The sequence below is a fragment of the Pseudomonas sp. 008 genome (assembly GCF_016861935.1).
Taxonomy (GTDB): domain Bacteria; phylum Pseudomonadota; class Gammaproteobacteria; order Pseudomonadales; family Pseudomonadaceae; genus Aquipseudomonas.
Window position 1 is genome coordinate 115,344 of sequence record NZ_BOMA01000008.1, and the last position, 181,921, is coordinate 297,264.

162 protein-coding genes, 2 pseudogenes and 1 riboswitch (1 of these 165 running past the window's edge) are annotated in these 181,921 nt (G+C 59.8%); of the genes and pseudogenes, 83 read left to right on the plus strand and 81 right to left on the minus strand.

Going from position 1 to position 181,921, the window contains the following annotated elements; genetic code table 11:
• The 3 genes from JUI81_RS17850 to JUI81_RS17860 all read right to left on the minus strand — a co-directional run.
• Nucleotides 1-1,008 carry the 5' portion of a sarcosine oxidase subunit beta gene (locus JUI81_RS17850; RefSeq protein ID WP_007936415.1) on the minus strand. Its footprint begins 243 nt before the window's first position, so only the first 1,008 of its 1,251 coding nucleotides appear in the window; the start codon lies at nucleotides 1,006-1,008; its stop codon lies off the left edge, out of view.
• Nucleotides 1,009-1,031: 23 nt separating this feature from the next.
• The gene (gene glyA, locus JUI81_RS17855) at nucleotides 1,032-2,285 is read right to left on the minus strand and encodes a serine hydroxymethyltransferase (protein WP_019580686.1); all 1,254 of its coding nucleotides are present in this window, start codon (nucleotides 2,283-2,285) and stop codon (nucleotides 1,032-1,034) included.
• 316 nt (nucleotides 2,286-2,601) lie between these two features.
• Nucleotides 2,602-3,318, minus strand: coding sequence for a TraX family protein (locus JUI81_RS17860; RefSeq protein WP_204124758.1), 717 nt, complete (start codon nucleotides 3,316-3,318; stop codon nucleotides 2,602-2,604).
• Nucleotides 3,319-3,445: 127 nt separating this feature from the next.
• On the opposite strand from JUI81_RS17860, the gene JUI81_RS17865 reads away from it, so the two are divergent.
• The 3 genes from JUI81_RS17865 to JUI81_RS17875 all read left to right on the plus strand — a co-directional run bounded on the left by JUI81_RS17865 (nucleotide 3,446) and on the right by JUI81_RS17875 (nucleotide 6,280).
• The gene (locus tag JUI81_RS17865; protein WP_018928794.1) at nucleotides 3,446-4,486 is read left to right on the plus strand and encodes a low specificity L-threonine aldolase; all 1,041 of its coding nucleotides are present in this window, start codon (nucleotides 3,446-3,448) and stop codon (nucleotides 4,484-4,486) included.
• Between the two features lie 297 nt (nucleotides 4,487-4,783).
• The gene (locus JUI81_RS17870; RefSeq protein WP_019580684.1) at nucleotides 4,784-5,608 is read left to right on the plus strand and encodes an NAD(P)-dependent oxidoreductase; all 825 of its coding nucleotides are present in this window, start codon (nucleotides 4,784-4,786) and stop codon (nucleotides 5,606-5,608) included.
• Nucleotides 5,609-5,869: 261 nt separating this feature from the next.
• The gene (locus JUI81_RS17875) at nucleotides 5,870-6,280 is read left to right on the plus strand and encodes a hypothetical protein (RefSeq protein WP_204124759.1); all 411 of its coding nucleotides are present in this window, start codon (nucleotides 5,870-5,872) and stop codon (nucleotides 6,278-6,280) included.
• 93 nt (nucleotides 6,281-6,373) lie between these two features.
• On the opposite strand, the gene gbcB is transcribed toward JUI81_RS17875, so the two are convergent.
• Nucleotides 6,374-7,474 carry a glycine-betaine demethylase subunit GbcB gene (gene gbcB / locus JUI81_RS17880; protein WP_204124760.1) on the minus strand — a complete coding sequence of 367 codons (1,101 nt, stop codon included), beginning with the start codon at nucleotides 7,472-7,474 and terminating at the stop codon, nucleotides 6,374-6,376.
• 282 nt (nucleotides 7,475-7,756) lie between these two features.
• Between gbcB and gbcA the strand changes: the two genes are divergently transcribed.
• Entirely contained in the window at nucleotides 7,757-9,052 is a 1,296-nt protein-coding gene (gene gbcA / locus JUI81_RS17885) for a glycine-betaine demethylase subunit GbcA (protein WP_018928791.1), read from the plus strand.
• Between the two features lie 48 nt (nucleotides 9,053-9,100).
• Here the strand turns inward: gbcA and JUI81_RS17890 are convergent, their stop codons facing one another.
• The 10 genes from JUI81_RS17890 to JUI81_RS17935 form a co-directional block, all read right to left on the minus strand.
• A complete protein-coding gene (locus JUI81_RS17890) occupies nucleotides 9,101-10,345 on the minus strand; it encodes a metallophosphoesterase (RefSeq protein ID WP_019580680.1) in 1,245 nt (414 codons plus the stop codon).
• A 26-nt stretch (nucleotides 10,346-10,371) separates the two neighbouring features.
• Nucleotides 10,372-12,240, minus strand: coding sequence for a hypothetical protein (locus JUI81_RS17895; protein ID WP_204124761.1), 1,869 nt, complete (start codon nucleotides 12,238-12,240; stop codon nucleotides 10,372-10,374).
• Nucleotides 12,241-12,448: 208 nt separating this feature from the next.
• Nucleotides 12,449-15,901, minus strand: a complete 3,453-nt coding sequence (locus JUI81_RS17900; RefSeq protein WP_204124762.1) for a GMC family oxidoreductase N-terminal domain-containing protein — start codon at nucleotides 15,899-15,901, stop codon at nucleotides 12,449-12,451.
• 1,683 nt (nucleotides 15,902-17,584) lie between these two features.
• A complete protein-coding gene (locus tag JUI81_RS17905; protein WP_204124763.1) occupies nucleotides 17,585-18,151 on the minus strand; it encodes a GNAT family N-acetyltransferase in 567 nt (188 codons plus the stop codon).
• Nucleotides 18,152-18,252: 101 nt separating this feature from the next.
• Nucleotides 18,253-19,029, minus strand: coding sequence for an electron transfer flavoprotein subunit beta (locus JUI81_RS17910; protein WP_018928786.1), 777 nt, complete (start codon nucleotides 19,027-19,029; stop codon nucleotides 18,253-18,255).
• 15 nt (nucleotides 19,030-19,044) lie between these two features.
• Nucleotides 19,045-20,265, minus strand: a complete 1,221-nt coding sequence (locus JUI81_RS17915; RefSeq protein WP_064620846.1) for an electron transfer flavoprotein subunit alpha/FixB family protein — start codon at nucleotides 20,263-20,265, stop codon at nucleotides 19,045-19,047.
• The gene (dgcB, locus tag JUI81_RS17920) at nucleotides 20,265-22,214 is read right to left on the minus strand and encodes a dimethylglycine demethylation protein DgcB (protein WP_018928784.1); all 1,950 of its coding nucleotides are present in this window, start codon (nucleotides 22,212-22,214) and stop codon (nucleotides 20,265-20,267) included. The genes JUI81_RS17915 and dgcB overlap by 1 nt, the downstream gene beginning before the upstream one ends.
• 173 nt (nucleotides 22,215-22,387) lie before the next feature.
• Nucleotides 22,388-24,448, minus strand: coding sequence for a dimethylglycine demethylation protein DgcA (dgcA, locus tag JUI81_RS17925; protein WP_019580673.1), 2,061 nt, complete (start codon nucleotides 24,446-24,448; stop codon nucleotides 22,388-22,390).
• A 15-nt stretch (nucleotides 24,449-24,463) separates the two neighbouring features.
• Complete coding sequence (locus JUI81_RS17930; RefSeq protein ID WP_007926354.1) at nucleotides 24,464-24,994, minus strand: DUF5943 domain-containing protein; 531 nt, start codon at nucleotides 24,992-24,994, stop codon at nucleotides 24,464-24,466.
• A 79-nt stretch (nucleotides 24,995-25,073) separates the two neighbouring features.
• Nucleotides 25,074-26,051, minus strand: coding sequence for a dipeptidase (locus JUI81_RS17935; RefSeq protein WP_007907542.1), 978 nt, complete (start codon nucleotides 26,049-26,051; stop codon nucleotides 25,074-25,076).
• 235 nt (nucleotides 26,052-26,286) lie between these two features.
• Between JUI81_RS17935 and JUI81_RS17940 the strand changes: the two genes are divergently transcribed.
• The 3 genes and pseudogenes from JUI81_RS17940 (at nucleotide 26,287) to JUI81_RS17950 (ending at nucleotide 27,396) form a co-directional block, all read left to right on the plus strand.
• On the plus strand, nucleotides 26,287-26,688 hold the full coding sequence (locus tag JUI81_RS17940) for a lysozyme inhibitor LprI family protein (RefSeq protein ID WP_018928783.1): 402 nt from the start codon (nucleotides 26,287-26,289) through the stop codon (nucleotides 26,686-26,688).
• 7 nt (nucleotides 26,689-26,695) lie between these two features.
• Nucleotides 26,696-26,929: pseudogene (locus JUI81_RS17945) on the plus strand (helix-turn-helix domain-containing protein); the annotation flags it as partial.
• 32 nt (nucleotides 26,930-26,961) lie between these two features.
• The gene (locus JUI81_RS17950) at nucleotides 26,962-27,396 is read left to right on the plus strand and encodes a DUF3010 family protein (RefSeq protein ID WP_204124764.1); all 435 of its coding nucleotides are present in this window, start codon (nucleotides 26,962-26,964) and stop codon (nucleotides 27,394-27,396) included.
• A 110-nt stretch (nucleotides 27,397-27,506) separates the two neighbouring features.
• Here JUI81_RS17950 and JUI81_RS17955 read toward each other — a convergent pair whose 3' ends face one another.
• From JUI81_RS17955 to JUI81_RS17970, 4 genes are all read right to left on the minus strand, one after another.
• Complete coding sequence (locus tag JUI81_RS17955) at nucleotides 27,507-29,738, minus strand: hypothetical protein (RefSeq protein WP_204124765.1); 2,232 nt, start codon at nucleotides 29,736-29,738, stop codon at nucleotides 27,507-27,509.
• Nucleotides 29,738-30,886, minus strand: a complete 1,149-nt coding sequence (locus JUI81_RS17960) for a hypothetical protein (protein ID WP_204124766.1) — start codon at nucleotides 30,884-30,886, stop codon at nucleotides 29,738-29,740. The genes JUI81_RS17955 and JUI81_RS17960 overlap by 1 nt, the downstream gene beginning before the upstream one ends.
• A gap of 10 nt (nucleotides 30,887-30,896) precedes the next feature.
• Nucleotides 30,897-31,328 (minus strand): pyrophosphatase, encoded by a 432-nt coding sequence (locus tag JUI81_RS17965; RefSeq protein WP_204124767.1) that lies wholly within the window; start codon nucleotides 31,326-31,328, stop codon nucleotides 30,897-30,899.
• A 67-nt stretch (nucleotides 31,329-31,395) separates the two neighbouring features.
• Nucleotides 31,396-32,379 (minus strand): GlxA family transcriptional regulator, encoded by a 984-nt coding sequence (locus tag JUI81_RS17970; RefSeq protein WP_204124768.1) that lies wholly within the window; start codon nucleotides 32,377-32,379, stop codon nucleotides 31,396-31,398.
• Nucleotides 32,380-32,750: 371 nt separating this feature from the next.
• On the opposite strand from JUI81_RS17970, the gene JUI81_RS17975 reads away from it, so the two are divergent.
• From JUI81_RS17975 to JUI81_RS18000, 6 genes are all read left to right on the plus strand, one after another.
• The gene (locus JUI81_RS17975; protein WP_007937989.1) at nucleotides 32,751-33,695 is read left to right on the plus strand and encodes a choline ABC transporter substrate-binding protein; all 945 of its coding nucleotides are present in this window, start codon (nucleotides 32,751-32,753) and stop codon (nucleotides 33,693-33,695) included.
• Between the two features lie 101 nt (nucleotides 33,696-33,796).
• Nucleotides 33,797-34,684, plus strand: coding sequence for a 3-keto-5-aminohexanoate cleavage protein (locus tag JUI81_RS17980; RefSeq protein WP_019580671.1), 888 nt, complete (start codon nucleotides 33,797-33,799; stop codon nucleotides 34,682-34,684).
• A 229-nt stretch (nucleotides 34,685-34,913) separates the two neighbouring features.
• Entirely contained in the window at nucleotides 34,914-35,879 is a 966-nt protein-coding gene (locus JUI81_RS17985; RefSeq protein ID WP_019580670.1) for an L-carnitine dehydrogenase, read from the plus strand.
• Nucleotides 35,880-36,014: 135 nt separating this feature from the next.
• Nucleotides 36,015-36,491: a thioesterase family protein gene (locus tag JUI81_RS17990; RefSeq protein ID WP_019580669.1), complete on the plus strand. Its 477-nt coding sequence runs from the start codon at nucleotides 36,015-36,017 to the stop codon at nucleotides 36,489-36,491.
• A 13-nt stretch (nucleotides 36,492-36,504) separates the two neighbouring features.
• Complete coding sequence (locus tag JUI81_RS17995) at nucleotides 36,505-37,668, plus strand: gamma-butyrobetaine dioxygenase (RefSeq protein ID WP_204124769.1); 1,164 nt, start codon at nucleotides 36,505-36,507, stop codon at nucleotides 37,666-37,668.
• 372 nt (nucleotides 37,669-38,040) lie between these two features.
• Nucleotides 38,041-38,304: a hypothetical protein gene (locus JUI81_RS18000; RefSeq protein ID WP_019580667.1), complete on the plus strand. Its 264-nt coding sequence runs from the start codon at nucleotides 38,041-38,043 to the stop codon at nucleotides 38,302-38,304.
• A 64-nt stretch (nucleotides 38,305-38,368) separates the two neighbouring features.
• Here JUI81_RS18000 and JUI81_RS18005 read toward each other — a convergent pair whose 3' ends face one another.
• Both JUI81_RS18005 and JUI81_RS18010 read right to left on the minus strand, forming a co-directional pair.
• Complete coding sequence (locus JUI81_RS18005) at nucleotides 38,369-39,472, minus strand: GlxA family transcriptional regulator (RefSeq protein WP_007975492.1); 1,104 nt, start codon at nucleotides 39,470-39,472, stop codon at nucleotides 38,369-38,371.
• 490 nt (nucleotides 39,473-39,962) lie between these two features.
• Entirely contained in the window at nucleotides 39,963-41,339 is a 1,377-nt protein-coding gene (locus JUI81_RS18010; RefSeq protein ID WP_019580666.1) for an L-serine ammonia-lyase, read from the minus strand.
• A 436-nt stretch (nucleotides 41,340-41,775) separates the two neighbouring features.
• Here JUI81_RS18010 and JUI81_RS18015 point away from each other — a divergent pair, with 436 nt between their 5' ends.
• The 3 genes from JUI81_RS18015 to choV all read left to right on the plus strand — a co-directional run bounded on the left by JUI81_RS18015 (nucleotide 41,776) and on the right by choV (nucleotide 44,810).
• Entirely contained in the window at nucleotides 41,776-42,723 is a 948-nt protein-coding gene (locus JUI81_RS18015) for a choline ABC transporter substrate-binding protein (RefSeq protein WP_018928773.1), read from the plus strand.
• A gap of 66 nt (nucleotides 42,724-42,789) precedes the next feature.
• Entirely contained in the window at nucleotides 42,790-43,635 is an 846-nt protein-coding gene (gene choW / locus JUI81_RS18020; protein ID WP_018928772.1) for a choline ABC transporter permease subunit, read from the plus strand.
• Nucleotides 43,632-44,810, plus strand: coding sequence for a choline ABC transporter ATP-binding protein (gene choV / locus JUI81_RS18025; RefSeq protein ID WP_018928771.1), 1,179 nt, complete (start codon nucleotides 43,632-43,634; stop codon nucleotides 44,808-44,810). The genes choW and choV overlap by 4 nt, the downstream gene beginning before the upstream one ends.
• 272 nt (nucleotides 44,811-45,082) lie before the next feature.
• Here the strand turns inward: choV and JUI81_RS18030 are convergent, their stop codons facing one another.
• Entirely contained in the window at nucleotides 45,083-47,032 is a 1,950-nt protein-coding gene (locus JUI81_RS18030; RefSeq protein WP_231380631.1) for a BCCT family transporter, read from the minus strand.
• 380 nt (nucleotides 47,033-47,412) lie between these two features.
• Between JUI81_RS18030 and betI the strand changes: the two genes are divergently transcribed.
• The 9 genes from betI to yccS all read left to right on the plus strand — a co-directional run bounded on the left by betI (nucleotide 47,413) and on the right by yccS (nucleotide 61,331).
• Nucleotides 47,413-48,006: a transcriptional regulator BetI gene (gene betI / locus JUI81_RS18035; protein WP_018928769.1), complete on the plus strand. Its 594-nt coding sequence runs from the start codon at nucleotides 47,413-47,415 to the stop codon at nucleotides 48,004-48,006.
• 110 nt (nucleotides 48,007-48,116) lie between these two features.
• The gene (gene betB, locus JUI81_RS18040; protein ID WP_019580664.1) at nucleotides 48,117-49,589 is read left to right on the plus strand and encodes a betaine-aldehyde dehydrogenase; all 1,473 of its coding nucleotides are present in this window, start codon (nucleotides 48,117-48,119) and stop codon (nucleotides 49,587-49,589) included.
• Nucleotides 49,590-49,793: 204 nt separating this feature from the next.
• Entirely contained in the window at nucleotides 49,794-51,497 is a 1,704-nt protein-coding gene (gene betA / locus JUI81_RS18045; protein WP_019580663.1) for a choline dehydrogenase, read from the plus strand.
• 210 nt (nucleotides 51,498-51,707) lie between these two features.
• Nucleotides 51,708-53,150, plus strand: coding sequence for a TldD/PmbA family protein (locus JUI81_RS18050; protein WP_019580662.1), 1,443 nt, complete (start codon nucleotides 51,708-51,710; stop codon nucleotides 53,148-53,150).
• Entirely contained in the window at nucleotides 53,150-54,487 is a 1,338-nt protein-coding gene (locus tag JUI81_RS18055) for a TldD/PmbA family protein (RefSeq protein ID WP_096479437.1), read from the plus strand. Before JUI81_RS18050 ends, JUI81_RS18055 begins: the two co-directional genes overlap by 1 nt.
• Nucleotides 54,488-54,606: 119 nt before the next feature.
• Nucleotides 54,607-56,115: a multidrug transporter subunit MdtD gene (gene mdtD, locus JUI81_RS18060; protein ID WP_269210590.1), complete on the plus strand. Its 1,509-nt coding sequence runs from the start codon at nucleotides 54,607-54,609 to the stop codon at nucleotides 56,113-56,115.
• 230 nt (nucleotides 56,116-56,345) lie between these two features.
• On the plus strand, nucleotides 56,346-57,683 hold the full coding sequence (gene dbpA, locus JUI81_RS18065) for an ATP-dependent RNA helicase DbpA (RefSeq protein WP_239077711.1): 1,338 nt from the start codon (nucleotides 56,346-56,348) through the stop codon (nucleotides 57,681-57,683).
• A 147-nt stretch (nucleotides 57,684-57,830) separates the two neighbouring features.
• Nucleotides 57,831-59,009, plus strand: a complete 1,179-nt coding sequence (locus JUI81_RS18070) for an NAD(P)/FAD-dependent oxidoreductase (protein WP_019580658.1) — start codon at nucleotides 57,831-57,833, stop codon at nucleotides 59,007-59,009.
• Nucleotides 59,010-59,147: 138 nt separating this feature from the next.
• The gene (yccS, locus tag JUI81_RS18075) at nucleotides 59,148-61,331 is read left to right on the plus strand and encodes a YccS family putative transporter (protein WP_204124771.1); all 2,184 of its coding nucleotides are present in this window, start codon (nucleotides 59,148-59,150) and stop codon (nucleotides 61,329-61,331) included.
• Between the two features lie 147 nt (nucleotides 61,332-61,478).
• Here yccS and JUI81_RS18080 read toward each other — a convergent pair whose 3' ends face one another.
• Nucleotides 61,479-62,216 (minus strand): ABC transporter substrate-binding protein, encoded by a 738-nt coding sequence (locus JUI81_RS18080; RefSeq protein ID WP_019580656.1) that lies wholly within the window; start codon nucleotides 62,214-62,216, stop codon nucleotides 61,479-61,481.
• Nucleotides 62,217-62,473: 257 nt separating this feature from the next.
• On the opposite strand from JUI81_RS18080, the gene JUI81_RS18085 reads away from it, so the two are divergent.
• Nucleotides 62,474-62,926: a GNAT family N-acetyltransferase gene (locus JUI81_RS18085; protein WP_204124772.1), complete on the plus strand. Its 453-nt coding sequence runs from the start codon at nucleotides 62,474-62,476 to the stop codon at nucleotides 62,924-62,926.
• A gap of 98 nt (nucleotides 62,927-63,024) precedes the next feature.
• Here the strand turns inward: JUI81_RS18085 and JUI81_RS18090 are convergent, their stop codons facing one another.
• Genes JUI81_RS18090 through JUI81_RS18100 form a run of 3 tightly spaced genes read right to left on the minus strand, consistent with a single transcriptional unit; the run spans nucleotide 63,025 to nucleotide 66,013 of the window.
• A complete protein-coding gene (locus JUI81_RS18090) occupies nucleotides 63,025-63,321 on the minus strand; it encodes a helix-turn-helix domain-containing protein (protein WP_007937940.1) in 297 nt (98 codons plus the stop codon).
• A gap of 31 nt (nucleotides 63,322-63,352) precedes the next feature.
• Nucleotides 63,353-63,844, minus strand: a complete 492-nt coding sequence (locus JUI81_RS18095) for a M48 family metallopeptidase (protein WP_007937938.1) — start codon at nucleotides 63,842-63,844, stop codon at nucleotides 63,353-63,355.
• Nucleotides 63,845-63,889: 45 nt separating this feature from the next.
• The gene (locus tag JUI81_RS18100; RefSeq protein WP_019580654.1) at nucleotides 63,890-66,013 is read right to left on the minus strand and encodes a bifunctional diguanylate cyclase/phosphodiesterase; all 2,124 of its coding nucleotides are present in this window, start codon (nucleotides 66,011-66,013) and stop codon (nucleotides 63,890-63,892) included.
• A gap of 321 nt (nucleotides 66,014-66,334) precedes the next feature.
• On the opposite strand from JUI81_RS18100, the gene JUI81_RS18105 reads away from it, so the two are divergent.
• The 3 genes from JUI81_RS18105 (at nucleotide 66,335) to JUI81_RS18115 (ending at nucleotide 69,214) form a co-directional block, all read left to right on the plus strand.
• Nucleotides 66,335-67,003 carry a polysaccharide lyase family 7 protein gene (locus tag JUI81_RS18105; RefSeq protein WP_204124773.1) on the plus strand — a complete coding sequence of 223 codons (669 nt, stop codon included), beginning with the start codon at nucleotides 66,335-66,337 and terminating at the stop codon, nucleotides 67,001-67,003.
• Between the two features lie 553 nt (nucleotides 67,004-67,556).
• The gene (locus JUI81_RS18110) at nucleotides 67,557-67,919 is read left to right on the plus strand and encodes a DUF6124 family protein (protein ID WP_018928756.1); all 363 of its coding nucleotides are present in this window, start codon (nucleotides 67,557-67,559) and stop codon (nucleotides 67,917-67,919) included.
• Between the two features lie 596 nt (nucleotides 67,920-68,515).
• Nucleotides 68,516-69,214, plus strand: a complete 699-nt coding sequence (locus JUI81_RS18115) for a transposase (protein WP_204124774.1) — start codon at nucleotides 68,516-68,518, stop codon at nucleotides 69,212-69,214.
• A 259-nt stretch (nucleotides 69,215-69,473) separates the two neighbouring features.
• Here the strand turns inward: JUI81_RS18115 and JUI81_RS18120 are convergent, their stop codons facing one another.
• Nucleotides 69,474-69,785, minus strand: a complete 312-nt coding sequence (locus tag JUI81_RS18120; RefSeq protein ID WP_204124775.1) for a hypothetical protein — start codon at nucleotides 69,783-69,785, stop codon at nucleotides 69,474-69,476.
• Nucleotides 69,786-70,078: 293 nt separating this feature from the next.
• Nucleotides 70,079-70,486, minus strand: a pseudogene (locus JUI81_RS18125) (class II fructose-bisphosphate aldolase); the annotation flags it as partial.
• A gap of 110 nt (nucleotides 70,487-70,596) precedes the next feature.
• Here JUI81_RS18125 and JUI81_RS18130 point away from each other — a divergent pair.
• Nucleotides 70,597-70,848, plus strand: coding sequence for a helix-turn-helix domain-containing protein (locus JUI81_RS18130; protein WP_064620880.1), 252 nt, complete (start codon nucleotides 70,597-70,599; stop codon nucleotides 70,846-70,848).
• Entirely contained in the window at nucleotides 70,845-72,044 is a 1,200-nt protein-coding gene (locus JUI81_RS18135; RefSeq protein WP_204124776.1) for a type II toxin-antitoxin system HipA family toxin, read from the plus strand. Before JUI81_RS18130 ends, JUI81_RS18135 begins: the two co-directional genes overlap by 4 nt.
• 79 nt (nucleotides 72,045-72,123) lie before the next feature.
• Here JUI81_RS18135 and fba read toward each other — a convergent pair whose 3' ends face one another.
• The 6 genes from fba to tkt form a co-directional block, all read right to left on the minus strand.
• A complete protein-coding gene (fba, locus tag JUI81_RS18140) occupies nucleotides 72,124-73,188 on the minus strand; it encodes a class II fructose-bisphosphate aldolase (protein ID WP_018928755.1) in 1,065 nt (354 codons plus the stop codon).
• Between the two features lie 306 nt (nucleotides 73,189-73,494).
• The gene (locus JUI81_RS18145) at nucleotides 73,495-73,827 is read right to left on the minus strand and encodes an MliC family protein (RefSeq protein WP_018928754.1); all 333 of its coding nucleotides are present in this window, start codon (nucleotides 73,825-73,827) and stop codon (nucleotides 73,495-73,497) included.
• A 56-nt stretch (nucleotides 73,828-73,883) separates the two neighbouring features.
• Complete coding sequence (locus JUI81_RS18150) at nucleotides 73,884-74,105, minus strand: hypothetical protein (RefSeq protein ID WP_019580652.1); 222 nt, start codon at nucleotides 74,103-74,105, stop codon at nucleotides 73,884-73,886.
• Nucleotides 74,106-74,139: 34 nt separating this feature from the next.
• The gene (locus JUI81_RS18155) at nucleotides 74,140-75,303 is read right to left on the minus strand and encodes a phosphoglycerate kinase (RefSeq protein ID WP_007937921.1); all 1,164 of its coding nucleotides are present in this window, start codon (nucleotides 75,301-75,303) and stop codon (nucleotides 74,140-74,142) included.
• Nucleotides 75,304-75,320: 17 nt separating this feature from the next.
• Nucleotides 75,321-76,388, minus strand: coding sequence for an erythrose-4-phosphate dehydrogenase (gene epd / locus JUI81_RS18160; RefSeq protein ID WP_018928752.1), 1,068 nt, complete (start codon nucleotides 76,386-76,388; stop codon nucleotides 75,321-75,323).
• 150 nt (nucleotides 76,389-76,538) lie between these two features.
• A complete protein-coding gene (gene tkt / locus JUI81_RS18165; RefSeq protein ID WP_018928751.1) occupies nucleotides 76,539-78,536 on the minus strand; it encodes a transketolase in 1,998 nt (665 codons plus the stop codon).
• A 273-nt stretch (nucleotides 78,537-78,809) separates the two neighbouring features.
• Between tkt and JUI81_RS18170 the strand changes: the two genes are divergently transcribed.
• The 4 genes from JUI81_RS18170 (at nucleotide 78,810) to JUI81_RS18185 (ending at nucleotide 83,336) form a co-directional block, all read left to right on the plus strand.
• A complete protein-coding gene (locus JUI81_RS18170; RefSeq protein ID WP_019580651.1) occupies nucleotides 78,810-79,805 on the plus strand; it encodes a metalloregulator ArsR/SmtB family transcription factor in 996 nt (331 codons plus the stop codon).
• Nucleotides 79,806-79,823: 18 nt separating this feature from the next.
• On the plus strand, nucleotides 79,824-81,014 hold the full coding sequence (gene metK / locus JUI81_RS18175; protein ID WP_028939060.1) for a methionine adenosyltransferase: 1,191 nt from the start codon (nucleotides 79,824-79,826) through the stop codon (nucleotides 81,012-81,014).
• 156 nt (nucleotides 81,015-81,170) lie between these two features.
• Nucleotides 81,171-82,850: an NAD-dependent DNA ligase LigB gene (gene ligB, locus JUI81_RS18180; protein ID WP_204124777.1), complete on the plus strand. Its 1,680-nt coding sequence runs from the start codon at nucleotides 81,171-81,173 to the stop codon at nucleotides 82,848-82,850.
• 90 nt (nucleotides 82,851-82,940) lie between these two features.
• The gene (locus JUI81_RS18185; RefSeq protein ID WP_019580648.1) at nucleotides 82,941-83,336 is read left to right on the plus strand and encodes a DUF1090 domain-containing protein; all 396 of its coding nucleotides are present in this window, start codon (nucleotides 82,941-82,943) and stop codon (nucleotides 83,334-83,336) included.
• A gap of 20 nt (nucleotides 83,337-83,356) precedes the next feature.
• Here JUI81_RS18185 and JUI81_RS18190 read toward each other — a convergent pair whose 3' ends face one another.
• Entirely contained in the window at nucleotides 83,357-83,806 is a 450-nt protein-coding gene (locus tag JUI81_RS18190) for a cytochrome c (RefSeq protein ID WP_026286618.1), read from the minus strand.
• A gap of 128 nt (nucleotides 83,807-83,934) precedes the next feature.
• Between JUI81_RS18190 and JUI81_RS18195 the strand changes: the two genes are divergently transcribed.
• Nucleotides 83,935-85,107, plus strand: coding sequence for a murein transglycosylase A (locus JUI81_RS18195; RefSeq protein ID WP_204124778.1), 1,173 nt, complete (start codon nucleotides 83,935-83,937; stop codon nucleotides 85,105-85,107).
• Between the two features lie 116 nt (nucleotides 85,108-85,223).
• Here the strand turns inward: JUI81_RS18195 and JUI81_RS18200 are convergent, their stop codons facing one another.
• A complete protein-coding gene (locus JUI81_RS18200; protein ID WP_018928745.1) occupies nucleotides 85,224-85,610 on the minus strand; it encodes an MAPEG family protein in 387 nt (128 codons plus the stop codon).
• A gap of 50 nt (nucleotides 85,611-85,660) precedes the next feature.
• Entirely contained in the window at nucleotides 85,661-86,494 is an 834-nt protein-coding gene (locus JUI81_RS18205) for an EamA family transporter (protein ID WP_204124779.1), read from the minus strand.
• A gap of 210 nt (nucleotides 86,495-86,704) precedes the next feature.
• Here JUI81_RS18205 and JUI81_RS18210 point away from each other — a divergent pair, with 210 nt between their 5' ends.
• Complete coding sequence (locus JUI81_RS18210) at nucleotides 86,705-87,874, plus strand: MFS transporter (protein WP_018928743.1); 1,170 nt, start codon at nucleotides 86,705-86,707, stop codon at nucleotides 87,872-87,874.
• Nucleotides 87,875-87,880: 6 nt separating this feature from the next.
• Here JUI81_RS18210 and JUI81_RS18215 read toward each other — a convergent pair whose 3' ends face one another.
• Together JUI81_RS18215 and JUI81_RS18220 are read right to left on the minus strand one after the other, a co-directional pair.
• Nucleotides 87,881-88,768 carry a formate/nitrite transporter family protein gene (locus JUI81_RS18215; protein WP_204124780.1) on the minus strand — a complete coding sequence of 296 codons (888 nt, stop codon included), beginning with the start codon at nucleotides 88,766-88,768 and terminating at the stop codon, nucleotides 87,881-87,883.
• A gap of 245 nt (nucleotides 88,769-89,013) precedes the next feature.
• Complete coding sequence (locus JUI81_RS18220) at nucleotides 89,014-89,418, minus strand: acyl-CoA thioesterase (protein ID WP_018928741.1); 405 nt, start codon at nucleotides 89,416-89,418, stop codon at nucleotides 89,014-89,016.
• Between the two features lie 198 nt (nucleotides 89,419-89,616).
• Nucleotides 89,617-89,715, plus strand: a riboswitch (S-adenosyl-L-homocysteine riboswitch).
• Nucleotides 89,716-89,738: 23 nt separating this feature from the next.
• Between JUI81_RS18220 and ahcY the strand changes: the two genes are divergently transcribed.
• From ahcY to JUI81_RS18240, 4 genes are all read left to right on the plus strand, one after another.
• Nucleotides 89,739-91,148: an adenosylhomocysteinase gene (gene ahcY, locus JUI81_RS18225; RefSeq protein WP_204124781.1), complete on the plus strand. Its 1,410-nt coding sequence runs from the start codon at nucleotides 89,739-89,741 to the stop codon at nucleotides 91,146-91,148.
• Nucleotides 91,149-91,274: 126 nt separating this feature from the next.
• Nucleotides 91,275-92,120 (plus strand): methylenetetrahydrofolate reductase [NAD(P)H], encoded by an 846-nt coding sequence (gene metF / locus JUI81_RS18230; RefSeq protein ID WP_018928739.1) that lies wholly within the window; start codon nucleotides 91,275-91,277, stop codon nucleotides 92,118-92,120.
• Nucleotides 92,121-92,289: 169 nt separating this feature from the next.
• Complete coding sequence (locus JUI81_RS18235) at nucleotides 92,290-93,105, plus strand: ABC transporter substrate-binding protein (protein WP_018928738.1); 816 nt, start codon at nucleotides 92,290-92,292, stop codon at nucleotides 93,103-93,105.
• A 222-nt stretch (nucleotides 93,106-93,327) separates the two neighbouring features.
• Nucleotides 93,328-95,190: a DEAD/DEAH box helicase gene (locus JUI81_RS18240; protein ID WP_204124782.1), complete on the plus strand. Its 1,863-nt coding sequence runs from the start codon at nucleotides 93,328-93,330 to the stop codon at nucleotides 95,188-95,190.
• Nucleotides 95,191-95,332: 142 nt separating this feature from the next.
• On the opposite strand, the gene JUI81_RS18245 is transcribed toward JUI81_RS18240, so the two are convergent.
• A complete protein-coding gene (locus JUI81_RS18245; protein WP_204124783.1) occupies nucleotides 95,333-95,926 on the minus strand; it encodes a YceI family protein in 594 nt (197 codons plus the stop codon).
• A 32-nt stretch (nucleotides 95,927-95,958) separates the two neighbouring features.
• On the minus strand, nucleotides 95,959-96,510 hold the full coding sequence (locus JUI81_RS18250; RefSeq protein ID WP_018928735.1) for a cytochrome b: 552 nt from the start codon (nucleotides 96,508-96,510) through the stop codon (nucleotides 95,959-95,961).
• 363 nt (nucleotides 96,511-96,873) lie between these two features.
• On the opposite strand from JUI81_RS18250, the gene JUI81_RS18255 reads away from it, so the two are divergent.
• Nucleotides 96,874-97,722, plus strand: a complete 849-nt coding sequence (locus tag JUI81_RS18255; protein WP_019650246.1) for a YncE family protein — start codon at nucleotides 96,874-96,876, stop codon at nucleotides 97,720-97,722.
• Between the two features lie 87 nt (nucleotides 97,723-97,809).
• Here JUI81_RS18255 and JUI81_RS18260 read toward each other — a convergent pair whose 3' ends face one another.
• On the minus strand, nucleotides 97,810-99,591 hold the full coding sequence (locus JUI81_RS18260; RefSeq protein WP_204124784.1) for a flavin monoamine oxidase family protein: 1,782 nt from the start codon (nucleotides 99,589-99,591) through the stop codon (nucleotides 97,810-97,812).
• A 222-nt stretch (nucleotides 99,592-99,813) separates the two neighbouring features.
• Between JUI81_RS18260 and JUI81_RS18265 the strand changes: the two genes are divergently transcribed.
• Nucleotides 99,814-101,220: an adenosylmethionine--8-amino-7-oxononanoate transaminase gene (locus JUI81_RS18265; RefSeq protein WP_018928732.1), complete on the plus strand. Its 1,407-nt coding sequence runs from the start codon at nucleotides 99,814-99,816 to the stop codon at nucleotides 101,218-101,220.
• A 210-nt stretch (nucleotides 101,221-101,430) separates the two neighbouring features.
• Nucleotides 101,431-102,150 (plus strand): 16S rRNA (uracil(1498)-N(3))-methyltransferase, encoded by a 720-nt coding sequence (locus tag JUI81_RS18270; protein WP_019580639.1) that lies wholly within the window; start codon nucleotides 101,431-101,433, stop codon nucleotides 102,148-102,150.
• Between the two features lie 41 nt (nucleotides 102,151-102,191).
• On the opposite strand, the gene JUI81_RS18275 is transcribed toward JUI81_RS18270, so the two are convergent.
• On the minus strand, nucleotides 102,192-102,809 hold the full coding sequence (locus JUI81_RS18275) for a hemolysin III family protein (protein ID WP_019580638.1): 618 nt from the start codon (nucleotides 102,807-102,809) through the stop codon (nucleotides 102,192-102,194).
• Nucleotides 102,810-102,966: 157 nt separating this feature from the next.
• Here JUI81_RS18275 and JUI81_RS18280 point away from each other — a divergent pair, with 157 nt between their 5' ends.
• Nucleotides 102,967-103,881, plus strand: a complete 915-nt coding sequence (locus JUI81_RS18280; protein WP_019580637.1) for a LysR substrate-binding domain-containing protein — start codon at nucleotides 102,967-102,969, stop codon at nucleotides 103,879-103,881.
• 137 nt (nucleotides 103,882-104,018) lie between these two features.
• Here the strand turns inward: JUI81_RS18280 and madM are convergent, their stop codons facing one another.
• From madM to pilG, 15 genes are all read right to left on the minus strand, one after another.
• Complete coding sequence (gene madM, locus JUI81_RS18285; protein ID WP_018928728.1) at nucleotides 104,019-104,783, minus strand: malonate transporter subunit MadM; 765 nt, start codon at nucleotides 104,781-104,783, stop codon at nucleotides 104,019-104,021.
• A 1-nt stretch (nucleotide 104,784) separates the two neighbouring features.
• Nucleotides 104,785-105,201 carry a malonate transporter subunit MadL gene (gene madL / locus JUI81_RS18290; protein WP_018928727.1) on the minus strand — a complete coding sequence of 139 codons (417 nt, stop codon included), beginning with the start codon at nucleotides 105,199-105,201 and terminating at the stop codon, nucleotides 104,785-104,787.
• 66 nt (nucleotides 105,202-105,267) lie between these two features.
• Nucleotides 105,268-106,179 (minus strand): malonate decarboxylase subunit epsilon, encoded by a 912-nt coding sequence (gene mdcH / locus JUI81_RS18295; RefSeq protein ID WP_204124785.1) that lies wholly within the window; start codon nucleotides 106,177-106,179, stop codon nucleotides 105,268-105,270.
• Entirely contained in the window at nucleotides 106,176-106,796 is a 621-nt protein-coding gene (locus JUI81_RS18300; RefSeq protein ID WP_204124786.1) for a malonate decarboxylase holo-ACP synthase, read from the minus strand. The genes mdcH and JUI81_RS18300 overlap by 4 nt, the downstream gene beginning before the upstream one ends.
• Complete coding sequence (gene mdcE / locus JUI81_RS18305; protein ID WP_204124787.1) at nucleotides 106,790-107,593, minus strand: biotin-independent malonate decarboxylase subunit gamma; 804 nt, start codon at nucleotides 107,591-107,593, stop codon at nucleotides 106,790-106,792. Before mdcE ends, JUI81_RS18300 begins: the two co-directional genes overlap by 7 nt.
• Nucleotides 107,590-108,453: a biotin-independent malonate decarboxylase subunit beta gene (locus tag JUI81_RS18310; protein WP_204124788.1), complete on the minus strand. Its 864-nt coding sequence runs from the start codon at nucleotides 108,451-108,453 to the stop codon at nucleotides 107,590-107,592. The genes mdcE and JUI81_RS18310 overlap by 4 nt, the downstream gene beginning before the upstream one ends.
• Nucleotides 108,446-108,745 carry a malonate decarboxylase subunit delta gene (locus tag JUI81_RS18315; RefSeq protein WP_007941972.1) on the minus strand — a complete coding sequence of 100 codons (300 nt, stop codon included), beginning with the start codon at nucleotides 108,743-108,745 and terminating at the stop codon, nucleotides 108,446-108,448. Before JUI81_RS18315 ends, JUI81_RS18310 begins: the two co-directional genes overlap by 8 nt.
• Nucleotides 108,745-109,632: a triphosphoribosyl-dephospho-CoA synthase gene (locus JUI81_RS18320; protein WP_204124789.1), complete on the minus strand. Its 888-nt coding sequence runs from the start codon at nucleotides 109,630-109,632 to the stop codon at nucleotides 108,745-108,747. The genes JUI81_RS18315 and JUI81_RS18320 overlap by 1 nt, the downstream gene beginning before the upstream one ends.
• Nucleotides 109,632-111,302: a malonate decarboxylase subunit alpha gene (mdcA, locus tag JUI81_RS18325; RefSeq protein ID WP_204124790.1), complete on the minus strand. Its 1,671-nt coding sequence runs from the start codon at nucleotides 111,300-111,302 to the stop codon at nucleotides 109,632-109,634. Before mdcA ends, JUI81_RS18320 begins: the two co-directional genes overlap by 1 nt.
• A 212-nt stretch (nucleotides 111,303-111,514) precedes the next feature.
• Complete coding sequence (locus JUI81_RS18330) at nucleotides 111,515-111,970, minus strand: chemotaxis protein CheW (protein WP_028939074.1); 456 nt, start codon at nucleotides 111,968-111,970, stop codon at nucleotides 111,515-111,517.
• Nucleotides 111,963-117,866, minus strand: coding sequence for an Hpt domain-containing protein (locus tag JUI81_RS18335; RefSeq protein ID WP_204124791.1), 5,904 nt, complete (start codon nucleotides 117,864-117,866; stop codon nucleotides 111,963-111,965). The genes JUI81_RS18330 and JUI81_RS18335 overlap by 8 nt, the downstream gene beginning before the upstream one ends.
• A gap of 36 nt (nucleotides 117,867-117,902) precedes the next feature.
• Complete coding sequence (locus JUI81_RS18340; protein WP_018928717.1) at nucleotides 117,903-119,960, minus strand: methyl-accepting chemotaxis protein; 2,058 nt, start codon at nucleotides 119,958-119,960, stop codon at nucleotides 117,903-117,905.
• A gap of 40 nt (nucleotides 119,961-120,000) precedes the next feature.
• The gene (locus tag JUI81_RS18345) at nucleotides 120,001-120,555 is read right to left on the minus strand and encodes a chemotaxis protein CheW (protein ID WP_019650233.1); all 555 of its coding nucleotides are present in this window, start codon (nucleotides 120,553-120,555) and stop codon (nucleotides 120,001-120,003) included.
• 10 nt (nucleotides 120,556-120,565) lie between these two features.
• Nucleotides 120,566-120,931: a twitching motility response regulator PilH gene (pilH, locus tag JUI81_RS18350; RefSeq protein ID WP_019580623.1), complete on the minus strand. Its 366-nt coding sequence runs from the start codon at nucleotides 120,929-120,931 to the stop codon at nucleotides 120,566-120,568.
• Between the two features lie 57 nt (nucleotides 120,932-120,988).
• Entirely contained in the window at nucleotides 120,989-121,393 is a 405-nt protein-coding gene (gene pilG, locus JUI81_RS18355) for a twitching motility response regulator PilG (protein ID WP_007897954.1), read from the minus strand.
• A 221-nt stretch (nucleotides 121,394-121,614) separates the two neighbouring features.
• Between pilG and gshB the strand changes: the two genes are divergently transcribed.
• The 7 genes from gshB (at nucleotide 121,615) to JUI81_RS18390 (ending at nucleotide 127,593) form a co-directional block, all read left to right on the plus strand.
• Complete coding sequence (gene gshB, locus JUI81_RS18360; protein ID WP_019580622.1) at nucleotides 121,615-122,568, plus strand: glutathione synthase; 954 nt, start codon at nucleotides 121,615-121,617, stop codon at nucleotides 122,566-122,568.
• A 77-nt stretch (nucleotides 122,569-122,645) separates the two neighbouring features.
• Nucleotides 122,646-123,545: an energy transducer TonB gene (locus JUI81_RS18365; RefSeq protein ID WP_026286615.1), complete on the plus strand. Its 900-nt coding sequence runs from the start codon at nucleotides 122,646-122,648 to the stop codon at nucleotides 123,543-123,545.
• A 127-nt stretch (nucleotides 123,546-123,672) separates the two neighbouring features.
• A complete protein-coding gene (locus JUI81_RS18370) occupies nucleotides 123,673-124,245 on the plus strand; it encodes a YqgE/AlgH family protein (RefSeq protein ID WP_204124792.1) in 573 nt (190 codons plus the stop codon).
• A complete protein-coding gene (ruvX, locus tag JUI81_RS18375; protein ID WP_019580620.1) occupies nucleotides 124,245-124,691 on the plus strand; it encodes a Holliday junction resolvase RuvX in 447 nt (148 codons plus the stop codon). The genes JUI81_RS18370 and ruvX overlap by 1 nt, the downstream gene beginning before the upstream one ends.
• A 98-nt stretch (nucleotides 124,692-124,789) precedes the next feature.
• Nucleotides 124,790-125,293: a bifunctional pyr operon transcriptional regulator/uracil phosphoribosyltransferase PyrR gene (pyrR, locus tag JUI81_RS18380; RefSeq protein WP_019580619.1), complete on the plus strand. Its 504-nt coding sequence runs from the start codon at nucleotides 124,790-124,792 to the stop codon at nucleotides 125,291-125,293.
• Nucleotides 125,294-125,320: 27 nt separating this feature from the next.
• Nucleotides 125,321-126,325 (plus strand): aspartate carbamoyltransferase catalytic subunit, encoded by a 1,005-nt coding sequence (locus JUI81_RS18385; RefSeq protein WP_007939362.1) that lies wholly within the window; start codon nucleotides 125,321-125,323, stop codon nucleotides 126,323-126,325.
• Nucleotides 126,322-127,593 carry a dihydroorotase gene (locus JUI81_RS18390; protein ID WP_018928710.1) on the plus strand — a complete coding sequence of 424 codons (1,272 nt, stop codon included), beginning with the start codon at nucleotides 126,322-126,324 and terminating at the stop codon, nucleotides 127,591-127,593. The genes JUI81_RS18385 and JUI81_RS18390 overlap by 4 nt, the downstream gene beginning before the upstream one ends.
• Nucleotides 127,594-127,630: 37 nt before the next feature.
• Here JUI81_RS18390 and JUI81_RS18395 read toward each other — a convergent pair whose 3' ends face one another.
• The gene (locus JUI81_RS18395) at nucleotides 127,631-128,062 is read right to left on the minus strand and encodes a TM2 domain-containing protein (protein ID WP_019580618.1); all 432 of its coding nucleotides are present in this window, start codon (nucleotides 128,060-128,062) and stop codon (nucleotides 127,631-127,633) included.
• Nucleotides 128,063-128,312: 250 nt separating this feature from the next.
• On the opposite strand from JUI81_RS18395, the gene JUI81_RS18400 reads away from it, so the two are divergent.
• A complete protein-coding gene (locus tag JUI81_RS18400; RefSeq protein WP_019580617.1) occupies nucleotides 128,313-128,933 on the plus strand; it encodes a C40 family peptidase in 621 nt (206 codons plus the stop codon).
• Nucleotides 128,934-129,089: 156 nt separating this feature from the next.
• Here the strand turns inward: JUI81_RS18400 and JUI81_RS18405 are convergent, their stop codons facing one another.
• Nucleotides 129,090-130,124 carry a type IV pilus twitching motility protein PilT gene (locus JUI81_RS18405; RefSeq protein ID WP_019580616.1) on the minus strand — a complete coding sequence of 345 codons (1,035 nt, stop codon included), beginning with the start codon at nucleotides 130,122-130,124 and terminating at the stop codon, nucleotides 129,090-129,092.
• A gap of 195 nt (nucleotides 130,125-130,319) precedes the next feature.
• Between JUI81_RS18405 and JUI81_RS18410 the strand changes: the two genes are divergently transcribed.
• The 10 genes from JUI81_RS18410 (at nucleotide 130,320) to JUI81_RS18455 (ending at nucleotide 137,208) form a co-directional block, all read left to right on the plus strand.
• Nucleotides 130,320-131,006: a YggS family pyridoxal phosphate-dependent enzyme gene (locus JUI81_RS18410; protein WP_204124793.1), complete on the plus strand. Its 687-nt coding sequence runs from the start codon at nucleotides 130,320-130,322 to the stop codon at nucleotides 131,004-131,006.
• Nucleotides 131,007-131,040: 34 nt separating this feature from the next.
• The gene (gene proC, locus JUI81_RS18415; RefSeq protein ID WP_028939078.1) at nucleotides 131,041-131,859 is read left to right on the plus strand and encodes a pyrroline-5-carboxylate reductase; all 819 of its coding nucleotides are present in this window, start codon (nucleotides 131,041-131,043) and stop codon (nucleotides 131,857-131,859) included.
• A gap of 10 nt (nucleotides 131,860-131,869) precedes the next feature.
• The gene (locus tag JUI81_RS18420) at nucleotides 131,870-132,460 is read left to right on the plus strand and encodes a YggT family protein (protein WP_019580613.1); all 591 of its coding nucleotides are present in this window, start codon (nucleotides 131,870-131,872) and stop codon (nucleotides 132,458-132,460) included.
• 4 nt (nucleotides 132,461-132,464) lie between these two features.
• On the plus strand, nucleotides 132,465-132,758 hold the full coding sequence (locus JUI81_RS18425) for a DUF167 domain-containing protein (protein ID WP_028939079.1): 294 nt from the start codon (nucleotides 132,465-132,467) through the stop codon (nucleotides 132,756-132,758).
• 96 nt (nucleotides 132,759-132,854) lie between these two features.
• Complete coding sequence (locus JUI81_RS18430; RefSeq protein WP_019580611.1) at nucleotides 132,855-133,994, plus strand: homoserine O-acetyltransferase; 1,140 nt, start codon at nucleotides 132,855-132,857, stop codon at nucleotides 133,992-133,994.
• A 7-nt stretch (nucleotides 133,995-134,001) separates the two neighbouring features.
• Nucleotides 134,002-134,622 (plus strand): methionine biosynthesis protein MetW, encoded by a 621-nt coding sequence (gene metW / locus JUI81_RS18435; protein WP_007939351.1) that lies wholly within the window; start codon nucleotides 134,002-134,004, stop codon nucleotides 134,620-134,622.
• Between the two features lie 26 nt (nucleotides 134,623-134,648).
• Nucleotides 134,649-135,083 carry a DUF4426 domain-containing protein gene (locus tag JUI81_RS18440; RefSeq protein WP_019580610.1) on the plus strand — a complete coding sequence of 145 codons (435 nt, stop codon included), beginning with the start codon at nucleotides 134,649-134,651 and terminating at the stop codon, nucleotides 135,081-135,083.
• The gene (gene rdgB / locus JUI81_RS18445) at nucleotides 135,080-135,676 is read left to right on the plus strand and encodes an RdgB/HAM1 family non-canonical purine NTP pyrophosphatase (RefSeq protein ID WP_007939349.1); all 597 of its coding nucleotides are present in this window, start codon (nucleotides 135,080-135,082) and stop codon (nucleotides 135,674-135,676) included. Before JUI81_RS18440 ends, rdgB begins: the two co-directional genes overlap by 4 nt.
• A complete protein-coding gene (gene hemW / locus JUI81_RS18450; protein WP_239077710.1) occupies nucleotides 135,673-136,875 on the plus strand; it encodes a radical SAM family heme chaperone HemW in 1,203 nt (400 codons plus the stop codon). Before rdgB ends, hemW begins: the two co-directional genes overlap by 4 nt.
• A 9-nt stretch (nucleotides 136,876-136,884) precedes the next feature.
• Nucleotides 136,885-137,208, plus strand: a complete 324-nt coding sequence (locus tag JUI81_RS18455; RefSeq protein WP_018928699.1) for a DUF3392 domain-containing protein — start codon at nucleotides 136,885-136,887, stop codon at nucleotides 137,206-137,208.
• Between the two features lie 70 nt (nucleotides 137,209-137,278).
• Here the strand turns inward: JUI81_RS18455 and trmB are convergent, their stop codons facing one another.
• The 4 genes from trmB to JUI81_RS18475 all read right to left on the minus strand — a co-directional run bounded on the left by trmB (nucleotide 137,279) and on the right by JUI81_RS18475 (nucleotide 139,534).
• A complete protein-coding gene (trmB, locus tag JUI81_RS18460; protein WP_018928698.1) occupies nucleotides 137,279-138,004 on the minus strand; it encodes a tRNA (guanosine(46)-N7)-methyltransferase TrmB in 726 nt (241 codons plus the stop codon).
• A gap of 9 nt (nucleotides 138,005-138,013) precedes the next feature.
• Nucleotides 138,014-138,808 (minus strand): thiazole synthase, encoded by a 795-nt coding sequence (locus JUI81_RS18465; RefSeq protein WP_007939343.1) that lies wholly within the window; start codon nucleotides 138,806-138,808, stop codon nucleotides 138,014-138,016.
• A gap of 63 nt (nucleotides 138,809-138,871) precedes the next feature.
• Nucleotides 138,872-139,072, minus strand: a complete 201-nt coding sequence (thiS, locus tag JUI81_RS18470) for a sulfur carrier protein ThiS (RefSeq protein WP_007897898.1) — start codon at nucleotides 139,070-139,072, stop codon at nucleotides 138,872-138,874.
• 90 nt (nucleotides 139,073-139,162) lie between these two features.
• Nucleotides 139,163-139,534 (minus strand): DUF423 domain-containing protein, encoded by a 372-nt coding sequence (locus JUI81_RS18475; protein WP_019580607.1) that lies wholly within the window; start codon nucleotides 139,532-139,534, stop codon nucleotides 139,163-139,165.
• 74 nt (nucleotides 139,535-139,608) lie between these two features.
• Here JUI81_RS18475 and mtgA point away from each other — a divergent pair, with 74 nt between their 5' ends.
• Complete coding sequence (gene mtgA, locus JUI81_RS18480) at nucleotides 139,609-140,331, plus strand: monofunctional biosynthetic peptidoglycan transglycosylase (protein ID WP_019580606.1); 723 nt, start codon at nucleotides 139,609-139,611, stop codon at nucleotides 140,329-140,331.
• Nucleotides 140,332-140,430: 99 nt separating this feature from the next.
• Here the strand turns inward: mtgA and rpoH are convergent, their stop codons facing one another.
• The 4 genes from rpoH to ftsY form a co-directional block, all read right to left on the minus strand.
• Nucleotides 140,431-141,285 (minus strand): RNA polymerase sigma factor RpoH, encoded by an 855-nt coding sequence (gene rpoH / locus JUI81_RS18485; RefSeq protein ID WP_007897890.1) that lies wholly within the window; start codon nucleotides 141,283-141,285, stop codon nucleotides 140,431-140,433.
• A 113-nt stretch (nucleotides 141,286-141,398) separates the two neighbouring features.
• Nucleotides 141,399-142,424 (minus strand): permease-like cell division protein FtsX, encoded by a 1,026-nt coding sequence (ftsX, locus tag JUI81_RS18490; protein ID WP_018928695.1) that lies wholly within the window; start codon nucleotides 142,422-142,424, stop codon nucleotides 141,399-141,401.
• Complete coding sequence (ftsE, locus tag JUI81_RS18495; protein ID WP_018928694.1) at nucleotides 142,421-143,092, minus strand: cell division ATP-binding protein FtsE; 672 nt, start codon at nucleotides 143,090-143,092, stop codon at nucleotides 142,421-142,423. The genes ftsX and ftsE overlap by 4 nt, the downstream gene beginning before the upstream one ends.
• Nucleotides 143,089-144,609 carry a signal recognition particle-docking protein FtsY gene (gene ftsY, locus JUI81_RS18500; protein ID WP_096479419.1) on the minus strand — a complete coding sequence of 507 codons (1,521 nt, stop codon included), beginning with the start codon at nucleotides 144,607-144,609 and terminating at the stop codon, nucleotides 143,089-143,091. Before ftsY ends, ftsE begins: the two co-directional genes overlap by 4 nt.
• 343 nt (nucleotides 144,610-144,952) lie before the next feature.
• Between ftsY and JUI81_RS18505 the strand changes: the two genes are divergently transcribed.
• The 5 genes from JUI81_RS18505 to JUI81_RS18525 all read left to right on the plus strand — a co-directional run bounded on the left by JUI81_RS18505 (nucleotide 144,953) and on the right by JUI81_RS18525 (nucleotide 150,326).
• On the plus strand, nucleotides 144,953-146,308 hold the full coding sequence (locus tag JUI81_RS18505) for a pitrilysin family protein (protein ID WP_096479418.1): 1,356 nt from the start codon (nucleotides 144,953-144,955) through the stop codon (nucleotides 146,306-146,308).
• A complete protein-coding gene (locus tag JUI81_RS18510; protein WP_019580603.1) occupies nucleotides 146,301-147,791 on the plus strand; it encodes a pitrilysin family protein in 1,491 nt (496 codons plus the stop codon). Before JUI81_RS18505 ends, JUI81_RS18510 begins: the two co-directional genes overlap by 8 nt.
• A complete protein-coding gene (gene rsmD, locus JUI81_RS18515; protein ID WP_018928689.1) occupies nucleotides 147,791-148,402 on the plus strand; it encodes a 16S rRNA (guanine(966)-N(2))-methyltransferase RsmD in 612 nt (203 codons plus the stop codon). Before JUI81_RS18510 ends, rsmD begins: the two co-directional genes overlap by 1 nt.
• A gap of 73 nt (nucleotides 148,403-148,475) precedes the next feature.
• Nucleotides 148,476-149,486 (plus strand): hydrolase, encoded by a 1,011-nt coding sequence (locus JUI81_RS18520; protein WP_018928688.1) that lies wholly within the window; start codon nucleotides 148,476-148,478, stop codon nucleotides 149,484-149,486.
• A gap of 3 nt (nucleotides 149,487-149,489) precedes the next feature.
• Nucleotides 149,490-150,326: an AraC family transcriptional regulator gene (locus JUI81_RS18525; RefSeq protein WP_028939082.1), complete on the plus strand. Its 837-nt coding sequence runs from the start codon at nucleotides 149,490-149,492 to the stop codon at nucleotides 150,324-150,326.
• A 54-nt stretch (nucleotides 150,327-150,380) separates the two neighbouring features.
• Here the strand turns inward: JUI81_RS18525 and JUI81_RS18530 are convergent, their stop codons facing one another.
• Nucleotides 150,381-151,235 carry a sulfurtransferase gene (locus JUI81_RS18530; protein ID WP_204124794.1) on the minus strand — a complete coding sequence of 285 codons (855 nt, stop codon included), beginning with the start codon at nucleotides 151,233-151,235 and terminating at the stop codon, nucleotides 150,381-150,383.
• Between the two features lie 33 nt (nucleotides 151,236-151,268).
• The gene (locus JUI81_RS18535) at nucleotides 151,269-151,940 is read right to left on the minus strand and encodes a TetR/AcrR family transcriptional regulator (protein ID WP_018928685.1); all 672 of its coding nucleotides are present in this window, start codon (nucleotides 151,938-151,940) and stop codon (nucleotides 151,269-151,271) included.
• Between the two features lie 146 nt (nucleotides 151,941-152,086).
• On the opposite strand from JUI81_RS18535, the gene JUI81_RS18540 reads away from it, so the two are divergent.
• From JUI81_RS18540 to JUI81_RS18560, 5 genes are all read left to right on the plus strand, one after another.
• Nucleotides 152,087-153,517: a coniferyl aldehyde dehydrogenase gene (locus tag JUI81_RS18540; protein ID WP_019580599.1), complete on the plus strand. Its 1,431-nt coding sequence runs from the start codon at nucleotides 152,087-152,089 to the stop codon at nucleotides 153,515-153,517.
• Nucleotides 153,518-153,545: 28 nt separating this feature from the next.
• Complete coding sequence (locus JUI81_RS18545; RefSeq protein ID WP_204124795.1) at nucleotides 153,546-154,091, plus strand: twin-arginine translocation pathway signal protein; 546 nt, start codon at nucleotides 153,546-153,548, stop codon at nucleotides 154,089-154,091.
• Between the two features lie 42 nt (nucleotides 154,092-154,133).
• Entirely contained in the window at nucleotides 154,134-155,729 is a 1,596-nt protein-coding gene (locus JUI81_RS18550; protein WP_204124796.1) for a GMC family oxidoreductase, read from the plus strand.
• 115 nt (nucleotides 155,730-155,844) lie between these two features.
• Nucleotides 155,845-156,324 (plus strand): pantetheine-phosphate adenylyltransferase, encoded by a 480-nt coding sequence (gene coaD, locus JUI81_RS18555; RefSeq protein ID WP_007939322.1) that lies wholly within the window; start codon nucleotides 155,845-155,847, stop codon nucleotides 156,322-156,324.
• 112 nt (nucleotides 156,325-156,436) lie between these two features.
• Nucleotides 156,437-156,688 carry a YfhL family 4Fe-4S dicluster ferredoxin gene (locus tag JUI81_RS18560; protein ID WP_003195146.1) on the plus strand — a complete coding sequence of 84 codons (252 nt, stop codon included), beginning with the start codon at nucleotides 156,437-156,439 and terminating at the stop codon, nucleotides 156,686-156,688.
• Between the two features lie 57 nt (nucleotides 156,689-156,745).
• Here JUI81_RS18560 and JUI81_RS18565 read toward each other — a convergent pair whose 3' ends face one another.
• From JUI81_RS18565 to JUI81_RS18575, 3 genes are read right to left on the minus strand one after another with little or no spacing between them, the layout of a single operon-like run.
• Entirely contained in the window at nucleotides 156,746-157,069 is a 324-nt protein-coding gene (locus JUI81_RS18565; RefSeq protein ID WP_204124797.1) for a multidrug transporter, read from the minus strand.
• A 54-nt stretch (nucleotides 157,070-157,123) separates the two neighbouring features.
• Entirely contained in the window at nucleotides 157,124-157,936 is an 813-nt protein-coding gene (gene mutM, locus JUI81_RS18570) for a bifunctional DNA-formamidopyrimidine glycosylase/DNA-(apurinic or apyrimidinic site) lyase (protein ID WP_018928680.1), read from the minus strand.
• Nucleotides 157,937-157,966: 30 nt separating this feature from the next.
• Nucleotides 157,967-158,779 (minus strand): HDOD domain-containing protein, encoded by an 813-nt coding sequence (locus JUI81_RS18575; protein ID WP_204124810.1) that lies wholly within the window; start codon nucleotides 158,777-158,779, stop codon nucleotides 157,967-157,969.
• A 232-nt stretch (nucleotides 158,780-159,011) separates the two neighbouring features.
• Between JUI81_RS18575 and JUI81_RS18580 the strand changes: the two genes are divergently transcribed.
• From JUI81_RS18580 to ilvD, 5 genes are all read left to right on the plus strand, one after another.
• Nucleotides 159,012-160,208, plus strand: a complete 1,197-nt coding sequence (locus JUI81_RS18580) for a class I SAM-dependent rRNA methyltransferase (protein ID WP_034147578.1) — start codon at nucleotides 159,012-159,014, stop codon at nucleotides 160,206-160,208.
• A 439-nt stretch (nucleotides 160,209-160,647) separates the two neighbouring features.
• On the plus strand, nucleotides 160,648-161,727 hold the full coding sequence (locus tag JUI81_RS18585; protein ID WP_204124798.1) for a SagB family peptide dehydrogenase: 1,080 nt from the start codon (nucleotides 160,648-160,650) through the stop codon (nucleotides 161,725-161,727).
• On the plus strand, nucleotides 161,724-162,701 hold the full coding sequence (locus tag JUI81_RS18590; RefSeq protein ID WP_204124799.1) for a diiron oxygenase: 978 nt from the start codon (nucleotides 161,724-161,726) through the stop codon (nucleotides 162,699-162,701). The genes JUI81_RS18585 and JUI81_RS18590 overlap by 4 nt, the downstream gene beginning before the upstream one ends.
• Nucleotides 162,694-163,914, plus strand: coding sequence for a multidrug effflux MFS transporter (locus JUI81_RS18595; protein WP_019580592.1), 1,221 nt, complete (start codon nucleotides 162,694-162,696; stop codon nucleotides 163,912-163,914). The genes JUI81_RS18590 and JUI81_RS18595 overlap by 8 nt, the downstream gene beginning before the upstream one ends.
• A 257-nt stretch (nucleotides 163,915-164,171) precedes the next feature.
• Entirely contained in the window at nucleotides 164,172-166,013 is a 1,842-nt protein-coding gene (gene ilvD, locus JUI81_RS18600; protein ID WP_018928674.1) for a dihydroxy-acid dehydratase, read from the plus strand.
• A gap of 95 nt (nucleotides 166,014-166,108) precedes the next feature.
• Here ilvD and JUI81_RS18605 read toward each other — a convergent pair whose 3' ends face one another.
• On the minus strand, nucleotides 166,109-167,176 hold the full coding sequence (locus JUI81_RS18605) for a haloacid dehalogenase-like hydrolase (RefSeq protein WP_204124800.1): 1,068 nt from the start codon (nucleotides 167,174-167,176) through the stop codon (nucleotides 166,109-166,111).
• A gap of 239 nt (nucleotides 167,177-167,415) precedes the next feature.
• On the opposite strand from JUI81_RS18605, the gene JUI81_RS18610 reads away from it, so the two are divergent.
• Nucleotides 167,416-168,807 carry an L-cystine transporter gene (locus JUI81_RS18610; RefSeq protein WP_204124801.1) on the plus strand — a complete coding sequence of 464 codons (1,392 nt, stop codon included), beginning with the start codon at nucleotides 167,416-167,418 and terminating at the stop codon, nucleotides 168,805-168,807.
• A gap of 44 nt (nucleotides 168,808-168,851) precedes the next feature.
• Here JUI81_RS18610 and JUI81_RS18615 read toward each other — a convergent pair whose 3' ends face one another.
• The gene (locus JUI81_RS18615) at nucleotides 168,852-169,364 is read right to left on the minus strand and encodes a dihydrofolate reductase (RefSeq protein WP_028939091.1); all 513 of its coding nucleotides are present in this window, start codon (nucleotides 169,362-169,364) and stop codon (nucleotides 168,852-168,854) included.
• A gap of 85 nt (nucleotides 169,365-169,449) precedes the next feature.
• Here JUI81_RS18615 and JUI81_RS18620 point away from each other — a divergent pair, with 85 nt between their 5' ends.
• Together JUI81_RS18620 and JUI81_RS18625 are read left to right on the plus strand one after the other, a co-directional pair.
• Nucleotides 169,450-170,829 carry a DUF2868 domain-containing protein gene (locus JUI81_RS18620; protein ID WP_204124802.1) on the plus strand — a complete coding sequence of 460 codons (1,380 nt, stop codon included), beginning with the start codon at nucleotides 169,450-169,452 and terminating at the stop codon, nucleotides 170,827-170,829.
• Nucleotides 170,822-172,198: a GTPase/DUF3482 domain-containing protein gene (locus tag JUI81_RS18625; protein ID WP_204124803.1), complete on the plus strand. Its 1,377-nt coding sequence runs from the start codon at nucleotides 170,822-170,824 to the stop codon at nucleotides 172,196-172,198. Before JUI81_RS18620 ends, JUI81_RS18625 begins: the two co-directional genes overlap by 8 nt.
• Nucleotides 172,199-172,208: 10 nt before the next feature.
• On the opposite strand, the gene JUI81_RS18630 is transcribed toward JUI81_RS18625, so the two are convergent.
• From JUI81_RS18630 to JUI81_RS18660, 7 genes are all read right to left on the minus strand, one after another.
• Entirely contained in the window at nucleotides 172,209-172,634 is a 426-nt protein-coding gene (locus JUI81_RS18630; protein ID WP_019580586.1) for a hypothetical protein, read from the minus strand.
• 144 nt (nucleotides 172,635-172,778) lie between these two features.
• The gene (locus JUI81_RS18635; protein ID WP_204124804.1) at nucleotides 172,779-173,912 is read right to left on the minus strand and encodes a TIGR03364 family FAD-dependent oxidoreductase; all 1,134 of its coding nucleotides are present in this window, start codon (nucleotides 173,910-173,912) and stop codon (nucleotides 172,779-172,781) included.
• Nucleotides 173,913-174,050: 138 nt separating this feature from the next.
• Nucleotides 174,051-175,076 carry a putative 2-aminoethylphosphonate ABC transporter substrate-binding protein gene (locus JUI81_RS18640; protein ID WP_105340771.1) on the minus strand — a complete coding sequence of 342 codons (1,026 nt, stop codon included), beginning with the start codon at nucleotides 175,074-175,076 and terminating at the stop codon, nucleotides 174,051-174,053.
• Nucleotides 175,077-175,108: 32 nt separating this feature from the next.
• Nucleotides 175,109-176,833 (minus strand): putative 2-aminoethylphosphonate ABC transporter permease subunit, encoded by a 1,725-nt coding sequence (locus tag JUI81_RS18645; RefSeq protein WP_204124805.1) that lies wholly within the window; start codon nucleotides 176,831-176,833, stop codon nucleotides 175,109-175,111.
• Nucleotides 176,833-177,909 (minus strand): putative 2-aminoethylphosphonate ABC transporter ATP-binding protein, encoded by a 1,077-nt coding sequence (locus JUI81_RS18650; RefSeq protein WP_204124806.1) that lies wholly within the window; start codon nucleotides 177,907-177,909, stop codon nucleotides 176,833-176,835. Before JUI81_RS18650 ends, JUI81_RS18645 begins: the two co-directional genes overlap by 1 nt.
• Nucleotides 177,910-178,184: 275 nt before the next feature.
• Nucleotides 178,185-179,048: a LysR family transcriptional regulator gene (locus JUI81_RS18655; protein ID WP_018928662.1), complete on the minus strand. Its 864-nt coding sequence runs from the start codon at nucleotides 179,046-179,048 to the stop codon at nucleotides 178,185-178,187.
• A 16-nt stretch (nucleotides 179,049-179,064) separates the two neighbouring features.
• Nucleotides 179,065-181,365, minus strand: a complete 2,301-nt coding sequence (locus JUI81_RS18660; protein ID WP_204124807.1) for a heavy metal translocating P-type ATPase — start codon at nucleotides 181,363-181,365, stop codon at nucleotides 179,065-179,067.
• Between the two features lie 84 nt (nucleotides 181,366-181,449).
• Here JUI81_RS18660 and cadR point away from each other — a divergent pair, with 84 nt between their 5' ends.
• Entirely contained in the window at nucleotides 181,450-181,899 is a 450-nt protein-coding gene (cadR, locus tag JUI81_RS18665; protein ID WP_007897786.1) for a Cd(II)/Pb(II)-responsive transcriptional regulator, read from the plus strand.
• Nucleotides 181,900-181,921: the final 22 nt, after the last annotated feature.

The following is a 181,921-nucleotide window of genomic DNA, read 5'->3' on the forward strand; positions in this document are numbered from 1 at the left end:
CCACTGACGGTTCATGCGTACGCGCGACAGCACCGGGAACATCTCGACGATGGCCTGGATGGTGTGCTCGATCACCGGGTACGAACCACGCTGGCCGTAGCCGTTGTAGCCGTCGATACCGGCGCCGATCACCAGGTCGCCCTTGTCGGACTGGCTGATGTAACCGTGTACGGCGTTGGACATGATCACGCTGTCGATAATCGGCTTGATCGGCTCGGACACCAGCGCTTGCAGCGGGTGCGATTCGATCGGCAGGCGGAAACCGGCGAGTTTGGCCATGTGCCCGGAGTTACCGGCAGTCACCACGCCGACGCGCTTGGCGCCGATGAAGCCCTTGTTGGTTTCAACACCGATGCACACACCGTTTTCCTTACGGAAACCGATCACTTCGGTCTGCTGGATCAGGTCCACGCCCAAGGCGTCGGCGGCACGGGCAAAGCCCCACGCCACGGCATCGTGACGGGCCACGCCGCCGCGACGCTGAACGGTTGCGCCCATCACCGGGTAGCGGGTGTTCTTGGAGCAGTCGAGGTACGGGATCTCGTCTGCCACTTGCTTGGCATCAAGCAGTTCGCCGTCCACGCCGTTGAGGCGGTTGGCGCTGACCCGACGCTCGGAATCACGAATGTCCTGCAGGGTGTGGCACAGGTTGTAGACGCCACGCTGGGAGAACATCACGTTGTAGTTCAGGTCCTGGGACAGGCCTTCCCACAATTTCATCGCGTGTTCGTACAGGTGCGCCGACTCGTCCCACAGGTAGTTGGAACGCACGATGGTGGTGTTGCGCGCGGTGTTACCGCCGCCCAGCCAGCCTTTCTCGACCACGGCCACGTTGGTGATGCCGTGCTCCTTGGCCAGGTAGTAGGCGGTCGCCAGACCATGCCCGCCACCGCCGACGATGACTACGTCGTAGACCTTTTTCGGGGTCGGCGTACGCCACATGCGCTGCCAGTTTTCATGGTGGCTGAGGGAGTGTTTGAAGAGGCCGAAGCCCGAATAGCGTTGCATAGTCATTTACTCCAAAACCGCGCTCAGCGATAAACCGGGAAGTCCGCGCACAGGGCTGCCACATGCTTGGCGACATTGGCCTCGACATCGGCGTCGCCGAGGTTGTCGAGGATGTCGCAGATCCAGCCGGCCAGTTCCGTGCACTGGGCGACCTTGAAGCCGCGAGTGGTCACCGCCGGGGTGCCGATACGCAGGCCGGAGGTCACGAACGGCGACTGTGGATCGTTCGGGACAGCGTTCTTGTTCACGGTGATGTGGGCGCGACCGAGTGCTGCGTCCGCCTCTTTACCGGTGAGGCCCTGACGGATCAGGCTGACCAGGAACAGGTGGTTATCGGTACCGCCGGACACTACATCGTAGCCGCGTTTGATAAATACGCCGGCCATTGCCTTGGCGTTGTCGATCACTTGTTGCTGGTAGGCCTTGAAGCCAGGCTCCAGTGCTTCCTTGAAGCACACTGCTTTACCGGCGATGACGTGCATCAGCGGGCCGCCCTGGGCACCAGGGAACACCGCGGCGTTGAGCTTCTTCTCGATTTCTTCGTTAGCCTTGGCCAGGATCAGGCCACCACGTGGACCGCGCAGGGTCTTGTGGGTGGTGGTGGTCACCACGTCAGCGTATGGCAGCGGGTTCGGGTACAGGCCAGCGGCGACCAGACCGGCAACGTGAGCCATGTCGACGAACAGCAGGGCACCGACCTTGTCAGCGATCTGGCGGAAACGCGGGAAATCGAGGGTCTTGGAGTAGGCCGAGAAACCGGCGACGATCATCTTCGGCTTGCATTCGACGGCCAGACGCTCGACTTCGTCGTAGTCGATCAGGCCGGTTTTGGTGTCGATGCCGTACTGCACAGCGTTGTACAGCTTGCCCGACGACGACACTTTGGCACCGTGGGTCAGGTGACCGCCGTGGGCCAGGCTCATGCCCAGAATGGTGTCGCCAGCTTGCAGCAGGGCCAGGTAAACGGCGCTGTTGGCCGAAGAACCGGAGTGCGGCTGCACGTTGGCGTAATCGGCACCGAACAATTGCTTGGCGCGTTCGATGGCCAGGGCTTCAACCTTGTCGACGTGCTCGCAGCCACCGTAGTAGCGCTTGCCCGGATAGCCTTCGGCGTATTTGTTGGTCAGGCCACTGCCTTGCGCTTCCATCACGCGCTTGCTGGTGTAGTTCTCTGACGCGATCAGCTCGATGTGATCTTCCTGGCGTTGCTCCTCGGCATTCATCGCCGCCAGCAGTGCATCGTCGTAACCCTGGATCTGGTCTTGCTTGCTGAACATCGCGTCTCTCCCAGCGGCATCTATGCGCCATTCGTCTCGGTAAGGCACTGGCGTTACGGCAGTGCCCTTTGGATGCGATGGTATGACCGGCGCAGACAGGTCAAATGCCTATGGACGCCACGCAAAGGTGCGTTTACGACATGGACCGAGAAGGCTGAGCCAGGAAGGCTCTTGTGGCGAGGGGGCTTGCCCCCGTTCGACTGCGCAGCAGTCGCAAAATCAACAAACGGGGTTTGCCTGATAAACCACGCTCTGAGGGTTTAGGGCCGCTTCGCAGCCCAACGGGGGCAAGCCCCCTCGCCACAGGGGACGGGCGTCAGGCGATGAGTTGGCGCAAGGCCAGAAGCGCGAGGAAATGCCCGGGATAGAGCGCGTAGGCCCAGCGGCGCATCGGCGGTGGCTGGATGCCTTGGGCATGTCGCAATAACAGCAGCCCCAACAATGGCGCAATCAGACAAGCGGCAATGCCGAAAATCGCCGCACCGCTGCCGAACCAGGCTGCGGAGTACAGCACCTGCCATTGATTGGCCGCCAGGCACACCAACCCCGGCAACAGGCTGAAATACCAGGGCCGCTGGATCACCAGCAACATCGCCAGCGGCAACAGTACGCCGAAGAAACCGAACATCAGTCGCTGCGGAAACATTGCCGCCAGCACCAAGGCAACGACCGCCAACAGACGCGACTGAACTGGCCCGTGCTGCCAGCCACGGGCCACCAACAACCCCAGGGCCAGCGTGAGCAACACGTTTAAGGTGTCGGGATCGGGGATGTACATCCGGTAGGGAATTTCGCTCAGGGCACTAAACAGCAACAACCAACCGAGGTAGCGCCACTGGCCATCGGTCGTCACTGTATGGACACGCGCCAGGTTCGCCGCCATCGCCAGACAGAACCATGGGAACGCCAATCTGCCCGGCACATACAGCAGATCGAGGGAATAACCGACATATCGCAGGTGATCGAGCACCATGCTCAACAGCGCCAGCCACTTGAGCAGATCCAGTGCACCGTCCCTCTGCGTCATGTGCATAATTGCCCAAGGCGTTTGTATTTTTCTGACAGACTCATCCCGTGTGCTCCCCGGACGATCTTCGGTAAAGTGCACATCATCATTGACCAACGAAGCGCCACAAGCGCCTCGATCACGGAAGCCGGCCATGACCGACAAGAGCCAACAATTCGCCAGCGACAACTATTCCGGTATCTGCCCTGAAGCCTGGGCTGCCATGGAACAGGCCAACCACGGACACCAGCGCGCTTATGGCGACGATGAGTGGACCGCACGCGCCGCGGATCAATTCCGCAAACTGTTCGAAACCGACTGCGAAGTGTTCTTCGCCTTCAACGGCACCGCGGCCAACTCGTTGGCCCTGTCGTCGCTGTGCCAGAGTTACCACAGCGTGATCTGCTCGGAAACCGCCCACGTCGAAACCGACGAATGCGGCGCTCCGGAGTTTTTCTCCAACGGTTCCAAGCTGCTCATCGCCCGCACCGAAAACGGCAAGCTGACGCCGGAATCGATCCGCGAAATTGCCCTCAAGCGCCAGGACATCCACTACCCGAAACCACGCGTCGTGACCCTGACCCAGGCCACTGAAGTCGGCAGCGTGTACACCCCGGAAGAAATCCGCGCCATCAGCGTCACCTGTAAAGAACTGGGCTTGAACCTGCACATGGACGGTGCCCGTTTCTCCAACGCCTGCGCTTATCTGGGTTGCTCGCCAGCCGACCTGACCTGGAAGGCCGGCGTCGACGTACTGTGCTTTGGCGGTACGAAAAACGGCATGGCGGTGGGCGAAGCGATTCTGTTCTTCAACCACAAACTGGCCGAAGACTTCGACTACCGCTGCAAGCAGGCCGGGCAACTGGCGTCGAAGATGCGCTTCCTCTCGGCCCCCTGGGTCGGGATTCTTGAAAACGACGCCTGGCTCAAATACGCCCGCCACGCCAACCACTGCGCGCAGTTGCTGGCCGAACTGGTGAGCGACATTCCTGGCGTCGAACTGATGTTCCCGGTGCAGGCCAACGGTGTGTTCCTGCAACTCTCGGAGCCGGCCATCGCAGCACTGACCGCCAAGGGCTGGCGCTTCTACACCTTCATCGGCAACGGTGGCGCACGGTTCATGTGCTCGTGGGACACCGAAGAAGAACGCGTGCGGGAACTGGCAGCGGATATTCGGCACGTGATGACAGCCTGACACCCCACCAACTTTTGTGGCGAGGGAGCTTGCTCCCGCTCGGCTGCGCAGCAGTCGTAAAACCAGCCAACGCGGTCCACCTGACAGACCGCATGCTCAGGCTTTGGGGCTGCTTCGCAACCCAACGGGAGCAAGCTCCCTCGCCACAGGTTCTGCGCTCGACCTCAGCTATTTGATTGGCAAGAGATCTTATGGCGAGGGGGCTTACCCCCCCTTGCCACAGTCCCGCACGAGTTGGTCTACATTGACTGCGAGCCATTTCGATCCGCTCGGATCACGCCAATCGGGAGCGTCCGCATGTCATTACAAGGCAAAACCCTGTTCATCACCGGCGCCAGTCGCGGGATCGGGCGTGAGATTGCACTGCGGGCCGCGCGGGACGGGGCCAACATCGTGATTGCCGCGAAAAGCGCCGCCCCTCATCCCAAACTGCCTGGCACCATCTTCAGCGTGGCAGCGGAAGTCGAAGCCGCGGGCGGCAAGGCGCTGGCCCTGGAGGTGGATGTGCGCGATGAAGCCATCGTGCGCCAGGCCCTGGCTGACGCCAATGAGCATTTCGGCGGCATCGACGCGCTGGTCAACAATGCAGGAGCGATCAAGCTGACCGGTGTGCAACACATCGAACTCAAGCGCTTCGACCTGATGCACCAGATCAACACTCGCGCCGTACTGCTGTGCAGCCAGGCCGCCCTGCCCTATCTGAAAAAATCCAGCGGCCACATCCTCAACCTGTCACCGCCGCTGAACCTGGCCACCAAATGGTTCGCCCAGTACAGCCCCTACACAGTGACCAAATACGGCATGAGCATGTTGACCCTGGGCATGAGTGAGGAATTTGCCGCCTATGACATCAGCGTCAACTCCCTGTGGCCGCAGACCATGATCGCCACGGCTGCCATCGAATTTCAGCTGGGGTCGCGCGAATCCTTCAAGCATGCCCGCACACCGGCGATCATGGCGGATGCCGCCCACATCATTCTCGACAGCAGCGGTCGCAGCATTACCGGTCGGTTGCTGATTGATGAAGAGATTTTGCGCGAACACGGAACGACTGAGTTTTCCCACTATCGCTACGAACCGGACAGCAACGCTACGTTGATACCGGATCTGTTCGTAGATTGAGTTTTCAACGCCAATTTTAAAACGGCGTAAATCTGTCGATCCAACGGTCGGACTTCTTGCGCCGCTTCACTTAAACAATGTTCTTGTTGAAAGTTCAAAACTCTCAGCGCACAAGAATCACAGCCCTACAGATTTGTCTAGCTGTAAGAACTGATAGCTAGACGACTTATCACGCCCCTATTAAATTCATGCTTACTCAGCGGGCCGATATCCCCCATGGGTCTTTACCTCATAGACGTTTTATATATAAAGGAAAATCAAATGGAACGCCAAGATGAAAAACGCCTCTTGCACAATCTCCCTTCATCCCCAGAGTATCTAGCGGTTAGAGCAGGCGATGTTGCTGTAGTCGACGGCGGCATTGGAGCTAGATCTGTCAGCTACAAGATCTATCAGAAGAAAGACGATAGATACTACATCCATACATTAGCTCTTATAGCGCCGGACAACAATGAAGGCGAGTTATTGTATGCTCCCGACAAAGCAGTAAACCCTGACGGTTATAATGAAATGCTATCGATGACCAAATCCGACACCATTTTCATTAGCGAAAAAGAAACTGCTGACGTGCTACGCAAAAAGTTCACACTTAACATCCACCCAGGCGGCTCAGGAGACCTAACACTCATTGGCATATACATCAAACGCCTCACACAAAAACAACACCAATAATATTAATTAAATCTCCGCACAACACTAATGACCAACAATGTTTTACCGAGTAAAAATGAGTGACCATGCTCAGGTCACTCATTCCCCCGGACTTTAATACTCGATCCGCACGTCACCCTTCGGCACGCTGCAGCAAGACAGGATGAACCCTTCGGCTTCGTCTTCCTCGGTAATCCCGCCGTTGTGTTCCATTTCCACTTCGCCGGCAAGTTTCATTACCTTGCAGGTACCGCAGATACCCATGCCGCAGGCCTTGGGGATCATCAGGCCCAGTTTGGCGGCAGCGGCGTGGACGGTTTCGCCCGGAGCCACGCGGATGCTCTTGTCGGAGGCGGTGAACTCCACCTGGTGCAGGTCGGCGGCGTCGATTGCAGGGGCGTCGGCCGCTTGTTCAGCGTGTTCCTCTGCATCAGCGATTGCCTCTGGCGGCGTGGCGCCGAAGGACTCTTCGTGGTAGCGCTTCATATTGAAGCCGGCGTTCTCCAGCAAGCGCTTGACCGCGTTCATGTAAGGCGTCGGGCCGCAGCAGAACACTTCCCGCTCAAGGAAGTCCGGGACCATCAGCTCGAGCATCTTGTGGTTGAGATAGCCGCGGTATCCGGCCCACGGCTCACCGAAACCGTGTTTCTCGCAGATCAGGTGCAGGCTGAAGTTTTCGATCCGCGACGCCATGTGCTCCAGCTCGCGGTGATAAATGATGTCTTTCGGCGAGCGGGCGCTATGGATGAAGGCCATATCGACATTGCCATTAGTGTCGAAGAACCAGCGCGCCATGGACATCACCGGGGTGATGCCCACGCCGCCGCTGAGGTACAGCACTTTCGGGTTCGGAAAGTCGATGGCGTTGAACAGCCCGACCGGGCCGTGCACCGCCAGTTCGTAGCCTTCATGCAGGGTGTCATGCAACCAGTTCGAGACCTTGCCGCCCGGTACGCGCTTGATCGTCACCGAGAAGCTGTACGGCACCGACGGCGAGCTGGAAATGGTGTACGAACGCATGATCTGCTGGCCTTCGATTTCCAGCTCCAGGGTGACGAATTGCCCCGGTTTGAAGAAGAACATGATCGGCTGGTCGGCCATAAAGCAGAAGGTGCGCACATCCCAGGTTTCCTGGATGACTTTGACGCAACGGACAATGTGTCGACCATTGGCCCAGGTCTGGGTGGTTACCGGGTTCAGGAAGTTGTTGGACATGCTGATCTCCACGGCCGACTACCGGCCTTTATGTTGGCGATTCTGCGTATAGCGCAGCCCCGCCATTTACCTATCTGCGACATTGACATACTTATCGCGACCAGCCCCCAATTACCGGGGGTTGCGCGTCGGGAACAGATTGGGCCATGTCGCCCATGGATAAGGTTCCGGGGAGCGCCGGCCCCACACTCGCCCCATACCAAGACACAACCTTTACACCTTGCGTAGCAAACCTGATCAGCCACTTTCGCGGCCACGCAGATGGCCTTGAGGAAACACATGATGGACGTCACCACTACCCTGAGCCTCGGCGATCCACTGGAACCCGCACGCAAGGCCACCGCGCAGATGCTGCAAGAGCGCGAGCGCACTTTCTCGCTGCCGCAGCCGTTTTACTCTGACGAGCGGCTGTTTGATATCGACATGCAGGAAATCTTCCAGAAAGAGTGGTTGATCGCTGGCATGACCTGCGAGATCCCGACCAAGGGCAACTACCTGACCCTGCAGGTCGGCAAGAACCCGATCATCGTGATTCGCGGCGCCGACGGCGTGGTGCATGCGTTCCACAACGTCTGCCGCCATCGTGGTTCACGCCTGTGCACCAGTGAAAAAGGCAAAGTCGCCAAACTGGTCTGCCACTACCACCAGTGGACGTATGAACTGGACGGTCGCCTGCTGTTCGCCGGCACCGAAATGGGCGCCGACTTCGACATGAAGCAGTACGGCCTCAAACCGGTGAACGTGAAGACCGCCGGCGGTTACATCTTCATCAGCCTGGCAGAAAACCCGCCGGCCATCGATGACTTCCTGTCGACGCTCAGCCATTACATGGAACCGTACGACATGGAGAACACCAAGGTGGCTGTGCAAACCACCTTGATGGAAAAGGCCAACTGGAAACTGGTGCTGGAAAACAACCGCGAGTGCTACCACTGCGGCGGTTCACACCCGGAATTGCTGAAAACCCTGCTGGAATGGGACGACGTCACCGACCCGCGTGCCGACCAGGCCTTCAAGGACCACGTAGCCGCTTCCGCCGCTGCCTGGGAAGCCGAGAAGATCCCTTACGCCCACGCCAGTTTTGGCCTGCGTAACCGTATCGTGCGCATGCCGCTGCTCAAGGGCACCGTATCGATGACCATGGACGGCAAACAGGGCTGCGCCAAACTGATGGGCCGCATCAAGAACCCGGACCTGGGCTCGATGCGCATCCTGCACCTGCCGCACTCGTGGAACCACTGCATGGGCGACCACATCATCGTGTTCACCGTGTGGCCGATCAGCGCCCAGGAAACCATGGTTACCACCAAGTGGATCGTCCACAAGGACGCGGTCGAAGGCGTGGACTATGACGTGGAGCGCATGCGCCAGGTCTGGGATGCGACCAACGACCAGGACCGTCGCCTGGCCGAAGAGAACCAGCGCGGGATCAACTCCACCGCGTACCAGCCAGGGCCTTACTCCAAGACCTATGAGTTCGGCGTGGTGAACTTCGTGGACTGGTACAGCGAGCGGATGCTGAACAACCTGGGGGCCGAGCCTGCGCCTTACCTCAAAGGTGTTCCGGTTCAGGGTTAATCGAAATCGGATCGTTCCCACGCTAGGCATGGGAACGATCCTTCCTCGCTAATTTGAAGACCACCGCACCGAACCATCCTCGCCAATAAACGTCTCTTCGATGTTCTCCCCCACCAGCCGCACCTTCACATAACCGTTCAACACCCGATCCGGGTACGCCTCATCCCGCGCATTTTGTGTTTCCGACCACAGCACCCGCGAATGCCCGTTCAACTCGCTGGCATTGCCGTAGGGAATCGCCCCGTGCCCGGCGCAACGTGCATGCAGCCCACCCTGGGTGGCGTAGCAGATGCCGTTATGCAAATGCCCCCAGTACCAGTAATCCGGCTCGCGCCCCAAGGCATCACACACCGGCTGATACAACGCCGTCTTGTCATGCCCGGTAATGTCAAAGCCCTGGTGATGACTGAGCACCATGATCTTCTTGCGTTGGGGCAAGTCTTTCATCCAGTCGATCTGCTGCTTGTTCAGCGCACCGTCCATGTACAGGTTAATCGGATCCGAGGCATAAGCCGTGTCGAGCCCGATCACCAGCCAGTCATCGTTGTACAACGCAAAATAACTGGTGCCCTGTTGCGCTGGGAAACGCTTGGCCAGTTCCTTGAAGTAGCCATGGGCGCCGCTGTACATCTCATGGTTGGAGTTGAGGGTGAACGAGCCCTGCTTGCCCATCGGCCAGCCGACCATGTCGACGTCTTCCTGGGAGCGGGTGCCGGCGTAATACACATCCCCCAGATGAATGGTGAAGTCAGCCTGGGCCAGTTGCATCTGATTGGCCACCGCCACCGCCGGGGCATGACTGTCGAACGGCCCGGTGCCCCAGTCGCCGGCAATGGCCAGGGTCACGTCGCTGTCCATGCGCATCAACGCCGGGTTGGTGGCGAACGGTGCGTGATGCCGCAGGTTCTCGATCCACTTGAGCAGCGCTTCGCTCCACAACAGATCCAGCAGCTCCCATTTGCGACAACCGAGCAGGCTGCCGTCCTTGAGCACTTGGGTTTGCAGCTCATCTACCGATTGCGGCAAGGGGCTGGCGTTGCCGATGTGCAGGATCGACAAACCATGGGACAACTCCCACGGCACACTCGGTTGATCGTCCGGCAAGTCGCCGTGCTTGAGCACGTATTGCGCCTGATCGTGCCCCCGCTGCAGCAGCGCGACGATGGCCTGGTACTCCTCCGGTTCAAGCTCGCTGACGAGCTTCTTCCAGGCCATTTCCAGGCGGGTGAACAAGCCGTGCAAACGCAGCTTGACCTTGTCGTACTCGTGTTCCCAATGACTGACCAATGACATGTCGCCTTCCTCCATCCGTAGTGGAATCACAGGGTTTTCATGAACTCGATGAGCGCCCGCTTATCGAGTTCCGACAACTGCGTGCCGTACAGGTGGCCACTGTTGTGGTTGCCCTCCAGGCGTGTGTCGTATTTGAAGTCCGCCGAGGCTTTCATCTGCTCGCCACTGGTGACGAAGCCGACCTTGTCCTTGTCGTAAATGTCGGAGCCGGTGAAGAACACCTGCGGCCGCAGTTCCGCCGGTTGCAGCAAATCCCACAGGGTCGGCACCGAGCCGTTGTGCAAGTACGGCGCGCGCAACCAGATGCCGTCGGTGGGCGTGTTGCTATAGCTCTGGGTCTTGCGGTAGGCACCAAAGTCGAACGGCGGTTTCTTGAAGCCGTGGAAAGCCGTCACCAGCCCCGTGGTAAATGAGTTCAGCCGATGGGGATCGGTGCCCAGTTCATCAATAGTGGTGGTGACCTGACCGGTGTCGGTGCGACCGAAGTCATGGCAACTGGCGCAATTTTTTTCCCAGACCGGCTTGCCCCGGGCGATTTTGGCCTGATCCAGCGCGAACGGCCAGGCCGGTGCTTTGTGGCCCAGCAGCCAATTGGTCACCCGGTTGAAACTGTCCGGCAGCACCGACTCCGGCGTCGCGCCCACTGCCATGGCCGCCGCGTAGTTGCGCTCATGGATGTCGTTGTTATTGCCGTCCCAATGCAGGTACAGCGACTCCCGGGGCTTCTGGTTCCAGACTTGCGGCAAGTCGACGGTGCCGATGGTCGAGTCATCCGGGAAGCCGAACACCACCATTTTCGTCGGGTTGAAGGTGTCGGTGCGCCCCGGCCCTTGCGGTGCGCGCAGCTTCTGCCAGGCATAGGCCTGCTTTTGTTTGATCAGCGCGCTGGTGGCCATCGGGATGATCAGATAACGGTTGTACAACCGTTCGAAAAACCCGAGCTGGAACTTGCTGTTGATCGCAGTCATCACCGCATCAGGCGTAAATTTCGGGTCGCTCGCGCAATCGTAGGCGAACCACTGGAAGGCCTGCAGTTGCAGGGTATTGGCCGGCGCGGAAGCCACCGGGGTAGCAACGTCGCTGGCATTGGCGCGGTAGGAGCCGGTGTGGCACAAGGCGCAATTTGGCTCCACGGTCGGGTAGCCGATCTGCCGCTTGGCCATGCCGATCGGCAGGTCCTTGCCGTTCTCGTAGAGGAAACCGAACACTTCGTAACCGCCGGGCTTCGGCAGTTTCTCCGGGCACATCTGCGGCAACACGGCGAACAGGTAATAGGGAATCCGTGCTTCGATGCCCAGGCCGATGGCGGCGTATTTGTAGTGGTCTTCGTCAGAAGCATATTGCTCGGCCGGCACCACTCGCAGCATCTGGTACCAGGTTTCGTAACCGATAAACCCCAGCGCCAGCACCACGACCAGCGTGGCGACCTTGAAGCTGTGCCGCCGCCAGCGTCGCGCCCACGCTGCGCGCCACTCACGCCAGCCATCGCGAAGCAGGGCGAACGGCCGATTGGCCGGCGCGCTGCCCAGGTACAGCAGAATCCCGAGGATCAGGAACATGCCCAGATCGCCCAGCAGCATCGGCACGAACACCTGAGCCTGGTTGCTGGTGTTGATCAGGTAGATCCAGAACGCCACGGCGACCAACCGCGACAATACGCACAGCCACGAATGCACCACGTATTTGGGGGCATTGAAGCCTGACGGCATGTAAAAAAGGCTGATCCCCACCAGCAACATGCCGGCGTTCTCCAGCCAAGGATCGGAGAGCTGCGGAGGCATCCCGAGCATCGAGGTCAGCAATGCCGGCGCGAACAGCGCCGGAATCGCGAAGACCATGTTCATTGCGATGCCTATCCAGATGAAGCGTTGAAACCAGCGGATGTAACTGTCCATGGCATCCATTTCCTTGTAGTCGCCAATCCCAAGTCAGCACACGGCTATTGTGGCGAGGGAGCTTGCTCGCGCTCGGCTGCGAAGCAGTCGTGAAACATGCAATCGCAATGTTCCTGAATGACCGCATTTGCCGATTTGGGGCCGCTTCGCAGCCCAACGGGGGCAAGCCCCCTCGCTACAACAAGCCCCAAGCCACAGATGAGCAGTGCTAGCCAAGGGCGGTTTTCTCCAGGTGTTGCAGGATGATCGGGTACACATCAACCACCGCGTTCTTGCCGAACATGCAGTCGATATGCCCGTAACCCGGTACCACATGCCGGCTGTAGCGTTCCGGTCCATGGACTTTGCACACGCGCTCATAGGTCTTGAGCGTGCTTTCAGGCAAGTAGCACTGGTTGTCTTCGCCACTGATGAAGCAGATCGGCATGGTCAGCCGGTCGAAGTGCGGCATATAGACATCCTGGCCCTTGAAGTCCACCAGATGGCCTTTGCGCAGGATCAGCGCCAGGTGCTCGAAGGTCTGTATGTTCGACTCGCCGAACAACTCGTGCAGGTTGTCGTGCAGGGTTTCGTTGAGCGTGTCGTGGCGGTACAGCGACGCGTACATGAAGGTGATGCGGTGGCACACCGGGTTGGTGCAGTAGCCTTGAGCCTCGATGCGGGCGTAGATGTTGAGGGCCTTGTCGTAGAGTTTGTTGAACCAGCTCTCCTTGTTGTCGGCATACGCGGTGAGGGATTTGATGCCGATGGCGTCGAGCATCCCCGGCAAATGCAGACCGGCCTTCAGCCCTGTTGCCGTGGCGACCACCGTGTCCGCAGCGATCTGCGAACAGACCACCGAGCGCACGCCCTGCAAGCCGGCCAGCAGCGACATGAAGAAGGTCGTCGCGCCGTAGCAATGCACCACGCACTGCACGTCAGCGGCGAGGGTTGCCTGCTGGATATGCTCGATGGCGGCCTTGAAGTCGTACTGGGCAATCTGGTCGCCGTTCCATTCATGTTTGCTGGCCGGCAGCAGGATGCTGACCCGGAAATCCAGGAGCCAGACGTCGTACTCGTGCTTGCACAGGTATTCCAACAGATTGGTCTGGATAGTGTCGGTGGAGAAAATATTCGAGCCCACACCCAAACCATGCACCAGCATCACCGGCCCCTTGCTGCCGCCCTGATAACGGGTCAGGCGGAGCTGGACGCTGTCTTCGGTCTGGAAGAACTGCACACTCGGCGTCGGTGCATCCAGCGGCCGTTTCTGCCGGGGCGGCGCATCGGGGTTGAAGTAGATGTCGCCCGCGAACACCCCGCCATAGCTCTCCCACAAGATGCCGGCGAAGAACTTGCCGAACCGCGCCAGCCCTTCAATGCGCTCGCGCTCGTTGCGCGCGTTGAGCACCTTCATGGTGGTCATCTGCTTGGCAAAATCGGCCGGCTCGATGTGCATCACCCCCGAGCCGATCACCTCGCCTGTCTTGTCCGGCCCGCGATACAGCGTCACGTAGAGCGTACTGGTGTCGTGCCAGACGTTAAGCACGCCGTTGTCTTCGGGCACGGTCTTGAATGCGCTGAAGTAATAATCGCTGCCGTCCTCGGCGGTCAGCTTCATGTCGTAATTCATGTGCCGCACGCCAACCTGTTCCTGATACTCCTCGAACAGATTGAACACGCCGTTGCTGGCAGTCAGCGGCTCTGGCGACAGGCCCGGCGCATCCAGGGTGCCGACCAGTGTCGCGGCATGTTCCGGCTCCTTGATCATGCGATTGAGGTCGTTGGCGGTGATGGTCAGGGTGAACTCGATCGGCGAGTTATCCGACTTGCCGCGTTTGGCCGCCGCTTCGTAGAGCTTGAGATCGGTGCCCTGGGGCTGGGTGAAATCTTTGGAGAAATAGCCCTTCATGGTTTCGGTGAACTGCACGCCGAGGGTCGGTGCCACCACCGGTTTGCGCGGTGCCGAGGGCAACGTGTAGTCGATGTGCCAACCACGATCGGCCGCCAGCAGCCCCATGTTGCGCTCGCTCACGGCGGAGATGGTCAGCAACGGATTGACCGCCAGTGAGGTCGGGATCACCGCGCCGTCGGCCACGTACAGCCCGGCATAGACATCGGTGCCGCTGACGCCGCTGAACACCTGGCCCTTGTGGTTGACCACGCCTTGCGTCGCATCCTCGCCCATCACACAACCGCCCAATGGGTGCACGGAAACGATGCTGTGTTTGAGCAACTCGGTCCAGATCGGGTTCTCGACCCAGATCCCGCCCAAGGCCTTGGTGCTCTGGTGCAAGCGCTCGTTGCCGATCTTGACGTTTTCCTGCTCGCCAACGCCCGGCCAGTCGATGCGCAACTGATCCTTGCTGTCGAGCACCATGCGGCCCTTGCCATCGTCGTGGCTCATGATCAGGTAGGTTTGCATGTTGTGCAGGGCGCCGTGGTACGGGCCACGCAGGAAACTTTCGGCTTCGCGCTCGGCGTACTTGAGCTTGCCGGTGAAGCTGTCATCGGTGGGTTTGCCGATCAACCCGGCGAATGTGGCCATGCTCGGCACCATGGGCCGGCCGAGTGCGCCGGGAATCGAGCCTTCTTCGATGACCATGCGGCTGCGCCAGTCGCCTTCGGTGCGCATGTCGATGATCGAGGTGATGCACGGGCCGACCGGTTTCATTTCCGAGGCTGGATGGGCACCGAAACCGATGCCGTTGATCGTTTCATCGCAATTGTGGCCGAAACCGAGGATGTCGCCGTTGCCGCTCATGTTTTCACCGAGCTGACTGGACGTCGACAGGCCTTTGTCCCGTGAACGCAGGAGGATCTCGGTGGAGCCCAGGGTGCCGGCCGACACCACGACAATGTCCGCCTTGACGAACAGCGTCGGCGCGGAGAATTTCTCGCGGCCGCTGTCCAGGTATTGGAAGTGCACGATCCAGCCATCGCCGTCGCGCTCCAGATGCCGGACCTCGGCCTGGCAGAAAATCTCTGCGCCGTGGTTGCAGGCATCCGGCAGGTAATTCATCAACGTGGTGTTCTTGGCCTTGTTGTTACAGCCCGAAACGCAGTCGCCGCAGTGGTTGCACGGCAATTGCTCGACGCCGACGTGGTTGAGGTTGTTCGGCAGCTTGTCGAAGGTCACGTTGATCGGCGGCTTGTAGAAGTGTGCGCCTTGCTTGAGGTAATCGGCGGACTTCTGGTTAGCCTCGAGTTTGGGCAAGGTCGGAGCGGTTTTCGGATAGGGATTGGGCTTGAGCATCTCCCGAGCCCGGGCGTAACCGTCCTTGAGCAGCGTGTCGCGATGTTCACGCACCGCCAGCGGCCAACGCGGATCGTCGAATACACCGGGTTCCGGTTCCAGCGCGACGTTGGCGTTGATCAGCGACGTGCCACCCAGACCGCATCCGACCACTACGTTCTGCTGGGCGTTGACGTGCAGGTCGAACAGCCCGGTGCGCGAGCCGATGTGCCCGTCCGGGTCATGCACTTGTAGCTCTTCAGTGGCCGCCAGCATCGTATTGGGGTATTCGCCGGGCTGGATTTCCCGGCCTCGCTCCAGCAGGCACACCCGCTTGCCGGCCCGGGACAGGCGCGACGCCGCGATCCCGCCGCCGTAGCCGGAGCCAATGACGATCACGTCGTAATGTTCCTTGATATCGCTGATGGGCGTGGCGATCCGTGTCATGGGTCATTTCCTCTCGGGCAGATGGGGCAACTCTGCGGTTGCCTGCAATCGATAGACGAACAAACGCCTGGTCACCGGGCACGGTCGGGCCTCAATGGCAGCGGCGTAATGGCATCAGGGGGCCAGGTGCTATAGACGAGCGCGCTGATTGGCGGCGCGACGATGAATCCGCTTGTGCAACAAGGTGGCGGATGTCGGGACACAGGTCGTGCAGGGGCTTTGGTGCAAGCGATGATGTGGCTGGCTATCCATCACGCGTTCTCCCTGAACCAGATGTGGATAAGTGACAGTTGTCCTTATGCGATGAGAGTGAAGACAGGCGACAGATCGAAGTCAAGGAAGTGCCTTAGAACTGTATGAAATCTGATCTATCGCGTTCCGGCCTATACGGGCCGTGGCTTACAGGGTTCAGCGAACAAGTTATCCACATCTCCACCCACAGCAAATGGGGACAACTGTGGGTGACAGGCTAAATCTATTCACAAAAACCGAAGAAAAACCGTGACTTATCCAGAAGCAGGGTTTTAGCCAGACACTGGTTATTTTTTAATCAGAAGCTTGCAGGTCACGTTTTACATAGCGTACAGGGGATGGCGAACACCTTATCCACAGAAGCACCAACAGACTTTGGGGGCAACTTTTCGGGTTCTGTGGAAAACCGCTGAAACCCGCGAGGATTCGGGGTTTACGGGACGATTAGCGGAGGAAAACGCCGAATTGAACAATATTTGATCAACCCACTGAAAGCCGCGATCTGTATGGCCTGTAGCGGACAGCGAACATCTTATCCACAGAAGCGCCAACAGAGATTGGGGGCAAGTGCCAGCCAGTAAGCGACGTTACTCTGTGGAAAAAGCCCGAAAAAACCGTGGGTTAGGCTGATTGTTTTTTGTACGGAGGGCTGCAAGGCTTGATTGGCATGGGGTGTAGCGAGGGGCGAACATGTTATCCACAGAAGCGCTAACAGGGATTGTGGGTAACCCAGATACTTGCCCCGCATCTACGGTATCGGGAGTACATATCCATTTCTGCGGTAACGGCTACTTAGGGTTCCGCCCTTACGGCGGGTCACTTTGGAAAAGCCCCAAAGTAACCAAAGGGCTCTTGCCCCTTTCGTTCGGTGCCTCGCCTAGGCTCGGCATGCCCTCGCTCCGGTCCTGCTCCGTGGGCCCGCCGCCATCGGCCATCCATGGCCGGGGGCGGCTAACCCGGCATCCATGCCGGGTTGCCCACTGCGCAGAACCTCCACTCGGCCTCTCGAGGGGGCGGTGCGTCAAAATCAAAAGCAAGGCGGCCTACCGGCCGGCCTGATCTCACGTGCACACATTTCCCTGTAGGAGCTGTCGAGCGAAGCGAGGCTGCGATCTTTTGATCTTGCTGTGGCTTCTGCTTTGGCTTTGGATCTGCCGCCCCTTTCCCAGAGGCCGAACGCAGGCGTTGCGCAGGGGGCACCGCGGCAAGGATGCCGCGGTAGCCGCCCCCGGCCATGGATGGCCGATGGCGGCGGGCCCCCGGAGCAATGCCGGAGTGAGGGCATGCCGAGCCTAGGCGAGGCACCGAATGGAGGGGCAAAAGCGCTTTGGTTACTTTCGCGCTTTTCGAAAGTGACTCGCTGTAAAAGCGAAACCGCCAGCCGCCGTGACCGCAGAAACGGATATGTACTCCATCAAAAACGGGAGGCCCCTAAGGCCGATGCATGAGATAGGCATCACCCGTCACCCGAATCAACGGATGAGGAACAACCTGACAGGTTTTGACGATCCCAAAACCATGGCGCTCATAAAAACGCCGAGCCCCGGTATTCGCCGCATAGTCGATCAGGCTCAGGCCGTTGAGTTCCAGTTGATCGGCGCGATGCTGAGCGTGCTCCAGAAAGCGCACACCCAGCCCCTTGCTGCGCCAACCTTCATGCAGGGCCAGGCTCGAAATATAAAGGGTATCGGGGACTTCCATGTCGGCGTAAGGCGCCAGGACCGGATCGGTCACGGGAGCTGCCAATGGATCGTGACGCATCACATAGCTGTGCATCATGCCGATGACCTGTCCGTCAGCCTCTGCGACAAGGCAGTTCTGATAGGAGAAATCGACATCTTCACGGGCGTAACGAATGCCCCCCACTTCCAGCAGATCCTGCCCGGGCTCCGCCAGCTGGCTCCAGATGTAATCTGAAGCACCCTCTGACGAAATCTGGAACAAACGGGCAATCTCCCGCGCATCCGTGCGTAATGCCGGACGAAATTCAACTTCCATTGGTGTGACTCCACAGAAAATGAGCAACCGTTTCAGCGCACGCAGGTTGAGGCGTGACAACCGGCCAGGCAGACAGTCTCATGACCGGTTGTTGCCGTCGCTCAACCCTGGCGAACCACGCCTTCTTCAATCAGCAACTTGAGGATGGCTTCAGCGCCCGCCTGCGCGGTCACGCCCTTGAGCACTTGCCCACCGCCGCCACTGGCCTTGGCCGTCGCGGCCTTCATGCGGTCGGCACCGCTCTTGGCCTTGATCACTTTCAGGCGCTTGGGTCGTGGCTTGGCCGGTTGCAGCGTGGCCACTGCCAGCAGTTCATCGTCGACCACTTCAACTTCATCTGCCTGCAATACCCCGCGTCGCGCCGGGCCGTAGGCACTTTGCCGAGGCTTGGGCGCTGCGTTATCCACAGTCGCCAGAAACGGCAGGCGCACTTTCAAGCGACGGCGTTGACCACGCGGCAAGGCCTGCAGAACCAGCGCCGAACCACCGTCGATGGATTCGACTTGCGCCAAACCCACTACCAGCGGCCAGCCGAGGCTTTCGGCCAGCAGGAACGGCAACATGCCCGAGCCTTCACCGGTTTCCGCCTGGCTGCCGGTCAACACCACCTGCGCCCCGGCGTCACGCAAATAGTCGGTCAACGCTGGCAGCGCATCTGCGCCGACCGGTTGTTCCAGCACATGCAACTGTTCCAGGCCCATGCCCAGATAGGCACGCAGCGCCGGTTCCGCAACGTCGCCAGCGTGCAGCACTTGCAGGTTATCCCCAGCCAGCTGCAGACCCAGCTCAACGGCCCGCGCGTCCTGCTCGGCGCGGCGTGGCCGGCCGGAGGTCGGGTGGGCACCGATGGACACCAGGCTGATGATTTTCGTGCTCATAACCCTTTCCTTCCCTTAAGCCGCATCGCGCTTGGCGTCGTTGCGGTAAGCCTCTACCGCATCGATCAAGGCTTGAAGAATCTCGGCGCTCTCGCCGATCACCGACAGGTCGGCCCGTTTGATCATGTCGCAACCCGGATCGAGGTTGATCGCCACCACCTTGTCGCAGGCACCGATGCCTTGCAGGTGCTGGATCGCCCCGGAAATCCCCACCGCCACGTAAACCCGCGCGGTTACCCAGGTGCCGGACGCGCCGACCTGACGGTCGCGCGCCATGAAACCATCGTCCACCGCCACCCGCGACGCACCTTCGGTCGCGCCCAACGCTTCGGCCGTCCTGTGGAAAAGTCCCCAGTCCTTGACACCGTTGCCGCCAGAGAAGATGAACTCGGCTTCGGCCATCGGAATCGCCGCCGGGTCCACCGCCACCGCGCCCAGATCTTCGATCCGCGACAAGCTGCGAGCGACCGTTGTGGATAACTCCACCGGCAACGCTTCGTGACGGGTTTCGCTGACCGGTTCGGCGCATTCGGCAGCCGCCAGAATCAAGCGGGCCACCGGCCGCGCAAGGTCCTGCAAACCGGCACCGGCACGGCCGATGCACTCCTGATCCTTGACCTGCCAGACCCGTGTGGCCGGACGTTCGCCCAGTGCGGCAGCAAAGCGTCGACCCAGTTCGCCGCCACCACTGCGGCTGTCCGGCAGCAGCCAGTGACGCGGGCTGAACTGGTTATCCACAGCCCGCAGGCCCTGGACGCGTTGTTCCGGTGCATAACCGCTGAATTCGTCGCCTTCCAGTACCAGCAAGCGGTCAACGCCCGCCGTGGCGAAGGCGTTTTCCTTGTGCTCACCGAAGACCACCGCCAGTACCGCGCCGTCCTTGCCGGCCAACTGATGGGCCAGGCCGAGCAAATCGCGGTCGTGGCTGCTCAAGCGACCGCCGACCATGTCCGGCACCACGCTGATGTAGAACGCAGGTGCAGCCACTTGATGCAGCGGCAATTGCACTTCAACCGCGGCCGAGCGTTTAGTCGCCCCGCCCTGCTGAGCACCACTGCGGTCAATCCGTTTGATCCCGTTGGGACCGATAAAACCGATCCCGTGGGGATTCTTGCGGATGACGCCGTTAGGCCCCATCCAGCTGTGTTGCACCGGTTGCATGGCCGCGTGCAGCGGGTGCAGACGGTTGCGGGCGATCCATTCAGCGCGAGGGTCGCGGCGGATAATGTCGCTCATCAATGCACCTCCGCAGGTTCACGTTTGGCCGGTGCCGAAGGCTTTCCCGGCGCGGCGTCTTCAAGCAGCGCATCAGCCACCAGTTCGGCGATGTCCTTGATCAATGGCCGTGGCTCGACCACGCCCTCAAGCATCGCGGTGCACTGTGGACAACCCACGGCCACCAGCTCGGCGCCGGTTTCGCGGATGTCTTCCATGCGCATGTCAGGGATCCGTTGCTTGCCCGGAATGTCGGTGATCGGCGCACCGCCACCACCGCCGCAGCAGCGCGAACGGAATCCGGAACGTTGCATTTCCTTGATCTCGATGCCCAGGGCGCGCAGCACTTCACGCGGCGCCTCGTACTCGCCGTTGTAGCGGCCGAGGTAGCACGGGTCGTGATAAGTCACGCTGTTGCCTTTGTGCTGACCGAGGTTCAATGCGCCTTCGCCAATGATCTCCGCCATGTAAGTGCTGTGGTGCTGCACGAGGTAGTTGCCATCGAAGGCGCCGTATTCGTTTTTCAGCACATGGAAGCTGTGCGGGTCGCAGGTGACGATGCGGTTGAAGCGGTATTTGGCCAGGGTCTGGATGTTGCGTTTGGCCAACAACTGGAACGTCGCTTCGTCGCCCAGACGCCGGGCCACGTCACCGCTGTCGCGCTCTTCAAGGCCCAGCACTGCGAAGTCGACCTTGGCCGCTTTCAACACTTTGACGAAGGCACGCAGGGTGCGCTGGTTGCGCATGTCGAAGGCACCGTCGCCAACCCAGAACAGCACGTCGGTGGTTTTCTTTTCGCTGAGCAGGTTCAGGTTCAAATCCGCCGCCCAGTTCATCCGCCCGCCCGGGGCAAAGCCGCCAGGGTTGTCGGTGGCGATCAGGTTTTCCAGGACTTCGGCGCCCTTGTTCGGGGTCGCGCCTTTTTCCAGGGTCAGATGGCGGCGCATGTCGACGATGGCATCGACGTGCTCGATCATCATCGGGCATTCCTCGACGCAGGCGCGGCAGGTGGTGCAGGACCACAGGGTTTCAGCGTCCACCAGACCGTTGACGATCGGTTGATGCGGGTTGCCGGCGTGCTCACCGATCGGCTTGCCTGGGTAAGGGCTGCCGGCAAACTTGGCATCCGTACCACCGGCCAGGCCGACGACCATGTCCTGAATCAGTTTTTTCGGGTTCAGCGGCTGGCCGGCGGCGAACGCCGGGCACGCAGCTTCACATTTACCGCACTGCACGCAGGCGTCGAAGCCGAGCAGTTGGTTCCAGGTGAAATCCTTGGGTTTTTCCACGCCCAGTGGCGCGGTCGGGTCGTTCAGATCCAGCGGCTTCAAGCCAGTGGAACGACCACCGCCAAACCGCTCAGAGCGACGGTGCCACGCCAGGTGCAGGGCACCGGCGAAGGCGTGCTTCATCGGCCCGCCCCAGGTCATGCCGAAGAACAGTTCCGACACGCCCCACAGCACACCGACGCCGAGAATCGCCGCCAGCACCCAGCCACCGAAGTTTTCCGGAAGGATGCCCGCCACCGGCAGGGTCAACAGGAAGAACGACGCCGAGAACGCCAGCAGGCTTTTCGGCAGGCGCATCCACGGACCTTTGGACAACCGGGCCGGCGGGTTGCGGCGGCGCAGGAAGACAAAGATCGCACCGACGAACATCACTGCCGTCATCAACAGCAGTGCATAACCGAGAATGCGGTTATGCAGGCCGAAACCGTGAACCAGAATCGCCAGCACAATGGACGCCACCGCACCACCGGCCGTGGCGACGTGAGTATTGGCGATGTATTTGTCCCGCGCGACGACGTGGTGCAAATCGACCATGTAACGCTTGGGCATGGCGAACAGACCGCCGATCAGGTCGACTTTCGAAGCCCGGCCCTGACGCCACATAGCCACCCGCCGCAACGCGCCCAGGACAGCCAGGCCCAGGGCAGCGAACAACAGAATTGGAAGAAGGGTGTTCAACATGTGGAGCTCCCAAAGACCGCAGGGTCTTGCAGGCCAAACTACCTGGATGCCTTGCTCGATTACCTGTAGGAGCGAGGCTTGCCCGCGAAGGCGCTGTGTCATTCAGAAATGATGTTGACTGACACACCGCCTTCGCGGGCAAGCCTCGCCCCCACAGGGTTATCCACAAGCTCTTAGAAATCCTTGCACAACCGCAGCGCGTCGTAGATCGCCGCGTGGGTGTTGCGCTGGGCTACGCAGTCACCGATGCGGAACAGCAAGTAGCCGTCGCCCGCCTGGCTCAGCGAAGGTTGTGGCTTGATCGCGAACAGGGCTTCGATATCCATCTGGCCTTTGTTGCGCGAGCCTTCCTTCAGTGCGTAGTAGATTTCTTCGTCCGGCCGCACGCCGTTCTCGACCACGACCTGGTCAACCACCCGCTCCTCTTTGGCGCCGGTGTATTCGTTTTCCAGCACCGCCACCAGCTTGTCGCCTTCGCGGTAGACCTTTTCCAGCATCATGTCGCCGGTCATGATCACTTCTTTCGGGTACATGCTGCGGTAGTAAGTCGGGAACGACGTACCGCCGATGGCCACGCCCGGCTTGATGTCGTCAGTGACGATCTCGACCTGGCTGCCCTTGTCGGCGAGGAAGTCGGCAACCGACATCCCGGTGAACTCGCAGATGGTGTCGTAGACCAGCACGTTCTTGCCCGGCGCAACCTTGCCGTCGAGCACGTCCCAACTGCTGACCACCAGGCCTTCAGCCGCGCCCCAATGCTCGTTCTGCTCCAGGAACGGATGACCGCCGACAGCGAGCACCACGACGTCCGGACGCAGGTCGAGAATGGTCGCCGCATCTGCCGCCACGCCCAGGCGCAGGTCGACTTTCAAACGCGCCAGTTCCAGCTGGAACCAACGGGTGATACCGGCGATCTGGTCCCGTTGTGGGGCTTTCGAGGCGGTGGTGATCTGCCCGCCGATGAATTCTTTCTTCTCGAACAGGGTCACATCGTGGCCACGCTCGGCGGCTACACGAGCGGCTTCCATCCCCGCAGGGCCGGCACCGACCACCACGACTTTGCGTTTCGGCCCGGTGGATTTCTCGATGATGTGCGGCACGCCCATGTATTCACGGGAGGTCGCGGCGTTCTGGATGCACAAGACGTCCAGGCCCTGGTACTGACGGTCGATGCAGTAGTTGGCGCCCACGCACTGTTTGATCTGGTCGACCTGGCCCATCTTGATCTTGGCGATCAGGTGCGGGTCGGCGATGTGAGCACGGGTCATGCCGACCATGTCGACGTAACCGCCTTCCAGAATACGGGTTGCCTGGTTCGGGTCCTTGATGTTCTGCGCGTGCAGCACAGGAGCCTTCACCACTTCCTTGATACCGGCGGCCAGGTGCAGGAACGGCTCCGGTGGATAACTCATGTTCGGAATAACGTTGGCCAGGGTGTTGTGAGTGTCGCAACCCGAGCCCACGACACCGATAAAGTCGATCATGCCAGTGTCGTCGTAGTACTTGGCGATCTGCTTCATGTCCTCATGGCTCAGGCCATCAGGGTGGAATTCGTCACCACAGATACGGATACCAACGCAGAAGTCCGGACCGACTTCCTTGCGCACAGCCTTGATCACTTCCAGGCCGAAACGCATGCGGTTCTCGAAGCTGCCGCCCCATTCGTCGGTACGCTTGTTGACTCGCGGGCTCCAGAACTGGTCGATCATGTGCTGGTGCACGGCAGACAGCTCGACGCCATCCAGGCCACCGGCCTTGGCACGCGCAGCGGCGCTGGCGTAGTTGCCGATCACCCGCCAGATTTCTTCCGGCTCGATGGTTTTGCAGGTCGCGCGGTGCACCGGCTCGCGGATGCCCGACGGCGACAGCAGGGTTGGCCAATGCTCACCGTCCCAGCGGGAGCGGCGACCCATGTGGGTAATCTGGATCATGATCTTGGCGCCATGCTTGTGCATGGCATCGGCCAGATTCTGGAAGTGCGGAATAATCCGGTCGTCGGCCAGGTTGACCGACTTCCACCAGCCTTGCGGGCTGTCGATGGCCACGCTGGAGGAACCGCCGCAAATCGCCAGGCCGATCCCGCCCTTGGCTTTCTCTTCGTAATACTTGACGTACCGATCGGTGGTCATGCCGCCGTCGGTGGCGTAGACCTCAGCGTGCGCGGTGCTGAGCACGCGGTTGCGGATGGTCAGTTTGCCGATCTGGATCGGCTGGAACATTGCTTCGAAAGCCATGGCGGGTTCCTCGACTTACAACGGCTTGACGGTGAACAAACCGTCGTCGTGGCCTTCTTCGGAGCCACCGTAAACTTGTTCGGCGACGGTGCGGATCTTGCTGCCGCGAGCAGCCAGGATCTGGTCCATGGCGCCGGCGAACCAGCCAGTGAACATGTAGTCGACCTTGCGCCCGACCTTGCCGTACACGTAGACGAATGCGGAGTGTTCGAGCTTGACGCTGGCGGTGCCTTTGTCGAGGTCGATGTCCTGGATCTTGAACAGACCCCAGCCGCGCTGCGACAGGCGCTTCATGTAGTGCTCGAACACCGCGACGCCTTCCAGGCCATGGCATTCAGCTTCTTTTTCACACCAGTGCCAGGCGGATTTGTAGCCGGCCTTGTAGAGGATTTCGGCGTAGGCGTCGGCGCCCAGCACTTCCTCGATGCCCATGTGGTTGTTGACGAAGAAGTGACGCGGCACGTACAGCATCGGCAGGGCATCAGAGGTCCAGACACCGGTTTCGCTGTCGACTTCGATTGGCAATTGCGGGGCGATCTTGGCCATGGAAACTTAACTCCAGAAAATTCGTTGTGTTGCCCCCGGCACGGACGGCCGGGGGAAAGGATTCTTCAGATGCGGCGGCTTATTCGCCCCAAACGTCTTTCAAAACGTTGACCCAGTTTTCGCCCATGATCTTGCGCACCACGCGCTCGGAATGGCCGCGCTTGAGCAGGGTTTCGGTCAGGTTCGGGAACTCGCCCACGGTGCGGATGCCCAGCGGGTTGATGATCTTGCCGAAGCTGGTCAGACGGCGGGCGTAGCCCTTGTCATGGGTCAGGTATTCGAAGAAGTCCTGGCCATGTCCCTGGGTGAAGTCGGTACCGATGCCGATGGCGTCTTCGCCGACGATGTTCATGGTGTATTCGATGGCTTCGGCGTAATCGTCGATGGTCGAATCGATACCCTTGGCCAGGAACGGCGCGAACATGGTCACGCCGACGAAACCGCCGTGATCGGCGATGAACTTCAGTTCTTCATCGGACTTGTTGCGCGGGTGCACTTTCAGGCCCGACGGCAGGCAATGGGAGTAGCAGACCGGCTTCTTGGATTCGAGGATGACTTCTTCGGAGGTCTTCGAGCCGACGTGGGACAGGTCGCACATGACACCGACGCGGTTCATCTCGGCAACGATTTCACGACCGAAACCCGACAGGCCGCCATCGCGTTCATAGCAACCGGTACCGACCAGGTTCTGGGTGTTGTAGCACATCTGCACAATACCGACGCCCAGCTGCTTGAAGACCTCGACATAGCCAATCTGGTCTTCGAAGGCATGAGCGTTCTGGAAGCCGAACAGGATGCCGGTCTTGCCCTGCTCCTTGGCTTTGCGGATGTCGGCGGTAGTGCGCACCGGGATTACCAGGTCGCTGTTCTCGCGAATCAGCTTCTGACTGGCGGCGATGTTGTTGACGGTGGCCTGGAAGCCCTCCCACACCGACACGGTGCAGTTGGCCGCGGTCAGACCGCCCTTGCGCATGTCTTCGAACAGCTCACGGTTCCACTTGGCAATAATCAGGCCGTCGATAACGATGCTGTCGGCGTGTAATTCGGCTGGGCTCATCAGGCAGTCCCCTATTAACGATTCATGCGCCGAATCGTGTGCCGGCGCTTTGGGGCCAGCATATGCCTGAGGGACGGGGCAGCCGGGTGCAAAAACGACAGGGGAATTGCCGAAAGCGTCAATCCGCGACAAAGGGTCGCCAACCGACGTGATTGCCTACCTGTTCAAGCCCGTTCGCATGGGCCAGAATTCGTCGCATCACCGAATGTTTCACTGAATTAAGGGCGGCGACGCAATGAAATCCATCTTCTTGGCTTTGGCACTGATAGCGACCGGCGTACAGGCGGCCGAAGGGGCCGACGACAACCCCTGTGACGCCGTCGAAAACGAAGTCCAGACCCTGGAATGCTCGGCTTACAGCAGAAACACCGCCGAACAGCTGCTGAGCGACAACTACCAAGGCCTGAACGAGCGCATGCAAACGCGCTACGGCAGTAACAAGGCGCAACTGGCCGACATCACCGCAAAAATCAAAACTGCGCAACAACAATGGCTGAAGACCCGGGATGCCGATTGCGCGGTGGAAGCGTTCCCGGCGACGAGCGGCAGTAAAGCCTTCAACATTGCGCAAAATGATTGCGTGGCGCGGATGAGTGACGAGCGGTCGGAGTTTTTGGAGTCGATTGGGCAGGAATAAAAACATAAAAATGGAGAATCATTTGATCCCACACGAAGTAGTCAGCCGCATCGTCGATGGCGCACCCCCTGTTCGTGCCTGGCGTGAACACCTGAACCTTACGCAGGATGAAGTGGCCAGACGCATGGGCATCTCCCAACCAGCCTTTGCCCAGCAGGAAACGGTTGCCAAGCCCCGCAAGGCCACGCGTGAGAAAATCGCTGCGGCTTTTGGCATCACCGCCAATCAACTAGAGCTGTAAGCTGCACGCCAGCATCAGGAAAAGGGATTGAAATGAAAATCTGCGGCATCGAAATCAAAGGCAGCGAAGCAATCCTTGCCGTGGCCTCCCTCGACGATCAGGGGCTGACACACGTCGCGCTGGCCACCAAGAAAATCGCCCTCGACGATGACGACGAAGCCGCCAACGTCAAAGTCTTTGCCGCTCAGGTGGCGTCGTTTATTCGTGAGAATTCAATCGACCGGATCGCGATCAAAAAGCGCAGCAAGAAAGGTGAGTTCGCCGGTGGGCCGACCACCTTCAAGATCGAAGGGGTTTTCCAGTTGCTGGAAAATTGCGAGGTGACGCTGCTGTCGCCGCAAACCATCAATGCGCAGAACAAAAAGTTCGACTTTGAACTGCCGGGTACGCTGAACAAGTATCAGCATGAGGCTTACAAAACGGCGTGCTCTACGCTGGTAATCACCGACGCACCAATGAAGAAATAAAACATCTACAGATTTAAGTTTACTCTAAAGAACCACGAAACACAGACAAACCTTAGCCCAACCAACGCAAATAAATAATGGGAGGCCAATATAGCCTCCCGCTTCAAACATTATTTAATAGAGAGCATACTGACTCGTGGTAAATCCACCATGAGCAGCAAACCCAACAATGCCGACGGCTCATCTTTCAAGCTATTAACCACTTTACCAACTAACCTTTCTTGGTCATTTTTTTTCAGTTTCAGCCTCTGAGTCGCTAATGCGGCTGCAAACTCAACGGCAGCCGCTCCGTAGGGGAGTTGATGCCTTGAAAACACCTTCAATAAAAACTCCCCCATTAACTTACTATGATGAGGGCTGGACGAGTAATCCAGCTCACCCTTTCTACAGCCTCTAAGAATACAGGCATGCAAAATATTGTCATTGAATCTAAGAAAGCACTCTGGTGACAAAATCACAGACTCATACCCAGTGGACCTTAATTGATTTGCCACATCATCAATATCGCGAGCCTTTTGCAGAGCCGAAGCGATTGCTAGATAAGAGGTTGCGTGCAAAGCAGACTCTAAGTCATCTTTAAAGACATCGCCGAAATATATAAACCCTGATGAAAGCGCCAAATCACTACCATCGGTCTTTGGCAGGAAGCCATTGAAGCCCTTCCTTATGGCGTCAGAAACCAAATCTAAAGACGCATCCACAACCGACTTGCTAACAACGGAGCTCTCCACCTCTACAACTTGAGAGGTTTTGGCCAAAGCTGCAAGATCCGACCAATGATTACTTTGTCGATCCGAACCTATTGGAAGGACGAGCCACTCCGAAAAGCCGTAGAGTCTCTCAGAAGCATTTCTTTCCAAAAACTGTTTTAACCGACTCCAAGTTTCTTTGCTCTGCGGCAAACCGACTGCTGTTAGATAATGTCGCGGGCAGTTAATTTCTGAATTCAAATTCTCCCGTAGATCCCTACTAATTTCCCTTAGCAGCCCTCCATCTCTCGCAACTGCCGTGACGACAAGCACGCCTGTCGCATTGGAAACACTGCTCCAATCCACGTTCCTGTACACACAAACAGTTGGTCGAGCCGACCCGACTTTATGCGTAGAAATCAGATCAGCAACAGTATTAGCAATTTCAATAGACCCAAGATCATCGGTACAAATTACCGTATCAATTGCTACAGTAATATTCCAGCTAACTTCTTCCTCCAACCATTTCAGAAAGACTTTATTCCGAGATACTTTTTCGGTAACCAAGGATAAAACCTTAGGCTGCCCATCAATAATCTCATTTAAAGAATTCAATCCATCCCGACCAAACTCCTTGAGAAACTTTAAAAGTTTAGGTGGCGTGTGCGGCCTACCCAAAGTGACAGCTCGGGGCGGCTTGGCCTTTGAAGAGAAATGTTCACCCACTAATTCAATCTCAGTTTCGAAATTATCCGCCTCAAAATCAAAAATATTCTTATCTACACTCTCAAGAGCAATTAATACCTTACCACTACGATCGCTATCGCTTTTATCAATCAACGTCAAAATTCTACTATCACTAAAACCCTGGTCATTTCTAAGATCTCTCGCCATCCCTCCGGACGTCGATGCGGATATAACTATAAGGTGCTCTATTGGTGGCGGAGTAAGCTTTCGCATTTCATCATAGGAATGAAAACTATGTATCCTTGCATCCACTTTACAAAAACTGAGCGCCTCTTGGACAAAGTGATATATACCCATACTATCAATATATACCACAGACAACTTGGCAAATCTTTCAAAGCCAAAAGCCAAACTTATAGACCTACCTACAAAGCAGAGCTCGGGCTCGGTTTTGGCGAGCTCCCTAGCCTGGATAAAAATATTATTCCTTGTCCCTGACGGGTGTTTAAAAAGATGCCCAACCGGTGCTATTTGGACAACATTATTCTCTTTAACAAGATGATATAGCCCCTGCTGAACCAGATCACAAATAGACAAATTGAAGCAAGGTTTCACATCGGCATCAGCACAATGGCTAAAAACCTCTACTAATCCGGACGTTTCCCAGCAATACAAATAATAATACTTAATAAACGGCTTTCCCGATCTCTCCCCTCGAGTAACAAATGAAGCCTTCAATACGTCATTCGACCAGTATTCTTTTATATCCTCACAGAATTTCCTACTTGCGATCATAACAACACAATCAGGCAACAAAACTGCAGACTTTAAAGACGCCTCCAAATCAGAGTAAAACTCTAGCGAATCAAGTTGATCCCGATCACTAAAATATACGCAAAGCGCATCAAGATGATGCTGGGTATTGATGCATACTCCTGAAGCTTGGAAAGAAAACACACGATCCATTATTTTCTCCTCAGGGGCACGAGAATGGAAACTACAGCACCGGATACTTTACAAAGCTTATCCGGACTCCAATCATCAAATTCATGCACATCATCCATGCATCCCTTTCGAAAACAATTGAATATGCTTAGTCGACCAGACCTGATTCGGATCAAACCTCCTAAAGCTTGCAACTCATTAAGAACTAGGGCTAGGCCACCGCCAGAGCCTGTTTGACTCTTTGTTGTAACATTTTTCAGTAGGCACCTAGTAAGGCACTCACGCTCTTCCTCGTCACTGAGTTCTTCTACATCTTTACCGGAAATCCGGCTGGCGAAACCTGGTCCAGTATCAAAAAAACTAAGCTGTAGACACCGAATGCCCTCTCGCCCTCGAATAGTTACTTTCTCCCTATTCCAAAAGTCTTGCAATCTCTGGTGCCCCTTGAAGTCCATTTTATAGAATCGGGCCTCCATTTCATCCCAACTTACGATCATGCCTTCAACATGTGCATCATAGGGAATACCTAAATGATTAGTCGTCGCATGCTCTTGAGTGTTTGAAAATAATTCACAGGTGAATACACTACAAGCCTCTACAAAGCTATTAGGAATGAGGCCTGCATCTTTCTTATTAATTATTTCGAAGAGCTGAGTAAGCATCTCATGCATACCAGCTTTATCACGAACAGCTTTCTTATCCCTAGCAGAGAACAACGGCTTCAGAAACTGTACATTCACACCACTAACACATGCCAAGTCAATTGTTCGACCATGGATAATACTATTTAGATTGCCTGCATCAGTATTCAGCATCTTAGTAGTGGCATTACGCAACGCATCCCGCCTTGAAACAAATTCGCTACCAACCTGAATACCTGAAGTCAATCTTATCGCAGCAACTCCAGGAGAATATGTACCTAGATCTGCCAATACAGCCTTCGTTCTATTAGAACTATGAAAGTGCAAAACAGGATCTACTGATGCTCTCGCCCATGTTACAAGCATCTGGAGGCGCGATGCATCATGCATAGCACCCTTATACTTATTAACTATATCCTTTGATACTTGCAGAGGTGCTTCAGGTGCTCCACCCACCAAAACTATTGCCTGCTCTATACTTTCGAGCGATTCCAACTCACCGACAACATTCCTTTTTACCTCTGCCAAAGCGAACTCCTTAACTTTTATTAATCAGGGACGCAAGCATCATCTTAATTCTAGGCTCTGGCTTCCAGTATCCTGGCCCTTTCAGAAACTTTCCATTTCCATCATAAATCGGGTTTCCATCGGCACCAAGCTTACTTTCATTACTATCCATAATCACATCAAGAACTTCCTCAAGGGGGATGCCATATTTCATTGCCTCAGAGCGACAATAAACTATCACATCACCCAAAAGATCGGCGATTGCGACGACCACATCTAAATCACTACCACCAGCAGTAGCAATATCGACAATCTCATCAATTTCATTAACTTCATCCAACAGCACTGCCTTAAACCTTACAAGCCTTTCAACTACATCCCCACCAACTGCCGGACGATCCTTTATAGGAAGCTTATACATAGCGTTCATAAGCTTAATTCTTTCTTTAAATTCAACTTCCATATCACCCTCCCTAACAGCTTCTTTAATTTATACAACTGCCTTTCATCCAAAAATAACTTAGACCATTTTAAGCATTGCTTTGCAAGTCATAACCCATTTTAGGATCATTTAACATCCCCAAACGCCGATCCTCCCGCGGGCACCGCTCAAACCTCGCCCGATAACTGCGGGTGAAATACGATGGCGATTCAAACCCGCAGGCGATACTCACCTCCAGCACGCTCATGTCCGTCTGGCGCAGCAGCTGCCGCGCCTTCTCCAGCCTTAATCGCAGATAGAAATTGCTCGGCGTGTCGTGCAGGTGCAGGCGAAACAGGCGCTCTAGCTGACGCCGGGTCACTTTGATCGATTCCGCCAGCTCCAAAGTGCTGAGCGGCGGTTCGCTGTGCTGTTCCATCTCCCCAATGACATGCACCAGTTTCTTGTTGCTGATGCCATATCGCGTGGCGACTTCCATGCGTTGGTGATCTTTGCGCGGGCGAATGCGCCCGAGTACGAATTGTTCGCTGACCTGAATCGCCAGTTCCGGGCCATGGGCCTGACCGATGAGGTCAAGCATCAGGTCGATCGAGGCGGTACCGCCGGCGGAGGTGATACGCCGTCGGTCGATCTCGAACAGTTCCTGGGTGACGCTCAGCTGTGGATAGGATTCCTTGAAGGCGTCGATGGCTTCCCAGTGCAGGGTCAGGCGATGACCGTCGAGCAGGCCGGCTTCGGCGAGGATGAAGCTGCCGGTGTCGATGGCGCCGAGCGTCACGCCTTCGTTGTCCAGGCGACGTAACCAATGCTCCAGGGCCGGGGTGGCGAACTTCAGCGGTTCGAAACCGGCGACCACCAACAGGGTTGCGCCTTTCTTCAGCGGCTCCAGCGCTGCATCGGCGTTGACCGACATGCCGTTACTGGCCAGAACCGCCCCGCCATCGGCGCTCAACACATGCCAGCGGTACAACTCGCCGCGAAAGCGATTGGCGACCCGCAGCGGCTCGATCGCCGAGATAAAACCGATCGCCGAAAAACCCGGCATCAACAAGAAGTAGAAATCCTGGGACATGGAGCGCACTCGACTGGCAGGCAACGAGAGGGCGGGAAGCGTGTGGACGTTGATACGCCACTTGCAAGCAGCATTCAAGTGCACAGGTCGCCGCAGTGCAAGAGCTGGTCGCCGCAGTGCGTTTCCACGGGGGCTTTGCTGCGTAACTTGGCATCACCGGCGCTGGGGTATCCGGTCTTACGAATAGCTGCTCAATTTTTGCGGCGTCTGTTGACCTCATGCTGCGTTGCCGCTCCTCGTCATAGCCAGCTATGACTCGTCGCGGCGCCTTGCCTGAGGCCAACAGCCACTCGCCAAAATATGAGCGCTATCCGCAAGACCGGATACAGACACCGGAACCCACAATAAACGACCTGCCGAGGAACCCCGACATGAAACGACTGATCAGCAGCTGTGTTCTTGCACTCAGCGGTACCGCTTTCTTGAGCGCCAGTGTCATGGCGGCCGAACCCGCGTCGTGCCAGAACGTGCGCATGGGCGTAGTGAACTGGACCGACGTGATCGCCACCAGCGCCATGACCCAGGTCCTGCTCGACGGCCTCGGCTACAGCACCAAACAAACCAGCGCCTCCCAGCAAATCGTCTTTGCCGGCATTCGCGACCAGCGCCTGGATTTGTTCCTGGGCTACTGGAACCCGCTGATGACCCAGACCATCACGCCGTTTGTCGATGCCAAGCAGGTCAAAGTGCTTGAAGCGCCAAGCCTCAAGGATGCCCGCGCCACCCTGGCAGTACCGACTTACCTTGCCGACAAGGGCCTGAAAACTTTCGCCGACATCGCCAAGTTTGAAAAAGAACTGGGCGGCAAGATTTACGGCATCGAACCTGGCTCGGGCGCCAACACCCAGATCAAGGCGATGATCGCCAAGAACCAGTTCGGCCTCGGCAAGTTCCAGCTGGTCGAGTCCAGCGAAGCCGGCATGCTGGCGGCAGTAGATCGCGCGGTACGCCGCAAGGAAGCCGTGGTGTTCTTCGGCTGGGCGCCGCACCCGATGAACGTCAACGTGAAGATGACCTACCTCACCGGCAGCGACGACGCCCTCGGCCCGAACGAAGGCATGGCCACGGTCTGGACCGTCACCTCGCCGAACTACGCGCAGCAATGCCCGAACGTCGGTCGCTTGCTGAGCAACCTGACGTTCACCGCCGAAGACGAGAGCCGGATGATGCAGCCGCTGCTGGATCACAAGGACGCTTTCGAATCGGCCAAACAGTGGCTCAAGGATCACCCGCAAGACAAGCAACGCTGGCTTGAAGGCGTGACCACATTCGATGGCAAGCCGGCCGCTGAAAACCTGAAGCTGACCAGTAAATAGAACCGAAATGAACCACCGATTCGCAGCCCGATGCGGGCTGCGAGCGGGATCGCCACGCCCAAGCTCTGCCAAAAAAACTCAAGCCTGAAGGAAACCGCCTCATGAACCACGACGTCATCATCACCTGCGCACTCACCGGTGCTGGCGACACGACCGCCAAGAGCCCACACGTGCCGGTCACCCCGAAACAAATCGCTGCAGCCGCCGTGGAAGCCGCCAAGGCGGGCGCTACCGTGGTCCACTGCCACGTTCGCGATCCACAAACCGGCAAGTTCAGCCGTGACGTGGCGCTGTACCGCGAAGTGATGGAGCGCATCCGCGAGGCGGACGTCGACATCATCGTCAACCTCACTGCCGGCATGGGCGGCGATCTGGAAATCGGCGCAGGCGAGAACCCGATGGAATTCGGCCCGAACACCGATCTGGTCGGCCCACTGACCCGTCTGGCCCACGTTGAAGAATTGCTGCCAGAAATCTGCACCCTGGATTGCGGCACCCTGAACTTCGGCGACGGCGACACCATTTACGTGTCCACCCCTGCCCAGCTGCGTGCTGGCGCCAAACGCATTCAAGAGCTGGGCGTCAAGCCTGAGCTGGAAATTTTCGACACCGGTCACCTGTGGTTCGCCAAGCAGATGATCAAGGAAGGTCTGCTGGATAACCCGTTGTTCCAGCTGTGCCTGGGCATCCCGTGGGGTGCGCCAGCGGATACCACCACCATGAAAGCCATGGTCGACAACCTGCCAGCCAATGCGGTCTGGGCAGCGTTCGGTATCGGGCGCATGCAGATGCCGATGGCGGCGCAAGCGGTGCTGCTCGGCGGTAACGTGCGGGTCGGTCTGGAAGACAACCTGTGGCTGGACAAGGGCGTGTTGGCGACCAACGGCCAACTGGTCGAACGCGCCTCGGAAATCCTCAGCCGCCTCGGCGCCCGCGTTCTGACCCCGGCAGAAGGCCGGGCAAAAATGGGCCTGACCAAGCGCGGTTGAAACAAATCACCCTTTCCCCCTGTGGGAGCGAGCTTGTGTGGCGAGGGGGCTTGCCCCCGTTGGGTCGCGAAGCGGCCCCAAAACCTGTTGCCGCGGTGTATCAGCCACACTGCATGCAATGTTTTACGACTGCTTCGCAGCCGAACGGGGCGATGCGGCGTTCCGACAAGCCCCCTCGCCACACAGGTTCGCTCCCACATTTTTTTTGAGCCCAATTCAGGAAGTCGCCATGAGCTTTATCACTGAGATCAAAACCTTCGCAGCACTGGGCAGCGGTGTCATCGGCAGCGGCTGGGTGTCCCGCGCCCTCGCCCACGGCCTCGATGTGGTGGCCTGGGATCCGGCACCCGGTGCCGAAGCGGCGCTGCGCAAACGTGTCGCCAATGCCTGGGGCGCGCTGGAAAAACAAGGCCTGGCACCCGGCGCATCGCAGGATCGGCTGCGCTTTGTCGCCACCATCGAAGAATGCGTTCGCGACGCGGATTTCATTCAGGAAAGTGCTCCTGAGCGTCTGGACCTGAAACTGGAACTGCACAGCAAAATCAGCGCGGCGGCCAAGCCCAATGCGTTGATCGGTTCCAGCACCTCGGGACTGTTGCCGAGCGAGTTTTACGAGAGTTCGACGCACCCGGAGCGCTGCGTGGTCGGGCACCCGTTCAACCCGGTTTATCTGCTGCCATTGGTGGAAGTGGTCGGCGGCAAGAACACCGCGCCAGAAGCGGTGCAAGCGGCGATGAAAGTCTATGAATCCCTGGGCATGCGTCCGCTGCATGTGCGCAAGGAAGTACCGGGATTTATCGCCGATCGTTTGCTCGAAGCGTTGTGGCGTGAGGCGCTGCACCTGGTCAACGACGGCGTGGCGACCACCGGTGAAATCGACGATGCGATTCGTTTTGGCGCAGGTCTGCGCTGGTCGTTCATGGGCACCTTCCTGACTTACACCCTGGCCGGTGGCGATGCTGGCATGCGGCACTTCATGGCGCAGTTCGGGCCGGCGTTGCAGTTGCCGTGGACGTATCTGCCGGCACCGGAGCTGACCGACAAGTTGATTGACGATGTGGTGGATGGCACCAGCGATCAGTTGGGCACACACAGCATCTCGGCACTGGAACGCTATCGTGACGATTGCTTGCTGGCGGTGCTGGAGGCGGTGAAAACCACCAAAGAGAAACATGGGATGGCCTTCAGCGAATAACCCTTCGCACAGATCGTTCCCACGCTCTGCGTGGGAATGCAGCCCGGGACGCTCCGCGTCCCAAAGGCGTGACGCAGAGCGTCACAGGAAGCGTTCCCACGCAGAGCGTGGGAACGATCACGTTCGGAGATAAAGATGCCCACCCTCACCACCTACCAAACCAGAATCATCCCCGACTGGGTCGACTACAACGGCCATCTGCGCGATGCCTTCTACCTGCTGATTTTCAGCTACGCCACTGACGCGTTGATGGATCGGCTAGGTATGGACAGCAACAACCGCGAGGCTAGCGGCCACTCGCTGTTTACCCTCGAACTGCACCTTAATTACCTGCACGAAGTGAAACTCGATGCCGACGTCGAAGTGCATACGCAGATCATCGGCCACGACCGCAAGCGCCTGCACCTCTACCACAGCCTGCATCTGGTGGGCGGTGACAAGGAGCTGGCGGGCAATGAACAAATGCTGCTGCACGTCGACCTCGCCGGACCGCGATCCGCACCGTTCAGTGAAGCAACCTTGAGCAAGCTGCAGGCCATTGTCGCCGAGCAGGCCGACTTGCCCGCACCCGCCTGGATCGGCCGAGTGATCGCATTACCCCCCGAAAAATAACAAGGAGCCTGCTATGAACACCGCCGCCGCTTTTGCCGATTTCCGCACCTATCCATTGATCAGCGCGTTGACCGCCGTGCACACCCTGGCGGACCGCATTCAAGTGAAGTGGGCGGACGGTCGGGTCAGCCCTTTTCATCATCAATGGCTGCGGGACAACTGCCCGTGCCCACAGTGCGTCTACACGGTGACGCGTGAGCAAGTGCTGGAAATCGTCGATGTCGCAGAGCACCTGATGCCTGAAAACGCCACGGTCGATGCCGAAGGCTGCCTGCGCGTCGATTGGCAGGATGGCCACCTCAGCCGCTTCGATCCGGGCTGGCTGCGGGCCCATGCCTATGACGATGAGTCCCGCGCCGAACGCCAGGCGGGCAAACCGAAAGCCAGGCTTTGGCACAGCGATTTGCAGCTGCCAGTGTTCGAATACCAGGCCCTGATGGAAAACAACGACGCCTTGTTGCAATGGCTGCTGGCCGTGCGCGATATCGGCCTGACTCAAGTGCGCGGAGTCCCCACCGAGCCAGGCTCGCTGAAGCTGATCGCCCAGCGGATTTCGTTCATCCGCGAGAGCAATTTCGGCGTGCTGTTCAACGTGCAATCCAAGGCCGATGCCGACAGCAATGCCTATACCGCCTTCAACCTGCCACTGCACAGCGATTTGCCGACCCGGGAGTTGCAACCGGGGCTGCAATTTCTGCATTGCCTGGTGAATGACGCCGACGGCGGCGAGAGTATTTTCGTCGACGGTTTTGCCATCGCCCAAGCTTTGCGTCAGGAAGATCCAGAGGCGTTTCAAGCCTTGTGTGAAATCCCCGTGGAGTTCCGCAACAAGGACCGCCACAGCGACTACCGCTGCCTGGCGCCGATCATCGCGCTGGATGCATTCGGGCAAGTGTCGGAAATCCGCATGGCGAACTTTCTGCGTGGGCCATTCGATGCTTCAGTGGAGCAGATGCCCAGGCTGTATCGCGCTTACCGGCGCTTTATTGCGATGACCCGCGAGGCGCGTTTCCGGGTGATGACACGGCTCAACCCCGGCGAGTTGTGGTGCTTCGACAACCGCCGCACCCTCCACGCCCGCAACGCCTTTGACCCCGCCACCGGCGCCCGGCATTTCCAGGGTTGCTATGTCGACCGGGATGAATTGCTGTCGCGCATTCTCGTTTTACAACGCTAGACCGCGTCATCGTTCATCGCGGGCAAGCCACGCTCCTACAGGGTATTCGCGATCCCTGTAGGAGCGAGGCTTGCCCGCGAAAGTGTCAGCCCAATCAACACGTCCATTACCGATTCACAGGCAAAAAAAACCCCGATCAAGCCGTGACAAGATCGGAGCTGAGGAGGGTACTGTTGAGGAGCTGTTGCGCGAGGGTGACCAAACCTTCGTGATGCCAGCTGAGTTCAGTGTGCCTACTCCCATCTTTCGCAAGTTAGCCGAAAGCGACCTGTTCATAGGTATTGCGGCCATTGCGACAAATCGTCCTTGCCGACACCCACAGCCCCTACCAGAATCGAACCACGACACCGTTCCCTGAAGAAGGATTGCGTCATGATGTACGCCGATTTGATAGACCAGGAAGACCTGTTGAGCCAGCTGAAAGCGTTGGGGTTTTCAGTGCCCCCCGGCGCGACCGCCGAGCAAGCCTGCGAATGCGCAGTACGGGGCTTGAACAACGAGCGGGCAATGGAACTGCGGACCATGGTCAAGCAGATGTACACCAGCAGCGCGTCAATCCAGCCGGCCGTGCGTCAGGCCATTGACAAGCAACTGTTACCGGCATTGGCGCAATACCAACAGAGCCATAGCGCCTGATTTCCGGGGTGTGAACACTTTGTGGCGAGGGAGCTTGCTCCCTCGCCACAATAGTTTGCCTGGTTTAGAGCCTTACGCTGGCAAACGTCGATTCATTACGCGCCTGGCTCAACGCCGACAGCGGCCCGGACAACGGCGACAGCACCAGTGCTTGCGGCAGCGGCATCATCGCCACTTGTTGCGTGGTATTGGAGCCTACGCGCTCGTCACGCGGTGGAATGCCGAAGTATTCGCGGTAGCACTTGGAGAAGTGCGGCGTGGACACGAACCCACACACCGACGCCACTTCGATGATCGACATCGGCGTTTGCTTGAGCAGTTGCCGAGCACGGATCAGGCGCAGTTTCAGGTAGTAACGCGACGGCGAGCAGTGCAGGTATTTCTGGAACAGCCGCTCCAGCTGACGACGCGAAACAGCGACATAAACCGCCAGTTCATCGAGGTCGATCGGCTCTTCGAGGTTAGCCTCCATCAGCGCCACGATTTCCTGCAGTTTCGGCTGGTTGGTGCCGAGCATGTGCTTGAGCGGCACGCGCTGGTGATCCTGCTCGTTGCGGATACGCTCGTAGACGAACATCTCCGAAATCGCGGCCGACAGTTCACGGCCATGATCGCGGCTGATCAGGTGCAGCATCATGTCCAGCGGCGCGGTGCCGCCGGAGCTGGTGAACCGGTTACGGTCGAGGGTGAACAGCCGGGTGCTCATGGCCACTCGCGGGAAAGCTTCCTGCATAGCGGCCAGACATTCCCAGTGCACGCTGCAATCGAAACCGTCCAGCAGGCCGGCGCACGCCAGGGCCCAGCTGCCGGTGCAGACCGCGCCGAGACGACGGGACTGACGCGCCTGGCTTTGCAGCCACGACACATGCTCACGGGTTACGGTGCGCTGAATGCCGATGCCGCCGCAGACAATGACGGTGTCCATGGGTGGTGCTTTGTGCATGGAGGCGTCGGGGGTGATCTGCAGACCGTCACTGGCCCAGACCTGACCGCCATCGACGGTGAGCGTGGTCCAGCGATACAGCTCGCGGCCGGACAATTGGTTGGCCATGCGTAGAGGTTCTACTGCAGAGGCCAGAGAAATCAGCGTGAAATTGTCCAGCAGCAGAAAGCCGATGGATTGAGGCGCACGGTTCTGGGGTTGGGCCCCGGAGTTGAACGTCGTCATCGCGGTATCTCCTCACACAAAGCGGGTGATGGCCTCAGGCGGAGGCTCTTTTTATTGCCATCGTTCTCGCGTGGGAGACGGGCTTTGTAATGACAGAGCAATTGCCATGCCTAAATTGAATGCGCGTTCAATAACTCCTGAAAACGACGTCGCGATGCGTCTAGATATGGCGCGCAGAGATAAGAGGTTAAAAGTGCCATCAAAGGCCCCAAACCCGTGCCCCCGTTGCGTGTGAGCAAATCGGTAGCACTTGTGGGAACAGGTCTGCGACGCGGCGGTCAAGAGTGTCACCGCTGGCACAGGTGACGAACGGTCAGGGTTTGAATTTGATCCCCGAACGGGGAGCCGGGCTTACCTGTTTGCGACGCGCCAAAAGGTGGCGCGTTTTGATGCGCGTGTTCAATTGGTGCGCAGTTTTGACTGGTCTTGTGTAGTGCATGAGGTCTTTGTGGAGAGCAGGCTTGCCCCCTCTCCACAGGTCAACTCGGTTTCAGCACTCCACCGCGCTAACCGCCAAGCCACCGCGCGACGTCTCTTTATATTTGTCGTGCATGTCGGCACCGGTATCACGCATGGTGCGGATCACCCGGTCCAGCGAGATAAAGTGCTGGCCGTCACCGCGCAGCGCCATCTGCGCGGCGTTGATCGCTTTCACCGCAGCAATCGCATTGCGCTCGATGCACGGTACCTGCACCAACCCGCCCACCGGGTCGCAGGTCAAGCCGAGGTTATGCTCCAGGCCGATTTCCGCCGCGTTACACAACTGCTCCGGCGTGGCACCAAGAACCTCCGCCAACCCGGCCGCCGCCATGGCGCAAGCCGAACCGACTTCACCCTGGCAACCGACTTCGGCACCGGAGATCGAGGCGTTCTTTTTGCACAGAATCCCTACCGCCGCAGCACTGAGGAAGTAATCGACCACATTGGCGTCGGTCACTGCCTCGCTGAATTTCATAAAGTAGTGCAACACCGCCGGAATGATCCCCGCCGCACCGTTGGTCGGTGCCGTGACCATGCGCCCGCCGGCAGCGTTTTCTTCGTTGACCGCCAACGCGAACAGGTTGACCCACTCCATCGCGCTCAAGGTCGAGCCGATCACGTTGGGCTTGTTCAGCTCTTGCAAACTGCGGTGCAACTTGGCCGCGCGACGGCGCACATTGAGACCGCCGGGCAGGATGCCTTCGTGCTTGAGGCCTTGCTCCACACAATCCTGCATGGCGCGCCAGAGTTTCATCAGGCCACTGCGGATTTCTTCTTCGCTGCGCCAGACTTTCTCGTTGGCCATCATCAATTCGGCCACGCGCAGGTTGTGCTTCTTGCACAGGCTGAGCAATTCGACGGCACTGGAGAAGTCGTAAGGCAGCACGGTGTTATCCAGATCCACCACACCGCTGGAAGCTTGCGCCTCGTCGACGACAAAACCGCCGCCGATGGAATAGTAGGTGTCGCGATGCAGCTCGCCGTGATCGCCTTCGGCAACCAGGGTCATAGCGTTCGGATGGAACGGCAGGTTCTCGTCGATCAGACGCATGTCCCGGGCCCAGATGAACGGGACCGACAAGCGGCCGTCGAGCAATAGCGTGTGAGTTTCACGCAAGGCTTCTATACGGATGCCGATTTGCGACGGATCGATCGCGTCGGGCCACTCGCCCATCAACCCCATGATCACTGCGTTGTCGCTGCCGTGGCCGATGCCTGTGGCCGAGAGCGACCCATAAAGCTGAACTTCGACGCGACACACCTGCTCCAGAAGTCCCCGCTCGCGCAAACCTTGCACGAACAGCGCCGCGGCGCGCATGGGCCCCACGGTGTGCGAACTGGAAGGGCCGATGCCGATTTTGAACAGGTCGAAAACGCTGATAGCCATTACTGCTGAACTCCTGGATGTGCCTGCTCCAGGCGCAAAAGCGCCCAGTGACGGAGCTGCTACGCTCAAGCTGCAATCCGTCGAGATGGCCGCATCATCAGGCTTTTACCATGTCGTTCAACGTCTCACACCGACGCACTCATGCCCACTAGCGCCGCGGGTCTCTTACGCAATGTTTTCGCCGCTTTTTTGCGGATCAGCGGGGCAAATCGGGCTGAAAAAAGCTGTAAACGACGTCACCGACACTGGATGCGACCATCCCTGTACTGGTTACGACGCACCCTGTAGGCGTCAGATTTTCACTGGTACATGATCGTATCGACTCGATTGCAAGGCGCTGTGGTAGAGCTGTCTCCAAAACGCCATCCAACCGCAACAGATAAGTGCGGTGGTCCAGTCGGAACACTGCCAAAAAAAACACTTAGGAGTCGCCCCTATGAAAGGTTCCCCGTCGTTGTTGTTGGCCGCCATGCTGAGTCTGCCGTTCCTGGCTCAAGCCGCAGAGCCGGCCCAATGCAGCACCGTAAACTTCTCCGATGTCGGCTGGACGGACATTACCGCGACCACCGCGACCACCAGCGTTGTGCTCAACGCCCTCGGCTACAAGACCAAGACCACGATGATTTCCGTGCCGGTGACCTACAAGTCCCTGGCCGACGGCAAGAACATGGACGTGTTCCTGGGTAACTGGATGCCGACCATGGAAAACGACATCAAGGCCTATCGGGATGCCGGCACCGTGGAAACCGTGCGCACCAACCTCAAAGGTGCCAAATACACCCTCGCCGTACCACAAGCGCTGTACGACAAAGGGCTGCATGACTTTGCCGACATCGCCAAATTCAAGAAAGAACTCGACGGCAAGATCTACGGTATCGAGCCAGGCAACGACGGCAACCGTCTGATCCAGAGCATGATCGACAAAGACGCCTTCGGTCTCAAAACCGCCGGTTTCAAAGTCGTCGAGTCCAGCGAAGCGGGCATGCTGTCGCAAGTCGACCGTGCGCAGAAACGCGACACCGCCGTGGTGTTCCTCGGCTGGGCACCGCACCCGATGAACAAACGTTTCAAGATTCAGTACTTGACCGGTGGCGATGACTTCTTCGGCCCGGATTTCGGTGCTGCCACCGTTGCGACCAACACTCGCAAGGGGTATACCCAAGAGTGCAGCAACGTCGGCCAACTGCTGAAAAACCTGGAGTTCACCGTCGACATGGAGAGTACGCTGATGGGCAACATCCTGGACGACAAGATGAAGCCTGAAGCGGCCGCCAAGGCCTGGCTGAAAAAGAACCCACAGGTGCTCGATACCTGGCTCGCTGGCGTGACCACCATTGACGGTAAACCAGGCCTGGAGGCCGTGAAAGCCAAGCTCGCGCAGTAATCGCTTACGCCGGGCAGGCTCGCCTGCCCGGGCTGTTTATTTCCTTGCATGCGGACGTTCACTACCATGCTGATTGATCAGAAAATACCCTTAGGCCAGTACATCGCGAGCTTCGTTGAATGGTTGACGCAACACGGCGCCAGCACCTTCGACGCCATCGCCGTGTCACTGGAAACGATGATCCACGGCGTGACTTTTGCGCTGACCTGGTTCAACCCGCTGGCATTGATCGGCCTCATCGCACTACTGGCACATTTCATCCAACGCAAATGGGGCCTGACCGTTTTCGTCATCGCTTCCTTTCTGCTGATCCTCAATCTGGGGTACTGGCAGGAAACCATGGAAACCCTCGCCCAGGTGTTGTTCGCCACCCTGGTCTGCGTAGTGATCGGCGTGCCGTTGGGTATCGTCGCCGCGCACAAACCGATGTTCTACACACTGATGCGGCCGGTGCTCGATCTGATGCAGACCGTACCGACTTTCGTGTACCTCATTCCTACCCTGACCCTCTTCGGTCTGGGTGTGGTCCCGGGTCTGATCTCGACGGTGGTGTTCGCGATTGCCGCGCCCATCCGCCTGACCTACCTGGGTATCCGCGATGTTCCGGACGAACTGATGGACGCCGGTAAAGCCTTTGGCTGCTCGCGCCGTCAGTTGCTCTCGCGCATCGAACTGCCCCACGCCATGCCAAGCATCGCGGCCGGTATCACCCAGTGCATCATGCTGTCGTTGTCGATGGTGGTGATTGCGGCACTGGTGGGCGCCGACGGCTTGGGCAAACCTGTGGTCAACGCACTGAACACTGCTGATATCGCACTGGGCTTCGAAGCAGGCCTGGCGATCGTACTGCTGGCGATCATGCTCGACCGTATCTGCAAACAACCCGAAGCCAAAGTAGGGGGTGACGCATGAGCATTATTCGCTTCGAAGACGTGGACGTGATCTTCTCCAAAGATCCACGCGCGGCTCTCAAACTGCTCGACCAGGGCATGACCCGCAACGAGATTCTGAAAAAGACCGGGCAAATCGTTGGTGTCGAAAAGGCCAGCCTGGACATCGAGAAAGGTGAAATCTGCGTACTGATGGGTTTGTCCGGCTCCGGCAAATCCAGCCTGTTGCGCTGCATCAACGGCCTCAACACCGTTAGCCGTGGCAAGTTGTTCGTCGAACACGAAGGTCGGCAGATCGACATCGCGTCCTGCACCCCGGCGGAACTGAAGATGATGCGCACCAAGCGCATCGCGATGGTGTTCCAGAAGTTCGCCCTGATGCCTTGGCTGACGGTGCGCGAGAACATCAGCTTCGGTCTGGAAATGCAGGGTCGCCCCGAGAAAGAACGCCGCAAACTGGTGGACGAGAAGCTTGAGCTGGTGGGCCTGACCCAGTGGCGTAACAAGAAACCCAATGAGCTCTCCGGCGGCATGCAGCAACGTGTCGGCCTGGCCCGTGCGCTGGCGATGGACGCCGACATCCTGCTGATGGACGAACCGTTCTCGGCCCTCGACCCGCTGATCCGCCAGGGTCTGCAAGACGAGCTGCTGGAACTGCAAAACAAGCTGAGCAAGACCATCGTCTTCGTGAGCCACGACCTCGATGAAGCCCTGAAGCTGGGCAGCCGTATCGCGATCATGAAAGACGGCCGGATCATCCAGTACAGCGTGCCGGAAGAAATCGTCCTGAACCCTGCGGACGATTACGTGCGCACCTTCGTCGCCCACACCAATCCGCTGAACGTATTGTGTGGTCGCAGCCTGATGCGCACCCTGGACAACTGCAAACGCATCAACGGTTCGGTGTGCCTGGATCCGGGCGGCGATTCGTGGCTGGACCTGGCCGAAGGCAACACCATCAAAGGCGCGCGCCAGAACGGCTCGAGCCTGGACCTGCAGAAATGGATACCTGGGCAAGCGGTTGAAGCCCTGGGCCGTCGACCAACGCTGGTGGATTCCAACATCGGCATGCGCGATGCGCTGCAGATTCGTTACCAGACCGGCAACAAGCTGGTGCTGCACGACAACAACAAAGTGGTCGGGATCCTGGGCGACAGCGAGCTGTACCACGCGCTGCTCGGCAAGAACCTGGGGTAAGCAAGACAGCAGACACAAAAACGCCGCGAGATGATCGCGGCGTTTTTGTTTGTGCAGATATCAGGTCTGGAATACCGACAACTGTGGCGAGGGAGCTTGCTCCCGCTGGGTTGCGGAGCGGCCCCAAAACCTGACACCGCGATTATTCAGATACACCGCATCATCCGGATTTACGACTGCTTCGCAGCCGAACGGGGCGGTGCGGCGGTCCGACAAGCCCCCTCGCCACAATGGATCTGCGGTGCAGCTTGTGCACCGCATTACCTCAAACCTCAGCTATAAACCCGGCCTAGCAGCTGCCGATGGCTTTCAAACTGATCGAGCACGTCACGGGTGATCTGATCCTGAGTGAAGCCCATCAAGTCATAGTCCTGGCTGCCGTTGTGCAGGTACACCTCAGCGCGGTAGTAACGTGCGCGCGGTTCATCGGCACTTTCGGCCGACACCGCTTCACTCGCCGCCGCCAGATAACCGTCCAGGCTCACTTCGTAGACAAAAGGATTGCCCTCTTCCATCTCGATCCGCAGGCCCATGCAACGCTTGGCTTTACCCAGCAACGTTTGCACGTCCAGGCCCTTGCCACGCAGTTGAACCACGGCCTCTTCCAGCGCCGGACTGACTTGCTTGTCCATGAAACGCTGAACAATCGACTGATTCGGTTGCAGATCCAGCTGGGTCAGACGCTCGCTGAAACCACGACGACCACGCGCCGCCAGTTCCGCTTGCTCCTGTTCGATCTGCACGTCCTGGCGCATGGCCTTGTGCAAGCCGAACATGAAGAACACCAGCACCACCGAGAACGGCAGCCCTGCCAGCACCACCATGGTTTGCATGGCTTCGAAGTTACCGGCGAACAGCAGACCGATGGTCACCAGGGTGATCACCACCGACCAGAAAATCCGCAGCCAGTGCGGCGCGTCTTCGTCGACGTTGCCGCCCTTGCACGAAAGGTTGGCCATCATCACCGCGCCGGAGTCCGCCGGGGTCAGGAACAACACGAAGCCAACAAAAATCGACACGCCAATGACAACTTTCGACGCAGGGTAATGCTCAAGCAACTGGTAGATCGCCATCGATGGCTGTTCCAGCGCCGTCTTCCCGAGCTCCACCGCCCCATGGTTCATCACCAGGTCCAGGGCCGAGTTACCGAAGATCGACAGCCATGCCAGGGTGAAACCCAGCGGAATCAGCAGCACGCCGGCGACCAGCTCACGCACCGTGCGACCACGGGAAATACGCGCGATGAACATGCCGACAAATGGCGCCCAGGAAATCCACCAGGCCCAGTAGAACAGGGTCCACAGGCCCAACCAGCGGTCAGACTTCTCACTGTCGCCTTCGTACACGTAGAGGTCGAAGGTCTTCAGCACCACGCCATTCAGGTAGTCACCGATGTTCTGCACAAAGCCGTTGAGCAGGTGCAGGGTCGGGCCGAACAACAGCACGAAAATCAGCAGACCGCTGAACAGCACGATGTTCAGGTTGGACAGACGACGAATGCCGTTTTCCACACCGGACACAGCGGCGATGGTCGCCACGGTGCTCATCACGATGATCACGATCAGCAGGTTGGTGTTGCTGTGTGCCATGCCGAACAGGTTTTCCAGCCCCGACGACACTTGCAGCGAACCGATCCCCAGGTTCGTCACCAGCCCCAGCAGGGTCACGAACATGCCGAAGCCGTCCACCGCATGACCGGCCGCGCCTTTGACCCAACGCTCGCCGACCAGCGGATACAGCGCCGAACGCAGCGCCAGCGGCTGGTTATGACGATAAGCAAAGTACGCCACGGCCAGGCCGACCAAAGCGTAGATCGCCCAGCCATGCAGGCCCCAATGCAGGAACGTCAGCTGCACTGCCTGACGCGCGGCAAGGTTGCTGCCGGCAACGCCTTCCGGCGGATTGAAATAGTGGTCCAGCGGCTCGGACGCACCGAAGTACAGCAGCGAGATGCCGATACCCGACGAGAACAGCATCCCCGCCCAGGCGCCGTAGCTGAAGTCCGGGGTATCGTCCTTGCTGCCCAGCTTGAGCTTGCCGTAAGACGAAAACGCCAGGCCGACGACAAAAACCAGATAGGCGGCGATCACCACCATGTAGTACCAGCCGAAGCTGCGGGACAACCACGCCTGGGCAATGCCGAGCATTCTGCCGGCCTCTTGCGGGGCGATGATCAGAATGGCGGTCAACAACAGAATCAACGCGGTAGAGGTGTAGAACACCCAACCGTTGACCATCACCTTCTCGGGTGGGGTCTTTATTAGAGAGGCAGAACTCATGGCACAGATGCTCCGGGCAGTGCGAGAGAAGAACACAAGGCAACGCGGTACCCGACCAATCGATTAGTTGGCAGCCGACCGGCGGGTGATATAAAGACACCCCGAAAAAAGCCCGAAACCCCTGGAACGCGTCTGCGTATGGGTTTCGAGCATTTTTGGATGTCGGTTTATCGTCATTTACACGTAGGAAAAATCTGTAAGCAGCGACGAATTGTCGCAGATCTTATTCTTTGTTGATTGAACGTTCAATCAAAACAAAATAGACTGGCCCTCAATCCGGTAGCCGTATCTCGTCCACCGGAAGGCCTAAGGAGATGTGCAAGATGCCCAAGGTCGGTATGCAACCCATCCGCCGCCAGCAATTGATCGAAGCCACGTTGCAGGCCGTCGATCAGGTCGGCATGGGGGACGCCAGCATTGCGCTGATCGCCCGTTTGGCCGGTGTCTCGAATGGCATCATCAGTCACTATTTTCAGGACAAGAATGGCCTGATCGCCGCCACGATGCGGTATCTGATGAGCGTCCTCAGCGAGAACGTCACCGCGCGCCGTCAGGCGATGGCAGATGACAGCCCACGGGCGCATCTGCAGGTGATTATCGAAGGCAACTTCGACGCCAGCCAGGTCAATGGCCCGGCAATGAAAACCTGGTTGGCCTTCTGGGCCACCAGCATGCACCAGCCGTCTTTGCACAGGTTGCAGCGGATCAACGATCACCGTCTGTATTCCAACCTGTGCTGCCAGTTCCGCCGTGCGTTGCCGCTTGATCAAGCGCGCAGCGCCGCCCGGGGCCTGGCAGCCCTCATTGACGGTTTGTGGTTGCGCGGCGCGCTGTCGGGAGATGCTTTCGACACCGAGCAGGCGCAAAGAATCGCTTACGAATACATGGATATCCAATTGGCCAAGCAGGTGAGTTAGAGCACACATAAAACCGCTCAGCCCCTGAACGCCACTGATCAGCGTCGCCAACGCTACACGGCACGTCCCAGTGGTTAACGCCAACCAACTTATGCACTTGCGAGGACTTTATGGCCCGTTTCGAACTGCAAAAACTCTACATCGACGGCGGCTACAGTGACGCCAGCAGCGACGCCACCTTCGAAGCCATCAACCCGGCTAACGGTGAAGTCCTCGCAACCGTACAGCGTGCGACCAAGGAAGATGTCGAGCGTGCAGTGGTCAGTGCCGAAAAGGGCCAGAAAATCTGGGCCGCGATGACCGCCATGGAGCGTTCGCGCATCCTGCGTCGTGCCGTCGACATCCTGCGCGAGCGCAACGACGAACTGGCCGCCCTGGAAACCCTGGACACCGGCAAGGCGTACTCCGAAACCCGTTACGTCGACATCGTCACCGGCGCTGACGTGCTGGAATACTACGCAGGTCTGGTACCGGCCATCGAAGGCGAGCAGATTCCGCTGCGCACCACCTCTTTTGTCTACACCCGTCGCGAGCCGCTGGGCATCGTGGCCGGTATTGGCGCGTGGAACTACCCGATCCAGATCGCCCTATGGAAATCCGCTCCAGCCCTGGCGGCCGGCAACGCGATGATCTTCAAGCCAAGCGAAGTCACCTCGCTGACGACTCTGAAACTGGCCGAAATCTACACCGAAGCTGGCCTGCCAGCCGGCGTGTTCAACGTATTGACCGGCAGCGGCCGTGAAGTCGGCACTTGGCTGACCGAACACCCACGCATCGAAAAAGTCTCCTTCACCGGCGGCACCGACACCGGCAAGAAAGTCATGGCCAGCGCTTCCGCCTCCACGCTGAAAGACGTGACCATGGAACTGGGCGGCAAATCCCCGCTGATCATTTTCGACGACGCCGACCTCGATCGCGCCGCCGACACCGCGATGATGGCCAACTTCTACAGCTCCGGTCAGGTCTGCACCAACGGCACTCGCGTGTTCGTCCCGAGCCACCTGAAAGCCGCGTTCGAAGCCAAGATCGTTGAGCGCGTTGCGCGCATCCGCGTTGGCAACCCGGAAGACGAAAACACCAACTTCGGCCCGCTGGTCAGCTTCGCCCACATGGAAAGCGTGCTGGGCTACATCGCCAAAGGTAAGGAAGAAGGTGCTCGCCTGCTGTGCGGCGGCGCTCGTCTGACCGACGGCGAATTCGCCAAAGGCGCATTCGTGGCCCCGACCGTGTTCACCGACTGCACCGACGAGATGACCATCGTGCGCGAAGAAATCTTCGGCCCGGTGATGAGCATCCTGAGCTACGAAACCGAAGAAGAAGTGATCCGTCGCGCCAACGACACCGACTTCGGTCTGGCTGCCGGCGTCGTTACCAAAGACCTGAACCGCGCGCACCGCGTGATTCATCAACTGGAAGCCGGTATCTGCTGGATCAACGCCTGGGGCGAGTCCGACGCCAAGATGCCGGTCGGCGGCTACAAGCAGTCGGGCGTGGGCCGTGAGAACGGCATCAGCTCGCTGAACAACTTCACACGCATCAAATCGGTACAGGTCGAACTGGGCGATTACGCCTCGGTTTTCTAAGGCCTGCGAGGTCTCTGTGGCGAGGGGGCTTGCCCCCGCTGGGTCGCGAAGCGGCCCCCATCCAGACATCGCACGTCTTCAGATAGAGCGTGGTCGCTGATTTTACGACTGCTGCGCAGCCGAACGGGGGCAAGCCCCCTCGCCACAGGTTACGCAGCGCATCGGCGACCCGCGACCTGACCAACTTCAAAGAGGGTGCATTCAATGTCCCAAGTATTCGATTACATCATCATCGGTGCCGGCTCCGCCGGTAACACCCTGGCGACCCGTCTGACTGAAGACGAAGGCGTCACCGTCCTGCTGCTCGAAGCGGGCGGCCCGGATTACCGTCTGGATTTCCGCACACAAATGCCGGCGGCTCTGGCGTTCCCGTTGCAAGGTCGTCGCTACAACTGGGCGTACGAAACCGATCCAGAGCCACACATGGACGGTCGCCGGATGGAATGCGGTCGCGGCAAGGGCCTGGGTGGTTCTTCGCTGATCAACGGCATGTGCTACATCCGCGGCAACGCCATGGACTACGACAACTGGGCGAAACTGCCAGGTCTGGAAGACTGGACCTACCTCGACTGCCTGCCGTATTTCCGCAAGGCGGAAACCCGTGACATCGGCCCGAACGACTACCACGGTGGCGACGGTCCGGTCAGCGTGACCACGCCAAAAGCCGGCAACAACCCGCTGTTCAGTGCGATGGTTGAAGCAGGCGTGCAGGCCGGTTACCCGCGTACCGAAGACTTGAACGGTTACCAGCAGGAAGGTTTCGGCCCGATGGACCGCACCGTGACGCCGAAAGGCCGTCGCTCCAGTACCGCTCGCGGTTACCTGGACATCGCCAAGAAGCGTTCGACCCTGACCATCGTCACCCACGCCCTGACCGACAAGATCCTGTTCGAAGGCAAGCGTGCGGTCGGCGTGCGTTACCTGATCGGCGCGGCTGAAGAGCGCGTTGAAGTCCGTGCCCGCAAAGAAGTGCTGCTGTGCTCCGGCGCCATCGCGTCGCCGCAGATCCTGCAACGTTCCGGTGTCGGCCCGGCCGACCTGCTGAAAAAGCTTGATATTCCGGTGGTCCACGACCTGCCGGGCGTCGGTGAAAACCTGCAGGATCACCTCGAGTTGTACCTGCAATACGCCTGCACCCAACCGGTCTCGCTGTACCCGTCGCTGCTCCTGCACAACCAGCCGGCCATCGGTGCCGAGTGGCTGTTCAAGGGCACCGGTATCGGCGCCAGCAACCAGTTCGAAGCCGGCGGTTTCATTCGTACCCGTCCGGAATTCGAATGGCCGAACATCCAGTATCACTTCCTGCCGGTAGCGATTAACTACAACGGCAGCAACGGCGTGAAAGAGCACGGCTTCCAGGCGCACATGGGTTCCATGCGTTCGCCAAGCCGCGGTCGCATCCAGGCCAAATCCAAGGATCCGCGCGAATACCCGAGCATCCTGTTCAACTACATGGCTACCGAGCAGGACTGGCAGGAATTCCGCGATGGCATCCGCCTGACCCGTGAAATCATGCAACAGCCGGCGCTGGATGCCTTCCGTGGTCGCGAAATCAGCCCCGGCATCGACGTGCAAACCGACGAGCAGCTGGACAAGTTCATCCGTGAGCACGCCGAAACCGCGTTCCACCCGTCCTGCTCGTGCAAGATGGGCACCGACGAAATGGCCGTGGTCGATGGCGAAGGTCGTGTGCATGGCATGCAAGGCCTGCGCGTGGTCGATGCCTCGATCATGCCGATCATCACCACCGGCAACCTGAACGCGCCAACGATCATGATGGCCGAGAAAATCGCCGACAAGATCCGCGGTCGCAAACCATTGCCGCGCAGCAAGGCCAAGTACTACGTGGCCGGTGATGCACCGGTGAAGGGCAAGCCGTTGCGGGATGTGAGCCCTACCGCTCAGTAACGCAGTTACACCGAGGCGCGGCCTTGATCATTCCCACGCTCCGCGTGGGAATGATCAGCCTATAAATTCCTGACTCACCCAACCTCAACTCTTCCTACACCGCTCTTCACTTGATCCTACCCCCATGCAGGCCTAATCTAGCGCCACGCAAACGTTTCACCCCCCTCGCAACACCGATTCGCCGCCACTCCATACCAAGGAGGTTCCCGAATGTTCGATTTCCACCCCCAGCTCAAGCAGCGCTTCGCTGCGTTGCGCACGGGCGCTGAATTCTTTTCGCTGCGTTATGTTCGCGAATCCGGCCAGTATCTGTCAGTGCGCAAGAACGTCGCCGAACCGCCGAGCCTGAGCCGGGACGAAGGTGCGATGCTGACCGTTCGGGTCAACGGCGTCGAAGCCTATGCCGCGACCAACGACTTGTCCCAGTCCGGGCTGCAAGCTGCGCTGGAGAAGGCCGAGCAACAAGCCCGTCGACTCAAGCCACACGCCCTCCTCGACTTGCGTGAACAAGCGGTTTCCAGCGAGCGCGCCGACTATTTCTCGCCGAGCCTCGACCAGCCCTTCCCGTCTCTCAGCGATTGCTACCAACTGCTCGGCGCCGAATCTGCCGCCGTGCCCAAGGACGAACGCCTGGTGAACTGGCAGGCGAGCATCGGTATCACCAACGTCGAGCAGATCTACCTCAACAGCGCCGGCGCCGAACTGCGCCAGGCCCAGCGCTTCGTCTACCCGAGCATGGACGTCACCGCCTACGACGGTAGCGACAGCCAGACCCGCACCCTCGGCCGCGAGAATTTCGGTCAGCAGGGCGGCTTTGATGTGATCAGCCGCTGCGGCCTGATCGGCGCCGGCCCGAAAGTCGCCGACCAGGCGTTGCAATTGCTGCTGGCACCGAATACCCCGCAAGGCCCGCGCGACCTGTTGCTGATGCCCGACCAGATGATGCTGCAGATTCACGAGTCCATCGGTCACCCGCTGGAACTGGACCGTATCCTGGGCGACGAGCGCAATTACGCCGGCACCAGTTTCGTCAAGGCGCAAGACTTCGGCCGCCTGCAATACGGCTCCGAACTGCTCAACGTGACATTCGACCCGGACATCCCCGAACAGCTCGCCAGCTACGGCCATGACGACGAAGGCACCGCCGCCAGCAAGCAATTCCTGATCAAGCAAGGTTTGCTGCTGCGACCATTGGGCGGCGCGCTCTCGCAGTTCCGGGCCAGCCTCGACGGCGTGGCCAACAGCCGCGCCTGCGGCTGGAACCGTCCGCCGATCGACCGCATGGCCAACCTCAACATCGAGCCCGGCGATCAGCCGCTTGAGCAACTGATCGGCAACATCGAGCACGGTATTTTGATGAGCACCAACCGTTCGTGGTCCATCGACGATGCGCGCAACAAATTCCAGTTCGGTTGCGAATGGGGCCAGTTGATCGAAAACGGCGAACTCAAAGGCGTGGTGAAGAACCCGAATTACCGGGCGATTTCCGCGCAATTCTGGAAGAGCCTGAGCGCCGTCGGTGACGCCAGCACCTTCAAGGTGCTGGGGACGCCGAACTGCGGCAAGGGCGAACCGAACCAGGTGATCCGTGTCGGCCATGCGTCGCCGGCCTGTGTGTTCAGCAATGTTGATGTGTTTGGGGGAGATGCCTGATGAGTACATTCAAAGGTCAGGCCGAGTCGTTTAAAACATTGGTCAACTGGCTGCGTGATGCGCTGCATGAGCCTGAACAATTCACCCTCAGCTACGCCGCCGAATCGTCGGCCTTCGTGCGCTTCAACCACGCCAAAGTGCGTCAGGCCGGGCAGGTGCAGCAGGCAAGCATCGGCTTCAAACTGATCGACGATGGGCGCCACGCCGACCTCGACATCACCTTGTCGGGCGATGCAGAAGTCGACCTTCAGCGTCTGGCCGAGGGGCTGCAACAGTTGCGCGAAACCCTGCCGTTGCTGCCTCAGGACCCGTACCTGCTGCTCAACCATGACGACTGGCAGAGCAACAACGTGCAGGATCATCCGCTGCCGGACACCGAGCAGGTGGTCGCTGAAATCACTCAGGCCGGCGAGGGGCTGGATCTGGTCGGCTTCTACGCCGCCGGGCCGATCAGTCGCGGTTTCGCCAGTTCTTCGGGCGCGTTCGGCTGGCATCAGGCCAACAGCTTCAACTTCGATTTCAGCCTGTTCCATGAAAACGGTCAGGCGGTGAAAGCCAGTTATGCCGGGCACGACTGGAACAGCGAAGGCTTTGCCCGGCGTTTCCAGCAGGCCCGCGAGCAGTTGGCGTTTCTGGGGCGGCCAACGCGCACGCTGGCGCCGGGTCAGTACCGCGCGTACCTCGCGCCGGCAGCCCTGGAAGAAATCATGGGCATGCTCAGTTGGGGTGGCTTCTCGGCGCAGTCGATTGCCAGCAAGAGCAGTCCGTTGCAGAAGCTCTACGGTGGCGACAGCTCATTCAGCCCGTTGGTGTCCCTGGATGAAAAAGTCAGCGGCTCCCTGAGCCCGGCGTTCTCCGGTGAAGGTTATCCACGCAGTGATCTGCGGCTGATTGTTGAGGGCAAGGCGGGCGAGCAACTGGTCGGTTCACGCAGCGCCGCCGAATACGGCCTGACCGCCAACGGCGCCGGCGGCGGTGAAGCCCCAAGTGCATTGAACATGGCGGCCGGCGCTTTGCCTGACGCCGAGATTCTCAAGCAACTGGGCACCGGTCTGTACATCAGCAACCTGTGGTACCTGAACTACTCGGACCAACCGGCAGCACGCCTGACCGGCATGACACGGTTCGCGACCTTCTGGGTCGAGAACGGCGAGATTCAGGCACCGGTCAGCACCATGCGTTTCGATGACAGCGCCTACAGCCTGCTCGGTTCGCAGCTGGAAGCGTTGACCGAGGAACGCGAGCTGATGTTGTCGGCCAGCACCTACAGTCAGCGGAACACGTCTTCGGCATTGCTGCCGGGAGCGCTCGTCAGCCGATTGACCTTGACCCTGTAAACACAAAGACCTTGTGGTGAGGGGGCTTGTCGGACCGCCGCACCGCCCCGTTGGGCTGCGAAGCGGCCCCAAACCTGCCAACGCGGTTCAGCAGACAGACCGTATAGCCCGGTTTACGACTGCTACGCAGCCGAGCGGGAGCAAGCTCCCTCGCCACAGGGTTCAGCGCCAGCCACGAATCTGCATTAACAAGAGGCCCCATGCCCAACCGCCCACCTCTCGACGCCGTCACCGCCCGCTGGTTGCCATGGGTCGTGGCCATTGCCTTCTTCATGCAGTCCCTCGACGGGACAATCCTCAACACCGCCCTCCCCGCCATGGCCCGGGACCTGGCCGAAGACCCGCTGCGCATGCAAGGTGTGATCATCGCCTACATGCTCACCGTCGCCTTGCTGATTCCCGCCTCCGGCTGGATCGCCGACCGTTTCGGCACCAAGAAAATCTTCTTCGGCGCCATCCTGTTGTTCAGCATCGGCTCATTGCTCTGCGCCTTGTCGAGCACCCTGAGCATGCTGATCGGCGCCCGGGTGATCCAGGGCCTGGGCGGCGCCTTGATGTTGCCGGTCGGGCGACTGGTGGTGCTGCGCGCCTATCCGCGCTCGGATCTGGTGCGGATCATGGGGTTCATCACCATTCCCGGCCTGCTCGGCCCGCTGATCGGCCCAACCATGGGCGGCTGGATGGTGCAATACCTGACCTGGCACTGGATCTTCCTGATCAACCTGCCGGTGGGTGTCATCGGCTGCTATGCGGTGTGGAAATTCATTCCCGACCTGCGCGGCAGTGAGCGCACCCGCTTCGATAGCCTGGGCTTCTTGCTGTTCGGCGCGGCGATGGTGCTGATCACCATCGCCATGGAAGGCCTCGGCGAACTGCGTCTGCCGCACTTGCGGGTGATGTTGCTGTTGTTTGCCGGCATGGCCTGTCTGGCGGCCTATTGGCTGCGGGCCGGGCACATCGACAATCCACTGTTTGCGCCATCGCTGTTCAAGACCCGGACCTTCGCCGTGGGCATCCTCGGCAACCTGTTCGCCCGGTTGGGCAGCGGCGCATTGCCGTTCCTGGTGCCGTTGCTGCTGCAAGTGGCGCTGGGCTATTCGCCGTCACAGGCCGGGATGAGCATGCTGCCCCTGGCTGCGGCCGCGATGGTCGCCAAATCGGTGGCGCGGCCGTTGATCGAACGTTTCGGCTACCGCATCGTGCTGACCGGCAACACACTGGCGCTGGGGATCATGCTGGCGAGCATGGGCCTGGTCAGCGAGCAGACACCGTATTGGCTGTTGCTGGGCCAGTTGGCGATTCTGGGGGCGATCAACTCCTTGCAGTTCACCGCGATGAATACCGTGACACTGATCGACCTCGACGACGCCAGCGCCAGCAGCGGCAACAGTTTGCTGTCGGTGGTAGCGCAATTGTCCCTGAGCCTGGGTGTGGCGTGCGCCGGTGCGCTGCTCGGCGGATTCACGGCGGAGATGGGCAATGACGACGTGGACACGGTGCTGGGCGCGTTCCAGCTGACGTTTGTGACGGTAGGAATCATGGCGATGCTGGCTGCAACGATCTTCTCGCAACTTTCACCGAAGGATGGCCGACGGATGGTCAGCCGCGAGCACGATATCGAGCACTGACCCGTAGCAGCTGCCGAGGCACGAGGCTGCGTTGGGCTGCGAAGCGGCCCCCCGGGGCGGTCCTGCGGACACGCAACGCAGCCTCGTACCTCGACAGCTGCTACGGCTATTCGTCCAGAATTTGCAGGTGGAGAGCCTGGGACTGATACACTGCGCGACATTTTGTTTTGCAGGCCAGTCCCGTGACCACCATCGCCACCGCTTTTAATACTTTGCCGCTGTCCGCCGCCATGCTGGCTAACCTCGACTCCCTCGGTTATGCCCAGATGACGCCGATCCAGGCGCAAAGCTTGCCGGTGATCCTCAAGGGGATGGACCTGATCGCCCAGGCCAAGACCGGCAGCGGCAAGACCGCCGCCTTCGGTATCGGCCTGTTGAACCCGATCAATCCGCGCTTCTTCGGTTGCCAGGCACTGGTCATCTGCCCGACCCGTGAGCTCGCCGACCAGGTCGCCAAGGAAATCCGTCGCCTGGCCCGCTCCGAAGACAACATCAAGGTGCTGACCCTGTGCGGCGGCGTGTCTTTCGGCCCACAGATCGGCTCGCTGGAGCACGGCGCGCACATCATCGTCGGTACTCCGGGGCGCATCCAGCAACACCTGCGCAAGGGTTCGCTGGTGCTTCACGGCCTGAACACACTGATCCTCGACGAAGCCGACCGCATGCTCGACATGGGCTTCTACGATTCCATCGAAGAAATCATCGCCCAGTGCCCGGAACGTCGCCAGACCCTGCTGTTCTCCGCCACCTATCCGGTGGGTATCAAGCAGTTGGCGTCGAAGTTCATGCGTAATCCGCAGCAAGTGAAGGCCGAGGCGTTCCACGACGACACGCAGATCGAGCAGCGTTTCTACGAAATCTCCCCGGAAGAGCGCATGAGCGCGGTGACCAAGGTGCTCGGCCACTTCCGCCCGGCGTCCTGCGTGGCGTTCTGCTTTACCAAGCAGCAGGTTCAGGAAACCGTCGATCACCTAACCTCCAAAGGCATCTCCGCCGTCGGCCTGCACGGCGATCTGGAACAGCGTGACCGCGACCAGGTGTTGGCCATGTTCGCCAACCGCAGTACCTCGGTACTGGTCGCCACTGACGTCGCCGCACGCGGCCTGGACATCGATGCGCTGGACATGGTGATCAACGTCGAACTGGCCCGTGACTCGGAAATCCACATTCACCGTGTCGGCCGTACCGGTCGTGCCGGTGAGAAAGGCATCGCGATCAGCCTGGTCGCACCGTCCGAAGCCCATCGCGCCCAAGCCATCGAGCAACTGCAGAAGTCGCCGTTGAATTGGGATCAGGTGGATAACCTCACGTCCCAGGGCGGCGGTCCGCTGCTGCCGCTGATGAGCACGCTGTGCATTGGTGCGGGCCGTAAAGACAAAGTCCGTCCGGGTGACATTCTCGGTGCTCTGACCGGCGATGCCGGCATCCCGGGTGCCCAGGTCGGCAAGATCGCGATTTTCGACTTCCAGGCCTATGTGGCCGTGGAACGCGGGATCGCCAAGCAAGCCTTGCAGCGCCTGAACGACGGTAAAATCAAAGGCCGTTCGCTGCGCGTGCGCATTTTGTAAAACCGCACCGCCCCCCTGTAGGAGCGAGGCTTGCCCGCGAAGAACGAAAACTCGGTACACCTGATGCAACGCGTTATCGTTCTTCGCGGGCAAGCCTCGCTCCTACGGGATCGCCGTTAGCTCTGAGATTTATGTGAGGACACCGTTTTGCGCTCTACCGAAGTCGTGATCATTGGCGCTGGCGCCGCAGGGTTGATGTGTGCGCTGACCGCCGCCGGGCGCGGGCGCAAGGTGATGTTGCTTGACCATGCCAACAAGGCCGGCAAGAAAATCCTCATGTCGGGCGGTGGCCGCTGCAATTTCACCAACATGTACACCGAGCCGAGCAATTTCCTCTCGCAGAACGCACATTTCTGCAAATCTGCGCTGGCACGTTATACCCAGTGGGACTTCATCGCTCTGGTGGCCAAACACGGCGTGCCGTACCACGAGAAGAAACTCGGCCAGTTGTTCTGCGATAACAAATCCAGCGACATCCTCGAGATGCTGCTCGACGAATGCAATCAGGTTGGCGTCAGCCTGCACCTGGACACCTCGATCCAGACCATCGAGAAGCTCGAAAGCGGTTATCTGCTGGATACCACGCTGGACCAGATCACTTGCCAATCCCTGGTGATCGCCACCGGCGGCCTGTCGATTCCGACTCTCGGCGCCACCGGTTTCGGCTATCAGGTGGCCAAGCAGTTCGGCCACGACCTGCTGCCGACCCGCGCCGGTCTTGTGCCGTTCACCATCACCGATCAGCTCAAGGAGCTGTGCACCGAGCTGTCCGGTACGTCGGTGGATTGCCTGGTGAGCTGCAACGACCAGAGTTTCCGCGAGAACATCCTGTTCACCCACCGCGGCCTCAGCGGCCCGGCGATTTTGCAGATTTCTTCGTTCTGGGAATCCGGCGACACGGTAGAGATCAACCTGATGCCGGATCACGACGTACCGAGCTGGCTGCAACAGCAGCAAGTCGAACGCCCGAACAGCGAGTTGAAAACCCTGCTCGGTGAGATCTTCACCAAGAAGATGGCCAACTTGCTGGCGGATAACTGGTTTGTCTCCAAACCGATGAAGCAGTACACCCACGCGGAAATTGCAGACATCGCCGAAAAACTGGCGAGCTGGAAAGTCGTGCCGGCCGGCACCGAGGGCTACCGCACGGCCGAAGTGACCCTGGGTGGCGTCGACACGCGTGAAGTGTCATCCAAAACCATGGAATCGCTGAAAAGCCCTGGCCTGTATTTCGTCGGTGAAGTGCTCGACGTCACCGGGCATCTGGGTGGTTTCAACTTCCAATGGGCCTGGGCGTCCGGTTACGCGGCGGCGCAGTACGTCTGACTACACCTCTCCCCCTGCAGGGGAACGTGTTTCGCCTGGGAAGGAACGGATTTTGCTGTCTGATGTGATCGGCGCCATTGCGTCGGCGTCATTAGTGGCTCAATTTAGCGTCATCGCCTCGGAAGGCCTTCGCACTTCATGTCATCGACCACATTTCGGCAGTCTCTGCGTCGCCTCTGGGCGCTGGATAAATTCAGTTACAGCGTTCGGGTATTCATCGCCCTGACCGGCACCATGGCGCTGTGTTGGTCTCAGGATCAAATGGGGCTGCTGATCCCGTTGTTCCTGGGGATCATCGCCAGTGCCCTGGCTGAGACCGACGATAGTTGGCAGGGCCGCCTCAACGCGCTGGCCGTGACGCTGCTGTGTTTTATGGTCGCTGCCCTGTCCGTCGAACTGCTATTTCCCTACCCCATCCTCTTTATCATCGCCTTTGCCTTGGCCAGCTTCTGCCTGACCATGCTCGGCGCATTGGGCGAACGCTACGGCGCGATTGCGTCAGCGACGCTGATTCTGTCGGTCTACACCATGATCGGCGTGGACCAGCGCGGCGGCGCAGTCACTGATTTCTGGCACGAGCCGGTGCTGCTGGTGGCTGGTGCGGCCTGGTACGGCTTGCTCTCGGTGTTGTGGCAGGCACTGTTTTCCAACCAGCCGGTGCAACAGAGCCTGGCGCGGTTGTTCCGTGAACTGGGTTATTACCTGAAACTGAAATCGTCGTTGTTCGAACCGATCCGGCAGTTGGACGTGGAAGCGCGCCGCCTGGAGCTGGCCCAGCAGAACGGTCGGGTGGTGGCAGCCCTGAACGCCGCCAAGGAAATCATTCTGCACCGGGTCGGCGATGGCAGGCCGGGTGCGAAACTCAGCCGATATCTGAAACTTTACTTCCTCGCCCAGGACATCCACGAGCGCGCCAGCTCCTCGCACTACCCTTACAACGCGCTGGCCGAGGCGTTCTTCCACAGCGACGTGCTGTTCCGCTGTCAGCGCCTGCTGCGCCAACAAGGCAAGGTGTGCCGCGCGCTGGCCGAATCGATCCAGATGCGCCAGCCGTTCATCTATGACGCCAGCTTCGCCGAAGCCCTGAGCGACCTGCACGCCTCCCTCGAACACCTGCGCATCCAGAGCAATCCGGCCTGGCGTGGTCTGTTGCGCTCGTTGCGGGCATTGGCCGCCAACCTCGGCACCCTCGACCGTTTGCTCAGCGACGCCAGCAACCCCGATGCGCTTGCAGATGCCACCGACAGCAGCCTGCTCGACCGTTCGCCACGCAGCCTCAAGGATGTGTGGATTCGCTTGCGCACACAGCTGACGCCAACGTCCTTGCTGTTCCGCCACGCCCTGCGCCTGCCCCTGGCGTTGAGCATCGGCTACGCGATGGTGCATTTGATCCACCCCTCGCAAGGTTACTGGATCATCCTCACCACGTTGTTTGTCTGTCAGCCGAACTACGGCGCCACCCGCCGCAAACTGGGTCAGCGGATCATCGGCACCGCCATTGGCCTGACCGTGGCCTGGGCGCTGTTCGATCTGTTCCCCAACCCGTTAATCCAGTCGAGCTTCGCCATCGTTGCCGGGGTGGTGTTCTTTACCAACCGCACCACCCGCTACACCCTGGCGACGGCCGCCATTACGATCATGGTGCTGTTCTGCTTCAACCAGGTGGGCGACGGTTACGGGCTGCTTCTGCCGCGACTGTTCGATACCTTGCTCGGCAGCCTGATCGCCGGCCTGGCGGTGTTCCTGTTCCTGCCGGACTGGCAGGGCCGACGCCTGAACAAAGTGCTGGCCAATACCCTGACCTGCAACAGCATTTACCTGCGCCAGATCATGCAGCAATACGCCGTCGGTAAAAGCGACGACCTGGCTTATCGCCTGGCCCGACGTAACGCGCACAACGCCGACGCGGCGTTGTCGACGACGCTGGCCAACATGCTGATGGAGCCGGGACACTTCCGTAAGGAAGCCGATGTCGGGTTCCGATTCCTGGTGCTGTCGCACACCCTGCTCAGCTATTTGTCGGGGCTTGGGGCACACCGTGAAACCCAACTGCCATCGGATGTGCGCGAGCACTTGATCGACGGTGCGGGCGTGAGCCTGGCCGCCAGCCTCGACGACATCGCCCAGGGCCTGGCGAGCAAACAGCCGGTGGCAATTCAGAGTGACGAGGAGGAAGCCCTGGCCAACGAGCTTGAGCAGATGCCGGATGAGATCGATGAAGGGCAGCGGCTGGTGCAGACGCAACTGGCGTTGATCTGTCGGCAGCTGGGGCCGTTGCGGACGCTGGCGGCGCATCTCATTAAAGACACCAGCGAAGCCTGAGATGTGTAGTGACTGGGCGGGCCTCTTCCCGGGCAAGCCTCGCTCCTACAGGATCAGTGTCGGCCACGGGATTTGCACCCGACACAAACTCTGCAGGAGCGAGGCTTGCCCGCGAAGGCTTCAGCTCAGACACTCAGGCCTTTCAGATCACATCCCATGCTGCCTGAGCAACTTCTCATAACTCCCATCAGCCTTCATCGCCGCAATCTCGCGATCGAAACCGGCGACGATCTGTTCATGCTCCGGGTTCTTCAGGCTCACCAGAATATGCAGACTGTTCTCGCTCAACGGCTTGGGCAGGAACTCCACGGCATTGCGCACTTTGGGTGATTCCCGCGCCAGGTAATACCGGGCGACGAACTCGTCTTCCAAAGTCAGCTTGACCCGATCGGCCGCGACCATGCGCACAGCCATGGCGAAGTTATGCACCGGGACTTTCTGCAACGACACATCGTCGTCAAATTCGTGCGAATAGGCATAACCGCGTACCACCGCTATCGGGTAGGTGTGCAGTTGTTGCAGGTTGTTGTATTCGATTGGCGTGTCTTTGCGCTTGAGAAAGCGCACGCGGTTGAGCAGGTACTCACCTGAAAATTGCCCCAGCTTCGTGCGCTCGTCGGTGTACCAGGTGTTGACCAGTACGTCGTAACGTCCCTCGCCCACCCCAAACAAGGCCCGGGCCCACGGCACTTGTTCGAAATCGCTGGCGTAACCGGCCCGGGCCAGTGCGGTGCTGACGATGTCCGTGGCCACACCGCCATTGACCAGCGTGGCGTCGGTAAAGGGTGGCCAGGCATCGGCGACCAGACGCAGCTTTTCCGCAGCCTCGGCCTGTGTCAGCAACAGCAATCCGATCAAAGCAAACGCTCGATGAAACCGCGGCATGCCAGAAATCCTTAGCGGGCGAGCTGCCCGACGTGTTTTTCAGCCAAAACTCCAAGGTCCCTCTACCGGCAAACCCAGGTCCTAACATTAGCTCATTGAGGCCATTGCACAGCGCTTCATCGCAGATTACACAAAGAAGACAACTTCGCGAGAAATGAATGATGGCATTTTGGTCTTTATCACAGATTCCTCTGTCATAAAGACATCCCGCCTCAGGGCGCTTAGTATCGGAACAACGTTGTTCAAGGAATGTGAAGATGACAATCGATTGGGTCTGCAAACATCACAGCGATCTGGGTAAAGAGCAGCTGTACGCCATTTTGCAGCTGCGCGCCGAAGTGTTTGTCGTCGAGCAGAAATGCGCTTATCAAGACATCGATGGCCAGGACCTGGAAGGTGACACTTGCCATTTGATGGGCTGGGACGGGGATCGGCTGGTGGCCTACCTGCGATTGCTCGACCCAGAGTTGCAGGGCGGCGATGTAGTGATTGGCCGGGTGATCATCGCACCTGCGGCACGCGGCGCCGGGCTTGGGCATGAGTTGATGGACCAGGCGTTGAAACAGGCCGAGAAGCACTGGCCCGAGGTGCCGATCTACCTCTCGGCCCAGGCACATTTGCAGGGGTATTATGGGCGGTACGGGTTTGTGGTGGTGGGTGAGGAATACCTGGAAGATGAGATTCCGCATATCGGGATGCGTCGTCCTTGAGGGCCCCATCGCGGGCAAGCCCGCTCCCACAGGAACAGTGAACCCCCTGTAGGAGCGAGGCTTGCCCGCGAAGGCGTCATCTGCAACACCGCAAAAGCTCAGGGATACTCCAGCACCGCTTTAATCTGCCGCAGATTACGCTCGATCCACCCCCGATCAATCGCCCCCCACTCGCGAATCCGATAGCGCCCCGCGTGGTTACGTGCGCCTTCTTCCTGCTCGAACTCACAAACGATATCCAGATCCGCCAACGCCGCGATGGTGTCCTGAGCCGTGCGTCGGGGCATGCCGGTCACCTCGGTCAATGCCGGGACGTTACTGGCCAGCCCGCTGTCGATCAGGTACGCCACGTACAATCGGCGGTAGAAGCTGCTCTTGGTCTTGCTCACGTCCATCCATGCGCTCCCGATTAATTAGCAGATTTGTTCAGTGCATATCCCGCCACGTCAGGTACACCCGCAAATCGAACTCCACCTGGTGATACCCCGGCAACATGTGCTCGCACAACTTGTAGAACGCCTTGTTGTGATCCGACTCTTTGAAGTGCGCCAGCTCATGCACCACGATCATCTTCAGAAACTGCGGCGCCGCGTCCTTGAACAGCGAGGCGATGCGAATTTCTTTCTTGGCCTTGAGCTTGCCACCCTGCACCCGTGATATCGCGGTGTGCAGACCGAGCGCGCGGTGGGTCAGGTCCAGGCGGTTGTCGAACAACACCTTGTCGATGGCCGGGGCGTTACGCAGGTATTCCTGCTTGAGGTCCAGGGCATAGGCGTACAGCGCCTTGTCGCTCTGCACCCCGTGTTTTTCCGGATAGCGCTGGCTCAGGTAATCGCCCAGCCGACCTTCGGCGATCAGTTGGCGCACCTGGTCCTGCAACGCGGCAGGATAAGCCTGGAGGTATTTCAACACAGTCATTGGAGCGGCAACACGCGTCACGAAAAGGTCGCCAGTGTAGCGAATTCAACTCGTCAGCGCGCCCCAGTCGAACGGCTCGACAAAGTGACCGGTGTCCTCGGCCATCAACGGCCGCGCCACCAGGAAACCCTGCACATACTGGCAACCGTTGGCTTGCAGCCACTCATATTGCGCCACCGTTTCAACCCCTTCGGCGATCACCAGCAGCCCTAACCGGTTGCACAAATCGATGACACTGCGTGCCAGCGCCGCATCCCGTTCGGACCCTGGCAACCGGGCGATCAAATGCCGGTCGAGCTTGAGCGTGTCCAGTTCCAGGTCGCGCAAATGCGCCAGCGAACAAGCCCCGGAGCCGAAGTCATCCAGCGCCACCCGCACCCCCAGATTGCGCAGCAAACGCAGTTGTTTGCGGGTCTCGTCGGGGTTAGACATCAAGGCCTCTTCCGTGACCTCGACTTCCAGCTGCTGCGGCTTCAAGCCATGGCGCTCCAGCACCTGACGCAGCTCGGTGACCAGGTTGGGCAACCCGAATTGGGTGCTGCTCAAGCTAACGCCCAGCACCAGATCTTCGGCGAACAAGGTTTCCCAGGCTTTGCGCTGCTTGGCCCCGCGATGATAAATCCAGCTACCCAGGCGACTGATCAATCGCGCCTCTTCCAGCAACGGTAAAAACAGCCCCGGCGGTACATCGCCGACACTCGGGTGCTGCCAGCGCAACAACGCTTCGAACCCGCGGATCTGCCCATCGGCAATCGCCACCTGGGGCTGATACACCAGGTTGAAATCGCGGTTCTCGATGGCCGTGCGCACGCTCTCTTCAAGCATCAGACGCGAGCGCGCCCGGCCGTTCATTTCGTGATCGTAGAAGCGATATTGCTGACGCCCGGCGCGCTTGGCTTCGTACATGGCAATGTCGGAGGCGCGCATCAGTCCGTCCAGATTAGACCCGCAATCGGGATAAGTGGCGATGCCGATGCTGGCACCCAAGGCGATGTCCATGCCTTCGATCTGCTGACAGATCGACACCCGCTCGATGAGCTTCTCGGCAATCTTTGCCGCCTGCTCGGGGAGCTCAAGATCCAGCAACGCAGTGAACTCATCGCCCCCCATCCGCGCCAGAATATCGAAGGGCCGCAGGCACGCTTTCAACTGTTCGGACACCCAACGCAACACCCGGTCGCCGGCATCGTGGCCGAGGGAATCATTGACCCGCTTGAAGCCGTCGAGGTCCAGGTACAACAGCACCCAAGTGCTGTCGGAGCGCTCGCCGCGCAGCAGCAGGTTTTCAACGGTCTGGTAGAAACCCCGGCGATTGAGCAGCCCGGTCAGCGGGTCGGTCACCGCCTGGAACTCCAACTGCTGATGCAGATGGCGCACCACCGACATGTCCAGCACCGTCACCACCATCGCATGTTGTTCGGTGGGCAAAGGCGCGCAAGACAACGCCACCGGCACTTGCTGGCCGGGGGCGGTACGCAGCAGCGCATCGTGCAAGCGCAGGGTTTCACCGCGTTTGTAACCGGCAAACAACTCGGAATCGGCCCAGATCGGGATGTGCGGTTTTTGCAGGAAATCCAGAAACTCCTTGCCTTGCAGGTCGTTCACCGTGGCATTGAGCAAGCGAGACATCGCCGGGTTGGCAAAGCGAATCACCCCGTCCTCGCCCACCACCAGAATGCCTTCGGCGGCGTTATCCAGCACCGAAGCATTGAAAGCCCGGGCGACTTCCAGATCATGGCTCAACCGCTGCAAGGCACGGCGATTACGCTGGTGCTCGAGCAACGCCTGGACTTTGGGTTTGAGTATTTGCGGGTCGAACGGTTTGAACAGGTAATCCACCGCGCCACTGGCGTAACCCTTGATCACGGCGTCCTGGGACTGTTCGTTGGCGGTAAGAAAAATGATCGGCGTAAGGCGGGTTCGCTGGCTGCCGCGCATCAAGCGCGCCACTTCAAAACCGTCCATACCTGGCATATGAACATCCAGCAGCACCAGGTCGACATCGTGTTCGAGTAACAGGCCAAGGGCTTCAAAACCGGAAGCCGCGGTCATGACCTGCCAATCCTGGCGCTGTAACAACGCGCGCATGCTGATCAGGTTTTCAGGGTAATCATCAACAATTAACAGGATTGAGTTGCCTTCAGCTGGCTTAGATTGTGCGCATTCCATGCTGCATCTCTTGTTCGGGGCGTCAGGCCGGCTTTTTGTTAAAACCGGTCACCTATTGCGACTTCACTCTAGACCCGGATCCCTTAAAGCAGAAGCTGTCAGTGAGCCAGCATTTAGACAAAGCTTCAGAAGCCGACTAACGGTAAGTCCTAGAGCCCCCGGAAACCGGGAACGATGGCATTTCGACAGGATGTTGACGTCAACCAATTGCCAAACGGGCATTAACAAAGATCTCTTGTACGCTTATAAAGACCCCCCCGAAGACGCGGGCTAGAGCTTCTGGCACGCACGTGCAGTAAAAAAAATGTGGAAGCTTGAATTATGATCGATCTCGCAACCTGGAACCTCAGCGTTCCCGTCGGCAGCCCGCCGTACACCGTCGAAACCACCAAGCTGGTGGACGGCTTCAAGGATCAGTACTTCCACTCCGACACCGGCACCTTGTTTTTCTGGGCCCCGGTCACCGGCACCCGCACTGAAAACGCGGTCTACCCTCGCACCGAACTGCGCGAAACCTACAGCAACGGCACGCTGAAAAACTGGTATTACCCCGACGCGGACAATTCCCTGCGTGCGACCCTCGCGATCAATAAGGTGCCCAGCTCGGGCAAGATCGTTATTGGCCAGATCCATGCCTACAACAGCCAGAAGCCGATGGTGAAGGTCGAGTATCAATACAAGACCTCCAGCGCGACCGGCAACATCGTCGCCAAAGTCCGCATGCACCCCGACGACGACACTCCCCGGGTCATCACCATCGCCACCGGCGTGAAGCTCGATCAGGAATTCTCCTACTTCATCCACCTCAGCCCCGGCGGTGCGTTGGGCATCAGCGCGGCGGGCTACCAGTGGGACACCGACATCAGCGCAATGTGGCGTGACAAGCCGCTGTACTTCAAGGCCGGGGCTTATGTGCAAGACAACACCGGGTACACCACTGAAGGCGGGGAAGTGACGTTCAGCCATCTGGATATCGATCACAATACGTAATCCCAGGACCACTCGGACAGCAGAACAATCCGGGCATCCACAGAACCCGCAGGAATCCACCCATTGTGGCGAGGGGCTTGCCCCCGTTGGGCTGCGATAGCAGCCCCAAACCCTGCCACCCCATTCCCGCTGGTGCACCGCGCCTCCCAGTTTACGGCGGCTACGCCGCCGAACGGGGGCAAGCCCCCTCGCCACAGCCCCACTTAAACGCCAACGTTTAAAGACACTCAGCGTTACTTCATGAGGCCTACAACGGCTTGCGTCGCTGCCTACAGGTACGCCAGAATCCGCCGGCTCGTGCGTCTGGGAGGCCATCGGTAACTTGATTCGTGTCACTGATTCGCAGTGATCGGGTTTAGTAGCCCGTGGTTTCGAACTTGGTGCACAAGCATCTGTCAGTCAGGGATTTCGATTCCTGCACTTGATGGTAACTGTGCGCAGGGCACCTTCGGGTGCGCCGGCTTGCTCGAAACCCCGGTCTACTAACCTGCGTACAGTTGCCTCCACTTTGATTAGTAGCCAGAGAGGGGCACTCCAATCAGGTTTCGAGCAAATGACTAAATCAACGCCGCATCCGCCGGTCACAGACCCGGCCTCCCCCTACGAATCCCCCGATTCAAAAAAATTCCACGAAGCCGCCGAGCGCGCCCTCGACCATTACCTCAACCCCGCCGCCCAAATCATGGCCACCACCCACGAACCCGAGCCCATGTACCTCGCCAACCCGAAGTACAACACCGAAGCCCTGCTGGCCAACACCAGCGAAACACTCGGCTCGGCCACCCTCATGCTCAACAACTTCGCGGCGCTGCTGGAAACCTCACATCGCAAGACCCTGCTGGGCATTGCGCAAGTGGTCATGCTCGGCGAACTGGCGGTGAACCAGGCGCTGGATCACGTCGAACCGAAGGAGTAATCGCGGCTCGGCTGGAGCTAGGCGAGCAGACTTACTTCCAATCGGCATAGGGGACGGCCCTCACAGACCGTTCCCCTGCCACACCAACCGGCACCGGGCGGTTCAAGAGATTGAGGTTAGACGATTAAGTAAATCCGATTAAATAAATCTGCCCCCTTTAATAATAATTCAGCCAATGAAAACCCGCATTTCTGCAGGTTTTTATTACGTGCTTACTTTTATTCTTTCGGAAGCGTGAAAGGTGCAGGCCCTTTAGAATTTTGGATATTTCCCGGCTTCTGTTGTGGCGTAACCGGGACTGGGATAGTAACCGGCACTGGGCCTTTCGCTTTCGGCTTTACATTCTTGATACTCATGATTCCGTACTCCATTACAGTGTGGATTTTTATTTTGAGACAATCGACATTGGATGCCTACTGTCAGATCTGATAGTCATTTAGACATATTAGCGATAACGACTAGCGCGCCTCACACATCATGCGACTGTATTTATCAACTATCCGCATCAAAAGGGGACCATCAAAAGGGGACAGATTTATTTAATCGATGCTCTACTGCTATGCTGCACCGATCACTACAAGGACGTAGGAAGCTATATGCCCAGAATGGGACGCGTTATTTTACCCAATTATCCGCATCATGTCGTGCAACGAGGCCACAACAGGCAGGTTGTGTTCGCCGAGCCGAATGACTTCCAGCGTTACCTCGAAGATCTGCGAGAGCTCAAAGCGCTATACAACGTCAAAGTCTATACCTTCTGCTTGATGACCAATCATGTCCATCTATTACTCGCACCAGGAGACTCCGTCGCGAGTCTCGGACAACTGATGAAAGGCCTGGCAGGACGCATGACGCGCTATCGCAACAAGCTGGAGGGGCGCTCCGGTACCTTGTGGGAGAGTCGATACAAATCCAGCGTGGTTCAAACCGACACCTATTTGCTGGCTTGTAGTCGATACATCGAGCTAAATCCGGTGCGAGCGCAAATGGTTCAGCATGCACAGGATTACCCTTGGTCGAGCTTGCACCTGCGTCTCAACGAAACGGAAGAAAATCATTGGCTGGATGAAGACCTTTGCTTCAACGAGCTCGGTGAAACCCATACCGAGCGCCTTGCTCGCTACACCTCCTTTATGGAGCAGACGATTCCGTCTACAGAGTTGCAGCTGATCAGAGGCGCCCTTCAGCGTGGACAATTGACGGGGAATCATCGATTCACAGATGAGATTGAAAAAATCACGGGATTGCGAACATCGCATCGAGCGCGAGGCAGGCCTGCGAAACAACTCGAATAGAGTAACAGGGGGACGACCAAGTAGATTCGATTAAATAGATCTGTCCCCTTTGGCCCTTCAGGATATTGCTGATGTGTTTGGAGTGATTGAGCAGCGGGGGTTTGAAACGCCTAAATAGCAGTAAGAAGCAGACAATAAAATCCCGCATCACTGCGGGATTTTATTTAAAGCCAAATTGCCACTTTCATACTATTCGCCAAGAAGGGACAATTAAATAGATATGCCCCTCTCATCCAAATTTTACTTCAAGCTTGATCTACTAAATCAATCCAAGCGGAAAAGCGTGACTGAATAGCTGACCAGTTTCATCAGTGAAATTCCTTGTTCCATTTAGGGCTGCGTAGTCGGGAGTCACAAGCGTCCAACTTTCTGTTTTTCCGTCTATCGCACCATTTAAAAAAATGCTCGTGTAGTTACCACCAATTGTCTGCTTTCCAGTAAGAATACCGGACTTACCATTAATAATAGCAGTTGCAACAAGCGCCCCCGTGTAATTATCAGCGGTAGTGAATGTTATATAAAAATGCGCTGAAGCCGATGCACTATGATAGGTTTTATTAAGTAAGCTCATGATACATTCCTTTGCAGCGAGGTTTAGATGGATAAATGACAAGAACCATATACTCTTTTCATTTTATTTTTATTTCGATGCCTCACTGAAAATCTTAGAATCATTCAGCCACTTAGTAACCTGTAAAAACTAACAGTTTCTTATAGCAAAACAGAATAACAATCTAGAAAATCCGACAAGCTGAAAGATAAAGGCTTTTAATTCCCCTAATTCCAACCACGCCGTTTACCTTGATCAAATTTTTGATACAAAAAAAACCGCATCGCTGCGGTTTTTTTATTAACGCTAAAAACTCAGTTAACCTTAGCGTTCAACTCGCCTTTCAGGTAACGCTGGAACATCGCTTCCAACGAAATCGGCTTGATCTTCGAAGCATTACCGGCAATACCAAACTGCTCATAACGCGCGATACACACATCACGCATCGCCGTCACAGTCGCGCCAAAGAACTTACGCGGATCAAACTCGCTCGGGTTGGTGGCCATCAGGCGACGCATCGCGCCAGTGGACGCCAAACGCAGGTCGGTGTCGATGTTGACCTTGCGCACGCCGTGCTTGATGCCTTCGACGATTTCTTCAACCGGTACGCCGTAGGTTTCTTTGATGTCGCCGCCGTACTGGTTGATGATCGCCAGCCACTCTTGCGGAACCGAAGACGAACCGTGCATTACCAGGTGTGTGTTCGGGATGCGTTGGTGGGTTCTTGACGCTCTACGATCCCTGTGTCGCCGATGGCCATGGACTTAAATACGACGTAGATAAAATGTTGCGTATACGCTACATTTAGCTATAAATGTTACGGAAGCGGAACATGGATTATTTTCTGTTGATCAGCCGTCTTGGCAACCAAATACGCGAAAAACGTATAAATCGCGGTCTGACGCAAGCACAGCTTGCCGACCTCGCGGGGCTGACACGATACAAAGTCATCGCAGTAGAGAAAGGTACTCTGTCTGTCGGCATGATCGCCTATGCGCGCGTCCTTGGCGCTCTGGATTGTGAGCTTGCTGTCGTTCCAGCTGCTATGCCGACCCTTGAAGAGCTTGGGGATTTATTCGAATGAAGATGTCCTCTCTCAAAGTCAGCACGCCCGAGGGACGTAGCGGCAGGCTTTTCAGCGATGCCGAAGACTTCACATTCCGTTATCACGAAGATGCATCGCCAGAAATGGCTATCAGCTTGTCGATGCCAGTAAGGCATGACGAGTTTCGTCGGCGCGAACTCCATCCTGTTTTTCAGATGAATCTGCCGGAAGGCTATGTATTGGAGCAACTGCGCAATCGATTGGCCAAGACCGTGAATGTCGATCCAATGCTTTTGCTGGCGCTTTCCGGCAGCACTTCGCCCATTGGCAGGGTGCAAGTGCGGTCTGAAACGGTTGACGCCTTGCTGGAGGAGCAACAATTTCCGGGGGAGAAACTCGAAGAGATTCTGACTTGGGACGGCACGGAAGATATATTCGCCGACATTCTTGATCGCTACATCCTGCGTGCCGGCATTTCCGGCGTTCAACCCAAAGTGTTGGTACCGGAACGCCTGGAAACCGGATTGCCACGGGTGACATCGAAAACCTCGGACCTGATTATCAAAAGTGGCCGAGACGAATTTCCCGGTCTGGCAATCAACGAGTTCCTTTGCATGTCCATTGCGAAGGAGGCCGGTATTCCCGTTCCGCCGTTTTACCTTTCCGACAATGCCAAGCTGTTTGTCATGCGTCGCTTTGATCGCGACGACCAGCTCAACCCAATTGGATTTGAAGACATGGCGGTGTTGATGGGGCTATCGGCTAACCAGAAGTACAGCAAAAGCTATGCGGCAATCGCCAAGGCTATTCGCGTGTTCTGCCCGACTAAACATTTACGCACCTCCCTTGATCAGCTCTTCGATAGCGTTGCCCTGAGCTGTATTGTCGGGAATGGCGACGCTCATTTGAAAAACTTCGGATTGCTCTATTCCGATCCTACGCAACGCGATGCACGCCTGGCGCCGGCCTACGACATCGTTAACACCACGGCCTATATTCCGGAAGATGTTTTGGCTTTGGATCTGGCGGGCAACAAGTCAATGTTTGCCTCGCGGCAAGGACTGCTTGAGTTTGCGCACACCTGTGAGATCGAGCGACCTCAGGAGCGCATTCAGCAATTGCTTGCCTCGGTTGAAACAGTACTTGAACGCTATCCTGAGTATCGGGAACAGGCGCCTCATGTGGTCAGTGCCATTGAGCAAGCGACAGCGCCGTTTTCTATGACTTTTGGGTAGTTATTGCGCGCAAAAATCCCCACCCAGAAAAAACCCGCCTCTCGGCGGGCTCTTCACAACACGGGTCAAATTCTAAGGTTTAGTTAACCTTAGCGTTCAACTCGCCTTTCAGGTAACGCTGGAACATCGCTTCCAACGAAATCGGCTTGATCTTCGAAGCATTACCGGCAGTACCAAACTGCTCATAACGCGCAATACATACATCACGCATCGCAGTCACAGTCGCGCCGAAGAATTTACGCGGGTCGAACTCGCTCGGGTTGGTGGCCATCAGGCGACGCATCGCACCGGTGGACGCCAAACGCAGGTCGGTGTCGATGTTGACCTTGCGCACGCCGTGCTTGATGCCTTCGACGATTTCTTCAACCGGTACGCCGTAGGTTTCTTTGATGTCGCCGCCGTACTGGTTGATGATCGCCAGCCACTCTTGCGGAACCGAAGACGAACCGTGCATCACCAGGTGGGTGTTCGGGATGCGCTTGTGGATTTCCTTGATGCGGTCGATGGCCAGCACGTCGCCGGTAGGTGGCTTGGTGAACTTGTAGGCGCCGTGGCTGGTGCCGATGGCGATGGCCAGGGCGTCGACCTGAGTCTTCTTGACGAAGTCCGCGGCTTCTTCCGGGTCGGTCAGCATTTGGCTGTGATCCAGAACGCCTTCGGCGCCGATGCCGTCTTCTTCACCGGCCATGCCGGTTTCCAGCGAACCCAGGCAGCCCAGCTCGCCTTCCACCGATACGCCGCAGGCGTGAGCCATGGCCACGGTTTGTTGGGTAACGCGAACGTTGTACTCGTAGTCGGTCGGAGTTTTGCCGTCTTCGCCCAGGGAGCCGTCCATCATGACCGAGCTGAAGCCCAGTTGAATGGAGCGCTGGCAGACGTCAGGGCTGGTGCCGTGGTCCTGGTGCATGCACACCGGGATGTGCGGGAATTCTTCGATGGCCGCCAGGATCAGGTGACGCAGGAACGGGGCGCCTGCGTATTTGCGAGCACCGGCCGAAGCCTGGACGATCACCGGGGAGTCAGTCTTGTCAGCGGCTTCCATGATGGCGCGCATCTGCTCAAGGTTGTTGACGTTGAAGGCTGGAACGCCGTAGCCGAACTCGGCTGCGTGGTCCAGCATCTGGCGCATGCTGATAAGTGCCATTGTGTGTGTCTCTCCCGGTTGAGGGTCGTTAATCGTGCCAGCCTGCCGTAGCGGCGGCGGCTATTCAAGTTATTGCAGATCGGGGGTTGGCCCGGGCTGCGAATTCGGTACAACAAAACTCTTGTATCGCTGAAGCCTTGTGGCGAGGGGGCTTGCCCCCGTTCGGCTGCGCAGCAGTCGCAAATCGGACGACGTGGTCTAACTGAAGCACTGCATCCGCTGGCTTCGGGAGTGCTTCGCACTCCAACGGGGGCAAGCCCCCTCGCCACAAAAGCCCGCACCCACATTAGATCCGTGGCGTGTCAATTACTGCGCTTTACAACCGCGGCCGATCAAATCATTGGTGGCAACCCAGTACACCAGGCCTTCCTCACCTTTTACGTGAAACGCCAGCATGTCGTTGCTGTACAGCGAGCCTTCGGCGCCCGGCTCAAGCTTCAGGCGGTAGACCTGATCGGCGCCGCCCAAACGGACATCGACTGCCTTGCGGCTCACGTCAGTGTAGCGCCAGAGCACTTTGGCCTGACTGTCGCAGGTCCAGGTGGTCCAGTTGTCCGTTGATTGGGCAGGCTTGAACAGGTCGAAATTCGAACAACCTGCCAGCAATACCAGCGCCGAAACGGCGATAAAACCTTTCATCCATGTTCCTCGACTGACGGCGCATGCCGCCAGCCCTGAGTAAAGAGTCAGACCCGTCAAGGGCAGCCATGTTCCTTGGCCGGAGTCTGTGTCTCGTATTTGTCCAGGCCATCGGGCCCGGACCGCTTGTTGATCACCGGGTTGGTTTCCGCTTGCCAGTCAGCCTGGTAGCAGCCTTTATCCGACGCGGATGGCGCGGGCTCCGGCGTGGCTTTCGGGTTACTCCCGCAAGCCGCCAGCATACCCGCGGCGATCAACAGCATTAATGTCCTGACCATCTGAACACTCCTTTGCCTGGTCAAATGAGCGGCCTCAGGCCTTGGCCCGGCTTTCCAGGACTTCAACGGCCGGCAGCACTTTGCCTTCGACGAATTCGAGGAAAGCACCGCCGCCGGTAGAAATGTAGGAGATTTGCTCGGCAACGCCATATTTATCGATGGCCGCCAGAGTGTCGCCACCGCCGGCAATGGAGAACGCCGAGCTTTCCGCGATGGCCTGGGCCAGCACTTTGGTGCCGTTACCGAACTGGTCGAATTCGAACACGCCCACCGGGCCGTTCCACAGGATGGTCTTGGACGACTTCAGCAGCTCGGCGAAATTCGCCGCGGTCTGTGGGCCGATGTCCAGGATCATGTCGTCTGCAGCCACGTCGGCGATCAGTTTGACAGTCGCGGTCGCACTTTCAGCGAATTCCTTGGCGACCACCACGTCCACTGGCAATGGCACGCTGACTTTCGCCGCGATTTCACGAGCGGTGTCCAGCAGGTCCGGCTCGTACAGCGATTTGCCAACCGGGTGACCGGCAGCGGCCAGGAAGGTGTTGGCGATGCCGCCACCAACGATCAGCTGGTTGCAGATCTGGCTCAGGCTGTTGAGTACGTCGAGTTTGGTCGACACTTTAGAGCCCGCAACAATGGCAGCCATTGGCTGGGCCGGGGAGCCCAGGGCCTTGCCCAGTGCGTCCAGTTCGGCGGCGAGCAACGGGCCAGCAGCGGCGACTTTGGCGAATTTGGCCACGCCATGGGTCGAGCCCTCGGCGCGGTGAGCAGTGCCGAAAGCGTCCATCACGAACACGTCGCACAGAGCGGCGTATTGTTTGGCCAGTTCGTCGGCGTTCTTTTTCTCGCCCTTGTTGAAGCGCACGTTTTCGAACAACACGATGTCGCCGGCTTTCACGTCGACGCCGCCCAGGTAATCGGACACCAGCGGCACTTCACGGCCCAGGGCCTTGCTCAGGTAGTCAGCCACTGGCTTGAGGCTGTTCTCGGCGGAGAATTCGCCTTCGGTCGGACGGCCAAGGTGCGAGCAGACCATCACTGCCGCGCCTTTTTCCAGGGCCAGCTTGATGGTCGGCAGCGAAGCCAGGATACGCGCATCGCTGGTGACAACACCGTCCTTGACTGGGACGTTGAGGTCTTCGCGGATCAGTACGCGCTTACCTTGCAGATCGAGGTCGGTCATCTTCAACACGGTCATGGGTCGCAATTCCTGGGTTACTGTTTTTGAAAGACAGATTGTGGAGTAGTAGCGGCTTGCAAATAGTGCTCTGCAACGTCCAGCATTCGATTGGCAAAACCCCATTCGTTGTCGAACCAGGCCAGGATGTTCACCAGCCGTGGGCCGGAAACGCGTGTCTGACTGGCATCGACGATGGCCGAATGTGGGTCATGATTAAAATCACAACTGGCGTGAGGCAACTCGGTGTAGGCCAGAAGGCCTTTGAGCGGGCCATGGGTGGCGGCCTCGCGCAGAATCCGGTTGACCTCGGTGGCGTCGGTATCGCTCACGGTCTGCATCGTAATATCGAGGCAAGACACGTTAACCGTCGGCACCCGCACGGCTTTGGCCTGAATTCGCCCGGCAAGTTCCGGCAGCAGGCGCTCAATGCCTCGCGCCAGACCAGTGGACACCGGAATCACCGACTGGAACGCCGAACGGGTGCGGCGCAGGTCTTCGTGGTGATAGGCGTCGATCACCGGCTGATCGTTCATCGCCGAGTGGATGGTGGTGATCGACACGTATTCCAGACCAATGGCCTGATCCAGCAGGCGCAACAGCGGCACGCCGCAGTTGGTGGTGCAAGACGCGTTGGACACCAGCAGCTCGTCGCCGGTCAGGCAATCCTGGTTCACGCCGTAGACGATGGTGGCGTCGACATCCGCCTCGCTGGCCATCGGCTGGGAAAACAGCACCCGTGGCGCACCGGCGTCGAGAAAACGCTGGCCATCCTGACGGGTGTGATAAGCGCCGGAGCACTCCAGCACCAGATCGACGCCCAACGACGCCCAATCGATGCCTTCGGGGGTGGCACTGCGCAGGACCTTCACGCAGTCGCCCTTAATATGCAGACAATCGCCCTCAACCCTCACTTCACCGGGAAACCGCCCGTGAGTGGAGTCGAAGCGTGTCAGGTATTCGATGCTGGCCATGTCGGCCAGATCGTTGATCGCGACAATTTCAAACCCGGCTTTCTCGCCTCGCTCAAACAACGCACGCAAAACGCAACGACCAATTCGGCCGTAGCCGTTGAGTGCAACTTTGTAAGGACGCGGTTGAGGCATGGGGTTCTCGATTACCGTGGTGAATCCGTCAGTGCAGCATTGACTGGCCCGACGCCTTCGCGAGCAAGCCCGCTCCCACAGGAGAGTGCGATCTCCAGTGGGAGCGGGCTTGCTCGCGAAAGCGGCAGTCCAGACGACACATTTTCTGGATCAGTCTTCCAGCAGCTCTTCAGCCTGACCCAGGATGTTTTCCAGGGTGAAGCCGAACTCTTCGAACAAGGCCGGCGCAGGCGCCGACTCGCCGTAGGTGGTCATGCCGATCACGCGACCTTCCAGGCCCACGTACTTGTACCAGTAGTCCGCGTGGGCGGCTTCGATGGCGATACGCGCGCTGACCTGCAACGGCAGAACCGATTGCTTGTAGCCGGCGTCCTGGGCTTCGAAGACGCTGGTGCACGGCATCGATACCACACGGACCTTACGGCCTTGCTCGGTCAGTTTGTCGAAGGCTTGAACGGCCAGGCCGACTTCCGAACCGGTGGCGATCAGGATCAGCTCAGGCTCGCCTGCGCAGTCCTTCAACACGTAACCGCCACGGGCGATCTCTTCGATCTGGATCGCATTGCGGGTTTGGTGCTGCAGGTTCTGACGGGAGAAGATCAGCGCCGAAGGACCGTCGTCACGCTCCAGGGCGAACTTCCAGGCCACCGCCGATTCAACGGCATCGGCCGGACGCCAGGTGTCGAGGTTCGGTGTGCAGCGCAGGCTGGCCAGTTGCTCGATCGGCTGGTGCGTCGGACCGTCTTCGCCCAGACCGATGGAGTCGTGGGTGAACACGTAGACAATGCGTTTCTTCATCAGCGCCGACATGCGTACCGCGTTGCGGGCGTATTCCATGAACATCAGGAAGGTCGCGCCGTAAGGCACCAGGCCGCCGTGCAGAGCCACGCCGTTCATGATCGCGCTCATGCCGAACTCGCGAACGCCGTAGTACATGTAGTTGCCGCTGGCGTCTTCGGCGGTGACGCCTTTGCAACCTTTCCACAGGGTCAGGTTGGAACCGGCCAGGTCAGCCGAACCGCCGAGCAGTTCCGGCAGCAGCGGGCCGAAGGCGTTCAGGGCGTTCTGGCTGGCTTTACGGCTGGCGATGGATTCGCCTTTGGCCGCGACTTCAGCGATGTAGGCCTGGGCCTTCTCGGCGAAATCGGTCGGCAGATCACCGCTCAGGCGACGAACCAGTTCATTGGCCAGCTCAGGGAAGGCGGCGGAGTACGCAGCGAAACGCTGATCCCACTCGGCTTCGGCAGCGCGACCGGCTTCCTTGGCGTCCCACTCGGCATAGATATCAGCCGGGATTTCGAACGGGCCGTAGTTCCACTTCAGCGCTTCACGGGTCAGAGCGATTTCCGCGTCACCCAACGGGGCGCCGTGGCAATCTTCCTTGCCTTGCTTGTTCGGCGAACCGAAGCCGATGGTGGTCTTGCAGCAGATCAGCGTCGGTTGTGCGCTTTTGCGCGCGGTTTCGATCGCGATCTTGATTTCTTCCGGATCGTGACCGTCGACATTGCGGATCACTTGCCAGTTGTAGGATTCGAAACGCTTCGGCGTGTCGTCGGTGAACCAGCCTTCGACTTCACCGTCGATGGAGATGCCGTTGTCATCGTAGAAGGCGATCAGTTTGCCCAGGCCCAGCGTACCGGCCAGGGAACTGACTTCGTGGGAAATGCCTTCCATCATGCAGCCATCACCCAGGAATACGTAGGTGTGGTGATCGACGACGTTATGGCCAGGACGGTTGAACTGCGCCGCCAGGACTTTTTCCGCCAGGGCGAAACCGACTGCGTTGGCCAGGCCTTGGCCCAGTGGACCGGTGGTGGTTTCAACGCCCGGGGTGTAGCCGTATTCCGGGTGACCCGGGGTGCGGCTGTGCAGTTGGCGGAAGTTTTTCAGGTCATCGATTGACAAGTCGTAGCCGGTCAGGTGCAGCAACGAGTAGATCAACATCGAGCCGTGACCGTTGGACAGCACGAAGCGGTCACGGTCGGCGAACGATGGATTGCTCGGGTTGTGCTTCAGGTAGTCACGCCAAAGTACTTCGGCGATATCCGCCATACCCATAGGGGCACCGGGATGGCCGCTGTTGGCTTTTTGCACGGCATCCATGCTGAGGGCACGAATGGCGTTGGCGCGCTCACGACGGCTGGGCATCGCTGATCTCCTGCGGATATTGAATCGAGAGTGAATAAAACGAAACGGAAAAAAGGCGAGCATTTTCCCTCACCGACCCGCCTTGGGGCAATGAGAGATAGTCATCCGAAGGCGTTTTTCCAATGGATAACGGCGTATTCGACTGATGAAACCTTTCCGCTGTTGGTTTGTGGACTGAAACTAACGTTAAGAAGTGCCATCTATCGACCAATATCAAAACTTTTTGATATTGCTCTTGCGGTGTTTTCTGACCGTCACTAGACTGCTGGCCTTATGAATCTGCGCGTGCCTTCCATTCAACATGACGATTGCGATGAGCTGGCGGCCCTGTGCAAGGCCGGCGGCGATCCTCTGCGGCTGAATGTATTGCGCGCGCTGGCCAACGATTCGTTCGGCGTACTGGAACTGGCGCAGATCTTCGGCATCGGTCAGTCCGGCATGAGTCATCACCTCAAGGTATTGGCCCAGGCCGACCTGGTGGCGACCCGCCGTGAAGGCAATGCGATTTTCTACCGTCGTGCCCTGCCCCACACCGATCTGCTGGGCGGCAAGCTGCATGCCGCGCTGCTCGAAGAAGTGGACAACCTGACCCTGCCGACTGACGTCCAGGCGCGGATCGGTCAGGTCCACGGGCAACGTGAGGCGGCCAGCCAGGACTTTTTCTCACGGGTCGCGGAGAAGTTTCGCGCCCAGCAAGACTTGATCGCCGGCCTGCCGCAATACCGCGAAAGCGTGGTGGCCCTGCTCGACAAACTGAGCTTCGGCCCCGGCGCCACGGCCATCGAAGTAGGTCCCGGCGATGGCGCTTTTCTGCCGGAGCTGGCGCGTCGCTTCACTCAGGTCACGGCGCTGGACAACAGCCCGGCAATGCTCGAACTGGCCCGTCAGGTCTGCGAACGTGAAACGCTGGCTAACGTCAGCCTGCAATTGGCCGATGCACTGAACGGTGTAAGCCTTCAGGCCGACTGCGTTGTACTGAACATGGTGCTACACCATTTTGCCGCACCGGCCGAAGCGCTCAAGCACATGGCCGGCTTGCTGCAACCAGGCGGTAGCCTGTTAGTGACAGAGTTATGTAGCCACAACCAGAGTTGGGCCAGGGAGGCCTGCGGTGATCTCTGGTTGGGGTTTGAACAGGACGATCTGGCCCGTTGGGCCACCGCTGCGGGACTCGTTCCCGGGGAAAGCCTCTATGTAGGCTTACGTAATGGTTTCCAGATACAGGTCCGCCATTTTCAGCGACCGGCTGGCGACACTCACCATCGGTAAATTCAGGAAAAAATCGAGATGAGCGAATACTCCCTCTTCACCTCCGAGTCCGTGTCTGAAGGGCATCCGGACAAAATCGCCGACCAGATTTCCGATGCGGTGCTGGACGCCATCATTGCCGAAGACAAGTTCGCCCGCGTGGCGTGCGAGACTCTGGTGAAAACCGGCGTGGCAATCATCGCAGGTGAAGTCACCACGTCGGCCTGGGTCGATCTGGAAGACATCGTCCGTAACGTGATTCTCGACATCGGCTACAACAGCTCCAATGTCGGCTTCGACGGCGCGACCTGCGGCGTGATGAACATCATCGGCAAGCAGTCCCCCGACATCAACCAGGGTGTTGACCGTGCCAAGCCTGAAGACCAGGGCGCCGGCGACCAGGGCCTGATGTTCGGCTATGCCAGCAACGAAACCGACGTGCTGATGCCAGCACCGATCACCTTCTCGCACCAACTGGTTCAGCGCCAGGCCGAAGCCCGCAAGTCCGGCCTGCTGCCTTGGCTGCGCCCGGATGCCAAGTCGCAAGTGACCTGCCGCTACGAAAACGGCAAGGTTGTCGGTATCGACGCCGTTGTACTGTCGACCCAGCACAACCCGGAAGTGTCCTACAAAGACCTGCGCGAAGGCGTGATGGAGCTGATCGTCAAGCACGTGCTGCCTGCCGAACTGCTGTCCAAGGACACCCAGTTCCACATCAACCCGACTGGCCAGTTCATCATCGGTGGCCCGGTGGGCGACTGCGGCCTGACCGGTCGCAAGATCATCGTTGACAGCTACGGCGGGATGGCCCGTCACGGCGGCGGCGCGTTCTCCGGTAAAGATCCATCGAAGGTTGACCGTTCGGCTGCCTACGCCGGTCGTTATGTGGCCAAGAACATCGTCGCTGCCGGCCTGGCCGAGCGTTGCGAGATTCAGGTTTCCTACGCAATCGGCGTCGCTCAACCGACTTCGATTTCGTTGAACACCTTCGGCACCGGCAAGATCAGCGATGACAAGATCGTCAAACTGGTCCGCGAAGTGTTCGACCTGCGTCCATACGCGATCACCACCATGCTCGACCTGCTGCACCCGATGTACCAGGACACCGCTGCGTACGGCCACTTCGGTCGCACCCCGGAAACCAAAACCGTGGGCGACGATACGTTCACCACGTTCACCTGGGAAAAAACCGACCGCGCCGACGCTCTGCGTGTCGCGGCCGGCCTGTAAGACCTCCCCGGTTGTCAAAAAGCCCCGCACGGTTCGCCGTGCGGGGCTTTTTCATGAAGAAGATCCCACCTCGAAACACGCAGAATTACACCTCTGCACTCCACACCCGAAACCTGACTAGCCTTGAAAGCATCCCAACGAGCAAGGACGCTCTCGATGCTGCCCAACCTGCGCCTGTTTTTCGGTTTCCTGCTGACCCTCACCTGCCTGACCGCCAATGCCGCCGACTGCCCTGATTGGCCGCCGGCCCGCGCTCTGGACGAAATCAACGCACTGCAAAAGCGAATCGACCTCTGGGACGACAGCTATCATCGCGAAGGACGCTCTTTGGTCGCCGATGAACTCTATGATCAATCCCGCATACGACTAAGCGAATGGCGCGAGTGTTTTGACTCAGGCCCTTCAGCCGAACCGTTGCGCACTGCCGGTGGCACGATTGCTCACCCCATCGCCCACACCGGCCTGGAAAAACTGCGCGATGGGCGCGCGGTCGAAGCCTGGCTGAAAAATCGGGATGAGGTCTGGATTCAGCCCAAGGTCGACGGCGTGGCAGTGACGTTGATCTATCGCAACGGCTGGCTGCACCAGGCGATCAGTCGTGGTGACGGGATGACCGGCCATGACTGGACTGCCTCAGCACGCCAGATCACCACCATTCCCCAAAAGCTTCCGCAGCCGCTGGACCTGCTGCTGCAAGGCGAACTCTATTGGCGCCTGACCGAGCACGTGCAAGCCGAGGCCGGCAGCCTCAATGCCCGCGCCACGGTGGCCGGGTTAATGGCACGCAAGACGCTGAACCCTGAGCAAGCCGCCGGTATCGGCCTGTTCGTCTGGGACTGGCCACAAGGCCCGAAAAGCCTGCCCGCCCGCGTGGCGGCTCTGGATGAGCTGGGGTTCCCGAGCACCGCGCCCTACAGCCAGCCGATCGAGGCATTTGCCGATGCCGAACGCTGGCGCGATCACTGGTATCGCTCGCCTCTGCCCTTTGTCAGCGATGGCGTCGTTTTGCGACAGAGCCAGCGCCCAGCGGCCGAGCGCTGGCAGGCGAAAACGCCTTACTGGAGCGTCGCCTGGAAGTATCCCTTCGCCCAGGCACTGGCCGAGGTGCGCAAGGTCCACTTCAAGATTGGACGAACCGGCCGGATCACACCGGTGCTGGATCTGGCACCGGTGATGCTCGATGACCGGCAGATCAAGCGTGTCAGCGTCAGTTCCCTGCAGCGCTGGGAAGCGCTGGACATTCGTCCCGGCGATCAGGTCGCCATCAGCCTGGCCGGGCTGACCATCCCCAGGCTCGACGGTGTCGTATTGCGCAGCACCGAACGTCCTGAATTGAACGCACCGCTGGCAGCAGATTTTCATCCGTTAAGTTGCTGGCAGCCGACGCCCGGGTGCGAAAGCCAGTTCCTCGCGCGCCTGGCCTGGCTCAGCGGCAAACAGGGGCTGGCCTTGCCGCATGTCGGGCCGGGCACCTGGGAGAAACTGCTCAAGGCCGAACGTCTCGACAACTTGCTCGATTGGTTGACCCTCGACGAGCAAGAGCTTGCTAACATTGACGGCTTCGGCGAACGCAGCAGTGCTCGTCTTTTGAACAGTTTCAACAGCGCCCGGCAACGACCGTTCGCCCGCTGGCTCAAAGCCCTGGGCTTGCCGCCGACTGGCCAGGCACAGCTCGCCGATTCATGGCAGGCGCTGGCGCAACGAAACACCGAACAATGGCAGGCCGAAACCGGCATCGGCCCGGGACGCGCAGCGCAATTGAGCGCATTTTTCCGCGACCCGCAGGTCCTGGCCTTGAGCGAGACATTACGTGTTGCCGGGATTGACGGTTTTTAGCAGCCGGCGACGCCCGCCAGCCTGGGAACCCATAGGTACCGATGCGCTCAAATAGCCCATCGCTACATCGATTTTTCACCTGGAGCTTTTATGAAACTTCTTTCACCGCTCGCCTTGTTGACCCTGTGCAGCGTGATGGCCGCTCCATTAATGGCCGCCGAAGACGCCCCGGGCCTGACCGGCTGCGCCGCAAAAAAACAAGGCATCATCAACCAGATTGAACTGGCCAAGTCTCACGGCAACGCCGATCAACAGGCTGGCCTGGAAACCGCCCTGAGCGAGGTCACCGCCCATTGCACCGACGCTTCCTTGAAGAAGGAACGGGAAAACAAGGTGCTCGACGCCAAGCACGAAGTCAGCCGGCGTCAGGCCGACCTCGACAAGGCGATGAAAAAAGGCGACGCCGAGAAGATCAACAAGCGCAAAGACAAACTGGCTCAATCGCGCAAGGATTTACAGGACGCGCTCGACGAGCTGGATAAGTAATCCGGTTTGAACACACCGCCTCAATGATCCCGAAACTCTTTATGGCAGGCACTACAGGCGTCTTCGACTTTCTGAACTGCCGGCCCCAGGTTGCTGGCCTTGTAGGGTTGAACCTGGCTGGCGATCACCAGTTCACCGGTGGCGCCTTCAAGGGTGCGGGCCATTTCCTGGAAGCGTGCCTGCTTCTGCCAGACATCGTCCTTGGCGCTGGTGTGATCTTCTTCGCGCACCTGCGGGAAATGTTTCCACGGCTCATGGGACAACGCGTCGAGCTTCACGGCACCGTCGGCGAATTTCGGGCCATCGAACGGAATACGCCCACGCAACATGCCACCCAGGTCTTCGCCGGTCTTGAGCATTTGCTTGAAGATCGCCTTGCGCTGGCCCAGAGGCGAGTTCGGGTCGACACCGCCGCAGGCGGACAAGGTCAGGCAGGCCAGCAATACAACAGAGAGTCTTTTAAGAGTCATGGTGGCTTCAGATCACTGGAAACGGCGGCCAGTATCCTCGCGTCACCGGCAAAGACCAATAGCCCTATTATCAATACGGGTTGTTTGAGCGCATGGAGCACTCAGGCAACCGGCAAAGGAATTACTCCATGAACAGCCGTTTCAAGGCGTGGCGTCACAACCTGGCCTGGACCCTTCCGATGGTGGCCGTGCTTGCGGGCTGCACCGGTGGCGACAGCAGCACACCGAAAACCCACGCACTGGCGACCTACTCCAGCGCTACCTGGGAAGCCCTTCCAGCGGTGTCCGACAACGACCTCGTCGCCGGTTTTGGCTCGTGGCGCAGCGCCTGCACCCGACTCAAGGCCGACCCGGTCTGGGGTGGCACCTGTGCCGCTTCCGCCAACGTGCAGCCAACCGCCAGCGACATCCGTGGTTTTCTCAAACAGAACCTCGACGTCTACGGCCTGCGCGCCGCCAATGACAACCCCAACGGCCTGATCACCGGTTACTACGAACCGGTGTATCCCGGCAGCCTGACCCAGACCAAGCAAGCGAACATCCCGGTGTACGGCGTGCCCGAGGACATGATCATCGTCTCGCTGGACAGCATTTACCCGGAACTCAAAGGCAAACGCCTGCGCGGACGACTCGAAGGTCGCGTGCTCAAGCCTTATGACGATGCAGCAACCATTGAAACCAATGGCGTGAAGGCGCCAGTGATTGCCTGGCTGACCGACCCGATGAACCTGCAGTTCCTGCAAATCCAGGGTTCGGGGCGCATCCAGCTCGATGACGGCCGTCAATTGCGCATTGGTTATGCCGACCAGAACGGCCACCCCTATCGACCTATCGGCCGCTGGCTGGTGGATCAGGGCGAGCTGAAGAAAGAAGAGGTAACCATGAGCGCCATCGATAACTGGGCCAAGGCCAATCCGACGCGCATTCCCGAACTGCTCGGCAGCAACCCCAGCTACGTGTTCTTCAATCGCAACCCGGACAGCAACGAAGGGCCGCGCGGTTCGCTGAATGTGCCATTGACCGCGGGTTATAGCGCGGCAGTGGATCGCAAGGTGATTCCGCTCGGTAGCCTGTTGTGGTTATCGACGACGCGACCGGACGGCAGCGCACTGGTGCGTCCGGTGGCCGCTCAAGATACCGGCGGCGCGATTGCCGGCGAGGTCCGCGCAGACCTGTTCTGGGGCACGGGCGAGGCGGCCGGGCAATTGGCCGGCGACATGAAACAGCAGGGGCAGATCTGGATGCTCTGGCCTAAAGGGGCGGCGTTGCCTCAGGTGCCGCAGGTGGCTGACAAACTTTAGAAGCAAACGATCGCAGACTACGCCAGCGTCAGCATCGAGAGCGTTCGTCGCAATATCGCGAATGAACATCGATCCCTGCAGGGAATGGCGCAGCCTGCGATCCTTTGATCTTGCCGTTAAACAGACACCACAAAGAAACTGACAATCAGCCCCATGCCAATGGCCCACACCAGCGACCGCAGAATCGCCCAGTCCGCCAGATAGCAAATGATGTACAGCAGCCGACTGGTGATGAACAGCACCGACAGCACATTGATCGTCACCAGTTCGGCATTGCCGGCCAGATGCGCCACGATCACCGCCGCGGCAAACGCCGGGGTCACTTCGAAGCTGTTCAACTGCGCCGAATGCGCACGCCTGGCCACGCCTTCGAGCGAATCCAGAAACGCCCTTGGGTCGTGATTCTGTTTCAGCCCGAACTTGCCATTGCTGAACTTGGCGACGCCTGTGCACAGATAAGGCAAGCAGATCGCAATCAAAATGCACCACAGAGCAACCGTCATAACGCAGTCCCTTCTTCAAGTTGTAGAGAATCGAATTCCATCAGCGGCGACTAAAACTTCATCACCAACATGCCGATCAATACCAGTCCACAGGCTAAGAGCCGTGGCTTGCCAAAAGGTTCTTTGAGGTAGCGCATGCCGAACAGCACCACCAGAATCACGCTGATCTCGCGCAGCGCCGCTGCCTCGGCAATCGATCCGAGCTGCATGGCCCACAGCACCAGAGCGTAGCTGAACAATACGCAGAACCCGACCGCCAACCCCAACCGCCACTGCTCACGCCAGAACAGCATGAACGCAGGGCGTTTGCGCACCAGCGCCAGCAATGGGAACGGCCAGGCACTGAGCACTGTGACCCAAACCAGGTAGTCCAGCGGATGGGACCAGCGCCGCAAGGCCTGGCCATCGATGAAGGTGTAGCAGCCGATGCACAAGCCGATCAGCGCCACCACCGGCAGCATCGACCACGGCAGGCGCACCCCGCCACCGCCCTGCCAGAGCAGGCACACCATGCCGAACGGGATGAGCAAAATCCCGAAGATCTGCTGAGCCGTCAGCACTTCTCCGGCGAAGATCAGCGTCAGCGCCAGCACCACCAACGGTGACAGGCCACGCATCAACGGATAGACCAGGCCGAGATCGCCGACCCGATAGGCCTGGATCAACAGGTAGCGATAGAGCAACTCGAATGCCGCCGACGCAAGAATCCACGGCCACATATCCAGTGGAGGCAGCGCCACGAAGGGCAGCATCAGCGCGACAAACAGCAACGCCACGCTGTCCATGCAGGCCACCACCAACAGCCGCTCCGCGCTGAACTTGATCAGGGTATTCCACGCCGCGTGCAACAGCGCCGCCACCAACACCAGAATCGTCGCAAGCACAGCACACTCCTTGTATTGCCCCTACATCGCGGGACAGAGATTTGATTCGCCATATGTCCGCAGCTGTTTATACTGCAAGCGACCACGCCGCACTCAGTTGCGCACAGACTAATTCCAATAATTCCTGCCTCTGCCCGCTCTCATCGAGAACGGTCGTCGGCCTGCGTATGCCTGATCAAAGCGTCAAGACTACCGACAGAGACCTTGCGCATGCCACTCGCCTTGCTTGCACTGGCCGTTGCCGCTTTCGGCATCGGCACCACTGAGTTCGTCATCATGGGCTTGCTGCCCGATGTCGCCCGCGACCTCGCCGTGAGCATTCCTCATGCTGGCCTGCTCATCACCGGTTACGCCCTTGGCGTGGTGTTCGGTGCGCCGATTCTCGCGGTCGGCACCGCCAACATGCCGCGTAAAGCGACACTGCTGGGCATGACGCTGATGTTCATTCTCGGCAACATCCTCTGCGCCCTGGCGCCGAACTACGCCACTTTGATGGCCGCACGAGTGATCACCGCGCTGTGCCATGGCGCGTTTTTCGGCATAGGCTCAGTGGTCGCTGCCAGTCTGGTGGCACCGAACAAACGAGCCCAGGCGATTGCCATGATGTTCACCGGCCTGACCTTGGCCAACGTGCTGGGCGTGCCATTGGGCACTGCGCTGGGGCAATACGCCGGCTGGCGCTCGACCTTCTGGGCAGTGTCGGTGATTGGCGTGATTGCGGCCATTGCGCAGTGGGTCTGGCTGCCCAAGGAAATCCCCATGGACAAAGCCAACCTGGCCAGCGAATTCAAAGTGCTGGGCAAGGTCAATGTGCTGCTGGCGCTGGGCATGAGCGTGCTGGCGTCCACCAGCCTGTTCAGCGTGTTCACTTACATTGCGCCGATCCTGCAGGACATCACCGGCGTCAGTCCGCATGGCGTAACCATCATGTTGCTATTGTTCGGGGTCGGCTTGACCGGGGGCAGCATGCTCGGCGGCCGATTGGCGGACAGTCGCTTGCTGCCTTCGCTGGTGGGGATGACATTGGCCGTGGCCATTGTACTGGCCGCCTTCAGCCAGACCAGCCATTCAGTGATACCGGCGGCGATCACGCTGGTGTTGTGGGGCATCTTCGCCTTCGCGCTATGCCCGATCCTGCAATTGCTGATCATCGATCAGGCCCATGAGGCGCCAAACCTCGGGTCGACCTTGAATCAAAGTGCATTCAATCTCGGCAACGCCGCCGGGGCGTGGATTGGTGGGCTGGTGGTGGCCAGCGGTGCGGACCTGGCGGACTTGCCGTGGACCGGCGCGCTGGTCAGCGTGTTCACGCTGCTGACGGCGCTGTTCTTCATCTACCTGCAACGTCGCAGTGCTGCCGCAATCAATGTCTCTGGCTGACATTGATCATTTTTTGACCTTCTGCGGTTCGGATTCCTGAGCCCGCTCCGCAGAGGTCTTCGGCGGCCCGCTTTCACTGCGAATCTGCGCGTGACTGATCAGCGCAAAGATAAAACTGCCGCCAATAATGTTCCCCACCAGCGTGGGACCTGCGAACACCCACCAAAAATCCTTCCACGGCAACTCGCCGGCAAACACCAGGTAAGAAACCTCGACCGATCCGACCACGATGTGAGTGAAATCGCCCAGCGCCATGAAATAGGTGATGAGGATGATGATCCACATCTTGGCGCTTTCCATGGACGGGATCATCCAGACCATGGTGGCGATCATCCAGCCGGAGATGATGCCTTTGGCGAGCATCTTGCTGGCATCGTTCTCCATGACCTTGCGCCCGATCTCAAGGAAGGCCAGATCGGTCTTGCTGTCGAATATCGGCAGGTGCAGCATCACATACGCCACCAGCAAGGTGCCGCAGAGATTGCCCACCAGCACCACCGTCCAAAGCCGCAGCAACCGACCGACATTACCCAGCGTCGGCTTGCTCATGATCGGCAGCACGGCGGTCAGGGTGTTTTCGGTGAATAGTTGCTGACGGGCGAGAATTACCGCGAGAAAACCGGCGCAGTAACCGAAGCTGGCGATCACCTTGAAGCCTTCGCCGTCCGGCAGGCGCGAGTTGAGTAGTCCCATGCCCATCAGCGACAGGCCCATGGTCAGGCCGGCAGCCAAGGCCGACCACCACAGCGCCGCAACGCTACGCTCGAGTTCCTGGTCGCCTTGAGTACGAATGATTTCGTGCAGCACCGCCGCGCGCGGGGGCTGGTTCTTGTCGACCTCGCGCTGTTCCTGTGCCGAGAGGTCCGGGGTCTTGCCATCTTTGGGCGTGTCCATAAGGCTGCTCCTGAACCGGTGGCGTGTCGTTTACGTACGACACGCGGGGTTCGGAGCTGTTCACTACCCGGGGGGAACGCAGCAAACCCTGTGGCGAGGGAGCTTGCTCCCGCTCGGCTGCGAAGCAGTCGTAAGCTGACGTGAAGCCTGCCTGAAAGAACCCAATGACAGATTTCAGGGCCGCTTCGCGCTGGAGCGCCAGCCCGGCCCAACGGGAGCAAGCTCCCTCGCCACAGAAACAACAATCACCCGCCGATCTCGTCATCCTTGAACTGGTCTTTGACGTACCTGATCTCGGTCCGGCCGTGCGGCATGGGCAAGCCGTCTTCGCCCAGGTTCACGAACACCATCTTCTCTACGGTCAAAATGCTCTTGCGAGTGATCTTGTTGCGCACTTCACAGGTCAGAGTGATCGAGGTGCGACCGAACTCGGTGGCGGTGATGCCCAGCTCGATGATGTCGCCCTGACGCGAGGCGCTGACGAAATTGATTTCGGAAATGTACTTGGTGACCACGCGCTGATTACCCAACTGGACGATGGCGTAGATCGCTGCTTCTTCGTCGATCCAGCGCAGCAGGCTGCCGCCGAACAGCGTGCCGTTGGGGTTGAGGTCTTCGGGTTTTACCCATTTGCGGGTGTGGAAATTCATACTCACTCCTGACCGTCTTGCCGATTGATGCCGGCCATCATGGCAGAGCCCGGACTAGAGCTCTATCAAGCATCGACTATGGTCTCGATTACCGTTCGGACATTGACCAACAGAAACGCTTTGGAAGATCAGCATAGCCCGCTATAATCGCCCCCGTTTCAAAACGGTAACCTTCACTTGCTACCGTTTTCCCGCCACCTGTCCGAGGGGCGCTGCAGCAGGTTCGACCTGTCAGGCTCGGATGGGGCGTTGACTGGCCACGGCCAGACACTAAACGCACAACGGCGCCCATTCGCATACATTACGAATGGAGGCTCTTCATGAGCGCTGTTATCACGCCTGCAGATTTTAACGATTACAAAGTCGCCGACATGTCCCTGGCTGCCTGGGGCCGTCGCGAAACCATCATCGCCGAATCCGAAATGCCAGCCCTGATGGGGCTGCGCCGCAAGTACTCCGTGGAGCAACCGCTCAAGGGCGCGAAGATTCTCGGCTGCATCCACATGACTATTCAGACTGCCGTGCTGATCGAAACCCTGGTTGCCCTGGGTGCCGAAGTACGCTGGTCGTCCTGCAACATTTTCTCGACTCAGGATCAGGCCGCCGCTTCCATCGCCGCTGCCGGCATCCCGGTTTTCGCCTGGAAAGGCGAGACTGAAGAAGAGTACGAGTGGTGTCTGGAGCAAACCATCCTCAAGGATGGCCAGCCTTGGGATGCCAACATGATCCTCGACGATGGCGGCGACCTGACCGAGCTGCTGCACAAGAAGTACCCACAAGTACTGGATCGCGTTCACGGCGTCACCGAAGAAACCACCACCGGCGTTCACCGCCTGCTGGACATGCTGGCCAAGGGCGAGCTGAAAATCCCGGCCATCAACGTCAACGACTCGGTGACCAAGAGCAAGAACGACAACAAGTACGGCTGCCGTCACAGCCTGAACGACGCGATCAAGCGCGGCACCGACCACCTGCTGTCCGGCAAGCAAGCGCTGGTCATCGGTTACGGTGACGTGGGCAAGGGCTCGGCCCAGTCCCTGCGTCAGGAAGGCATGATCGTTAAAGTCTCCGAAGTCGACCCGATCTGCGCCATGCAAGCCTGCATGGACGGTTTCGAACTGGTTTCGCCGTTCATCGACGGTATCAACAACGGTACCGAAGCGAGCATCGACAAAGCGCTGCTGGGCAAGATCGACCTGATCGTGACCACCACCGGTAACGTCAATGTTTGCGACGCAAACATGCTCAAAGCCCTGAAAAAGCGTGCTGTTGTCTGCAACATCGGTCACTTCGACAACGAAATCGACACCGCTTTCATGCGCAAGAACTGGGCATGGGAAGAAGTGAAGCCGCAGGTTCACAAGGTTCACCGCAGCGGTCCAGGCGCTTTCGACGCTCAGAACGACGACTACCTGATCCTGCTGGCCGAAGGCCGTCTGGTTAACCTGGGTAACGCCACTGGTCACCCAAGCCGCATCATGGACGGTTCGTTCGCCAACCAGGTTCTGGCGCAGATCTTCCTGTTCGGCCAGAAGTACGCCGACCTGTCGCCAGCCCAGAAAGCCGAGCGCCTGACCGTTGAAGTACTGCCGAAGAAACTCGACGAAGAAGTGGCCCTGGAAATGGTCCGCGGTTTCGGTGGCGTGGTCACTCAACTGACCAAGCAACAGGCTGACTACATCGGCGTGACTGTCGAAGGCCCGTTCAAGCCGCACGCTTACCGCTACTGATACGCTGATTGACCGCTCTGCGCAGGAGCTGGCGAAGCCTGCGATCTTTTGATCTTAAAAGATCGCAGCCTAAGGCAGCTCCTACCGGGGCCAGCGTCCGGCTTACGTGTTTCCAAGGATATGACCATGTCCCAAGAACGTCGCTACAGCTTCGAATTCTTCCCGACGAAGACCGATGCTGGGCATGAAAAACTGATCGCCACTGCCCGTCAGCTGGCGACCTACAATCCCGACTTCTTCTCCTGCACCTACGGCGCTGGCGGTTCGACTCGTGATCGCACCCTCAACACCGTGTTGCAGCTGGAAAGTGAAGTCAAAGTCCCTGCCGCTCCGCATCTGTCTTGCGTGGGTGACAGCAAGAACGACCTGCGCGGCCTGCTGACCCAGTACAAGGCAGCCGGCATCCAGCGAATCGTTGCGCTTCGCGGTGACCTGCCCTCGGGCATGGGCATGGCCAGCGGCGAGTTGCGTCACGCCAATGACCTGGTTGAATTCATTCGTGAAGAGACTGGCGATCATTTCCACATCGAAATCGCCGCTTACCCGGAAATGCATCCGCAAGCGCGCAATTTCGAAGACGATCTCAACAACTTCGTGCGCAAGGCCAACGCCGGTGCCAACAGTGCGATCACCCAGTACTTCTTCAACGCCGACAGTTATTTCTACTTCGTCGAGCGTGTACAGGCGAAGGGGGTGAACATCCCGATCGTGCCGGGGATCATGCCGATCACCAACTACAGCAAGCTGGCGCGCTTCTCCGACGCTTGCGGTGCGGAAATCCCGCGCTGGATCCGCAAGCAACTGGAAGCCTACGGCGACGACACCCAGAGCATTCAAAGCTTTGGTGAGCAAGTCATCACCGAGATGTGCGAACGCCTGTTGCAAGGTGGCGCACCGGGGCTGCACTTCTACACACTGAACCAGGCTGAACCGAGCCTGGCGGTGTGGAACAACCTGAAGTTGCCGCGCTAATAGCCGTTAACGCAAGATCAAGAGATCGCAGTCTTCGGCAGCGCCTCCAGGGGAATATGTACCTCTGCAGGCGCCGCCGAAGGCTGCGATCTTTTGCTTTTAATGCCCGATCCAGAGCTTCTGGATCCGGTTTCTGGCTCTTTATGATTTCTCGTCGTAATCTCAAGCCATGCCCCTGATCACCCAGTTACTGACCGTGCTTCTATTCACTTGCCTGAGCTTCACCGCTCGGGGCGAGAAGCTGCGTATTGTCACCGAACCCTGGGCGCCCTACGTCTATGAAGAAGGCGGCAAGAACCTCGGGCTCGACTACGAAACCACGGCCATCGTCTTCAAACGTCTCGGGATTGACGTGGAATGGCAGTTCTTGCCGTGGAAACGCTGCCTGTCGATGCTTGAGCAAGGCCAAGCGGACGGTGTGCTGGATATTTTCCACAGCGATGAACGCGAAGCGACCCTGCTCTACCCCAGCGAACCGCTCTCGCAAGTCGAATTCGTGATGTTCTACGCCAATGAACGGCCGTTCCCATTTCGCACCCTGGACGACCTGAAAGGCCTGACCATCGGCACCTCGCCGGGCTACCTGTACAGCAAGGACTTCAGCGAATCGACGTTGTTTACCCGGGAACCGGCGCCTACCCATGAAGCCAACTTCGGCAAACTGGTGCGCGGGCGGATCGACCTGTTGATCACCGATCGCCGGGTCGGCCAGCACTTGCTCGATCAACTGGACATCCGCGACAAAATCACCGAGAACCCGACCGTCATCAGCCAGCAGAGCCAGTACCTGGCGGTGCGCCGCAATGCCGGGATGGATTTGCTGGTGCAGCGTTTCGGCGCCGAGCTCAAGCGTTTCAAGCGCGAACCGGCCTACGCCGAACTGAGCGCCCGCTATGGTGCCGGTCCGGCCGCCGAAGCCCGGGCCGCCAGCGCCACCGCAACCGGCGGAAAAACCGTTGAGCAGCAGGAAAGCGGCGCACAGTGATTGCTCTGTTATACTCCGGCCTTCCCGCCAGGCTCACGCCCGGACGCTCGGACTTGTTCAAGGCATCTCGATCCCGCTACAGCGCAGCTTTTCAGCCCGCGCGAGCGCTCCAGACGAGCCTTCGAGGCCCAGCAGGACCGGACGGGATTGCGTCCTCTTAAACGCCATTCGCGCCAGGCAAGACTCCCATTGGGCCAAGCCCTAACTAAAACAGGATTACTCATGTCCTTTGCTTCCCTCGGTCTCTCCGAGGCTTTAGTCCGCGCCATCGAGGCAGCGGGCTATACCGAGCCTACTCCGGTGCAACAGCGGGCCATTCCCGCCGTGTTGCAAGGTCGCGACCTGATGGTTGCGGCTCAGACAGGTACTGGTAAAACCGGTGGCTTCGCCCTTCCGATTCTGGAGCGGTTGTTTCCCAACGGTCACCCGGACAAATCCCAGCGTCACGGCCCGCGCCAACCCCGCGTACTGGTCCTGACCCCAACCCGCGAACTCGCGGCTCAGGTGCACGAGAGCTTCAAGGTCTATGCCCGTGACCTGAAGTTCGTCAGCGCCTGCATCTTCGGTGGCGTCGGCATGAACCCGCAAGTTCAGGCCATGTCCCGTGGTGTCGACGTGCTGGTGGCCTGCCCCGGTCGCCTGCTCGACCTCGCCGGCCAAGGCAGTGTCGATTTGTCCCACGTGGAAATCCTCGTGCTGGACGAAGCCGACCGCATGCTCGACATGGGCTTTGTCCATGACGTGAAAAAGGTCCTCGCCCGCCTCCCGGCCAAACGGCAGAACCTGTTGTTCTCGGCGACGTTCTCCAAAGACATCACCGACCTCGCCGGCAAGCTGCTGCACAACCCGGAACGCATCGAAGTCACGCCACCGAACACCACGGTCGAGCGGATCGAACAACGCGTATTCCGTCTGGCCGCCAGCCACAAGCGTTCGTTGCTGGCGCACCTGATCACTGCCGGCGCCTGGGAACAGGTGCTGGTATTCACCCGCACCAAGCACGGCGCCAACCGCCTGGCCGAGTACCTGGACAAACACGGCCTCACCGCCGTCGCGATCCACGGCAACAAGAGCCAGAACGCCCGCACCAAAGCCCTGGCCGACTTCAAGGCCGGTGAAGTGCGCATCCTGGTCGCCACCGACATTGCTGCTCGTGGCCTCGACATCGACCAGTTGCCCCACGTGGTCAACTTCGAACTGCCGAACGTCGACGAAGACTACGTGCACCGTATCGGTCGTACCGGCCGTGCCGGTCGTTCGGGCGAGGCGATCTCGCTGGTCGCTCCGGACGAAGAAAAACTGCTGAAAAGCATCGAGCGCATGACCAAGCAGAAAATCGCCGACGGCGACCTGATGGGCTTCGACTCCAGCGCTGTGGAAGCCGAGAAACCGGAAGTTCGCGAGCGTCCGGATGTGCGTAACCCACGCGCCCCACGTGGCCCACGCGGTGACGGCCCGAACGGCAGCGGTGGTGGTGGCGGTCGTAAAGACAAAGGCAAGGACAAGGGCGGCAAGGAAAAGCCTGCCGCTGGCCGTGGCGAGCGCCCGGCCCGTGAACACAAGCCACGCGAAGGCACTCCGGCCCGCGAGCAACAGCGCCCGGCTCCTCGCGCCGCCGCCGACCGTGCTCCGGACGAGTTCCTGGACGACGATATCGACAACTTCGGTAACCGCGTCGACTACGTGCCTCAAGCCAAACCGGCTCAGGGCCGTGGCCGCCGTCCAGGCGCACCGGCACAAGGCGCTGGCGCTGGTGCTCCGCGCACTGGTCAACCACAAGGTCGCCAGAACGGTCCGCGCAACAGCAGCGGCGCAACCACCGGCACCCCACCGGCCAAGCGCAGTGGCCCACGCAACGGCGCTCCACGTGACGGCCAGGCCCGTCGCGAAGAGTCCCGCAACCGCCGTCCGGCCCGTGACGACCAGTCTCGTTCGGAACCGGCCGTGCAGAACCCGCGCAGCCCGGCACCGAAGATCATTCACAAGGAGTCGAAAAGCGATCGCTTCCCGACCCCTGAGCAACTGGATCAACTGCCAGGCCGTCCGCGCGGCGAAAAACCAGCGTTGCTGACCCGCAACCGCTGAGTTAGCACCGTTATAAAAAATGCCCTGATCTTGCGATCGGGGCATTTTCATTTCAGCTGAGAACATCCCTGCAGATTTTCTCCGACCATAAAAAACGCCCGCGATCGTGAGATCGGGGGCGTTTTTGTGTCAGGTGCGAAGATTATTTCGCTTTGACACCTTCAAACGTCACGTACAGATCGACCGCGTCGGACGCTGGGCCCAGGTCTTTCTGCTTGCCGAAATCGGAACGCTTGATGCTGGTGGTGCCTTCGAAGCCTGCACGGTAGCCGCCCCATGGATCCTTGCCTTCACCCAGGAACGTGGCTTTGACTACGATTGGCTTGGTCACGCCCAGCAGGGTCAGGTTGCCGGCCACGTCGGCAGTGTCTTTGCCTGCGGCGTTTTTACCGGTAGGTTTGACGCTGGTGGAGACGAACTTGGCGTCGGCGAATTTGCCCACGTTCAGGAAGTCACCGCTGGCGATGTGCTTGTCGCGTTCGGCGTGGTTGGTGAACACGCTGGCGGTGCGCACATTGAACTCGATCTTGCTGTCTTCAGGCTTGGCAGCGTCGAAGCTGAACTTGCCGTCGATATCCTTGAAGGTACCGATGATGTAGCTGTAGCCCAAGTGGCTGATCTTGAAGTCAACGAAGGCGTGCTGGCCTTCTTTGTCGACCACGTAATCGGCCGCCATCACGTTAGCGGACAACAGAGCAGAACCGATTGCCAGAGCGGCGAGCGTCTTTTTCAACATGCTTTCTATTCCTTTGGAGTCGAGGTAGAACATCAGGCTTTGCGCCCCAGCATTCGCGTCAGGGTCGCATCACGATCAATAAAGTGGTGCTTCAATGCTGCCAACGCATGGAAACCGGAAAAAATTACCAGCAGCCAGGCCAGGTACAAATGAATCACACCCGCGGTGTCTGCCTGGTCCGGTAGTCCGGAAACCAATGCAGGAATTTCAAACAGGCCAAACACCGGAATCCCGACACCGTCTGCGGTGGAAATCAGGTAACCGGCAATCATCACAGCGAACAGACTGAGATAAAGGAAGGAATGGCCGAACTTGGCGCCAAGGCGGGTCATGCGGCTATAGCTTGGCAGGAGCGGCGGCGGTGGGCTGATGAAGCGCCACACTACCCGCAGCAACATCACGGCAAATAACACCAGACCAATGCTCTTGTGCAGATCCGGCGCGTCTTTACGCCAGGTGCTGTAGTAATCGAGACCGACCATCCACAACCCCAACGCAAACAGGCCGAAGACGGCCAACGCCACACCCCAGTGCATAAAGATGCTGACCCAACCGTAGCGGGAAGAAGAGTTACGTAGCTGCATTGCCCAAATCCTGTAAGAACTGCGCCCAAGACTATCGAGTTATCTATCGATTTAAAGCGGAAAATTTCGCTCTGAAATATCGAGAAATACGATCAAGACCTTGGGGCCGAGAGGTTAAGAGAGTGTTAACCAAAGGAAAAAACCTTCACGCACCCTCCTTATATTCATTTAAGAGCCGATACCACTCGTCAGAACTGTCACATTTAACAGTGGCTTTCATTGCAAGTCATTGATGAACTTGAACTTGGACGTCAGTCCAAGCGTCTGAACAGGAGTTCTACCATGAGTCACAATTCGAGTTCATCCCCCGTGATAACACGCAATCAATCCAATTCGATACCCGTAGGGGAAGGACCGCGAGGGATGGCCATCAGCAACGATGGATCACGCGTATTTGTTTGCAATTACATGTCGGACAATGTGTCCGTCATCGACACCCGAATCAAAAAGGTAATCCGTACCATCGCCGTGGAGCAGTATCCCCGAAGCATCGCCCTTGGCCATGAGGGAAAAAGAGCTTACGTGACCAACTACGGTTCAAGTTCGGTTTCGGTTATTGATACCGAAACATACGCGGTGGGTAACATCACGGTGGGTAGACACCCTAGCGGAGTCGTCGTGAGCGGAGACGGGAAATATGCTTACGTCACCGTTCGACAGAATAAAGAGTGGTTGGCAATTATTGATACCCGTCTGTATGCGGTGAGCAGAGTACAAGGCTTACCCTCACCGTCCATAAGTGTGGATATCAGCCCGGACGATTCGCGCCTTTACATTTCCAGCACCAACGCCCCGGCCGCCCCTTATGAGGACGCGCTCACGGTCATCAACAGCAAGACCTTCAAAGTCATCAATATCATCAAAACTGAAAAATATCCTTCAGCCGTCACTGTCAGTCCCGACGGTAGCGAAGTGTATATCGTGGCTCTGGACGCTCGAAAACTGACCGTGTTGGACACCCGCTCATTGACCACCCGGCATTTCGATTTTGTGGCTTGCGAAGGGAAAATAGTGTTCGGCGTAAAAAACGCTTATGCCGTTGATCAAACCGAAAAAGAGATCGTGGAAGTTGATACCGCCACCCATGAGATTGTTCGCAGGGTTCCCATCCCTGGCGCTTTCGATCCGCGCTACATGGTTCTTGATCAACACAACCGCGCCTATATCAGCGACTACCAAAGCGACGAAGTCCATATCGTCGACCTACCTTAGTACCAAAAAAATCAGTTGCCTCCACGGGAGGACAAAGACATAAAAAAAGCGCGGCATCACTGCCGCGCTTTTTTTTGATCCCAAGACTTACTGTGTCTTGGTTTCAGTCGCCACCGGGGCCTTCGCAGCGGTACTCGCCACTGGTTTCTTCACTGGCTCAGCCTTTTTCGCCGTTGCCTTGGCCGGAGCCTTTTTGGCCTCGGTTTTGGCAGCAGGCTTTTTCACTGGCGCTTTAGCCGGTGCTTTCTTCACCGGCTCGGCTTGCGCCGGCACCACTGGCTTCGGAGCCTCAACCGGTGCAGGTGCAGGTGCCGGAGCCGGCGCCGGCGCAGCGACTGGTGCGGGTACCGGAGCAACGGGGGCCACGGGTTCTGCCTTGTCGGCCGCTTTATCGGACGAACCACCGAACAGGTTGCTGAAGAAATTGCCTTTCTTCGCCACTACCGCGCCTGCCGCCGCAGCGGTCGCTGCCGGCACAACTTTCGCCGGTTCAAACGATTTGCCCGCTGCCAGGTCTTCCAGCTGACTGGCTGCACGCTGACCGGTGCGCAAGGCGCCTTCCAGGGTGCCTGGGTACAAGGTGTCAGTGTGTTCGCCGGCAAAGGCTACCCGTTGCAGCGGACGCTCCCACAGGCGCCAGTACTTGCTAATCTGGCCCGGACCGAAAGCCAGGTAAGCGCCACCCATCGATGGGTCAGTGCTGTAGCGACGGATTTCATAACCGGTGAACGAACCGCGTGCCTGTGGATAAAAGGTATGCAGACGAATCAGCACCTGATCAGCCATCTGCTTGTCACCAAAGGCCTGCATCACCCGCGCGTTGTCGCCGGAAATGTTGATGACCACGTTGGCGCCGCCCTTCAAGGCCGGCTCGATCCACAACATGCCCAGACCGGCGTTGCTGTAGATCTCGCCAGACATGCGCGCCTTACTTTCCCATACCGGCGTCTTGAATTTCAGCATGATCTGATCACGCCAGCCGTAGTTGGTGCCCTTGATGGCGCCCATGTGCTGGGCATCCAGCGCCGGAGTCATCTGGATTTTGTTCAGTGCACGCAATGGCACCGCCAGCACGACGTAGTCCGCCTGATAGCCAACGCTGCCGACCTTGACGGTCACGCCGTCCTTGTCCTGGGTGATGGATGAAACCGGGGAACCGGTCTTGATGGTTTTCAGTTGTTTGACGAAGGCCTGGGCTAGCACCGGGCTACCGCCGGGCAGGCGCGAGGCACGCAGGTCACGGTCGGCAACACCACGGTAGACACGGCTCTGTTGAGCGAAGTACAGCAGCGACAGGCGCGAAGGTTCGTCGTAACGGGTACGAATCTCCTGATTCACCAACTGACGCGCAGTGGCTGGCAGATTCAGGCGATCGAGCCAGTTGGCCACGTTGATCTGGTCCAGGGCGAACAGCGTGCTGTTGGCGGCCGGGTTTTGCGGGTCTTCGATCGAGCGCGCCAGGTCATCCAGAGTCTTTTCGTAGCGTTTCAGCGCGTCGCTGGTGGCCGGCTGTTTAGTCGCCAGATCCGCGGCGCTGAAGTATTCACCGTCGATCAGGTAACCCGGGGTCCGCACGAACTCGGGGGCTGGCGTGGTGCTCAGCTTGAACGTCGAGATGTACTTGTTCAAAACCGGTTGGGTCTTGTCGTTGCCGATCCACTCGCTGGTGGCCATGCCGGAACGACCGCCCAGGGTCGGTTTGGCTTCCAGCAGAGTGACCTGCCAGCCTTTGCTCTGCAGTTCGTACGCCGCGGTGAGGCCCGAAAGCCCGCCGCCGACCACGATCGCTGTTTTATCCTTGGCCAGCGCCGAAACGCTGAACAGCCCTAACATCACCAGCGCACAGGCGCGCAGCCAACCAGCAGACATTCAGAGAACTCCGGAAATACACGAGGAAATAGCGGTTTTACGAGTCAGACGACTCAGAGAGCCGCGAAGAATACGTCAGCCATCAAAACGCCGCCAGCGACGTCTATCGTCCTATACAAAGTAGCTCAATCGACACAATGGGTTGTCCCCGTGACGCGCATTGCATAGGCTTGCGCGATTGTTTACCCGCCTACGTCACGGGTAGCCTCGAGGAGACAGAAAATGGGCCTGAATAAACAGTGGATGGAACGCGATCTCGCCGTGTTATGGCATCCCTGCACCCAGATGAAAGACCACGAACAGCTGCCGCTGATCCCGATCAAGCGCGGTGAAGGCGTGTGGCTGGAAGACTTCGAAGGCAAACGCTACCTCGACGCCGTCAGCTCCTGGTGGGTCAATGTGTTCGGCCACGCCAACCCGCGGATCAACCAGCGCATCAAGGATCAGGTCGATCAGCTGGAACACGTGATCCTCGCCGGTTTCAGCCATCAGCCGGTGATCGAGCTGTCCGAGCGTCTGGTGAAGATGACGCCCGAAGGCCTGACCCGGTGTTTCTACGCCGATAACGGTTCATCGTGCATTGAAGTCGCGCTGAAAATGAGCTTCCACTACTGGCTCAACCGCGGCCAGCCGAACAAGAAGCGCTTCGTCACCCTCACCAACGGCTACCACGGCGAGACCATGGCGGCGATGGCAGTGGGCGACGTGCCGCTGTTTACCGAAACCTACAAAGCCCTGCTGATGGACACCATCAAGGTGCCGAGCCCCGATTGCTACCTGCGCCCCGAGGGCATGAGCTGGGAAGAACACTCACGCAACATGTTCGCCGCCATGGAGCAGACCCTGGCCGACAACCACGATACCGTGGCCGCCGTGATTCTGGAGCCGCTGATTCAGGGCGCCGGCGGCATGCGCATGTATCACCCGGTGTACCTCAAGCTGCTGCGCGACGCCTGTGATCGTTATGGCGTGCACCTGATCCACGATGAAATCGCCGTCGGCTTCGGTCGTACCGGCACAATGTTCGCCTGCGAACAGGCTGGTATCCGCCCGGACTTCCTCTGCCTGTCCAAGGCCCTGACTGGCGGTTACCTGCCGTTGGCGGCCTGCCTGACCACCGATGAGGTCTACAGCGCATTCTACGACGACTACCCGACCCTGCGCGCCTTCCTGCATTCCCACAGCTATACCGGCAATCCGCTGGCCTGCGCGGCGGCATTGGCGACGCTGGATATCTTCGAAGAAGACAACGTCATCGAGAACAACAAGGCTCTGGCCCAGCGCATGGCCTCCTCCACCGCGCACCTGGCCGATCACCCGAACGTCTCTGAAGTGCGCCAGACCGGCATGGTGCTGGCGATCGAGATGGTCAAGGACAAGGCCAGCAAGACTGCTTACCCGTGGCAGGAACGTCGCGGTTTGACCGTGTTCCAGCATGCACTGCAACGAGGTGCTTTACTGAGGCCGTTGGGCAGCGTGGTGTATTTCCTGCCGCCTTACGTGATTACCCCGGAGCAGATCGATTTTCTGGCCGAAGTGGCCAGCGAAGGCATCGACATCGCCACCCGTGACAGCGTCAGCGTGGCGGTGCCGAAGGACTTTCATCCGGGCTATCGCGATCCGGGTTGAAGCCTTGCCCAGATCCCTGTGTGAAAGAGCTTAACTGTGGCGAGGGGGCTTGCCCCCGTTCGGCTGCGAAGCAGTCGTAAATCCGGTTGATACGTTTTCACTGGAATAGCGCAGTTGCAGGTTTTGGGGTCGCTTCGCGGCCCAACGGGGGCAAGCCCCCTCGCCACAAAAGCGACTCGATCCAAATTTCTGATTCAGTAGAGACCCAAGATGAGACTGTCCCGCTTCTTTATCGACGCCCCTTTGAGCACCGGCGAACACGAGTTGCCCGAAGCCCAGGCGCATTACATCAGCCGTGTGCTGCGCATGGCCGAGGGTGATGCGGTGCAATTGTTCGACGGCTCGGGCCACGAGTTTCGCGGCACGCTGGTGGAAGTCGGCAAGAAGCGCGTGGTGGTGCAAATCGATGAAAGCTTTACCGGCCAGGTCGAGTCGTCGCTGGCGGTCCATCTCGGCCAGGGCTTGTCCCGTGGCGAACGGATGGACTGGGCGATTCAGAAAGCCACCGAACTGGGCGTCAGCGAAATCACCCCGATTTTCACCGACCGCTGCGAAGTCCGCCTCAAGGACGAACGCGCCGACAAACGCCTGATGCACTGGCGTCAGGTGGCGATCAGCGCCTGCGAGCAGTGTGGGCGCTCACGGGTGCCGGTGATTCATCCGCCATTGCTGTTGGCTGACTGGTTGAAGCAGACCGCGGCCGAATTGAAACTGGTGCTGCATCCGGTGGCCGAGCCGCTGGTGAGCCACGCCAAACCTGCAAGCCTGGCGTTCCTGATCGGCCCGGAGGGCGGCTTGTCCGACGTTGAAGTCGAACAGGCCAAGGCCGGCGGCTTCCACGCCGCCCGCCTCGGCCCGCGCGTGCTGCGCACCGAAACCGCGCCGGTGGTGGCGTTGGCGGTGGCCCAACAACTCTGGGGTGACTTCTAGGGACTTGTGGCGAGGGGGCTTGCCCCTCGCCACAAAAGCGGTCACAAGACGTAGAACCAAATCGCCACAAAGTGCAGCAAACTCCCGGCGATCACGAACAGATGCCAGATCCCATGGGCGTGGCGCAGACGATGGTCGAGGGCAAAAAAGATAATCCCCACGGTGTACAACACCCCGCCCGACGCCAGCAAGGTAAAGCCGACAGGGCCCAATGCCGCCAGTAACGGCTTGACCGCCACCAGCACGATCCAGCCCATCACCGCGTAAATCACGACCGACAGAATCCGTGCTTCCGAGCGCGGTTTGATCTCTTGCAGGATGCCAATCAGCGCCAGCCCCCAGACAATCCCGAACAGCGTCCAGCCCCACGGCCCACGCAGGGTCACCAGGCAGAACGGCGTGTAACTGCCGGCGATCAGCAAGTAGATCGAAAAGTGATCGACCTTCTGCATGATCGCTTTCTTGCGCCCACGCACGCTGTGGTACACGGTCGAGGCGCTGTAGAGCACCAGCAAGGTAAACGCGTAAATCGCCACACTGACGATCTTCCACGGGCTGCCATCCATACTGGCGATCACCAGCAGCCACACGCCCCCGATAAATGCTGCTACAGCCCCGACCAAATGCGTCCAGGCGTTCAATCTTTCCCCGTGATACATGTGTCGCTCACCTCTACGTTCATTACCGCCGCGCGCAAGGCTCAGGCTTCAAGGTTAAAAGCGCAATGTTTCAGAACACAATGCCCCCTACGAAAGCCATCGAGCCAAACGTTAGCCAATTGGGCACAATCGAGACATTCGAATAAGAGTCTGGCCCATGTTGATCGATGAAGAGTTGACCCTGAAAAAACTCGAGGTGTTCCTCGCCTTCATGCGCACCGGCAACCTGGCCCGCGCCGCCGTCGAGTTACAGACCAGTAACGTTAGCGTGCATCGCGCCATCCACTCCCTGGAAAGCGCCTTGCGTTGCCCGCTATTCAAGCACGAAGGCCGCAACCTGACCCCGTTGGAAAGCGCTTATGTGCTGGAAGAGCGGGCGCAGAAGCTGATTCAGGATGTGCTCGAAACCGTGCGCCTGACCCGCGAAGCCGCCGGGTTCTCCGCCGAACGTTTCAAACTCGGCTCGCTGTATTCGCTGACGGTGAAGACCGTACCGCAGCTGATCATGGGCCTGAAAATCCGCCGCAGCGAACTCAATATCGACCTGATCCTGGGCTCGAACATCGACCTGCTGTACAAGCTCAAGAACATGGAAGTCGACGCGATCCTGGTGTCACTGGACGACAGCGTCAACGACCCGGACTGCGAGCAGATCCCGCTGTTTTCCGATGACATCTTCCTCGCCACCCCAGCGGACTCGCCCTTTGCCCAGCGGAGCGAAGTCGACCTGGCCGAGGTGCGCGACGAAACATTCATCACCCTGACCCAAGGCTTCGCCACGCACCAGGACGGTATTCGGGTGTTCAAGCAGGCGGGGTTCGAGCCGAAGGTGGCGATGCAGGTCAACGACATCTTCACCCTGCTGAGCATGGTCAGCTCGGGGGTGGGTTATGCGCTGCTGCCGGGGCGGATTGCGGCGGTGTATGAGAACCGGGTGAAGCTGATCCCATTGCAGGAAAAGTACCGGTTGCAGCAGCACATCGGCGTGGTGTTTCTCAAGGCCAAGGAGCGTGATCCGAATTTGCTGGCGCTGTTGGCGGAGTGCCGGATGTATGCCAATCGCCAGGCTTGAGACCGTGTCGAGGCCTTCGCGGGCAAGCCTCGCTCCTACAGGATTTCGGAGTGCCGCGGGATTTGGGCACAACACATACCCTGTAGGAGCGAGGCTTGCCCGCGAAGGCGTCATCATAGGCGGTACAACTCTCGAACCTACCCGACAATCCCGCGAACAACGAAGTACAGCAACGAAGGCCCAAGCAAGCATCCAAGCCCGGTATGGAACGTCGCCGTCAGCGCGCCATACGGCACCAACCGCCGATCCGTCGCCGCCAACCCGGCAGTCACACCACTCACCGTCCCGGCCAAGCCGCCAAATACCATCGCCGAGCGCGGGTTATCCAGGCCCATCCAGCGCGCCGCCACCGGCGTGCCGACCATCACCAGAATCGCCTTGATCAACCCGGTGGCAATCGACAGCGCCATCACATCGGATGAGGCCCCAATCGCAGCACCCGTCACCGGCCCGACGATGTACGTCACCGCACCCGCGCCAATGGTGGTCATGCTGATCGCATCGCGATAACCGAACACCCAGGCAATGCTCGCCCCGACAATGAACGGCAGAATCGTGCCCAGCAGCAGCGCGATGACGCCAATCATCCCGGCCTTTTTCGCTTCGGTGGCCTGCACCTCGAACGCCGTGGCAACGATGGCGAAGTCACGCAACATGGCGCCGCCCATCAAGCCGATGCCGGAAAACAGTGACAGATCCGCCAGGCCTTTTTGCCCGCCGGTCATGGTGCCGCCAACCCAGGCCAGCACCAGGCCGATGACGATGGCAATCGCCGAGCCATGAATCCGCCCGAAAGTCAGGCGCTTGGACAGAATCACCGACACCCACATGATTACGCCAACAAACGCGAATGCCGTGACCAGACTGTTATTTACCAGGCCTTTCTCAATGAGTTCCCACATATCAGCGACCTCCTACTGGCGTGCCGACCGGTGTTATGTCCACCGGTTCATCGGGCAAGGGTTCGCCTTTGTGGGTTCGGCTGATCAACGCAATGGTGCAGCCGCAGAGCACCACCGAACCGATCGCCGCCAGCACCGCCACCGGGCCGCCGTGCAGGGCGGTGACCACGTTCTGTTGCGCCGCCATGGCAACCACCACCGGAATGTACATGGCGCCCCAGAAGCCGACGCCCATCTCGCAATCCTTGGTCATGCCGCCGCGTTTTTGCATCCACAACCGCGCGCAAATCAGCAGGATCATCGCGATCCCGACCCCGCCGACGTTGGATTTCACACCCAGCAACACGCCGAGCATGTCACCCATGATCACCCCTGCCAGCGTACAGATCGCCAACAGCGCCACACCGTAAATAATCATTGTTGTAGTCCTCAAAGTGCATCGTCGGATTTGTTGTTTTTGTAGTTCGAAGCCTGAGTCGGTGATCTAGGGTTGGCGGCTTCCCTCCTCACGCAACAGCGCCTGCAAGGTATCGAGCCGTGCACCGTCGTAGGCAATCACGGTGCCCTGCTCGAACACCCGGCGCGCCAGCCCGGTCAACACCGCACCGGGCGGCAGTTCGATCTGTAGACGTACACCGCGCTCGTAAGCGCTTTGCACCGTACCGCGCCAATCGACGACGCGGCACATGTTGAACGCCAGGTCGTCGCGCAACGCGTCAGTGTTAATAACGGGTCGTGCGCGGCTGCCGCTCAGGTAACCCACGGTTGGCGTTTTCAATTGCACCCCGGCGAATGCTTCGGCCAAGGTCTTTGCGGAAACTTCCAGCAGCGGACAATGGGACGGCACGCTGACCGCCAGGCGCTTGGCCAGACCGGCGCCACGCCCTTTTGCCAACTCGGCGACCGCTTTCATCGCAGCATCGCTGCCGGCGATCACCACCTGGTTATCGGCGCTGATGTTGGCCAGGTAAACCGGTGTATCAACACAGTGAACCTGCGCCAGCAACCCCTCCACCGTCGCCAATTCCAGACCGATGATCGCGGTCATGCCGTAGCCTTGAGGATATGCCTGCTGCATCAGCTCACCGCGCAGGCTGACCAGATGCAGCGCATCACTGAAACTCAAGGCGCCCGCAACCACCGCCGCCGGATAGGCACCAATGGACAGTCCCGCCACGTAATCCGGTGCCATTGATAACTGACGCGAAGCGGCGACGCCGGCAATCAGCAGGCACAGCTGAACCGCCCTTGTCGACTGCAACGCCTTGGCAGAATCGAGCAGCAAGACGTCTTCGCCAAGCACCTCGCTCGCCTCGATCAGCGTTTCCCGAGGCAAGCGATGGAGCATGCCCGGCTGCTGCGCGCCCTGACCGGGGAACACCAGCAAGCTGCTCACGCTGCTTGCTCCTGCGGGTTCCAAGGATCGCAGACCAGACACGCTTGATGGGCGTTCTTGAGTAGAACCCGTTGCGACGGACCCGCCCATTCGCGCAGGGCGACAGCGCCATTGGGCGTCTGCAATTGCATGTCCACCAGGCACTCGGCGGTGCCGATCAGCATCATCAACACCTGCGCTTGAGATCGGCTCAGCGGCTGCGGAGTACGCAGGATCAAGTCGAGATCGCTACGTTCATGGAGTGCCGCAAAACCACTGGCCAATTCAAACCCGGCGCTGCCGCTGACACCCCACACCCAACCACAGGTGTCGAGCAGCGGCCGCAGGTGCGCCAGCGCTCGCAGGGCCGGCAGGTCGCGAGTCGACTCGACATGGCAGAGCTCTTCCGGCCGTACCCGATGAGAAATCGCAGCAACGGCCATCGACGTTGCATAACGCTGCTCACGCAAGCGCCCACGCACTCCGACCGCGATTTGACCCGGCGCGGTGATCGCGCGCCGAACTACCACCGGCTGACCCGCGCTGATCGACTCGACCACCCACCCAGGCGCATCCGCCGGCAACTGCTCCGGGGTCATCCCCCAAAGCAGGTCGTGGGGCAGAAACCTGTTCACCACTGCGCTCTCAGCAACTGGCGAACCTTGCTCGACGCGGCGCGGTTACTCGCACCCAGGCGGCTGCTCAGATCGCGACCGCCGGCAGCGACATCGCCAATCGCCTGGTTCAGGCATTCATTCACTCGCGCCAAATCTGCTGCGGTCGGCTGCTCGATCTGCTCCACCGACAAGGTTTCCCAGAGCAAACCCAGGCTGGCATAGCTGTCGATGTCATAGGCCATCGGTGGCACGCTGGCGGCCAGCGCCTCCAGTTCTTCGACACTGCGCAACGTGACCCGCGCCGCCGACGCCTTGCCCATCGCATGCACCATCACCCCCGGATCGCGCAACGCGATCAGCCGGTTGGCCTGATACCCATGAGCCAGAAACGCCCCGGACATCGCCTTGCCCACCAACAAACCGATCACCGCATGGCCGGCCAGTCGGGCGCGGGCATAACTGTCCGCCGCACCGGCCAAGGCCTGATGAATGCCGAGCGCTTCTTCACGCCGACCGTAAGCCTGGCTCGGCACATCGACGATGGCGATCAACGCCCGTTTGTGCGGTGTATCCCGATCGGCTTCGATCACCTCATCCACCGCTTTGGCCAGGCCCCAACCTTCCAGCAGACCCACCTCGCCATTGCGGGCGCGGACAAAGCGGTTGTCGGGGTCGGCCACCACCGCAATAAACCGCACGGGCTGATCGCCCAGTACACCGTCGGCGACGTTCAACGAAGCCGGCAAACCTTCGACCGATTTCGCGCCAGCGCTCAAGGCGTTGAACCAGTTCAGGCCCCTCAGGGAATACGAACTCATGAACGCTCTCCTTGATACAGATCGCGAACCGTCGCCGGCTCGATTTGCGGTTCGGCGTCCAGGCACGCCAGCCGTTGCAGGAACCATTCGGCCTGGCGGCTGCGGGTTTGCGCCGGCAAACCTTGCTTGAGCAATTCGCCGACCTGCTGCTGAATCTGCGCCACGTCGTCCTCGGCATAGCGATCCACCAAGCCACTGGCGAACCGTTGCTCGCCGCCGGTCAGGCTCCAGATAAACGGGCGATCACGGGAGTCGTATTCCTCAAGCCCGGCTTCCTGCTCGATCACCTGCGGGCCGTTGAGGCCAAGGCGTGCTTCCTGGGTTACCAGCAAATAACTGCACAACCCGGCGGCAATCGACATCCCACCAAAACAGCCGACGCTACCGGCGACCACGCCGATTACCGGTTGGTACTGGCGCAGATCGACGATCGCCGCATGAATATCGGCAATCGCCGCCAGCCCGAGATTGGCTTCCTGCAAACGCACGCCGCCGGTTTCCAGCAGCAACACGGCGCGAGTGGCAATGCCTTTGCGGTTGTCCTCGGCGGCCAGCTCCAGCGCACCGGCAATCTTCGCCCCGCCGACTTCACCCAGGCTGCCACCCTGGAACGCGCCTTCGATGGCCGCGATCACCACTGGCAGACCGCCAATGCTGCCCTTGGCGATCACCACCCCGTCATCGGCTTGCGGTACCACGCCCTGGCGCGATAGCCATGGCGACATGACGCGCTGAAACGGGTCGAGCAATTCGCGGAAGGTGCCGGCATCGAGCAGCGCTTTTGCCCGTTGCCGAGCACCGAGTTCGACGAAGCTCTGCCTTTCAAGGAATGGGTTGAGAAGTGCTGCGCTGTCAGTCATGGCCAATCTCCTCAAAGCCCTGTTCCAGACGCAAGCGCACCACGCCAGGGGTGGCGCCGAAATCGTGGATATCAATCGCCATCGCCGGCGGTGTCTGGCCATCGAACATCCGTGCGAACAGATGCTGCCAGCGTTGTTCGCTGCCATTGACCGAGGTCTGCACCTGGATCGTCAGCTTGCCCGCCAGCCCTGGCTCGATCAGCACTTCCAGATCGCCCGAGCCTACACAGCCCACCAGCGCCCTGCCCCGTGGCGGCTGCCCGGCGGGGAATTCAAAGGATAAGGTTTCCATCAAAACGCTCCCTGGAAGATGCCGTCGCACGACTCAATGCGGTCGATGAACAGACAGGCTGCGAGCAAGTCCGCAGCGCCGCCGGGCGAGGCATTCAACGCGATTAATTGTTGGTCCAGCTCGAGCAAACGGCGGCGACCGGCGAGGCTGGCGCTGCCACCCGCGTCGAGCACGGCTTGAGCACCGAGTTGCATGGTGTGCAGGCCGGTTTCGCCGGCGCGGTAGAGCACACAGGTGTCGGCCAGTGTCGTCATGATCGCCAGCAAGGCATCGAGCCGGGCGTTCTGTTCAGCAACGCCTGCGGCGCGGCTGCGTTTGAGTTGCGGCAATGCGCGTTGAATCACCGCCGGGAAACCGAGCTGTGCCTCTTCACGGGCACCGCGTGCGCCGTAGCGTTGGGCGACCTGGGCACCGTGACTTAAAGGACGTGGCGAGTAACGGTCGTCGAGCAAGGCCAGGCGTGCAGCGCGCAAAGCGATTGAGCTTGCGGCACAGGATTCAGGTTCCAGCGCGACGGCCGTGACCAGAAGCCCCAAGGCCCAGATCGCCCCACGATGGGTGTTCACACCGCCCGTAGTAGCGAGCATCACTTGCTCGCCTTCACGACCAATGCACCCGACAGCTTCACGCAGGGGCAGGCCGACTTCACCGAGCTCGATGGCCGCGTCCGCCATTGCCTTGAACGCCGGCCACAGGGACAACGCCGAAGCGTGCATCAGCCCGAGGTGCAAATCGGTGTGCGCACCATTGCCGCGACGGTCCACCAGCGCCGGTTTCGGCGACAGGTCCGCTTCGTCGATCAGCGCGTCCACTGCCAGGTCCGCCAGCCGTTCGGGCATCGACAAGGGCTGGGTTAACGTTCTCGGTTGCAGGTTGAATGCGTGCATTACCAGCTCCTGAACTTGGCGGGCGGGTTGTAGAGGCCACCGGACCACTCCACCAGATCGGCCACGCTTTTCGCTGCGAGCAACTCGCGAGTGGCGTCGGTGCGGCGGATGCCGAGGTCTTCGGGCAAGGCGATCAGGCCTTCGCGGCGCATGCGCGCGGTGTCTTTGGGGTTGTGGCGCAAGCCGATGGCGGTCACCCCGGCGACAGCAGCGATCATCGCCTGGCGCTCTTCGAGGGAGCGGGCCTTGTACAAGTAGGCGATGCCTTCTTCGGTGAGCAGATGGGTGACGTCGTCGCCATAGATCATGATCGGCGCCAGCGGCATGCCGCTTTTCTTCGCCACCTCCACCGCGTCGAGGGTTTCGACGAAGGTCGGTTTGCCGCCCTCCTGGAAGGTCTCGACCATCTGCACCACGAGTTTCTTGCCGCGTTCGAGCATCGGCTCGGCCACGTCGGTGTGGCGCATGTCGAGCCAGGCTGGCGTGCCGTGACGACGACCGCGCGGGTCGTGCCCCATGTTCGGCGCGCCACCGAAACCGGCCAGGCGACCGCGAGTCACCGTGGAGGAATGACCGTCGCCATCGACTTGCAGGGTCGCGCCGATGAACAGGTCCACCGCGTATTGCCCGGCGAGCTGACTGAACATCCGGTTGGAGCGCAGGGAGCCATCGCGACCGGTGAAGAACACGTCAGGCCGGGCGGCGATGTAGTTTTCCATGCCCAGTTCGGTGCCGAAGCAATGCACACTTTCGACCCAGCCACTTTCGATGGCCGGGATCAGGGTTGGGTGCGGATTGAGCGTCCAGTTGCGGCAGATCTTGCCCTTGAGGCCGAGGGACTCGCCGTAGGTCGGCAGGATCAGTTCGATGGCGGCGGTGTTGAAACCGATGCCGTGGTTCAGTGACTGGACGTTGTGTTTTTCGTAGATCCCGCGGATCGCCATCATCGCCATCAACACATGCACAGGCTTGATGTGCCGTGGGTCGCGGGTGAACAACGGCTCGATGTAGAACGGCTTGTCGGCCACTACCACGAAGTCGACCCAGGACGCGGGGATATCCACGCGAGGCAGGTCGCTAACATCGTCCACCAGTTGATTGACCTGAACGATGACGATGCCGTCACTGAAGGCCGCCGGTTCGATCAACGCGGGCGTGTCTTCGGTGCTTGGGCCGGTGTAGATGTTGCCGGCGCGGTCGGCCATGAAACCGGCCGAGAGCACGACGTTGGGGATCAGGTCCACCACCAGTCGCGCATAGAGTTCGATGTAGGTGTGGATCGCGCCGATTTCCAGCAAACCGTCTTCGAGCAACTGGCTGATGCGCAGGCTTTGGGTGCCGGCGAACGAAAAGTCGAGCTTGCGCGCGATGCCGCGTTCAAACAGGTCCAGGTGCTCGGAGCGCCCGACGCTGGGCATGATCATGTGCAAATCATGTAGCTTGCCCGGATCGGCCTTGGCCAGGGAGCGAGACAGGAAATCCGCCTGCTTCTGGTTATTGCCCTCCAGCACCACACGATCGCCGGGCAGAATCAACACCTCCAGCGCCGCCACGATCTTGTCGGTGGGCAACACCACACCGTCGGCAAGCCCCTTCACCAATTCGAGACGCCGCTGCTTTTCGCTGCGCCGCCGCGTCCATCGCGAGTCGGGGGATATTGTTGTTGTCATGACCACTCCACGGGTTCGCTGTCGTGGGAGTCACCTTAGGAGTGTTGGGGGCGGGGCATCAATCAAGCAGAGTGTTGGATTGTTACGGTCAGGGTAATGATCGATCAGTGATAAGTCCCAAAATGGGACCGAACGGTCCCTTTCTGGGAATCTTCAACCTGACGCAGAAACCTTGTGGTGAGGGGGCTTGCCCCCTCGCCACAGGGATCCGGTCAGACCAGACCCGCACTTACAAGCAGTTCCTCCAGCGCGAGCAAGTCAGGCACCTTGGCCACTTGCTCCCCCACCTGCACCGCCGCCTTTTCCAGCGAACACAACGGCACGTCGACATAACTCAACTGACTATCGAGCTTGTAAGAACGCGGAATCCCCTGCACCAGCAGCGCAATGAACTTCAACTCAGGCCGCCCGCCAAGGGCGTTGAGGATGACGATCCGCGCCCGCTCGCCGATCACCACTTTGCTGCCACACGCCGACTCAAAACTGAGTAACGGAATCTGCCGTTCCCGCCACGTCACCCGCCCCAGATACCACGGCGGTGTATCGAGATCGAAAGCCCCCGGCTGATAGTCGATGAGTTCAGCGACGGCGACGTTGGGCAGGATCAAGTTGCGGTCGGCCAAAGGCAGTAGCAAGCCGGTAAGGTTGCTGGAGCGGTGCTCATGCATGGGTTTTGCTCCAGCGGGCGATGCTGTCGAGCAGCACCGATTCCTGATACGGCTTGCCGAGGTAGTCGTTGACGCCGATGGCCATGGCGCGGTCGCGGTGTTTTTGACCCGTGCGGGAGGTGATCATGATGATCGGTAGATGCTGTAAGCGTTCGTCGGCGCGCACCTGGGTCGCCACTTCGAAGCCGTCCATGCGTGGCATTTCGATGTCCAGCAGCATCAGGTCGGGCATGTGCTCTTCCAGCAGCAGCATGGCGTCAACACCGTCCTTGGCGGTCAGCACGTTCATGCCGTGACGTTCCAGCAGACGGCTGGTGACCTTGCGCACGGTGACCGAATCATCGACCACCAGCACCAGCAACGGCCGTTGCGCCTCGGGCTCTATGTCCTGGGTCACCGGCCGTTGCGGCACCTGCGCTTGCATCGCGCGGATCGGTGCCAGCAAGTCGAGAATCAGCACCACCCGACCATCACCCAGGATCGTCGCACCGGACAAACCCTGCACCGCGGCGAACTGCGGGCCGAGGCTTTTGACCACGATTTCCCGGGTGCCGGCCATGGCGTCCACCTGCACCGCAACGTGCCGCTCGTTGCACTGCACCAGCAACACCGGCAACGGCAGGTTCTGGCCCAGCAGTTTCGGGCGGGTGCTGGTTTTCAGCAGATCGCCGAGGTAGCACAGCTCATAGCGTTGCCCGGCGTATTCGTAGCTCGGTGGATCGAGCCGGTAGTGCCCTTCGAGTTCGTTGGGCAGCACGCGAACGATGCCGTCGATGGTGTTCAGCGGGATCGCGTATTGATCCTCTCCGCATTGCACCATCAGCGCGCGATTGACCGACACGGTGAACGGCAAGCGAATCCGGAAATGCACGCCCTGCCCCGAAGTCGAGTCGATGCTCATGGTCCCGCCGAGCTGCCGGACTTCTTCGTGAACCACGTCCATGCCGACGCCACGCCCGGAGATCTGGGTGATTTTCTCGGCGGTGGAAAATCCCGGTTGCAGGATGAATTGCAGCACGTCGCGATCGCTGATGTCGCTGTCCGGGGCGAGCAACCCGCGCTTGATCGCCTTGCGCCGCACGGCGTCCAGCGGCACGCCGGCGCCGTCGTCGCAGATGTCGAAAATGATGTCGCCGCCCTCTCGCGACAGGTCGAGGGTGATCTTGCCCTGGGCCGGTTTACCGGCCGCGATCCGCACCTCGGCCGACTCCAGCCCATGGTCGACGGCGTTGCGCAGCATGTGTTCCAGCGGCGCGGCCATGCGCTCGAGGACGTTGCGGTCCATTTCGCCTTCGGCGTTGCCGACGATGAATTCCACATCCTTGCCCAGTTCGCTGGAAACCTGACGGACGATGCGCTTCAAACGCGGCAGCATTCGTTCGAACGGCACCATGCGCGTGCGCATCAGGCCTTCCTGCAATTCGGTGTTGATGCGGCCCTGCTGTTGCAGCAGGTTTTCCGCATCCTGATTGCGCCGGTCGAGGGTTTCCTTGAGGTCGAGCAGGTCGGAGGCGGACTCGAACAATGCCCGCGACAGCTGTTGCAGCTGCGAGTGACGGTCCATCTCCAACGGGTCGAACTCTTCATAACCCAGGCGCTCGGCCTCGACTTGCTGACGGCTGAGAATCCGCCCCTGGGTTTCGGTATCGAGGCGGCGCAACTGGTCGCGCATACGCTCGATGGTCGTTTCCATCTCGCTCAGGGCCACCCGTGCATCGTTAACCTGTTGTTCGATACGGCCACGGAAGATCGAAGTCTCCCCGGCCAGGTTGACCAGGTCGTCAAGCAACTCCGCCGAGACCTTGACCGTGTCGGCGGCTTCGGGTTGCAGCGTGGCTGGCTCGGCTTTGGGCGCCGCGGGCATCGCCACCGGTGTCGGTGTTTCGGGCACCGCCGGATGGCTGAAGTTCTTGATCGCCTCGATCAGCTGATCGGCCGGTGGCAGTGGCTGACCGGCGCGGGTGGCGTCGAGCATCTGCGCCAGTCGGTCATGGCTGCTTTGCAACAGCGCGAACAGCGCCGCGGTCGGTTGCAGCGCGCCAGCGGACAAGCCTTCGTAGAGGAATTCCAGCTCATGGGCCAGGTCGCCGATCGGCGCGATCTCCACCATTCGCGCGCCACCCTTGAGGGTATGCAGGTCGCGCAGCAGGGTTTCCACTTCTTGACGATTCGATGGTTCGGCCTGCCAGCGCAACAATGCTGCGCCGGAGTTTTCAATGATGTCGAAACCTTCTTCGAGGAAGATGTCCAGAAGCTCGGGATCATGCCCCGCCGAGTCGTTGCTGGCCGCCGGTTCGATCACCTCGGCACTGCCGGCATTACCCAGACGAAACTCACGAATGGCCTCGATCAATTCGCCCGGATCGCCCAACGGACGGTTGTGCTGCAACTGTTCGAGGAACACGGCCAGTCGGTCATGGCTCTGTTGCAGCAACTGCGCCAGCGCTTCGCTATGGCTGTAACGGCGGTCCACCAGGCCTTCATAAAGGCTTTCCAGCTCATGGGCCAGATCGCCGACCGGCTCGACCTCGGCCATCCGCGCACCACCCTTGAGGGTGTGCAGATCGCGCTGTAAAGACAGTAGCGGCGCGGCGTTTTCCGGGTCGCTCAACCAGCGTTGCAAGGCCTGGCCGGCGCTTTCAAGGATATCCACCGCTTCCTCAAGAAAGATCGAAACGATTTCGTCGTCCAGATCTACCTCAGTCGCGGCCTGCTCCAGCTCGGCCGTGGCGCTGCCCAGCTCTCGAATGCTCAGGGTGCGGCTGCCATCACTGCGAATCAGGCCCATGGAGGATGGGTCGAGACTCTCATCCAGCAAGCCGCGCAAGGCCCGCACCCGCTGCGGTTGCGCAGTGACTTCCTGGCCGGCAGCCAGTTCATCGAGCATGTTGATCAGCGCTTCGTGGGCACTTTGTGCCTCGTGGAAAAACCTGTCGCTGACCGCCAGGCTGCTTTCTTCCACAGCGCCATAGAGATCGAGCAAGGCTTCACAGAGCTCGTCCACCGGATGCAGGTCGGCCAGGTGCGCACCTTCACCGAGGGTGGTCAATTCGTCCAGCAGCGCGCTGAGTTCCTGGCGCTCGCCGGGATGCTGCTGCCAGCGCTGCAACAGGCTTTCGGCGTCCAGCAGGATGTCCATGCCCTGGGCGAGGAAGTTGTTGATCAGTTGCGGGTCGCGTTTGATCCGCAGCCCCGTGCCGGGCGCGCTCGACAGGCTTTGCAGATGTTCGGCCAGCAATGTCCGGGTGCGTTCAATCAACGAACGGGCGCCGGGGATTTCGGCCAGCGGGTCGCTCTTGAGCTGTCGCAGCCCCAGGCGGAACAAGCCTTCGGCTTCCAGCAGCAACTCGACTTCGTCCAGGTCGAGGGCAATCCGGTGCGCCTTGTACTCCCGGGCCAGTTGATCCAGCGACGCCGCCAGCTCGGCAATCGGCAGCACGCCGGCCATCGACGCGCTGCCCTTGAGGGTGTGCAAGGCTCGCTGCAACTCGTCGCTGGCCTGCAGCGGTACGTGCTCGGCGGCCTGATCGAGGAAGCGATTGAGGCTGTTCAAATGGGTTTCGGCTTCGTTGCGGAAGATCTCCAGCAACAGCGGATCGAGCGCCGCGACATCCTGTGCGTCCTCATCGGACAGCGGTTCATCACCCTTGGCGAGGGCATGGGCGCGGGCGGCCAATTGATCGACATCGTTGCGCTGGCGCTGGGCGTTGGCGGCGAACTCGGCCACCAGTTCCGGCAGCAACTTCAGCGCGTCGCCCACCAGTTGCTGCACTGCAGGCAAAGGTGCAACGCTGTGTTCAAGCACGCGGTTGAGCAGGTTTTCCACCGCCCAGGCCAGCTCGCCCAGCACCAACGCGCGGACCATCCGGCCACTGCCCTTGAGGGTGTGGAAGGCGCGGCGTAATTCACTCAAAACCGATGTGCTGTCGGGATTGGCCGACCAGCGCGGCAGGTACTCCTGGAGGATTTCCAGAACCTCGTCGGTTTCTTCGAGGAAGACTTCCCGCAGTTCATCGTCCACCGGTTGTTCATCGGCGGGCGGCGGCAACAGACTACCGGGCATCGTCAGTGCCGGCGGGTTGACGGACGACACCGGGCTGGCCAGTACATCGGCCAACGACTGGACGGTTTCGGGGTCGTCCAGCTCCTGCATGTCCTGCATCACCAGGGCTTCACTGGGGCTGAGCACATCCTCAAGCATCGGCACGTGCTGTTCGCTGGGGAAACAGCCGAGTGCGGCCAGACCTTTTTCCGCGACATCGAGCAGTTGTTCCCCCGGCGCTTCAGGGTCGTCGCTGAGGCGCTCCAGGTAATACTCGATGCTGGTGATGACGTCGGCCAGGCTGTCCAGTTGCTGCCAGCCGGGCTGCCCCGGGTCCACCAATAGATGCTCGCGGATGAAACCGTTACAGGCCTCGACCAGGCTCGCCGCGCGGGCCAACGGAATCATCGCCAGCGCACCGCGCACTTGGGTCAGCAATGCCGGCAACGGCTGTAAATGCTGACGGTCCCAGTCGGCGTCGATGTAGTCGACGATCATGTCCTTGGCCTGTTGCAGGCAGATGCGCGCTTCCTTGATCACGATCTGGTGGATCTGCGTCAGGTCGGTGGTCGGCAGACGGCTGTCTTCCTGGCTTTCCGGCTCCACGGTGCCGACCATGCCGGCCAGGGTCGCTTCGACGTAGAGCAAGGCCCCGGCGACGTCCATGAGGGTCGCGTCGTTGGGTTCGCGCTGGCCCTGGGCGAGGCTCAGCACCACCGCCAGTTGATCGATGATGACCTTGCGCGGCTGGCCGAAACCGAGCACCGCCAGGGTGTCGGCGATTTGCCGCAGGGGCGCCAGCAGGCTTTCGAGGTCCGAGGTGTGCTGGCGGTCGCTGCGCACGAACAGGTCCAGGCGCTCCTTGACCCGCACCAGCTCTTCGCACAACGCCGCCAATACCGAGCGCATGGCGTCGCGATCAGGGCCGGCCAGCCTTGCCCGTTCTTCATCGACCATCGCACTGTCGGGTAGCGCGTCGTCCAGTGAGTAGCGATCTTTCATGGTCAGCATCTGCCCGGTGGGGTGTTCGGCCTTGGCAATATAGAACAACAAACTCTTGAGCAGCTCTGGCGGTGCCGGTTGATTGATCGCGGGCATGCCTTGCTCGAGCAGACGCTTGAGCTCTTTGTCGGCCTCCTTGAACAGGCTGCGCAACGCGGGGCTGTTGGCGATCGAGCCATTGCGCATGCCTTCGACCAGCGCCGAAGCGACGTGCCATAACGGGCTCAGCGGCGCATTGCCGCACAGCCCTTCAAGACGTGCAAAAACCCTGGCCAGGTAAGCCAAGTGGGTTTCGTCATCCTGCTCGCGCAGCAAGCCGACCAGCGCCATCTGCAGCATTTGCCGCAACTTGCGCAGCACATTTGGCAAGTCGGACGGCTCCAGCAGCGCCAGGGCTTCTTCGCTCAGGGGCGGCAGTTCCGGCAGTTGCGGGCTGAACAGGCTGGTTTCCGACAACAGGCTTTCGCCACGGGCACTGCGCAGGTCGTTGATCAGCGGCAACACCACCAGCGGCAGGTCACGCCGGGCGCCCTGCACCCGGTCGAGGTAAGTCGGCAATTGTCCCAGGGCATGCAGCAGCAAACGAATGGCCTCGTCGCGATGGCTGATGCGGTTCTGCTGCAAGGCGCTGGTCAGTTGCTCGATCTCTTCGGCAAGCAGCGCCGCGCCGTAGAACTCGACCATCTGCAAACTGCCGTGCACCTGATGGACACAGGCCAGGCACTCACTCAGCGCGTGCGTCGCCTGCGGGTCGTCGATCAGGGTCTCGATCGCCTGATGAGCCTGCTTCAGCGTTTCGGCAATCTCGCCTTTGACCCATTCGAGGGCCACATAGTCGTGCCGATCACCCATAACTACTCCAATCAAATGCATACGCCCTGAGGCGGTTCAAGCGTTGTCCGCAGCTTGCGCAGGCTTGGCCGGCAAGGTGAAACCGGACACCGAACGCCGCAGCTGGCTGGCCATTTTCGCCAGGTTGCCAATGCTCTCGGCAGTGGCGGTGGAGCCGGACGAGGTCTGCGTGGTGATCTGCTGGATCACGTTCATCGTCAGGGAAATCTGGCCGGCCGAAGACGTCTGTTGCTGCGCGGCGTTGGAAATACTCTGGATCAATGCCGCGAGGGTCTTCGATACGCCTTCGATTTCTTCCAGGGCCACTCCGGCATCCTGCGCCAGACGCGCGCCGCGCACCACTTCGGTGGTGGTCTGCTCCATGGAAATCACCGCTTCGTTGGTGTCGGTCTGAATGGCCCGCACCAGCGTTTCGATTTGCCGGGTCGCCGCGGACGAGCGCTCGGCCAGCCGCTGTACTTCGTCGGCCACCACCGCAAAACCGCGCCCGGCGTCACCGGCCATGGACGCCTGAATGGCCGCGTTGAGGGCGAGGATGTTGGTCTGATCGGCAATGTCATCGATCAGGCTAACAATGTCGCCGATTTCCTGAGAAGACTCACCGAGGCGTTTGATGCGCTTGGCGGTGTCCTGAATCTGTTCGCGAATATTGTCCATGCCGTGGATGGTGTTGTGCACCACTTCGTTGCCCTTGTTGGCAATTTCCACCGAGCGCTCGGCCACCGCTGAGGATTCGGCGGCATTGGCCGAGACCTGATCAATGGATTCGGCCATGTCGTTGATCGCCATGGAGGCTTCGGAAATCTGCTGCGCCTGATGCTCCGAGGCCTGGGCCAGGTGCATCGCGGTGGCCTGGGTTTCCTGCACGGCGGCGGCGACCTGGCCGGCGGTGAGGTTGATAGTCGCCACCAGATCGCGCAGTTGGTCGACGGAATAGTTGATCGAGTCGGCGATGGTCCCGGTGAAGTCTTCGGTCACCGAGGCGGTCACGGTCAGGTCACCGTCGGCCAGGTCTTCAATTTCGTCCAGCAGGCGCATGATCGCGCTCTGATTGCGCTCGTTCTTCTCAGCGGTTTCACGCAACTGACGGTTGGTTTCGCGCACCATCACCAAGCCAATGAGGATGATCGACATCAACGCGAGCAAACCCAGCACGTAGCCGCCGATGGTATCGGTGTTGCGCCCGCCGGCGAGGTTTTCGAAACGGCTGGCCAAGTGCGAAGCTTCATCGAGCAGGGTTTGCGACAGGGTAAAAATGTTGCTGGCCGATTCGCGGACCTTGAACAGCTCCGGCGAGGTTTCGAGGATTTCGTCCACCGAGCCCGACACGAATTCAAACAGCTCGGAAATTTCGGTCAACCGGGCACGGGCATCACGGTCTTCGACCTGGCTGATTTTCAGGGCCGCATTGCCTTGAAGCATGCCGTTGAGTACCTGGCCGAAACGCGCCGCGTCGCGACCGAAGGCGTCGGCGGCCTGCTGCGAGTTTTCGTCGCCGGACAGCACGGTGTTCACTGCACCGAGAATGCGCTCGGCCAGCAGCGACTGACGCTGGGCCATCGCCACCTGAGCGGCCGGGGCGCCACGTTGCAGGAGGGTTTCGACGACCTTTTCATACTCGACCTGCAACTGCGGCACGGTTTCGGCCAGGGTCGCGGCGACTTGATGCAACGACAACACAGTCTGTTCGCTGGAGAGAATGGCATCGGTATTTTTCAGCAGCCGCTCCCAATCCAGCTGCACCGCGCGCATTTCCGGGCGCACGGTGGACGGTGCCGGCGGCAGGCCGGTGGAGGGATCGCCTTTTTTCAGATAGCCCCAACGCAGGGCGAAGTCGTTGCGCGCATCACTGAGCAACTTGAACGCCGCAGCCTTGCCGGCGGCGGCTTCGGTGGCATTCTTGGCAATGCGTTGCGACAGCACGCGCAGCTCACCGGCGTGGCCGATGTACTGTTTGTCGTAATTCGCCTGGGTGTTGAGGTACGCGAAGTTGGCGAACAGCAGCATGATGAAGATGATCAGTGCGATGAACAGCACAATGATCTGCGACCGGCTGCGCGACCCTTCCGGCGTACCTGCGTTTGCTTTAATCATCGGTCCTCGCCTGTCCTGCCCAATTCAACCTACGCCCCGGCTACAGCGCTACATTCATGAAACCTTGCGACTGCGCCAACGCAAACGGGCTGAACACCTGCCAATTCTGCTCACGCTGAAAGCGGCCTTTGACGAACGGCGCAATCGGCCCCTGCAGCTCGTCCATGGGCACCGGCTCCAGGCTGTCCTGGGCAAAGTGCTGCAAGCCGAAGACCTCATCGACCAGCAACCCGGCGAACACGTCGTTATGCTCCACCACCAGTATCCGCCGCTGCTTGCGCGAGGCCGACAGTTCATGGCCGGCCTCATAACCATAAAAGAAGCCGTACACATCCATGATCGGCAGCAGCCGCCCACGCAGGTTCGCTACGCCCTTGACCCAGGGCTTGACCCCCGGCATTTGGGTAACGCGCGGTTCGTGCAGGACTTCGCTGACTTCGCCCATGGGCGCGACGTACCCGTGCTCGCCCAAGCGAAAACCGATGCCGCTCCAGCTGTCCTGTCGAGTCGGCTGGGACGGCAGGTCCGCCGCCAGCAGACGACAACGCTGATCAATCTGCAGCAGCAGTTCGAAGGCCGTCAGCGACTCGGTCATGGCCGGACGATCAACCGGCCAGCACGTTGTTCAGCGTCTTGATCAGGGTGTCTTCATCGACCGGTTTGGTCAGGTAGTCCTTGGCGCCCTGGCGCGTGCCCCAGACTTTGTCGGTTTCCTGATCCTTGGTGGTGATGATGATCACCGGGATGTGTGCGGTTTCCGAGTCTTTGGTCAGCTGACGGGTCGCCTGGAAACCGTTGAGGCCGGGCATGACGATGTCCATCAGCACCGCGTCGGGTTTTTCCTGGCGGGCCAGGGCCACGCCGTCGGCGCCGTTTTCGGCTTTCAACACTTCATGACCGTGCTTTTCGAGCATGCCGGTCAGTTTGTACATTTCAGTCGGCGAATCATCGACGATCAGAATACGTGCCATGGTCTTCCCCATTCTTGTCGACGCAAGGCCCACTGGCCGAGCGTCACTGTGCGTGTCCTACTGCGGCGAAACGACAGCAAAGCCCGGTACGTGGGCCTGAATCGCGTTCAGCAGTTCTTCCTTGCTGAAAGGCTTGGTCAAAAACTGGTCGGAGCCGACGATCCGCCCCTTGGCCTTGTCGAACAACCCGTCCCTGGACGACAGCATAATCACTGGCGTGGACTTGAACGCACTGTTGTTCTTGATCAACGCGCAGGTCTGATAGCCATCCAGACGCGGCATCATGATGTCGACAAAGATGATGCCTGGGTGATTGTCGGCAATCTTGGCCAGGGCATCGAAACCATCGATTGCGGTGATGACTTCACAGCCCACGTTTTTCAACAGCGTTTCGGCGGTGCGACGAATCGTTTTCGAATCATCGATCACCATGACCTTCAAGGCGCTGGAATGCTGTTCCATAGGGGCTCACCGTCGCCTTTGTGAATCATTTTGTCCGTTTGCGGCCCGAAACCCTTGATACTCAAGGGCCAAGACGGCATGGCAGCCTTTTTAGCACAGTCTCCCCGTCCAATCTATCGGGTGACCTGTGCGGTGGTTTTTCCTTGACCGGGAACCCACTCAGCGCCACTCTGACGCCACTTTTTCATCGCACTTTCCACCCCAATTTCGAGGAAAACCCCATGAGCATTCGCGTCGGGATTGTCATGGATCCTATCGCCAGCATCTCCTATAAAAAGGATAGCTCGCTGGCCATGCTGCTGGCCGCGCAAAAGCGTGGCTGGGAACTGTTCTATATGGAACAGCGCGATTTGTATCAGGCCGAGGGCCAGGCGCGCGCGCGGATGCGTCCGCTGAAAGTCTTCGCCGACCCGCACAAGTGGTTCGAGCTGGGCGCCGAATCCGACGCACTGCTGAGCGACCTGGACGTGATTCTGATGCGCAAGGATCCGCCGTTCGACATGGAGTTCGTCTACTCCACTTACCTGCTGGAGCAAGCCGAGAACGCCGGCGTGCTGGTGGTCAACAAGCCGCAAAGCCTGCGTGACTGCAACGAGAAGCTGTTCGCCACACTGTTCCCGCAGTGCACGCCGCCGACCATCGTCAGCCGTCGCCCGGACGTGTTGCGTGAATTTGCCGACCATCACGGTGACGTGATCCTCAAGCCGCTGGACGGCATGGGCGGTTCGTCGATCTTCCGTCACACCGCGGGCCACCCGAACCTGTCGGTGATCCTCGAAACCCTGACCCTGCATGGCAAGCAGCAGATCATGATCCAGGGCTACCTGCCGGCGATCGTTGATGGCGACAAGCGCATCCTGATGATCGACGGCGAGCCTGTGGATTATTGCCTGGCGCGGATTCCGGCAGCAGGCGAAACCCGTGGCAACCTCGCCGCCGGTGGCCGTGGCGAAGCCCGACCGCTGACCGAGAAAGATCGCTGGATCGCCGCGCAAGTCGGCCCGACCCTGCGCGAGAAGGGCTTGCTGTTCGTCGGTCTCGACGTGATCGGTGAGCACCTGACCGAAATCAACGTCACCAGCCCGACCTGCATTCGCGAGATCGATAATGCGTTCGGCACCGACATTGGTGGCCAGTTGATGGATGCCATCGATCAGAAGCTCAAGGCTCGTTGATCGAGAACAGCCAAGAAACAACCAACATTGCGTTATCATCGCCGGCCTGTAAAAAACGCGATGTTGGTTTTCTTGTCATGACACTCCCGTCCGATCTGCCCCCTGAACTCGCCCATCGTGGCGTGCGCCCGGCCGATCGCCTCGGTTTTACCCTGTTTCTCGCGGCGCTGATTCACCTGGCCTTGCTGTTGGGCGTCGGGTTCACCATGGTCGAACCCAAGCAAATCAGCAAAACCCTGGAAATCACCCTCGCCACCTTCAAAAGCGAAACCAAGCCGAAAAAAGCCGATTTCCTCGCTCAAGAGAATCAGCAAGGCAGCGGCACCCTGGATAAAAAGGCCATTCCCAAGACCACCGAGGTCGCGCCCTTCCAGGACAACAAGGTGCAGACGGTCACTCCGCCGCCAACCGCTAAACCCCAAGTGCAGGAAGCCGCACCCAAGGCCGCCGTGACGACTGTCGCGCCGAAGCCGAAAAAAGCCGCGACCAAGCAGGAAGACGTCAAGACCGAGACCAAGCCCAAGGTCGAAGCACCGACCTTCGACAGCTCACAGCTGTCCAGCGACATCGCCAGCCTGGAAGCAGAACTGGCCAATGAACAACAGCTGTACGCCAAGCGCCCGCGCATCCACCGCTTGAGCGCCGCGTCGACCATGCGCGACAAGGGTGCCTGGTACAAGGATGAATGGCGCAAGAAGGTCGAGCGCATCGGCAACCTCAACTACCCCGACGAGGCCCGACGCAAACAGATTTATGGCAACTTGCGCCTGATGGTCTCGATCAACCGCGACGGCTCGCTGTATGAAGTGTTGGTGCTGGAATCGTCCGGCCAACCGCTGCTGGATCAGGCGGCGCAGCGCATCGTACGGCTGGCCGCGCCGTTCGCACCGTTTACCGGGGATCTGTCGGACATCGACCGCCTGGAAATCATCCGCACCTGGAGGTTTGCGCGCGGGGACCGGTTGTCCAGTAATTAGCCGGAAGATTTGCAGTGATTCAGCCAATACCTTCGCAGGCAAGCCCGGATCAAAAAGACACCTGCACAGGCATTTCCTGTGCATCCTCAGCTTGTCAGTTCGCCCCTCCAACGCCACACTAGCGCTCATGAAGAACGTCAGCCCCAGCTACCTCAAGCATCACTTCCTGATCGCCATGCCTCACATGGCCGACCCGAACTTTGCGCACACCTTGACCTACATCGTCGAGCACACGGCCAATGGTGCCATGGGGCTGGTGGTCAACCGTCCGCAGGACCTGAACCTGGCCGATATCCTCGAGCAATTGCGCCCCGATATCGAACCGCCAGTGCTCTGCCAGCACGTACCGATCTTTATCGGCGGTCCGGTGCAAACCGATCGCGGCTTTGTCCTGCACCCGTCGGGAAAAACCTACCAGGCCACCGTTGATCTGGAAGGCGAGTTGTCGCTGTCGACCTCCCAGGACGTGCTGTTCGCCATCGCCGACGGCGTCGGTCCTGCGAAAAGTGTGATCACCCTCGGCTATGCCGGTTGGGAAGCCGGACAACTGGAAGCCGAACTGGCCGACAACGCCTGGCTGACTTGCCCGTTCCATGCCGACATCCTGTTCAACACCAGCAGCGAGTTACGTCTCGAAGCGGCGGCCAAGCACCTGGGTATCAACCTCGGCCTGCTCACCAGCCAGGCGGGGCACGCCTGATGGCCCTGCGGCTGATTCTGGGTTTCGACTACGGCACCAAGCAGATCGGCGTTGCGGTCGGCCAGGTGATTACCGGCCAGGCCCGCGAGCTGTGCACCTTAAAGGCACAAAATGGCATTCCCGACTGGAATCAGGTCGAAGCCCTGATCAAAGAGTGGAAACCCGACGCCGTGGTGGTCGGCCTGCCGCTGAACATGGACGGCACGCCCAGCGACATGTGCCTGCGGGCCGAAAAATTCGCCCGGCGCTTGAACGGCCGCTACAACCTGCCCTTCTATACTCACGACGAACGCCTGACCACCTTCGAGGCCAAAGGCGAACGCCTGGTCCGTGGCGGCCAGAAGGGCAGTTACCGCGACAACCCGGTCGATGCCATCGCCGCCGCCCTGCTGCTGCAAGGCTGGCTCGACGAAAACACCGCACTGTTCGAATCCTCCAGCAACTGATTCTGAAGAGTCGCTACGGCGGCTCCCTTAGCTACAACCCGAGCCCTACCCACGCGCCATACCCACAAAGCGGGCTCGGGACCAAGAAGGAGCAAACCATGAGCCTGCCTAATCCCGCCGAACTGATCAGCCAGATGGCGATCCGTCTCAAGGCTTACCTGGAAAACCGTGGCATCAGCGAACCGCGTTATATCGGTATTCGGACCGGTGGCATCTGGGTCGCTCAGGCGTTGCTCAAGGAGTTGGGCAGCGACGCGCCGCTGGGCACCCTTGATGTGTCCTTCTACCGCGACGACTTCAGCCAGAGCGGCCTACACCCGCAAGTGCGTCCTTCGGCGCTGCCATTCGAGATCGAAGGCCAGCATCTGGTGCTGATCGACGACGTACTGATGAGCGGTCGGACGATCCGTGCCGCGATGAACGAACTGTTCGACTACGGTCGCCCGGCCAGCGTGACGCTGGTGTGCCTGCTGGACCTGGACGCCGCTGAGCTGCCGATCCGCCCGAATGTCGTCGGCGCGACCCTGTCACTGGCGGCCCACGAACGGGTGAAGCTGTCCGGTCCGGAACTCAAGCTCGAACTGCAAGACCTCGCCCTTTAATTCGCCCTATTGAGAGTCCCCCTCGCGATGACGCCTCTAGAAACCAAGCGCCCGCTGCAGCTCAATGATCAGGGCCAGCTGCGCCACTTCCTCTCGCTCGACGGTTTGCGCCGCGAGCTGCTGACGGAAATCCTCGACACCGCCGACTCGTTCCTCGAAGTCGGCGCCCGGGCGGTGAAGAAAGTCCCGTTGTTGCGCGGCAAGACCGTGTGCAATGTGTTCTTCGAGAACTCCACCCGCACCCGCACCACCTTCGAACTGGCGGCCCAGCGGCTGTCGGCCGACGTGATCACCCTGAACGTGTCCACGTCGTCGGCGAGCAAGGGCGAAACCCTGCTCGACACCCTGCGCAACCTCGAAGCCATGGCCGCCGACATGTTCGTCGTGCGTCACGGTGATTCTGGCGCGGCGCACTTCATTGCCGAACATGTCTGCCCGCAAGTGGCGATCATCAACGGTGGCGACGGCCGTCACGCGCACCCGACCCAGGGCATGCTCGACATGCTCACCATTCGTCGGCACAAGGGTGGCTTCGAAAACCTCTCGGTGGCCATCGTCGGCGACATCCTGCACTCGCGGGTGGCGCGCTCGAACATGCTGGCCCTGAAAACCCTCGGCTGCCCGGACATCCGCGTGATCGCGCCGAAAACCCTGCTGCCGATCGGCATCGAGCAATACGGTGTGAAGGTCTACACCGACATGACCGAAGGCCTGAAAGACGTCGACGTGGTGATCATGCTGCGCTTGCAGCGTGAGCGCATGACCGGCGGCCTGCTGCCGAGCGAAGGCGAGTTCTACCGCCTGTTCGGCCTGACCACCGCGCGCCTGGCCGGTGCCAAACCCGATGCCATCGTGATGCACCCTGGGCCGATCAACCGTGGGGTGGAAATTGAGTCGGCGGTGGCCGACGGTCCGCACTCGGTGATCCTCAACCAGGTGACCTACGGCATCGCGATTCGTATGGCCGTGCTGTCCATGGCCATGAGCGGGCAAACAGCCCAGCGCCAATTCGAGCAGGAGAACGCCCAGTGAAGCTCAGCATTCTCGGCGCACGCGTTATCGATCCGGCCAGCGGCCTGGATCAAGTGACTGACATCCATGTTGAAGCCTGCAAGATCGTCGCCCTGGGCGCCGCTCCAGCCGGTTTTGTTGCCGTCGACACCATCGACGCCAAGGGCCTGGTGGCCGCCCCGGGTCTGGTTGACCTGAACGTTGCCCTGCGCGAGCCGGGCTACAGCCGCAAAGGCTCGATCGCCAGCGAAACCCGCGCAGCCGCCGCCGGCGGCGTGACCAGCCTGTGCTGCCCGCCGAAAACCAAACCGGTGCTGGACACCTCGGCCGTGGCCGAACTGATCCTCGACCGTGCTCGTGAGGCCGGCAACACCAAAGTTTTCCCGATCGGCGCCCTGAGCAAAGGCCTGGACGGCGAACAACTGGCTGAACTGGTCGCCTTGCGCGATGCCGGCTGCGTGGCCTTCGGCAATGGCCTGGAGAGCTTCCGCAACACCCGCACCCTGTGCCGGGCACTGGAATACGCGGCGACGTTCGACCTGACGGTGATTTTCAACTCGCAGGATCACGACTTGGCCGAAGGTGGCCTGGCCCATGAAGGCCCGACCGCAAGCTTCCTCGGTCTGCCGGGCATTCCGGAAACCGCCGAAACCGTGGCCCTGGCCCGGGATCTGCTGCTGGTCGAGCAAAGCGGCGTACGTGCGCACTTCAGCCAGCTCACCAGCGCGCGCGGCGTAGCGCTGATCGCTCAGGCCCAGGCTCGCGGGCTGAAGGTCACGGCGGACGTGGCGTTGTATCAACTGATCCTTACCGACGAAGCGCTGATCGACTTCAGCAGCCTCTATCACGTCCAGCCGCCGCTGCGCACCCGCGCCGACCGCGATGGCCTGCGGGCAGCGGTGAAGTCCGGCGTGGTATCCGCCATCTCCAGCCATCACCAGCCCCATGAGCGCGACGCCAAGCTGGCACCGTTCGGCGCGACCGAACCGGGCATCAGCAGCGTTGAACTGCTGCTGCCGCTGGCGATGACCTTGGTGGAAGACGGTTTGCTCGACCTGCCGACGCTGTTGGCACGCCTGAGTGCCGGCCCTGCCGAGGCGTTGCGCCTGCCGGCAGGGAAATTGGCAGTAGGTGGCGCGGCAGACATCGTGCTGTTTGACCCGACGGCCTCGACCGTGGCCGGTGAAACCTGGCTGTCCAAGGGCGAAAACTGCCCGTTCATTGGCCACAGCCTGCCGGGCGTAGTGCGTTACACCCTGGTGGATGGGCGGATCAGCCACCAGGCGTAAAACCCTGTGATGAGGGAGCTTGCTCCCTCATCACAACTTACTGGAAGGCGCCTCTGTTCTGCGCGTTACGAATCGAAATCTGATCGTTCAGCGTCCAGAAGTCATACAACACCCCCAGAAAGAACAACCCACCCGTAACCAGGTACAGCAACCCGCTGATCCACTTCCCCTGATACATCCGGTGTACGCCGAATACTCCAAGGAACGTCAGCAGAATCCACGCGACGTTGTATTCGATGGGGCCGGCGGTAAAGCGCAGGTCTGCTTCACGATCCATGGCCGGAATCAGGAACACGTCGATCAACCAGCCAATTCCCAGCAAGCCCAAGGTCAAAAACCAGATCGTCCCGGTCACCGGCCTGCCGTAATAGAAGCGGTGAGCCCCGGTAAAACCGAAAATCCACAGCAGGTAACCGATCACTTTGCTGTGCGTGTCTTGTTGTGAAACGGGTTGTCGATAGGTGTTCATGGATGGCCTCGATTCACGCGATAGAGAAATATTCTTTAATTCTTTGTGACTTTTTTACAGGCAGCCGACATACGGCGAATGCTACCTTGGGTCCCGTCAAAGCCTTGTAACACCTGACTTGTGTCCGACAATTGCGCCAAATTGCCGCTTATTTGGTTCCGTTGACCCCAAGGTTGAATCGACCAACGGCCTCGGAAGGGACAAAAAAGCTGTTATAAAGTTGCGCGCTAACCCATACGAGCCTTGCCTAATGCGTCCATTTTTCAAGACATGGCTAACCATTTGCCTATTATTGCCTCTGGCCGCCCACGCCACCAATCGTGAGCAACGTCTTCCGAACGTTAATGGTTACACCCCAAAATCCCATGTTTCTGCTCCTTCGAGCAAAAACCAACAAACAGTTAAGCGTTCCACCCAACTGAGCAGCGCCAACGGCAAGCTGGTCCCGCCGATGGCGACCAAGGAAAGCAGCAACGTGTTGAGCCGCGCGGTAAACGTGCTCGGCACTCCTTATCGTTGGGGTGGCAGCAGCCCAAGTAAAGGGTTCGATTGCAGCGGCCTGGTGAAATACGCGTTCAACGACGCCACCTTCGACCTGCCACGCACCTCCAATGCCATGGCCAGCGGTCACGGTGAGAAAGTCGATCGCAACGAACTGAAGCCAGGCGACCTGATCTTCTTCAACATCAAGAGCCGCCGGGTCAATCATGTGGCCATCTACCTGGGCAACGACCGCTTCATCCACGCACCACGCCGTGGCAAGTCGGTAAGCATCGACACCCTGAAGAAGCCGTACTGGGATAACCACTACGTGGTTGCCAAGCGGGTTCTGCCGAAAGAACCGAATCAACTGCGCGTCGTACAGCGCTGATCCGATTGTGGCGAGGGGGCTTGCCCCCCGTTGGGCCGCGGAGCGGCCCCAAAACCTGCCACCAAGCGTTACTAGAAAGACCGCATCGCCCGAGTTTGCGACTACTTCGCAGCCGAACGGGGGCAAGCCCCCTCGCCACAGGTCGCGCTCCAACCCTCAAAAATTATCCGGCGACCGCGCCTTCTCCCGCGCATGCTCGCGACTGATCACGCCCTTGGTCACGAGATCCTTCAGACACATATCCAGCGTCTGCATCCCCAGCGACCCACCGGTCTGAATCGACGAGTACATCTGCGCCACCTTGTCTTCACGGATCAGGTTACGGATCGCCGAGGTGCCGAGCATGATTTCGTGTGCGGCAACCCGCCCGCCACCGACTTTCTTGATCAGTGTCTGGGACACCACCGCCAGCAACGACTCGGAGAGCATCGAGCGCACCATCGATTTCTCGTCACCCGGAAACACGTCCACCACCCGGTCGATGGTTTTCGCCGCCGAGGTGGTGTGCAGCGTACCGAATACCAGATGGCCGGTCTCGGCAGCGGTCAATGCCAGCCGAATAGTCTCCAGGTCACGCATTTCCCCCACCAGAATCACGTCCGGGTCTTCACGCAGGGCCGAGCGCAAGGCCGTGGCAAAGCTGCGGGTGTCGCGATGGACTTCACGCTGATTGATCAGGCATTTGCGCGATTCGTGGACGAACTCGATGGGGTCTTCGATAGTGAGTATGTGGTGATGGCGATGGTTGTTCAGGTAATCGATCATCGCCGCCAGCGTGGTGGACTTGCCGGAACCGGTCGGGCCGGTCACCAGCACCAGGCCTCGGGGGGATTCGGTAATCTTGCGAAACACGTCCCCCATGCCCAGGTCGTCCATGCTCAGGACCTTCGACGGAATGGTCCGGAATACCGCGCCCGCGCCACGATTCTGGTTGAAGGCGTTGACCCGGAAACGCGCCACGCCGGGCACTTCGAAGGAAAAGTCGGTTTCAAGATGCTTCTCGAAGTCCACCCGCTGGAGGTCGTTCATGATGTCGTAGATCAGCTCATGCACCTCCTTGTGGTCCAGGGCCGGCAAGTTGATGCGTCGCACATCGCCATCGACACGGATCATCGGTGGCAGGCCGGCGGACAGGTGCAGGTCGGACGCGCCTTGTTTGGCGCTGAAAGCCAGCAGCTCAGTGATATCCATAGCGCTCCTCAATTCCAGTAGAATGCCGCGAACCTTCAGACCGCTGGCGCCTAATCCTCGCCTGAAAAGTCGCCGAGCGATGATCAGGCAAGGCAAAAGTCGGCGAAGAAGCGGAGTTGACGTCAGTCAATGAGCATTCTGAGTCGACTTTTAACGCCGCATGATCGAGTGTAGGCACTTTTCAGGCAGGATTTGATGTCCACGATAGCAGACAACATTGCTCAGGTTAGTTCACGCATCCAGGCAGCAGCCAAAGCCGCCCACCGCGATGAGAACAGCATCCAGCTATTGGCCGTGAGCAAAACCAAGCCCGCCGAGGCCCTGCGTGAAGCCTATGCCGCCGGGATCCGCGACTTTGGCGAAAACTACCTGCAGGAAGCCTTGGGCAAACAGCTCGAGTTGGCCGACCTGCCCTTGATCTGGCACTTCATCGGCCCCATTCAATCGAACAAGACTCGTGCTATCGCCGAGCACTTCGACTGGGTGCACTCCGTGGATCGTTTGAAAATCGCACAACGCCTGTCCGAACAGCGCCCTGCCGATTTGCCGCCCTTGAACATCTGCATCCAGGTCAACGTCAGTGGTGAAGCCAGCAAATCCGGCTGCACCCCGGCTGACCTGCCCGCCCTGGCCAATGCCATCAGTGCGCTGCCGCGTTTGAAATTGCGCGGGCTGATGGCGATTCCCGAGCCGACTGAAGATCGCGCCGCCCAGGACGCCGCCTTTGCTGCCGTGCAGAGCCTGCAAGCCAGCCTGAACCTGCCACTCGACACACTTTCCATGGGCATGAGCCACGACCTCGAGTCGGCCATCGCCCAGGGTGCCACTTGGGTCCGCATCGGTACGGCCCTGTTTGGCGCCCGCGATTACAGTCGACCATGAACATGGCTGACTCACCTCTCTATAAGGACCTGACATGAGCAAGACTCGTATTGCCTTTATCGGAGCCGGCAACATGGCCGCCAGCCTGATCGGCGGCCTGCGCGCCAAAGGTCTGGACGCCGCGCAGATCCGCGCCAGCGATCCGGGCGAAGAAACCCGTGCCCGCGTGAAAGCCGAACACGGCATCGAAGTGTTTGCCGACAACGCCCAAGCCATAGAGGGCGTGGACGTGGTCGTACTGGCGGTCAAACCCCAGGCGATGAAAGTCGTTTGCGAAGCCATTCGCCCAAGCCTCAAGCCGAACCAGCTGGTGGTGTCGATTGCGGCCGGCATCACCTGCGCCAGCATGAACAACTGGCTGGGTGCCCAGCCGATTGTGCGCTGCATGCCCAACACCCCGGCTCTGCTGCGCCAGGGTGTGAGTGGCTTGTATGCCACGGCCCAAGTGAGCGCCGAGCAACGCCAGCAGGCCCAAGAACTGCTGTCGGCGGTCGGCATTGCTTTGTGGCTGGACGAAGAACAGCAACTGGACGCGGTCACTGCCGTTTCCGGCTCCGGCCCTGCGTATTTCTTCCTGCTGATCGAAGCCATGACCGCCGCTGGCGTGAAGCTCGGCCTGCCACCCGAAATTGCTGCACAACTGACTGTGCAAACCGCGCTGGGCGCTGCACACATGGCAGTCGCCAGCGATGTCGACGCCGCTGAACTGCGTCGCCGCGTGACCTCGCCTGCGGGCACCACCGAAGCGGCGATCAAATCGTTCCAGGCTGGCGGCTTCGAAGCCCTGGTGGAAAAAGCACTCGGCGCCGCCGCGCACCGCTCGGCCGAGATGGCCGAACAACTGGGCAAATAAGGAGCCTTACATGATTGGATTGAACACTGCAGCGATTTACGTGCTGCAAACCCTCGGCAGTTTGTACCTGCTGATCGTGCTGCTGCGTTTCGTGCTGCAACTGGTGCGCGCAAACTTCTACAACCCGCTGTGCCAGTTCGCCGTGAAAGCCACCCAGCCACTGCTCAAGCCACTGCGCCGGATCATCCCGAGCCTGTTCGGCCTGGACATGTCCTCGCTGGTGCTGGCAATCCTCGTACAACTGGCGTTGATGGCCCTGACCCTGCTGCTGACCTTCGGCACCACCGGTAACCCGCTGCAATTGCTGATCTGGTCGCTGATCGGCGTAACGGCGCTGTTCCTGAATATCTTCTTCTATGCCCTGATCATCAGCGTGATCCTGTCCTGGGTCGCGCCGGGCAGCCATAACCCCGGCGCCGAGCTGGTGAACCAGATCTGCGAGCCGGCCCTGGCGCCGTTCCGCAAGATTCTGCCAAACCTCGGCGGCCTGGATATCTCGCCGATCCTGGCGTTCATGGTGCTCAAGCTGATCGACATGCTGGTGATCAACAACCTCGCGGCGTTGACCATGATGCCGCAAATCCTGCGCCTGCTGATCTGACCCGGTGAGCTACTTTCGCTGGGACGGTGATGACCTGATTCTGGAATGTCACCTGCAACCTGCGGCCCGCAGCGATGATTTCGCCGGGCTGCACGGTGATCGCCTGAAGATCCGCCTGACCGCACCGCCTGTCGAAGGCAAGGCCAACGCGTATCTGATGGCGTTTCTGGCCAAGGCGTTCGGGGTTTCCAAGAGTCAGGTCAGCTTGATCAGCGGAGAGCTGAACCGGCAGAAGCGGGTGCGGATCTGTTCGCCGAAGAAGCTGCCGGATTTGCCGAATCTGGTGCGCCCGGCCTGACCTCAATGTGGCGAGGGAAAATCAGGCCCGGCCTTTGCTTGCCGCTAGCCACAGCGGTCTTTAGACTTACGCCTCATTTCAATGAGAGCAGGGTCGATGCCAGCTGCCTTCCCCCCCGATTCTGTTGGTCTGGTGACGCCGCAAGTGGCGCACTTCAGTGAACCCCTGGCCTTGGCCTGTGGCCGTTCGCTGCCCGCTTATGACCTGATCTATGAAACCTACGGCACGCTGAACGCCACGGCGAGCAATGCCGTGCTGATCTGCCACGCCTTGTCCGGTCACCATCACGCCGCCGGCTTCCACAGCCCCGACGACCGCAAACCCGGTTGGTGGGACAGCTGCATCGGCCCCGGCAAACCGATCGACACCAACAAGTTCTTCGTGGTCAGCCTGAACAATCTTGGCGGTTGCAACGGTTCCACCGGCCCCAGCAGCATCAATCCGGAAACCGGCAAGCCGTTCGGCGCCGATTTCCCGGTATTGACCGTGGAAGACTGGGTACACAGCCAGGCGCGTCTCGCCGACCTGCTCGGCATCGGCCAATGGGCGGCGGTGATCGGCGGCAGTCTGGGCGGCATGCAGGCCTTGCAGTGGACCATCACCTATCCGGATCGCGTGCGGCACTGCCTGGCGATCGCCTCGGCACCGAAACTGTCGGCGCAGAACATCGCGTTCAACGAAGTCGCACGCCAGGCGATTCTTACCGACCCGGAGTTCCACGGCGGTTCATTCCAGGAATACGGGGTGATCCCCAAGCGCGGGCTGATGCTGGCGCGAATGGTCGGGCACATCACGTACCTGTCCGATGACTCCATGGGCGAAAAATTCGGTCGCGGCCTGAAGAGCGAAAAGCTCAACTACGACTTCCACAGTGTCGAGTTCCAGGTCGAAAGCTACCTGCGCTATCAAGGCGAGGAGTTTTCCGGACGTTTCGACGCCAACACCTATCTGCTGATGACCAAGGCGCTGGATTACTTCGATCCGGCGGCGAACTTCGACGATGACCTGGCGAAAACCTTCGAAGGCGCGAAAGCCAAGTTCTGCGTGATGTCCTTCACCACCGACTGGCGTTTCTCCCCTGCCCGCTCGCGGGAGCTGGTGGACGCGCTGATGGCGGCCAGGAAAGACGTCTGCTACCTGGAGATCGACGCTCCGCAAGGCCACGATGCCTTCCTGATTCCGATCCCGCGTTACTTGCAGGCCTTCAGCAATTACATGAACCGCATATCGCTTTGAGGAAGACATGAGAGCCGATCTGGAAATCATCCAGGAATGGATCCCCGCCGGCAGCCGCGTGCTCGACCTCGGCTGCGGTGATGGCGAGCTGCTGACCTGGCTGCGTGACCACAAGCAGGTCACCGGCTATGGCCTGGAAAACGACCCGGACAACATTGCCGAGTGCGTCGCCAAAGGCATCAACGTCATCGAGCAGGACCTGGACAAAGGCCTGGGCAACTTTGCCAGCAACAGTTTCGACATCGTGGTCATGACCCAGGCCCTGCAAGCCGTGCATTACCCGGACAAGATCCTCGACGAAATGCTGCGGGTCGGTCGCCAGTGCATCATCACCTTCCCCAACTTCGGCCACTGGCGCTGCCGCTGGTACCTGGCGAGCAAGGGTCGGATGCCGGTTTCGGAGTTTCTGCCGTACACCTGGTACAACACGCCAAACATTCACTTCTGCACCTTCGAAGACTTTGAAGCGCTGTGTCGCGAACGTGAAGCCAAGGTCATTGATCGACTTGCCGTGGATCAACAGCATCGGCACGGGTGGGCCAGTAAGCTATGGCCTAATCTGTTAGGTGAGATCGGCATCTATCGCGTCAGCAGCCCCGGTCTGCCGGACCACAAGGTCGCGGTCTGAATCACGACACTTCGAGGAGAACGATCATGGGTCGTCTAGCGCTGTTTGTACTTACTGCCTGCCTGAGCGTCACCGCCATGGCCGCCGACGTCATCAAAGGTGAGCGCCAGGAAACCTTTGGCGACGTGACGGTGCACTACAACACCTTCAACTCGACCTTCCTGACACCGGACATTGCCAAAGCGGCTGAGCTGACTCGCAGTAAAAACCTGGGCGTGATCAACATTTCGGTACTCAAGGACGGCAAACCGCAAACGGCGCAAGTCAGCGGGACGGTCAAAGACCTGACCAGCCAAAGCGTCCCGTTGAAGTTCAAACAGATCACCGAAACAGGCGCGGTCTACTACATCGCCCAGTACCCGGTGCCACAGCAGGAAATCCGCACCTTTGAAATCAAGGTGCAGACCGGCGACAAAATCAACACCATCAATTTCAACCAAGAGCTCTTCCCCGGCGAATGATCAATTTCACGCAACTCGTATTGGCCAGCCATAACGCCGGCAAACTCAAGGAACTCCAGGCCATGCTCGGCGAATCGGTGCACTTGCGCTCGATCGGCGAGTTCAGCAGCGTCGAGCCTGAAGAAACCGGCCTGTCGTTCGTCGAAAACGCCATTCTCAAGGCCCGCAACGCCTCGCGCATTTCCGGCCTGCCGGCCTTGGCCGACGATTCGGGGCTGGCGGTGGATTTCCTCGGCGGCGCGCCGGGTATCTATTCGGCCCGTTATGCTGATGGCAAGGGCGATGCGGCGAACAACGCCAAACTGCTCGACGTCATGAAAGACGTGCCACAAGCGGAGCGCGGCGCGCAATTCGTCTGCGTGTTGGCGCTGGTGCGTCATGCCGACGATCCGTTGCCAATCCTCTGCGAAGGCCTGTGGCATGGGCGCATCCTGACCCAGGCCAGCGGTGAGCACGGTTTTGGCTACGATCCGCTGTTCTGGGTGCCAGAACGCGAGTGCTCCAGCGCCGAGCTTAAGCCCAGCGACAAGAACCAGATCAGTCACCGCGCCCGTGCAATGGATCTGCTGCGCCAGCGTCTGGGCTTGAAATGACCATTGAATCATCCGCGTCGCCGCTGATCTTCGGCGGCGCGCAATCGCCTCGGGCCGCTTTGCCTGTGCTGCCGCCCCTGGCGCTGTACATCCACATCCCGTGGTGTGTACGCAAATGCCCTTATTGCGACTTCAACTCCCACACCGCCAGCCCGGTGCTGCCGGAACAAGAGTATGTGGACGCCTTGCTCGCCGACCTCGATCAGGACCTGCATGCGGTCTATGGCCGCGAGCTGAGCTCGATATTCTTCGGCGGCGGCACACCGAGCCTGTTCAGCGCCGAGGCGTTGGGCCGTTTGCTCAAGGGTGTCGAGCAACGCATTGCGTTTGCCAGCGACATAGAAATCACCCTGGAAGCCAACCCAGGAACGTTCGAGCAGGAGAAATTCCGCGCTTACCGGGCGCTGGGCATCAATCGCCTGTCGATCGGCATCCAGAGTTTTCAGGAAGAAAAACTCAAGGCGCTGGGGCGGATCCACAACGGCGATGAAGCCGTGCGTGCCGCCGACATGGCGCGCCAGGCTGGCTTCGACAACTTCAATCTGGACCTGATGCACGGTTTGCCCGATCAGACGCTGGACGATGCCCTGAGCGACCTGCGCCAGGCCATCGCCCTGAAGCCGACGCACCTGTCCTGGTATCAGCTGACCCTGGAGCCGAACACGGTGTTCTGGAACCAGCCGCCGACGCTGCCGGAAGATGACGCCCTGTGGGACATTCAAGAGGCCGGCCAGGCACTGTTGGCCGAGCACGGTTACGCGCAGTACGAAGTCTCGGCCTATGCCCAGCCCGGCCGTCCGGCGCGGCATAACCTCAATTACTGGAGTTTCGGCGACTTCATCGGCATCGGCGCCGGTGCCCACGGCAAGCTCAGCCATCCGGACGGGCGCATCGTACGCACCTGGAAGACTCGCCTGCCGAAGGATTACCTCAATCCAGCCAAAAGCTTCAAGGCTGGCGAGAAAGCGCTGACCAACGAAGAACTGCCGTTCGAGTTCCTGATGAACGCCTTGCGCCTGACCGAGGGTGTCGAAGCGCGGTTGTATCCGGAGCGCACCGGGATGCCCCTGGAAAGCCTTGCCGAAGGCCGCCGCGAGGCCGAACAAAGTGGCTTGTTGCAGGTCGAACCGTCACGTCTGGCAGCCACGATGCGCGGACAACTCTTTCTCAATGACTTGCTGCAGACTTTTCTGACATAAGGAAATCGAATGGATCTGGTACTCGACCTGCTCGCCACCGTGTCCCGCTGGAGCCGTAGCAACCTGTCGGAAATCTCTCTGGCACTGGTGGGCTGCCTGCTGGTGCTGTTTGGCGCCGACCTCAAGGGCTGGGTCGACCAACGCCTGGGCAGCATCGCCGGCGCCTTGCGCATCCCGCTGATGGCCCTGCTGTGCATGGTCGGCAGCGGCGTAGCGCTGATCTATGCCACGCCATGGATCATCAAAGGCCTGAGCCAGTTCAACAACTACAGCCTGGCGCCGGTGTTGTTGGTGGTGCTGGTGTTGATCGGGGTTGTGGCAGACCGCCGCTGACTTCGAATAACACACAAAAAAATGTGGGAGCGGCGCACCGCCGCTCCCACATTTTGTATTGCGTTACGGCTTAGGACTGCTTTTCGAACTTCAGATCCCACACGCCATGCCCAAGACGTTCGCCGCGGCGTTCGAACTTGGTGATCGGGCGTTCGGCCGGGCGCGGGACGCACTTGCCGTCTTCGGCGAGGTTGCGATAGCCCGGGGCGACGTTCATCACTTCCAGCATGTACTCGGCGTACGGCTCCCAGTCGGTGGCCATGTGCAACACACCGCCGACCTTCAACTTGCTGCGCACCAGTTCAGCGAACGATGCCTGAACGATACGACGCTTGTGGTGACGGCTCTTGTGCCACGGATCCGGGAAAAACAGCATCAGGCGGTCGAGGCTATTGTCGGCGATGCAACGGTTGAGCACTTCGATCGCATCGCAATCGTAGACACGCAGGTTGGTCAGGCCCTGAGTCAGCACGCCATTGAGCAGCGCGCCGACACCCGGACGGTGAACTTCAACGCCAATGAAATCCTGCTCCGGCGAAGCCGCGGCCATTTCCAGCAGCGAATGGCCCATGCCGAAACCGATTTCCAACGAGCGCGGCGCCGAACGGCCGAACACCTGATCGAAATCCACCGGCGCATCGGCCAGGGGCAGTACGAACAGCGGAGCGCCCTGCTCCAGGCCGCGTTGCTGGCCTTCGGTCATGCGCCCGGCGCGCATCACGAAACTCTTGATACGGCGGTGTTGGCGCTCTTCGCCTTCTTCCTGCTGGATAGGCGTGTCGTTTGATTCAGTCATCAATGGCTCTTACTTGATCAGACCATCCAGCGGCGAGGAGGCGCTGGCATAGAGTTTTTTCGGCATGCGCCCGGCGAGGTAGGCCAGACGACCTGCCACGATGGCGTGTTTCATGGCTTCAGCCATCATGATCGGCTGCTGGGCATGGGCGATGGCCGAGTTCATCAGCACCGCTTCACAGCCCAGCTCCATGGCGATGGTGGCGTCGGAGGCAGTACCGACACCGGCATCCACCAGCACCGGGATTTTCGCCTCTTCGAGGATGATCTGCAGGTTGTACGGGTTGCAGATCCCCAGGCCCGAGCCGATCAGACCAGCCAGCGGCATGACCGCGATACAGCCAATTTCCGCCAGTTGACGGGCAATGATCGGATCATCGCTGGTGTACACCATCACGTCGAAGCCTTCCTTGACCAGCACTTCGGCGGCCTTGAGGGTTTCGATCACGTTGGGGAACAGGGTTTTCTGATCCGCCAGCACTTCCAGCTTCACCAGGTTGTGGCCGTCGAGCAGCTCACGGGCCAGGCGGCAGGTGCGCACGGCTTCAATGGCGTCGTAGCAACCGGCAGTGTTCGGCAGGAAGGTGTAGCGATCCGGCGACAGGACTTCGAGCAGGTTCGGTTCGCCCGGGTTCTGGCCGAGGTTGGTCCGGCGCACGGCGAAGGTGACGATCTCGGCACCCGAAGCCTCGATGGCCAGGCGGGTTTCTTCCATGTCACGGTACTTGCCGGTGCCTACCAGCAAACGCGACTGGTAAGTACGACCGGCCAGGACGAAGGGCTTGTCGCTACGAACGATGCTCATGGGAAATCCTCTGTTGGGGTGAGGTTCTTGCACAATGATTCTGTGGCCGCTCGGGCCAGACGGCTAGCCGCCGCCGATGGCGTGTACCACTTCGACCGAGTCGCCGTCGTTCAGCGTGGTTTCAGCGTGCTGGCTGCGCGGGACGATATCCAGATTGAGCTCGACCGCCACCCGGCGCCCGGTCAGTTCCAGACGGGTCAGCAGGGCCGCAACGGTTTCACCGTCGGGCAGTTCAAGGGATTCGCCGTTCAACTGAATGCGCATGCCGAATGCCGCCATCATTTTTAGGGGCTGGCATTCTAGCCCGATCAGACTTGGCGACCCAAGCCATTCGTCACGAAATGGACTGCGTGGTCAGCTCAGCCGCCAGGCGGCAAGCCCCAGGCAAACCCAGCCGACCAGAAACGCGAGACCGCCGAACGGTGTAACGATCCCGAGCTTGCTGACGCCGGTCATCGTCAGCAGGTACAGGCTGCCGGAAAACAACACAATGCCGAGAGCAAAAGACGCGCCGGCCCAGGTAATCAGACGACCGGGAATCTGCGTGGCCAGCAGCGCCACACCCAGCAACGCCAGGGTATGCACCAGTTGATAAGTGACGCCCGTGTGGAAAATCGCCAAATACTCAGGCGTCAGGCGGTTTTTCAGGCCGTGGGCAGCGAATGCGCCCAAGGCAACGCCGGTGAATCCGAAGAAAGCGGCAAGCATCAGAAAGCCACGCAGCATGAAGAACTCCAGTCAGACTCGATCAGCAGGGTCTGTATAATGGCCGGCTCAACGGGTTCGGCCAAGCCATCTCTATGCTGCAGTTAATTTTCCGTCGTTTCACAAAGGCCCTGCTCTGGTTCGCGGCCGGCAGTGTTTTGCTGGTTCTGCTGTTTCGGGTGGTACCGCCACCAGGAACGGCACTGATGGTCGAGCGCAAGATCGAATCCTGGGTCGACGGCGAGCCGATCGATCTGCAACGCACCTGGAAACCCTGGGATGAAATCTCCGACGACCTGAAAGTCGCGGTGATTGCCGGCGAAGACCAGAAGTTTCCCGAGCATTGGGGCTTTGATTTCAGTGCGATTCAGGCGGCGTTTGCACATAACGAGCGCGGCGGCTCGATTCGCGGCGCCAGCACCCTGAGCCAGCAAGTGTCGAAAAACCTGTTTCTGTGGTCTGGCCGCAGCTGGCTGCGTAAAGGCCTGGAAGCCTGGTTTACCGGATTGATCGAAGTGTTCTGGCCCAAGCAGCGGATTCTTGAGGTATACCTCAATAGCGTCGAGTGGGATGAAGGCGTGTTCGGCGCCGAAGCGGCGGCCCGGCATCACTTTGGCGTGGGCGCTGGTTCGCTGTCCCGGCAGCAGGCAAGTTTGCTGGCCGCGGTACTGCCGAACCCGCGGGTGTGGAGTGCCAGCCATCCGACTTCTTACGTTGCAAGGCGGGCCGGGTGGATTCGCCAGCAGATGAATCAGCTGGGCGGGGACAGCTATCTGGTCGGCCTCAACGATTCCCGCCGGGCGCCATGGGCTCAATGACACCGAAGATCCCACAAGGTCGACGCTAAACCGGAAATTGGGCAGAAACAAAAACGCCCCGATCAATGATCGGGGCGTTTTTTATTGCCGTTGCCGCAGTTACGCAGCGATCGACAACTTGAGCTTGTTCATCGCGCTCTTCTCGAGCTGACGAATACGCTCGGCCGACACGTTGTACTTCTGCGCCAGGTCGTGCAGCGTGGCTTTTTCTTCTGCCAGCCAGCGCTGGTAGAGGATGTCGCGGCTGCGGTCGTCCAGCACTTCAAGCGCTTCGTGCAGGTTGTGGTTGGAGTTGTCGCTCCAGTCGGCGTCTTCCAGTTGACGAGCCGGATCGTACCGGTGGTCTTCCAGGTAGTTGGCCGGCGATTGGAAGGCACTGTCGTCGTCCGCTTCCGCGGCCGGGTCGAAGGCCATGTCATGGCCGGTCAGGCGACTTTCCATCTCGCGCACTTCCCGCGGCTCTACACCGAGGCTTTCCGCCACACGATGGACTTCCTCGTTGTTCAGCCAGGCCAGACGTTTCTTCTGGCTGCGCAGGTTGAAGAACAGCTTGCGCTGAGCCTTGGTGGTCGCGACTTTAACGATCCGCCAGTTGCGCAGGATGAACTCGTGGATTTCCGCCTTGATCCAGTGCACCGCAAAGGACACCAGGCGCACACCCATTTCCGGGTTGAAACGCTTGACCGCTTTCATCAGGCCGACGTTGCCTTCCTGGATCAGGTCAGCCTGGGCCAGGCCGTAACCGGAATAGCTACGGGCAATGTGTACGACAAAACGCAGGTGGGCGAGCACCATCTGCCGAGCCGCCCCCAAATCCTGCTCATAATAGAGACTCTCGGCCAGTTCACGCTCCTGCTCTGGCGTCAGCAATGGAATGCTGTTCACCGTGTGCACATAGGCCTCCAGGTTCGCACCCGGGACCAGAGCATATGCAGGCTGCAAAGAATTGGTCATACGAAAAAACCTCCGACTTACATAACTCGTGCAGTTCAGCACTGCGAAAATTGACCGGAAACCAAAAAACAAGTTCCCATAAACGCTGAAAGGTCAATACGAGCAAAATGATATTACTTTGGCGCAAGCTCCCGCAGGTGGCGTGCGACTGCAATCCATGCACCGATATACCCCAACAGCACCGCGCCAAGCAAGAGCGACAGACCGTCGGCAACTGGCACTCCGGCCAGCGCAAAATCACTGCCGTACAAACCGGCCAGTCCAACCACCGCGTCGTTCAGCCAGTTCAGGCCGAACGCCAATACGCCCCAGGAAAGAATCCCCGCACCGAAGCCATATAGCGCGCCCATGTACAGAAAGGGCCTGCGCACATAACTGTCCGTGCCGCCGACGAGTTTAATCACTTCTATCTCTGTGCGGCGGTTTTCAATATGAAGACGAATGGTATTGCCTATCACCAAAAGTAATGCAGAAACCAAAAGCACGGTCAGACCGAAGACAAAACGGTCGCCCAGCTTGAGGATGGCCGCCAGACGCTCGACCCAGACTAGATCAAGTTGCGCCTGTTGTACCTTCGGCAACTCGGAAAGTTTTTGTCGTAATGCTTCAAGCGCAGGCTTGTCGACCTCTTTCGGAGTCACCAGAACCACGCCTGGCAGCGGGTTTTCCGGCAGTTCCTTGAGGGCTTCGCCCAGACCGGACTGCTGCTGGAACTCTTCCAGCGCCTGATCACGACCCACGTATTCGGCATCCGCTACGCCCGGCATGCCTTTGATCTGCTCACGCAACGACTCACCCTCGGCAGGGCTGGCCTCAAGTTGCAGGTACAGGGAAATCTGCGCCGCACGCTGCCAGGAGCCACCGAGACGCTCGACGTTATTCAGCAAAAGTGACAGGCCCATCGGCAAGCTCAGGGCCACCGCCATCACCATGCAGGTGAAAAAACTGCCGATTGGGTGCTTGCCCAAGCGACGCAAGCTGTCCAGCAAACTGGCACGATGACTTTCGATCCAGGCGCGGAACAGCGTGGCGAAATCCGGGCCATCGTCATCGTCGCGTTTTTTCTTCTGCTGTGGTTGCGGATCGGCGGCCTTCGGGGCCACGCGCTCGGAAACCTTGGGGCTACGTGTCGCACTCATACGCCGGCCTCCCCGTCGCCGATCAATCGACCACGCTGCAGGGTCAGCATGCGATGACGCATGCGGGCAATCAGCGCCAGGTCGTGACTGGCGATCAGCACGCTGGTGCCCAGGCGGTTGATGTCTTCGAACACGCCCATGATTTCTGCCGCCAGACGCGGGTCGAGGTTACCGGTCGGTTCATCCGCCAGCAGCAAGGCCGGGCGGTGAACGATGGCGCGAGCGATGCCGACGCGCTGTTGCTGGCCGGTAGACAGGTCGCCAGGGTAGAGATCGGTTTTGTCCGAGAGCGCCACGCGCTCCAGGGCCGAGTCCACGCGCTTGACGACTTCGGCCTTGGACAGGCCAAGGATCTGCAACGGCAACGCGACGTTATTGAACACCGTGCGATCGAACAGCAACTGGTGGTTCTGGAACACCACGCCGATCTGTCGGCGCAGGAACGGAATCTGTGCGTTGCTGATGGTGCTCAGGTCTTGCCCGGCCAGCAGCAATTTGCCGGTGGTCGGACGTTCCATGGCCAGCAACAGCCGCAACAAGGTGCTTTTACCCGCGCCGGAATGGCCGGTGACAAACAAAAATTCGCCCCGACGGACTCGAAAGCTCAGCTCATGCAAGCCGACGTGACCGTTCGGGTAGCGTTTACCGACCTGTTCGAAACGAATCATGAACGCTCCCGCTCGGCAAACAATGCCTGGACAAAGGGTTCTGCTTCAAAAGTACGCAAATCGTCGATGCCTTCACCAACGCCGATGTAACGGATCGGCAAGCCAAACTGCTTGGCCAGGGCGAAAATCACCCCACCCTTGGCGGTGCCGTCGAGTTTGGTCAGCGCCAGGCCGGTCAATTCGACGGTCTGGTTGAATTGCTTGGCCTGGTTGATGGCGTTCTGGCCGGTACCGGCGTCGAGCACCAACAGCACCTCATGAGGTGCGTCGGCGTCGAGCTTGCCGATCACCCGGCGAACCTTCTTCAACTCTTCCATCAAATTGTCTTTGGTGTGCAGGCGACCGGCGGTGTCGGCGATCAACACATCAATGCCACGGGCCTTGGCGGCCTGCACGGCGTCGAAGATTACCGAAGCCGAGTCGGCGCCGGTGTGCTGGGCGATCACCGGGATCTTGTTGCGCTCGCCCCAGACCTGCAGTTGCTCGACCGCCGCGGCGCGGAAGGTGTCACCAGCGGCGAGCATGACTTTCTTGCCTTCCAGTTGCAGCTTCTTCGCCAGCTTGCCGATGGTGGTGGTTTTGCCGGCACCGTTGACGCCGACCACCAGAATCACGAACGGCTTGTTCTGCGAGGTGATTTTCAGCGGCTGCTCGACCGGTTTGAGCATCGCTGCCAATTCGGCTTGCAGGGATTTGTACAGCGCGTCGGCATCGGCCAGCTCCTTGCGGGCGACTTTCTGAGTCAGGCGCTGAATGATCACCGACGTCGCTTCGACGCCGACATCGGCGGTCAGCAGTCGGGTCTCGATGTCTTCGAGCAGTTCGTCATCAATGGTTTTCTTGCCGAGGAACAGGCTGGCCATGCCCTCGCCAATGCTGGCGCTGGTCTTGGACAGGCCTTGCTTGAGACGGGCGAAGAAACCGGCTTTGGTCTCTTCGGTACGCACAGGCTCGACTGGAGTTTCGAGGGGCGCAACCGGTGTGGCGGCAACAGGAGCGATGACGGGTGCAGGCGCAGGCGCTGGAGCAACCGGAGCAACCGGAGCAACAAATGCTGGCACTGCAGGCTCTGGAACCACTGGAGCAGGTTCGGCCACGAACACGGGTGGAACGGCTGCCGGTGCAACGACTGCCGGCTCAACCACTGGCGCCCGAACCGGCTCCGGAGCAAACGCAGTCGGGGCCGGAATCGGTGGCGTGATGTGCGGCGCTTGCTCATCTTCAACCAGCGCCACCGGCTCTTCCGCTACCGGCAATGTCAGCCACGGCGTGGCAACTGGCGTCAGCGGCAATGGGGCCGCGACTTCGGTTTCAGGTACGAGCGCGGCCGCAGGTTGCAGCACCGGCTCGGCAATCGGCGCAGGCTTTTGCTCTATAACCGGTGCCGGGGTTGGCTCAGAAAGTGGCTGTGGCTGTTCGACAACGGGTTCCTGCGGCTTTTTGCGCAGCCATCCGAACAGGCTTTTCTTCTCACCAGCCGCAGCTGGGGTCTTCTTGTCGTCGTTGGAACCAAACATGGAGGACGGCTATCTCACGGTAGCGACGCGCCAATAGGCGCCTCGGCAAATAAAAATTCGATGCTGAACAGACTGCGATTCATCCAGCTTGTTCACGCGCAACATTTTGTCGAGGAGCCAACGGCGCCTCAAAGGTCGACTAATACGAAGGACTGGAACGGCATCGTCGGCGAAAACGCAGAGTTTAGCTGACAAACTCAAAGTTTCTGCCGGTAACCCATGCAACCTGCAAGCCGATCAAAGGCCTGATAGGCGTGGCCGCCAGTAAAACGGATCAGTATCCTAGCACCCTCTCGCCCGCCGACGCTAAGACCAGCGGGCAGCCCAACAGGTTTAAAAACGAATGAATGCTCTAGCCCGCCGCGCTGCAGGCCTGCTGCTCAGCACAGTTTGTCTGCCCCTCTCAGCCTTGGCTGCCGACCCACAACCGACCCACGAATTCACCCTCGACAACGGCCTGAAGGTTGTCGTGCGCGAAGACCATCGCGCACCGGTCGTCGTTTCTCAAATCTGGTACAAGGTCGGCTCGAGCTACGAGACCCCAGGCCAGACTGGGCTGTCCCATGCGCTGGAACACATGATGTTCAAGGGCAGCGAGAAAGTCGGCCCCGGCGAAGCCTCGCTGATCCTGCGCGACCTTGGCGCCGAAGAGAACGCTTTCACCAGCGACGACTTCACCGCGTATTACCAGGTGCTGGCCCGCGACCGCCTGGGCGTGGCCTTCGAACTGGAAGCCGACCGCATGGCCAACCTGCGCCTGCCGGCCGACGAGTTCACCCGCGAAATCGAGGTGATCAAAGAAGAGCGTCGCCTGCGCACCGACGACAAGCCGATGTCCAAGGCCTACGAACGTTTCATGGCCATGGCCTACCCCGCCAGCGGTTACCACACACCGACCATCGGCTGGATGGCCGACCTCGACCGCATGAAAGTCGAAGAACTGCGCCATTGGTACCAGTCCTGGTATGTGCCGAACAACGCCACTCTGGTGGTGGTCGGCGATGTAACCCCGGACGAAGTCAAAACCCTGGCCCAGCGTTACTTCGGCCCGATCGCCAAGCGCGACGTGCCACCGGCGAAAATCCCGCTGGAGCTGGCTGAGCCCGGCGAACGCAAGATCACCCTGCATGTGCAGACCCAATTGCCGAGCCTGATGCTGGCCTTCAACGTGCCGAGCATTGCCACCGCTGAAGACAAACGCTCGGTGAACGCCCTGCGCTTGATTTCCGCCCTGCTCGACGGCGGCTACAGCGGCCGCATCCCGACGCAACTGGAACGCGGCGAAGAGCTCGTGTCCGGTGGGTCGTCGAGCTACGACGCCTATACCCGTGGCGACAGCCTGTTCACCCTGTCGGCTTCGCCGAACACCCAGAAAAAGAAAACCATGGCTCAGGCCGAAGCCGGCTTGTGGAAACTGCTCGAACAACTGAAAACCACCGCGCCATCCACTGAAGAACTGGAGCGGGTACGAGCGCAGGTCATTGCCGGCCTGGTTTTTGAGCGTGACTCGATCACCAGCCAGGCCACCGCCATCGGTCAGCTGGAAACCGTCGGCCTGTCCTGGAAACTGATGGACACCGAACTCGCCGACCTGGAAAGCGTGACCCCGCAAGATATCCAGAAGACCGCCAAGCTGTATTTCACCCGCGAACGTCTCAGCGTCGCCCATGTACTGCCACAGGAGACGACTCATGAGTGAGCGTAAAAAGTCGCGTCTGGCCCTGATCGGCCTGATCGCTGTTGCACTGATCGGGTCTGCCGCCTTCTATCTGTCAAAACCCGACGAGTCCAACGCCAGCGAAGCCCTCGACAAGGCCAAGTCCAGCCAAAAGCTGCAATCGCTGGCCGAACTCGACGGCAAGGCCCCAAGCCATCGCTCGCTGAACGTGCAGACCTGGAATACCGCCGAAGGCGCCAAGGTATTGTTCGTCGAAGCCCGTGAACTGCCGATGTTCGACATGCGCCTGATCTTCGCCGCCGGCAGCAGCCAGGACGGTGATGCACCCGGCCTGGCATTACTGACCAACGCCATGCTCAACGAAGGTGTGGCCGGCAAAGATGTCGGCGCCATCGCTCAGGGCTTCGAAGGATTGGGCGCCGACTTCAGCAACGGCGCGTACAAGGACATGGCGCTTGCCTCCCTGCGCAGCCTCAGTGCCGTGGACAAACGCGAGCCTGCCTTGAAGCTGTTCGCTGAAGTCGTCGGCAAGCCGACCTTCCCCGCCGACTCGTTTGCGCGCATCAAGAACCAGATGCTCGCCGGCTTCGAATACCAGAAACAGAACCCCGGCAAACTCGCCAGCCTGGAGCTGATGAACCGTTTGTACGGCGATCATCCGTACGCACACTCCAGCGACGGCACAGCCAAGAGCATTCCACCGATCACCCTGGCGCAGTTGCGAGCCTTCCATCAGAAAGCCTACGCCGCCGGCAACGTGGTGATTGCGCTGGTAGGCGACCTGTCGCGCGCCGAGGCAGAGGCGGTTGCCGCCCAGGTGTCCGCCGACCTGCCCAAGGGCCCGGCCCTGGCGAAAATCGAACAACCGACCGACCCCAAGCCCAGCATCGGCCACATCGAGTTTCCGTCCAAACAGACCAACCTGATGATCGCGCAACTGGGTATCGACCGTGACGATCCGGATTACGCAGCGCTGTCCATGGGCAACCAGATTCTTGGCGGCGGCGGTTTCGGCACCCGGCTGATGAGCGAAGTGCGCGAGAAGCGTGGCCTGGCTTACGGCGTGTATTCGGGTTTCAGCCCGATGCAGGCTCGTGGCCCGTTCATGATCAACCTGCAAACCCGCGCCGAAATGAGCGAAGGCACCCTGAAACTGGTGCAGGATGTGCTCGCCGACTACCTTAAGACCGGCCCCACCGAGAAAGAACTCGACGACGCCAAGCGTGAACTGGCCGGCAGCTTCCCGCTGTCCACCGCCAGCAACGCCGATATCGTCGGTCAGCTCGGCGCCATGGGCTTTTACAACTTGCCGCTGAGCTACCTGGAAGACTTCATGCAACAGTCCCAGAGCCTGACCGTCGAGCAAGTCAAAGCCGCACTGAACAAACACCTGAGCACGGATAAACTGGTCATCGTCAGCGCTGGCCCGACCGTGCCACAAAAGCCGTTGCCGGCCCCAACTGACAAACCCGCCGAGCAACCGCTCGGGGTTCCGGAGCATTAATGGCCACTCGCCCAAAAAAACCTGTCCATAACGTGCATAACGGTGTGAACCAACTGCGCATCATCGGTGGCGAATGGCGCAGCCGAAAGCTGAGCTTCCCGGATGCTCCGGGCCTGCGCCCGACGCCGGACCGGGTGCGTGAGACCCTGTTCAACTGGCTCGCGCCTTACGTCGCTGGGGCCAAGGTGCTCGATCCGTTTGCCGGCAGCGGCGCGCTGTTCCTGGAAGCCTTGTCCCGTGGCGCGGCCATGGGCCAGGCGCTGGACGCCAGCAACATCGCGGTGTCCAGCCTGAAAGAACATCTGGGCACCCTGCGCTGCACCAACGGCCAGGTACAGACTGCCGACGCCTTGCGTTATCTGGAAACCCAACCGGCCACGGCGTTCGACCTGGTGTTCCTCGACCCGCCGTTCAATCAGAATCTGTTGCCTGTGGTTTGCACTCTGCTCGAAGAACGTCATTGGCTGGCCGACGATGCGTGGGTCTACACTGAAAGCGAAAGCGCACCGTCGATATTGGGTTTGCCAGAAAATTGGCGCCTGCATCGGGAGCAAAAATCGGGACGTGTGTACTACGCGTTGTGGCAACGTATGGCAGGGATCGCCGGCTAGTCCGGCCTGAGAAAACGGTGCGAAGCTCAGTCAGCTAACGCTGCGGGTACGCGCCGCAGCATCGAGAGCAATCGTGTCCCATCTGCCAGAACGTTTCACCCCTGCCTTCACGCCCGCCTACGGCCTGGGTAATCCGCACTTACAAACCTTGTGGGGACCGCTATGGCGCAAAACCACGCATATCGAGCGTGAGCGCGAGCGATTGTGGCTTGAAGATGGCGATTTCCTTGACCTGGACTGGCACGGTCCACACAGCGCGAATGCACCGTTGGTGCTGGTATTGCACGGCCTGACCGGCTCGTCGAATTCGCCTTATGTGGCCGGCATGCAGAAAGCGCTGGGTGCCCAGGGTTGGGCCAGCGTCGCGTTGAACTGGCGGGGTTGCTCCGGCGAGCCCAATCTGTTGCCGCGCAGCTACCATTCCGGGGCCAGTGAAGACTTGGCCGAAACCATCAGGCACCTGCGCACCCAACGCCCCCTCGCGCCGCTGTATGCGGTCGGTTATTCCATGGGCGGTAACGTGTTGCTCAAGCATCTGGGTGAAACCGGCAGCAACAGCGGTGTACTCGGTGCGGTGGCAGTGTCGGTGCCGTTCCGCCTCGATCACTGTGCCGATCGTATCAGCCAGGGTTTTTCCCAGTTCTACCAAGCGCATTTCATGCGAGAGATGGTCGCCTACATCAAGAACAAGCAACGCAGATTCCAGCATGAGGGACATGAGGATGGCCTGGCGGCATTGGAGGCGCTGGGCTCTTTGGAGAACTTGCGCACCTTCTGGGATTTCGACGGCCGGGTCACCGCACCGCTCAATGGTTTCGCCGATGCCGCGGATTACTATCGTCGCGCTTCGAGTCGTTATTTCCTTGGAGAGATTCGCACGCCGACCCTGATTATCCAGGCGGCTGACGATCCGTTTGTGTTTCCGCATAGCCTGCCGCAAGCCGACGAATTGTCCGCCAGCACTCAATTCGAGTTGCAGGCCAAGGGCGGGCATGTCGGTTTCGTCGAGGGCTCGTTCAGGCAACCGGGTTACTACCTGGAACGGCGCATTCCCCAATGGCTGGCCGCCACAGGGCGCAAGTAAACAGTGGAAGTCGATCAGGGCGAGTCGATCCACTTCTGGCAAACGGCACCGCTGGCCGGGGTCGAGTTGTTGTCTGCGCGCTACATCGAGCACCGTTTCGCCCCTCATGTGCATGACGGCTATGTGATCGGCATGATCATGGCCGGCGCCCAGCGTTATCGCTATCGCGGTGCCGAGCATCTGGCGGGCAGCGGCACGCTGGTGCTGATCAATCCGGACGAACTGCACACCGGCCACAAAGGTACGGAGGACGGTTGGTTGTACCGGGCGTTTTATCCCGACAGCGGGCAAATTCTCTCGCTGCTGGAGGAGCTTGAACTGCCGAGCGACACCTTGCCGGTGTTTGGCGCCACGCTGTACCGCGACCCGGATCTGGTGAGGGGGTTCTGCCAACTGCATCGACTGCTGGAAAGTCCGTCCACGGCCCTGCAGCAGCAAACGGTCTGGCGGGAAATGATGTTGTCGTTGTTGCAACGCCACGCAGCCGTCCCGATCGCCGCCAAACCCGGCAAGGAACACCGCGCGGTGACCTTGGCCAAAGAACGGCTGCAATCGCAATTGGCGGCGCCGCCCTCGCTGGAAGAACTGGCGGCGACGGTGAACCTGTCCCCCTTCCACTTCGCCCGGGTATTCCGCCGCGCCACCGGCATGCCGCCGCACGCCTGGCTGATGCAGCAGCGTATCGCTCGGGCACGGGCGTTGTTACAGGACGGCTGCCTGCCGCTGGAAGTCGCGACGCAACTGGGTTTTGCCGACCAGAGTCATCTGAGCCGGCAATTCAAGCAGGTTTATGGCGTTGGACCGGGAGCGTATCGCAGCGCGCGGCAGTTACCCGGTTGATGACAGCAAAGATCCAAATGTGGGAGCAAGCCAGCCCCCACATTGGCTCTGCGCTTACTCGCCGGTGGCGACGCCTCGCGCGGGGTCGTTGATCCACTCGCTCCACGAACCGGCATACAACGCCCCCAATGGATAACCCGCCAGGCACAGGGCGAACAGGTTGTGGCAGGCCGTCACGCCGGAACCGCAATAGGCGACCAGCTCCGTCGGCGAACGATCACCGAGCTTCGCAGCAAACCGCTGTTTGAGCTGATCGGCGGGCAGAAAACGCCCGTCGCTACCCAGGTTTTCGGTGAACGCGGCGCATTGTGCGCCGGGAATGTGCCCGGCAATCGGATCGATCGGTTCCACTTCGCCCTTGAAGCGCGGCATGGCGCGGGCGTCGAGCAAGGTCAACGCGGGCTGGCCGAGACGTTGCTGGAGCTGTTTGGCGCTGAGCACCAGCGAAGCATCCGGCGTCCCGGTGAAGGTGCCGCGAGTGATCGACGGCGGATCAAGACTCAGGGGTAATCCGGCGGCATGCCAGGCCTTCAGCCCGCCATCGAGAATGAACACACCGTCGCGCTTGCCCAGCCAGGCCAGCAACCACCAGGCCCGCGCCGCGTAGGCGCCAGGACCGTCATCGTACAAAACCACTTCGCTGTCGGCATTGATGCCCCAGGCTTGCAGGCGCTCGATCAGCTTTTCGGGTTCAGGCAACGGATGACGCCCGGTAACGCCCTTGACCACTGCCCCGCTCAGATCACGCTCGAGATCGGCAAAGCTCGACCCGGCAATATGCCCTTCGGCATAGCTGCGCTGACCGTAATCCGGGTCTTCGAGGGCAAAACGACAATCCAGAATCACCAGCCCCGGGGTCTCCTTTTTCAGGTCCAACGCTTGCGGGCTGATCAGTTGCGCAATGGGCATAACGGGCTCCTGTGATGTTGTCGGTCTTGAATCCTAATGCACTTCTTCCAGCGCCTGGGCCAGTGGCACGTAAAATTCGTCGAACAGCGCATTTACCGCGTCGCGCGATTGATCGGTGACGAACCCGGCCTCAAGCACCAACACCTGATACACGCCGCGCTTGATGGCCTGTTCGCTCAAGTGGTTGGAGTTTTCCCGCGTGGTGCACAGAAACCGCACCCACGACGTGAGGATGATCCAGGCGTTCAGCGTCAGGGACTCGATCTGAACCTTATCCATGTTCAGGATGCCAGCGGCGACGAACCCTTCGTAAATGGCGGTGCCCTGGATCAGGCAGCGCTGGGAAAAGCGCCGGTAACGGGCGGCCAGTTCGGGATCACTGTCGAGCAAGTGCTCGAGGTCGCGATGCAAAAACCGGTAGCGCCACATGGCGGCGAGCAATTCCTTGAGGTAGAAGCGCTTGTCTTCGACCGTCGCGGCGCGGCCCTGGGGTGGGCGCAGGAAGCTGTCCACCAGGCTTTCGTACTCACTGAACAGCACAGCGATGATCGCCTGCTTGTTGGGGAAGTGGTAGTACAGGTTGCCCGGAGAAATCTCCATGTGGGCAGCAATGTGGTTGGTGCTGATGCTGCGCTCGCCCTGCTGATTGAACAGCTCCAGGCTGTTCTGCACGATGCGCTCGCTGGTTTTGATCCGAGGGGCCATGGCTTGAGCTTTAATTCAGAGTGCGGTGACGGGCATCTTACGACCTATCCGTGGGTGGATAAAACAAAGCTGCGTCAGGATGTCATTTGACTTTTTAGAGTATGGACTCTAAAAATCCCCTCATTACAATAAATCCGGAGCCGACCATGCCTGCTGACATCGCCTACCTGAAGAACTTGCAGCAGCCTCTGGACGAGCTCCAAACCCTGTTCGATGCTCAACGCGCCGCGTATGCAGGCAACCCGATGCCACCCGAAGCTCAACGCCAGCAATGGCTAAAGGCATTGCGGGACCTGTTGAGCAATGAGCGCCAGGCCTTGATCGACGCCATCAGCCAGGATTTCAGCCACCGCAGCGCCGACGAAACCCTGCTCGCCGAATTGATGCCCAGCCTGCACGGCATTCACTACGCCAGCCAACACCTCAAAGGCTGGATGAAAACCTCGCGGCGTAAAGTCGGCATCGCCTTTCAACCCGCGTCGGCCAAAGTCGTTTATCAACCGCTGGGCGTAGTCGGGGTGATCGTGCCGTGGAACTACCCGCTGTATCTGGCCATCGGGCCACTGGTGGGGGCGCTGTCGGCGGGTAACCGGGTGATGCTCAAACTCAGCGAATCGACCCCCGCCACCGGTTTGCTGCTCAAGGAATTGCTGGGGCGGATATTCCCTCAAGACCTGGTCTGCGTGGTGCTCGGCGAGGCCGACATCGGCGTGGCGTTCTCCCGGTTGCGCTTCGATCACCTGCTGTTCACCGGCGCCACCAGCATCGGCAAACACGTGATGCGCGCAGCCGCCGAGAACCTGACTCCAGTGACCCTCGAACTGGGCGGCAAGTCCCCGGCCATCGTTTCCCGCGATGTGCCGCTCAAGGATGCCGCCGAACGCATCGCTTTCGGCAAGACCCTCAACGCCGGGCAAACCTGTGTCGCCCCGGACTACGTGCTGGTGCCGGAAGACCGCGTCGGCTCCTTCGTCGAAGCCTATCGCCAGGCAATTCGCGGGTTTTATCCGACCCTGGCCGACAATCCGGACTACACCGCCATCATCAATGACCGACAACTGGCGCGGCTCAACGGTTACCTCAGCGACGCTACCAGCAAGGGCGCGCTGCTGATTCCGCTGTTCGATCAGGGCCAGGGCCGGCGCATGGGTCATAGCCTGCTGCTCAACGTCAGCGACGACATGACGGTGATGCAGGACGAAATCTTCGGCCCGCTGCTGCCGATCGTGCCGTACAAGGACCTCGATGAAGCGTTTGCCTACATCAACCAACGGCCTCGTCCGCTGGCGCTGTATTACTTCGGCTACGACAAGCGCGAGCAAAACCGCGTTCTCCACGAAACCCATTCCGGCGGCGTATGCCTCAACGACACCTTGCTGCACGTCGCCCAGGACGACATGCCGTTCGGCGGCATCGGCGCCTCGGGCATGGGCCACTACCACGGCCATGAGGGTTTCCTGACCTTCAGCAAGGCCAAGGGTGTGCTGATCAAACAGCGTTTCAATGCAGCAAAGCTGATCTATCCGCCGTACGGCAAATCCATTCAGAAACTGATCCAGAAGCTGTTTATCCGCTAACGATCAACACCGCCGGGTAATAACAATAATGAGCCCAAGCCTGTCCGACACACCCGCGCTGTCACGGCGCGGCCTGCTTAAATTCAGCCTGGGCGCCAGCGCCTTTCTGGCCACGGCCGGATTAGGCGCGAGCCTCAGCGGCTGCTCGTCGAGCACGGCGGCCAGCGGTTTCGCGACTCTGCGCAGCGGTGACCTGTTGTTTCTGCGGGCACTGATCCCGGTAATGCTCGACGGTGCCGTGGCCGTCGAGAAAATGCCGGCCGCCGTCGAAGGCACCCTCAAAAGCCTGGATTACAGCCTCGATCACCTGTCTGCGGAAATGCTCAAGCTGACCCGGCAATTGTTCGATGTGCTGGGGATGAGCATCACCCGCGGCCTACTGACCGGGATCTGGGGCAGCTGGGAAAACGCCAGCGGCGAAGATATCCGGCGCTTTCTCGATCGCTGGGAAAACAGCTCGCTGAGCTTGCTGCGCATGGGCCATAGCTCGTTGCTGCAAATGGTGATGATGGCGTGGTACAGCCGGGCGGAGTCGTGGGTGCATTGCGGGTATCCGGGGCCGCCTACGGTTTGAGACCGCAGCGCGCCCAGAACATAACAACAAGAGAACCTGACGATGCCCGTACCCGATCCGTTCCGCGAAGGCCTGGCCCGTGGCTGGAAAACCTACAACGGCGCCCAACTGACCCAGAACCTGACCCTCGAAGCGGATGTGGCGATCATCGGCAGCGGTGCCGGCGGCGGAACCACTGCCGAAATCCTCAGCGCCGCAGGCTACAAGGTCTTGCTCATCGAAGAAGGCCCACTCAAGACCAGCAGCGACTTCAAGATGCTCGAAGATCAGGCCTACGCCAGCCTCTATCAGGAAGGCATCGGGCGCATGAGCAAGGACGGTGCGATCACCATCCTCCAGGGCCGGGCGGTGGGCGGTACCACGCTGATCAACTGGACTTCGAGCTTTCGCACCCCGGATCCGACGCTCGAACACTGGGCCAAGGAACATGACGTCGTAGGCCACACACCGGTCGAGATGGCGCCCTGGTTCGAGAAAATGGAACAACGCCTGGGCGTCGCCCCGTGGCGGGTGCCACCCAACGCCAACAACGACGTCATCCGCAAAGGCTGCGAAAAACTCGGCTACGCCTGGCATGTGATCCCGCGCAACGTGCGCGGCTGCTGGAACATCGGCTACTGCGGCATGGGTTGCCCGACCAACGCCAAGCAATCGATGCTGGTCACGACCATCCCGGCGACCCTGGAAAAAGGTGGCGAGCTGCTCTATCTGGCTCGCGCTGAAAAGCTGTCGATCAAGGACGGCAGAGTTACGGGCCTGTTCTGTGTAGCGATGGATGAGCGTTGCGTTGCCCCTACCGGACGCACAATCACGGTCAAGGCACGGCATTACGTGCTGGCCGGTGGCGGGATCAACAGCCCGGCGCTGCTATTGCGTTCAGAGGCGCCGGATCCGCATGAGCGACTGGGGAAACGGACGTTCCTGCATTTGGTCAACATGTCCGCCGGACTGTTCGACGAGGTGATCAACCCGTTCTACGGCGCGCCGCAGTCGATTTATTCCGACCATTTCCAGTGGCAGGACGGCATCACCGGCAAGATGTCCTACAAATTGGAGGTCCCACCATTGCACCCGGCGCTGGCCACCACCCTGCTCGGTGGCTTCGGCACGGAAAACGCCCGGCACATGGAGAATCTGCCACATACCCACGCGATGCTGGCGTTGCTGCGAGACGGTTTTCACCCGGACAGCCCCGGCGGCAGTGTCGAATTGCGCAGTGACGGCACGCCGGTGCTCGACTATCAGGTTTCACCGTATGCCTGGGACGGGTTGCGCCGGGCGTTCCATAGCATGGCCGAGATCCAGTTCGCCGGTGGCGCCAACGCTGTGATGCCGCTGCATGCCGACGCCCGTTACGTGAAAACCTTCGCCGAAGCGCGCGCATTGATCGACGGATTGAGCCTTGAGTTGTATCGCATGCGCCTGGGCAGTGCTCATGTAATGGGCGGTTGTGCCATGGGTGAAGATCCGAAAAACGCCGTGACCGACAGCCTCGGCCGACATCACCAACTGCACAATCTATCGATTCACGACGGCTCGCTATTCCCCACCAGCATTGGTGCAAACCCACAATTGTCGGTCTACGGACTGACGGCACAACTGGCGAATTCACTGGCCGAGCGTTTGAAAAACCCATGAAAACGCGGAATATTCCCATCGTCTATAGTGCTTTCTTACCCAACAGGCGACTTGGCCGACCGGTAAGGCTGCGATACCATCCGACTCCCCAACGGACTCCCGCCAGGACGACGCGATGAACCGAGTGTTGTACCCAGGTACCTTCGACCCTATTACCAAGGGCCATGGCGATCTGGTCGAACGCGCCTCGCGCCTGTTCGATCACGTGATCATCGCCGTCGCCGCCAGCCCGAAGAAAAACCCGCTGTTTCCCTTGGAACAACGTGTGGAGCTGGCCCGCGAGGTCACCAAACATTTGCCGAACGTTGAAGTCGTCGGCTTCTCGACGTTGCTCGCGCATTTCGCCAAAGAGCAGAACGCCAATGTGTTCCTGCGTGGTTTGCGCGCGGTGTCGGACTTCGAATACGAATTCCAGCTGGCCAATATGAACCGCCAACTGGCACCGGATGTGGAAAGCCTGTTTCTTACCCCGTCCGAGCGTTATTCGTTCATTTCCTCGACACTGGTCCGTGAAATCGCGGCCCTGGGCGGCGATATCACCAAGTTCGTCCACCCGGTGGTGGCCGACGCCCTCACCGAACGCTTCAAAAAGTAGGCGCTGCCGAAGCTGCACTTGATCGCGCCCGCGTGCACTGCGGGCGCCAATGCGGCACAATTGTGCGCATTGGTTTATTGCGCCAGGGCCTGCCGCCCCGGCTGGAGTTAGCATGTCCCTGATCATCACCGACGATTGCATCAACTGCGACGTCTGCGAACCTGAGTGCCCGAACGCCGCCATTTCCCAGGGCGAAGAGATCTACGTGATCGACCCGAACCTGTGCACGCAATGTGTCGGCCACTACGACGAACCGCAGTGCCAGCAGGTCTGCCCGGTGGATTGCATTCCGCTGGACGAGGCCCATCCGGAAACTGAAGAACAGTTGATGGAGAAGTACCGGAAGATTACCGGTAAGGCTTGAAAGCCTGGAGAGATCGTCCGAAGGCTCGAGCGGCGTTCGGACGATCTTTTTTATGCCTCACTCCCGCTGCTCAAACCCTTCCCCGACGCACCCCAGACACCGCACAAACGCCGCTTTCGCCGGGTCGACCACCAGCGCCTGCCCTGCATCGCCAATGCCGCCGCCCAGCGCGGTAAATGGCAGCGACACCACAAACGCCCCGGCACCGATCACTGTCGCCACCACCAGCAACGGTCGGGCAATCAGCAGATCGCCAAGCATGGCGTAGGCCGGTGGATTCTGGATGGTGTAACGCGGGTCGCCGCTGCCGTTCTCATTAGCCAGCGCGGGCGCAGCGACGCTCAGCAGCAGCGTGATGACAAGGGTTCGAAACAGATTCATGGCACGGTCCTTCGGCTAGGCAGTGAGAACACTGACTATAGACCGTAGCCGATATCAGCTCTGACAGCGCGGACAAAAGACGCTGGCGCGCTGCCCGAGTTTGACTTCCCGCAGCCCCGTGCCACAGACCTTGCAGTGTTCACCGCCACGGCCGTATACGAACAGCTCCTGCTGGAAGTACCCCGGCTGGCCGTCGCCGCCGATAAAGTCCCGCAACGTGGTACCGCCCCGTTCGATGGCGAGCGCCAGGATGCGCTTGATCTCGATCGCCAGCTTCAAATAACGCCCCCGGGAAATGCTCTTGGCCTCGCGGCGCGGGTCGATGCCGGCAGCAAACAGCGCTTCGGTTGCGTAGATATTGCCGACGCCAACCACCACCGCGTTATCCATGATGAACGGCTTGACCGCCATGGATCGCCCACGGGACAGCTGGAACAGACGCTCGCCATCGAACAGATCGGTCAACGGCTCCGGCCCCAGGCGAACCAGCAGTTCGTGATTCAGCGGGTCGAGACTCCAGAGCATCGCCCCGAACCGACGCGGGTCGGTGTAACGCAGGGCCAGGCCCGATTCCAGCTCGATGTCCACATGTTCATGCTTGGCCGCCGGCAAGCCGGCTTCCACCAGCCGCAGATTCCCCGACATGCCCAAATGGCTGATCAACGTGCCGACTTCGGCATTGATCAGTAAATACTTGGCCCGCCGTTCCACCAGCACGATGCGCTGGCCCGACAGCCGCACATCCAGGTCTTCGGGGATCGGCCAGCGCAGACGGCGCTCACGCACGATCACCCGGCTGACGCGCTGGCCTTCCAGGTGCGGTGCAATTCCGCGGCGGGTGGTTTCGACTTCCGGCAGTTCAGGCATGAGGCTCTCGAATCAGGCGAGGTTCGACACTCAACGTGTGGCGAGGTCGCGAATTTCTTGTTTCTGGGTTTCGAAATCGTATTCCGATAGACCGATGTAATCGAGCACCAGATGCCCGACATTGTTCCATTCGTGGTCTTCAGACTGGTTGCCCAGCACCCGATAGGAGGCACAAATGTGCTCGGCCATCTTCAGGATTGCCAGCAGGTTTTTCAGCGGTGTATTGCGGCACGACTCATCGCTGAAAATGGCCAGGGCATTGTGATGGTTGGCAATGGCCTGGGTGACATGTTCCGGCAGACGCCAGGACTTGGCGGTGTAATACCCGACCACGGCGTGGTTGGTGTTGTATTGCTTGTTTTCGGTATCCACCACGCGGCATTCGACGCTGGCGTTGGCATAGGCCTGTTCCAGCACTTTCATGTAGTCGGGGAATTTCTTGAGCATCAGCGGGATGCCACAATCGTGGAACAGGCCCAACGCATAAGCTTCATCGCCGGCCTGGACACCGACGCGCTTGGCCAGGCTCAGGCAGGTCATCGCCACGTCCTGCGCCGTGTCCCAGAAACGGTTGAGGGTGACGATGGTGTCGTCGTTCAGCTCGCCCTTGATCGACTGCGCGTTGATCAGGTTGATGATCGAACGGCTGCCCAACAGATTTACTGCTCGCTGGATCGCGGTGATCTTGTTGCTCAAGCCGTAATACGGCGAGTTGACGATTTTCAGCAAGGCACCGGATAGGCCCGGGTCCTGGGAGATCAGCTTGGCGATCACCTCCAGGTCCGGGTCGGGCATATATTGCTCCATCTGCAGATCCACCATGATCTGCGGCTGGGCCGGCACACTGATGCCTTGCAGGGACTGTTGAATCTGTTCAGAAGACAGCTCTTGGGACATAAGTACGCACTCCGGGTCAGGCGGGGATTCTAACCCTTAAAAAGATCGATCCGACAGCCAGTCAAACTCAATCCATATGTGTGCGGGCCCGCGATGGCGTCATGCGCGTTTCATCGTCCGTCAAACCCGCCACTCCCTCAACACGCTATACTCCCGCTCTTTTTTCCGGAGCGACGTCATGTCCCTGCCTAGCCTGCGCCTCAAAGCCAACGCCGACCGACGCCTGCGCAACGGTCACTTGTGGGTCTACAGCAACGAAATCGATGTAGCCGCCACCCCATTGCACGGCTTCAAGGCTGGCGATCAGGCGATCCTCGAAGCCGCCGGCGGCAAGCCGCTGGGCATCGTTGCCATGAGCCCGAACAATCTGATCTGCGCCCGCCTGCTGTCGCGCGACATCAAGTTGCCGTTGGACAAGTCGCTGCTGGTGCATCGCCTGAACGTCGCCCTGTCGCTGCGCGATCGCCTGTTCGACAAGCCGTTCTATCGTCTGGTCTACGGCGACTCCGACCTGCTGCCAGGCCTGGTGGTCGACCGTTTCGGCGACATCCTGGTGGTCCAGATCGCTTCGGCGACCATGGAAGCTCACAAAGATGACGTGATCGCGGCGCTGACCCAAGTGCTCAAGCCAAGCGGCATCCTGTTCAAGAACGACTCCGCAGCCCGTGACGCCGAAGGCCTCAACCGTTACGTCGAAACCGTGTTCGGCCTGGTGCCGGAGTGGGTGGCGCTGGAAGAGAACGGCGTGAAGTTCGAAGCGCCGGTCATCCAGGGCCAGAAAACCGGCTGGTTCTATGACCACCGCATGAACCGCGCGCGTCTGGCACCTTATGCCAAAGGTAAACGCGTGCTGGACTTGTACAGCTACATCGGTGGCTGGGGCGTGCAAGCAGCCGCCTTCGGCGCCAGTGAAGTGTTCTGCGTCGATGCGTCGGCCTTCGCCCTCGACGGCGTCGAGCGCAACGCTGCACTGAACGGTTTCGCCGATAAAATGACCTGCATTGAAGGCGACGTGTTCGAAGCCCTCAAAGAGCTGAAAGCCAGCGAAGAGCGTTTCGACGTCATCGTGGCCGACCCTCCTGCATTCATCAAACGCAAGAAAGACATGAAAAACGGTGAAGGTGCCTACCGTCGCCTGAACGAACAAGCCATGCGCCTGCTCAGCAAGGACGGCATCCTGGTCAGCGCGTCGTGCTCGATGCACCTGCCGGAAGACGATCTGCAGAACATCCTGCTGACCAGCGCCCGTCACCTGGACCGCAACATCCAGATGCTGGAGCGCGGCGGACAAGGCCCGGATCACCCGGTTCACCCAGCCATTGCCGAAACCCGCTACATCAAGAGCATTACCTGCCGTCTGCTGCCAAACAGCTGAGTACGCCGGTTTGACGGGGAGCCGACAGGCTCTCCGTCAGCCATTCTGACGCCGCGACATCTCCTCTCCCACCCCATCGTCTTACTCTTGCAGTCCTACAGACTTGCAGGAAGTTTCCCTGCACATTTGATTTGAAAGAATATAACTTACAAATTTTCTCCAACCCCAAGACCGCTCCGACAAAATTACTGGAATATTCCTACTTGATCTCCCCTTGATAAGAGCCCATTAAAGCCTATGATTGAGTTGTCACCTCGAAGTGACACTCACTATCAAATGACAAGGAGTCAACAACATGAAAGCAATTACTCTGGAAGCTAACAAAATCGCCAACCTGGCTTTTCTGGTTGCACCAAAAGCCCGCTAAGTAAATGAGACGCTGGGGAGTGCCGGCTACCCAGCGTGTTCTATGGCACCCGTCCAGAGCGAACCGCCCACCATGCAGATAAACCCATATCTATTCATACTTCCTCGCACGCCCGGCCAAATAGTCTGGGATTACAAAAATCACAAACAGTTTGAACTAAGCCTTGAATACTCAAGCAGACTTACGCAACTAATAAACAACCCCGAACTGTATAACGACAGCAACATAGTTGACACTCAACTCCTGAACGCAGGAATACTGACAACATCAATACAAGGCACTGTTGAATGGGGTTGGGATGAACTGTCGAAGATATTCCATATCGGTACCAAAAACATCCCCTGCGAACATGTCCCTCAGGATATTCATGAATGGTCTAGACACTACCTGGACCATTGCACCGAAGTGCTGGCCGCTCCTGCGCCGAGCAACCGGCCCACAGAACGCCAGGCGCGGGAGCTGATTGACCTGCCAAAGCCTTCCTGCCTGCCGAAAGGGTCTCTTGCCGACGTCCTGATCGGCCGAAAAACCTGCCGCACCTTCACGGATGCAGCGGTTTCACTGGAAGCTATCGGCACGCTGCTTTACCTGTCCCTTGGCTACTTGCATGAGCGCGAAAACGATGTCGACGAAACCCTTGTCGAAGGGCTCGATGCCCGGCGCAGCAGCCCATCCGGTGGCGGGCTGAATGCCTGCGAAGGCTTTCTACATGTACACAACGTCAGCGGCCTGAAGCCCGGGCTCTACGCCTATCACCCCACCGACCACGCCTTGAGTTTCGTCAACCCGACATCTGACTCGCCACTGGGGCAGTTGCTGTGTGGGCAGCACTTCATCAACAACCTGCCCGTGGGCCTGTTCATCACCAGTCGGTTCGACAAGCTGTGGTGGAAATATGAACACTCGCGAGCCTATCGAATGGCCTTCGTGGAAGCGGGGCATATCTCGCAAACATTCCAACTGGTGGCCACTGCACTGGGGTTGAACACCTGGCTGACGGGGGCACTGGCCGATGATCAGGTCGAGGTCTTGCTGGGGATCGAGGACAGCGCGGAACAACCTTTGTTTTTTGTCGGCTGTGGCTACAGCGACGGACAAGTGATGTGCAAGGAATTGAAAGATCTTCTGAGCCGTCGGGAGCCGCAACAATGACCACTCCCATCGTTGCCCCGTTGGAGCAGCCCGTATCCTGGGCTCATCGTTACACCCTGGGCGACTGGAATACCCGTGCGTCAGTGCGCACCAGCGAACACGACTATCTATTACCGCCAGACCTGGAACAGCAACTGGAAACGCGCCACTGGTTTCCTCCAGGCTTCCTGGCTTACCTGACTCACCCGGCCATCCAGGCGGCAGGTCAAACCGTCATCCATCGGTTGTCGGCCAATCATCTGGTGTACTTCCTCGACTACACCATCTTGCTTGAGCACCGCATCGTCAACCGCTCCGTGGAAACCATCATCCATGATGAACTGGACGTCCATATTCCCGCACGTATGAAGACCGCCGCGCTTCAGCTTTATACCGACGAGGGTTATCACGCCCTGTTTTCCAACAGCCTTGCCGAGCAAGTTGCCAGTTTCTACGGGATCAGCCGACGTCCGGTCATGCCCCACCGCATCATGCGATTGAACGCCCTGCTCGACGGCGCCCCTGAAAGATACAGGGCGCTGGCCTGGTTTCTCGTCGGGTTCGTGTCGGAGACGATCATTGCCAAGGAACTACTCGATGTCTGCCGTAACGACCTGGTCTCCAGCGTCCAGGCAATGCTCAGGGATCATCTGGCGGACGAGGCGCGCCATAGTCGCTATTTCTCTGAAGTGTTCCATTACCTGTGGCTGACGCTGAACAGCCCTCAACGCACGTTTGTCGCCAAAGCGCTGCTGGACATCATCCGGATGTTCTTCGAAGCCGATGAGCGATGGATGCGCGAAAGCCTGCTCAGCGCGGGTCTTGGCGAGACCACCACCACGGAAATTCTTGGCGGACTGACCAGCCCCCAAGCCACCCATCAACGGGTGCGATCCGGTGCTGGCGCAACGCTTCAGGCGTTAAAAAAGGCTGGTTTCTTCGACCTGCCCTCCAACCAGCAACTGTTCATGAAGGCAGGGCTTATCGATGGCTGAAGGACAATCCGCGGCGACCGTCAAACAACGTCGGGGGGCGGTCAGCCTGTTGTTGGCCATGGTGCTGCTTGGCGTGTTCCCGCTGGATGTCCTGCTACCCTCTTTCCCGGCGCTCGCCGAACACTTTCGCAGTACGCCCGCCGATATTACGCTGTCGATCAGTCTGTTTGCCGTCGGCATAGCGGGCTCTCAACTGCTGATCGGGCCGCTGTCGGATGTGATCGGGCGCAAAGGACTGTTGCTCGCTGGAATAACCATCTCGATGCTGGGTGCGGTGGGCTGCACGCTGACCACGGACTATGTTCACTTCTTGTTGTTTCGTGTGATTCAGGCACTTGGCTGCGGGTGTTTCGTGCTGTCACAAGCATTGATCCAGGACCTGTTCGAGGGCGAGGAGCGTGACCGGTTGCGGATCCTTATGGTGACTGCCACCGGCGTTTTCATCTCGGTCTCACCGTTGGCCGGCACGTTCCTGCAAGCCACGCTGGGCTGGCAGGGCAGCTTTGTGGTGTTTATCGCACTGGCTGGAATAGTGCTGCTCAAGGCCTGTTTTTTTCTCGAAAACACTCGTCCTGCGGCAACCGGGGCGCTATCGAATATCTTCCAGCCCTACCGCCGGGTCTTGTGCGATGTCGACTTTCTGTCCTACTGGCTGATTTCCGCCTTTGCTTTCGCCTGCCATTTTTCCTTCATAGTGATTTCGCCGCTGATTTTCATGGATCAACTCCAGCTATCGGCCTATGACTTCTCGCTGATCCTTCTGGTCTATGGCGGCGCCTACATTGTCGGCGGCACGGTTGCGACGCTGCTGGGTAAACGTATCAGTCCCGGTCATCAAGTCATCAGCGGGCTATGCCTGATCCTGCTGTCCGGCCTGATCATGCTTTACCTCTCAAGCCACTTTACGCTATCCCCGTTTACCGTCCTGGTACCGATGCTCATCTGTACTGCCGGCACTACCATCGCCCGACCGGCCGCCACGTCCAAAGCCATGAGCCTGTTCCCTGAAAATGCGGGAACTTCGGCGTCGGCCGGCAGTACGGTGATTTTCATCTGTGGCGGGTTGATCAGTGCGCTCATCAGCCTGAGCCCGGCCAACCTGCAATCCACGCTGGGATACAGCTTTATCATCCTGAGCAGCGTGGCGCTGGTACTCAACAGTCGTATCCATAGCCGAGCCAAAAGCCCGGGAGCCAGCCCAAGCGTCGAATAATCCTGCCAGTCGTCATCCCACACGCCCCGTCAGCACTGGATCAACGTTTTCCGGCATTCCCTCCTGACGCCAGCGGTGTAGAATCGCGAGATTCATCGCCAGTCATCCCCCGGCGGGTTTATGAGCTCAAGCTGAAGCGCGCGGCGATCCCGCAAAGTTATCGGCAACTTCCGGACACGCGGCCATTTCTGAGTGTTCCAGACGTCAATAGAAGCTCACTTCCCTTTTGATACCTGATTTGCCGCCCGGAGTGCTCCATGCCTGATTACCGCTCGAAAACATCCACCCACGGCCGCAACATGGCCGGTGCTCGCGCACTGTGGCGCGCCACGGGGATGAAAGATGACGACTTCAAGAAGCCGATCATCGCCATTGCCAACTCCTTTACCCAGTTCGTACCGGGCCATGTGCACCTGAAGGATCTGGGTCAACTGGTCGCTCGTGAAATCGAACGGGCCGGCGGCGTAGCCAAAGAATTCAACACCATCGCCGTGGATGACGGCATCGCCATGGGCCACGACGGCATGCTCTATTCGCTGCCGAGCCGCGAGATCATCGCCGACTCCGTCGAATACATGGTCAACGCCCACTGCGCCGACGCCATTGTCTGCATTTCCAACTGCGACAAGATCACCCCTGGCATGCTGATGGCCGCCTTGCGCCTGAACATCCCGGTGATCTTCGTGTCCGGCGGCCCGATGGAAGCCGGCAAGACCAAACTGGCCAGCCACGGTCTCGACCTGGTCGACGCCATGGTGATCGCCGCCGACTCCAGCGCCTCTGACGAGAAGGTCGCCGAGTACGAGCGTAGCGCCTGCCCTACTTGCGGCTCCTGCTCCGGCATGTTCACCGCCAACTCGATGAACTGCCTGACCGAAGCCCTGGGTCTCGCATTGCCGGGCAACGGTTCGACCCTGGCCACCCACAGCGACCGCGAACAGCTGTTCCTGCAAGCCGGCCGCACCATCGTCGAGCTGTGCAAGCGTTACTACGGCGAGAACGACGAGTCGGTGTTGCCGCGCAACATCGCCAACTTCAAGGCGTTCGAAAACGCCATGACCCTGGACATCGCCATGGGCGGTTCCACCAACACCATCCTGCACTTGCTGGCCGCGGCCCAGGAAGCCGAGATCGATTTCGACCTGCGCGACATCGACCGCCTCTCCCGCCATGTACCGCAACTGTGCAAGGTCGCGCCGAACATCCAGAAATACCACATGGAAGACGTGCACCGTGCCGGCGGGATCTTCAGCATCCTCGGCTCCCTGGCCCGTGGCGGTCTGTTGCACACCGACCTGCCGACCGTACACAGCAAGACCATGGCTGAAGGTATCGCCAAGTGGGACATCACCCAGACCAACGACGAAGCGGTGCATCACTTCTTCAAGGCTGGCCCTGCGGGCATCCCGACGCAAACCGCGTTCAGCCAGTCGACCCGCTGGGAAACCCTGGACGACGACCGTGAAAACGGCTGCATCCGCAGTGTCGAACACGCTTACTCGAAAGAAGGCGGCCTGGCCGTTCTGTACGGCAACATCGCGCTGGACGGTTGCGTGGTGAAAACCGCCGGTGTCGACGAGTCGATCCACGTCTTCGAAGGCAACGCGAAGATCTTCGAAAGCCAGGACAGCGCCGTACGCGGCATCCTCGCCGACGAAGTGAAGGCTGGCGACATCGTGATCATTCGTTACGAAGGTCCGAAAGGCGGCCCGGGCATGCAGGAAATGCTCTACCCGACCTCGTACCTGAAATCCAAAGGCCTGGGCAAAGCCTGCGCCCTGCTCACCGACGGCCGTTTCTCCGGCGGTACTTCGGGCCTGTCCATCGGCCACGCTTCGCCAGAAGCCGCTGCCGGTGGCGCGATCGGTCTGGTGCAGGACGGCGACAAGGTCCTGATCGACATTCCGAACCGCTCGATCAACCTGTTGGTCAGCGACGAAGAACTGGCCGCGCGCCGGGTCGAGCAGGACAAGAAAGGCTGGAAGCCAGTGGAAAAGCGTCCACGTAAAGTGACCACCGCTCTGAAAGCCTACGCCCTGTTGGCGACCAGCGCCGACAAGGGTGCCGTGCGTAACAAAGCGATGCTCGACGGGCTGTAATACTTAACCGTCGAACAAAAAAATGCCCCGCCAAGTGCGGGGCATTTTTTTGGTCGTTCCCACGCTCACCCGCGTGGGAACGATCATCACAGCGCTTATTGAATCTCTTCCGGTTTCACGATCACCCAGTTCTTGTCCGCCGTCACCGCCAACCCTTCTTTGGCCTGGGCCGCCGCGTGCTTGGCCATCATGCCGTTAATCTGGGTCATGTACTTGTCTTTGCGGTTGACCCACAAATGGATGCCGCCCTTGGACACGTCGACGCTGTGGAACAGCATGTAACCATCGCTGGTCGGGGTATCGCCGCCCACCAGGACCGGTTTCTTCCATTCATCGATGTAGGTCAGGATCGCCGCTTGCTTGCCGGCCATCCAGGTTGCCGGAGTCCACAGGTACGGGGTCAACTCGAGGCCAAGGTTGGCCTTCTCGTCATACTTGCCCGCTGTGATCTGCTTACGCGCCGTGGTCAGCTCGCCAGTCTTGCGGTCCTTGAGCAACGTAGTCACGCCGATCACGTTCTGCGGTTTGACGTTGTAGCCGTACTTCGGATCGGCAGCGACCATGCGCACCAATTCTTCGGAGGCAGCGGTCATCACGTAGACCTCAATGCCATTTTCCATCAGCTTGTTGTAGAGCTCGGCTTGGCCGGTGAAGACTTTCGGCGGCTGGACGTCGATGGTCTTGACCACATCGCCGTCGTAATAAGTGCTCGGCACCGGTTTGCCAGACGCCATCAGCTCATCGACGTAGCCCTTGAGCTCTTGAAGCGTGAAGCCGGAAAACACTTGGGCGACCCATGGATAGCAGACCATGTCGTCGATTTCGCAGAGACGATAGTAGTAGCTGAACAGGCTCTCCTTGTGGTCGGCGGTGTCTTTGAACGGGATCAGTTTCAGCGAGGGGTCGAGGCTCTCGCGGGTGATCAGGCCCTTGTTTTCCATGAACGGCAGCAAGGACTCTTCGAGGTCGTAGCGGTAACTGGTGTTGTCCATGTCGAACACCGCAAAGTTACCCTTGTTGGCATTGGCCGCGATCATCGCGTCCAGCGCCTTGGCCTGATCCGCTGGCCAGTGCTTCAGGTCGGTAGCGAACGCCTGGCCGGCAAGGCCAAGACTCAAACCCAATCCAAGTGCAGCAGCAAGAAATTTCGGTGCAAGCTTCATCGGCGTTTCTCCCCTGGTTCAAAGAGATCGACGCTAACAAATCTGTGTGACAGTCCTCGCCTGCCCGCGACCGCTTGCATCCTGATTCCGTCAGCGGCATTCCTTATAGCGGCATTGGCTTATTCCAAAAACGACAGTTGACCGCTGTTTTTGATATTAAATCATTACATATCAAGCTGTTAGGCTTACCGGTTCGCAGTCACACACGAAGGTGGCTGGCACAAGTCTATGGAGCCTCTATGAATCTGCCGCTGATTCTCAATCTGCTGGTGTTCCTCGCCTTGCTTTTCGGCTTGGCGCAAACCCGTCACACCACCTGGAGCCTGGCCAAGAAAGTGCTGCTGGCGCTGGTACTGGGCGTGGTATTCGGTGTCGCCCTGCACACGATTTATGGTGCGGGCAACCCGGTGTTGAAAGCTTCGATCGGTTGGTTCGATCTGGTGGGCAACGGTTACGTGCAGTTGCTGCAGATGATCGTGATCCCGCTGGTGTTCGCCTCGATCCTCAGTGCCGTGGCCCGTCTGCACAACGCTTCGTCGCTGGGAAAAATCAGCTTCCTGACCATCGGCACGCTGCTGTTTACCACCGCCATCGCGGCGCTGATCGGCATTGGCCTGACCAACCTGTTCGGCCTCACCGCCGAAGGTCTGGTCGCCGGCACCCAGGAAATGGCTCGCCTGCAAACCATCCAGACCGACTACGCGGGCAAGGTCGCCGACCTGAATGTGCCGCAACTGTTGTTGTCGTTCATCCCGCAGAACCCGTTCGCCGACCTCGCTCGCGCCAAACCGACGTCGATCATCAGTGTGGTGATCTTCGCCGCATTCCTTGGGGTCGCGGCGCTGCAACTGCTCAAGGATGATGTCGAGAAAGGTCAGAAAGTGATCAACGCCATCGACACCCTGCAAGCCTGGGTGATGCGTCTGGTGCGCCTGGTGATGAAGCTGACCCCATACGGCGTGTTGGCGCTGATGACCAAAGTGGTCGCCGGCTCCAACCTGCAAGACATCATCAAGCTCGGCAGTTTCGTGGTGGTGTCGTACATCGGCCTGGGCCTGATGTTTGTGATCCATGGCGTGCTGGTGTCGGCCGCCGGGATCAACCCGTTGCGCTTCTTCCGCAAGATCTGGCCAGTGCTGACGTTCGCCTTCACCAGCCGCTCCAGCGCCGCCACCATTCCGCTGAGCATCGAAGCCCAGACCAGCCGTTTGGGTATTCCACAGTCCATCGCCAGTTTCGCTGCCTCGTTTGGCGCGACCATTGGCCAGAACGGCTGTGCCGGTCTGTACCCGGCAATGCTGGCGGTGATGGTTGCGCCAACCGTGGGCATCAACCCGCTGGACCCTTTGTGGATCGCGACGTTGGTGGCGATTGTGACGCTGAGTTCGGCCGGGGTGGCCGGGGTTGGTGGCGGTGCAACCTTCGCCGCGCTGATCGTGTTGCCGGCCATGGGCTTGCCGGTGTCACTGGTGGCGTTGCTGATTTCGGTTGAACCGCTGATCGACATGGGTCGCACGGCGTTGAACGTCAGTGGCTCGATCACCGCTGGGGCGATCACCAGCCAGATCATGCAGCAGACGGATAAAGCGCTGTTGGACGCAGATGAGCATGGGGCGTTGGCTCAGGCTTGATTGGCGCCTGATGGATCGCTATCGCGGGCTTGCCCGCGATGCGCTCAGGCCTTCTCCCAAACCTCAAAGCTGTACGCCGGTTTGTCGCCTTCTGCCGGATTCGGAACATTCGACACCAGCTTCCACTGGTTCACATCAAACTCCGGAAACCACGCATCCCCTTCCGGGCTCAGCGCCACGCGCGTCAGGTATAGCCGATCGGCCTGCTCCAGACCTTGTGCATATAACTGTGCGCCACCAATCAGCATCAACTCATCGACGCCCTGCTCCAGCGCCCATTCCTCGGCGCGAACCACGGCCGCCTCCAGTGACGGATAAACCTCCGCACCTTCCAGCTGCAGATCCGCCTGGCGACTGACCACGATGTTCAACCGGCCCGGCAGCGGACGACCGAGGGAATCCCAGGTCTTGCGCCCCATGATGATCGGCTTGCCGAGGGTGGTGGCCTTGAAGTATTTGAAGTCCCCCGGCAAGTGCCAGGGCATGCTGTTATCGACGCCGATCACGCGGTTTTCACCGAGGGCTGCGATCAGGCTGAGGGGGAGTGATTTAGTCATGCCGGCGAGGATACCAGAGCCTCCCTTACCCCGATAAGCGTCACAGCGGTTATGCTCATCGCTCAATTAAGCGACGGGATGCCGCGTGACTGAACTGACACCCCTGCAAAACCTCTGGCTGAGCGAAACCATACGCCTGCGTGAAGAACACGCCGGCCCCCTGGATGATCTGGAAGCCAACCGAGTCGCCCGTAGCGCCGGCGGCGACCTGCCGACGCGTATTCAATGCCGCGCCCGGTGGCTGGCCGAGCGCGACGGGCAGACCCGCGCCCTCAAACACTGGCTGCAAGGCGCGCGACTGGCGTTGATCGTGCTCGCCGTGCTGGCCGCAATCAGTGGCGCCGGCCTGGCGTTTGCCGCGCTGGGCGACGGCCAGTCCCCGGTCAATGTGTTCTGGGCCTTGGGCAGCCTGCTGGGGCTGAACCTGATTCTGCTATTGAGCTGGGCCCTGGGCCTGGTGTTCGCCGGCGAACAGAGCGCCGCCCTCGGACGCTTGTGGTTGTGGCTCAGTGAAAAACTCGCCCGCGATGCCAATGCCGCACAACTGGCGCCGGCCCTGCTGCTGTTACTGCAACGGCAGAAACTCAATCGGTGGGCGCTGGGTGTGCTGGTCAACGGCTTGTGGTTGTTGGCGATGCTCAGTGCCTTGGTGATGCTGCTGACGCTGATGGCGACCCGGCGCTATGGCTTCGTCTGGGAGACCACCATTCTCGGCGCCGACACCTTCGTCGCCATGACCCAGGCCCTCGGCGCCCTGCCGGCCTTGCTCGGTTTCAGTGTGCCCAGCGTGGAGATGATCCGCGCGAGCGGCGATGCCGCGCTGAACATCGAAAGCGCCCGCCAGGCCTGGGCGGCGTGGCTGGTGGGCGTGCTGCTGGTGTACGGCGTGTTACCGCGTTTGCTGCTCGCATTGTTCTGCCGGTGGCGCTGGAAAACCGGCCAGGCAGCCTTGCATCTGGACTTGAACCTGCCCGGCTACGCCCAACTGCGCGAACGGCTGATGCCCACCAGCGAACGCCTGGGTATTAGCGATGCCGCGCCTGAGCAACTTCACCGGGTTGAAAACGCGGCCAGCGATCTGCAAAGCGATGGCGCACTGTTGGTGGCCATCGAGCTGGACGATCAACGCCCCTGGCCACCGCAGCTGCCGAAAAGCGTCAACGACGCCGGCATCCTCGATAGCCGCGAATCCCGGCACAAACTGCTTGAACAGCTGAGTCGCTTTCCCCCGGCCCGCCTGGCCATCGCCTGCGATCCACGGCGTTCGCCGGACCGTGGCAGCCTGGCGCTGATTGCCGAACTGGCTCGCAGTGCTACGGCTACCCGCGTGTGGCTGCTGCAAGCGCCGCCCGGCGAAGCACTGGATGCCGAACGCCTGGGCGACTGGCATGTTGCGCTGCAACAACTGGACCTGCCATTCGCCGATTGCGCGCCATTGAACTGGCTGGAGACGGGTCATGACTGATACCTGGAAACAGCCCTTGAAGCTCGCCGTGGTCGGCCACACCAACGTCGGCAAAACTTCGTTGCTGCGCACGCTGACGCGGGATGTCGGCTTCGGCGAAGTGTCCCATCGCCCCAGCACCACGCGCCACGTCGAGGGCGCGCGATTGTCGGTGGACGGCGAGCCTCTGCTCGATCTGTTCGACACGCCGGGCCTGGAAGATGCCATCGCCCTGCTCGACTACCTCGAGCGCCTGGAGCGACCCGGTGAACGCCTCGACGGCCCGGCGCGGCTGGCGCGCTTCCTTGAGGGCAGCGAAGCCCGGCAGCGCTTCGAACAGGAAGCCAAGGTGTTGCGGCAATTGCTTGCCTCCGACGCCGGCCTCTATGTGATCGACGCCCGGGAGCCGGTGCTGGCCAAGTACCGCGACGAACTGCAAGTGCTGGCCAGTTGCGGCAAACCGCTGCTGCCAGTGCTGAATTTTGTCAGCAGCGCCCAGCAGCGCGAACCGGATTGGCGTGAAGCCCTGGCGCGGTTGGGCTTGCATGCCTTGGTGCGGTTCGACAGCGTCGCGCCGCCGGAAGATGGCGAACGCCGACTGTATGAAAGCCTCGCGCTGCTGCTGGAAAACTCCCGCGAACAACTGGAACGCCTGATCGCCGATCAGCAGGCCCAACGCCTGGCCCGTCAGCAGAGTGCAGCGCAGTTGATTGCCGATTTATTGATCGATTGCGCCGCCTGCCGCCGCAGTGTCGCCAGCGAGGCGGAGCAGGAACAGCAAGCGATCAGCGAACTGCGCAAAGCGGTGCGTCAGCGTGAACAACGTTGCGTCGAAGCCTTGCTCAAGCTCTACGCCTTCCGCCCACAGGACGCGGCGGCCAGTGACCTGCCGCTGCTCGATGGTCGCTGGGGCGATGACCTGTTCAACCCGGAAACCCTGAAACAACTCGGTGTACGGGTCGGCGGTGGCATCGCGGCTGGCGCGGCGGCCGGGGCCGGCGTCGATTTGCTGGTGGGCGGCCTGACCCTCGGCGCGGCGGCACTGGCCGGAGCGATTGCCGGCGGCGCTCTGCAAACCGCGCGCAGTTACGGCAGCCGCCTGCTGGGCAAGATCAAAGGCCAGCGAGAACTGACCGTCGACGACAGCGTGCTGCGGCTGTTGGCCTTGCGCCAGCGGCAATTGCTGCAAGCCCTGAACCAGCGCGGGCATGCGGCGATGGACAGCATTCAGGTCGCCACACCACAGGACAAAACCTGGCGCGAAGGCAAACTGCCGGAAGCGCTGAACAAGGCGCGGGCACATCCGCAATGGTCGTCGCTCAATCCTCATTCGAAGGTGAATCAGGCGGAGCGGCAGGAGCAGGTTGAGGTGTTGGCGCAGCAGCTTTAACCAACGATCGTCAGCGCCAATCCAGTTTCAGAAACTCTTTGGCCAATGCCTTCACACGGCTACGATCGGTCCTGTTTGCTCGCCCGTCGTTGTCCACATCCGAGTTCAATATCAACTCGAAAACCCCGTCGTTATCCAGATCACGGGCCGCTGCCTTGTAGGCAATTATCGGTCCCTCATGAAAATGCAGCCGTACCGTTTCTGGCGAGCCGTCGGCACTGGGGTTTTCCGAGAAGATCCGCAAGTGCCGCTCCTCGCCTTCACCCGCGTTGCACCAGGCGCATTTCAAGTACGTCTTGCCGAAAGACTTGAGCCGTTGACGATCCGCATCCGTCGCCTCGCGCTGCAACTGATCATCCTCAAAAAACTGGAAACCGACGGTATCTGCCGAGCCCTTCCCGCTCCGGTCCTGTGCGATCACTTTCAAAAAATGCATCCGTGCATTCCTTTGCAAAAAGGCCAGATTGATTCTTTGACGCGCATTGATCCATAAACCGATTCCCTATCGTGTGTCGGACAACTCAGCCCAGAGCGCGGGACAACAGACCCACGGCCTTGCGCTTCAAGGCCTTGAGGTCCTTCAACTGCCTCCCAATAAAGTGGCCACGTTACGTTCCGCCAACGCCGGCCCGACGCTCATGCCGACACCGGTGTGCATCAGCGCCACGCTCACACCCGGCATCGGCCGCAGAAAGGAGAACGGGCCAGGGCCGCGTGAACCGTAAACACCCTGCCAGCGCTCGACCACTTGCACCTTGCAGCCCAACGTCTGTTCGGCCAGCTCGAGCATCCAGTCGTCCACCTGTTCGGCATTGAACGGTGATGGATCGCTGCCGTAATGGTGGGAGTCGCCGATGATCAACTCACCGTACGGTGTCGGGCTGATCAGCAGGTGAATGCCGTTTTCATGCAGATGGGGCGCCTCGCGCAGAATTTGCGCCTTTACCGCCGCAGCTTCCGGCAGATCGGCGAAGGCGCCGTAGTGCACGCAACTCAGACCGGTGAGCAGTGCGTGTTGCAGGTTGAGGTTGATCTGCGGCCGGGCACGGAGCATTTGCAGGCGGCAGATTTGCGGGTTGAGTTCGGCAATCGGCTCGGCCAGCAAGGTTTGATAATCGTGGCCGGAGCAAACGATGATCTGCTCGGCGCTGAAGGTGCCGGCTGTGCTGTGCAAGCGGCCCGACTCAATGTCGCGCACCAGGGTGGAGAAGTGAAACTCGACGCCCAACTCGCGATGCAGATAGTCAATCAACGCAGGAATCGCTTCACGGGAATACAGCTGTTGGTCATCCATGCCGTGCAACGCGGCGCGGTGATGGCTGAATTGACCGCCGTATAAATCCCGCAATGGGTTGCCGCGCAACAGCTCGACACGGTAACCGTGCTCCACGGCACGCCCAGCGCAGAAGGCTTCCAGCAGGTGTTCTTCCGCTTCGGTACGCGCGAACAGGTACGAGCCGTTGCGCTTGAGGTGCAGGCCGGCCAGTTCTGCCCATTGGCCCCAGATTTCTCGACTGGCCCTGGCCAATTCGAGCATCGGCCCTGGTGGCTGGCCGGTGACCAGTGCCTGGCCGAAGTTGCGTACCGAAGCGCCCAACGGCGTGGCGCTGCGTTCAAAGACTTTGACCTTTAGGCCGCGCCTGGCGGCGGCATAGGCGTGGGACAGGCCGAGAATGCCGGCGCCTACGATCAGCATATCGCTGTGTTGTGTCATGAAGATAATCCCGCTTTTTGTGGCGAAGAAGCTTGCTCCCGCTGGGGCGCGTAGCGGCCCCCCCTCTCTATCTGAAAAGAAAGGGCCTGCTGCGCAGTCCAGCGGGAGCAAGCTCCCTCGCCACAAGGTGTGAGTCAGTTACTTGGCAGCCACTTTCTCGGACTTGCCGTCATAGCGCTTGCGCCATTCGCTGAGGATCTCGTCGCGATTCTTCGAGGCCCAGGCAAAGTCGTTCTTGATCAGGCGCTGCTCATAGTCCGCCGGCAATTCGGTCTGTGGCTTGGCGATACCCGGTTGTGCGAGTACCGCGAAGTTCTCTTTATAAAGCTCCATCGCCGCCGGGCTTGCGGAGAAGTCGGCCAGTTTCTTCGCTGCTTCTTCATGCGCGGTGCCTTTGATCACGGCAGTCGCTTCGATCTCCCAGCCCAGGCCTTCTTTCGGCAGGATGATGTCCAGCGGCGCGCCTTGGCGCTTCAGTTGAACGGCCGGGTATTCGAAGGAAATACCAATCGGGAATTCACCGGCAGCGGCGAGTTTGCACGGCTTGGAACCGGAGTGAACGTACTGGCCGATGTTCTGGTGCAGGTCGTCCATGTATTGCCAGCCCTGCTTCTCGCCGAAGGTTTGCAGCCAGGCGCTGACGTCGAGGAAACCGGTGCCGGACGAGGCCGGGTTGGGCATGACGATCTTGCCTTTGTACTCAGGCTTCGTCAGGTCCTGCCAGCTGACCGGTTTGCTCAGCCCCTGCTTTTCGGCTTCGACAGTGTTGAAGCAAATGGTCGCCGCCCACACGTCCATGCCGACCCAGGCCGGTGGGTTGGCGGCATCACGGTAGTTACCGCCGATCTTGCCCAGGTCTTTCGGCGCGTAGCTTTGCAGCATACCTTGCTGATCGAGGATCGCCAGGCTCGACGCCGCCAGGCCCCACACCGCATCGGCTTGCGGACGGGCTTTTTCGGCCAGTAGCTTGGCGGTGATGATGCCGGTGGAGTCGCGCACCCACTTGATCTCGACGTCCGGGTTGGCCTTCTCGAAGGCTTCTTTGTAGGTCTTCAGTTGTTCGGCTTCGAGGGCGGTGTACACCGTCAACTCGGTTTTCGCAGCGAAGGCGTTCAGGCTGAAAGCGGTGAGGACAGCAGCGGCCAGGGCCAAGGGCTTGAACATGGTGCAATTCCTGTGTGAGTTGAAGGTGTGAATCAAAGACCGGGTGCGGTCTGCCGCCAGGCCTGGGAGCGGCGCAATAAACCGCGCGAGGCCCAGGCCAGCAGCAGGGACACGCCCGCCGAGGTGAATAGAATCAGGGTCGACATCGCCGCCGCACCGCCGACGTTGCCGGCGTCGTCCATGTTCAGCACCGCCACCGCCGCGAGGATGGTGTCGGGGCTGTAGAGGAAGATTGCCGCCGAAACGGTGGTCATGGCCGAGACGAACAGGTAGCGCACGATGTCCAGCAACGCCGGCAGGCAGATCGGCACGGTGACTCGCAGGTAATGCCGATACAGCGGCGCCTTGAGCGACAGCGCGGCGGCTTCGAACTCGGCGTCGAGCTGGCGCAGCGCGGTGGTGGCGGTCATTTGCGCGGTGGTCAAATAGTGAGCAATGGTGCAAACCACCAGCAGCGTCATGCTGCCGTAGAGCACATGCAGCGGATTGCCGCTGAGGTTGAAGAAGAAGACGTAACCCAGGCCCAGCACCAGACCCGGCACCGCCATCGGTACGAAACTGAGCATGCGCAGTGTCAGATTCAGGCCGCGCTGGCCACGGGTTTTCTCCATCAGGTAGGCACCGGTGAAGATCAGCACGCTGCCGATCAACGCCGTGCACAGCGCCATCTTCACGCTGTTGCCGTAGGCCAGCCAGCCACCGCCCGCGGTGTCGTTGAACTGGTAATGGTTGAGCGACAGCGACAGGTTGTACGGCCAGAACTTCACCAGCGACGAGTACACCGCCATGCCGAACACCAGCAGCAACACCGCGCAGATCAGCAGCACGATGGCCAGATAACAACCGTCGCGCAGCCTCGACGGCATTGGCTGAAAGACTTGCGCCCGACCACTCATGGAATCGCCATGACGCCGACGCAGCCAGGCGTCGACACCAAAGCTGAACAGCGCCGGCAGCAGCAGAACCATGCCGATCAGTGCGCCGCGACCGAATTGTTGCTGGCCGACCACCGCTTTGTAGGCTTCCAGCGCCAACACCTGATAGTCGCCACCGACCACCACGGGCACACCGAAGTCGGTGATGGTCAGGGTGAACACCAGACAGAACGCCGCGAACACCGCCTGACGCGTCGCCGGCCAGGTGATGCTGCGGAAGGCTTTCACCGGGCTCGCGCCCATGCTGGAAGCGGCATCGAATAGTCGCGCATCCGCCAGGGACAACGCCGACAGCAAAATCATCAAGGCGTGTGGGAAGGTGTAGATGACCTCGCCGAGCACAATGCCCCAGAAACCGTAGATGTTGTCCGAGAACAGACCGCGCAACAGGCCCTGATTGCCGAACAGATAAACCAGCGCAATCCCCGGCAACATCGACGGCGCCATCAACGGCAGCAGCGACATGCTGCGCCAGATGCCTTTTCCGGGAATCAACGTGCGTTGCAGCGCGTAGGCAAACAGGTAGGCCAACGGTACGACAATCGCCGCCACGCTGAGGGAAACTTTCAGGCTGTTACCGAGCAACCAATGGAAATTCGCGCTGGTCAGCAATTCACCGGCAGCCACCAGACCACCGCCCTGCCCGGCCTGCGAACTGAACCCGCGCCAGAAGATCGCCAGCAACGGCATCAACACCGCCACGCCGAGCATCACCAACAACAGCAGCTTGCCGCCGACCACGAACAGCCGGTCGCCGATCTCGGCACGGGAGGTCTGCCGAACCTGCTTGTGCGGTATCGGCAGCGCGACGTTCGCGTTCATCAGGCAAACACCTGCAGGCTGCGCGGCGGCAAGGCGACCATGATCTGTTGCGCACCGAGACGCGGCATCGCTTCCGGCGCCAGTTCCGCCAGCAATGCATGACCCGGCAGCTGATCGAGTTCGAAACTCATGCGGCAACGATTGCCGAGGAAAGTGATCTCGCGAATCTTGGCCGGGAACAGGTTTTCTTCATGCACCAGCGGGTTGACGTTGATCGCCTCGGGACGGCAGAACAAACGGCCCGACGCGGTTTTCGCACTACCATCGGCCAGGCGCATGTGCATCCCGCCGACCAGGGCATGACTGTCGCTGCTACGGCGGAACGGCAGCCAGTTGCCCTGACCGACGAACTCCGCCACAAACGGTGTGGCCGGGCGGTCGTAGATGTCCTGCGGTGTGGCGTACTGCTCGACCTTGCCGTTGTTCATCACGGCGATGCGATCGGCCATCAGCATGGCTTCGTCCTGATTGTGGGTGACCATCAGGGTGGTGATGCCGAGGTTGCGCTGCAATTGGCGCAACTCGGTGCACAGATGCTCGCGGACCCGGGCGTCGAGCGCCGACATCGGTTCATCCAGCAGCAACAAGGAAGGGGCCGGTGCCAGAGCCCGGGCCAGCGCTACGCGTTGCTGCTGACCGCCGGACAACTGGCCGGGGTATTTTTTCTCGCTGCCGGTGAGGCCGACCAGTTCCAGCATCTGACCGACGCGCTGGCGCACTTGATCGCGACCGCTGCCGGCGAGGCCGTAGGCGATGTTCGCTTCGACGGTGAGATTGGGGAACAACGCGTAGGACTGGAAGAGAATGCCGTAGTCCCGGGCTTGAGGCGGCAGGAGGGAAACGTCGCGATCGCCCAGGTACAACTCGCCGCTGTCTTGTTTCTCAAGGCCGGCGATGCAGCGCAGCAAGGTGGTCTTGCCACAACCCGACGGCCCCAGCAGACACACCAGTTCACCGGCTGCCACGTCGAGGGAAACGTTATCCAGCGCGGTGAACGCGCCGAAGCGCTTCTGCACGCCGCGCACTTTCATCGGCGCACCGGGGTTGGTCAGGGCAGTTGCGATCGAGTGGTTCATGGACAGGCCTCATCAAGCAGATGAGGGCCATCCTAGGTTTGCAATGCGTCCGTCATGTGGCAACGAGGCAAAAACGGCCGATAGTGGTATTCGGGGATTTGGGTTGGAAAAAATCCACGATCTTATGCCGGATGAATTGTGGCGAGGGGGCTTGCCCCCGTTGGGTCGCGGAGCGCCCCCAAAACCTGCGATCGTGTTTCGCCAGACATACCGCATTCAATGATTTTACGACTGCTGCGCAGCCGAACGGGGGCAAGCTCCCTCGCCACAGGGATCTACGCGGGGGCCATTTCCTGCGCCAACCCCAGAAATGCCGCCGGCAGCCGGGCGCCTTTTCGTTCCTTGAGGCAGTACAGGTACTCAGGAATCTGCGGCGCATTCTCGAGGGTCAGCACCCGCAATTGCGGATCGTGCGGCACTTCTTGCCGGGCGATGATGCTGATGCCGATGTTGCGCAACACCGCTTCACGAATCGACTCGCGGCTGCCAATCTCCAGCAGCGGCCCGAAACTCACCCCGGCACTGGCCAGCAACTCTTCGGTCAAGCGCCGGGTGGTCGAGCCCGACTCGCGCATCAACAAGGTATGCCCAGCCAGTGCGCTGAGCGGGACATGGTCATGCACCGCCAGCGGATGATTGCGATGCACCGCCAACACCAGTGGATCACTGCCGAGCACCCGGCGGATCAGCCGCGCATCGTCGAGCAACTGCGAGGACGCGGCGACATCGACCCGGTAATCCTCCAGCGCTTCGAGCACCTGCTGGGAGTTGCCGATTTCCACCGACACCTCCACCTGCGGCAAGCGCTCGCGAAAGGTCTTCACCAGATCGAGGATGTAATACGGCGCCGTGGCGGCGATACGCAACGTGCCCTGGACCTGACCGCTGTTACGCAGGAAGAACTCGATATCGGCTTCCTGCTGCAACAGTGCCTTGACCATCGGCAACAGCCGCGCACCTTCGTCGCTGACGCTGAGGCGGCGGCCGCCACGGTAGAACAGCTCAACCGAATACTGGCTTTCCAGATGCCGGATCTGGGTCGTCACCGTCGGTTGGCTCAGGCCGAGCTTTTTCGCCGCCAAGGTAATGCTGCCCAGCCGGGCCACCATGTAAAACGCCTTCAGCTCGGCACTCAGCACACCCGTCCCTCATCTTCTATTTGCGCAACAGGCGCAAACCGTTGAACACCACCAACAGGCTCACGCCCATGTCGGCGAACACCGCCATCCACATGGTGGCGATCCCGGCGAAGGTTACCCCAAGAAAGATCGCTTTGATGACCAATGCCAGGGCAATGTTCTGTTTGAGGATATTGGAGGTCTGCCGCGACAGGCTGATGAAGGCCGGGATCTTGCGCAGATCATCGTCCATCAGGGCGACATCGGCGGTTTCGATGGCGGTGTCGGTCCCGGCCGCCGCCATGGCGAAACCGATCTCGGCCCGCGCCAGCGCCGGGGCGTCGTTGATGCCGTCGCCGACCATCCCCACCCGATGGCCCTGTGCATAAAGCGTTTCGATGGCTTGCAGCTTCTCGGTCGGCAACAGATCGCCCTGCGCCTGATCAATGCCCACATGGGCGGCGATGACCTGGGCGGTATGAACGTTGTCGCCGGTCAGCATCAGGGTTTTGATGCCCAGTTCATGCAACTGCTGGATCGCTTCGCGACTGGTCGCTTTCACGGTGTCCGCGACGGCAAACAAGGCCAGCGGACCCGACTTGTCGAGCAACAGCACCACCGACTTGCCCTGTTTCTCCAGCGCAAACAGCTGCTCTTCCAGCGCTGGAGAACACAGGCCCAGATCTTCCACCAAGCGGTGGTTGCCCAGATGGTAGAGCTCACCATTGATCTCGCCGCGCACGCCACGCCCAGCCAGGGCTTCGAAGTTATCCACAGTCAGCGACGCGAATTGTTTATCCACAACCGCATTGGCAATGGCCAGCGACACCGGGTGATCCGAGCGACCGGCCAGTGCCGCCGCAATGGCCGGGGCTGTTTGATCGGCGGTCGGGGCGAGGGACAAATAGTCGGTCTGCACCGGTTTGCCATGCGTGAGGGTGCCGGTCTTGTCGAGGGCCAGGTAGTCGAGTTTGTAGCCGTGCTCCAGGTAGACGCCGCCCTTGACCAGAATCCCTTTGCGCGCCGCTGCCGCGAGGCCGCTGACGATGGTCACCGGAGTGGAAATCACCAAGGCGCATGGGCAGGCGACCACCAGCAACACCAGTGCCCGGTAGATCCAGTCGAACCAAAGCGCGTCCATGAACAACGGCGGGATCACCGCCACGGAGAGGGCCAGGATGAATACAGCCGGTGTGTAGATTTTCGAAAAGCTGTCGACAAAGCGCTGGGTCGGCGCCCGCGCGCCCTGGGCCTGTTCGACGGCGTGGATGATCCGCGCGAGGGTCGAGTGATCGGCCGCTGCGGTCACGGTGTATTCCAACGAGCCGGACTGGTTGATGGTGCCGGCAAATACCTTGTCGCCAATGGTTTTCTCGACCGGCAGGCTTTCGCCGGTAATCGGCGCCTGGTTGATGGTCGAACTGCCGGACAACACTTCGCCGTCCAGACCGATCCGCTCACCGGGACGCACCCGCACCCGTGCGCCCAGTTCGATGCTTTTCACCGGTTGTGCGACCCAACTGCCGTCGGCTTGCTGCACCGTGGCTTGCTCGGGCGCCATCTGCATCAGTCCGCCGATGGCGTTGCGCGCCCGGTCCAGAGACCTGGCTTCGATCAACTCGGCGACGGTGAACAGGAACATCACCATCGCCGCTTCCGGCCACTGGCCGATCAGAACCGCACCGGTCACCGCGATGCTCATCAGCGCGTTGATGTTCAGGTTGAGGTTTTTCAGGGCGATCCAGCCCTTTTTATAGGTACCCAGGCCGCCACTGAGGATTGAGATCAGCGCAATCACCGCCACCACCCAAGTGGGCGCCGCGTTAGTGAAGTGGATCACTTCAGCCGCCAACGCACCAACGCCAGACAGCGCCAATGGCCACCAAGGTTTTTTCTCTGGCACAGGTATTGGCGCTTCGACGCCTTGTTCCAGCGGCTCGGCGTGCATGCCGAGGGATTTGATCGCGTCGATGATCGGCATGGTGCTTGGCAGGTCATGGGTCACGCCCAATACCCGATTGATCAGGTTGAACTCCAGTTGCTGCACACCCGCAAGCTTGCCGAGTTTGTTCTGGATCAGCGTCTGTTCGGTCGGGCAGTCCATGGCCTCGATGCGGAAGCTGCTCAACCGCGCGCCAGCGGTCGGAGTCTCGCTCAACTTGATCAGCGATGGCGCCGCGGCTTTGGAGGAACAGCAGGCATCGCCGTGGCCGCCATGATCATGGCTACCATGGACATGCTGGGGCACAGGCTGCAGCTTGTGGCTGTGATCGTGATCGTGATCGTGATCGTGATCGTGATCAGCCTCGGGTTTGTGGGTGTGAAGAGAATCGCTCATTGGTCGCGTCCATGAAGGTGCCTGTTGCCAAGTAAAGACCCTGTAGCCACTATAGGGTCAAGCACCCTTTTGGAGATCGACGCGATGAAGATAGGAGAACTGGCGAAACTCACCGACTGCGCCGTGGAAACCATCCGCTACTACGAGCGCGAAAACCTGCTGCCGGAACCGGCCCGCAGCGACGGAAATTACCGCGTCTACACCCAGGCCCACGCCGAACGCCTGACCTTCATCCGCAACTGCCGCACCCTCGACATGACCCTCGAGGAAATCCGCAGCCTGCTGGCCCTGCGCGACAGCCCGCAGGATCAATGCGAAAACGTCAACGCGTTGATCGACGAACATATCCATCATGTGAAGGCACGAATCGACGGCTTGCTGGCCTTGCAGACACAACTGCTCGACCTGCGCCAACGCTGCAGCGAAGGGCCGGATATCGATCAGTGCGGGATTTTGCAGCGGCTGGAGGTGAGTGGCGGGGTTGTGGCGACGGAGGTTGAGCATTCCCATGTCGGCCGAAGCCATGGGCATTAAGAATGCCTTCGCGGGCAAGCCT

Excerpts from the sequence above, each read along its gene's own strand:
- glyA (WP_019580686.1), bottom strand. The coding sequence starts at position 2,285 with ATGTTCAGCAAGCAAGACCAGATCCAGGGTTACGACGATGCACTGCTG.
- JUI81_RS17860 (WP_204124758.1), bottom strand. The coding sequence starts at position 3,318 with ATGCACATGACGCAGAGGGACGGTGCACTGGATCTGCTCAAGTGGCTG.
- JUI81_RS17865 (WP_018928794.1), top strand. The coding sequence starts at position 3,446 with ATGACCGACAAGAGCCAACAATTCGCCAGCGACAACTATTCCGGTATC.
- JUI81_RS17870 (WP_019580684.1), top strand. The coding sequence starts at position 4,784 with ATGTCATTACAAGGCAAAACCCTGTTCATCACCGGCGCCAGTCGCGGG.
- JUI81_RS17875 (WP_204124759.1), top strand. The coding sequence starts at position 5,870 with ATGGAACGCCAAGATGAAAAACGCCTCTTGCACAATCTCCCTTCATCC.
- gbcB (WP_204124760.1), bottom strand. The coding sequence starts at position 7,474 with ATGTCCAACAACTTCCTGAACCCGGTAACCACCCAGACCTGGGCCAAT.
- gbcA (WP_018928791.1), top strand. The coding sequence starts at position 7,757 with ATGGACGTCACCACTACCCTGAGCCTCGGCGATCCACTGGAACCCGCA.
- JUI81_RS17890 (WP_019580680.1), bottom strand. The coding sequence starts at position 10,345 with ATGTCATTGGTCAGTCATTGGGAACACGAGTACGACAAGGTCAAGCTG.
- JUI81_RS17895 (WP_204124761.1), bottom strand. The coding sequence starts at position 12,240 with ATGGACAGTTACATCCGCTGGTTTCAACGCTTCATCTGGATAGGCATC.
- JUI81_RS17900 (WP_204124762.1), bottom strand. The coding sequence starts at position 15,901 with ATGACACGGATCGCCACGCCCATCAGCGATATCAAGGAACATTACGAC.
- JUI81_RS17905 (WP_204124763.1), bottom strand. The coding sequence starts at position 18,151 with ATGGAAGTTGAATTTCGTCCGGCATTACGCACGGATGCGCGGGAGATT.
- JUI81_RS17910 (WP_018928786.1), bottom strand. The coding sequence starts at position 19,029 with ATGAGCACGAAAATCATCAGCCTGGTGTCCATCGGTGCCCACCCGACC.
- JUI81_RS17915 (WP_064620846.1), bottom strand. The coding sequence starts at position 20,265 with ATGAGCGACATTATCCGCCGCGACCCTCGCGCTGAATGGATCGCCCGC.
- dgcB (WP_018928784.1), bottom strand. The coding sequence starts at position 22,214 with ATGTTGAACACCCTTCTTCCAATTCTGTTGTTCGCTGCCCTGGGCCTG.
- dgcA (WP_019580673.1), bottom strand. The coding sequence starts at position 24,448 with ATGGCTTTCGAAGCAATGTTCCAGCCGATCCAGATCGGCAAACTGACC.
- JUI81_RS17930 (WP_007926354.1), bottom strand. The coding sequence starts at position 24,994 with ATGGCCAAGATCGCCCCGCAATTGCCAATCGAAGTCGACAGCGAAACC.
- JUI81_RS17935 (WP_007907542.1), bottom strand. The coding sequence starts at position 26,051 with ATGAGCCCAGCCGAATTACACGCCGACAGCATCGTTATCGACGGCCTG.
- JUI81_RS17940 (WP_018928783.1), top strand. The coding sequence starts at position 26,287 with ATGAAATCCATCTTCTTGGCTTTGGCACTGATAGCGACCGGCGTACAG.
- JUI81_RS17950 (WP_204124764.1), top strand. The coding sequence starts at position 26,962 with ATGAAAATCTGCGGCATCGAAATCAAAGGCAGCGAAGCAATCCTTGCC.
- JUI81_RS17955 (WP_204124765.1), bottom strand. The coding sequence starts at position 29,738 with ATGGATCGTGTGTTTTCTTTCCAAGCTTCAGGAGTATGCATCAATACC.
- JUI81_RS17965 (WP_204124767.1), bottom strand. The coding sequence starts at position 31,328 with ATGGAAGTTGAATTTAAAGAAAGAATTAAGCTTATGAACGCTATGTAT.
- JUI81_RS17970 (WP_204124768.1), bottom strand. The coding sequence starts at position 32,379 with ATGTCCCAGGATTTCTACTTCTTGTTGATGCCGGGTTTTTCGGCGATC.
- JUI81_RS17975 (WP_007937989.1), top strand. The coding sequence starts at position 32,751 with ATGAAACGACTGATCAGCAGCTGTGTTCTTGCACTCAGCGGTACCGCT.
- JUI81_RS17980 (WP_019580671.1), top strand. The coding sequence starts at position 33,797 with ATGAACCACGACGTCATCATCACCTGCGCACTCACCGGTGCTGGCGAC.
- JUI81_RS17985 (WP_019580670.1), top strand. The coding sequence starts at position 34,914 with ATGAGCTTTATCACTGAGATCAAAACCTTCGCAGCACTGGGCAGCGGT.
- JUI81_RS17990 (WP_019580669.1), top strand. The coding sequence starts at position 36,015 with ATGCCCACCCTCACCACCTACCAAACCAGAATCATCCCCGACTGGGTC.
- JUI81_RS17995 (WP_204124769.1), top strand. The coding sequence starts at position 36,505 with ATGAACACCGCCGCCGCTTTTGCCGATTTCCGCACCTATCCATTGATC.
- JUI81_RS18000 (WP_019580667.1), top strand. The coding sequence starts at position 38,041 with ATGATGTACGCCGATTTGATAGACCAGGAAGACCTGTTGAGCCAGCTG.
- JUI81_RS18005 (WP_007975492.1), bottom strand. The coding sequence starts at position 39,472 with ATGACGACGTTCAACTCCGGGGCCCAACCCCAGAACCGTGCGCCTCAA.
- JUI81_RS18010 (WP_019580666.1), bottom strand. The coding sequence starts at position 41,339 with ATGGCTATCAGCGTTTTCGACCTGTTCAAAATCGGCATCGGCCCTTCC.
- JUI81_RS18015 (WP_018928773.1), top strand. The coding sequence starts at position 41,776 with ATGAAAGGTTCCCCGTCGTTGTTGTTGGCCGCCATGCTGAGTCTGCCG.
- choW (WP_018928772.1), top strand. The coding sequence starts at position 42,790 with ATGCTGATTGATCAGAAAATACCCTTAGGCCAGTACATCGCGAGCTTC.
- choV (WP_018928771.1), top strand. The coding sequence starts at position 43,632 with ATGAGCATTATTCGCTTCGAAGACGTGGACGTGATCTTCTCCAAAGAT.
- betI (WP_018928769.1), top strand. The coding sequence starts at position 47,413 with ATGCCCAAGGTCGGTATGCAACCCATCCGCCGCCAGCAATTGATCGAA.
- betB (WP_019580664.1), top strand. The coding sequence starts at position 48,117 with ATGGCCCGTTTCGAACTGCAAAAACTCTACATCGACGGCGGCTACAGT.
- betA (WP_019580663.1), top strand. The coding sequence starts at position 49,794 with ATGTCCCAAGTATTCGATTACATCATCATCGGTGCCGGCTCCGCCGGT.
- JUI81_RS18050 (WP_019580662.1), top strand. The coding sequence starts at position 51,708 with ATGTTCGATTTCCACCCCCAGCTCAAGCAGCGCTTCGCTGCGTTGCGC.
- JUI81_RS18055 (WP_096479437.1), top strand. The coding sequence starts at position 53,150 with ATGAGTACATTCAAAGGTCAGGCCGAGTCGTTTAAAACATTGGTCAAC.
- dbpA (WP_239077711.1), top strand. The coding sequence starts at position 56,346 with ATGCTGGCTAACCTCGACTCCCTCGGTTATGCCCAGATGACGCCGATC.
- yccS (WP_204124771.1), top strand. The coding sequence starts at position 59,148 with ATGTCATCGACCACATTTCGGCAGTCTCTGCGTCGCCTCTGGGCGCTG.
- JUI81_RS18080 (WP_019580656.1), bottom strand. The coding sequence starts at position 62,216 with ATGCCGCGGTTTCATCGAGCGTTTGCTTTGATCGGATTGCTGTTGCTG.
- JUI81_RS18085 (WP_204124772.1), top strand. The coding sequence starts at position 62,474 with ATGACAATCGATTGGGTCTGCAAACATCACAGCGATCTGGGTAAAGAG.
- JUI81_RS18090 (WP_007937940.1), bottom strand. The coding sequence starts at position 63,321 with ATGGACGTGAGCAAGACCAAGAGCAGCTTCTACCGCCGATTGTACGTG.
- JUI81_RS18095 (WP_007937938.1), bottom strand. The coding sequence starts at position 63,844 with ATGACTGTGTTGAAATACCTCCAGGCTTATCCTGCCGCGTTGCAGGAC.
- JUI81_RS18100 (WP_019580654.1), bottom strand. The coding sequence starts at position 66,013 with ATGGAATGCGCACAATCTAAGCCAGCTGAAGGCAACTCAATCCTGTTA.
- JUI81_RS18105 (WP_204124773.1), top strand. The coding sequence starts at position 66,335 with ATGATCGATCTCGCAACCTGGAACCTCAGCGTTCCCGTCGGCAGCCCG.
- JUI81_RS18110 (WP_018928756.1), top strand. The coding sequence starts at position 67,557 with ATGACTAAATCAACGCCGCATCCGCCGGTCACAGACCCGGCCTCCCCC.
- JUI81_RS18115 (WP_204124774.1), top strand. The coding sequence starts at position 68,516 with ATGCCCAGAATGGGACGCGTTATTTTACCCAATTATCCGCATCATGTC.
- JUI81_RS18120 (WP_204124775.1), bottom strand. The coding sequence starts at position 69,785 with ATGAGCTTACTTAATAAAACCTATCATAGTGCATCGGCTTCAGCGCAT.
- JUI81_RS18130 (WP_064620880.1), top strand. The coding sequence starts at position 70,597 with ATGGATTATTTTCTGTTGATCAGCCGTCTTGGCAACCAAATACGCGAA.
- JUI81_RS18135 (WP_204124776.1), top strand. The coding sequence starts at position 70,845 with ATGAAGATGTCCTCTCTCAAAGTCAGCACGCCCGAGGGACGTAGCGGC.
- fba (WP_018928755.1), bottom strand. The coding sequence starts at position 73,188 with ATGGCACTTATCAGCATGCGCCAGATGCTGGACCACGCAGCCGAGTTC.
- JUI81_RS18145 (WP_018928754.1), bottom strand. The coding sequence starts at position 73,827 with ATGAAAGGTTTTATCGCCGTTTCGGCGCTGGTATTGCTGGCAGGTTGT.
- JUI81_RS18150 (WP_019580652.1), bottom strand. The coding sequence starts at position 74,105 with ATGGTCAGGACATTAATGCTGTTGATCGCCGCGGGTATGCTGGCGGCT.
- JUI81_RS18155 (WP_007937921.1), bottom strand. The coding sequence starts at position 75,303 with ATGACCGTGTTGAAGATGACCGACCTCGATCTGCAAGGTAAGCGCGTA.
- epd (WP_018928752.1), bottom strand. The coding sequence starts at position 76,388 with ATGCCTCAACCGCGTCCTTACAAAGTTGCACTCAACGGCTACGGCCGA.
- tkt (WP_018928751.1), bottom strand. The coding sequence starts at position 78,536 with ATGCCCAGCCGTCGTGAGCGCGCCAACGCCATTCGTGCCCTCAGCATG.
- JUI81_RS18170 (WP_019580651.1), top strand. The coding sequence starts at position 78,810 with ATGAATCTGCGCGTGCCTTCCATTCAACATGACGATTGCGATGAGCTG.
- metK (WP_028939060.1), top strand. The coding sequence starts at position 79,824 with ATGAGCGAATACTCCCTCTTCACCTCCGAGTCCGTGTCTGAAGGGCAT.
- ligB (WP_204124777.1), top strand. The coding sequence starts at position 81,171 with ATGCTGCCCAACCTGCGCCTGTTTTTCGGTTTCCTGCTGACCCTCACC.
- JUI81_RS18185 (WP_019580648.1), top strand. The coding sequence starts at position 82,941 with ATGAAACTTCTTTCACCGCTCGCCTTGTTGACCCTGTGCAGCGTGATG.
- JUI81_RS18190 (WP_026286618.1), bottom strand. The coding sequence starts at position 83,806 with ATGACTCTTAAAAGACTCTCTGTTGTATTGCTGGCCTGCCTGACCTTG.
- JUI81_RS18195 (WP_204124778.1), top strand. The coding sequence starts at position 83,935 with ATGAACAGCCGTTTCAAGGCGTGGCGTCACAACCTGGCCTGGACCCTT.
- JUI81_RS18200 (WP_018928745.1), bottom strand. The coding sequence starts at position 85,610 with ATGACGGTTGCTCTGTGGTGCATTTTGATTGCGATCTGCTTGCCTTAT.
- JUI81_RS18210 (WP_018928743.1), top strand. The coding sequence starts at position 86,705 with ATGCCACTCGCCTTGCTTGCACTGGCCGTTGCCGCTTTCGGCATCGGC.
- JUI81_RS18215 (WP_204124780.1), bottom strand. The coding sequence starts at position 88,768 with ATGGACACGCCCAAAGATGGCAAGACCCCGGACCTCTCGGCACAGGAA.
- JUI81_RS18220 (WP_018928741.1), bottom strand. The coding sequence starts at position 89,418 with ATGAATTTCCACACCCGCAAATGGGTAAAACCCGAAGACCTCAACCCC.
- ahcY (WP_204124781.1), top strand. The coding sequence starts at position 89,739 with ATGAGCGCTGTTATCACGCCTGCAGATTTTAACGATTACAAAGTCGCC.
- metF (WP_018928739.1), top strand. The coding sequence starts at position 91,275 with ATGTCCCAAGAACGTCGCTACAGCTTCGAATTCTTCCCGACGAAGACC.
- JUI81_RS18235 (WP_018928738.1), top strand. The coding sequence starts at position 92,290 with ATGCCCCTGATCACCCAGTTACTGACCGTGCTTCTATTCACTTGCCTG.
- JUI81_RS18240 (WP_204124782.1), top strand. The coding sequence starts at position 93,328 with ATGTCCTTTGCTTCCCTCGGTCTCTCCGAGGCTTTAGTCCGCGCCATC.
- JUI81_RS18245 (WP_204124783.1), bottom strand. The coding sequence starts at position 95,926 with ATGTTGAAAAAGACGCTCGCCGCTCTGGCAATCGGTTCTGCTCTGTTG.
- JUI81_RS18250 (WP_018928735.1), bottom strand. The coding sequence starts at position 96,510 with ATGCAGCTACGTAACTCTTCTTCCCGCTACGGTTGGGTCAGCATCTTT.
- JUI81_RS18255 (WP_019650246.1), top strand. The coding sequence starts at position 96,874 with ATGGCCATCAGCAACGATGGATCACGCGTATTTGTTTGCAATTACATG.
- JUI81_RS18260 (WP_204124784.1), bottom strand. The coding sequence starts at position 99,591 with ATGTCTGCTGGTTGGCTGCGCGCCTGTGCGCTGGTGATGTTAGGGCTG.
- JUI81_RS18265 (WP_018928732.1), top strand. The coding sequence starts at position 99,814 with ATGGGCCTGAATAAACAGTGGATGGAACGCGATCTCGCCGTGTTATGG.
- JUI81_RS18270 (WP_019580639.1), top strand. The coding sequence starts at position 101,431 with ATGAGACTGTCCCGCTTCTTTATCGACGCCCCTTTGAGCACCGGCGAA.
- JUI81_RS18275 (WP_019580638.1), bottom strand. The coding sequence starts at position 102,809 with ATGTATCACGGGGAAAGATTGAACGCCTGGACGCATTTGGTCGGGGCT.
- JUI81_RS18280 (WP_019580637.1), top strand. The coding sequence starts at position 102,967 with ATGTTGATCGATGAAGAGTTGACCCTGAAAAAACTCGAGGTGTTCCTC.
- madM (WP_018928728.1), bottom strand. The coding sequence starts at position 104,783 with ATGTGGGAACTCATTGAGAAAGGCCTGGTAAATAACAGTCTGGTCACG.
- madL (WP_018928727.1), bottom strand. The coding sequence starts at position 105,201 with ATGATTATTTACGGTGTGGCGCTGTTGGCGATCTGTACGCTGGCAGGG.
- mdcE (WP_204124787.1), bottom strand. The coding sequence starts at position 107,593 with ATGAGTTCGTATTCCCTGAGGGGCCTGAACTGGTTCAACGCCTTGAGC.
- JUI81_RS18310 (WP_204124788.1), bottom strand. The coding sequence starts at position 108,453 with ATGACTGACAGCGCAGCACTTCTCAACCCATTCCTTGAAAGGCAGAGC.
- JUI81_RS18315 (WP_007941972.1), bottom strand. The coding sequence starts at position 108,745 with ATGGAAACCTTATCCTTTGAATTCCCCGCCGGGCAGCCGCCACGGGGC.
- JUI81_RS18320 (WP_204124789.1), bottom strand. The coding sequence starts at position 109,632 with ATGCACGCATTCAACCTGCAACCGAGAACGTTAACCCAGCCCTTGTCG.
- mdcA (WP_204124790.1), bottom strand. The coding sequence starts at position 111,302 with ATGACAACAACAATATCCCCCGACTCGCGATGGACGCGGCGGCGCAGC.
- JUI81_RS18330 (WP_028939074.1), bottom strand. The coding sequence starts at position 111,970 with ATGCATGAGCACCGCTCCAGCAACCTTACCGGCTTGCTACTGCCTTTG.
- JUI81_RS18335 (WP_204124791.1), bottom strand. The coding sequence starts at position 117,866 with ATGGGTGATCGGCACGACTATGTGGCCCTCGAATGGGTCAAAGGCGAG.
- JUI81_RS18340 (WP_018928717.1), bottom strand. The coding sequence starts at position 119,960 with ATGATTAAAGCAAACGCAGGTACGCCGGAAGGGTCGCGCAGCCGGTCG.
- JUI81_RS18345 (WP_019650233.1), bottom strand. The coding sequence starts at position 120,555 with ATGACCGAGTCGCTGACGGCCTTCGAACTGCTGCTGCAGATTGATCAG.
- pilH (WP_019580623.1), bottom strand. The coding sequence starts at position 120,931 with ATGGCACGTATTCTGATCGTCGATGATTCGCCGACTGAAATGTACAAA.
- pilG (WP_007897954.1), bottom strand. The coding sequence starts at position 121,393 with ATGGAACAGCATTCCAGCGCCTTGAAGGTCATGGTGATCGATGATTCG.
- gshB (WP_019580622.1), top strand. The coding sequence starts at position 121,615 with ATGAGCATTCGCGTCGGGATTGTCATGGATCCTATCGCCAGCATCTCC.
- JUI81_RS18365 (WP_026286615.1), top strand. The coding sequence starts at position 122,646 with ATGACACTCCCGTCCGATCTGCCCCCTGAACTCGCCCATCGTGGCGTG.
- JUI81_RS18370 (WP_204124792.1), top strand. The coding sequence starts at position 123,673 with ATGAAGAACGTCAGCCCCAGCTACCTCAAGCATCACTTCCTGATCGCC.
- ruvX (WP_019580620.1), top strand. The coding sequence starts at position 124,245 with ATGGCCCTGCGGCTGATTCTGGGTTTCGACTACGGCACCAAGCAGATC.
- pyrR (WP_019580619.1), top strand. The coding sequence starts at position 124,790 with ATGAGCCTGCCTAATCCCGCCGAACTGATCAGCCAGATGGCGATCCGT.
- JUI81_RS18385 (WP_007939362.1), top strand. The coding sequence starts at position 125,321 with ATGACGCCTCTAGAAACCAAGCGCCCGCTGCAGCTCAATGATCAGGGC.
- JUI81_RS18395 (WP_019580618.1), bottom strand. The coding sequence starts at position 128,062 with ATGAACACCTATCGACAACCCGTTTCACAACAAGACACGCACAGCAAA.
- JUI81_RS18400 (WP_019580617.1), top strand. The coding sequence starts at position 128,313 with ATGCGTCCATTTTTCAAGACATGGCTAACCATTTGCCTATTATTGCCT.
- JUI81_RS18405 (WP_019580616.1), bottom strand. The coding sequence starts at position 130,124 with ATGGATATCACTGAGCTGCTGGCTTTCAGCGCCAAACAAGGCGCGTCC.
- JUI81_RS18410 (WP_204124793.1), top strand. The coding sequence starts at position 130,320 with ATGTCCACGATAGCAGACAACATTGCTCAGGTTAGTTCACGCATCCAG.
- proC (WP_028939078.1), top strand. The coding sequence starts at position 131,041 with ATGAGCAAGACTCGTATTGCCTTTATCGGAGCCGGCAACATGGCCGCC.
- JUI81_RS18420 (WP_019580613.1), top strand. The coding sequence starts at position 131,870 with ATGATTGGATTGAACACTGCAGCGATTTACGTGCTGCAAACCCTCGGC.
- JUI81_RS18430 (WP_019580611.1), top strand. The coding sequence starts at position 132,855 with ATGCCAGCTGCCTTCCCCCCCGATTCTGTTGGTCTGGTGACGCCGCAA.
- metW (WP_007939351.1), top strand. The coding sequence starts at position 134,002 with ATGAGAGCCGATCTGGAAATCATCCAGGAATGGATCCCCGCCGGCAGC.
- JUI81_RS18440 (WP_019580610.1), top strand. The coding sequence starts at position 134,649 with ATGGGTCGTCTAGCGCTGTTTGTACTTACTGCCTGCCTGAGCGTCACC.
- rdgB (WP_007939349.1), top strand. The coding sequence starts at position 135,080 with ATGATCAATTTCACGCAACTCGTATTGGCCAGCCATAACGCCGGCAAA.
- hemW (WP_239077710.1), top strand. The coding sequence starts at position 135,673 with ATGACCATTGAATCATCCGCGTCGCCGCTGATCTTCGGCGGCGCGCAA.
- JUI81_RS18455 (WP_018928699.1), top strand. The coding sequence starts at position 136,885 with ATGGATCTGGTACTCGACCTGCTCGCCACCGTGTCCCGCTGGAGCCGT.
- trmB (WP_018928698.1), bottom strand. The coding sequence starts at position 138,004 with ATGACTGAATCAAACGACACGCCTATCCAGCAGGAAGAAGGCGAAGAG.
- JUI81_RS18465 (WP_007939343.1), bottom strand. The coding sequence starts at position 138,808 with ATGAGCATCGTTCGTAGCGACAAGCCCTTCGTCCTGGCCGGTCGTACT.
- thiS (WP_007897898.1), bottom strand. The coding sequence starts at position 139,072 with ATGCGCATTCAGTTGAACGGCGAATCCCTTGAACTGCCCGACGGTGAA.
- JUI81_RS18475 (WP_019580607.1), bottom strand. The coding sequence starts at position 139,534 with ATGCTGCGTGGCTTTCTGATGCTTGCCGCTTTCTTCGGATTCACCGGC.
- mtgA (WP_019580606.1), top strand. The coding sequence starts at position 139,609 with ATGCTGCAGTTAATTTTCCGTCGTTTCACAAAGGCCCTGCTCTGGTTC.
- rpoH (WP_007897890.1), bottom strand. The coding sequence starts at position 141,285 with ATGACCAATTCTTTGCAGCCTGCATATGCTCTGGTCCCGGGTGCGAAC.
- ftsX (WP_018928695.1), bottom strand. The coding sequence starts at position 142,424 with ATGAGTGCGACACGTAGCCCCAAGGTTTCCGAGCGCGTGGCCCCGAAG.
- ftsE (WP_018928694.1), bottom strand. The coding sequence starts at position 143,092 with ATGATTCGTTTCGAACAGGTCGGTAAACGCTACCCGAACGGTCACGTC.
- ftsY (WP_096479419.1), bottom strand. The coding sequence starts at position 144,609 with ATGTTTGGTTCCAACGACGACAAGAAGACCCCAGCTGCGGCTGGTGAG.
- JUI81_RS18505 (WP_096479418.1), top strand. The coding sequence starts at position 144,953 with ATGAATGCTCTAGCCCGCCGCGCTGCAGGCCTGCTGCTCAGCACAGTT.
- JUI81_RS18510 (WP_019580603.1), top strand. The coding sequence starts at position 146,301 with ATGAGTGAGCGTAAAAAGTCGCGTCTGGCCCTGATCGGCCTGATCGCT.
- rsmD (WP_018928689.1), top strand. The coding sequence starts at position 147,791 with ATGGCCACTCGCCCAAAAAAACCTGTCCATAACGTGCATAACGGTGTG.
- JUI81_RS18530 (WP_204124794.1), bottom strand. The coding sequence starts at position 151,235 with ATGCCCATTGCGCAACTGATCAGCCCGCAAGCGTTGGACCTGAAAAAG.
- JUI81_RS18535 (WP_018928685.1), bottom strand. The coding sequence starts at position 151,940 with ATGGCCCCTCGGATCAAAACCAGCGAGCGCATCGTGCAGAACAGCCTG.
- JUI81_RS18540 (WP_019580599.1), top strand. The coding sequence starts at position 152,087 with ATGCCTGCTGACATCGCCTACCTGAAGAACTTGCAGCAGCCTCTGGAC.
- JUI81_RS18545 (WP_204124795.1), top strand. The coding sequence starts at position 153,546 with ATGAGCCCAAGCCTGTCCGACACACCCGCGCTGTCACGGCGCGGCCTG.
- JUI81_RS18550 (WP_204124796.1), top strand. The coding sequence starts at position 154,134 with ATGCCCGTACCCGATCCGTTCCGCGAAGGCCTGGCCCGTGGCTGGAAA.
- coaD (WP_007939322.1), top strand. The coding sequence starts at position 155,845 with ATGAACCGAGTGTTGTACCCAGGTACCTTCGACCCTATTACCAAGGGC.
- JUI81_RS18560 (WP_003195146.1), top strand. The coding sequence starts at position 156,437 with ATGTCCCTGATCATCACCGACGATTGCATCAACTGCGACGTCTGCGAA.
- JUI81_RS18565 (WP_204124797.1), bottom strand. The coding sequence starts at position 157,069 with ATGAATCTGTTTCGAACCCTTGTCATCACGCTGCTGCTGAGCGTCGCT.
- mutM (WP_018928680.1), bottom strand. The coding sequence starts at position 157,936 with ATGCCTGAACTGCCGGAAGTCGAAACCACCCGCCGCGGAATTGCACCG.
- JUI81_RS18580 (WP_034147578.1), top strand. The coding sequence starts at position 159,012 with ATGTCCCTGCCTAGCCTGCGCCTCAAAGCCAACGCCGACCGACGCCTG.
- JUI81_RS18585 (WP_204124798.1), top strand. The coding sequence starts at position 160,648 with ATGCAGATAAACCCATATCTATTCATACTTCCTCGCACGCCCGGCCAA.
- JUI81_RS18590 (WP_204124799.1), top strand. The coding sequence starts at position 161,724 with ATGACCACTCCCATCGTTGCCCCGTTGGAGCAGCCCGTATCCTGGGCT.
- JUI81_RS18595 (WP_019580592.1), top strand. The coding sequence starts at position 162,694 with ATGGCTGAAGGACAATCCGCGGCGACCGTCAAACAACGTCGGGGGGCG.
- ilvD (WP_018928674.1), top strand. The coding sequence starts at position 164,172 with ATGCCTGATTACCGCTCGAAAACATCCACCCACGGCCGCAACATGGCC.
- JUI81_RS18605 (WP_204124800.1), bottom strand. The coding sequence starts at position 167,176 with ATGAAGCTTGCACCGAAATTTCTTGCTGCTGCACTTGGATTGGGTTTG.
- JUI81_RS18610 (WP_204124801.1), top strand. The coding sequence starts at position 167,416 with ATGAATCTGCCGCTGATTCTCAATCTGCTGGTGTTCCTCGCCTTGCTT.
- JUI81_RS18615 (WP_028939091.1), bottom strand. The coding sequence starts at position 169,364 with ATGACTAAATCACTCCCCCTCAGCCTGATCGCAGCCCTCGGTGAAAAC.
- JUI81_RS18625 (WP_204124803.1), top strand. The coding sequence starts at position 170,822 with ATGACTGATACCTGGAAACAGCCCTTGAAGCTCGCCGTGGTCGGCCAC.
- JUI81_RS18630 (WP_019580586.1), bottom strand. The coding sequence starts at position 172,634 with ATGCATTTTTTGAAAGTGATCGCACAGGACCGGAGCGGGAAGGGCTCG.
- JUI81_RS18635 (WP_204124804.1), bottom strand. The coding sequence starts at position 173,912 with ATGACACAACACAGCGATATGCTGATCGTAGGCGCCGGCATTCTCGGC.
- JUI81_RS18640 (WP_105340771.1), bottom strand. The coding sequence starts at position 175,076 with ATGTTCAAGCCCTTGGCCCTGGCCGCTGCTGTCCTCACCGCTTTCAGC.
- JUI81_RS18645 (WP_204124805.1), bottom strand. The coding sequence starts at position 176,833 with ATGAACGCGAACGTCGCGCTGCCGATACCGCACAAGCAGGTTCGGCAG.
- JUI81_RS18650 (WP_204124806.1), bottom strand. The coding sequence starts at position 177,909 with ATGAACCACTCGATCGCAACTGCCCTGACCAACCCCGGTGCGCCGATG.
- JUI81_RS18660 (WP_204124807.1), bottom strand. The coding sequence starts at position 181,365 with ATGAGCGATTCTCTTCACACCCACAAACCCGAGGCTGATCACGATCAC.
- cadR (WP_007897786.1), top strand. The coding sequence starts at position 181,450 with ATGAAGATAGGAGAACTGGCGAAACTCACCGACTGCGCCGTGGAAACC.